The organism is Williamsia sp. Leaf354, assembly GCF_001424365.1.
Classification (GTDB): Bacteria; Actinomycetota; Actinomycetes; order Mycobacteriales; family Mycobacteriaceae; genus Williamsia_A.
The window spans coordinates 739,665-964,882 of sequence record NZ_LMPL01000001.1 but is presented as its reverse complement, the minus strand read 5'-3'; the positions used below and the strand labels follow the sequence as shown (position 1 = coordinate 964,882).

Genomic DNA, 225,218 nt, shown 5'->3' with positions numbered 1-225,218 from the left:
AGTGCCTCGGCGAGCCCGTGCTTGGTGACCAGGAAGTCGACGAAGAGATCGATCCACGACGCCAGCGCGTCGTGCGCGGACTCGTTGCGCGCCAACAGTTCCGGTCCGGCCGCCGCGCAGGCGTCGACCTGGTGGCGGTAGACGGCGACGATCAGGTCCGCGCGGGTCGGGAAATGGCGGTAGATGGTGCCCACGCCCACGCCGGCGACGGCGGCGATCTCGCGCACCGGGACGGCGACACCGCCGGTCACGAATGCGGCCGCAGCGGCATCGAGCAGCGTCTCGGCGTTGCGGCGGGCATCGGCCCGTTTCCGCGTCGGTGACGGGGTGGCCTCGACCACGGCAGCACCCCCTCTCGACAGGCGGAACAGTGTTCCGTATCTTTGAATCGGAACCGCGTTCCGCTTCCGTCACGATAGCTCAGATCAGGGGTCCTCATGAAGTACCGCACTCTCGGCCGCACCGGCGTCCAGGTCAGCACCCTCTCGCTCGGCGCCATGAACTTCGGCGCCATCGGCCACACCACGCAGGACGACGCGACCGCGGTCGTCGGCGCCGCCCTCGACGGCGGCATCAATCTCATCGACACCGCCGACATGTACAGCCAGGGCGAGTCCGAGGAGATGGTCGGCAAGGCCATCGCCGGCCGCCGCGACGACATCGTGTTGGCCACCAAGGTGTTCAACCCGATGGGTGACGAGCGCAACCACCGCGGTAGCTCACGCCGCTGGATCGTCACCGAGTTGGAGAACAGCCTGCGGCGCCTCGACGTCGACCACGTGGATCTGTATCAGATCCATCGCTGGGACCCGCAGACCAGCGACGAGGAGACCCTCTCGGCGCTCACCGATCTGCAGCGCGCGGGCAAGATCCGCTACTTCGGTTCGTCGACCTACCCCGCGTACCGGATCGTGCAGGCGCAGTGGGCCGCTCGCGAGAACCACCTGAGCCGCTTCACCACCGAGCAGCCGCCCTACTCGATCCTGCAGCGCGGCATCGAATCCCACGTTCTCCCCGTCACCGAGCAGTACGGGATGGGCGTACTGGTCTGGAGCCCGCTCGCCGGCGGCTTCCTCTCCGGGGCCATCCGCGCGGGTCAGGAGATCACGTCCAACCGTGCCACGCTCATGCCCGACCGTTTCGGACCCGATGCTCCCGCGAACAAGTCGAAGCTCGACGCGGTCGAGAAGCTCGTCGCGCTCGCCGACGAGGCCGGACTGACACTGATCCAGCTCGCACTCGGGTTCGTGACCGCACACCCCGGCGTGACCAGCGCGATCATCGGACCGCGCACACTCGAGCATCTCCACTCACAACTCGCCGCGGGCGACACCGAGCTCTCGAGCGATGTGCTCGACGCCATCGACGAGATCGTCGCTCCCGGTGTCGATCTGGCGCCCGACGAGAAGTTCGACACCCCGCCCGCAATCCTCGACGCCTCGCTGCGGCGGCGCTGAGACCGCCGAGTCGGGCGTGAACGCGCGCTCACCGTTCGGGCGCGCGCGGAGGTGGGCGCGCGTCCGAACGGGGGACGCGCGTTCACGGGGCTACATGCCGACGCGCGCCTGGGCCACCAGTTCGACCGCCTTGGCCAGGGGCAGCCCCTTGTCGGCTCGGCGCAGGGTGCGGATCTGGGCCATCTCGCCATGCACCGGCTCGATCAGCGTCCGCACCTCGTCGACGGTCCAGTCGCGGGGCTTCGGGGTGGGCCTGAGCTGGACGAACAGCACACCGAGGTTCGCGGCGATCACGATGACGCCGATCGCGACCCAGCCCCACCGCTCGTCGGACAACCACCCGACCATGAGGTAGCCGACGCAGCCGATCAGCAGGATCGACCCGAGCACGGTCAGGCTCTTGGAGAACGTACGCATGCCCTGTTCCATGCGCGACAGCCTAACGAACCGACATGTCCGACTCGGTCAGCGGAAGGCGTCGTACCCGGTCAGCGCCTTGCCGACGGTGAGCTGATGCATCTCGCTGGTGCCCTCGTAGGTGAGCACCGACTCGAGGTTGTTGATGTGGCGGATCACCGGGTACTCGAGGGTGATGCCGTTGGCGCCGAGGATGGTTCGGCATTCCCTAGCGATCTTGATCGACTCGCGCACGTTGTTGAGCTTGCCGACGCTGATCTGCTCGGGCCGGATCTCGCCGCGGTCCTTGCGACGCCCGAGGTGCACTGCGAGGAGCTGGCCCTTGCCGAGTTCGAGCGCCATGTCGGCGAGCTTGGCCTGGGTGAGCTGGTAGCTCGACAGCGGCTTGTCGAACACGTCGCGATCGGCGGCGTACGACAGCGCCGTCTCGAGGCAGTCGCGGGCGGCGCCGAGCGCGCCGAACACGATCCCGAAGCGCGCCTCGTTGAGACAGCTGAGCGGGCCCTTGAGTCCCTGCACGCCCGGCAGCATCGCCGACGCCGGGAGGCGCACGTCCTCGAGAACGAGCTCGGACGTGACCGACGCGCGCAGCGACATCTTCTTCGTGATCTCGGGGGCACTGAACCCCGGGGTGTCGGTGGGGATGACGAATCCGCGGATGCCGCGGGCACCCTCGTCGAGGTCGGTGCGCGCCCACACGACGGCGACGTCGGCGACCGACCCGTTGGTGATCCACATCTTCGACCCGTTGAGCACCCAGTCGTCGCCGTCGCGCTTGGCGTTGGTGCGCATGCCGCCGGGATTCGACCCGTAGTCGGCCTCGGTGAGCCCGAAGCAGCCGATGGCCTCGCCCGCGGCCATCTTCGGCAGCCACTCGTCCTTGTGCTCGTCGCTGCCGAAGGCGTGCAGCGCGAACATGGCCAGCGAGCCCTGGACGGAGACGAAGCTGCGCAGACCCGAGTCGACGGCCTCGAGTTCCTGGCAGGCCAGGCCGTAGGTGGTCGCCGACAGGCCGGCGCAGCCGTAGCCGGTGAGGTGCATGCCGAACAGTCCGAGCTCGCCGAGCTGTCCCGCGAGCTCGCGCACCGGCAGCTTCGCGTCCTCGAACCAACCGGCCACGTGCGGACGCAGCTTCTCCTCGCCGAAGCGGCGGACGGTGTCGCGGATCTCGCGTTCGTCGGCGTCGAGGAGGTCGTCGAGCGCGATGAGTTCGGTGATGGATTGAGCGGTCATGCTTCCCAGGCTAGCCCCGCGCCCGACGCCCGAGGGGTCGATAGGGTTCGTTCCGAACACGCATTCACCGAAGGGGAGAACGGTGGCCGATCTCGAGCCCAACTTCTGGATCGATGTCGAGGGTGACGTGGTCGCCCAACTCGTCGATCACATCGTCCTGCTGGCCTTCGAGTCGCAGGTGCTGTTCGCCGAACGGTTCGGCGGCGTGGCCTGGGAGGGCGACCTCACCGAACCTCCGACCTTCACCTTCCACACCGATCCCCCGGCACGGTTCGCACCGAGCTTCGTCGGGTCGACCTCGGCGGACGGATCGTGGATGTGGGGGTGGCACAACATCAACCAGTTCGCCGAGCCGGTGGTCGCGATCGCCAACACGGTCCACGGCAACGGCGAGCAACTCGGGATCGCGGAACTGACCACAGCGCTGCAGCCACTCGACGCCGAGGCCCGCGCGGCGGAGGGGCTCCCCGCCCGCACCGATGTCGCCACGCAGTACGTGCTGCTCACCCAGGCGCTGTCGCTCGACCCGGCGCCGGTCTGGTTCCGGTCGTTCGGCGAGTCCCCCGACGACCAGGCGACGTTCATCCTGCGCAACGACGCCGACTTCGCGTTGCCGCCGGCGGGGAGCCTGTCGGTGAACCGCACGCTGACCGAGGGGCTGAGCTCGGGGATGATGACCGACCACGTTCTCGCGGTCCATTCCTACGCGGCCCGTCGTGAGGGCATCGTGCTCGACCGCGCCGACGCCGACTGCTACGAGCTCCGCTGCGCCGACGGGACCGTCACCGTGCGGTTCGACGACCTCCGCCGCGTCTCGGCCATCGAGTCGACCGTCGGCCCAGAAAGTGTCGGCACAGAAGGTGTCGGCACAGAAGGTGTCGGCGCAGAATGGAGCGATGGGTAGGCAGCGCGGCGACTCCGCGGACTGGCGGGAGAGCAAGGCCTGCGAGGTCTGCGGTCGACCGTTCGACAACCGCAAGCGCTGGGCCGCACGCGGCCAGTGGGACGACGTCCGATACTGCTCGGCGAAGTGCCGAGCGCAGGCCCGCCGCGAACGGCGTGCCCCACACCAGACCTGACCGAGAAGAACTAACCGGCCTGGCCGTGCATCTTCTCGGCCGAGGCGTCGCCCTGCTTCGCGCTCTGCAGCGCCTCGCGCACGAAGTCGCCGGCCAACGCGATCGCCTCGAGCGCCTCACGATGCTTGCCCGAGATGGCCGGGAACGCGTGCACCTGCCACGAGAAGCTGTGGGCGACCGCCGTCGCACCTGCGGCGTCGAGGGATTCGACGAGTTCGATGATGTCGGGTTCGAGCATCTCGTCCTGCGCGCAGGTGATGAGCAGCGGCGGGATCGACCGGGGCGAGAGCGCCGCGATGCGACGGACACCGTCGAGACCGATCGGCCCCTGATCGAACATCGGGGTCAGCTCGGCCATCTTCGACATCGGGAGGTAGGCGTCGCTGCGGCTGCTGCGATCGGGATTGTTCGCGAGGTCGAGATCGAGCAGCGGCGAGAACCCGACGTACGCCGTGGGCATCGACAGACCGTCGCGGTGGGCGTACTCACCGATCTTCGCGGCCAGGAATCCCCCGGCGGAATCGCCCGCGACCACCACGTGGCGATATCCGCGCTCGAGGAGCAGCTCGCGGTAGGCGTAATAGGCGTCGTGCACCGACGTCCCCACACCGGCCTCGGGCAATTGGCGGTAGGCGAGGGAGAACACCGGGAGACCCGTGACGCGGGCCATGCGCCCGGCGACCACACGATGGGTCGCGAGGCCGCAGGTGATGAACGCGCCGCCGTGCAGATAGAGCAGGGCGGTGTCGCTGTCGCGGCGACTCGGTCCCGCCGGCACCGACATCTCGACCGGGCGACCGGCGAGTTCCATCTGCTCGCTCACGACGCCGCGCGGCTTGGGACCGCGGGCCGCGGCACGGTCGATGAGATACAGCAGCCGCAACCCCGAGGGGGTCACCGGCCACAGTCGTAGGAGCGGCTTGAGGATGAGACGGGAGCCCACCCAGATCGGCTTGGATCCGCGGCTGGGCCGGGTGTGGGTGATCACCGGCACGGGGGCCTCCTCCGGTGGGTCTCGACACGCACGCGACCGCCCCTTCTTGTCGGAACGCGTGCAGTCGAACGGGACGCAGACGCTCGATGAACGAACGGTGACGTCGGATTGCGTGACGCTTGTCTCTGTGACCGAACGTAACACCCACCGTCCGAGGTCGTCGTCTGATCGCGCTCGAAGTTCCTCGCCGACACGGCCGTCGGCGTGGCCGACCTCACCGCATCTCTCCGGTCGGGGGCTGCCAGACTGTCATCGCCCGACAGGGCCGTGACCACAGCCGGAAAGGACGTCGGTGACCCACCCGATCCCGCCGCAGTACCTGTTGTCGTCGCAGGCCGGCGACGCCCGCACGCTGATCGACATCCTCACCGAGACCGCTCGTCGCCACCCGGACGCACCCGCCATCGACGACGGCGAGGTGTCGCTGGGCTACGCCGAACTGATCGAGGCGGTCGACGACGGTGCCCGGTGGATGGCGCAGCAGAACATCGGGCGCGGCGATCGGGTCGGCATCCGGATGCCGTCGGGTTCCCGCGAGCTCTACCTCGCGATCCTGTCGACGCTCGCCGCCGGCGCCGCCTACGTCCCGGTCGATGTCGACGACCCCGACGAGCGCGCGCAGCTCGTGTTCGGCGAGGCCCAGGTCGCCGCGGTCATCGACAAGTCGGGACTGCACCGCACCGCGTCGGTGCGCAACCGCGACACCGTCGAGGTGCCCACGTCGGCGGCGTCGATGGCCCCGACACCCGACGACGACGCCTGGATCATCTTCACCTCGGGCTCGACCGGCACCCCGAAGGGTGTCGCGGTCACCCACCGCAACGCCGCGGCGTTCGTCGACGCCGAGGCCGACATGTTCCTCGTCGACGACCCGATCGGTCCGGGCGATCGCGTGCTCGCGGGGCTGTCGGTCGCGTTCGACGCCTCGTGTGAGGAGATGTGGCTCGCGTGGCGCCACGGCGGCTGCCTCGTGCCCGCGCCCCGAGCCCTGGTGCGCAGCGGCATGGACCTCGGTCCGTGGTTGGTCGCCCGCGACATCACCGTGGTCTCCACGGTCCCCACGCTGGCCGCACTGTGGCCCGCCGAGGCGCTCGAGGCGGTCCGACTGCTGATCTTCGGTGGCGAGGCCTGCCCACCGGAACTCGGTGAGCGCCTGGCCGTCCCGGGCCGCGAGGTGTGGAACACCTACGGCCCCACCGAGGCCACCGTCGTCGCGTGTGCCGCACCGCTGACCGGCCAGGGGCCGGTGCGCATCGGACTGCCCCTGCGCGGATGGGATCTCGCGGTCGTCGACGCCACCGGCAACCCGGTCGCCGAGGGCGAGACCGGCGAACTCGTCATCGGCGGAGTCGGACTGGCCCGCTACCTCGATCCGGCCAAGGACGCCGAGAAGTACTCGGCCATGCCCACTCTCGGCTGGGACCGCGCCTACCGCAGCGGCGACCTGGTGCGCCTGGAGGCCGAGGGGCTGATCTTCGCCGGACGCGCCGACGACCAGGTGAAGGTCGGCGGACGCCGTATCGAGCTCGGCGAGATCGACAACGCCCTGCAGAACCTTCCGGGTGTCGGCGGCGCGGCGGCAGCGGTACGCAAGACCGCCGCGGGCAACTCGGTGCTCGTCGGCTACCTCGCCTCGACCGATCCCGCGTTCGACCTGACGCGGGCGCACGACATCCTCGCCGAACAACTCCCCGCGGCGATGGTGCCGCGGCTCGCGCTCGTCGACGAGCTGCCCACCCGCACCTCGGGCAAGGTCGACCGCAACGCCCTGCCGTGGCCCCTTCCCGGCACGACCGGCGACGCCGACCGCGCCGACCTCGGCCCGACCGCACAGTGGGTCGCCGACCTGTGGACCGCGGTGCTCGGTGTGGCCATCGTCGACGAGAAGGCCGACTTCTTCAGCGAGGGCGGCAGTTCCCTCGCCGCGGCGCAGCTGGTGACCGCGCTGCGCGAGCGCTATCCCGAGGTCACCGTCGCCGATCTCTACGACCACCCACGCCTGGGATCGCTCGCCGGCATGCTCGACGACCTCAACCCCGGCATCGTCGCCGAGCCCCGCGAGGTGCGCCCGACACCGCGCATCACCGGCATCGCGCAGATCCTGCTGTCGATCCCGCTGACCACCCTCACCGGTCTGCAGTGGGCCACATGGCTCGGTGTCGCGAACAACGTGGCCGCGGTGTTCACCGACGTGCCGTGGCTCATCTCGGTGAACTGGTGGGTGCTGCTCGCCGCGTTCATCGTGTTCATCACCCCGTTGGGCCGCATGGTGATCGCCACCGTCGGCTGCCGTCTGCTGCTCGCCGGGGTGACGCCGGGAACCTACCCGCGCGGCGGATCGGTGCACCTGCGGCTCTGGGTCGCCGAACGCCTCACCGAGGCCAGCGGCGCATCGAACCTGGCCGGCGCACCGTGGATGATCTACTTCGCGCGGGCGCTGGGCGCCGACATCGCCTCCGGTGTCGATCTGCACTCCCTTCCCCCGGTGACCGGGATGATCTCGCTCGGCGAGGGCTGCTCGGTGGAACCCGAGGTCGATCTGGCCGGCTGGTGGATCGACGGCGACGTGGTCCACATCGGCGACATCGAGATCGCCGAGCGCGCCACCGTCGGCAGCCGCTCGACGCTCCTGCCCGGCACCCGCATCGGCCGCGACGCCGTCGTCGCCCCGGGCTCGGCGGTGCTCGGCAAGGTGAAGGCGCGTCAGCACTGGGCCGGGTCGCCCGCGGTGAAGACCGGCAAGGCCACCACGCCGTGGCCGGCGGAACGACCGCCGCGCGCCAGCTGGTGGGTGCCGGTGTACGGCATCAGCTCCATCCTGTTGGCGGGCATCCCGCTGATCGCCCTCGCCGCGGGCCTGGCGGTGATCGGCACGTGGGCGGCGCGCGCTGACCGTCTGCGCGACGTCGCCCTGCGATCGCTGGCGCTGTTGCCCGCGGCGACGGTCGTGAGCCTGCTCGTGTTCGCGGCGATCACCGCGATCGGTGTGCGCCTGCTGTCCATCGGCATGTCCGTCGGCTACCACCCGGTGCGCTCGCGGGTCGGCTGGCAGGTGTGGGCCACCGAACGGTTGATGGACTCCGCCCGCACCTACCTGTTCCCGCTGTACGCGAGCCTCCTGACGCCCGCGTGGTTCCGGTTGCTCGGCGCCGACATCGGGACGGGCACCGAGATCAGCACCGCCCTGGTGATCCCGAAGTTCACCTCGGTCGGCGACGGGGCGTTCCTCGCCGACGACACCATGGTGGCGAGCTACGAACTCGGTGGCGGCTGGATGCACATCGACGAGGCGAAGATCGGCAAGCGCGCCTTCCTCGGCAACTCGGGCATGACCGGTCCGGGACGCAAGGTCCCGAAGAACAGCCTCGTCGCGGTGCTGTCGGCGACACCGGACAAGGCGAAGTCGGGATCGAGCTGGCTGGGTAGCCCGCCGGTGCGTCTGCGACGTGCCGTCGCCCAGACCGACACCAGCCGCACCTTCGACCCGCCGCGGAAACTCAAGGTCGCGCGCGCGATCGTCGAGACGATGCGGTTGATCCCGGTGATGATCTCCTTCGGCCTCGGACTGTTCGTCCTCATCGGCCTGCAGTACATCGCCTCACAGTCGAACTTCTGGCTCGCCGGCCTGGTCAGCGGCCTGATGCTGTTGGTCGCCGGGGCCGCCGCGTGTTGCATCGCGGCCGCGGCGAAATGGCTGGTGGTGGGCCGGATCGCGGTGGGCGAACACCCGCTGTGGAGTTCCTTCGTGTGGCGCAACGAGCTGTCGGACGCGTTCGTCGAGACCGTCGCGGCCCCGTGGTTCGCCAACGCGGCCACGGGCACCCCGATCCTCAACGTGTGGCTACGGCTGCTCGGCGCGAAGATCGGTCGCGGCGTGTGGTGCGAGACCTACTGGCTCCCCGAGGCCGACCTGGTCACGCTCGGTGACGGCGCCACCATCGCGCGCGGCTGCGTGGTGCAGACGCACCTGTTCCACGATCGCGTGATGGCCATGGACCGCGTGACCCTCGGCAACGGCGCCACGCTGGGGCCGCACTGCGTCGCGCTACCGGCGGCCGGTCTCGGCGACGCGGCGACCGTCGGCCCGGCGTCGCTGGTGATGCGCGGCGACGTGGTGCCCGACTTCACCCGCTGGCAGGGCAACCCCATCGCTCCCTGGTATTAGGTGCTGCTGCGCCCTCGCCGGCTCATGAGGTATCCGTCGACCCCGGTCTTGCCGGTGTTGACCAGACCGACGGCGATGAGCGCCGCGATCAGGGCCAGCGGGAACTCGTATCCGCCGTCGAAGTTCCAGAACCCCTTGTCGATGTGGGCGACGAAGATCGCGCCGATCATGTCGATGATGAGCAGGATCGACACCAGCGGCACGAGGACGCCGAGGATCAGCAGGATGCCGCCGACGAACTCGACCCAGGTCGCGTAGTGGGCACTGAACTCGGGGAACGGTGCGTCCATGGCCGCGAATCCCTTTTGCGTGGCGTCGATTCCGTTGGTGTGCAGCTTCTGCCAGCCGTGCATGATGAAGATGATGCCCAGGATCACCCGTGCGATCAGCGATGTGAGACTTCTCGATGCGCCCATGACCGTTCCTCCTGATGTCCGATTCGCCAGCTCCGGGGCGAACGCTACCGGAGCGGACCCCACAGGTGGCCGGGTAACCTCATTTCACGATCGTGGGCGCCGGGGGCGCACGACACACATGTGCGAGTGGAGGTTTGGTGCCGGACAGCAGTTCTTCGGGTGGGGGTCCGTTACTCGGTGACCCCACCGACGGGATCGATCCCTACCTGCCCAAGAACGGCAACCTCGGATACCGGGTCAGTCGGTACGACCTCGAGCTCGAGTACAAGGTGGCCAGCAACCGCCTGACCGGCACCGCCACCATCACCGCGACCGCCATCAACCACCTCGGACGCTTCTCGCTCGACCTCGCGACGTCGCTGTCGGTGTCGCGGGTCTCGGTGAACGGCAAGCGGGCCTCGCGCTACAGCCAGCGGTCCAACAAGCTGTCGATCACGCCGGCGACACCGCCGCCGCCGGGTGCGTCGATGACCGTGGTGATCAAGTACTCGGGCTCACCCAAGCCGATCCGCGGGCCGTGGGGCGAGGTCGGTTTCGAGGAACTCACCGAGGGTGCGCTGTGCGCCAACCAGCCCAACGGCGCGGCGTCGTGGTTCCCGTGCGACGACCATCCGTCGTCGAAGGCGTCGTATCGGATCGCCATCACCACCGAGTCGCCGTATCACGCGATCGCGAACGGGACCCTGCAGCGCAAGCGGAACAAGGCCGCGATGACGACGTGGGTGTACGAGCAGGTGGAGCCGATGGCGACCTACCTCGCGACCATCTCCATCGGTCCGTACGTGCGGAAGACCCTGGCGACCAAACCGGTGAAGATCCACGCGGTGTTGCCCGAGCGGCTGCGCAGCGGCTTCGAATCCGACTTCGCGCGCCAGGAACAGATGATGACGGCGTTCTGCGACATGTTCGGGCCGTACCCGTTCCCCGAGTACAGCGTCGTCGTCACCGACGACAACCTCGAGATCCCGATCGAGGCCCAGGGGATGTCGACGTTCGGCGCGAACCACTGCGACGGCAACGGCGGGTCGGAGCGCCTCGTCGCCCACGAACTCGCCCATCAGTGGTTCGGCAACTCGCTGACCCTGGCCCGCTGGCAGGACATCTGGCTGCACGAGGGGTTCGCCTGCTACAGCGAGTGGCTGTGGGCCGAGTACGCCGGGGACGACACCGCCGACAACCTGGCCCGCAGACATCATCGGCAGTTGGCGACGTCGCGCAAGGACATCGTGATCGGCGATCCCGGCCCGGAGAAGATGTTCGACGACCGCGTGTACAAACGCGGCGCACTCACCCTGCACGCTCTGCGGGGCACGGTGGGCGACGACGCGTTCTTCACCCTGCTCAAGGAGTGGACGCGTGAATACCGCTACAGCTCGGTGAGCACCGACGACTTCACGGCTCTCGCCGCCCGACACAGCGAGACGTCGCTCACGCCGCTGTGGCAGAAGTGGCTGCGGCAGAAGGCGTTGCCCGCCTTCCCCGAACAGCGCTGACTCAGGGGATCTGACCCTCGGGGACGGTGTGCACGGCGGCCTCCTCGGCCGATGCCCCGGCGCCGTCGATGCCGGCGTCGGAGGCGACCTCCTGGTGGGTGGTGTGCGGGTTGACGCCCTCGTCGGGCGAGACCAGACGACCTGCGCGGTCGTCGCCCACCTCGTTGTCGAATTCGTCGATCTCGTCGACGGCGTCGCTGAGGTCCTCGTCGGCGGGAACCGCGGGCTTCGGGGCGCTGTCCTCGTGAAAGGTCACCTCGGCGGCGGGATCGGGGACCTCTTCGGCGAGATGCTCCTCGAGGGACTCGCCCTCACGCTGATCCTCGGCGGTGACCCCGTAACGCATTGCCTTGCTCGGCTTCTCCGGCGGGGAGATGCCCTCGTCGAGGATGTCGTCGACACCGCGGTCCACGAGGGTGTCCTCGGGCTGCAGCTGGTCGTCGGAATCGTAGCTGTACTCGTTGTCCGAACCCTCGGAGATGCTCTCGACGTCGTCACTCATCACTCCACCCTAGCGACGTCACCCTCGAGGGGGTTGTCGCCGGGACCCGCGGCCGTCATAGTCCACCCATGGCATCGCGATCCGCACTCATCGATCTGATCCGCGCACACGACCAGGGCGTGCTGGCCACGATCCGCCGCGACGGCCGTCCGCAGCTGTCGACGGTCAACTACGCCTTCGACGCTCGCACCGAGATCCTGCGGGTCTCGATCACCGACGGCCGCGCCAAGACCGCGAATCTGCGCCGCGACCCGCGGGCGGCGCTGCACGTGAGCAGCCCCGACGGGTGGTCGTACGCCGTGGCCGACGGGCCCGCCGAGCTCAGTGCCGTGGCGCAGGCACCCGACGACGACGCGGTCACCGAACTCGTCGAGTTGTACCGCTCGATCGGCGGCGAGCACCCCGACTGGGACGACTACCGGAGCGCCATGGTCGCCGACCGTCGACTCGTCCTGCGCCTGCACGCCGACCACCTCTACGGTCAGGCCGGCTGACCACGCGCGGCGCGGGTCAGGCGTCGCGGGCGGCGAGACCGCGCAGGTACCTCTCGACGTCGCCGAGGCGGGGCAGCGCACCATCGGCGCGGGCCTGGGCCAACGTCGGCGCGGCGGTGTCCTTGTCCGACAGCGAGTACTCCAGCGGCGCACCGTCGCGGCCCACCGCGGGCCAGTCGATCCCGACATCGGGGTCGAGTGGGTGGATGCCGTGTTCGCCGCCGGGGTTGTAGCCGGTCGAGCAGAAGTACGAGACCGTCGAGTCGTCCTCGAGGGAACAGAACGCGTGCCCGAGCCCCTCCGAGAGATAGATCGCGCGTCGGTCGACGTCGTCGAGGACGACGCTGTCCCACTGCCCGAACGTGGGCGACCCCTCACGGATGTCGACCACGACGTCGAGGATCGCGCCCCGGGGGCACGTCACGTACTTGGCCTGCCCAGGCGGGGTGTCGGCGTAGTGGATGCCGCGCAGCACCCCGGCCGCCGACACCGAGATGTTGACCTGCGCGAGGGTGAAATCGTGGCCGATCAGCTCGGCGAGGACGGGCGCCTTGAACGCCTCGAGGAACACCCCGCGCGGGTCACCGTGCTGCACCGGCGTCAGTTCCCACGACCCGGCGATCGTCAGTGGTCGCACACGCATGTCAGCTCCCCTGTTCCAGGATGGTCAGCAGGTAGGCGCCGTACCCCGACTTCATCAGCGTCTCGGCCCTGCGCCGCAGCCCGTCCTCGTCGATGAAGCCGCGACGCCATGCGATCTCCTCGGGCACCGCGATCTTCAGGCCCTGGCGTTGTTCGACCGTTCGTACGAAATTCCCGGCGTCCTGCAGCGAGTCGAAGGTACCGGTGTCGAGCCACGCCGTCCCGCGGGGCAGAACGTGCACCGACAGCTTCTCGCGTTCGAGATAGGTCGCGTTGACATCGGTGATCTCCAACTCGCCGCGGGGGCTGGGCTGCAGCGACCGCGCGATCTCGATCACGTCGTTGTCGTAGAAGTACAGACCCGGGATCGCGTAGTTCGATCGGGGGTTCTCCGGTTTCTCCTGCAGCGCAATCGCTTTGCCGTCGGCATCGAAATCGACGACGCCGTAGGCGCTCGGCTCGGCCACCCAGTAGGCGAAGATCGACCCGCCGTCGACGTCGGTGTAGCGCATCAGCTGATCGCCGAGGCCGGGTCCGTAGAAGATGTTGTCGCCCAGAACCAGTGCGACGGAATCGTTTCCGATGTGCTCGGCCCCGAGCACGAAGGCCTGCGCCAGGCCGTCGGGTGACGGTTGCACGGCGTAGGTGATCGAGATGCCGAACTGCGATCCGTCACCGAGCAGATGCGAAAACGCCGCCGCGTCACCGGGAGTGGTGATCACCAGGATGTCGCGGATACCGGCCAGCATCAACGTCGACAACGGGTAGTAGATCATCGGTTTGTCGTAGACCGGCACCAGCTGCTTGCTGACGCCGAGAGTGATCGGATGGAGTCGTGAACCGGTGCCACCGGCCAGGATGATTCCCCGCATGGCGCCACACTATTGCACCGCGCACACACGCGTGAGTCACGCGACCGCGCTACGGGGCCGGTAGTCTTCGCCCTCGAGGGAAGGAGCCACCTGATGCGTGTTCTGGTCACCGGCGGGGCAGGTTTCATCGGTGCCAACTTCGTGTTGCGCACCGTTGAACAACGTCCCGACGTCGAGATCACCGTGCTCGACAAGCTCACCTACGCGGCCAACCCGGCGACGCTGGCACCGGTCGCCGACCGCATCACCCTGGTCGAGGGCGACGTCGCCGACGCCGCGGTGGTCGATCCACTCGTCGCCGCGACCGATCTGGTGGTGCACTTCGCCGCCGAGTCGCACAACGACAACTCGCTGGCCGACCCCTCGGCGTTCGTGCACACCAACCTCGTCGGGACCTACACGCTGCTGGAGTCGGTCCGCCGCCACGGCACCCGCTACCACCACATCAGCACCGACGAGGTCTACGGCGACCTCGAGCTCGACGACCCCGCGCGGTTCACCGAGTCGACGCCCTACAACCCGTCGAGCCCGTACAGCTCCACGAAAGCGGGCAGCGACCTGCTGGTCCGCGCCTGGGTGCGGTCGTTCGGGATCCACGCCACGCTGTCGAACTGCTCGAACAACTACGGGCCGTACCAACACGTCGAGAAGTTCATCCCGCGGCAGATCACGAACGTGCTGAGCGGCCTTCGGCCGAAGCTCTACGGCGCGGGGACGAACGTGCGCGACTGGATCCACGTCGACGATCACAACGACGCCGTCTGGACCATCATCGAGCGCGGGACAGTCGGCGAGACGTACCTGATCGGTGCCGACGGCGAGACCGACAACAAGACCGTCGTCGAGTCGATCCTGACCGTCCTGGGTGAGCCCGCCGACGCCTACGACCACGTCACCGACCGCCCCGGTCACGACATGCGCTACGCCATCGACTCGACACGGCTGCGCACCGAACTCGGCTGGACGCCACGGTATGTCGACTTCACCGCCGGCCTCACCGCGACCATCGACTGGTACCGCGAGAACGCCGACTGGTGGCGCCCGTACAAGGACGGCGTCGAGAGCGGGTACGCGAAGACCGAGAAGGTCCTCGGCTAGACCGAGCGACTCTCGCGCGCGGCTGCCCCCAGCATCCGGAGCACGACGTCGATGACGTCGGACATCGGCGGGATGCCGTGGGAATGGCCGAACAGCTTGGGTTGGGCCGAGCGCAGGAACGTCGCACTGACCATCAGGTAGGCCGCGGCGCCGGTGTCGACGTCGGAGGCGATGATCCCCGCCTCCTGCAGCGCCGCGAAGTACTCGCCCACCGCGGCGACGCCGCGATGCGGACCGAAGTCGTTGGCCGTCACCACCGCGCCCACCTCGTCGCGCAGACCGGCGTCGCCGTGTGCGGCGACCAGCAGTTCGAGCCCGTCGTCGAGGAAGGTGTGCACGGCCGCGACGTACTGCTCGAGCACCGCCCGCACGTCCTCGAGCTCCCCGACCACGGTGGGGTCCATGTCGTTCTTGAAGGCGAACAGCGGCCGCAGCGCCTCGTCGAACACCGCGGTGAGCAGACCCTGCCGATCACGGAAGTGATAGAAGATCGAGCCCTCGGAAACCCGTGCGCGCGAGGCGACCTCGCGTGTGGTCAACCGTGCGACACCGCGTTCGCGCAGCACCTCGAGCGCGGACGACAACACTTCGTCTCGTCCGATCGCCGGTGGCCTTCCGCGTCGCGCCATGGGGCCACACTACCCACCGAATGTCAATTGTTGAGTGCGTACTCAGAATGTGCGACCATCTCCTGAGCTCGCACTCGATCTGGAGGCACCATGGCCCGTAAGTGGCTGACCCTGACCGCCGTCTGCACCGGCGTCTTCATGCTCCTGCTCGACGTCACGATCGTGAACGTCGCGCTGCCCGACATCCAGAAGGACCTGAACTCGAACCTGTCCGACCTGCAGTGGGTCGTCGATGCCTACGCGTTGTCGCTGGCCGCGCTGCTGCTGACCTCGGGCACCATCGCCGACATCGTCGGCCGCCGACTGGTGTTCGCCACCGGCATCGTCGTCTTCACCGTCGGCTCGCTGGCGTGCGGACTCGCGCCCAACATCCTCACGCTGATCATCGCCCGACTCGCCCAGGGCGTCGGCGGCGCGATCATGTTCGCCACCGCCTTGGCCCTGCTCGCCCAGGCGTTCGCGCCGCGGGAACGTGGCATCGCGTTCGGCGTCTTCGGTGCGGTCACCGGCGTCTCGGTCGCGGTCGGCCCGGTCCTCGGCGGCGTTCTCACCACCGGCCTGTCGTGGCACTGGATCTTCTTCGTCAACATCCCGGTCGGCATCATCGCGCTCGTCATCACCATCGTCGGCGTCGACGAGTCGAAGGCCCCCGGCACCCACAAGATCGACTGGCTGGGCTGCGTGACCTTCAGCGCCGCACTGGCGTTCCTCGTCTTCGGGCTCATCCGCAGCCACGCCGACGGATGGGGTTCGCTGCAGGTCTCCGGTTCGCTGATCGCCGCCGCCGTGCTGTTGATCGCGTTCGCCGTCGTCGAGCGCACCGTCGCCGAGCCGATGGTCGACGCGTCGCTGTTCCGCGTACCCACCTTCACCGGCGGACTCATCGCCGCCTGGGCCATCTCGGCCTCGATGTTCTCGCTGCTGACCTACATCGTGATCTACCTGCAGGGCACCATGGGCTACTCGGCGCTGCAGGCGGGTCTGTACTTCCTGCCGTTCTCCGGACTCGTCTTCGTCTCGGCCGCCATCGCCGGCCGACTCTCCGACAAGGTCCCCGCGCGGTGGCTCATCACGCCCGGCTTCATCCTCGTGGGCATCGGCCTGCTGCTGATGCGCGGCACCGACCCCACCGGCGGCTGGACTCAGTTCATCCCGGGCTTCATCGTCGCCGGCATCGGTACCGGTCTGATCAACGTGCCGCTGGCCTCGACCGCCGTCGGCGTGGTCGAGCAGGCACGCGCCGGCATGGCCTCGGGCATGAACTCGACCTTTCGCCAGATCGGCATCGCCACCGGTGTCGCCCTGCTGGGCAGCCTGCTCGCCTCGCGCCTGAGCAACAACGTGCAGTCGGCACTGGCCGGCACCCCGCTGGCCGACAAGGGCCGCGAGATCGGTGACGCCGTCGCCAACGGCGCCGCGGCCCAGGTCATCGACTCCGTCCCCGCGCCACTGCGGGCGATGGTCGCCGAACGCGCAGGCCGCGGATACGCCGACGCGCTCGACCTCATCCTGCTCATCGCGGCGTGCATCGCAGGGATCGCAGCGGTGAGCGCAGCGTTCCTCATCCGCTCGAAGGACTTCCACGCGGCGCGTGTCGAGGCAGGTCAGCAGGCCCAGGAGGACCTCGCACCCGTCGACGGGTGAGGGTGGTTCACCCGAAACACACCGTTTCGTGGACATGACAACGGTGGTTGTTCAATACTGAGACCATGACAACACCGGTTGATGCGGTTCTCGCGGTCGAGGGCTCCGAGGGTGGCGGCGCGGCCCTCGACCAGGTTTTCGGTATGAGTGTCGCGGCAGCCGTGGTCTCGGTGGCGCTGCTGTGGATCGGATGGCGCCACCGGACCCGTCAGATCACCTGGCTGACGTCGCTGGGCGAGTGGGCGGGGCGTCGGCTCAACCGACCACCGTGGGCGGCGCTGCCCGTGTTCCTGTTCGTCTCCACGATCATCTGCGCGCTGTTCGGGTTCCTGTGGGACGTGAGCCTGCACGTGGGCAAGGGCCGCGACGCCGGGCCGCTCGCCAACCCCGCGCACTACTTCATCCTCGTCGGCCTGTTCCTGCTGTTCATCGCGGGAATGCTCTCGATCTTCCTGCCGTACGACAAGCCCGGCCGCGCCGCGATCCGCATCACCCGCACCTGGCACGCGCCGGTCGGCGGCATCCTGCTCGCGGGCTCCGGCCTGTACGCGCTGATCGGGTTCCCCCTCGACGACATCTGGCACCGCATCTTCGGTCAGGACGTCACCCTGTGGGGCCCCACCCACCTCATGCTCATCGGCGGCGCCGGCATGTCGCTGATCGGCGTCCTGCTCCTCGAGCGCGAGGGCCGCGCGGCCATGGGCGACGACGCCCCCGCCGACGGACGCGGCATGTGGATGACCCGATGCCTGGCCTTCGGCGGACTGCTCATCGGACTGTCGGTGTTCCAGATCGAGTACGACTTCGGCATCGAGCAGTTCCGACTCGTGTTGCAACCCATGATGATCGCCGGCGCGGCCGCGTTCGCGCTGATCGCCGCGCGGATCACCCTGGGGCGTGGCGCCGCGCTGATCGCCGCGGTGTTCGCCGCCGTCATCCGCGGCGTCGTCGCACTCGTCGTCGGCCCCGGACTCGGCGCACCGATCAACGTCTTCGCGCTCTACCTCGGCCCGGCCGTGGTGATCGAGCTCCTCGCTCTCACACCCCTCATCCGCAAGCCGGTGTGGTTCGGCGTCGTCGGCGGGCTCGGCATCGCCACCGCGGGCCTCTACCTCGAATCGCTCTGGATCGACGCGGTATACCACTACCCATGGCCGGTCGGCATGTGGGCCGAGGCGCTCGCCATGGCGATCCCGGTCGCCATCGGGATGGGTGTCTGCGGTGCGCTTCTCGGCATCATCCTCACCGGCGAACGCCTGCCACGGCCGAAGTGGGCGACCGTCGCCGTCGCGGTCACCGTGCTCGTGATCGGCGGCGCCGTGGCCAACGGCCTGCGGACCACGGTGCCCGAGAACGCCAGTGCCACCATCACCTTGAGCCCGGCGCCGAGTGTGGACGGCGAGACCCGCGCCACCGCCGTCGTCGCGATCACGCCGAAGGATCTGGTGAGCGACGACCCCGAGTGGGTGACCATGCTGGCCTGGCAGGGCGGTCTCGACAAGTCCCGCGGGCTCATCATCGACCCGCTGGAGAAGATCGGGCCCGGGCTGTACCGCTCGACGCGGTCGGTGCCGACGTCGGGGTCGTGGAAGACGCTGCTGCGCGTGCAGGACGGGACCACCATGACCGCGGTCCCGGTGTACCTGCCCGCCGACCCGGGCATCGGCGCCGAGGAGGTGCCGGCCGAGCCGAGGATGACCCGCGACTTCGTCCGCGAGATCACGATCCTGCAGCGCGAGCGCACCTTCGACTACCCCAGCTGGCTCTACGGTGCGGCATCGCTGGTCGTCGGGGTCTGCTCGTTGCTGCTCATCACGGCGATGGCGTGGGGTGCCGCGCGCATCAACCGCAACGACGCCACCCCGGTGCGCTCGACGAGCGAGCGGCCGAAGGTGGGGCCGCGACCGTGACGACCACGACGACGCTGGCGTCGCACTCGCTGCTGTTGGCGCTGCCCGCGTTCGTCCCCGCCGTCCTACTGGTCGGCGTGATCGTGTTCATCGCGGTGCGGGACCGACGGCGCGGTGACGACGAGGACACCGAGCCCGACTCCGCCACCGACGTCGATCCCGCCGGCAGCGATCCGGCCGAACGGCGGTGAGCCAGAGCACGATCCTGGCGCACGGGCTGGGCGCGGAATACCTTCCGCTGCCCTACACCTACGCCCTGATCGGTGGTGCCTGGGCGCTGACGGCGTCGTTTGCGATCGTCGCCTTCGCCTGGAAGACACCGCGCTTGGATCCGCGGACCTCGGGCATCGGGCTGCCTGCGGCGGTGACGCGACTGGTCGACTCGCGCGGCGTGCGTGCGGTCGTCGCCGGAGCCGCGTTGCTGTTCACGGTGTGGGTCGCGCTCGCGGCCGTCGCGGGCAGCGACGATCCCGAGATCAACCCGCTCCCCGGCGTCTTCTACGTGCTGCTGTGGGTCGGGCTGGTGGTCCTGTCGGTGCTGATCGGACCGGTGTGGCGGGTCATCTCGCCGGTCCGGACCGTGGCACGGCTGCTCTCGACCCTCCCGATCGGTGCGACGGCGCGGCGCGCGTACCCGGAGTCGTGGGGGCACCGGCCCGCCGCGGTCGGGCTGGCCGCGTTCGTGTGGCTGGAACTCGCCTCGCCCGATCCCGATTCGCTGATCGGCATACGGATCTGGTTGGTGGTCTACGTCGTGGCCATGGCCGTCGGTGGTCTGCTCACCGGCACGCGGTGGTTCGCCCGCGCCGACCCGTTCGAGACCTACGGCGTCGTCGCGTCACGCATCGCACCGTTCTGGCGTGACGAATCGGGCCGCGTCGTGGTGGGCAATCCGCTGGCGCATCTGTCGACGTTGCCCGAACGACCCGGCATGCTCGCGGTGATGTCGGTGCTGCTGGGATCGACGGCGTTCGACAGCTTCTCGTCGTTCCCGCTGTGGCAGCGCACCATCGACGATCTCGGCGAGGGCACCGCCATCGCATCGGTGGTGTCGACGGTGACGCTCGCCGGTTTCATCGCGGTGGTGGCGGTGACGTTCTGGGCGGCGACCCGTGCCACCGGCGGCGTGACGCCGCACCAGCGGCGACGCCTGCCGGTGCAGATGACGCACACGCTCATCCCGATCGTGGTCGGGTACATCCTCGCCCACTACCTGAACTACATCGTCGAGCGCAGCCAGCTGGTGTTCGCCTCGCTCGCCGATCCCCTCGACCGCGGCTGGAACGTGTTGTGGTTGGGCGACATCCACCCCGAGTACGTGCTGTCGTCGCACCCGACGGTGTCCTCGACCCTCAAGCTCGTGTTCGTCGTCGGCGGCCACATCGCCGCCGTGGTCGCGGCACACGACGCGTCACTGCGACTTCTACCCCGCCGCCACCGGCTCACCGGCCAGCTCGCGTTGATGCTGACGATGGTCGGCTACACGTTCCTCGGGCTGTACCTGCTGTTCGGCGGCTGACCTGATCGCCATCTCGGTGGCATCCTCGTGTCATGGCATCCAGCTCTGTCGTGACCCTCGCCGCCGCCTTCGGCCAGTTCTCCGAGACGTGGTCGCCGAAGATCGTCGCCCAGCTCAACGACTACGACGTGAAGGTCGTCAAGATCGAGGGCGACTTCGTGTGGCACAGCCACGACGACACCGACGAGCTGTTCATCGTCGTCGAGGGCACGCTCACGATCCAGATGCGTGACCGCGACGTCGTGGTGGAGACCGGTGAACTGTTCGTCGTCCCGCGCGGTGTCGAACACTGCCCGCGCGCCGACAACGAGGTGCGGGCGCTCCTCATCGAACCTCGGGGTGTCGTCAACACCGGTGACGCCGGCGGCGACCTCACCACCGAGGCCGTGCCCCTCTGACCGATCCGGTCAGCCGGCGAGGCGTTCGCGGTGCTCCTGCGGCGTGCGGGTCACCTCGGCGAAGCCCGGGCGGGCGGTGCCGAGGAACGACCGGATCCAGGCGACGACCGCCTTCGCCCGGTTGCCCATGCCCGCGAGGTAGTAGAGGTGCACCGCGAGCCAGGCGCCGAAGGCGAGCAGGCCGCGGAAGGTGATCCGCTCGGTCAGCTTCGCAACCGCGCGGCCGCGGCTGATGATCGACATCGACCCCTTGTCGAGGTAGTGGAACGCGCTGCCGGGGTAGAGCTTGCGCGTGATGATGTCGACCGCGTGGCGGCCCTGCTGCATGGCGACCGGGCTCTGGCCGGGGTAGTCGTGCAGCGAGGTCATGTCGCCGATGGCGTAGATGTTGGCCACGCCGCCGACGGTGAGGTCGTCGTTGACGAGCAGGCGTCCGGCGCGGTCGGTGTCGCACCCGGTCGCCTCGGCCAGGACGCCGGCGAAGCCGCTCGCGGCGACCCCGGCCGACCACACGACGGTGTCGGTGGTGATCTTGCGGGTCGCGGCGCCGCCGTGGACGTCGATGGTGACGACGCCGTCGGCAATGTCGGTGACCATCGATCCGGTGAGCACCTCGACGCCGGCCTTCTCCAACGATGCGCGGGTGTAGTCGCTCAGCCCGCCACCGAACGCGGGCAGCACCTCGTCGAGTCCCTCGACCACGGTGATGGCGACCTCGCGGTGTTCGTGCCGGCGCGCCAACTCGGCGATCTGGCCGGCGACCTCGACGCCGGTCGCACCCGCACCGACCACGACGAACGTGGTGGCCGCGGTGTCCTCGGCCGGCGCGTCGAAGCATGCGCGCAGGTGCGCGCGCAGGCGGGTGGCGTCGTCGATGGTCTTGAGGGCGAAGGTGCGATCGGCGTACTCGTCGCGCCCGAAGTAGCTCTGCGCGGCACCGGTCGCCGCGATCAGCGAGCCGTAGCGGACGCGGTGGTCACGTCCGTCGGCGCGGTAGGTGAGGAGGGCGGGCATCGCGTCGACCGCGGTGACCTCGCCCTCGACGACCACGACGTCGCGGTGCCGGCGCAGCAGCGTGTCGGTGCGGGGCGCGATGTCGTCGCGGTCCAGGACACCGGTCGCCACCTGGTAGAGCAGGGGCTGGAAGAGGTATTCGGGGGTGCTCGAGATCAGCAGAGCACTCTTGCCGCGACCGCGCAGTCGGCGCGCTGCGGCCAGTCCGCCGAAGCCCGAACCGACGATCACCACGTCGTAGTAGGTCGCATCGTCTGTACGCATCTCGTTCTCCCTCGCTTTCCGATCACTTCTACTCATGACCAACGTCCATGGTGCTGCGGTTTGATCCCGTCGTCACGCGCGTTTCTCAGATGGAACTCATCGCGATCACTCATGAATAGCGGTAACGTTCCCGGGGGACGACACCCGGAGGCCCGAATGGAACTGCGCCAGCTCACCTATTTCGTCGCCGTGTGCGACGAGCTGAGCTTCAGTCGCGCCGCGCGGCGGACGTTCATCTCGCAGTCGGCGATCAGTCATCAGATCGCCCGCCTCGAACGCGACCTCGGAGCCACCCTGCTCGAACGGTCGACCCGTACGGTCAGCGTGACCGAGGCCGGTGAACGCCTCCTGCCCATCGCGCGCCAGATCATCGACCTCGAGAACCGTGCGTACGCGGCCGTACGTGATCCCGGCTCGCGGGTACGGCTGGCGGCCAACATGACCTTCGCGCGGCGGTCGCTGGCCGCCATCGCCGCGGTCCGCGAACGTCACCCGGGCGTCGAGATCGAATTCGTCATCAAGAGTTTTCAGCAGCGGGTCGATGCCGTGGTGTCCGGTGACGTCGACATCGCACTCATCCGTGGCACCATCGTCGACAGCCGCCTGCACGTGTCACAACTGTGGGTGGAGGAGCTGACGGTGGCCATGTCGGAGAAGCATCCGCTCGCCGGCACCGCCGATGTCGCGTTGGCCGACCTCGCGCGCCACCCGCTGATCATGCCACCGCAGAGGCAGCAGGTGTTGCTGCACACCGTGATCCGCGACGCGTTCGCCGACGTCGGTCTCACGCCGCGCTACGGCCCACCCGTGCCCGCCGACCACACCGCGACCCTGGAACTGATCAACCAGCCCGACGCGTGGACGGTGCTCTACGACGAACCGCCCGGATCGGCGATCGCCCGACTACGAGAACGTGAAGGGAGACTGCGTATCCCGGTGAGCGCGTTGATGCGCGTCGATGCGCGGCACGAGAACGCCACCGGTGCGCGGGGGGCGATCATGACCGACCTGATGCGATCGCTCGGGCACGGCGACGGGGCGGTGGGCTGATGGACTGGCCGCGCACCATCCCGATCCTCACCGACGGCCTGATCACCCTGCGGCCCCTCGAGGTCGACGACGTCGATGCGGTGCTGGCCACGTCTCTCGACCCCGATTCGGCGGCGTTCACCTCGATCCCGAGCCCGTACACCCGCGCCGACGCGGTCGAGTTCGTCGACGCGTCGGCATCGAAGGTGTGGCCGGGGTTCGAGGTGGCCATCGCCGACGCCGACGATGCGCTGATCGGTACCTGCGGCCTGCGCATCCGCGACGAGGAGTCGGCCGTCACCGAGATCGGGTACATGGTGTCGCCGTGGGCGCGCGGACGCGGGATCGCGACCCGCGCGACGGCGTTGCTCATCGACTACTCGTGGGCGATCGGCGCGCGGCGCATCGCGTTGGACGCCCACGCCGACAACCCGGCGTCGCGTCGTGTGGCCGCGCGGTGCGGATTCGTCGAGGAGGGCGTGCTCCGATCGGCCCGCCTCGGCAAGGGCGGCCGCCGCCACGACGTCGTCCTCCACGGCCTCCTCCCCACCGACCCCCGCCCGTGACCCCCACCCGCCAGTTGGGCACGTGACGACCGCAGTTGGGCACATAACGACCACAGTTGGGCACGTAACGACGTCAGGTGGGCAGCACCGGCGGCGGGAGGCGGTAGGTCGCCGGCGTCAGCGACATCCCGATCGGGTTGCCGACGGCGGGGATGTCGGTTCCCTCGACGTCGACGGCCGGTTCGATGCCGATCGAGCGGGCGAAGGTGAACGCCTCGGCGATGTCGTTGATGGGACCGGCGGGCACACCGGCACGGGTGAGCACCTGGTACCAGTGGTCGGCGCCTTCGTGTCGCAGCTTCTCGGTCAGTTCGGCGACGAGGTCGTCGCGGTGGGCGACACGCGCGGTGTTCGTGGCGTACCGCTCGTCATCGACCAGATCGGGGACGCCCAATGCCGTTGCCAGACGTGCGAACTGCGTGTCGTTGCCCACCGCGAGCGCCAGGGGACGATCCGCGGTCGAGAACACCTCGTAGGGGACGATGCTGGGGTGGCGGTTGCCCATCGAGCGCGGCACGACATCGGCGCCGAGGTAGGCCGTGGTCATGTTCGCCATGGACGACAACGCCACCATGAACAGGTTGAGATCGACGCGCTGTCCCTCGCCGGTCCGGTCGCGGTGCCGCAGGGCCGCGAGGATCCCCGCGACGGCGTGCACGCCGGTGAGGACGTCGACCACGGCCACACCCACCTTGCTGGGCGAGTCATCCGGGCCGGTGATGCTCATCAGTCCACTCATGGCCTGGATCAGCAGGTCGTACCCCGGGATGTCGGCGCCACCGTCGCGCCCGAAACCGGTGATGGCGCAATAGATCAGGTCGGACTTGTCGGCGACGAGTCTGTCGTAGCCGAGGCCGAGACGCTCCATGGTGCCGGCCCGGAAGTTCTCGATCACCACATCCGATCGGCGCACCAGGTCGCGCGCCTGCTCGCGCCCGTCCTCGGTCTGCAGATCCACGACGAGTGAGGTCTTGTTGCGGTTCACCGACGCGAAGTACGTCGCCATCGGGTCGGTGTTCTCGTCGGCCGGGAGATACGGCGGCCCCCACGACCGCGTGTCATCGCCGGTGCCCGGGCGCTCCACCTTAACCACCTCGGCCCCGAGGTCGCCCATCATCATCGTCGCGTACGGCCCGGCCAGTACCCGACTGAAGTCGGCCACGACGATGCCGTCGAGTGCGCCGGTCATGATCGCGCGGTCACGTCAGGAGAACTGTCCACCCGACAGACGCTATCGGCACACTCGGCGATCGGTTTCGGCACGGTCGGCGGTCGGTTCGGCACACTCGGCGGTCGGTTTCGGCACGGTCGGCCGCGCGGGGTGACCCATCCCACTCGCGAATCGCTTGATCGACTAACAGTTGTACTTTCACAATGGTTTGGTGGACGAGACCGAGTACAGCGCGCGGCGCAAGATGATCATCCTGGCGACGTGTTGTCTGAGCCTGCTCATCGTGTCGATGGACGCGACGATCGTGAACGTCGCCATCCCCGCGATCCGTCGCGATCTGAACGCCTCGGTGTCGGGTCTGCAGTGGGTGATCGACATCTACACGCTCGTGCTCGCCAGCCTGCTGCTGCTCTCCGGTGCCATGGCCGATCGCATCGGCCGCCGACGCATCTTCCAGATCGGCCTCACCGTCTTCGCGCTCGGATCGCTGCTCTGCAGTCTCTCGACCAGCGTCGAGATGCTCATCGCCGCGCGGTTCGTGCAGGCGATCGGCGGTTCGATGCTGAATCCCGTGGCGATGTCGATCATCACCCAGGTGTTCACCGGTCGCGCCGAACGTGCACGCGCCGTGGGTATCTGGGGTGCGGTGGTCGGGATCTCGATGGCCCTGGGGCCGATGGTGGGCGGCGTCCTCATCGACCTCCTCGACTGGAAGGCGGTGTTCTGGATCAACCTGCCGATCTGTGCCGCCGCCGTCGTGTTGGCCGCCATCTTCGTGCCCGAGTCGAAGTCGTCGACCGTGCGTCGACTCGACCCGATCGGTCAGGCGCTGGGCATCGTCTTCATGGCGGCGCTGGTGTCGGGACTCATCGAGGGCCCGAACATGGGCTGGGGTGACCCACGATCGCTCGCCATCTTCGCCGTGGCGATCATCGGTCTGGTCGGCTTCATCCGCCACGAACGCCGCCACGCGTCGCCGTTCATCGACCTGCGGTTCTTCCGCAGCGTCCCGTTCGCGACGGCCACGGTCATCGGCATCCTGGCCTTCGCCGCGTACGGCGGATTCCTGTTCCTGATGTCGAACTACCTGCAGAACGTCCGCGGGTACTCCGCCATCCACACCGGCGTCATCTACCTCCCCATCGCGGTGGGCACGCTGATCTTCTCGCCGATCTCCGGTCGACTCGTCGGCAAGTACGGCACCCGCCCGTCCCTCATCGTGTCGGGCCTCCTGCTGGCGGTGGCATCGGTGCTGCTCACCACGTTCACACCCACCACCCCCGTGTGGCAGCTCATCATCACCTTCGGTCTGTTCGGGGTCGGTTTCGGTCTGGTCAACGCCCCCATCACAACGTCAGCGGTCAGCGGCATGCCGCGTGACCGGGCCGGTGCGGCCTCGGCGGTGGCGTCGACGAGTCGCCAGCTCGGCGTCAGTCTCGGTGTCGCGATCAGCGGCTCGATCGCCGGCGCGGCGGTCACCGCGTCGGACGGTTCGTTCACCGACGCGGTGCAGCCGCTGTGGTGGGTCACCACCGGCCTCGCGCTCGCGATCACCGCGCTGGGCATCATGAGCACCACCGCGTGGGCGAAGAACACCGTCGAGAAGACGGCGTTCCTGTTCACACCGACCGAACCGAAGGCCCCGGCACATGTCTGATGCGCGCACCCGCGCCTGGCAGGTGATGGCGCATTTCGTGATCGACAACCGCGGACCGTGGCGCAAGGCCATGATGGCCCGGACCGGGCTGCCGTTCAATCATTTCCGACTGCTGCGGCGCATCGCCGCGGGCCCGGTCACCATCGGCGACCTGGCCGCCGCGGCCTCCATCGACGCTCCAGCGACCACGGTCGGGGTGAACGAACTCGAGAAGCGAGGGCTGGCGGAGCGATCGGTCGACCCGACGAACCGGCGCCGAAAGCTGGTGTCGCTGACCGATGCGGGGCGCGCGATGCTCGACGACGCCATGGCCACCGACGACCCCGCACCCCACGCATTCTCCGCCCTCGACCCCGACGAGGTGGCCACCCTCGTGAGGCTCCTGTCCAAGCTCGAGAGCGCGGGCGGGCGCTAGCGGGCGTCGAGGACGCGTTGCGCCTCGCGGATCGCGGCTGCGTTCGACCGACCCTGCCGTGAGCCCGCCAGCTTCGCGGCGATGTGGTCGCGGATCCGGATCGGTGCATACGCCAGACCGTCTGCGGCGGAATCGAATCCGGGAAGCGTCGCGATCACCGCATCGGGATTGCCGTCGTGGAAGAACGCCGCCGAACGCCGCCGCCGGATCGCACCGTCGACGACGGGTGGTCGCACGCGGTGCAGGGTCGAACGCCACCGATCGTTGGTGAGCCGCGCGGTCAGGTCACCGAGGTTCACCAACAGCGCTCCGTCGACCGGCTCCACGTTCTGCCATCGGCCCTCGGGCCCGACGATCTGCAGTCCCGGGATCGGATCGGCCCACAGCACGGTGACGATGCCGAAGTCGGTGTGTTCGCCCATCCCGGTGAGCTCGCCGTCCGGTGCGAGGGTGCCCGGCGGCAGCGCGTAGTTGTTCATGCGCAGCACGTCGATCGAGTGGTCGGTGATCGCCGTGAAGAAGTCCGGCGGCAGGTGCAGTGCCTCGGCGAAGATCGAGGTCAGTGCGCGTGCCACCCGTCCGGCCTCGGCGAACCAGGCCTCCACGTTCTCGCGGACGCCGACGACGTCGGGCCAGAGGTTGATGCCGTAATCGTTCTCGTCGAGGTCGAGGCCGGGGAACGATCGGCCCTCGACGCCGACGTTGAAGGCCTCGAAGAAGTCGTTCATCCGGGCCGCCGACTCGACGCCGAGACTCAGGCTGAGTGACTCGCTCTTCGGCGGGCTGTAGCCGCGGTTGGCTCCGGGGACCCGATAGCCGGCGCGCACCTCGGCCGGCAGTGCGAAGAAGGCATCCATCGCGTCGGCCAGTCCGTCGGCCACCGCGGCGTCGATCCCGTGACCCACGATCTGCAGGAAGCCGACGCGCCTACAGGCGTCGTCGACCTCGGCGACCACGTCGTGACGCGGTCCCGACAGATCGATCACAGGAACCTCGATGACGTCGCCCATAGCCGTCGATTGTCGTCCCAGGGCACGCACCACGCACGGCAGAACCCGGCACACAGTTGTCGATGAAACCACTCACCGACGAGGCGACGTCTCCGACATGTGACTGCGCATCTCGCTGTAGGTCGAGGTCAGCCGTTCGACGTCGCGAGGCGAGAGCACGTCGAAGACGTTCGTGCGGACCTCGGCGACATGTCCGGGACTGGCGTCGGCCAACTTCGCGGCGCCGGCGTCGGTGAGCACCGCGAGCGCGCCGCGGCGATCGTCCGGACACGGCACGCGCTCGACCCATCCGGACTCGACCAATCGGTTGATCGCCCTGGTGACGCCGCTGCGGGTCGCGGTGACGGCGGTCGCCAGCATCGACATGCGCATCCGCCGTTCCGGCGCCTCGGACAGCGTGACCAGCAGTTCGTAGTCGGTGAGCGAGATCCCGGCGTCGCGGGCGAGCTGCTGGTCGAGACGCGTGACCAGCATCCGCATGGAGTCGAGGTAGGCACGCCACATCCGCTGCTCGTCCGCGGTGAGCCATTGCGTCTCGGTCATGGCTCCCACAATACGACATTTGGTTGACAACGCAATCATCTTCTGTACCGTCGAAGACGACAGACCGCGCGAACTCACCGACGAAAGGCGTCACCGACATGACCAAGCTCGCGATCCTCTACTACTCCGCCACCGGCCACGGGACCACGATGGCCAACACCATCGCCGCCGCAGCGGAGAAGGCCGGCGCCGAGGTGCGTGTGCGCCACATCGCCGAGACCACCGACCCGTCGGTGTTCGCCGAGAACCCGGCCTGGACCGCTAATTACGAGGCCACCAAGGATCAGCCGGCCGCCACCGGCGACGACATCGTGTGGGCCGACGGCGTGATCTTCGGCTCGCCGACCCGCTTCGGCAACACCGCGGCCCCGTTCCAGGCCTTCATGGACGGCCTCGGCGGTCTGTGGGCCCAGGGCAAGCTCGCCGACAAGGCCTACGCCGGGTTCACCTCCAGCCAGACCCTGCACGGCGGCCAGGAGACCACGCTGCAGGCGCTGTACACCTCGTTCATGCACTGGGGCGGCATCATCGTGGCGCCCGGCTACACCGACGGCCTGAAGTTCGCCGACGGCAACCCCTACGGCGTCGGCCACGTCACCGGCCCGAACAACACCGACGAGATCAACGACGCCACCACCGCCGCGCTCGAGCACCTCGGCACCCGTGTGGTCACCATCGCGGGCAAACTGGCCTCATGAGCACCGCGGTCACCCCGAACATCGATCTCCGTCGGTCCGACGACCGGTACAAGACCCGGATCGGGTGGCTCGACTCGAAGCACAGCTTCTCGTTCAGCAGTCACTACGATCCGGACAACACCCACCACGGGGTGTTGCTGGTCAACAACGACGACATCGTCACGCCCGGACAGGGTTTCGACACCCATCCGCACCGTGACATGGAGATCGTGACGTGGGTGCTCCAGGGGTCACTGGTCCACCAGGACTCGATGGGGCACTCCGGGGTGATCTATCCCGGTCTCGCACAACGCATGAGCGCCGGCACGGGCATCATGCACTCGGAGAAGAACGACTCGTGGCGACTCGGCGACGTCGCGGGCGCATACCGCTCCGAACACGCCGAACCCGTGCACTTCGTACAGATGTGGGTCGTCCCCGACGAGGCCGGCATCACCCCGACCTACGAGCAACTCGAGATCGATCACGAGCTGCTCTCCGGTGGGTTGGTCCCGGTCGCCTCGGGGATGCCGCAATACGCCGACCATTCGGCCATCCGCATCAAGAACAAGTACGCGGCCATGCATGTCGCACGACTGCAGCCCGACGCGAGCCCGGTCACGCTGCCCGACGCGCCGTTCCTGCACGTGTTCGTCGCGCGGGGCACCGCCTCGCTGGAAGGGGTCGGTCCGCTGACCGAGGGAGACGCCGTGCGGATCGCCGGTGGCGGTGGTCAGACGCTCTCGACCGACGTCGGCGCCGAGGTCATCGTGTGGGAGATGCACGCCACCATCGGCTGAACCGGCTACAGCGGCAGACGGTTGCGCATCGGCTCGAGCACGAGATCGGCACGCCGGAACGACTCGAGCCCGAACGCCGCGGTCAAGATCTCGACCGGCATCTCCAGGAACGGCCCGAAGTCGCCGATCTGGGTGGCGTGGGCGACCATCGCGGCGCGCTTGATCTCGATGAGGTCGCTCACGTCGACCTCGACGGTGATCTCGGCGGCCGGGACGCCGAACGTCTCGATGTCGACCGGGGACTCCTCCTCCGACCACCGCGGATTGATCTTCATCATCTCGCGCATACGGTCGCGGTTCGCCACGTTCTCGAAACTGTGTGGTGTACCGGCGATCTCGGCGGCGCGCCGACCCACGTGGTGGACCGCGATGTGATCGGGGTGCCCGTACCCGCCGTTGCTGTCGTAAAAGGTGACCACGTCGGCCTTCTCCTCCACGAGGATGTCGGCGAGGCGCTGTGCCGCGGTCTCGACGTCGACGTTCGTGAACGCGTCGGGGTTGGCGTTGTCATCGGTACCGGCCATCCCCGAGTCGGGGTAGTCGAACATCACGAGTCGGTGCACGCCCAGGATCTCGGCCGAGCGCTGCAATTCGACACGACGTCGCTCGAGCAACGACTCGCCCTCGGCCAACAGGTCCGGCGGGAACTCGCCCCGCGCCCCGTCGGTGGCCGTCACCAGCACCACACGGTGACCGTCGTCGGAGGCTCGGCGCATCGTGCCGCCGGTGCTGAACACCTCGTCGTCGGGATGGGCGTGGAAACACACGAGAACGCTCACAGCTTGTCGGCCACCTGCACTGTCGGGCCCGCGAGGGCGTTGGTCGAGAGCTTAGTGGCCCGCACGTGGAGGCACAGCACCACCAGACCCCCCACGGCCGAGATGACCGCCGTCACCACCGATGCGGTGTTCCAGCCGTGGACGAGATCGGCGGTGACCGATCCGGGTCCCGGGTGGGTGGCGATCACCGACACGATCGTCACGCCGATCGCCGACCCCACGTAGCGGGCGGTGTTGTTGGCCCCACTGCCCATCCCGCCGCGTCCGGCCGGGACACTCGCCACGGCCTCCTTACCCAGGTTGGCGTTCACCACGCCGGTCGCGATCCCCGCGAACAGCAACCCCGGGAGGAATCGCGGCCATCCCGAGCCCTCGCCGATCCCGGTCAGACCGGCGAGACCGATGGCGACACCGAGCAACCCGACGCCGAGCTGGACCCGTCCCGATATCCGGGCGGGGATGCGGCGGGCCAACAGCGCGGCGACGACGGATGTGCCCGACCACGCGAACAGCAGCAGCGCGGCGCCGAGAGCCGAGACCCCGAGCGCCGCACCGAGGAACCCCGACATGTAGGACATGAGCGCGATCGCACCGGCACCGATCGCCACGGCAGCAAGGGTCGCGGCCCCGAAGGCCGGGGATCGCAGCAGCGACAGGTCGAGCATCGATGTCGCGCTGCGGTGTTCGACGATCACGAACAGCGTGAGCAGCACCGCCGACGCGACGAACAGCACGATCACCACCGGCTGTCCCCACCCCTGCCGTCCCTCGACGAGGCCGGCCAGCAGCGTCGCGATCCCGCCGGCGAACAGCAGGGCGCCCGGCAGGTCGAGACCTCGCGGTGTGTCCGAACGCGATTCGGGCACCACCCGTTCGGCGACCCCGGCCAGGATCAGCGCGGCTGCGGCGAGGACCCAGTAGGCGTCGTGCCAACTGTGCGCCTTCTCCAGCAGCGCCGAGAGCAGCGGCCCGATCGCGATACCCGCGCCCACGCTCGCTCCCCAGACACCGCTCGCCGCCGCCCGCGCCGGACCGGGCGCGAAGGTGTGGGCGATGATGCCCAGGCTCGACGCGATCACCGCGGCTCCACCGACCCCGACGACCACGCGGGCCAGCACGAACACGAGGACATCCGGGACCAGCACGCCCACAACGGATCCGACGGCCATGAGGACGAGACCGAGGGTGAGGGTACGGCGACGACCGAAGTCGTCGGCGATGGTCCCCGCCGACAGCAGGGCCGCGGCCAGGCCGATGCTCATCGAGCTCAGGATCCAGGTCTTGCCGCTCACGTCGGCGCCCAGCGATGCGGCGGTCACGTTCAGCGTCGACAGCGGTGCGGTGAACGCGACCAACACCAGCAGGGTGCCCAGGGCCGACACGACGAGGGACCGACGCGAGGACCCCGCGTCGGTGGGGATGGGTGCGGTCATGGGAGGTCCTCGGTCGGCGAGCGCGGCAAACTATATGCAAGTAAACCTAGCAGTGGCCGCGGCGCCGACGGCCCCGCCTCAGCGCGCGGACGGTTCGAGGTCGATGCGCACCGACACCGCGCCGGAGTCGCTCCGTGAGGTGACCGCGTGGCCGGCGCGTTCGACGCCGGCGATGTCGACGGTGACGCGATCACCGGTCCCGGTGAAGTTGCGCCACCAGTTCTTCTTGTCCGGCATCATCACCCGCACCGTCAGCGTCTCGCCCGATCGCGAGAAGCTCACCGGCAGGCTGATCGTCTTGCCCGACTTCCGGCCCGTATAGGTGATGATCGCCGTCGACTTGCCGATCACCTTGTCCAGCAAGGGAACCCGCATGAGACGCGTGAAGAACGAGTTCCACACCGCAGCCGATTTCTGGAAGGTGTTCATGAGCGTCTCCTCTCCTCGCGGATCTCAAGCTCTCGACCGGATCGAGCCTACAAAGCGGGACGGCGATCGCGCCATGGCAACGCCTGCTCGAGCTGTCCGGCCAGCGAGAACAGCAGTCCCTCGCCGCCGGGTGGGGCGACGAACTGGATGCCGATGGGCAGACCGTTCGCCGCCTGGTGCAGCGGGATGCTCGCCGCCGGTCGACCAGTGAGGTTGGCGAGCTGCGTGTAGGGCACCCACGACAGATTGCGGAGGATCGCCGCGGTGACCGTCCCGGTCGCGTCGAGGAACCGACCGAGTCGAGCCGTGAGCACCGTCCGCGCCGCGAGTCGCTCGATCGACGACGTCGCGTAGTCACCGAGACGGGGCGCGGTCCGCGCGACGGTGGGTGTCATCAGCAGGTCATACCGCTGGTGGAACGCACTCACCGCGCGGACGTGGGTGTGCCCTCGTCCGTGTGCCGCCTCGAGTTCGACACCGCTGGTGGTACGGCCGATCGCGGCCATCACGAGGGTGTCGAGCTCGAAGTCGGAGGTGCCGGCACCGTCGGCGCGCAGGTCGTCGACCGCGGACGCGACGTGCACGAACCACGGCAGCAGGAAGTCGTCGGCGAGCTGCTGCTCGTCGATGGCCGGGCGTGCCTCCTCCACGACGTGGCCGAGGTCGGTGAGCAGATCGCAGGTCGCCGACAGCGCATCGAGCACCGCCGGATCGGGTGTGTCGTTGAGCGCGGAGAGTCGCTGTACGCCGATGCGCAGCGGTCGCGGTGCGCGCGACACCGCGTCGAGGTAGGTGGCGTCCGGTTCGGCGAAGACATACGGCGGGGCCGCGGGGTCGGTCCCGCGCATCACGTCGAGCATCGCGGCGCTGTCGCGGACCGTCCGGGTGACCACGCCGTCCACCGCCGAGCCGTACAGGGACTCGCTGCGGCCGGGACCCGAGGGCACGACCCCGCGTCCGGGCTTGAGTCCGAACAGCCCGCAGCAGGCGGCCGGGATGCGGATCGAGCCGCCGCCGTCACTGGCACCCGCGGCCGGGACGATCCCCGCGGCCACCGCCGCCGCCGAACCACCCGACGAGCCGCCCGGTGTGTGGGCCAGATCCCACGGATTATGGGTGGCGCCGAACGCCTCGGGCTCGGTGGTCCCCTTGGCGCCGAACTCCGGGGTGTTGGTGCGGCCGAAGATGACCAACCCGGCGTCGAGCCAGCGTGTGACCACGGTGTCGTCCTCGGCGGCGACGGCGTTCGCGCACGAACGAGATCCGTTGTTGCTCACCACACCACGCTGCGACTGGTACAGGTCCTTGACCAGGAACGGCACCCCGGCCAGCGGTCCGGCCAGGGCACCCGACGCGCGATCACGCGCGGCATCGTCCTGGCGGACGGTGATGGAATTCAGCGAGGGCTCCACGGCGTCGGCTCGCGCGACGGCCGCCTCGAGCAGCTCTGCCGCAGTCACCTCACCACGGGCCACGAGGTCGGCCAGGCCCACCGCGTCGTGTTCGACGTACTCGTCGTGCCGCATCGCTCCCCCGATGATCGAATGCCGATACACCGACGACGATAGCGATTCGGGGGGCGCCGACCGTCGATGTCGGAGGGTCACCCGTGCGGGTGACGGCGTCGCTGTGACGCCGAACAGATGGAGCCGCCTGCGAGAATCGAACTCGCGACCTTTTCATTACGAGTGAAGCGCTCTACCGACTGAGCTAAGGCGGCGTGCCGCCCGAGGGCAACGTTCCCGAGTGTATCGAGCGTGCGTGGCAGGGGACAAACCGCGCCGGGTCGACCGCCCCGGGTCTAGCGACGCAGAGCGGTGGCGACGTCGGCGACCATGGCGTCGACGGCGAACTTCGGTTTCACGTTCACGTCGAGGGCCTCGCGGCACGCCAGCACCGCCTCGACACACCGGAGCAACTTCTCGGGCGAGGCGAAACCGGCCATCCGCAGGGTCTGCTCGGAGTGGTCGGGATGCATCGCGGCGACCGGAGCCGCGTAGGAGGCGACGACGGCGTCGCGGAACAGCGCGGCCAGGTCGACGAGCGCTCGGTCGAGCACGTCACGCTGCAGACGGGTGCGACGCGACTTCTGTTGCCGCTCCATGTCTTTGAGGAAGCCCGCGGTGCCGCGCATCGCGCCGCCGGCCCCCTTGCCGGTGCCGCCCGCACCCAGCGCGGTGCGCATCTCCTCGGTCTCGGCCTCGTCGAGGACGGCGCTGATGGCCTTCGCCGAGTTCTCGGCGGTCTTCACCAGCGCCTCGGCCGCGCCGTAGGCGGTCGACTCGTTGGTCGCCGCCCGCGCGAGACCCAGCGCCTGGTTGCGTTCGGAGCGGGCCGATTCGTCGGTGGCCAGGCGCCGTGCCCGACCCACGTGGCCGCCGCTCACCGATGCAGCCCACCGCGCGCGCTCGGCGTCGATGCCGTCGCCGATGAGCACCTCGGCGATCGAGTCGACGCCGGGCATGGTCAGCGGGACGTGGCGGCACCGCGAGCGCAGCGTCACCGAGATGTCCTCGGGATCGACCGACGGCGCACACAGCAGGATCACTGTGCGCGACGGCGGCTCCTCGACGACCTTGAGCAGTGCGTTCGCGGCCTGCTCGGTGAGTCGATCGGCGTCCTCGATGAGGACGATCTGCCAACGCCCCACCCCGGGACGACGCGACGCGATCTGCACCGTCTCGCGGATCAGCTTCACCGAGATCGTGAGGCCCTCCGGGACGATGCGGCGCACGTCACCGTGGGTGCCGGCCATCACGGTCGCGCAGGCGTGGCAGCGGCCGCACCCGACCTCGCTCCCGGGCGCGCCGGTGGCGATCTCACACTGCAGGGCGGCGGCGAAGCATTGCGCGGCCACCGACCGGCCACTGCCGGGCGGGCCCGTGAACAGCCAGGCGTGGGTCATGGAGTTGCGGGGTGCGGCCACCGCGTCGCCGAACATCGACTCGGCACCGCCATCGGTGTCGTCGAGAGCGGCCGAGGCGCCCACCGCCGACCGAGCGGCGGCCGACAACTCGTCCACCACGGCCTGCTGGCCCACCAGGCGATCGAACACCGACGTCACGAGGGCGATCGTAATCGCGCGCTCCGACACCGCCTGTCGGCACTGTCACCAACGGCAGATACGGGCCCTGTGCGCCCGCTACCGTGAACACGTGGTCCAGAGACAGTCGCGTCTGCAGCGGGGTGTGCACCTGTTGCGGTGGCTGGCGCACACACCGTGGCCGATCCTGGCCCTCGACCTCGTCCGCGCGAACATCATCGGCGCCCTGTTCACCTTCGCCTTCCTGCGGTTCGGCATGCCGTACCAGTACACGGTGCGGATCCAGGAGATCAGCACCTCGAACCAGGCGGTGTTCGTCGCGTACCTGGTGGCCGCCACCTTCGTCGGGGGGTACCTCAGCATCCTGCTGACGCTGCCGGTGCTCATCTGGCACCGCAGGCGCACCCGTCTCGACAACGAGATGGCCCGCAATCGCGCGCTGCGACTGCCGGTGCTGCTCACCGCGGTGAACCTCGGGCTGTGGACCGTCGGTGGCATCCTGTTCGCGCTGCTGAACCTGCCCGCCTCGGGTGCGACGGCGCTGGTGGTGTGGATCGCGTCGGCGATCGGCGGGTTCGTCTCCTGCGTACTGGGCTACATGCAGTCGGAGAAGGTGTTGCGTCCCATCACCGTCTCGGCGATGGCCAACGACCCGACGAGCGCCGTCGCGCCCAGCGTGACCGTCCGCATCACCCTGTTCTGGAGTGTCAGCGTGGTGGTGCCCCTGTTGGCGATCGTCGGTCTCATCGTGGGCCAGCAGTTCGGGCTGGTGCGCACCGACGCCGAGGGACTGCAACGACCGCTGCTGTGGCTGGCCGCCGCGTCGGTCATCTTCGGGTTGATCGGTCTGGTGCGGCTCGTGGGCGCCATCGCCGATCCCATCAAGCAACTCCGCAACGCTCAACGCCTGGTCAGCGAGGGCAACTACGACACCTCGGTCCGCATCTACGACGGCAGCGACCTGGGTCTGCTGCAGGCCGGGTTCAACGAGATGGTCGGCGACCTCCGCGAACGACAGCAACTGCGGAACCTGTTCGGTCGCTACGTCGGCGAGGACGTCGCACGACGGGCCATCGAATCGGGAACCGAACTCGGCGGCGAGGAACGCTACGTCGGGGTGTTGTTCGTCGACATCGTCGGATCGACCCGGCTCGCGGTGACCCGCCCACCCCGTGAGGTCGTGGATCTGCTCAACGACTTCTTCCAGGTGGTCGTCGAGACCGTCGGTCGCCATGGCGGGTTCATCAACAAGTTCCAGGGTGATGCCGCCCTGGCGATCTTCGGTGCGCCGCTGGACCTCCAGGATTTCGCGGGTCAGGCACTCGCCGCGGCCCGCGAACTGCGAATCGAGCTCGAGCGGACCCTCGGCGAGACCGACGTCGGCATCGGCGTCTCGGCGGGCAAGGCGATCGCCGGCCACATCGGATCCGAACGACGACTCGAGTACACCGTGATCGGCGACCCGGTCAACGAGGCCGCACGGCTCACCGAGATGGCCAAGGACGAACCGACACGGGTCCTGGGGTCGGCGCGTGCGGTGTACCTGGCGTCGGACGCCGAGGCCGAGTGCTGGGACATCGGCGAAGGTGTGGAGCTGCGGGGTCGCGGCATCGAGACCAAGCTCGCGCGGCCGAAGTTCGCGCTGGTGATCGACGACGACGAGGTCGACAACGACACCGACGGTGTCGTCGACGCCGCGGTCGGGGCATCCCACACGACTCCCTCGAGCGCGTCCACCACGGCCGACGCGCGGCCGGAAACCACCACGGACGTCGACGAGGACGACGACGAGGAATCCCGCAGCAGCGTCTGAACGACGCGGCGGTCAGTCGCCGAACACTCGTCCGCGACCCTGCCGTTTCGCCTCGTAGAGACGTGCGTCGGCCCGCGTGAAACACTCGGCCACCGACTCGCGGGCGTGCACCGTGGCGTATCCGGCGCAGAACGTCTGGCCGTCGGGGACCCTGCGGGCCAGACCGCGCAGCACACCGTCGATGTGGACGGCCGCCGAACCGGGCAGCGCGAGCGCGAACTCCTCACCGCCCCACCGCGCGAGCACCGCCGCCTCACACGCCGACGCCACCATGGCCCGCGCGAACTCGGCCAGCAACCGATCGCCGGCGTCGTGGCCCCGGGAGTCGTTGTAGGCCTTGAACCGGTCGAGGTCGATGATCGCGAGAACGAGATCGCCGCCGATGTGGGCCGCGCTGTGTTCGAACTCCGCCAGGCGCGCCATCCACCCGCGACGGTTGAGCAGCCCGGTCAGCTGGTCGGTGCTCGCCGCGGTCAGCAGATCGTCCTCGGTGCGCCGACGATCGGTCGTGTCGTGGATGACCGCCATGGTCCATCTCCGGCCGCCGGGACCGTCGACGGGACTGGCCGAGACCCACCCCCACCGCACGGTGCCTTCGGGGTGGATGTAGCGCTTCTCCAACCGCAGGATCTCGCCGCGCTCGGCGGCGTCGGCCATCAGTCGGTCCATCGCCCGGTGCTGCCCGAGATCGTCGTCGTGGGTGAACTCGCGGGACGAGCGACCCGCGATCTCGGCCCACGATCGACCCACCATCGCGCAGTAGGCGGAATTGGCGACGACCAACAGACCGTCCTCGTCAGCGAGCGCCATGGGCACGGTACTGGCCTCGAACATCGCGCGGTACCACCGGGAGTCGAGGTCGACAGGGTCACTCGTCGGAGTCGGACCCGGTTCCATCGGTTGCCACCGTCTTCGTCGCTGCGGTCTTCTTCGCGGGCGCTTTCTTGGCGGCCGTCTTCTTGGCCGGCGCCTTCTTCGCGACCGCCTTCTTGGCCGGGGCCTTCTTCGCCGCCGTCTTCTTGACCGTCGCCTTCTTCGCCGGGGCCTTCTTCGCCTTCTTCTTCACCGGCCCCCGCGCGCGGCGGTCGGCGAGCAGTTCCATCGCGCGTTCGTCGGTGATGGAGGCGACGTCGTCGTCCTTGCGGAGGCTGGCGTTGGTCTCACCGTCGGTGACGTACGGACCGAAGCGACCGTCCTTGATCACCATCGGCTGTTCGCTGACCGAGTCCTTGCCCAGTTCGCGCAGCGGCGGGGCCGCGGCGGCACGACCACGTCGCTTGGGCTCGGAGTAGATCTTGAGAGCCTCCTCGAGGGTGATGCCGAAGATCTGGTCCTCGGCGCTCAGCGAGCGAGAATCGGTGCCCTTCTTCAGGTATGGGCCGTACCGACCGTTCTGGGCGGTGATCTCCTCGCCGCTCTCGGGATCGGCACCCACCACGCGCGGCAGCGACAGCAACTTGAGCGCGTCGTCGAGGGTGACCGTCGCGATCTCCATCGACTTGAACAGCGATCCGGTGCGCGGCTTCGGGCCGGCCTTCTTCGCGGCGACCTTCTTGGTCGCCTTCTTGGCCGCGGTCTTCGTGGTCGCGCCGGCCTTGGTGGCCACCGCGGTACCGCCACCGGATCCGGCGGACGCAGCGGCGCCGTCGCCGTCGAGCGGGGTGGGGCCGGGCGGAACCGTCAGCGCCGGAACCGAACTGCCACCGTCGCCGCTGTCGCCATCGGACCCCTCATCGGGATCGGGCAGGACCTCGGTGACGTAGGGGCCGAAACGGCCTTCCTTGGCGACGATCTCGTGCCCGGTGACCGGGTCGACACCGAGCGTGCGCCCCTCCTGCGGGGTGCTGAACAACTTCTCGGCGACCTCGATGGTCAGCTCGTCGGGGGTCATGTCGTCGGGCAGGTTCGCCCGCTGCAGATCCGGTTCGGCGTCGGGGCCGGCGACGTTGCGCTCGAGATACGGCCCGAACCGACCCACGCGCACGACGACCGGACGGCCCTGCTCGTCGTCGAAGAGCTTGATGGAGTTGATCTCCCGGGCGTCGATCTCCTCGAGGTTCACGCCGACGAGCTTCTTGAGCCCGCCGTGGGCGGCGACATCGGAGCTCGCCGCGGAGTCGGCGGAGTCCTCGGACGCGTCGGCGCCGAAGTAGAACCGCGACAACCAGTGCGTGCGGTTCTCCCGACCCGAGGCGATCTGGTCGAGGTCGTCCTCGAGCGAGGCGGTGAAGTCGTAGTCGACGAGGCTGCCGAAGTACGCCTCGAGCAGACCCACGACGGCGAACGCCACCCACGACGGGACGAGGGCGCTGCCCTTCTTGTGGACGTAGCCGCGATCCTGGATGGTGCCGATGATCGACGCGTACGTCGAGGGGCGGCCGATGCCGAGTTCCTCGAGCGTCTTCACCAGCGACGCCTCGGTGTACCGCGCAGGCGGGTTCGTCGAGTGGCCGGCCGCCTCGAGCTCGGCGGCGGTGAGGTGCTGCCCCTCGGTCAGCAGCGGCAGCCGCACCTCCTCGTTGTCGGCCTGTCCGCCGGCCTGCTCGTCGACGGTCTCGACGTAGGCCGACAGGAAGCCGGGGAAGGTGATGGTGCGACCCGACGCGGCGAACGTCGCGCGCTCGCCGGATGTGGCGGTACCGCTGATCCGCAGGCTCATCGTGGTGCCGCGCGCGTCGGCCATCTGCGAGGCGACGGTGCGCTGCCAGATCAGCTCGTAGAGCCGGAACTCGTCGGACTGCAGGGCCGAGGCGACCTGGCCAGGGGTGCGGAACGTCTCGCCGGCCGGACGGATGGCCTCGTGGGCCTCCTGGGCGTTCTTGACCTTGCGGGTGTACTGCCGCGGGGTCGGGTGCACGTAGTCGGCGCCGTAGAGCTCACGGGCCTGCCCACGGGCGGCGTTGATGGCCGACTCCGACAGCGTCGTGGAGTCGGTACGCATGTAGGTGATGTAGCCGTTCTCGTACAGACGCTGCGCGATGCGCATGGTCCGGTCGGAGGTGAACCGCAGCTTGCGGCCGGCTTCCTGCTGCAGCGTCGAGGTCATGAACGGCGCGTACGGGCGGCGCGTGTACGGCTTCTCCTCGACCGAGGTCACCGAGAGGTCGGCACCCTGCAGACCGGTGGCCAGCGCGTTGGCGCGGGCCTCGTCGAGCACCACCACGCCCTCGGACTTCTTCATCCGGCCGGCCGCGTCGAAATCGCGGCCCGAGGCGACGCGGTCGTCGCCGACGGAGACGAGCTTGGCCTTGAACGTGCGCGGCGAGACGTCGGCGCCGGCGTCGAGCGTGGCGTCGATGTCCCAGTAGGAGGCGGAGATGAACGCCATCCGCTCGCGTTCGCGCTCGACGATGATGCGGGTGGCCACCGACTGCACGCGGCCCGCCGACAGCTTCGGCATGACCTTCTTCCACAGCACCGGCGACACCTCGTACCCGTAGAGGCGGTCGAGGATGCGGCGGGTCTCCTGGGCGTCGACGAGGTCGACGTCGAGATCGCGCGGGGTGTCGGCGGCGGCCTGGATGGCCGACTGGGTGATCTCGTGGAACACCATGCGCTTCACCGGGACGCTGGGGCGCAGCGTCTCGAGCAGGTGCCACGCGATGGCCTCGCCCTCGCGGTCACCATCGGTGGCGAGGTAGAGCTCGTCGACACCCTTGAGCAGTTGCTTGAGTTCGGTGACCGTGGACTTCTTGTCCGGCGACACCACGTAGAGCGGTTCGAAGTCCTGCTCGACGTTAACCCCCAGACGGGCCCAGGGCTGTCCCTTGTATTTGGCGGGCACGTCGGCCGCGCCGCGCGGGAGGTCCCGGATGTGTCCACGGGACGACTCGACGACGTAGTTCGATCCCAGGTATCCGGCGATCTTGCGGGCTTTGGTGGGCGACTCGACGATCACGAGGCGGCGCACATTGCCACCGGAGCGGGTGGACGCGGTGTCGCTATCAGCCACTGTCTGTGCCTGCACCTTTCTACCGGCCTGTTGGGTAAGGCCTTCTATATGTGTTCTGACGGCATCGGAGACGGTCCGCGCAGCCGACACATCTGGCTTGTTCTACCCCATATAACAGCCTATTGACACAACGCCGCTGAGAGCACAAAGGTTTCCGCGGCGCCGGACACCCCGCGCCAGGGCGCTGCGAGGTGGGAGAACAGGCAGGTCAGCGGGGTGATCGATCTGACAAATGAATGTGTCACACCGTGGGCCAGAATCCGACGGCATCGAGGTGCCCGGGCGGTGCGCCGATGTTCTCCAGCAGACGCGACAACCGCCGCCGTCCGGCGATCCGCAGGGCCGGCGAATGACCGCGGGTGCCGACGAGGGTGGGTGCGATCCCAGCGCGCATCAGTGCGGTCGCCAGGGGCGAGTGCGTCTCGGGTGCGTGCGGGTCGAGGCCGAGCAGGTAGCGATCCTCCTCACGACGCCCCGCGGCGATCGCCCACAGCCGCAGCGCGCGCGGACTGGGCACCCAATCGGCCGGCATCGTCTTCACCGCGCCCTTCACCCACGAGCGGGTGAGGGCGTCGAGCGACTTGGAGGTCTCGGTGCGCGCCATCGGCGAGCCCTCGTCGGAGACCGCCGGGTGCGCCCGCACTCCGCACAGTTCGATGTCCTCGACCAGCGCGTCGGCGCGCCACTGCGCGTCGACGACGATGGAGACCCGACTGCCGGCCGGGGAGAACGACGACTGCCCATGCGCGGCAAACAATCCCGACAGATCCTCCAGTGAGGGCTCGTCGGTTTCGGCCGAGAAGAAGGACAGTTGGCCCACGGTCGGGAACTCTACTCGAACGAATGGTCGACTGGGACACACAACACCAGCCCGTGCGCGGCGATCGGACGGCTCGGGGCCCCCGGACGCACAACGCCCCCGACGCGCCGCTGTGTGCGGACGCCGGGGGCGGAGTCGAGAGTGTGCGAGCTCAGACCGCGCGGACGCCGGTGGCCTGCGGGCCCTTGGTTCCCTGACCGACCTCGAACTCGACGCGCTGGTTCTCCTCGAGGGTGCGGAAACCGGATCCCTGGATCTCGGAGTAGTGGACAAACACGTCGTCCGGTCCATCATCAGGCGCGATGAAGCCGAAGCCCTTTTCCGCGTTGAACCACTTCACAGTTCCCTGTGCCATTTCTTGCATTCCTTTACTGACTCACCGGATACGTCACGATGTGTCACCGCGACGGGCCCGTTCCGACCGCCATACCGACTGGCGACGTTTGCGGACCAGCCGCGCACTAACCTTGGGTATTACGCCCGCAACACGTTCTCGGGGGGCAGACCATCCGTGCCGTGTCGACCCTTGCAGAAGCCCCCGAAAGCTGCGACCGACGACAGTCAATCATGAACATGTCGCCCCCGACAGTCAGGAAACCAAACTGAACAAAACATCGTCAGATTTCAGGTCGGCGACATCTGTCGGTAACGCCGCGACGACCCTGCGGGCGCGCGAATGACCGGCTCACACGGCGCCGAATCGTTCGGTGAGCACTTGCTGCACCGCTCCCTGGCCGGCGTCGACCCGGATTTGTCACCTGTCACATACAAGACCGTGATGCGTTCGCAGACAGCACAGTTCGCCCAGTGGCCGGACTGGGTCTCCGAGCCGGTGCGCGCGGCCTACGCCGACATCGGCGTCCGCCGCCCGTGGACCCATCAGGTGACCGCCGCGCAGCACGCCCACGACGGCACCCACGTCGTCGTGTCGACCGGAACGGCGTCGGGCAAGTCGATGGCCTACCAGCTGCCGATCCTGTCCGACATGACCTCGGGCGTCGCACCGCATGCCACGGCCCTGTACATCGCTCCCACAAAGGCATTGGGCGCCGATCAGATCCGCGCGCTCACCGCGTTGACCGCCGGGCGTCGCGAGTTCGCACACATCGCACCGTGCGCATACGACGGCGACACCGAGCCCGACGTGCGCCAGTGGGCGCGGGAACACTCGCGGTGGATCTTCACCAACCCCGACATGCTGCACATCGGTTTCCTCGGGTCACCGGGCCGGTGGCGGCACTTCTTCCGCAACCTGCGGTACCTCGTGATCGACGAATGTCACCACTACCGCGGCGTTTTCGGGTCACACACCGCGCTCGTGATCCAGCGGACCCTACGACTCGCCCGCGCCGCGGGCGCGAACCCGACGGTGATCGCGGCCAGTGCGACCGCAGGCGAACCCGGTCACGCACTGCGCCGACTCATCGGCGAGGACTGTGCGGAGGTGACCGACGACGGGTCGCCGCACGGCGAGCGCACGGTCGCGCTGTGGGAGCCCACGTTCACCCCCGGCGCCACCGGCGAGCACGGCGCCCCCGTGCGCCGCGCCGCCGGCGCCGAGGCCGCGCGGATCATGGCCGATCTCGTGATCGAGGGGGCGCGCACGCTGTGCTTCGTCCGCAGCCGCCGCGGTGCCGAGATCACCGCGCTCTCGACACGACAGATCCTCGCCGCCGCCGACCCCGAACTCGCCGATCGGGTGGCCGCCTACCGCGCCGGGTATCTCGCCGACGACCGCCGCGAACTCGAGGCCGCCCTGTCCGACGGGACGCTGCTCGGCGTCGCGACCACCAACGCCCTCGAACTCGGGGTCGACATCGCCGGACTCGACGCGGTGATCGTGGCCGGCTACCCCGGCACGGTCGCGTCGTTCTGGCAGCAGGCCGGACGCGCCGGGCGACGCGGCGAGGGATCGCTGGTGGTGATGGTGGCGCGCGACGACCCGCTCGACACCTACCTCGTGCACCACCCCGAGGCGCTCCTCGAGCGTCCGGTGGAGGTGAGCGTCACCGACCCCACCAACCCGTACGTCCTCGGCCCGCACCTGCTGTGTGCGGCCACCGAACTGCCGCTGAGCGAGGCCGACGTGGCGGCCTTCGACGCCGCCGACGTCGTCGCCGACCTCACCGCCCGCGGCCTGCTGCGCAGGCGACCGGCGGGCTGGTACCCCGCGGCCGGGCTGTTCCCGCACGGCGACATCGACATCCGCGGCGGCATCGGCGGACAGGTGATGATCGTCGACGCCACCACCTCGCAGCTGCTCGGCACCGTCGACACCGGCCGCGCGATGTCGACAGTGCACCCCGGCGCGGTGCACCTGCACCAGGGGCGGTCGTTCGTGGTCGACGAACTCGATCTGGAGGACGGTCTCGCGCTGACCCACCCCGAGGACCCCGAGTGGTCCACCTCGGCGCGGCAGACCACCGCGATGGACATCACCGGCACCACCCGGTCGTGGCGGTCGGGACCGCTCACGGTGGCACTCGTCGACGTCGACGTGACCCATCAGGTCGTCGGGTACATGCGCACGCTGCACACCGGTGAGGTGCTCGACGTCATCGAACTCGACATGCCGCCGCAGACCCTGAGCACCCGATCGGTGATGTACACCCTCGAGCCCGAGGCGCTCGAGGCCGTCGGCGTCCCCGTCGACCGCTTCCCCGGCGCCCTGCACGCCGCCGAGCACGCCGCGATCGGACTGTTGCCGCTGATCGCCACGTGTGACCGGTGGGACATCGGTGGCCTGTCGACCAACATCCACCCCGACACCGGCCTGCCGACGGTCTTCGTCTACGACGGCTACCCCGGAGGCGCGGGCTTCGCCGAACGCGGGTTCACCGCCTTCGCCACCTGGATCCGCGCCACCCGCGACGCGGTCACCGACTGCCGCTGTGAAAGCGGATGCCCGTCGTGTGTGCAATCACCCAAGTGCGGCAACGGAAACGAGCCGCTCGACAAACCCGGTGCGATCGCGGTGCTCGACCTGATCCTGCGTGAGGTCCGCGGGTAGACGTTCACCGAATCGTCGACAGCGGACACCCGGCCGACGCCATGTTCGATACAACCAACGCTTGTCGCGCCACAACGACTCCTCTGTTTCCGGTGTCCGGCCGTGAGCGCATCCTTTGTTCACGGAGCATTCTCCGAACGATGGAGTCGAGAACATGAGCGCACAATCGGTCCGCCCCGGCCTTGTCGAATGGCTCGGCTATGTCGTCGGCCGCACACTGCCGGTCGATTACGACGATCGGGCGAGAAGCGATCTCACCGGGCGACAAGCTTCGAGTACGAGTACCGAAGCGGGGGCGTCGATCTGCCTGGTTCACGACTGCAGCCGAGCACGTGAACGACGAGATCGCCGAGCTGGTCACAGCACAGGCGTGGACACGCCTCGCCGGTCTGGACGACGCGTTGCGGTCGCTGGACGGCACGACGGAAAAATCCCGGCTCGGGGCGAACGCGATCGTCGGAGTGTCGAGGGCCGCGGCCCGCGCATTCGCCCACGACAGGAGCGAGCCGCTCTACCGCTATCTCTCGTCATCGACGAGAACCGCACTGCGACCAGCAGTTCCGCATTTCAATCTTCTCGATGGCGGCGCGCACGCGGCCAACGCACTCGATCTTCAGGAGTTCATGATCGCTCCCATCGGCGCACCGTGTCACGCCGAGGCGTTGCGGTGGGGAGCCGAGGTGTATGCGTCACTGCGGTCCGAACTGCGCCGGGTTGGTTTGACGAGCGGACTGCGAACGGGTTCTTCGACGGATCCTCGTATTCGCTGGACGGGAAGGAGATGAGTCCGTCGACACTGGTTGAGTTCTATCGCGGTCTCATCGACGAGTTCCCGGTGTGGTTCTTGGAAGACGGGTGCGCCGAAGGTGACGACGAGGGGTGGCAGCTGCTGATCCGAGAGCTGGGTGACGTGGTCCAGTTGGTGGGCGACGACATCTTCGTGGCCGACCCAGAGACGATCCGAGCCGCTGGTCTCGCCGCACTGCGGGTTGATCGGTGACCGAAGGCCGCTTGGTGATCGTGCGCCACGGTGAGAGCGTCACCAACGCGGCGAGGGTGTTCACCGGGTGGCTCGATGTCGAGCTGACGTTGCGGGGTCGTTCTGAGGCCGGCCGTGTCGGGCGGACCTTGGCCGAGACCGACTGCATCCCAGACATCATCCACACATCGACCCTCTCGCGATCGCAAGAGTCTGCGCGCCTGATCTGCGAGGCGCTGCCTCGATCACTCGATGCGCGCATCACCGCGCATCGGTCGCTGGATGAGCGGCACTACGGGGCGTTCACCGGGCGCGACAAAAGCGAGGTTCTAGGTGCTGTCGGCCCCGAGTTCTTCGACGAAGCGCGAAATTCACTCATCGTGCCCCCACCACCGCTGTCCGGCAACGATCTGGCACGACTGAGGGATTCGAGGTGGCCATCGAGCCGCCTGTCGCTGACCGGGATCCTGACGGAGTCCCTCGGTGACGTTGTTCTCCGGGTATCCAGATTCTGGCAGGAGACGTTGTCGAGTGAACTGGGGGCGGGCGCAACGGTGCTCGTCGTGGCGCACGGAAATTCACTGCGGGCGCTCCTGGTGGTCATCGAGCATCTGTCGCAGTCGGAATTGGCGGCGCGCCGTCTGGGAACGGGTGAGCCGCTGCTCTATCGCTTCGGCCACAACTCCTCGCCCACCGTGCACGGCGGCGAAACCATGAAGCCCCCACCATCAGAGCAGGTCTAGGAACCGACCTTCCAATTCATCGCTTGCACCGACCACCGATTGCCATCCTCGGAGATGAGGTGGCATGACCCGGGGGCGATGGTCTCGTCGATCGTGCCTCCCATGATCGACTCCAGGATGGGTCGCAACACGGCGTCATGACTGACGAGGACCACCGGTCCGCTGGTCGCGGTCTGCGCTGCGTCGACGACGGCGGGCCAGACGCGCTCGAACACATCGGATTGCGGCTCGACTCCGGGGGCGGCGTCAACGCGTCCGAACAGTCTGATCACCTCACTGCGCAGCTCACCGGTCCATTCGCCGTAATCACGATCGTTGAGCCGAGCGTCGACGTGATGGGTGATGGCGGCGGCGTCGGCGATGATCGTGGCTGTGCGCACCGCTCGCTTCAACGGACTCGACCACACCACGTGAGGGTCCAGGTGAGCGATGTCGGCTGCCACCGCCTTGGCCTGATCGATACCGATGCTGTCGAGTTCGGGATCGGCGAGACCTCGAAGCCGGTCCTCGGCATTGAGCACGGTGCGACCGTGCCGGACGAGAATGATCCGGCTCATCGGTGGGCCTCGTCGGTGTCGCGCGGTACGACGAGTATCGGCAGGTCGTGTCGTCCGATCAATCCGTGTGCCACCGACGGTTCACCGAGAGATTCGAGGAAGGACCGTAGACCGCTGTGCGGTGATCCGACGACAACCATCAGGGAGTCGTAGTCGTGGGCGACGGAGAGGAGAAGACGCGCGGGGTCTCCGTGCGCGCAGTGATACGTCCAGCCGGCGTCGACGTCGCGGAGTGCCGCCACCGCGTCGTGGGCTTGAGAATCGAGGGTGCGTCGGATCTCGTCCTCCCAGTCCGCCGAATCCGGGTCGACCGGCAGGTCGTCGATGTCGACGATGTGGACGACGTGTAGGTGGGCGGCGAGGCGCCGCGCGAGATCGACCGCGAAGGTGAGCGCTGACCCGCTCGCCGATTCGTGATCCCACCCGACGACGAGTGAGGTGGTTGCGGCGCGAGCGTCCGTTGTGCTCGACATGGTGCGATGACGTTCGATGTCGAGTTCGGGATCGTTGTCCATGAGATGGTCCTGCCGTTGTGGTGGGATGTGGCGTATTCGACAGTTCAGAGTGCGGAGGTCAGGAGGAGTCCCAGAGCGCATGCGGCGACCGACGCTCCGAGTGTGCCGAGGATGTTGACGGCCGCAGCAAGATGCGCCCGCTGCTGGATGAGTCGGACGCTTTCGAAACTCGCTGTGCTGAAAGTGGTGTAACCGCCGCAGAATCCCGTCCCGAGCACCGTTTGCCACCCGGGTGCTGCACCGTGGAAGATCGCTGCGCCGGCCAGACCCCCGAGGAAAAAAGACCCCGAGACGTTGATCGCGATGGTCGCCCACGGGACAGTGCTCTCCCATCGGGATTTGACCTCTGCATCGACCACGAACCGGCACACCGCGCCGATGGCCCCTGCGATGATCGTCAGCATCAGTGTCATCGGTCGCCATCCGCTGTACGTCGCACAGACGCGGCTGCGGTGATGCCGGCCCAGGCGGCGATGATCCCGCCGACCACGCTCGCCGCGGCATAGCCGGCTGCCAATCCCGCTGCACCATCGCGGACGAGGAGTGACGCCTCGAGAGCCAGGGTGCTGTAAGTGGTGAATGCGCCGCACACGCCGGTGCCCACGAGCACCCTGGTTCGGCGGCGCCATCCAGAGTCGGGCCCCAGACGGGCGAGCGCCTCGAGGAGCCCGCCCAGAACGGCCGCTCCGGCGAGGTTGATCACAAATGTGCCGGTCGGCCACCCGGTGCCTTCGTGGGGCAGCACGAGTTCGATGCCGTACCGTGCCGCTGTTCCCGCTGCTCCCCCGAGCAGAACCAGGCCGAGCGCTTCCGGACGGAGGTGGAACGGGACTCCCGCGCGACCGCCGGAGTCGGGGTCGATCGGCAGCTTCTCGAGGTCTCGTCGCCTGTCACCAGGACTCATGCGCCCACCCATCATCGACATGGGTAGGAACCATCAGCCGTGTGGCGGTTCGAGCAGATGCTCCGGCGGGATCCATCACCGTGTTCGTCAGCCTAGCGTGTGCGGGTCGATCGGCGAATCGGGCCGTAAGCACCGAGGTACTTCGCTCGACGCGCGCGAACGACATCACGACGCAGCGCCGGATCGCGGGACACGCTCAGATCCATCCTCAGGAGCGCGTACGCCGAGCCGAACAGCACAAGGGTGATCACCGCCATCACGATCCAGAAGATGACTTCGCCGCCGGCAAGCGCCACGAGGGTGACGCCGCCGGTTGCTGTGCCTGCCATCACCATCGTCGCCGCAGCCCACATGGCCGGTGTGGTTCGCCGTTCGCGGCGCAGTCGTCGTTGTACGTCGTTCATCGTCATCTCCATCGAAGGGAAGTTCGGTGTTCCCGTTACTGCTCGCCCATCAGGCGGGGAGGAAGACCTTGCCGCTGATCGTGCCGCGCAGGGTGTGGGTGGCGACCGTGGCCCAGGCGGTCAGCAGCACGACGTAGAGGCCGACGGCCATCGCGTGGATGACCGAGATGCCGGCTGCGGTGCCCAGTGCGGTGGCACCGGTGACACAGGTTCCCACCGGGAAGGTGAAGCTCCACCAGGTGAGTGAGAAGCTCAGCCCGCGCCGTGCGGCGTGGATGGTCAGCATGGTGGCGAGGGCGAACATCAGGATGCCGAATCCGCCCATCGCGAAGCCGTATGCGATGCCGAAGATGTGGAGTCCGGTCGCGATGACGGCCTGCTTGCCGACGAACACCGTCGCGGCGTGGGTGCCGAGCAGGTTCGTGGCGGTGATGGACTGGCCGATCATGCCCAGGGTGATCCACACGGTGGGTGCGGCCTGCACGGCGGGCATGCCGCCGTGGACCAGGCGCGAGTAGATCATCGTCATGGTGATCATCCCGAGGAACAGGCTCAGTCCGAACATGGCATAGCAGGCGGCGATGAGCGCGAGCCGCGACTGCCCGGCCGCGACGTGATCGAGCAACAGTGCGCCGGTCGACGCAGACACCATCGGAGGCACGATGGGCATCAACCACGCGGGTAACGCCATGGCGGTGTCGTGATCGTGAGCGGTGATCATCCGGTACGGAATCCACAGACTGGTGGCCAGACCGGTCAGTGTTCCCGCGGTCCACAGGACTGCGTCGATCCACACCGCGGCGCTCGAGCCGATGAGCGCAGGTCCCAACGTGATCGTGCCGGCGCCCACGGTGAGCATCGCCATCGGCGGTGCACCGTAGAACTGCGACATCACCGGGTGTGCGGCGTGGGCACGGGCGTGACCGCGGTGCAGCGTCCAGTGCGCAGCGAAGGCGACGGTCAGCGCGACCAACGCGGTCGACGCGATGAGCCACACCACGGTCGCGAAGGTGTGCAGGCCGGTGAACTGCAGGGGCAGGGTGGCGGCCGCGTTCGCGACGATGCCTGTCCCCATCACCGAGGCGTACCAGTTGGGGGTGATGTGCTCGAGCATCTGACCAGGGCGACCCAGGTGCCCGAACACGACCGGAGCGCGACGATGCGACTTCGACCGGTCCGCCGAGCGCGCGACGGTTGACGAGGTGAGGTTCACGGTGGTGGTCATACATCGAGTGTCGGCGGATGGCACGTGCGGCACCAGATGGTGCTGACTTGTGGGGCCACAAACTTCATTTGTGTCCATACGCACGTAAATCGACCAGTGCAGAAGTGTCCGGGCGCTTCTGCACTGGTCGATGGGAACTCGTGACGGGAAGGCGGTGCAGTCAGTTTCCCGTTCCGGCTGCCGCACTCGTGAAGGTCGACGTGGCGGTGTCGACCATGGCGAGCACGGGGCTCGTCGACGGTATGGAGTGACGAGCGGCCAGGCCGCGGTAGTCCGGGTGCGCGACATGGACCACGCCGTCGACGTCCTGCCAGGCCGAGTAGCGGACGGGGAGATCGATCCCCATGGTCTGCTGCTGCGACAGCAGCGCGGTCGACACAGTGGGATTTCCGACGAGGATCGTCATCGTGGGCCGCAACGCGACCCCCACGCTCTGCCCCGCCGCTGCGAGATCCACGGTGGCAACCGTGGGCAGTTGCTTGGCTGTGAACGCGGCGGCGTATCGCGCGATCGACTCCGTGACCGACGCGTTGCTCACCTTCTCGACCAGATACGGAACCGACGTCGATGTGACGCTGCCGCCCGCCGCGGCCGATGTCGAGCCCGTTGCCGCGGAGGTGATGGCCGCCGATCCGGTCCGCAGTGCGTCGAGTTGTCCCGAGCTGACCGCCAGCCCGGCGCGTTGCGCGATGTAATCGGCCGAATTGTAGGCGACGAAGACCGTGCCACCCGCTGCCTGCCAGACGAGGTACTTCTGCGGCAGATCGATCGCCGTCCGTTGATCGGCCGCCACCACCGGGGCGACCGCGCGTGGATTTCCTCCGACCACGACTGTCGTCGGCCGCAGTTGCTTGCCGATCTTGCTCGCCAACGCTGCGAAGTCGACCGTGGCGGTGACGGTTCCCTTGTCTGAGATGCGCTGCCGCAGCGCGCTGACCGTGTCACCGAAGGAATGTCTGCTGACATAGACGATGAGTCCCGATTCCTGGGGGGCCGCGTCGCGCGCGGTGGTGTCGGCCGATGTCGACGCGGATGTCGCCGCCGTCGACGACGTGGCCGTGTTCGTCGATGAGGTCGAGCAGGCGGCGAGAAGAACAATCGACGCGGTGGCGACCGTTGCGGTCACAGCGCGCAGAGGACCGGATTTCATGAAGGGTGTTCCTGACGTCAGGTGGGAGCCATCGAGTCGATGGCCTGACGATCAGTGTCAGGTGACGACAGACCCCTCAGCTACGGGCAGCTGCTTGTGACCTCACAAATCGGCGTTGTCGCACGCGAGAGACGGCCAACCCGATCAGTCTGTGTCAGAGAGAGGGTTCCGTGGGGTCGTAGCCTGGAGAACTGCTTCCACCAACGCCGTGGTGCGTAGCGAGGTAACCGGTAGTCGTCGCGGCCACCCTCGGCGAAGCGCAAGAGGTCGAGCATCACGACGGGACCGCCGGGATCCTCGGCGAGAAAGCGTTTCAGGTCGACACCGCGGGGATCAATGGCCATGCTGGGAGCCTTCCATACTCGGAGCGCCGCCCATCATCGACAACATCCCACGCCCGCCACTGCGGAAGAATCTCACGACGAGGCCGACGGCGACGATGACGGCGACGATGTTCAGCCATGTGGTGTAGTTCCAGCTGATCCCGGCGTCGGGGAGATGGGCGTCGGCACGATTCGGCGCCAGTCCCGTCGGCGTGAAGAGGAGTTCGACCACGTATCCCGCGACGACCATGGCGACGTAGAAGGTCCCCGCGATCATCATGGTCATGCGCCAGCCGTAGTACTTCCGATAGATGTTGAGGATGGGCAGGATCAGCAAATCGGCGAAGACGAACGCGATCACCCCACCGAAGCTGATCCCACCCGTCCACAGAACCACGGCGAGTGGCACATTGCCGACCGAGCAGACAAAGCTGATCACCGCGACGATGGGACCGATCAAGGGTCCCCAGATCGCTGCGAGCACGGGGTGTCCTTCCAGGAACAATCCCTGCCAGAAGCTGTCGGGGACCCAGGCTCCGACTGCGCCGGCGATGAGGAGTCCGATCACCAGGTCTTTCCAGATGGCCGCCCATTCCATCACGAACACGTGACTGACCGAGGTCGCGGCCTCGCGCGACGCCAACCGGCGGAGGAACCCGCCCTTGCGCCGTACCGACATGTCCATGGCCGCATGGCCTTCCATCGAGCCGGACAGGCCCTTGTCGGCCTGCTCCGCCGCATCTCGGATCAGCTTCGTCGTCAGGAGCCTGCGGAACAGCAATGCGACGATGACGATGATCACCGGCCCGCCGATGAATTCGGCCGCCGTGAATTGCCACCCCATCAACAGGAGCAGGATCACCCCGAGCTCGATCACCATGTTGGTCGACGCGATCTGAAAGGTCATGGCGGCGGTGAAATTCGCCCCCTTGCGGAAGAGTGAGCGCGCAAGTGCCACCGCTGCGTACGAACAGGACGACGATGCGATGCCGAAACCGGTCGCGGTGGCGAGGGATCGAGGGCTGTCGTCGCCGAGGAGCCGCACCACGGTTCCGCGGCGGACGACCGCCTGCACGACGGCCGAGAGGAGGAATCCCAGAACCAGCGCCCAGAGGATCTCCCAGGTCATCGAGCCGGTCAGGCGTAGAGCATGTTCTATGGCGTTCATATCAGATCCTGTTCGTGGTCAGATTCGGTAGTCCAGGCGGGTCATCATTCCGGCGTCCTGGTGATAAGCATTGTGGCAGTGCAGCATCCACTGTCCGGGGTTGTCGGCGACGAGATCGACGACGACGCGTTCGCCCGGACGTACGGCTACGGTGTCCTTGCGCGGGCCAGGGGTGCCGTCGGGTCGTCGAACCTGAAATGTGTGGCCGTGCAGATGCATCGGGTGCCACATCGTCGTGGTGTTGGTGAAAGTGAGGCTGGCCCGTTGGCCCTGGGTGATCATGATGGGTTCCATCTGCTCGTAGACCCGCCCGTTGATGGTCCACTGGTACTTGCTCATGGTGCCCGCGAGTATCGCTTGCAGTGCGGCGTCCTCGCGGCCGGTGGGCAATGTGACGTCGTCGGTGGCGACGAAGGTGTCGACGGTACCGACGAATCCGTCCAACTCGGCAGGACGAACGTTCACCGCGGGTGTGGCCCCCGCGCCGGTGCGCAGCAGCGCGCGAGCGGTGCCGGTCTTCCCCTCTGGAGACGCCACCAGAGGGAATACCCCGTCTTTCACCGTGACGACCACGTCGTAGCGTTCGGACATCCCGATCAGGAGCGCGTCGACGTCAGTCGGTGTCACCGGGAAACCGTCGGTGTGGGTCACGGTCATCCGGTGCCCACCCAGTGCGACACGGAAGGCGGTGTCCGCACCGGCGTTGATGATGCGGATACGAATTCGTTGTCCCGGCGCAGCAGTGAATGTCGTCGGCGCGTTGGCGATTCGCCCGTTGACCAGGTAGAGCGGGTAGGCGACGTCTCCGGCGTCGCCACCGAGGAGAGCGCTCGTGCCGACCCCACTCGTCGAGCCTCCCGACATGCCGCCCATGGACATGCCGCCCTTCTGAAGCGACGTGAGGATGTCTCGGGGACTGTTCCCGACACCGTCGGTCCAGTCGTCGAGAACCACGATCCATTCCGTGTCGTAATCGTGCGGCTCACGAGGGTCGTCGATGATGATCGGAGCGTAGAGGCCGAAGTCACTCTGCAATCCGACGTGCGGATGCGCCCAATATGTTCCGGAGTCCGGTACCGAGAAGCGGTAGGTGAAGGCGTCGCCTGCGGCGATGTCCGGAGTCGCCGGTGCCGCTCCGTCCATGTCATTGCGCAATGCGATTCCGTGCCAGTGCACCGATGTCGCGTCGGTCAGTGCGTTGCGCGTGGTGATCGACAATTCGTCGCCGACATTGGCGCGGATGACCGAGCCCGGAATGGTGTCGCCGTATGCGTAGGTGTTCACAACCGGGCCGCCGAGATCGATGTCGGTTCGCCGCGGATCGAGGGTGTACGAGACCGTCCGTCCGGTGTGCGGTCGTCGGGCCTCGGCGGCATCGATCGCACTCTTGTCGACCCGGTGCGCGTCGACCGGACTGACCGCACGCGTGCCGCACGCGGCGGCGGCGGCGGTGAGGCCCATGGCCGCAGCTCCCAGAAAGGTTCGCCGACTGACCGGACGCGTGGTGATGTTCGAGGTGTTCATGAAGTCTCTCCAGATGATGAGTGCGCGCAGCGGCTGATGTCGCAGCGCAGGCCGGCCTGGTGGGCGGTGTCGTCGAACAGACGACGTGCCGCAGGCGTCACTCAGATCTGTAGAACACTCTTGTCGTGGAGAATTGTCACGCCGGTCGTCGGAGGGCTACGCGAGCTGTGCGTTCGTCGCGAGGACGGAGGCGTCACCTCATCGGCCGGAAGTGCGCGTGTGGCGAGGACGGCCGGGTCGTGGTGGTCGACGGCCGCGCCCGTGGGGATCGCCAGGTCGACCGTCGAATGGTTCGAGCAGTGGGCGGTGGGTGCCGAAGCTGTCTCGTGATGCGCGCGGCGCACACTCGGTACGGCAGTGGCCGCCGACTCCGCCTGATGGGACGCGGCGAGGGCGACCGCGCTCTCCGGTTGCTGCGCTGACGTGCCGTCGACGCAGCAACACAGTCGGATCGTCGCGAGTACGGCGAGCACGACCATGACATAGAAGGTCGCGACGACCGGTCGCCGCGTGCCACGAGGCGATACCCCTGTGCCCGTTGCGGCGGTCCCGATCTGCATGCCATCGAATCTATACCCCCATGGGGTACCCGTCGAGTCCTCGGCGGTGCGGCGCCTCGCGTCCGACCACGGGTGGCGCCGTCCAGGCGAAGCATCTGCGCGGCCGCGTCAGCTTCGTGACGCCGCCACGTGCCCGACGAGATCCCGGATCGCCCCGGCAGGGGGAGTCCGGCCGCCCATCCACACGGCTCTCAGGTCACGGCGGAGACCGATGCCGTCGGTGGCGACGGCCACGAGCCGACCGAGTGTGAGGTCGTCGGCCACCGACAGGCGACTCAGAACTGCCGGGCCGGCGTTTGCCAAGACTGCGGATCGGACGCCCGAGGCAGTGGTCATCTCCATCGCGGGCGCAGCCTGCGGATGGGTGGGACCGAGCGCCAGACGCATGGCGTAGGACAGAAAGTCGCGTGTCCCCGAGCCTGTTTCGCGGGTGACCAGGGACGTCGTGCTCAACTCCTCGGCCGTCACCGGACGCGTTCGCCTCGCCCACGGGTGCGCCCGCGCGACGACGACGACGAGTTCGTCGTGGTCGACGATGCGGCTGCGCACTCCCTTCGGTGTTCCCGGACTCTCGACGAAGCCGAGATCTACGTCTCCGTCGCGTACGGCGGCGATCGCCTGCTCGCTGTTGGATGCCACCAGCGTCACCTCCGGGGGCGCAACGCCGAGCCGGATCGACTCGGCTCGCTGCGACATCAACCACCGAGGTAGGAGCTGTTCGGCGATCGTCAGGCTCGCCGCGACCCGAAGGTGCGCGCGTGCGTCCGTGCGGAGCGAGGCCAACCCGGAATCGAGGCGGTGAGCGGTGTCGAGAAGCCCGTCGGCCCACTCCGCCACGACGCGACCGGCGGGGGTGAGGGTGGAACCACGGCTGGTTCGAATGACCATCTGGACTCCGGTCTGCGCCTCCATCGAGCGGATGCGAGCAGAGACGGCCTGCTGTGTCAGATTCAGCTGATGTGCAGCAGCGGTGAGACTGCCGCCGGCAGCGACAGCAGTGAGAACCTCGAAGGCGGTCAGATCCGGCATGCGTGAACTCAGGGCCACGATCGCACCATAGCTCATCGTCCACAACCACGGATTGTGGCGGTCCGGCAGTACGGAGCGCCGCGATCAACCCGAGTCGAACGGCGTGGCCTCCTGAGATGTTCGGGCGAGTCAGAGTGTCAGGACAGCTGTGGGCGGGGTGCGGCGGTGGCGAGGTGGGAGTTCACACGGACCAGCGGAGCGTGCGGGTCGTTGGTCTGCGGGACGGATCGTAGGGCGAACTCGCTGATGGCGCCCGGCCGGAAAACGAGGCAGTGTGTCGAGCCGCCGAACTGGAAGTAGCCCAGTTCGTCGCCCTTGCCGATGTGTGCCCCGGGACGGACGTCGTCGGAGATCAGACACGACGACACCTCCGACATCCCGATGGCGACGAACGCCATGCGCCCGATCACCGGGTTGTCGGCGTCGATGACGATGATCGCCCGCGCCGAGACGTGCGCGAGGTACGACTGGGAGTAGGTCGGCTGCAGCGCGTCGCCTTGGCCGTCGGCTTCGGAGAAGTAGGTGCCGTCGACGAGTCGTGTGCTCACGATGGTGCCCGCGACCGGGCTGTGCCAGCGGTGGTAGTTGAAAGCACTGAGGAACGCCTGGTACACGGTCCCGCCGTCGAACGCGTCCACCGACGGGTCGTTGTCGAGCAGATCGGCGAGCGAGTACGGCTGACCCTTGACCCAGAACGATTCACGCAGTGAGACATCGCTACTGATGCGGTAGGGCGTGGACTCACACGCACTGACGATGACGGAGTCGTCGTCGGGGGCGGCGACGGGACGTGCTCCGGGCGTGAAGGTCCGGGTGAAGAAATCGTTCCATGACGAGAAACCCGCATGCTCGTCATCGGGGTTGTGTTCGAACTCATCGAACCCGATCTTGTCGCGCGCCTCCTGACAGAGCCATCCCGAGGGAGAGTCGTCAAGGACGTACCGCGAACCGGGGCTGCTCAGGAACTCGCACCAGGCCGTCAAGATCTTCTTCAGCATGGCGTTCACGCGGGGGTCGCGGAACGCGGAATGTCCCGCGGCGGTTCCCATCGACCAATCGAGAATAGCGCCGAGAGGTGTGACGACGGAGTTGGGACCGTATTCAGGTGCGACGGTGAGGACCTCGTCGATCAGACGCAACAACTGGGGGAGATCCTGTACGTGTCGGTCGCGGTAGGTCCTGCCCCGTCGGGACCTGCTCGATCATCTTCTCCAGGTACATACGGACCACCGGATCCGCGTCGATCAGCTCCTGAAACTCGACGATGACCGGGTGTACCACGCGGCCATCGGCCGACTCGGCCTTCTCGCTGTGCCCCCGCAACCACTGCTCGAGGTCGTCCTGCTCAGCGGGGAGCCAGCCACCCTGGCGGCGGGAATCGGGATGCGACTTGTCTACGGTCATGATGCGACGCTACACCAGAACTTCGACATGTGTTGCAGCACAACAATACTGAGAACATTCTGAGGATGTGCGGCATGGAACCGTCCTGCTGCCCCAGTTCGGGGTGATGTGCCCGAACACGCGCGGGCGGCACTGCGAGGCCGAATCGACGCGGTGCGTCGAATGCCGGGTCCGCAGGGTGTGGAAGCGAGTGGCGGTGCTCGTTCATCCAGTCTCGGCGCGAACCATCAGCAGGGGTAGAGGGAGCAACGTTGTGAGGCTACAAGCTCACGTTGTGGTCTGGTCTCGGTCTCGGTCTCGGTCACGGTCTCGGTCTCGGTCTCGGTCTCGGTCTCGGTCTCGGTCTCGGTCTCGGTGCAGTGTGAGTCGCCCCCAGGAGTTGTTCACGTAGCCCTTCGGGTTCCACAGCTCGGCGGCCGAGGCGGGCTGCGTCGCGGCCGCGTCGTCCCAGGCGCGGACACACAACTCCACGGCGGGAGCGTCGAGGGCGACGACTGCCGACCAGCGGCGCCATGCCCAGGGTCCCTGCGGCTGTGCCAGGTCCGCTTCCATCCACGTCGCCCCCTGGTCGGTCGACACCTGTACCCGCGAGATGCCCCGTTCGTCTCCGGCGAAGGCGTACCCGCCTACCAGGACCTCGGCGGCGTCGATCGGTGTGGCCGGGTCCGGGTAGAGGAAGTCGCAGTTGAGGGCAACTGACGACAGTGAGATGCCGTCGCCGGGTCCGGCTGTGTCGGGGTCGGCGTCGACGGGCAGCACCCGGTAGGCGACTCGTTGAAACCAGTTGTCCGACGGGCTTTCTCGTACTGTGATGCTGTCGACCCACTTGACCGAGCGGGCGCCGATGTAGCCGGGTACGACCACGCGGATCGGACCGCCATGCAGCCGTGGGAGGGGTTGCCCGTTCATTGCCCAGGTGAGCATTGTCCCCGGCGACATCGCCTTGCTCAGCTCGATCGAGCTGCCGTACCGCTGCGGTGGTGTTGCCAGATCGGAGACATCGGGACCGATGAATTCAACGTGATCTGTGCTGTTGTCGGCGACATCGCAGGCGCGGAGTAGGTCGGCGAGGGCAACGCCGCTCCACCGCGCGGTCGATGTCGCGCACTGCGTCCACGGATCCTCGCCGGGGATGTCGCGCACCGCGATGAGCCCGGCTCGGCGGTTACCCGCGCACTGCAACGTCGCGACGGTCGAGATCTCGTCGAAGTCGCGTCGGATCTCGTCCAACGAGAAGGTGCGGGTCGCTCCGCGACCGTTCGACACGGTCAGTCGCCACTGCGCTGGATCGATGTCCGGGATGGGGCCGTGATTGCGGCTGTAAAACGTGTCGTCGGCCGTCAGCGACTCCGCGGCCAGCGCGGCCGGTGACGGTTCGGCGTTGTAGGGATCGACCTCGTGTACACGGGTGTCGGCTCGCTTGTTCCACATGGTTCTCCTCGGCGATCACGAGGAACCCGCGTGGTCTGCACGAGTTCGGGATGTGGTCCAGGGTTGCACATCGCACGCGGCGCGGTGGTCTGTCTCAGGCCGAGGACAGCCGGGCGGTGTAGATCGAGTAGCCGTCGATCCACCGGGTGATGGCGGTGGCGATGACGGTGGCGACCATCATCGGCACCATCAACCCGAAACCGCTGTGGGTGAGTTCGAGAACCAACACGAGTGCCGCGAGCGGGGCCTGCATCCCGGCGCCGATCATGGCGGCCGCACCGATGAGCGCATAGGCCCCGATGGGACTCCCCGGCCATACCTGGCTCCATGCGATGCCGAGCGCGGCGCCGAGGACCGCGCCGGTGCTCATCACCGGGGTGAAGAGACCGCCGGACGCCCCTGCACCCAGGCAGAGTGCGGTGACGAGGGGTTTGAGCACCGCCAGCGCCACCAACAACCCGATGCTGCCCACGCCCACAAACGCGTCGTGGGCCATTCCTTTGCCGTTGCCGTACAGCTGTGGAAAGGCCACAGCGACACCGGCGAGCACAGCGAAAGCGATCAGGGGCGCGATGAGAACCCAGCGGCCCCGCGCCTGATGGTGCGAGATCCATCCGATGACGCGGATGTATCCGGCAGCGACGATCCCGACGATCGGCCCGAGGACTGCGGCCCACACCAGCAGTCGGAGGTCGAACCGATACTCGGGGATGTCGAGGTACGTGGCGTGTTCGGGGAGGTACACCCAGGCGACGGCCGTTGCGGTCGCGGCGCACGCCAGGGCAGGCAACACCAGTGGCAGCGCCACCGCGCCCATCAGCACCTCAGCGGCGAACAGGGCACCGCCGAGCGGCACGTTGTACACCGCCGCCAGCCCGGCACCGCCGCCACACGCGACGAGCAGCCGCTGCTGCGCCGCCGACATCCCGGCCCACTCCGCCGCGACGCTGCCCGACACCGCGCCCATCAACTTCGGCGCGGCCTCGCGCCCGAGCGACGCACCGAGACCGATCACGATCTCCGACAACACAGACGTACCGAGACTCCGTCGGAACGACAGGCGGCCCTCGCCGGTCCACAGGACCTCGTCGGCCTCGGATTTCCGGCCGGGGGTGAAGCGCCGCAACAGGAACCACCCGACGCCGGCGATCACGCCACCGATCAGCAACGGGGTCACGCGGCGCCACCCGTCGGCGGCGGCGACCGCGGCCGAGAACCCCTGACCGTCACTGCTCACCCCGAACGCGGCATGCTCGACGGTGAACAGGATGAGCATGAGCAGAACACCGAAGAAGCCGGTGACGATTCCGGTCACGATGACCAGTGCCCAGAACCTCGCGGTGAGTTGCGCCTCGCCGTCACCTGTCGCGTTGGGTTGCAACATTGCGCCGCGGCCAGACGGAAGGCGCTTCTTCAGCAGTGGGGTGGGGATGCGCTCGCGGTCGGTCAACGACGGTGCCGATGGCTCATGGCTTCATCCTCGGATACGACCGACCGCGATGTCGACCATCGCAGAATCGACGAGGGAGTACGTCATGATCATCGCGGCCAAATCGGAGCGCATTCGCGCTGCTCATGTCGAACCGCTCAATGCGCTTGTCGACACATGGCGCGGCCAAGCGCCGGAACAGCTCGTCCCGTGGTTCGACCCCGACGACGGTGGCGTCGATGCGCGGGTGCTCATCCTCATGGAGTCGCCGGCACCGAGCACGGTGCGAGCAGGGGGTACCGGGTTCTGTTCGGAGGACAACCCGGATCGCAGCAACGAGTTGCTGTCGCGTCTGCGCGCGGCGGCGGGCGTGCCACGGTCGGCCTGCCTGAAGTGGAATGTCGTGCCGTGGGCGGTGCTCGACGCCGCCGGCCATCCGACGTCGCCGTCGGCCGGCGACCTTCGCGCGGCCGCGGTGTGTCTCGACGAACTCCTCGTGGTGGCATCCCGTATCGAGGTCGTGATCACCCTTGGCCGGCCGGCGATGCTCGGCTTCATGAACCAGACGTCGCGGAGTCGACAACCTCTACGCCGTGTTGTCGCCGCGCCGCATCCGTCGCAGCGCAACGCCGGGGCGCGAGCGGAGTCGATTGCCCGCATCGAGAACGCCTTCGCGTCGGTGGCGGCGTTCCTGAGGAAATCAGCACATGACGACCGATAGTTCGATCGAACACCTGTTCAGGTCGAGCTCCTGAACATTCGTCGGCGATCACTCCGTCGGGCCGGCCCTGGCCGCTGCGCGGGCTCCCGAAGGGTCCGAGATCGACCCGCACGCCCGCGACGACCGCGACGACCGCGACGGCCGCACCGTCGGTACGACACCGACTGATGGCGACATCCGACAGCGCGGTGATCACCGTCGCAGCACCACACGCCACACCGATGTCATCGGTGCTGAGACCACGCAGACGGACTCCGGTCACCGGTCATCCGCCGACACCGGTTCCATTGCCGCCACCGCCCCCAGGTCGACGCCCGCAACGCGGTCACCGACTGCCGCTGTGAGAGCGGATGCCCTTCGTGTGTCCAATCACCCAAGTGCGGCAACGGAAACGAGCCGTACGACAAGGCCGGCGCCATCGCGGTGCTCAACCCGTTGCTGCGCGAGACGCCGTAGGCGCGTGTTCACCGCGTCGTCACCTGCTCGTCAGGTGCCGTATGCTGGGGAAACACGCATCGGCTCCTGCCCGGGTACTGCGCCACCTGGGAAGGATCACCATCATCTCGTCACGACCGACCTCCGAACTCCGACTCGTCCCCCGTGACCCGGGTTCGTCACTACCGTTGTCCGACAGCACCTCCGGCGCCGTCGCCCGACTCCGTGACCGTGACGACATCGTCGAGTTCCGCGGTCGCCTGGCGCTGCGCAACGTCACCACCACCCCCCATGAGGCGACGATCGCCGACCTGCTGTTCGTCCGCGGAGTCCTCGACGCCGCCGACATCGGCTACCTGCTGGTCCGCGGCAACGACGACCGACCGGTGCTGGCCGTCGACGTGACCCGCGGTCCCGAACTGCGCGCCGCGCTGACCGCCGGATGTGCGCGAGAACCGTTCTACGCCAAGGCAATGGACATCCGCGGGTCCCGTCTGCGACTGGTCGCCGACGGTGGACTCTCGACGGTCGCCGACGCACGAATCCTGCGCGTGCACCGACCCCGCGTCGAGCCGACGAGCGGTATGCACTACGGCACGTCGGGTGCGGTCCAGATTGAGCTCTGGTCGTTCACCGACGCCGACATCGTCGCACCCGTGGTCAATTCGCTGACCCGTCGCTCGATACCGGCCTCGGAGGCCGTCCACGGGACCGTCGAGCGGTACGGGCTCACCTGGCCGACCATCGAGGACATGTTCGACGCCCATGCCTCCGACATCGGGTTCGACATCGACATCGTCTTCTCCTGGGTCGACGGGTCGTCCGCGGAGTTCCAGGCCCAGCGGGCCAAGCGGATGAAGAACTACGTGGTGGGCTCCGGCGACGACTCCGCGGCCCGGTTCCGACAGATCGACGAGCTGAAATACGCACTGCGGTCGGTGCACATGTACGCACCGTGGATCCGCCGCATCTTTGTCGCGACCGACTCCCCCCGGCCGGCCTGGCTCGCCGACGACCCGCGCGTGACCTTCGTCCGCAGCGAGGAGTTCTTCGCCGACACCTCGGTGCTGCCGACCCACAACTCGCAGGCGGTCGAGTCGCAGCTGCACCGCATCCCCGGCCTGTCCGAGCACTTCCTGTACTCCAACGACGACATGTTCTTCGCGCGACCGGTGTCACCGGACATGTTCTTCTCCCCAGGCGGCATCAGCATGTTCGTCGAGGGTGCCGTACGAATCGGGTTGGGTCACAACGACAACGAGCGCAGTGGTTTCGAGAACGCCGCCCGCGTCAACCGGCGGATCCTGCGGGAACGCTTCGGGTCGGTGACCACACGACACCTCGAACACGTCGCGACACCCTTGCGGAAGAGCGTGATGGCACAGATGGAGCAGGAGTTCCCCGAGGAGTTCGCCGCCACCGCGGCCAGCGCCTTCCGGTCGAGCGAGAACATCTCGGTCACCAACTCGCTCTATCACTACTACGCGCTGCAGACCGGTCAGGCCGTGGTGCAGCGGGGCGCGAAGGTCCGCTACATCGACACCACGACCGCGTCGGGGTTGCGGGCGATGGGCAAGCTGCTGCCCAAGCGGGCGGTCGACTTCTTCTGCCTCAACGACGGCAGCTTCCCCGAGGTCGATCTCGACGTGCGCACCGCGACGGTCACCGACTTCCTCGAGCGCTACTTCCCGATCGCCGGTGAGTGGGAGTCCTGAGCCGGCTCTGAACGACTGCGTGCGCTGTCGACGATCGTGACCTCGTGGTCGCGCAGCCGTTGCGCCACATCGGTCGCCGAGACCGCCTCGCCCACCGACGACTGACCGCGCATCGGGACCACCGAGTGCACGACGGTGTCGGGGTAGATGCTGACGAGGTTGTGCGATTGCGCGCCGTCACGACCACGGATCGCGCCCACCGGTATCGCCAGGTCCTGCGTGTAGCTCGTCGCCGACACCACCGACACCCCGATCCCGGCGAAGGTGGCGCTGGTCGAGTGGTGCAGGTGCCCCGAGAGGATGGTGCGGATGTCGCTGCCGCGCACCACCTCGGCCAGTCGGCGTTGATCGAACAACTCGACGAGCACCGACAGGTCGAGTACCGCAGGGATCGGCGGGTGGTGCATCACCAGGACGGTGCCGTACCGGGCCGGGGTCGCGAGAACATCGGCGAGCCAGGCCAGCTGGGCGTCGGTGATCTCGCCGTGGTGGTACCCGGGCACCGTGGTGTCGAGCACGACGACCCGGAGCCCGTCGATGTCGTGGACCAGGTCGACCGGTGCGCTCGAGGGTTCGGTGTCGAGGAGGTGGCTGCGGAACTGGGCACGGTCGTCGTGGTTGCCCATCGCCCACACCACCGTGGCGCCGATCTCGGCGGCGATCGGTTCGACCATGGCGCGCAGCGCGTCGTATGCCGTGGCCTCCCCGCGATCGACGAGGTCGCCACTGAACACCAGGGCGTCGGGTCGGATACCCGAGCTGCCGATGTCGGCGAGGATCTCGCGCAGCCGCCGACCGCTGTCGACGTCGCCGTAGAGCACACCCTCCGCCACGAGGTGGGTGTCGCTGAGGTGCAGCAGGGTGAAGTCCGGCCGCGGGTGTTCGGCGGTCCGGGCCTTCATCGGGTCACGGCGTCGTCGACACCCAGGAGGTTCATCCCGGCCAACTCTAGTCAGGCGAGGGCGGGCACCCGATGGTCGACCGCATCGGCGAGCTCACGCAGACGCGGCAGGGCCCGATGGGTGAGCAGGTCGGCGCGGGTGGCTGCCGAGACGGCCATCGAGTCCTTCCACAACGATCGTCCGGCCATGGCGCCACCGGCGCCGTTGTCGACCGCGATGCGGACCTGCTCGACGAACGTCTCGTGATCGACGCCGGCCGACAGCACGGCCCACGGCACGCCGTCGGCGGCCTCGGTCACCGCGGCACACGCCTGCGCCGAACCCGGGTACTGGAGTTTGAGCACCTTGGCGCCGCAGGCGACCGACAGCCGCGCCGACTCGGCGATGAGGCCGCCGAACGCGGCGCGGTAGTCCTCGTCGCTCTCGTTCTCGAGCTGGTAGGTCAGGATCTCCACGATGAGCAGCACACCTTCCGCGGTCGCCGCGGCGGTGAGGTCGCGGATGGACTGGGCAGCAACCGAATCGAGTCCCTGGCGGTCGGGGCGCAGGTACCAGAGCATCTTCGCGGCGTCGCCGCCGAGGTCGCGGACCGTGCGCGGGGTGACGCCGTCGACGAAACGGGTGTGGCGCAGGCCGTCGATGGTCTCGAAGCCCGAGGCGTCCATGCCGACGACGAGTGCGGTGTCTCGCGAGAGCGTCCCGTCGTCGACGATCCGGGGCAGCGCGACCTCGGGGTCGAGGAGGATCGCCGGGGCGTGGTTGCCCAGGTGACGCACGAGATCGGCCTTGGCGTCGGCCAACTGGGGTGCGGTCACCGAGCCGGGACCGTCGGGCGCATCGGTCATGACGGCCTTCATGCCGTTGCGTTGATCGCCGGCGACGATGAGCATGTTGCCCTCGGCGGTGGAGATCGCGGCCATGCCGCGCTTCTCGATGGTGGTGAGTTCGTTCACGGTGATCTCTCCTTGATGTGGGGTTCTGGTGTGTCGGGTTCGGGCGTCAGACGACGGCGTCGGTGGCCATGAGGTGTGGGGCGAGGAGGTGTGGAGCGAGCAGCCGTGCGGCGAATCTGGTTGCGCCGTAGGCGGTGTCCTGGCTGCGCGTCGACACGGTGACCGCGGGAAGGATGCGCGCGCGGGCGTCGCGCACACAGCGCATCCCGCTCCATCCACCGGTCAGCACGGTCGAGCGGGCCGGCGCGATCTCGCGGTCGAGGGCGGCGATCAGTCGGACGATCTCGTCGTTGCCGTGCTCGACCACCGCGGCGAAGATCTCCGCCGAGCTGACGCCGTCGGTGCGCACGGTCAGCGACAACACGCCGTCGTCGTTGCGGGCACCGGTCACCTCGATCCCGCCGTGCGCGAGTGCGTCCTGGGGCAGCGCGCACACCCGGTCGTCGAGACGATCGCGTCCGTCGCGGTCGGAGATGTCGAACATCTGCAGGGTGCGGCGCATGATCAGGCCGGTCTTCACCCCCGCGACGAGCACGTGTTTGCCGGGGACCACATGGCGCACCGCGTTGATCAGATGTTCGGCGAGGCGGGCCCGGGCCTGGGCCGACGGGGGTTCGTCGAGCACCCGCAGCAGCACCTCCGCGGTGCCCATGGACACGTGATATCCGTCGGCCGGGATCGCACCGCCGGCCTCGGCGGACACGAGATGGTCGTGTCCGGCGACGGTGAGTCGCGCACCGGTGAACGCGGCCGGCAGCCAGGCGGTGTCGGCGGACCCGAGGTCGGTGCCCGCGTCGACCAGGGCGGGAAGGATGTCGTCGCCGATCCCCAGGTGATCGAGCAGCGCCGTCCACGGGCCACCGGTGTCCTGGTCGAGCAGGCCGGTCCGCGACGCGAGCGAGTACTCGCCGACCTCGGCGCCACCGAGCATGCGGACCACGAACTCGGGCAGGTTGAACCAGCGCAGACCGGTGAGGTCGAGCCCCTCGGTGCGCAGGTGGGCGATCTTGGCCACCGAGACCTGGGCCCCGACCGGGAGACCGGTGTGCGCGGGGAAGTCGCCACGCAGGTGTTCGGGGAGTGCGGCCATCTCGGCGCCACCGCGCGGGTCGAACCACGCGAAGGCCGGGGCTGCCACCGCGCCCGCGGGGTCGACGAGGAAGCCGGTCTCCCCCATCCCCGACACGGCGACCGCCTCGATGCGGGTGTCGTCGGGCAGGCGGCGGGCGACCGCGGACATCAGGTCGACCACGACGGCCTCGAGGGCGGCCGCGTCCATGTCGGTGGTGCCCCCGGGACCGTTGCGCCACGGCGTGGGTCGTGACTCGATGAGGATCTCGCTGCCGTCGACGTCGGCGACGAGCATCTTCACACCGGTGCTGCCGAGGTCGAGGCCGGCGACGAGACGCGCGGTCATGCCCGACCTCCGGCGACGGGGAGGGTGTCGGACGCACGGGCGATGAGACGTGTGTCGGCGCGCAGGTCGACCGCCTGACCGTCGGGGTCGTCGAAACGCGCGACGAGACGGTCGAAGGCCAGCGCCCCGATGTGGCGCGGGTCCTGGTCGATGCAGGTGATCGACGGCGCCACGGCCTCGGCGAGCCCGAAACTGCCGAACGAGATCATGGCGACGTCGGTACGGGCGAGCTCGTGCAGCACCGACACCACCGAGGTGGCGTGACGCGCGTTGGACACGAACAGCGCCGTCGGCGGATCGGGTTGGGTCAGCAGGGCATCGACGACCGGGCGGACGGCGTCGGCGTGGTGGGCCACCTCCGGCATGAAGCGCGCCTGCGGGGTGATGCCGTGGCGGGCGAGGGTGTCGACGAAGGCGTCGCGGCGACGGCGCGCGGTCTGCAGACGTTCGTCGAGCCCCACGAGCGCGATGCTGCGGTGCCCGGCGGCGACGAGACGCTCGACGGCGTCGGTGGCTGCGGCGTAGTCGTTGACGGTGACCGAGTCGAACCCGGGGACCGAGCGGTCGACGGTGACGACCGGCAGGGTGGACCGCCGCGGGAGGAGGAAGTCGCCGTGGTCGCCGACCGGCGCGAGGATGATGCCGCGCACGTGCTGCCCGGCCAACCGCATGAGCTGGTCGCGTTCCCGGCCGGCGTCGAAGCCGGTGCTGCCGACGATCACGGCGAGCCCGAGTTCGAGTGCCCTGTCCTCGATCTCGCGGACCAGGGAGGCGAAGAACACGTCGTCGATGGAGTCGATCACGATGCCGATGGCGTTGCCCGCCCCCGACTTCAGTGATCGCGCGGCGGAATTGGGCACGTAGTCGAGTTCGACGACCGCGGCCTCCACGCGCGCACGCAGCTCGGGTAGCACGGTGTCGACGCCGTTGACCACCCGCGAGACGGTCTTGAAGCTGACCCCGGCGCGAGCCGCGACGTCTTTGATGCTGGCGCGATCTGCCACCGGCGACTCCTCCTGACAACGTTGTCTCGTGGTTCGCAGAACGAGGGGTTCCGGTGAGACAACGTTGTCTCGTATGATCCACAGCGTGGACCGCACCTGTCAAGCCCCTGCCCCGACCGATCCGGTGTCACCGTCGGTGGTGGCGGTCGCCGGCCCCGCGGGGAGCGGGAAGACGACGCTCGGGCGGGCACTGGCGGTGGCGCTGGGGCGCCCGATCCTCGACCTCGACACGCTCACCAACCCGCTGCTCGACCGGTTACCGCTGCTCGGGGTCGACGGACACTGGAACGCCGACGGACCCCACCGAGTCGCGGTCCGCGATGCCCGCTACGCGGTGTTGCGTTGCGCCGCGGCCGATCTGGTGGCCGTGGGCCAGAGCCCGATACTCGTCGCCCCGTTCACCGCCGAGCTCGCCGGCGGCGACGCGTGGCGGGCGCTGGGCGCTGCGGTCGCACCCGCGCCGATCACCGTGGTCCACCTGACCGGAGCGCCCGAGCTGCTCGAGGCGCGTCGGGCGCTCAGAGGTGCCGACCGTGATCGGCAGCGTCCCCGCGTCGATCGCGCCACCGAGATCGCCGTGGACGTCGTCGGCATCGACGCCGCACTGACCACCGAACAGCAGGTGTTCCGGGTGCTGCGCGCCCTCGGTGTCCGCACGCCGGTCGACGCCGCGTCGGCGCTCTTCGGCGAGACCTTCGACGCGGTTCTGTTCGATCTCGACGGCACCCTGCTCGACTCAACCGCGGCGGTGCATCGCAGTTGGTCGAGGGTCGCCGACGAGTTCGGGTTCGACCTCCACGACTCCGCCATCGGACACGGCATGCCCGCCGCCGCAGGCCTCTCGGCCATCCTCGGCCCCGAGTCGGGACCCGCCGCCGGCGCACGACTGATCGCCCTAGAGACCGACGACGTGGCCGATGTGACGGCCATCCCCGGCGCTCTGGACACGCTCGCGGGTCTCGACGACATCCCCTGGGCCGTGGTCACCTCGGGCACACCACCGGTCGCCGGGGCGCGGATGGCCGCCGCCGGGATCTCCGCGCCGCACATCGTGATCACCGCCGACGACGTCGACCGCGGTAAGCCCGACCCCGAGCCCTACCTGCTCGGTGCGGCCCGACTGGGCGTCGATCCACGACGGTGCCTGGTGGTGGAGGACGCCCCGGCCGGCATCACCGCGGGACGCGCCGCGGGGTGCCGGGTTCTCGGGATCCGTGGCACCGTCGATCTCACCGACTCCGGGGCAGATCTCCTGGTCGACGCACTCGATCAGATCGAGATCGTCGCGCGAGGAGAAGGGTTCGCACTCACGCCGCGGTGACGGCGACGATGGTCAGTGGCGATGGGTGCGGGCACCCGATGCCGTACGGGGTGAACAGGATTCCCGCACCACGAGTTCCACGTCGAGGATGTTGCGACGCCGGAAACGTCGCTGCGGGTGCTCTATGCGACCGAGGATGCGTTCGATGGCCTGGCGCCCGAGTTCGGCGGGGTTCTGATCGATCACGGTGACCGGAGGGCAGACCGCGTCGGCCAGGGGGAAGTCGCCGAACCCGACGAAGGCCACGTCATCGAGACCCAACAGCTGGATGGCCGGCACGCAGTCCATCGCGACCCGGGCGTTCGACAGGAACAGCGCGGTGGGCGGGTCGTCGAGCGCCATCAGGTCGCGCAGAGCGGTGACCGCCTCGGCGCGGTCCATCACGCCGGTGACCACCAGCGAGTCGTCGACCGTGAGGTCGCGCCCGGCGAGTGCGTCGCCGTACCCGGCGAGTCGGTTGCGGGTGGTGGGGATGTCGGAGTTGTCGCCGATGAAGGCGATCCGGTGGTGTCCCTTGGCCAAGAGGTGTTCGGTGGCGATCACCGCACCGCCGTGATCGTCGTCGACGAAGCTGTCTGCGGTGATGCCGTTCGCGGCACGGTCGACGAAGACGGTGGGTGTGCGCCCGATCCACCGCTTGAGGTACTCGTGATCGACCCCGGTCGGCGCGATGATCAGACCGCTGAGCTGGCGGCGCAGCAACGACTCGACCAGTCCCTGTTCGGCGGCGCCGTCGGTGCCCAGGCTCGTGATGAACACGGCCATGTCGTTGCGGCGCGCACGGTCCTCGATCGCCCGGGCGATGGCGGCGAAGAACGGATCGGCGATGTCGGGAACGGCCACACCGACCGCGGCGGTGTGGCCGGCGCGGAACGACGTCGCGATCGTGTTCGGCACGTAGTTCAACGATTCCAGCGCCGCGGTCACCCGTGCGCGGGTGTCGGGATCGACGTGCGGGTCGTCGTTGTAGACACGCGACACCGTCTTGGCGCTCACGCGCGCGAGCGCGGCGACATCCTGCATCGTCGTCACGGCCCCACCTCCTCGTCGAGTGCCATCCTGCCGGTCATCGCGCTCAGCGACAGGTGTAGCCGCCGTCGATGGGCAGGCTGACGCCCGAGATCATCGATGCGTCGTCGCTGAGCAGGAAGGCGATGGGGCCGGCGATCTCGTCCTCGGTGGCCCACCGTCCGAGCGGCATGGCCTCGAGGAACGGGCCCTCGATCTCCGGCCGGCCCCAGTAGAACGCCGACATCTCCGTCATCACCACGGTCGGGTTCACGCTGTTGACGCGGATGCCGTGCGGCCCGAGTTCGAGAGCCGAGACGCGAGTGATGTTGTCCACGGCCGCTTTCGACGACCCGTAGGAGATGTGGCCGGGCAGGGCCACCAGGCCGGCCTGGCTCGACACGTTGACGATCGAGCCCCGGCCGGCGGCGATCATCGCCGGCGCGACGTACTTGGTGACCAGCAGGGTGCCACGGGCGTTGATGGAGATGACCTTGTCGAAGATGTCGATGTCGGTGTCCTGCGGGGTGGCGATCTCGCCGCCGAACCCGCCGCAGTTCACCACGCCGTCGAGCGCGAGACCCGAGAGAGCGTCGCGTATCTCGTCCTCGGAGGTCAGGTCGAACGCGAGCGGGGTCGCTCCGGTCTCGTCGGCGAGTTTGTCGAGCACGTCGGTCTGCCGACCCGAGGCGATCACGCCGGCGCCGTCGGCGACCAGTCGACGCACGGTGGCGGCACCGATGCCGCCGCTGGCTCCGGTGACCAGGATCGTCTGTCCGGTGAAGTCGGCCATCGCGACCCTCCCTCTTCGTCTGTCTCGTGACATGTCATGTCATCGATGTCATCACCCACGGATCGGGGTTCGCATGTCATCGATGTCATGGACGGTAGACGACACCGCCACCGGGCGTCCCGCGTTTGCGCAATTGGTTGCTACGCCGCAGTTCAGAGCCGTGACACGGTGTCACGAACCCTGGCCCGGACGCCGTTGTCGCGCGCAGGTGTCGACACGGCCATGTCATCGGTGTCATGAATTTCCGCCGAACGCGTGACAAACCGGTGAGGTGTGGGTCACACTGATCCGCATCGAACCCGACGGACGTGTTCGAGCCGAGAGGACGGGATGCGACGATGCAGCCGGTGGCGGAGGTGAGTCAGGTGGAGCGAGCAACCGCCACATCGGATCTCGCCGCGCTCGTCGACGAGCTCGCGGCCCGTGCCCGTTCCCTCGTGGCCTCGGGCGAGCGTCGGATCCTGGGCATCACCGGACCCCCCGGAGTGGGCAAGTCGACGCTGTGCGCCATGCTCGCCGCCCGCCTCGGCAGCGATGCCGTGCTCGTCGGGATGGACGCGTTCCACCTCGCCAACGAGGAGCTCGAGCGGCTGCACCGACGCGACCGCAAGGGCGCACCCGACACCTTCGACGTCGACGGCTACGTCGCGCTCCTCCGCCGGTTGCGTTCGCAGAGCGCCGATCTCGTCTACGCACCGCGGTTCGAGCGGGCGATCGAGGAGTCGATCGGCTCGGCCGTCCCCATCGCGCGCACGACACCGCTGGTGGTCACCGAGGGCAACTACCTCCTGCTCGACCGCGGCGGCTGGGAGGAGGTGCGCGGCGTGCTCGACGAGGTCTGGTTCCTCGACGCCGCCGCCGACGTCCGCGCCGCACGGCTCGTCCGTCGCCACGAACACCACGGCCGCTCGCACGACGACGCCTTGCGGTGGACCGAGGACGTCGACATGCGCAACGCCGCGGTGATCACCGCGACCCGCCACCGCGCCGACCTCGCCGTCACCGTGCCCGACGCGCAGGGTTCGGTGCCGGGCGCCGTCCTCGACGTGCCGCCCGGCTGATGCCGAGCCGTCCCCCACCCGACCCCCACACCGACCCGTCCGATCGCAAGGAGCCACCCATGGCAGAACCGTCCCCCGGCCGCACGCCGATCCTGCAGGCACGCGGGCTGTCACGCAGCTTCGGCAACGTGCGTGCGCTCGACGACGCCGACTTCGAGGTCCGCGCCGGCGAGGTGGTCGCGTTGATCGGCGACAACGGAGCCGGCAAGTCGACGCTGGTGAAGGCGCTCTCGGGCAGCCTCGCCCTCGACTCCGGAGAGATCCTCTTCGACGGCACCCCGGTCGATCTGAACAGCCCCACCGCCGCAGCCGATCTCGGTATCGAGACGGTGTTCCAGGATCTCGCGTTGGCCCCGCACCTCAACGCTGCGCAGAACATGTTCCTGGGTCGGGAACTGCCGGCACCGGGCCTGCTCGGGAAGTTCGGTTTCCTCAACACCGCCGAGATGCGCAGGCAGTCGCAGGAGGCGTTGGACGACCTCGGCGCGACCGTGCGCAGCCTGACCGACCCGGTGGGCTCGATGTCGGGTGGTCAGCAGCAGGCCATCGCGATCGCGCGCGCCGTCGCCTGGGCCAAGGGCGTCGTCTTCCTCGACGAGCCCACCGCCGCACTGGGTGTGGTGCAGACCCGCAACGTCCTCGACACCATCCGCCGCGTGGCCGACAAGGGTGTCGGCGTGGTCTTCATCAGCCACTCGATGCCCCACGTCATCGAGGTCGCCGACCGCGTGCAGGTGCTGCGGATGGGACATCGCGTCGCCACGTTCGACGCCAAGAACACGACCATGGAACAACTCGTCGGTGCGATGACCGGCGCGACCGTCGGAGCAGCCTCATGAGCAACCAGACCATGACCCCGCCCGCCGGCGTCACCCCGCCGAGGAAGAACGAGCCCGAGCACCGCGGGTTCGACCTCGTCGGCGCGATGTCGAAACTCGCACGCCTGCAGATGATCCAGATCGTCCTGGTGCTCGTCGCGATCTGCCTGGTGTTCTCGATCATGTCGCCCGAGAGCTTCCCCGAGTGGGGCAACTTCCGCCAGATCATCCAGAACGTCTCGATCCTCGCCGTCCTCGGCATCGGCATGACGTTCGTGATCGTCACCAGCGGTATCGACCTCTCGGTCGGTTCGGTGCTGGTGTTCTCCGGTGTCGTCGCCGCGAAGACGATGCGCGCCATCGGCGGTGACGGCTGGGGTGTCGCCACGATCGGCATCGTCGTCGCCGTCGCGTGCGGTCTCGCGTGGGGACTGCTCAACGGCATCCTCATCGGCAAGGCCAAGGTCCCGCCGCTGATCGTCACCCTCGGCACCCTCGGCGCGGCGCTCGGTCTGTCGCAGGTGATCACCGGCGGCGTCGACATCCGCGACGTACCCCCGGTCCTGGTCGACACCATCGGCTACGGCAACCTGCCCGCCACCACCCTGCCGCTGATCTCGGTGATCGCCATCGTGGCGGTCGTGATCTTCGGTGTCGTGTTGCACCGCAGCAAGTTCGGGCTCTACACCTTCGCGGTCGGCTCGAAGGAGGAGTCGGCCCGTCGGGTCGGCATCAAGGTCGACCTCCACCTCATCAAGATCTACGCACTGTCGGGAGCGATGGCCGGTCTGGCCGGCATCCTGTCGCTGTCGCAGTACGGCACGACCGCGATCGCGGGGCAGTCGCAGACCAACCTCAACGTGATCGCCGCCGTCGTCATCGGTGGCACCAGCCTCTTCGGCGGTGTCGGGACCATGTTCGGCACGGTGGTGGGCCTGTTCATCCCGGCCGTACTGCTCAACGGTTTCGTGATCGTCGGAGTCGAGCCGTTCTGGCAGCAGGTCGCCGTCGGTGCCGTCCTCATCGCCGCGGTCTATTTCGATCAGCGTCGCCGAGCCGCCGCCAGTCGCGGTCAGTCGACGTCGTCGCTGAAGAAGCTCTGGTCGAAGAGTCCCTGACTCACAGCGTCTCCGGTTCCCCTCACTCTCCCCGACGCCACACCCCGTGCGTCATCTGACAAGAAAGCCATCATGACAATCTCACGCATCAGCGTTGCTGCCCTGGCCGTTCTCTCCACCTCGGCCCTTGTGCTGTCCGGGTGTTCCTCGGACTCCGGTGGCGGCAGCAACAAGCTCGCCTTCATCCAGGGCGTCAGCGGCGACGAGTTCTACATCAGCATGCAGTGCGGCATCGAGGACGCGGCCAAGAAGGCGGGCGCCTCGGTCGAGGTGCAGGGTCCCGCGAAGTTCGACCCCACCCTGCAGAAGCCGATCGTCGACTCCGTCGTCGCCTCGCGACCCGCCGCGATCCTCATCGCCCCGACCGACGTCGCCGCCATGCAGGCCCCGCTCGCCGCCGCCGAACGCGCCGGCATCAAGATCGTGCTCGTCGACACCACCATCAACGATCCTTCGATCGCGGTCTCGGCGATCTCGTCGGACAACGCCGGTGGCGGCGCCGAGGCGTTCTCGGCCATCCAGCAGCTCAACCCCTCGGGCGGCAAGGTGCTCGTCATCTCCACCGACCCGGGTGTCTCCACCACCGACGCCCGCGTGGCGGGGTTCTCGGGCGCGGTCGCCAAGGACTCGAAGTTCTCCTACCTCGGGGTGCAGTACAGCCACAACGATCCCGCCGAGGCGGCCAAGCTCGTCACCGCCGCGCTCGCCAAGGACCCCGACATCGTGGGCGTGTTCGCCACCAACACCTTCGCCGCGGAGGGCACCGCCACCGGTGTACGCCAGGCCGGCAAGCAGGACCAGGTGAAGATCGTCGGCTTCGACGCCGGCCCGGCACAGGTGAAGCAGTTGCGCGAGGGCGTGGTGCAGGCCTTGATCGCCCAGCAGCCCGCCACCATCGGCACCGACGGCGTGGAGCAGGCCATGAACGCGATCGACGACAAGCCGGTCACCAAGACCATCTCGACCGGATTCCACGTGATCACCAAGGACACGATCGACGGAGACGGCGCGCAATACGTCTACAAGTCGTCGTGCTGATGACGATCTGACGTCCATCAGACTGCGGTGGCGCCCCGCGACCACGAAACCGGGGCGCCACCGCATCCCATTTGCGATACTTCGATTCTGTCCAGCGACACCCCCGGAGGTGATCTGATGCCGGCTCTGCACCGAGCAACCGTGACCGATCTCCCGGGACATGTCGGCGTCGCCTCCCACGTCACCGACCCGTCGGCGTTGACGATCGGGATCGCCCATTTCGGTGTCGGCGGTTTCCACCGCGCACACGAGGCGATGTTCGTCGACCGGTTGCTCGCCGCGGGCCACACCGACTGGGCGATCTGCGGGATCGGCGTCCTCCCCGGCGACCGTCGGATCACCGACATCCTCGCCGCGCAAGATCACCTCTTCACGCTGGTGACCACCGATGCCGACGGCCGTCGTGACACGCGTGTCATCGGCGCCGTGGCCGACATGATCTTCGCGCCCGACCGTCCACGGGACGTGCTCGACGTGCTCACCGCGCCGGGCACGCGGATCGTGTCGTTGACGATCACCGAGGGCGGCTACGGCGTCGACGACACCACCGGCAAGTTCGCCCCGCGCGACGCCCTGACCGTCCGCGACCTCGACCATCCCGACGACCCACGCAGCGTGTTCGGGTTCATCGTGGCCGCTCTACGGATGCGCAGGGATGCGGGCCTCGCGCCGTTCACCGTCATGTCGTGCGACAACATCGAACACAACGGTCGGGTCGCCCGCGCCGCGGTCACCGGTTTCGCGGCGCGCCACGACGCCGATCTGGCCCGCTGGATCGACGAGAACGTCGCCTTTCCCAGCTCCATGGTCGACCGCATCACCCCCGCCACCACCGACGCCGTCGTCGAGCAGGTCGGCCGCGAACTCGGTGTCGACGACGCGTGGCCGGTGGCCTCGGAGGCGTTCGCCCAATGGGTGCTCGAGGATTCCTTCTCGGCCGGCCGGCCCCCGTTCGACGACGTCGGCGTGGTCCTCGTCGACGATGTCGAGCCCTACGAACACATGAAGTTGCGGCTGCTCAACGCGTCGCACCAGGTGCTCAGCCATCTCGGGGTGCTCGCCGGGTACACCTACGTGCACGAGGCCCTCGCCGACGACGACATCCGCGGCTTCGTCGGCTCGTACATGCGCCGCGAGGCGCTGCCGACGCTGCGACCGGTGCCCGGTGTCGATCTCGACGACTACATCACGCAGTTGCTCGAACGGTTCTCCAATCTCGCGATCCGCGACACCCTCGCCCGTCAGATGGTGAACACCTCCGATCGTGTGCCGAAGTTCGTGCTGCCGGTGATCGCCGACCGCCTGCGGGCCGCGGCGTCGATCGACCACGCCGCGCTCATGCTCGCGGCCTGGTGCGCGGTGCTCGACGCCGACACGATCCCCATGATCGACGCCGACACCGACCACCTCCGGCGCCTCGCCTGGGCCGATCACGACCGGCCCGGCGCGTTCCTCGAGTACACCGAGGTGTTCGGCCGGCTCGCGTCGAGCGTGTGCCTGCGGGTGGCCTACCAACTCGCGAAATGCCATCTGCAGGACCATGGTCCGATCGGGGCGATGCGCATGGTCGCCGCCCACTCCAGCGGCGTCCGCTGATCATCCCGACGGTCCTGCGCGGGCGTCGGCGACCGCAGTACGTGCGCCGAACGGACCGAGATCGACGTCGACGGACCCGCTGACCACCACGTCGTCACCGTCGGTGCGACATCGCGTGATCCGTACCTTCGTCTCACCGGCGACGGCGCGAGCTGCGCCGCAGGGGTCGTCGAGTGCGAGGATCCACCGCTGCGCCGCGGCCAGCGCCGCGAGATCGACGGCCGACTGCGCGCGGTGACGGGCGACGACGGCCGCACCGAACCAACTCACCCCCACGATCAGCGCCACCATCGCCGCGATCACACACGCACCGAGCACGGTGGCCATCCCCTGTTCGTCGCGCAGCCGCACGCGCCACGTCATCACGAGGCGTCCTGTGCGACCGGCTCACGGACCGCGACCGCCTCGGCACCGAGGTCGACGCCGGGCAGCACCGGCGACGTCGCGTGCACGGTGACCACCACACGATCGCCGCGTCCGCCGATGGAGATCTCGGCGCCGGCCGGGGCGACCGACCGGCCCGCCGAGAGGGCGCCGGAGGCGTCCCCCTGTGCTGCGATGCGCGCGGTCTCCCGAGCCGCGTCGACGCAGCGCAGATGCGTGCCGATCGCCAGGACAGCGCCGATCCCCAGGACGAGGACGGCCACGATCGAGGCGATCGCGAACGCGGCCTCCACCGAGACCATGCCGCGCTCGTCCGCCAGCCGTCGCACCGCGTGGCGACCCACAGCACAGCGGCGGGCACGGGGGCGGGGCGAAGTGAGAACCATGTCACTCCGACGCGGGGACACGCGTGGTGGTTCCCCGTCATCGCAGGTGAGCGATTCGTCATGCTTCGGGCTGCATCACAGTTGTCGAAGAGTTCGGGTTCTGGCCCCACCACGAACAGCGCGCGGGCCGAACTCCCGGTGTTTACTCATGATCATGACGCAAGGCACATGCTCGGTCGCCGTGATCATCCCTGTGTACAACGAGCAGGATTACATCCTCGACACACTGCGCGCGATCGATGCCCAGGAGTTCGATTCCACCGTTCACCGCGACCTTCTCGGCGGTTTCCGGGTCATCGTGGTCGACAACAACAGCACCGACACGACCGCGGAGCTGGTCAACGCCTACATCGAGGCAGGCACCCGCTTCCCGGTCGAGATCATCACCGAGACCGAGAAGGGCAGCGGCTGCGCTGCCGATTCGGGCGCCAAGCGGGCGATCGAGCTGGGCGCGAAGTTCATCGCCCGCACCGACGCCGATTCGCTGCCGGCCACCGACTGGCTCGCCCACCTGCTGATCCCCTTGTTCGAGGGCAAGCACCTCGTGGGTGGACGCGTGAAGGCCCGCAGCGACGAGGGCACCTCCTCGTTCGCGTTCAACGCGATCGGCCATCTGTGGCGTGTGGGCCACGCCGCCGAGTGGCTGCGGACCCGACGCGGTCCCGAGGATCAGCGGCGCAGCTTCGCCGTCGTCGGCAACAACATGGCGATCGACGCCGAGATCTACACCGAGTGCGGCGGCTTCCCGCGGACCAACATGAGCGACCTCGACGACGACTACGTGCTGCAGCAGCGCGTTCGGCACGTCGCCGGCGGTGACGCCATCGCACTGCAGAAGGACGCCCTCGTCTACACCTCCCTGCGTCGCCTGGAGGCCTTCGGGGTGAAGGACTTCGTCGCCTGGTACCACGATCGCGACGGCGCCGGGAAGACCATGGAAGCCGACGTCCGCTGAGCGTCGATCAGATGATGGTCACGGCCGTCCCGATCGTGTTCACTGGTCCCCGTGTCGGGTAACGGGTCGCCCCGCGTCGCTGTCGTCGTCGCGGCGTTCAACGAGGAGAAGTTCATCCTCGACACGCTGCGCGGCCTCGACGCCCAACGGTTCGACAGTCTCTTCCAGCGCGAGGTGCTCGGGGGTTTCCGTGTCATCGTCGTCGACAACAACAGCACCGATCGCACCGCCGACCTCGTTCGCGAGTTCATCGCCGCGGGCACGCGTTTCCCGTTCGACCTGATCACCGAGACCGAGAAGGGCACCGGTTGCGCGGTCGACACCGGGACGCGTCACGCGATCGCCGGTGGCGCGGTGTTCATCGCCCGCACCGACGCCGACACCATTACCGCACCCGACTGGCTCGGCAACCTGCTGCGCCCGCTGCTGCAGGGCAAGCGCCTGGTGGGCGGACGGTTGCGCGCCCGCACCGACGAGGGATCGACGGCGAAGGTGTTCAACGCGGTCGGATCGCTGTGGCGGATCGGCCACGCCGTCGACTGGGTGAAGACCCGCAACATGCCCGACGAGGAGCGCCGCAGTTTCGCGGTGTGCGGACCGTCGATGGCGTTCGACGCCGACATCTACGAGCGCAGCGGCGGTTTCCCGCGCACGAAGATCGACGACGAGGACGAGGACCACGTGCTGCAGGTCCGTGTGCGCAAGGTCGCCGGCGGCGACGCCATCGCGCTGGCCAAGGATGCGGTCGTCTTCATGTCGCTGCGCCGTCTGCAGGGGCTCGGCGCCAAGGACTACATCGCCTGGTACGGCACCGACGACCGCGACACCACCGGAAAGCAGATCGACATCCGCTGATCGGATGGCTCGGCTCGACGGGACCCGCGATCACCGGGTACAGGCGTCAGGTTCGTCGCGTTTCACAATTTCTGATGTGTTCACCTGAAAATTGCGGCGAATTACGCAACCTCGTGTTTACATTTCGACATGCACACTGGCGTGCGCCCGGCAGCAGGCTCTGCGTGACGGGCGAACAGAAATCTGTTGTGGCGGTCATCGTTCCGGCCCACAACGAGGAGAAGTACATAGCGCACACGCTGCGGGCCCTGGATCGTCAGGAGTTCCGTGTGACCGTCGACGGCCGTATGCTCGACACGTTCCGGGTCATCGTGGTCGACAACGCGAGCACCGACGGCACGCGAGACGTCGTCACGGCGCACATCGCGTCGAACCCCCGCGTCCCTGTCGAGCTCATCACCGAGAGCGAGAAGGGCACGGGCTGCGCGGTGGACACCGCCGCACGGCACGCGATCGCGACGGGCGCGCACTATGTCGCCCGCACCGACGCCGACTGCCTCCCGCGCACGGACTGGCTGAACCGCATCGTCGCACCGCTGCTCGACGGAAAGCGATTGGTCGCCGGACGCCTGCGCGCCCGCACCGACGAAGGATCGACCGGGTACGTCTTCAACGCGGTCGGCACCTTCTGGCGGCTGGGTCATCTGCTGCAGTGGTGGGCGACCCGTCACGAGGCCGATGCGGACCGACGCAGCTTCGCGGTGTGCGGCGGGAACATGGCGTTCGACGCCGACATCTACCTCACCAGTGGTGGCTTCCCGCGGGTGCGGATCGACGAGGCCAACGAGGACGACATGCTGCAGCGGCGCGTCCGCGCCATCACCGGCAAACGTGGCCTCGCACTCGCCCCCAAAGCGGTCGTCTACATCTCCCTGCGCCGACTGCAGGCGGTGGGCGTCAAGGAGTTCGCGGCCTGGTACGGAACCGACGAGCGCGACAGCACCGGCAAACAGGTCGACATCCGCTGAGACCCGCTCACGCCCGCGAGTGCGGGCGTGAGCGAGACGCGGCGTGGCGCTACCCCACCGCGGTGTTCAACGCCTTGGTGATGATCCCGGTCAGGCTCGACACGATGTTGTCGCCGGTGACGACCGTGTACAGGATCGCCCCGAAGGCTGCGGCGGCGATCGTGCCGATCGCGTACTCGGCGGTCGACATCCCGTCCTCGTCGGTGGCCGCGATCATGATCTGCGTCTGCAGGTCTCGAATCCATCTGGTGCTCATCGTTTCTCCCCTGGTGATGCGCGACAGAGGTCTCCGCCGCGTCGTGGATCGGTCGGAGCCGGCGCGTTCACAGCACCCCTCCGCCGAGAACTCGGCCCGCGAGTCCGATCACCACCGGCACGATGCCGAGGCAGACGAACGCGGGCAGGAAACACAGGCCCAGCGGCCCGGAGATGGCGACGCCGGCGCGCTCGGCGGCCGCGGCGGCGTTGTCCTGGGCTGCGGCTCGTTCGGCCTCGGCCAGCTCGCCCAGCCCGCGGACCGGTGACGAGCCGGCACGCGCGGAGCGACGGGCCATGGCGCACAACGACGTCGCCGCGGGGCCGGCGTTCTCCGGCGTCTCCCACGCCTGGGCCGGGTCGGCCCCCAGTGCGAGCAACTCCGAGGCACGGGTGAGCGTCTCCTCGAGATCGGGCGGCGCCGATCGTGCGACCACCGCCGCGGCCGAGGCGACCGGCATCCCGGCCCGCAGGCACACGGCGAACAGGTCGTATCCGGCCGCGGTGGCGAACGGGTCGTCGCGGGGCCGCGTCACGCCGAGCCACCGTGGGGTGCGGTCGGGCGGGGGTGGGGGCGCGATCCGGAACACCGTCCAACCCGGCGGCGGCATCACGAGAAGTCCGACCGCAGCAGCCATTCCGGCCACGACCCAGTGGACGGTCACGGTGTCATCACCTTCGCGGTGATCTTCTCGGTCCACCACAGACCGACGGCGACCAGACCCACACCGATCACCAGCAGGATGCCGCCGAGGCCGCCGCCGGTGAGCACGGCGAGCGGTGACGCGCCCATCGCCTGGCCGAGACCGATCCCGAGGACCGGGAGAAAGGCCAGCACCGTCGCCGTCGCGCGGGCACCGGCGAGCGCTGCGCGGGTGCGTTCGGTGAACCGACGTCGGGCGACGAGATCGTCTCGTACCGCCGAGAGCAGGTCGGCCATCGGCAGGCCCTGCTGTTCGGCGGTGCGCCAGGCGACGGCGACCCGATCCCACGACGACTGGTGCACCGCGCCGGCGTTCTCGACACCGGCCGCGACATCGCCGCCGAGTTCGGCTCGACCGGCCATCCTCGTGACCACCGACACGACCGATCCCGGTGAATCACGCTGCGCCACATCGCACGCCGCGGCGACATCGTCGGCGGCCTGACGACACGCGCGCGCCGGGTGGGCACCGACCGACAGTTCCGCGATCATCACTGCGACGGCGTCGAGCAGCAGGTCGAGGGCATCGGAATCGGTCCGTTCGCGCCGACGCAGGCCCGCGCGGTGCAGCAGCGAGACTCCGACGATCGTCGCGGCCACACCCGCCGACAGACCGAACGCCACGACCGCGGCGAGGGCCGCACCACCGGCGACGAGCACGCCGAGCGGGACGCTCGTCCGCCGTCGCGTCTGCTCGGGCGCGAGGCCCCGGATACGGCTGGCGGGTCGCGCGTGCGGCCACAGCAGCAGCAGTGCGGCCACCGCCGCCGCGACGGCACTCACCGCGCGATCCCGCCGCAACGCTGCGCCATCACCGTGCGCAGGCGATCCACAGCGGATCCGAACCCGGTGTCGCGACGCCAGACCGGCTCGATGTGGACCCATCCGTCGGCGCCGCGGTCGACCATCCCGATCTCGGCGACACCGCGGTGACCGTCGGCGTCACGCGCCACCACGACCACCACATGGACCGCGGCGGCGAGCTGGCTGTGCAGCGCGGTGCGGTCCATTCCGCCGAGGGCGGCGAGCGCCTCCATCCGCGCGGGGACCTCCGCCCCGGAGTTCGCGTGGAGCGTTCCCGCGCAGCCCTCGTGGCCGGTGTTCAGTGCGGTCAGCAGGTCGACGACCTCGGGCCCGCGGACCTCGCCGACCACGATGCGGTCCGGCCGCATCCGCAGGGCCTGGCGCACCAGATCACGGACGGCGACCGCGCCGGCACCCTCGACATTCGCGGTCCTGGCCACGAGGCGCACCACGTGCGGGTGGGCGGGCGCGAGTTCGACGGCGTCCTCGACGACGAGGATCCGCTCGGCCGGATCGACGCGGCCGAGCATGGCGCTCAACAACGTCGTCTTGCCTGCCCCGGTCCCGCCCACCACGAGGAACGCCAGGCGTGCGGCGACGATCGCCTCGACGAGCTCGGCGATCTCCGGCGGTACGGCCCCACGTTCGACGAGCGCCCCGAGGTGTTGGGTGGCCGGGCGCAACACCCGCAGCGACAGGCAGGTGCCGTCGACGCTGATCGGTGGGATGACGGCGTGCAGGCGCACGCTGTAGCCGCGACGGCCCACATTGCTGAGCTGGCCGTCCACCCATGGCGCCGCGTCGTCGAGTCGTTTGCCCGCCCCGAGCGCCAGGCGGACGGCGAGGCGTCGGACCGCGGCGTCGTCGTCGAACCGCACGGCGCTCGGCACGAGACCTCTCCCTCGGTCGACCCACACCTGGTCGGGGCCGACGACGAGGATGTCCGCGACGTCGGGATCGGACAGCAGGTGCTCGAGCCGTCCGGCGCCGACGAGCTCGGTCTGCAGGAAGCGCAGGGCCTCGAGGAGGTCGGTGTCGCCGAGGACGCCCCCCGATTCGGCCCGCACGGCATCAGCCATCACCTGCGGGGTGGGATCCGCCGACTCGGCGGCAAGACGCTCACGCACACGGATCAGCAGGTCCGATCTCGACTCGGGACTGCTCATGCCGCGAGTCCGGCCACGTCGAGGACACGATCGAGCACGGCGTCGGCAGCCGCACCGAGCGGTGAACGGCGGCCGAGTGGGAGTCGGCCCGACTCGATGGCGACGGCGAGGTGTCGTTGTGGACGGAGTGCGGCGAGAAGGTCGATGTCGACGATGGTCGCGATCTGTGAGGCGGTGAGTCCGCCGGGCGCGGGTCCGCGCACCACCAGTCCGAGACGGTCGGTCACCGGACGCCATCGGGTGACGGTGTCCCTGGCGGCCGCACAGCCGCGCACGGTCGCGGTGGTCACGACGACCACCAGGTCGACGCACTCGACGACGGCCCGGCAGACGGAATCGGTGGCGCGGGGCAGGTCGACGACCACGACGTCGCCGCTGTCGCGACCGGCCTCGATGACCGCGACGGCCGCATCCACACCGATGCGATGGTCGACCCCTCGGCGCGGGCACAACAGCGCGAGTCCGGGGGCGGCGTGCGGCACGGCCGCGTGGAGGCTGTCGGCGAACACCGCGCCGCCGTCGAGGGTGAGATCGGGCCATCTGAGCCCGGCGGAATCCTCGACCCCGAAGATCAGGTCGCTGCCGCCGCCGAGCTCGTCGAGGTCGAGCAGCAGCGCCGATCCGGACAGGTCATCGGCCGCCCGCGTGGCGACCGCGGCCGCCAGCACCGATGCGCCGGCCCCGCCGTGGCCACCCAGGACCGCGACGGCCGCGCCCGCGCGACGTCGTGGCGCTCGATATCGACTGAGCGCACCGACGACGGCGTGCTCGTCGGCCGGCAGGACCAGTCCGTCCTCGGCGCCGAGGGTGAGCGCGGCGCGCCAGAGCCCGGGATCGACCTCGGCGGGTCCCACGACCAGTACCGATCGCCGTCGTGGCCACCCCAGCGCGATCAGCTCGCGGGCCGCCGCCGCGTCGACGACCACGGCCGCCGACTCCGACCACGCGCGACGCGCGGTCGCGGCAGTGGCGTCGACCACCTGGTAGCCGGCCGCCGCGGCGCAGCGCGCGACGTCGTCGCGCAACTCCACGCCGACGAGCGCGAGGAGTTGATCGGTCCCGAGTCGTCGATCGGGGATGGGCGAGTGATCGGTCATGGCGACGATGATCGCCGTGCACACCCATGCACCGAGCCCGTCGACCCCGAGAACAGGGCGACCGTGTGGATGAGTCGATATCTGTGCACAACCGTGTCGAACAATCGGTACACCTGTGCACTGGACATCACGAGAAAACACAGCATGACAGATGTTGAGAAAAAGAGATCTGCACCAGCGGCAATGCTCGAGAAAGGGCCGCAAATAGAGGACGACCCCGGCCAGGGGGGGAGGAGGCCAGGGTCGTCGCGTTTCAGCCCCGGGGGGTCGGGCTGAAAGCCCCGGATGAACCGGGTAAGAACGACTATACACACCGCCGCGGGGTGTAATGCAAGTTACCGGCGGTTGTTACCCCCGGGTAGTTTTCGGCGCCTGACCAGACGAAACCTCGAGGTGTGCCCCACCGGCACCGCGCCGTGAGGCCACCGGGGACGTACGCTCGGCTGGTGACCGTGACCCCGCCCGGCCGAGACGGTGTCCCGAGGTCGGCAGGCGCCGCCGACACCCCGGTCGCCGCATTTTTCGACCTCGACAAAACAATCATCGCGAAGTCGAGCACGCTCGCATTTTCTCGCCCATTCTTCGACGAGGGATTGATCAATCGTCGGGCCGTTCTGAAATCCAGTTATGCGCAGTTCTTGTTCCTGCTGACCGCCGCCGACCGTGACCAGGTGGAGCGGCTGCGCAGGCACGTCACCCAGATGTGCGCCGGGTGGGATGTCGATCAGGTGCGGGGCATCGTCGCCGAGACGCTGCACGACATCGTCGACCCGCTGGTGTTCGCCGAGGCCACCGACCTCATCGCCGGCCACCGCGCCCGCGGACACGACGTGGTGATCGTGTCGGCGTCGGGCAGCGAGATCGTGGAGCCCATCGGCGAGATGCTCGGCGTCGACACCACCGTGGCCAGTCGCATGGAGGTCGTCGACGGGCACTACTCCGGCGAGGTGGAGTTCTACTGCTACGGCGACGGCAAGGTGACGGCGATGGAGGAACTCGCCGCGCGGCGCGGATACGACCTCGAAGCCTGTTTCGCGTACTCCGACTCCATCACCGACCTCCCGATGCTCGCCGCGGTCGGTCACCCCACGGCCGTCAATCCCGATCGCCAGTTGCGCAGGGCCGCAGCGACTCACGGCTGGCCCGTGCTCACGTTCTCCCGCCCGGTATCGCTGCGCGAGCGCATCCCCGGCGCGCCGTCGCGCGGCATGCTCACCGGAGCCGCGGCCGTCGGTGTCGGTGCCGTCGTAGCCGGCGGACTCACCTACGCCGCGCTGCACAAGGGCCGAAACCGGTAGTCCCGCTGACGATTCGGGCTCTCTGACCCCGGCTGGGGTGACGACGGCGAAATCGCAACCATCGAACCCTTGATGTGACGGCCATCACGGTGTAGAACTGAGGCACGGGATCGACGAGCGGCAACGTCCACTTCGGAAGAGAAGGAGCGGACCCCCGAACGTCGTGACCCAGCACGGATATCGAGCACCCACGCGGAGCACGCCGCGACAGGCAGAAGTGTTGCGGGCCTGCGACATCGCGATCAGTGAGAACCACGACGACCCTTGGGTGGGCGTCGCGTATCCTCGCATCGCGGTCCATCGCCGAGGCCACCCACGCAACCCACCGCGCACGCTTGGTAACCCGGATCCGTGCTGACGGGCGGCCAGGATGATCCACCTCGGATCACCCCGGCCGCCCGTAATACTTTGTGGGACAAGTTCTCTGCATCGACGGCTTTCGCCGGGGATCGATCAGCGACGCGCCTCGGCGATCGACCTGGCCTCCACCGCACCGGCCGACAACGCCTCGCAGTGCAACAGCACCCATTCACGCACACCGTCTGCGGTACCGCCGCCGAATGCCATTGCCGCCGAGCGGTACTGGTCGACGCGACGCAGCCACGTCACCTCGGGGACGCCGAGACTGTGCGGATCGAGACCGGTCGATGCCGCGACCAGACGGGCCGCTGCGCGTGCCACCACACCGTTCGCGACCGGGAACGGCGCGAGCGTCATCAGGTCGCCGTGCACCACCGCGGCGAGGACGGGGGCGGCGACCGTGGTGGCTCCGGTGACGAGTTGGGCGAGCATCTCGAGGCGCTCGGACACCTCGGCGTCGACACGGGGACGCCCCAGGGTGTCGGGGTCGGTCACGATGTCGGTCGCGGCCAGCAGGTGCAATCGGGCGAGCGCCTGCAACGGTGCCCGCGTCCACACCGACACCAGCGCGTCGAGGGAGTCACCGGTGAGCGCGAGTGCCACCCGCAGCGCGCCGGCCAACACCGGATCGTCGACGTCGTCGGACCGATCGAACGATGCACTCACGCCGTCGATGGCGGCCGAGGAGTGCGCAGCCCGCCAGGACGCCTCGGTGGAGGTGTCGAGCCATCCCCGCAGGTTCACCGGGTGGCGGTGGACGGCACTGAGCGCCTCGCGCGCGGCATCGGCGGCCTCCGCGACGCCCGGGAGGTCGAGGAGGGGCGCAAGCGGGTCGGTCATCACCCGAACTCTAGTGCGCGGGTTCGCGTCCCCCTTGCGGCCGGTCGGCAGACTCCGTCGAGAGGCGGCGTGACGAGCGCCACCGCGAGCGGTCCGACCAATGCGACAAATCGTCGATTTCGGGGGTCGAATGTTTCGTTCGTGTTGAAAGTGAATTCCCGGGTAATGCCGCCGGGGGTGTGTGTGGTTCGCTAACGTTCGGCCACGATTCGTCCACATTCAACGAACTCGTCGCAAGGCCGTCACCCGATCACAAGCAAGAGGGAAACGATGAAGTCCAGAAGACTCATATCCGCGGTCGTCGGCATCGCCGTCGCCAGCATGGTCGCCACAGCGTGCACCAGTTCCGATGACGACACGGGTGACTCCGGTGGCGCATCCTCGAGCGCAGCGGGCAACCAGAACCAGATCAGCTACGCCTACGAGCAGGAGTTCTCGGCGTACAACAACGACAACGCCGCGGCCAACGCCGTCGCGAACGCAGTCGTCACCAACCAGACCTTCGGCTTCTTCTCACACGTCGACCCCAAGGGCAACGTCGCGCGCGACACCGACTACGGCACCTTCGAGAAGGTCTCCGACAATCCGCTGACGGTCAAGTACACGATCAACGACAAGGCCGTCTGGTCCGACGGCGTGCCGGTCACCGCATCCGACTGGTACCTCTTCTGGTTGTCCCACAAGGGGCAGTACAGCGAGTTTCAGCCGGTCTCGACCACGGGTATCTCCGACATCAACAAGCCGACCGACGATCCGAACGGCAAGACCTTCACCGTCACCTACTCCAAGCCGTTCGGTGACTGGCAGACCGCTCTGGGCACCCAGAACCAGCCGCTGCTGCCCGCGCATGTGATCGAGAAGGCCACCGGTACCAACGTCGCCGAGGCCGTCAAGAACGACGACAAGGCTGCGATCGCGAAGATCGCCGATTACTGGAACAACAAGTGGGTCGGCTTCGCGCCCGGACAGCTCCCCGCGGCCGATCAGATCCCGTCGTCGGGCCCGTACAAGCTCGGCGAGTGGAAGGCCGGGCAGTCGATCACCGTCGTCCCCAACGACAAGTGGTGGGGCGCCAAGCCGAAGAACGGCGGGATCACCGTCAAGTTCATCCCTCAGGAGCAGCAGGTCCAGGCATTGCAGAACGGTGACGCCGACGTCATCGAGCCGCAGCCGAACGTCGACCTGGTCTCCTCGCTCAAGGCCCTCGGTGACGCGGCCAAGATCAATACCGGCCCCGGCTTCTCCTACGACCATCTCGACTTCAACTTCCGAGGCAAGTTCGCCAACCCGCTGCTGCGCTCGGCGATCGCCAAGTGCCTGCCGCGCCAGGAGATCGTCAACAAGCTGATCAAGCCGGTGGAGCCGAACGCAGATCTGATGCAGACCCGCATCATCTACCCGGTCCAGGACGGCTACTCCACCGTGGCCGACGCCGACGGCGGCAAGGCCTACGACTCGGTCGACATCGCCGGCGCAAAGGCCGACATCGCCAAGTCCGGGGTCACCGACCTCACGGTCAACGCGATCTACCTGGGCAACCCGAACCAGCGTCGTCAGCAGACCCAGCAGCTGATCGCCGACTCGTGCGGCCAGGCCGGGTTCAAGTACAACGTGAAGGCGCTCACCCCCAAGGAGTGGGGCGTGGCCACCACCAGCGGCGCCTACGACGTGGCCCAGTTCGCCTGGAGCGGCAGCGGTCTCGTGTCGGAGAACCCGCCTCTGTTCACCTCCACGAGTGATCAGAACTACGGCAAGTACAACAACCCGGAGGTCGACAAGTTGCTGGCCACGCTTGCCCAGACGAGCGACAAGTCGCAGCAGCTGGACCTGACCAAGCAGATCGAGACGATCCTGTGGAAGGACCTGGCGACCATCCCGGTCTTCGCCTGGCCGCTGTTGAACGCCTACAGCCCGAGGGTGTCCGGCGTGGTGCTCAACACCACCCAGACGCAGGCCACCTTCGACGCTGCGAGCTGGGTCAAGTCCTGACCTGATCTCTCACCCCGGGCGGTGCGGGCCGACACGGTCCGCACCACCCGGTTCGGTGGCGTTCGCCCTCCGCCGGTCGATGATCGGCCCCATTCCTCGAGAGTTCACACACCATGTCGACAGCAACGTCGGATCCCGCAGACACCACCGCCGGGATCTCGCCCACATCGGCGCGTTGGTCGCCGAGGCGACTCCTTCGCAGTCCAGCGTTCTACTTCGTACTCCGCCGACTCGTCACGAGCTTCTTCGTGCTGCTCGGCGCGACGTTCCTGATGTACATGCTCACCGTGTGGTCGGGCGACCCGCGTCAGAACTTCGAGAGCTTCCCCGCCGCCATCCGCGACAACAAGATCGCGGCGGTCACCCGGGCGTTGGATCTGGATCAGAACGTGATCCTGCGGTATCTCAACTGGTTACGCGGCGCGGGTGGCTGTTTCGTCCCCGGTGTGTCGTGTGACCTGGGCAAGACCATCGACGGCACGCAGGTGACCGCGGTGCTCGGCAACGCGATCAGCACCACGCTCCGCCTGGTGATCCTGGCGCTGTTCCTGGCCGTGGTGCTCGGTGTGATCGTCGGCATCCTCTCGGCGCTGCGTCAGTACAGCGGCTTCGACTACACGATCACCTTCGCCTCGTTCCTCTTCTACTCGCTGCCCATCTTCTGGGTCGCGGTGCTGCTCAAGGAGTTCGGCGCGATCAAGTTCAACAACTGGCTCGCCAGCCCCACCATCCCGATCTGGGTGAGCGTGGTGGCGGGCGTGCTGGTCGGGTTGGTGCTGTCCGGGGTGATCGGCGGCAACGGACGCAAACGCGCCATCGCCTTCGGCGGGTCGCTCGTGGTCGTCGTCGCAGTCCTGCAGTACTTCTCGGCTGTCGACTGGTTCGCGCGCCCCGCCCTCGGTGTCGGACTGATCCTGGTGCTGTCGCTGCTCATCGCGCTGGCGGCGACATCGCTGACGGCCGGCCTGGCCGCCCGTCCGGTCCTCTCGTCGGCGGTGATCACCGCCGTTCTCGGGACGATCATCGGGCTGGTCCTGCAACCGGTGCTGCGCAATCCCGCGATCAGTTTCCTGGTGGTCCTGCTGATCATCACCGTGATCGTCTCGGCGGCCGTCGGATGGTTCGTCGGTGGCGAGGAGTACCGCAGCCCCGCGGTGCGCGCGGCGGTGTTCACCGGGATCGGTACGGGCCTCATGGTGCTTCTCGACCGGGTGCTCAGCAACTTCGCCCGGTTCTCCGACAAGAAGTTCGGTCGCCCCATCCCGACCGTGGGTGACTCCACCCCCAACTTCAGCGGCAACACCTGGCAGCACTTCCTCGACCTCACCACGTCGCTGCTGCTGCCGACCACGGCACTGATCCTCATCAGTTTCGCGAGCTACACGCGCTACACGCGCGCGTCGATGCTGGAGGTGATGAACCAGGACTACATCCGCACCGCACGCGCCAAGGGCCTCACCGAGCGAACCGTGGTGATGCGCCACGCCTTCCGCAACGCGCTCATCCCGCTGACGACCGTCGTCGCCTACGACTTCGCCGCCGTCCTCGGCGGCGCGGTCATCACCGAGAACGTCTTCGGGTGGAAAGGGATGGGCACGCTGTTCATCTCCGGGCTCAAGGACGTGAACCCGAACGTGGTCATGGCGTTCTTCCTCGTCACCGGTACCGCGGCCGTGGTCTTCAACCTGCTCGCCGACTTGCTGTACACCGCACTCGATCCGAGGATCCGGCTCCAATGACGACTCCGATCACCCCGTTCGACCCATCGGTGCCCGCCCACACCGGGCCGCCGACACCCGAGGCCGACGAACCGACCACTGCCGCACAATCGCAGAGCTCATTGGTCTACCGACGTTTCGTCCGCCACCGCGGTGCGATGGTGGGCGTCGCCATCCTCGTCCTGACGATCGTCCTGGTCTACAGCTCGATCGGGTGGGCAGGCATCCCCGGATGGTGGAAGTGGGACTACACGAGTCCGTCGCCGACGGTGAACGGCGGACACCCCACCTATCGCTTCCCGTTCCACTTCGGTTCGCATCCGTTCGGGCAGAACTCGATCGGCATCGACTACTTCGCGCTCACGATGCGCGGTGCCCAGCAGTCGATAGTGGTCGCCTTCGTCGCCGGGCTCACCTCGACCGTCGTCGGCACCGTCGTCGGTGCCGTCGCCGGCTACTTCCGCGGCTGGACCGAGGCGATCCTCATGCGCTCGACCGACGTCGTCATCACGATCCCCGTGATCGCGATCGCCGCGACCCTCGGCGCGAAGTTCGGTCAGTCCGGCGTCGTCATCATCGGACTCGTCATCGGACTGGTCGGGTGGACGTCACTGGCACGTGTCGTGCGCGGCGAGTTCCTGCTGCTGCGCGAACGCGAGTTCGTCGACGCCGCCCGCGTCGGTGGCGCATCGTCGATGCGCATCATCTTCCGGCACATCCTTCCCAACACCGTGGGCGTCATCGTCGTCTCGGCGACGTTGATGACCGCCACGGCGATCCTGTTGGAGACGTCGCTGTCGTATCTCGGAGTGGGCGTGCGGAGCCCGGACACCTCCCTGGGGCTTCTCATCACCGAGAACCAGGCCGCGTTCACCACGCGCCCGTGGTTGTTCTGGTGGCCCGGTCTGTTCATCGTGATCATCGCGTTGACCGTCAACTTCATCGGCGACGGTCTCCGCGACGCCTACGACCCACGGCAACGAGACATCCCGAAGGTGCGCTGGTACGAACGCCTCCTGGGACGAACCGCCAAGCCACGACTCGACGACACGTCCGATGTCACGCCACCAGAACAGAACCCACCGTCGTGACTATCCCCGCCACCACGAGGAGAATCGACGCGACGTTCCACTGCGCTCGAACCCCGGTGATCGGGAGGTCGTCGAGAACGCCTGCCGCCCGGGCTGATTCCCATCTCCTCCGGAGCACCGCGGCGGCGTCGCCGGATCCCGAACCCGGCAGGTCGCCCGGCGCCACGGTGCCGTCGGCACGGATGGCCGAGCGCGGGACCGCGCCCGCCTCGGGACGTCGGCGCCCCTCCCTCGCCCCGAGAACGTGGTCGCGCCCACCCGGCGCGGGGGCCGACCACGCCACGACGGTCTCGTGCGCCGTCTCGACGGTCAGCGCGAACTTGGTCGCGACATCGACGATCGACTGCAGGTCGACGACGAAGGTCCGTAGCGGGTTCACGACCGTGATCGCCGAATCATCGACGCGCACGTGCGGATTGGCCAGCAACAGCCACGCGGCCGACGCCACGAGGACCATGGGTCCCGCCACCGACAGCCCGGGAAGCACACCGAGGGTGAACCCGTACACCGTCGAGGCCGCCGCGATGACCCACAACACGCACGCCGTCACCAGCGCACCGCGCGGCCGGATGGTCACCGTCTCCATCCGACCATGCTCTCACCGGGCGCGCCACCAGCACACCAGCGAGGATCACCCATGTTCGATCTGACCACCCTGCTCCGCGGCAGACCCGCAGATTCCTCCGACATCCTCGCCGGCGGCGCAGGCGCCGACGGTCCGATCCTCGAGGTCAGTGGACTCACCGTCGACTTCTGGACGCAGAAGGACTGGTTCCGCGCCGTCGACACCATCGACTTCACCCTCGCCCGGCGCGAGGTACTGGCGATCGTGGGCGAATCCGGCTCGGGGAAGTCGACCACCGCGATGGCGATGCTCGGCCTGCTCCCGGCGAACGCGCGCGTGGGCGGGAGCATCTCGCTGCGCGGACACGAGCTGGTGGGCGCCAAACAGTCCACGGTCCGATCCGTGCGCGGTAACGACATCGCCGTCATCTTCCAGGAGCCGATGACCGCGCTGAACCCGGTGTACACCATCGGTTTCCAGATCGCCGAGGTCATCCGCAGCCACCGGCAGATGACACCGAAGGCCGCGCGGGTCCGCGCGATCGAGCTGCTCGACATGGTCGACATCCCCGAACCCGGTCGACGGGTCGACTCCTTCCCGCATCAGCTCTCCGGTGGACAGCGGCAGCGCGCGATGATCGCGATGGCCCTGGCGAACGAGCCGGGCCTGCTGATCGCCGACGAACCGACGACCGCGCTCGACGTGACCGTGCAGGCCGAGATCCTGGAATTGATGCGCGACCTCCGCGACCGCATCGACGCGGGCATCCTGCTGATCACCCACGACATGGGCGTCGTCGCCGACATCGCCGACCGGATGCTGGTGATGAAGGACGGTGTGGTCGTCGAGTCGGGGACCGCGCTCGACATCTATCAGTCCGCGTCCGACCCGTACACGGTCTCGCTGCTCGAGGCCGTCCCCCACCTCGGCACGCACACCGACACCGACGGTGTCGCGACGGAGCCTGATCCATCGGTGACGGGGACGCCGGGCGCTGTGGGCGCCACCACGGAGACCGCCGCCACGGGCGCCGACCGTGTACTCGACATGCGGGCCACCGTCATCGAGTACCCCGGCCGCGGCAGCGCTCCCGCGTTCCGCGCGGTCGACGAGGTAACGCTCCACATCGACCGATCCGAGGTGGTGGGTCTGGTCGGGGAATCCGGTTCGGGCAAGTCCACGATCGGCCGCGCCGTCGTCGGGTTGCTCGCACCGACCGGCGGGGAGATGGACGTCGTCGGGACGTCGATGATCGATCCCGACCGCCGTCGCCTGCAGGCCATCCGCGACGACGTCGCCATCGTCTTCCAGGACCCGGGTTCGTCGTTGAACCCACGATTCCCCGTGGGTGACTCCATCGGCGAACCACTCCGACTCAAGCGCAAGATGCGCGGCGGGGCGCTCGATCGGAAGGTCGAGGAACTCCTCGACCAGGTTCGGTTGTCGTCGACGATGCGCAACCGCTATCCCCACGAGCTGTCCGGCGGCCAGCGCCAGCGTGTCGGTATCGCACGGGCGCTGGCGCTCGAGCCCACCCTGCTGGTGGCCGACGAACCGACCTCGGCGCTCGACGTCTCGGTGCAGGCGACGGTCCTCGAACTCTTCGCCCAACTGCAGCGTGAACACGGTTTCGCGTGCTTGTTCATCAGCCACGACCTCGCCGTCGTCGAGCAGGTGTCCGACCGCATCGCGGTCATGCGCAACGGGCGGCTCGTGGAGGTCGGCACCACCGAGCAGGTGTTGACCTCGCCGCAGGCCGACTACACGAAGAAGTTGCTGGCCGCGGTACCCGTACCGGATCCGGTCGCGCAGGCGCAACGCCGCGAGCGCTGGCTCGCCGACGGCGCCGGTGGGCGCTGACGCAGGTCATCACCACCGCCTGCAACGCGATCCCAACGTGACTACCCTCACCATGGAAGACGCGAGGAGCACCGACGACGGGGTCACCTCCCCTGCGCGGTGGAAGAGAAAGGTGATCGACACACCATGTCCAGCGCTACCGATCAGTCCACTGCAGCAGGCGAGCCCGAACATCAGGCCGCCTACCCGCCGCCCGCGGAGTTCGCCGCGAACGCGATCGCGCAGGCCGGTCTCTACGACGAGGCCGACGCCGATCGGCTGGCGTTCTGGGCCAAGCAGGCGCGTGAGCTGCAGTGGGAGACCGACTTCGCCGACACGCTCGACTGGTCGAACGCGCCGTTCGCGAAGTGGTTCGTCGGCGGCGAGCTGAACGTCGCCGCCAACTGCATCGACCGTCACGTCGACGCAGGCAACGGCGACCGGGTGGCGATCCACTGGATCGGTGAGCCCGGCGACAGCCGCGACATCACGTACTCCGACCTGCTCGCCGAGGTGAGCAAGGCCGCCAACTACTTCACCGACATCGGTCTCGAGCCGGGCGACCGCGTGGCGGTGTACATGCCGATGGTCCCCGAGGCCATCGTCACGATCCTCGCCTGCGCGCGCCTGGGCCTGCCGCACTCGGTGGTGTTCGCCGGGTTCTCCGCCGGCGCCCTGCGCTCCCGGGTCGACGACGCGTCGGCCAAGCTCGTCGTCACCACCGACGGGCAGTACCGCCGCGGCGAGCCCGCACCGCTGAAGTCCGCGGTCGACGAGGCGCTCGGCACCGGCGACGACGCCGCGAAGTCGGTCGAGAAGGTGTTGGTGGTCAAGCGGACCGGCCACGATCCCGACCTCAACTGGGTCGACGGCCGCGACGTGTGGTGGCACGAGACGGTCGCCGAGGCCGCAGACACCCACGCCTACAAGGCTTTCGACGCCGAGCACCCGCTGTTCCTGCTCTACACCTCGGGCACCACCGGCAAGCCCAAGGGCATCCTGCACACCTCCGGCGGCTACCTCACCCAGATCAACTACACGTTCCGCAACGTGTTCGACCATCGCCCCGAGAGCGACGTCTTCTGGTGTGGCGCCGACATCGGCTGGGTGACCGGGCACAGCTATCTCGTCTACGGTCCGCTGTCGAACGGTGCGACCGAGATCGTCTACGAGGGCACCCCGAACTCACCGAACGAGCACCGGCACTTCGAGATCATCGAGAAGTACAAGGTCTCAACGTATTACATCGCGCCGACGCTGATCCGTACGTTCATGAAGTGGGGTCGCGAGATCCCCGACGCGCACGATCTGACCTCGATCCGCCTGCTGGGCAGCGTCGGTGAGCCGATCAACCCCGAGGCGTGGCGCTGGTACCGCGACGTGATCGGCGCGAACCGCAGCCCCATCGTCGACACCTGGTGGCAGACCGAGACCGGCGCGATGATGATCTCGCCGCTGCCGGGTGTCACCGAGACCAAGCCGGGTTCGGCGATGCGTCCGCTGCCGGGCATCAGCGCCAAGATCGTCGACGACGACGGCAACGCGGTGGCCGACGGCGAGCAGGGGTACCTCGTGCTCGACGAGCCGTGGCCGGCGATGCTGCGCGGCATCTGGGGTGATGACGAGCGGTTCAAGGAGACCTACTGGTCCCGCTTCGCCAAGCAGGGGTGGTACTTCGCCGGTGACGGCGCGCGCTACGACTCCGACGGCGCCCTGTGGGTGCTCGGCCGTATCGACGACGTGATGAACGTGTCGGGGCACCGCATCTCGACCTCCGAGGTCGAGTCGGCACTGGTGAACCACCACGGTGTCGCCGAGGCCGCGGTGATCGGTGCCTCCGACGAGACCACCGGTCAGGGCATCGTCGCGTTCGTGATCCTGCGCGGCAGCACCACCGACACCGGTGACGAGCTGATCAAGGAGCTCAAGGCGCAGGTGTCGAAGGACATCTCCCCGATCGCGAAGCCCCGCGAGATCTACGTGGTGCCCGAGCTGCCGAAGACCCGCAGCGGAAAGATCATGCGGCGACTGCTCAAGGACGTGGCCGAGGGCCGCGAACTCGGTGACACCTCGACGCTGGTCGATCCGACGGTGTTCGAGAACATCCGCAAGAAGAAGTAGGGGACTGACTCGAGGGGTCGGTGTCGTCGGCACGGGCCCGATCCTCGGCGTCAGCAGTCGAGTTCGACGGTCACGGTGACCGCACCGGTGGCCGTGGCCACGACGCCATCGGTGTCGGTGAACCGCCCCAGGGCGGCGATACCGGGGAAGTATCCGACGTCGCCGTAGTAGAAGACGAGCACCCGGTCGGGGGCGTAGTAGCCCAGCGTTCCCGGCTCGGGATCGGCGCCTGCGGGCATGTCCACCATCGGCAGCGCCGGGATCTCGGCGGTCTTCTCGACACCGCCGTAGTCGGTGGCCGCGACCGTGATCGGCAGCCGGTCACGCAACGCACGCGCCGCCGGGCTCGTGTCGAGCGACCCGGTGAGCATGGTTCCACCGAAGCGGATGCGGATCGGGGTCGATGTCTCTGACCCGGCGCACGCCCGAGGCCCGCCGGCGGTGGGCGTCGAGGTGGTCGGGCTCGTCGGTTCGGGTTGTGTCACCTCGGATCCCGTTCCGGAGGCGCATGCGCCGACCGCGAGCACGGCGAGGAGAAGTGTGGCAGAGCCGTTGATGCGCACGGTCAGAGGCCCACGGTCTGGCCGCCGTCGACGACCATCGCGTGCCCGACGGTGAAGGCGGCGAGCGGTGAACACAGCCAGAGCACCGCCGACGCGATCTCCTCGGGCCGGCCCATGCGACCGATCGGTTCCTGGGCGATCACGCGCGCCCGTCCCTCGGGGGTGCCGCCGGAGAACCGGTCCATCATCGGGGTGTCGATGATGCCCGGGCAGATCGCATTGATCCGCACACCCTGATCGGCGTAGTCGAGGGCTGCGGACTTCGTCATCCCCAGCATCCCGTGTTTCGCTGCGGCGTAGGCGCTCTGGCCGCGGATACCGATCACCCCTGCTCCCGAGGCGGTGTTGACGATCGCCCCTCCGCCGTTCGCCAACATCAGCGGGATCTCGTGCTTCATCGAGAGGAACGTCCCACGCAGGTCGACGTCGATGACGCGGTCGAAGTCGCTGTCGGTGATGTCGGCCAGCGCGGTCACCGGTTGCTCGACCCCGGCGTTGTTGAACGCGATGTCGAGCCGTCCGAACTCCGCGACGGTCGACTCCAGCGCACTCACCACCGAACCGGCATCTGTCACGTCGCAGTGCACCGAGAGGGCGCGACCACCCGCGGCGCGCACGAGGTCGGCGGTCTCGTCGGTGGAACTGTCGTCGATGCCGGTGCACACCACCGACGCCCCCTGCTCGGCGAACGCGACGGCCGTGGCCCGACCGATTCCCGTGCCCGCTCCGGTGACGATGACGACCTTGTCCGCGAAAAGATGTTCTGTCATGGATCCACCACAGCACCGGTCGCGGGGCGTGAGGGAGTCCGTGATGATCGGGGTACGCGCAGGGACTCCCTTCGCGCCGCACGGCGGTACTAGCGTCGTCGCCATGGGTGTCGACAACAAAGCCGAGGTCCGGGCCTTCCTGACCTCACGTCGGGCCAAGATCTCGCCGGCCGCGGTCGGACTCCCGGCCGGGACGAATCGTCGGGTCGCAGGCCTGCGGCGCAGCGAGGTCGCGGTGCTCGCCGGGGTCAGCGTGGAGTACTACACACGGCTCGAACGCGGCTCGATCAGCGGTGCCTCCCCCGAGATCCTCGACGCGATCGCCCGCGCGCTGGTGCTCGACGACGCCGAGCGCGCCCACCTGTTCGACCTCGCGCACGCCGCCAGTCCGGTCGCGCGACCGCCGCGCCGCCGCACCACCCGCACCTGGCAGGCGCACAGCAGCCTGCAGTGGACCCTGGACGCGATCACGGCCGGACCGGCGTTCGTCCGCAACGGCCGCATGGACATCCTCGCCGTCAACCCGCTCGCGCGCGCCTTCTACAGCGACGTCTTCGACATGCCGGGCGCACCACCGAACATTGCCCGCTTCACCTTCCTCGACGACCGGGCGGCGACCTTCTACCCGGACTGGGATCTGTTCGCCGAGGTCACCGTGGCCATCCTCCGCACCGAGGCCGCCCGCGACCCGCACAACAAGGAGCTCCACGACCTCATCGGCGAACTCTCCACGCGCAGCGAGGAGTTCCGTCGGCAGTGGGGCCGGCACGACGTCCGCCACCACGGCACCGGGTCGAAGACCTTCCGCCATCACGTGGTCGGTGAGATGACACTGGCCTACGAGGGCCTCGAGATGGCCGCCGAGCCCGGGCTCACACTCACCATCTACGCCGCCGAGCCCGGGTCGTCCTCCGAGCAGGCGCTACGACTGCTGTCCTCCTGGGCGGCAACAGAATTCCCGACCGACGGCATTGCGCATCCGGCCACGAGCCGAGGCCGCGCTCAGTCGCCGCCCGGGCCGGGGGCGAACTCCGACAACTGAGCGGTGAGCTCACGCGCATAGTCGAGCTGGATCGACAACTTCTCGCACGCCTGGGTGGCCCGGGTGTGACAGTCGGCGAGATACGTTCGCGCGGTGTCTCTCTCGGCCTCGGTGCATCCCGGGTCGTCGAGGACGGCCAGCGATCGGAGCAGCTCCCCCATCTCGTCGAGGGTGAAGCCGAGGGGTTTCATGCGGCGGATCGCGAACAGCCGGTCGACGTCGGCGTCGGTGTAGAGCCGGAAACCACCGGCCGACCGCGCCGACGGTGCGACGAGACCCACCTCGTCGTAGTGGCGAATGGTCTTGATCGACAGTCCCGTCCGCTCGGCGACCTCGCCGATCTGCAGGTGCGTCCCCGACATCAGTGGGCGCCGCTCAACGTGCCGGTGAGCCGCGAATGCCGCTGTGCGCTGGCAGCGTCGAGACCGACGATGGTCACATCGGTGCCCTTCGCCGCGTATCTGGTGGTGATGGCGTCGAGGGTCGCGACCGTCGACGCGTCCCAGATGTGGGCGTCGGCCAGGTCGATCACGACGTTCGCGGGATCCCCGACGTAGTCGAACTGATAGATCAGGTCGTTGCTGGAGGCGAAGAACAGTTGGCCCCGCACCGCATAGACGCGCGTGTCGGGTGCATCGTCGGGACCGGTCACGTCGACGACCTCGGTGAGATGGGCGACGCGACGGGCGAACAGCACCATGGCGGTGAGGGTTCCGGCGCCGACACCGTAGGCAAGGTTGCCGGTCGGCACCGTGACGACGACGGTCACCAGCATCACCAGGGTCTCGCTCTTCGGCATCCTTCGCAGCGTCGACGGCGTGATGCTGTGCCAGTCGAAGGTGCCGACCGAGACCATCACCATCACCGCGACGAGCGCCGCCATCGGGATCAACGCGACGATGTCGCCGAGCCCGACCACGAGGATCAGCAGGAAGACGCCGGCGAGGAACGTCGAGATGCGGGTGCGCGCACCGGAGACCTTCACGTTGATCATCGTCTGGCCGATCATGGCGCAGCCACCGAGACCGCCGAAGAACCCGGTGACGATGTTCGCCACGCCCTGCCCGGTGCTCTCCCGCGTCTTGTCGGAGTGCGTGTCGGTGATGTCGTCGACGAATTTGGCCGTCATCAGCGATTCGAGCAGACCGACGATCGCCATGGTCACCGCGTACGGCGCGATGATCGACAGCGTGTGCCAGGTGTAGGGCACGTCGGGGATGAGGAAGGCCGGCAGGCTCGAGGGCAGGTCACCCTCGTCGCCGACGTTCGGCACCTGGTTCCACCCGAACGCCACAGTCGCCGCCGTCAGCAGCACGATCGCCACCAGCGGAGCGGGGACGATCGAGTTCAGGCGCGGCAGGAACACCATGATCGCGAGCCCGACCGCGACCATCGGGTAGACCAGCCACGGCACCCCGAACAGGTGCGTGAGCTGCGCGATGAAGATGAGGATCGCCAGGGCGTTGACGAACCCGACCATCACGCTGCGCGGGATGAACCGCATCAGCTTCGCCACACCGAGCAGCGCGAGGACGATCTGGACCACACCCGCGAGGATCACCGCGGCGATCAGGTAATCCAGACCGTGGTCGGCGACCAGTGGTGCTACGACCAGGGCCACCGCGCCGGTCGCGGCGGAGATCATCGCGGGGCGGCCGCCCACGATCGAGATGGTCACCGCCATGGTGAACGACGCGAACAGCCCGACACGCGGATCGACGCCGGCGATGATCGAGAACGAGATGGCCTCGGGGATCAACGCGAGCGCGACGACGAGTCCGGCGAGGACCTCGGTGCGCAGTCGCGACGGCGAGCGCAGCGCGGCGAGCACCGACTGGTCGCGGGCAGGATCGGAGACGATCGACGTGGGCATCTGGCGAACCCTACCCTCCCTGGAGGGGAGAGTGTAAATGCGTGGTCGCTGTCATGATCGCGTTAAGATCGGTCCCGGTGCGCCGGGAAGTCTGGTCGGCAACAGCTCAGTCGACCCCGCGATCAGTCAGGATCCCCGCCATCACCTCGTCCCGCCTCTCCCCGCCCTCTCCGAGCGATTTCGCCCGCTACCTGCGCACCGAGACGTTCGGCGGCATGATCCTGCTCGCCGCGGCGGCCGTCGCACTGGTGTGGGCGAACTCGCCATGGTCCGACGCGTACCTCACGCTGCGCGACACCCACGTCGGTACCGATGTCCTCGGACTCGATCTCACCGTCGGACACTGGGCGCAGGAGGGACTGCTCGCGGTGTTCTTCTTCGTGGCGGGTCTCGAACTGAAACGCGAGATCGTCCTCGGGGAGCTGTCGAGCCTCAAACAGGCGATCCTGCCGGTGGTCGCGGCGGTCGGTGGCGTGGTGGTTCCCATCGTGATCTGCATCGCGATCGGTTGGGACACACCGGGAATCGACAAGGCCTGGGCGATCCCCGCGGCCACCGACATCGCGTTCGCGCTCGGCGTGCTGGCGCTGGTCGGGTCACGGATCCCGTCGAGCGCGCGGGTGTTCCTTCTCGCGCTCGCCGTGGTCGACGACCTGATCGCGATCGCGATCATCGCCGCGGTGTTCACCGAGTCCCTCGACCTCGTGGCGCTGGCGGTGGCCGCAGTGGCGATGGCGCTCTACTGGTGGTGCCAACGCCTGCGCATCACCACCCGGTTCGTCTACATCCCGTTGGCGGTCGTCACGTGGGTCGCGGTCTACAACGCCGGCATCCACGCCACCATCGCCGGCGTCGCGCTCGGGCTGCTGACCCGGGTGCGACCCGACCCGGGCGAGGACTGCGCGCCGGGGTCGCGGCTCGAGCACCGCATCCAACCGATCTCGGCCGCGATCTGCGTCCCGCTGTTCGCGCTGTTCGCGGCGGGGGTGCCGATCAGCCCTCCGGTCGTCGGCGAGCTGTTCACCGACCGCATCGCCATCGGCATCATGGTGGGTCTCGTGGTCGGCAAGACGATCGGCATCTTCGGGACCAGTTGGCTGTGCATCCGGTTGCGACTCGCCGCGAAACCCGAGGGGTTCTTCGTGCGCGACCTGCTCGCGGTCGCCATCCTCGGTGGTATCGGGTTCACGGTGAGCCTGCTGATCGCCGACCTGGCGCTACCGCCCGACGAAGCCGAACTCGCCAAGGCGGCAGTCCTTCTCAGCTCGATGGTCGCGTCGCTGCTCGGCGCCGCGGCCCTCATCCGCCGCGGACGGGTGCACAGTCGCCTGCTCGACGACGCTTGAGCCGCCACAGGACCCGAACGTGCTCAGGCGAGCTTCGCGAAGTGCTTCACCGTGTCGGTGCGGAAGGTGCCCAGCGCGGGCTTGCTCACGACCGACAGCCCCGGCAGCTTGGCCAGCGGGCCCGCCGGTTCGATGGCGAAGGCCCACGTGAGCCGCGATCCGAGTCCGGAGGGGACCACCTCGGTCAGCTCGCCGAAGCGTCGCAGTCCGGGGACGTTCGCGGAGACGACGGTGAACGCGTTGCGGTAGGTGCCCGCCTCGGCGTCGGCCTCCCAGACGAAGAACCGCTCGTTGATCTTCACCAGGCCGGGTGCCAGTTCGGCGGTCCGGGTGGTCCCGACACCGTGCGGTTCCGGCGAGGTGAACGTGACCTTCTTGATCATCCGGCACCAGTCCAGGGTGTTCTGGCGCGTGAGTTCGGCCCACGCGACGTCGGGCGTCACCGGCAGGTCGACGGTGAACCGGTAGGCCACCGGCGCCCGGTGGAAGAAGGAGACGTCGTCGATGGGTTGCAACTGATGCTCGGCCATCGGGCGAGCCTAACCTCAGCGGTGTGCCGAACAACCACTACCACCACCTCGTCTTCGGGCCTCGCACCCTCGCCCGGCAGCGCGCGACGGGCAGCTACACCGCCTACGGCTCGGAGATGGAGCGCGGTGACGACGGGCCCCCGGAGCTCTCCGGTCGCGAGATCTCGATGCTCACCCGCGCGTTCCAGATCCACCTCGCGACGGTGGCCGAGACCGGGTGGCCGTATGTGCAGTACCGCAGCGGGCCTCGCGGTTTCATCCACCACCTGGGTGGGTCGCGCTTCGGTTTCGCCGATCATCATGGCAACTCGCAGTTCGCGTCGCTGGCCAACATCGACACCGACGGCCGCGTGGCGATCTTCGTCGCCGACTTCCCGATGCGCACCCGACTGAAGCTGTACGGGCGCGCTCAGGTCATCGACGCCGCGACCGATCCGGATCTGCACGCCGCGCTGATGACCGTGGCCGACGGACGCATGACCGCGCGCAGCGAGCGGTCGATCGTCATCGACATCGAGGCGTTCGACTGGAACTGCTCACGCAGCATCGTGCCGCAGTACGACCGGGAGTACGTGAAGGAGCTCAACGTCGCCCACGCCGAGCAACTGCGAGCGATGCAGGAGGAGATCGACTCCCTCAGGGCGCGTCTGGAGCAGTGATCCCGCGGGGGCGTCGGGGCCGGAGCAGCAGGTGAATCCCTATACCGATCACCAGCGCCCAGAATGCTGAACCGATGCCGGCGAACGTCGTTCCCGATGCGGCCACCACGAAGGTCGCGATCGCGGCGGTGCGCGCACCGGTGGCCGCTTTCGCGTCGGTTCCTGTCGCACCCGCCCTGCCGGTGTCGAACCCGGCCGCCGCCGACAGCGCACCGGCCAGAGGTGCGAGCAGCGCGACACCGGCGACCGCCTGGATGGTGCCCTCGGGGGCCAGCACCACCAGCGTCGCGACGGCCGCCGAGCCCGCGCCGATCACCAGGTAGGCCACCCCGGCCGACACCGCGGCCACCCATCGACGGTTGCGGTCGGGATCGGCGTCGGGAGATGCGGCGAGCGCGGCGCTGATGGCCGCGAGGTTCAGCGCATGGACGCCGAAACCCGCACCGACCACGGTCGTGAGGCCGGTGATCCCCATCGACGGCCGCCACGGCACCTCGTAGTCGAAGGTCCGCATCACCGCGACGCCGGGGATGTTCTGCGCGGCCATGGTCACGATGTAGAGCGGCAGCGCGATACCGGTCACCGCCGCGACCGTGAGGTGCGGTGTCGTCCACACCACCTGCGGCAGCAGTTGGTCGCCGTTGATCGACGCGTCGGAGCGGACGAGATCGACGACGATCACCACCACGGCGACCGCGAACGCGCCGGGCACCGCCCACCGGGGTGAGAACCGCACCAGCACCACCCACGCCAACAGGATGGGCGCGATCGCCCACGGGTGGTGCGACAGGGCCGTCACCGGCGCGAGGCACAGCGGGAGCAGCACCCCTGCCAGCATCGCCTGGGCCACCGGGGCCGGGATGAGCGCGATGAGTCGCGACAGTCCCGACCACAGACCGGTCGCGACGATCAGCACACCGGTGACCACGAATGCTCCGACCGCGGCGGGCCACCCTCCTTCGACGATGCCGGTCGAGGCGATCAGCGCAGCGCCAGGGGTCGACCACGCCAGCGTGATGGGCATCCGGAACCGGATCACCAGCGCCAGCATCCCGAGGCCCTGCAGGACACACGCCGCGAGGAGCCCCGACGCCGCCTGGGCCGGACTCGCACCCACCGCGCGCAGCCCCGTGAGCACCACCGCGAAGGAACTGGTGAACCCGACGACCGCACACACGACGCCCGCGCCGATGGGCACGGACAGACTCACCCGCTGCATCGATGCTCCCGTCGGGGCCTTCGTTCTGCAAAAAGAACGTTCTGTTGACGGAACGATAGCGCCACGGGCACCTAGAGTCGAGGCCCATGGACCCGACATCGATCTCGGTCACGGTGGGCGAGCGCGTGCGCGAGCTCCGTGGACGCGCGGGGCTGAGTCTGTCGGAGCTGGCCCGGCGGTCCGGAGTGGGGAAGAGCTCGCTGTCCGACCTCGAGGCGGGGCGGCGCAATCCGACCATCGAGACGCTGTACGCACTGTGCACACCGCTCGGCGTACCGATGACGGCGTTGACGGCGGCGTCGATCCGCACCGAGAGCGGCGGCATGACGTCGGTGACCCTCGACGTCCGCGAACTCGTCGACGCGACCGTCGAGGTGTTCCGGCTCGAGTTCGCCGCCGACGCCGACCACACCTCACCCGGCCACGTCACCGGGGTGACCGAACACCTGACCGTGGTCGCGGGAGATCTCCTGGTCGGCCCTCTCGGGAACACCACGCGCCTCGGCCCCGGCGAATCACACTCTTGGCGCAGCGACACCCCGCACCGGTACACCACCCGCGGCCCCGCCGAAGCCGTGGTCGTGATCCGCACGCCGCGACTGCCGGGGCGCAGCTGAATCGCACCTCGACGGCGAGAGCCCGGGTCCGAACATGTCCGTACCGGATCTCATCACAGAATGAATGATCATTCGTTCCTGCTCCCGAATTCGATAGCGATGATTCGAATCCGACAAACATAGCGGTGTTCGCCAAAGAAATCGGTCGCTATTCCCCAAGTTTATGTATCGCATATTTACTCTGGCGAATATCGGTCCTTCATGCCCACCTTTGGACCCTGTGAACTGGCATTTCCGCACATAAGCGATGGTTGATTCTGTACAAAATTCTTGTCATTTCATGCCGAATAACTCGCACGACACGCATGTAATTCAGCGAGACCACTTTCTTTTCGCCGCCGCGATTTGTTTGACTTGAATTCTTCCGGGGGGTTCACCGGAATGGAGTCCAGAAATGCGCATCACGCGACAAGTCTCTCTTCGCGACATTGTCCGATCATTGTCGATCGCACTGATCGCGGTACTCGGTCTCGGGGTGATGGCCTTCGGATCGGCGACCGTTCGTCCCCCGGCAGCCATCGCGAACACCGCGACCGTCACCGCCGCGTCGACGACCCTCGGCATCGCCGACAGCGATATGTACTTCTCGTACAACGACCCGACCGCGATCGCCAAGCACCTCGACGAGACCGCCGCGCTGGGGGTCCGCAACGTCCGCCTGGTGGTCCCGTGGGCGGCGGTCGAGACCACGAAGGGCCAGTACACGTGGGGAGGCGTCGACACCATGATCAACGCCGCCGCGGCACGCGGGATGGGGGTGCTCGCCGTCGTCACCACGACGCCCACCTGGGCTCGCCCCGCGAACACCAGCGTCTATCAGCCGCCCACCGCCCCCGCCGATCTCGGCGCCTTCATGGGCACGCTCGCATCGCGCTACTCCTCGGCGATCTCCGCCTACGAGGTCTGGAACGAGCCGAACGGCGCCATCAGCTACGCCCCTGCGCCCGACCCCGTCGGCTACACCAAGCTCCTCGCCGCGGCCTACCCGAAGATCAAGGCGGCCAACCCCTCGGCCGTCGTCATCGGCGGAGTGCTGGGCTCGGTGGTCACCTGGGGCGGCTACACCCTGAACCCGGTCGACTTCGTCTCGCAGATGTACGCCGCGGGCGCTGCGGGCACGTTCGACGCCCTGTCGTTCCACCCGTATCAGAACTCCACGAAGTTCTCCCAGGGCGCGACGCTCGCGAACTCACCGTTGAACCAGGTCAACGACATCCGCAATCTGATGGTCTCCCACGGCGACTCGGCGAAGAAGATCTGGGCCACCGAATACGGACTGTCGACGATGCAGGTCAGCGCCGCTACGCAGGCCGACTTCATCAATGATTTCGTGATGACCTGGCGCACCCTGTCCTATGCGGGGCCGGCGTTCATCTACACCCTCGTCGACCGCAACTCCGCCGACACCACCGACGCGGAGAGCACGTTCGGCGTCTACACCGACGCGTGGGCCGCCAAGCCCGCCGCCTCCGTCGTCCGCTCCCTCACCGGAGCGAACGCGTGAGGGCCGGCGGCGGCGGGACGCCGTGAACGGTCCGCCGCCGCCGAACACCACAGCTACATGACACGATGAAGGACATGGCACGATGAGGCCGTAGCCCGACCCGCATATGGAGGAACAGCTGTGAGCCTGGACGACCGTGCATCCGATCACGTCGGCAGAAACGTCTCCTCGATACCGCTGAGCGATCCGCACAACCCGGCCGAGCAGTCCATCGGCGGCCTGGTGAAGGACGCGACCTCGCACATGTCGACGCTGGTGCGCGCCGAGGTCGAGCTGGCCAAGACCGAGATCGTCGGCGAGGTCAAGAAGGGCGCGATCGGCGCGGGGCTGTTCATCGTCGCCGCCGTCGTCGCGCTCTACTCCAGCTTTTTCTTCTTCTTCTTCCTCGCCGAACTCCTCGACGAGTGGCTCCCCCGCTGGGCCGCCTTCGGGATCGTGTTCCTGATCCTCCTGGTGGTCGCGATCGTCGTGGGCGTGGTCGGCTTCATCGTGTTCAAGCGGGTGCGGGCCCCGAAGAAGACCATCGACTCGGCCAAGGCGCTCCCCAGCGTGTTGCCCGGTGGCGACAAAGGTGCGCCGGTGGATCTCCCCGGCGGCATCGGCGCCGCTCCGCGCCGCTGATCTGACGATCCCGAGCCGACCGACCCCCAGCCGACCGATTCCGAGCCACCGGTGACCGCTCCCGACCCGTCGACCGCGCGGATCGACGGCCCGTGGGTCGATCTCGACGTGCGGGCCAACGGCATCCGCTTCCACGCCGTCGAGTGTGGCTCCGGGCAGACCGATCGGCCGCTGGTGCTCCTGCTGCACGGGTTCGGGGAATTCTGGTGGAGCTGGCGACACCAGCTGACCGCGCTCGACGCCGCCGGGTTCCGGGCGGTCGCACTCGATCTGCGCGGCTACGGCGACACCGACAAACCTCCGCGCGGCTATGACGGGTGGACGCTGGCCGGCGACACCAACGCCCTCGTGCGGGCGCTCGGACACACCGAGGCCGCGCTGGTCGGTCACGCCGACGGCGGACTCGTCGCCTGGGCCACCGCGACCCTGCATCCCCGCGCCGTCACCTCGATCGCCGTGATCGGCTCGCCCCACCCGCGGGCCCTACGGCATGCGGTGCTGCGCAACGGCCCTCAGCGGTCGGCGTTCATGGGCGAGTTCCTCGGCAACCAGCTGCCCCGCACCGCCGAGAAGACACTGACCCGCGACGACGGGGCCTTCATCGAGACGATGTTCACCGAGCGCACCACACCCGCGTTCGCACGCACCGACGAGTTCGCCGAGATGATGCGGCGCAACCGATCCGCGGTGCAGATACCGGGTGTCGCGTTCTGCAGTCTGGAGTACCGCCGCTGGGCGTTCCGGTCTCAGTTCCGGCGCGACGGCGCCAAGTTCATGACGCTGATGAACCGGCGCCTCAACATCCCGGTGCTCGCCGCCCGCGGTCGCGACGACCGGTACATCCACGCCGAGACCCTCTCGGCCAGCAGGTATTTCGCGTCGCGGATGACCTATGCCGAGATCGACGCCAGCGGGCACTACGCGCACGAGGAGAACCCCGACCGGGTGATCGAGCTACTCGACCACCACCTGCGACTCACGCTGTAGCCACGCACGCATCAGGCGTGCACGCACGACTGCGTGTCGACCGCCGCGGTGAGGTTCTCCGACGCCCGCAGATTGGCCTGCACCTGATCGGCGGTGAGCACGAAGCCGGTCTCGCTCGCGGTGTCCTCGGCCGCACCGAACACCACACCGAGCACCCGGCCGTCGGTGTCGATCAGCGGGCCACCGGAATTGCCCTGTCGGATCGATCCGCGCACGGTGTACACCTCGCGCTTGACCTCCCCGTCGCGGTAGATGTCGGGACCCGACAGGTTCACCACCTCACGGATGCGCTCGGCGCTCGCGGTGAACGGGCCGGCCTCGGGGTAGCCGAGCGCGATGGCATCGGTGCCGGTGGAGGCGTTGCGATCGGCGAAGCTCAGCGCCGGCGCGGTGAGGCCCGGGACGTCGAGGATGGCGATGTCGTTGTCGGGGTCGAACAGCACGACCTTCGCATCGAGCGCACCGTCGTTCGACTGCACCCGCAGCGATCGCGTGCCCGCGACCACGTGGGCGTTGGTCATCACGCGCTCGGGCGACACGACGAACCCGCTGCCCTCCAGCGCCTGGTTGCAGCTGGGGGCCACACCCTCGATCTTCACCACGCTCGGACGGACCTGCGAGATGACCGGCAGTGTGAGCAGACCCGTGTCGGGCGGGTCCACGCTGGTGACCGGCGTGCGACCGAACGGTCCGATGACCTCGGGCAGCCCGGAGTCGTCGAGCAGGGAGCTGAAGTCGCTCGGGAGCTGCCGGAGCCACGCGGGTGCGACGTCGTCAACCCCGCCGAGCACCTTCGACCCGCGCACGGCGTTGGCGATGGTGGGTTCGGCCGAACTGCTCACCGGGATCGCGAGCAACCACGCCGCGATGAGGACGGCGACGGCCTGCAGCAGCGAACCGATCACGCTGTCGGCGCGACGCACCATCAGCGATCGGATGCCGCCGCGGGCGGCGCGGCCGAGGATCATCCCCGAGGCCTCGCCGATGACGACGAGCACCACCAGCAGCCCGACGCCCACGACCAGGCGCCACCGGCGATCGTCGATGTGGTCGATGAGGTGTGGCGCCAACAGGATTCCCGCGATCGCGCCGAGCACGACGCCGACGAACGCGAGCGCCGACGCAACCGCACCCTGCCGGAACCCCGAGGCGGCCGCGAGCAACGCGATCGCGATCACCACGAGATCGACCCAACCCGAACCGCTCATCGCTGTCCTGTCTTCTCGAGCATGTCCGCGAGGTCACGCACGTCGTCGGTGTCCCACGGGACGGTCCATCCCGCGGTGTCGAAGATGGCGTCGAGCAGACCGCCGGTGAAACCCCACACGAGCATGTCCGCGACCCAGAACGCCGGCCCCCGGTAGACGCGGCCACCCATCACCGAGCGCTGCACCTGGAAACGATTTGCCGGATCGATCATCTCCGCGATCGGCACGCGCACCACGCGCGCGGTCTCGCCGGGATCGACCGCGCGCACCGCGCCGGGATCGGGCGACCAGGCGATCACGGGAATCACGTCGAAGCCCGAGGGCGGGACCGGGAACGACTGCAGGCGGGCGACGACACGGACCTCGTCCGGGTCGAGGGCCGTCTCCTCCTGCGCCTCACGCAGCGCGGTACCCACCGGGTAGTCGTCGCCGGGATCGCGTGCACCACCGGGGAAGGCGACCTGGCCGGCATGATTGCGCAGGGTCGTCGCACGCTGGGTGAGCAGCACGTCGGCGTCAGCGGGCGGGCCCTGGCCGTCCTCGCTGTCGAAGACGCCTCCGAACAACACGAGCACCGCCGCCGGTCGCGACCCGCGCCGGAATGCGGCCTGCACCAGTCGGGTCCGGTCGCCGCCGCGGTTGTTCACGCTGTCGGTGACGCCGTCGACGTTGTCGGTGAGGGGGCGCAGCCACGCCGGGATGGCGTCGGTGTCGACCAACGGTCCGGCCTCCACACCTGCGTCGTGGTCACGTCCCCCGGATCGGGGACTCACAGGGCGACGCCCAGGTAACGGTCGACCGCGTCGGCAATGGACTTCTCGTCGGTGAACACCGTCGGGAGCACCTTCGCGACGCTGCCGTCGGCCCGCACGAGCACCGACACCGGGTAGGCACGCGGGATACCCAGGGCCGCGGCGATCTTCGCCTGTGTGTCGACCACCGACGGCAGCCGTACGTCGATCTCGCTCAGCAGACCCAGCGCGAGCACGGGGTTCTCCGACCCCTCCTTGGCCTGCACGGCGAGGACGTCGACCTTGCCCGCCGCCGAGGCGGCGAACGCGGCGACGGTCGGCAGTTCGCGACGACACGGCAGGCACCACGGCGCCCAGAAATTGACGAGCAGCGGTCGTCCGGCGGTCGCCGCACCCATGTCGACGTCGCCGGGGGCGCCCAGGCAGGGCACGGTGACGCCGGCGAGCGCCGAGGTCGAGGGCGCCGGACCGGTGCCGGCGGGACACGGTGCGAGTGCGGCACGGGCACGGGCGGCGTCGAGGTCACCCGGGCTCACCGATGCACTGGCGCCGGGGATGGGGCCCGCGGTGGTCTGCTGACCCGCGCTCAACGCGCCGTCGGGTGACGAGGTGTCGCGAGGCCAGATGGCGACGATCAGTGCGATGACCACCACGAGGGCGGCGATCGACCATCGAGCGGACGCAGGGATGCGTTGCAGACCGGATCTCATGGGTCGTCTCAGATCCCGGCCAGGGCGAGCAGATGCGCCGTCTCGGGTCCCTTGACCAGGGCCGCGGCCTTCTCGGTCTCGGTCGGGCCCTCACCGAACGACGGGCAGTCCTTCGCCAGCACGCACACGCCGCAGGCCGGCTTCTTGGCATGGCACACGCGTCGGCCGTGGAAGATCACGCGGTGGGACAGATCGGTCCAGTTCTTGCGCTCGATCAGCTCCCCGACGGCGTGCTCGACCTTCACCGGATCGGTCTCGGTGGTCCAGTTCCAGCGCCGCACCAGGCGCCCGAAGTGGGTGTCGACCGTGATGCCGGGGATCCCGAAAGCGTTGCCGAGCACCACGTTCGCGGTCTTGCGTCCGAAGCCCGGCAGGGTCACGAGGTCCTCGAGACGGCCGGGCACCTCGCCGTCGAACCGTTCGAGCAGGGCCTGGCCCAGTCCGATGATCGACGTCGCCTTGTTCCGGTAGAAGCCGGTCGAGCGGATCATCTCCTCGAGTTCGGTGCGGTCGGCGCCTGCGTAGGCGGCGGCATCGGGGTAGCGGGCGAACAGCGCCGGGGTGGTGAGGTTGACGCGGACGTCGGTGCACTGCGCCGAGAGGATCGTCGCGACCGACAGCTCCAGCGGGGTGGTGAAGTCGAGTTCGCAGTACACGTGCGGGAACGCCGTCTGCAGGGTGCGATCCATCCGACGTGCACGACGGACCAGTCCGGTACGGGTCTCGGTGCCCCGTGCCGCGGCGGTCGGACGGCGGCGACCGGTCGTGCCGGCCGGTGTCGTCGGGGTTTGATCGCTGCTCACCTGCAACAGACTACTGAGCGCCGATCGGCCCCCGACGGCATCCGCCGTGGTCGCCGATCAGATCTTCAGCCTCCGATCAGCTCCGGACCGAGCCGGTCGGGTCGGGTCCGACGCGCGGGAGGTAACGCTTGTGTTCCACCCGCAGGTTTCGTTGCCCCACCGAGACCTCCGTCGTGTTCACTACTGCACATGCACGGACTCGCGGTACTGCTCTTCCCCGCAGTGCTCATGCTCTTCGCGCTGGCCATGGAGAAGATGGAACACCAGATAGACGACGACAGCGTGACCCGCGACGACGTCGAGGAATTCCTCGCCGGCGCCGCCCCGGAACAGGTGGGGACACTGGCCACCGATGGCTTCCCCGCGGCACTCGACGAGTTCCGCGCCCGCCGCGATCCCGTGGAGGACGAGGCGCCCATCTCCGCGGCCCCGACGGTCCGCGCGAGCTGAACCATCCGACCGCGCGGGACACCCCTGTCGCCCCGGTGAACGACGCAGGTGGCGACGTTGTCGACGTTCTCCGGTCCCGTTCACACTCTTGGCCGTAGACTCAGCCGTGGCGTGGTGACAAATCCAACACTGCCGAGCAATTTGTCGCGGGCACGACCCGCCGCAGCACCCTAGGAAGGGGCGTACGTGGAGGAAGTACTGGCGAGGGCCGGCATCTTTCAAGGAGTCGAGCCGAGCGCGGTCGCCGCACTCACCAAGCAACTCCAGCCCGTCGATTTCCCGCGCGGACATGTCATCTTCAACGAGGGCGAACCGGGCGACCGGCTCTACATCATCCTCAGCGGCAAGGTGAAGGTCGGTCGCCGGTCGGGCGACGGACGCGAGAACCTGCTCACCATCATGGGTCCGTCGGACATGTTCGGTGAGCTGTCGATCTTCGATCCCGGCCCCCGCACCTCCTCGGCGACCACGGTCACCGAGGTCCGCGCGGTGTCGATGGACCGTGACGCGCTCAAGGCGTGGATCGCCGACCGCCCCGAGATCGCCGAGCAGCTGCTGCGCGTGCTGGCCCGCCGCCTGCGCCGCACCAACAACAACCTCGCCGACCTCATCTTCACCGACGTCCCCGGTCGTGTCGCCAAGCAGCTTCTTCAGCTCGCCCAGCGGTTCGGCACCCAGGAGGCCGGCGCCCTGCGCGTCACCCACGACCTCACGCAGGAGGAGATCGCCCAACTCGTCGGCGCCTCCCGCGAGACGGTGAACAAGGCGCTCGCCGACTTCGCGCAGCGCGGCTGGCTGCGGCTCGAGGGCAAGAGCGTCCTCATCGCCGACTCCGAGCGTCTCGCCCGACGCGCCCGCTGAGCCTCGGCGGCGTCGACCGGGATCGTCCGAGCACGGCGTCACCTCCGGCATGGTGCCGGAGGTGGTCGTCGAGACGGACGATCTCAGCGTCACTTCTCCACTAGGGTCGAGATGTGACACACCCTCGTGCCCGACGCCCTGACGCCCCCACCACAGTGGACGACGACTGGATCGGCACCGCGTCGGCGTTCGAGCTGGCCGAGGCGATCGCCGATGGTCGCACCACCTCACGGCGGGTCGTGCAGTTCCACATCGACACGCTGCGGTCCCGTGCCGAGTTCGGCGCGATCGCGCGCGACCGCTTCGACGCCGCGCTCGCCGAGGCCGACGCCGTCGACTCCGCCGGCACGAAAGCCGATCCCGACCGCCCGCTGCTCGGCGTGCCCTGCACGATCAAGGAGTCCATCCCGGTCACCGGGATGCCGCACACCGCGGGTCTGTCGAGTCGCGCGGGTATCATCGCCGACGTCGATGCGATTGCGGTGCAACGTCTTCGACGTGCCGGTGCCATCGTCGTCGGTGTCACCAACACCGCCGAACTGTGTCTGGGCATCGAGAGCACCAACAGCGTCTACGGCCGCACCTCCAACCCGTACGACGTCCGACGGGTGTCGGGCGGATCGTCCGGCGGCGAGGGATCGGCCATCGGCGGCGGTGGCATCCCGTTCGGCGTCGGCGGCGACACCGGCGGATCCATCCGCATCCCGTCGTTCTACTGCGGCGTCTTCGGCCACAAGCCCTCGCCCGGCCTGGTGCCCGCGAACGAATCGATCCCCTCGCTGTCGGGCGAGGAGGAGGTCGATCTCCTCGAGACACTCGGACCCATGTCCCGTCGTGCGTCCGACCTGATGCCACTCCTGCGGATCCTCGCCGACGACGCCGACGGACGGCGGTGCGGCTCGATCGATGCGGTCGATCTCGAGGGTCTGCGCGTGGTGATCCCCACCAAGTCGAGCTACCTGCGTCCGATGGACCGCTCGGTGCGCGACGCCCGCGACGCTGCGGGTGAAGCGCTCGCCGAACGCGGCGCCGATGTCGTGTGGCAGCCGATGCCGGCGATGCGTCGCGTCATCGCGAGTTACCTCATGGAACTGCGGCGCCACGCGGGTACGTCGGTGATGAACCTCTTCGACTCCTTCGGCGAGACACCCCAACGCCACCTCACCCCGGCTGTGTTGCGCGCCAACAGCCTTCAGCTGCAGCTCGCGATGATCGGCGACCGCCTGCCCGAACTGTTGCCGCCCCCGGCACGCAAACTGCTCGACAAGTTCGCGCGCGATCTGGCCGACGAGGTCGCCGCCGCCATCGGCGACGGCGTGATGCTGCACCCGCCGTTGCCGCAACCCGCCCCGTTCCACCACGGCACCCTCGCCCGGCCGTGGTTGTTCGGCGGGGCCGCGATCTTCAACATGCTGGGCATGGCGGTCACCGAGGTGCCGCTGGGGTTCAGTCCCCGCAATCTGCCCGTCGGCGTGCAGGTCGCCTCGCAACCCGGCAACGACAACGTCACCATCGCCGTCGCGCTCGAACTCGAGAAGGCGTTCGGCGGATGGGTTCCGCCGCATGCGGTCTCGGCACGATCGGCCGCACACTAGGAGACGCTCATGGGCAGGTTCCACCGACACGATGACGGTGTCGGGCACACGCACGACCACGACCACGACCACGACCACGACGACATGTCCGGGTACGACACCGGTCGCGAGCGGGTCGACGTCCTCGACGCGATCTTCGGCGAGAACGACCACCGCGCCGAGATCAACCGCGCCGCGTTCGCCGCAGCGGGGGTGACCGCGGTGAATCTCATGAGCTCACCGGGATCGGGCAAGACGACCCTGCTCGAGGCGACGCTCGACGCCATCGCCGACGAGATACGCGTCGGGATCATCGAGGGCGACATCGCGACCGACCTCGATGCGGCGCGCCTGGCGGGCCGCGGGGCGCAGGTGTCGCTGCTGAACACCTCCGAGGGTTTCGGCGGCGAATGCCACCTCGACGCCCCGATGGTGAACCGGGCGCTGCAGGGCCTCGACCTCGACGAGCTCGACCTCGTGGTGATCGAGAACGTCGGGAACCTGGTGTGCCCGGCCGAGTTCGACGTCGGCGAGCACCGCCGCGCGATGGTGTGGTCGGTGACCGAGGGCGACGACAAGCCCCAGAAGTACCCGGTGATGTTCCGCAGCGTCGATGTGGTGGTGATCAACAAGATCGACCTGGTCCCCCACCTCGACATCGACCTCGACGACTACATCGGCGCGGTCCGCGAGGCCAACCCCACCGCGGCGATCCTGCCGCTGAGCGCGAAGACCGGCGACGGCATGAGCGCATGGCTCGACTGGCTGCGACAGCGGAATGCGGGCGCGGCGTAGGTTCTCGGCATGCGCATCGCTGTCGTCGGAGGCGGGCCCTGGGCTCGCGACACCCACATCCCCGCTCTCGCCGCACATCCGGGCGTGACACTGACCGGCGTGTGGACCCGACGCCCCGAGGCGGCGGCCGACGTGCCCGTGCCGCGGTTCGACACCTTCGCCGAGTTGCTCGCGGCGAACGACGCGGTGTCGTTCGCCGTACCCCCACAGGCCCAGGCGCCGTTGGCGATCGAGGCCGCACGCGCCGGGAAACACGTCATCCTCGACAAGCCCATCGCCGGCACGCTTGCCGACGCGAGCGCGGTCGTCGACGCCGTCGCCGAGGCCGGGGTGCGATCGATCGTGACGTTCACGCGACGGTTCGCCCCGGAGACCCGCGCGTTCCTCGACGCCGTCGACGCCGGGACCTTCACCGGCGGCCTCGGTGTGTGGCTGTCGGGCGCACTGCTCGGGGGTCGCTACTCCTCGTCGCAGTGGCGGGTCGAGGGCGGCGCACTGCTCGACGTCGGGCCCCACGTGGTCGACCTCATGGATCGCGCCCTGGGTCCGGTCGTCGACGTCGAGGCCGCCTCGGTCGACCGCGGCTCTGACGTCTGGTCGGTGTCGCTGGTGCACGAGTCCGGCGCGCGCACCGCGATGCAGCTGTCGCTGCGAGTTCCGGCGCGGCCCACCATCAGTCAGTTCCGCGTCCACGGCCCCGACGGTGTCGTGGAGCTCACCGACCGGAGCACGCCATCACCCGAGTGCTTCGCCGTCCTGGTCGACGAGTTCCTCGACGCCGTGGCGACCGGCGCCGACCACCCGTGCGACGCGCGTCGCGGTCTGCACATCCAGACAGTCCTCGACCGGATCGCCCACGCCGTCGGCTGACGTCGCGCCACCCCGGGACCGGGCGTCAGGGGATGAGCAGGAACTTCCCGCGCGGGTGCGAGCTCTGCAGCTCACGGTGTGCATCGGCGGCGTCGGCGAGGGGGAACGTCTTCGCGGTGGTGACGGTGATGTCACCGGCGGCGAGCTGATCCAGCAGCGTCGTCCGCGTCTCCGACCGGATCCGTCGGCTGCTCTCCGAACTGCCGTCGATGACCACGATCCCGTCGCCCGCCCGACCGAACGCGACGATGCTGACGATCCGGGACCGCTCGGCGACGAGTTCGAGGGATGCGTCGATCGCCTCGTCGGTGCCGGCGGCGTCGAGGGCCACGGTGTATCCGTCGGGAGACGCGGCGCGCAGACGATCGAGCAGACCGTCGCCGTAGGCCACCGCAGTTGCGCCGAGGGCCTCGATCGCCGCGTGGTTGTCGAGACGCCCGGTCGCGATCACGCGGGCGCCGGCCGCGACGGCGATCTGCACCGCGAGCGACCCGACGGCACCCGTCCCGCCGTGCACCACGACGGTGTCGTCGCCGGTGACACCGGCCGTGCGGATGAGGTAGTAGGCGGTGACGCCCACCGCGAGGAGCCCAGCCGCCTGCTCGACCGAGACGCCGGCCGGGATGTGCAGGATCGACCCGGCCGGCGCGACGATCCGGTCGGTGTAGGCGCCGTCGACCGGGTAGACCACCACCATGTCGCCCACCGCGATCGGGCCGGTCGGTCCCGACACCCCGTCGGCCACCTCGACGACGGTTCCGGCGGCCTCGTTCCCGAGGCGGACCGGCAGGCCGTCGGGATCGCTACCGAACGCGCCGCTGTAGAGCTTGTGGTCGATGGGGTTCACGCCGATCGCGGCGACCCGGACCACCACCTCGTCGGCGCCGGGTTCGCAGTCGGGTTCGTCGATCAGGGCGAGGTTCTCCGGGCCGCCGTACCCGCGGGCCACCACCGTGCGTGTCATGGCCCCTTCAACCCCCGAACGGCACGGCTATTCCACGGCAACCGAACCGGCCCGCGGACCAGAACAACCCGGCAGACGGACGGGGTCTGCCGGGTTGTCCGGTGATCGGCGGTGTCGGGTACGTCTGCGGGGGTGCGCACCCGACGCCGCCGAGTTCTGGTGTCGCCCGTCTGTGCGGGCGCGCGGTCAGCGGCGCGCGAGCACCACGTGCACGAAGGTGCGGTCGAACTGGAATCCCCACTGGCCGCGGGCGACGTCGTAGCGCGGGGTCACGTGCGCGCCGCGGTAGGTGAACGGACGGTAGTTCGGGCGGGTGATGGTCACCTCGCGCTGGGGCTGCTGCCGCTGTGGCTGCACCTGCTGCTGGGTGTGGGTGTTCGGGGCGACCGGCGCGGCACTCGCGGTTCCGGCGGTCACGCCGAGGCCGAGCATGGCGGCACCGACGAATCCCGCTGCGATGGTGGATGTGGCTGCCTTCTTGATGTTCACGATCACTCCTGTTGTCCTGCGCCGAGACCGGCACCTGCTGCGGACCATCTCCGCACAACTGCGAAAGTAGGGATGCCGACTGGCAGGAACATTGCGCGCCACTGTCAGTGGGCTGTGAACGCGCAGGTGCTCCCATCACCGGACCCGGTAGCGTTCGTCGCATGACCGCGCCCAAGCATCCCGCGTACGAAATCCGCCGTCCCGTGACCGCGTTCGCCTCAGTGGTGCTGTGTGAGAACCCGGGGATGATGGAGCTCGAGGGGACCAACACGTGGGTCCTGCAGGCACCCGGGCACACCGACTGCGTCGTGATCGACCCCGGTCCCCGCGCCCACCGCAAGCACCTGAAGCGGGTCGCCGAGACCGGCGATGTCGCACTGGTGCTCATCACCCATCGCCACGCCGATCACACCGACGCGATCAAGCGCTTCCACAAGATGACCGGCGCACCGGTGCGCGCCCGCACCGAGGCGCACTGCCGCGACGGCGCGATCCTCGCCGACCGTGAGGTGATCGAGGCCGCAGGACTGCGCATCACCGTGTTGCTGACCCCCGGCCACACCGCGGATTCCACGAGCTTCCTCGTCGAGCACCTCGCCAAGGGCGACCCCGCGAACACCGCCGCCACCGAACCGACACGGGTCATCGGCCGCGCCATGGTCACCGGCGACACGATCCTCGGTTCGGGCACCACCGTCCTCGACCCCAGCGACGGCACCCTGCGCGACTACCTCAACTCACTGAACCGACTCATCGTCGAGGGCGAGGGATGCGCCCTGCTGCCCGGACACGGCCCCGACCACCCCGACCTCATCCCCGTCGCACGGTTCTACAAGACCCACCGCGAGGAACGCCTCGACCAGATCCGGGCCGCACTCGCCGACCTCGAACTGACCCCGGCACAGGCGAAACCGATGAAGGTGGTCCGCAAGGTCTACCGCGACGTCGACAAGAAGTTGTGGCCCGCTGCCCGCATGTCGGTCAAGGCCCAGCTCACCTATCTCCGCGAGGCCTGACCGGTCAGGAGAACTAGAGGTCTCCGACTCGCGTGGATCAGAGGTCTCCGACTCGCGTGGATCAGAGTTCTCCGACTCGCGTGGATCAGAGTTCTCCGACCTCGACGATGATCTCGACCTCGACCGGCGCACCGAGCGGGAGTTCGGCGACACCCACCGCCGAGCGGGCGTGGTGGCCGGCGGTGCCGAACACCTCACCCAGGAGGTCCGACGCACCGTTGAGCACACCGGGCTGACCGGTGAACCCGGGTGCCGAGGCGACGAAGCCGGTCACCTTCACCACGCGCACCACCGCATCGAGTCCGACGAGGCCGTTGACCGCGGCGAGGGCGTTCAGCGCGCACAGACGCGCGGCGTCGCGGGCCTGCTCGGGCCGCACCACACCCTCGGCACCCTCGGACACCTTGCCGTGCACCGCCAGCTCACCGTCGACCATCGGCAACTGTCCCGAGGTGTAGACCATGTTCCCCGAGCGCACCGCCGGGTAGTAGACACCGAGCGGCGCGACCACCTTCGGCAGCTCGATACCGAGCTCGGCCAGGCGCTCGCTCCACGAGTGCTGCGTGTACGACATCGCGCTCAGCCCTTCGGGCGCTTCAGGTAGGCGACGTGCTGCTCGCCGGTCGGCCCGGGCAGCACGCTGACCAGCTCCCAGCCGTCGACACCCCAGGTGTCGAGGATCTGCTTGGTGGCGTGGGTCAGTAGCGGCACGGTGGCGTATTCCCAGGCGGTCAGTTCACTCATGGCACTCACCCTATCGGCCCTCGCCGGGTGGATATGGTTGCTACGTGTCAGTTGAATCCGCCCAGGGTGCGCACCACGACGGCCCCGACGCCTCCCCCGACCCCGCGGGCGGCTCCACGTGGCCCGCGTCGGCGCGCTCGGCCCGGTTGCACTTCGTCTCCGGCAAGGGCGGCACCGGCAAGACCACGGTCGCCGCATCCCTCGCCCTCGCGTTGGCCGCCGGCGGCAAGAAGGTGTTGCTCGTCGAGTGCGAGGGCCGTCAGGGCATCGCGCAGCTGTTCGACATCCCGCCGCTGCCGCCGACCGAGACCCGCGTCGCCACCGCCGAGGGCGGCGGCACGGTCACCGCGCTCGCCATCGACATCGAGCACGCCCTGCTCGAGTACCTCGACATGTTCTACAACCTCGGCTTCGCCGGCCGCGCGATGCGGCGCATCGGCGCCATCGACTTCGTGACCACCGTCGCGCCGGGTCTGCGTGACGTGTTGCTGACCGGCAAGATCAAGGAGTGCGTGGTGCGCACCGACAAGTCCGGGGCGCAGGTCTTCGACGCCGTCGTGGTCGACGCGCCGCCCACGGGCCGCATCGGCAACTTCCTCGACGTCACCACCGCGATGGCCGATCTCACCAAGACCGGTCCCATCCGCAACCAGAGCGACGGTGTCGCGAACCTGCTGCACTCCGAGCTGACCGCGGTCCATCTGGTGACCCTGCTCGAGGCGATGCCGATCCAGGAGACGATCGAGGCGGTCAAGGAGTTGCGCGGCAAGAACCTGCCCGTCGGCGCGCTCATCGTCAATCGTGTCGCACCGCCGCATCTGGCCGACGATCAGATCGACGCCGTGGCCGAGGGGGTCGTCGATGCCGAGACGATCGCCGCCGAACTCGCCGCCGCGGGCCTCACCGTCACCGAGGCCGATCTGCAGGGGCTGCTCACCGAATCGATCGAACACGCCAGCCGGGTGCAGGCCCAGCAGGTGGCCAAGGCCGAACTCGACGAGGTGGACATCGCGACGGTCGAGATCCCCTCCTATGACGACGGTGTCGACCTCGGCGGGATCTACGAGATCTCCGCCCTGCTGGAACGGACGGGTGCCTGATGGTCGCCGAACTCGACATGGGAACGGTGCTCGGCTCCGCCGACACCAAGGTCGTCATCTGCTGTGGCGCGGGTGGGGTCGGCAAGACCACCACGGCCGCGGCGATGGCCGTGCATGCCGCCGAACAGGGGCGCCGGGTGGTCGTGTTGACCATCGACCCGGCGCGACGCCTCGCGCAGTCGCTGGGGATGTCGGAGCTGACCAACGAGCCGCAGCCGGTCGACATCGACGGACCGGGTTCGCTCGACGCGATGATGCTCGACATGCGTCGGACGTTCGACGAGATGGTGACGCAGTATTCGACGCCCGACCGCGCCGAGGCGATCATGAACAACTCCTTCTACCAAACCGTCGCGACCTCGTTCTCCGGCACGCAGGAGTACATGGCGATGGAGAAGCTCGGTCAGCTGCTCGCGCTCGACAAGTGGGATCTCGTCGTCGTCGACACCCCGCCGTCGCGCAACGCACTCGATTTCCTCGATGCGCCGGCCCGACTGGGCACGTTCATGAGCGGCCGCCTGATGAAGATCCTCATGGGCGGTGGACGCGGCGTGGGCCGTGTCGTCACCGGTGTCGTGGGTCTCGCGATGCGCGGCGTGTCGACCATCGTCGGCGGCGACACCCTGCGTGACGTGTCGGCGTTCGTCCAGTCACTCGACGCGATGTTCGGCGGCTTCCAGGAACGCGCCACCACCACCTACAACCTGCTCAAGCGACCGGGCACCCAGTTCGTGGTCGTCGCCTCCGCCGAGCCCGACGCTCTGCGCGAGGCGGCGTTCTTCGTGGACCGCTTGTCGGAGGAGAAGATGCCGCTCGCCGGTCTCATCCTCAACCGCACGCATCCGAACCTGACGTCGATCTCGGCCGACGCCGCGCGCACCGCGCTCGATCACGTGGATGACGGACTGACGCGGGCGGTGCTGGCGATCCACGCCGAACGCACCACCACCGGGCGGCGGGAGCTGAACCTGCTGCGGCGTTTCACCACGTCACACCCGGGGGTGCCGATCGTCGGCGTGCCGTCGCTGCCGTTCGAGGTCGCCGACCGGCAGGCGTTGCGCGCGGTCGCCGAGCAGATTCTCGGCGGACCGGGCCGCGCGGCGTCGTCGTGACGCCGTAGAGAAGAAAAAGAGAGTCAGACCGCGTCGGCGTGACGGCGGCGCTGGCTCTCGAAGAACTCGCCCCACGAGGTGACCTCGGGGTGCTGGCGCAGCAGTGCGCGCCGCTGACGCTCGGTCATGCCACCCCACACGCCGAACTCGACACGGTTGTCGAGGGCGTCGGCTCCGCATTCGAGCTGCACGGGGCAGTGGCGGCAGATGGTGGCGGCCTTGCGCTGCGCCGCCCCGCGGACGAAGAGCTCGTCGGGGTTGCCACCCCGACACCTGGCCTGCGATACCCACGCGAGTCGAGCTTCGGTCTCACCGGTGGTCACTGCCGCGTTCGCCATGGGGAACCCCTGTCCGCTTCTAGAAATCGTTCGCGAGGCAAGCCCCGCCACTTTAGGACTCGAATGTTACGTGAGTCACATTCGGTACATCAATCTAGGTATTACCGAGACAGACAGTCAAGTCGGGGGGAACCGGCACAGTGGGACGGCCGTCCAAGCAGGGGCGTTGTGACGCCGACTCACGGGAGCAGGCCCCGACACCCCGTATCCTGTGGTCGTGTCCGAAACAACCCGTCGCCCCGAGCGGTCGAAGGCCCTCTGGGTGCTCCTGGGCTGCTGCCTGCTCGCCGGAGTGCTCGTCGCCGCCCTGCTGTTCCCGTTCGCCGGCGGCTTCGGCCTGCTGACCAACAAGGCCGCGACCACCGTCGAGAACTCGTCCTCGGAACTGCTGGACGGGACGGTCCCCGAGGTGACCACGATGACCGATTCGACCGGTCGTCCGATTGCATATCTCTACGATCAGCGCCGCGTGCAGGTCGGCTACGACGACATCTCGCCGGACATGATCCGCGCGATCATCTCGATCGAGGACCGCCGCTTCCTCGAACACGACGGTGTCGACTGGAAGGGCACCATCCGCGCGTTCCTCAAGAACTCGTCGTCGGGTGAGGTGCAGCAGGGCGCGTCGACGCTCGATCAGCAGTACATCAAGAACTACCAACTGTTGGTGCTCGCGCGCACCGAGGCCGACCGCCAGGCCGCCATCGCGACGACCCCGGCGCGCAAGCTCCGCGAGGTCCGCATGGCGTTGACCCTCGAGCAGACGCTGACCGATCAGGCCATGCGCGACAAGAACATCGACCAGGCCGCAGCCAAGCAGGAGGCGAAGAAGGAGATCGTCACCCGCTATCTGAACATCGTCCCGTTCGGCAACGGCGCGTACGGGATCGAGGCGGCGGCGCAGACGTACTTCGGCAAGTCGGCCAAGCAACTCGACGTCACCGAGTCGGCGATGCTCGCGGGCATGGTGCAGTCGAGTTCGGCGCTCAACCCGTACACCAACGAGTCGGGTGTCACTGATCGTCGCAACACCGTGCTCGACACGATGAAGGAGAACTTCCCCGACCGCGCAGCGGAGTTCGAGGCCGACAAGGCCAAGCCGCTCGGTGTGCTGCCGCAGCCGCGGTCGCTGCCGCAGGGCTGCATCTCCTCCGGCGACAACGGGTTCTTCTGCGATTACGCGCTGCAGTTCCTCGCCGAGAACGGCATCACCCGCGACGCCGCCCTGCGTGGTGGCTACACGATCACCACCACCCTCGATCCGCAGGTGCAGGCTGCGACGAAGGCGTCGGTGCAGGCGGTCGCCGCCCCCGATCTCACCGGTATCGCCAACGTGATGAACGTGATCCGCCCGGGCACCACCTCCCACGATCTGCTGGCCATGACCTCGAGCCGCAACTACGGGCTCGACCAGCGGCGTGACCAGACCGTGCAGCCGCAACCGTTCTCGATGGTCGGTGACGGCGCCGGTTCGGTGTTCAAGATCTTCACCGTTGCCGCGGCGATGGAGAAGGGGCTCGGGTCGTCGGCGTCGCTCGACGTGCCAAGCACCTATCAGGCCAAGGGCATGGGTTCCTCGGGCGGCGTCAACGGCTGTCCGGTGAACACGTACTGCGTGAAGAACGACGGTCGGTACCCGCGCACGATGTCGATCACCAACGCTCTTGCACAGTCACCGAACACCGCGTTCGTGAAGCTGCTCAACGAGGTCGGCGTGCCCTCGGCGGTCGACATGGCCGTGAAGCTCGGGATGCGTTCCTACGCGCAGCCGGGCACCTCCGGTCAGGGCGATCTGAGCCTCGCCGACTACACCAAGCAGGGTAACTTCGGGTCGTTCACCCTGGGCCCCAACGCCGTCAACCCGCTCGAGCTGTCGAATGTCGCCGCGACGCTGGCGTCGCACGGCATGTGGTGCCCGCCGAACCCGATCAAGTCGATCACGCAGAAGAAGCGAGACCGCAACGGCAACACGGTGATCGGCGCGAACGGGCAGCCGGAGATGACCGCGGTCGCGTTCACCCCACCCGCGTGTGAGCAGGTCGTCGACCGCGGTCTGGCCGACACGCTGGCCAACGCGCTGTCCGCCGACGATCGTGGCGGCGGCACCTCGGCGGGCGCCGCCCGCTCGGCCGGGTGGACGTTGCCGGTGTCGGGCAAGACCGGCACCACCGAGGCGCACCGCAGCTCGGCGTTCCTCGGGTTCACCAACAACTTCGCCGGCGCCAGCTACATCTACGGCGACACCACCAGCCCCGAGGACATCTGCTCCTCGCCGCTGCGCCAGTGCTACGGCGGCGACCTCTACGGCGGTTTCGAGCCGGCACGCACCTGGTACAACGCGATCCTGCCGGTGGCGGGCAAGTTCGGGCCCACCGAACTGCCGCCCACCGACCCGCAGTTCGTGAACGGCAGCGAGCGCGGTCGGGTCCCCAGCGTCGTCGGTCTCACCGCGAGCGCGGCGACGGAGCGTCTGCAGGAGAACGGCTTCAAGGTCGATCAGCAGACCACCACCAGCCCGGAATCGGCCGGCACGGTGACCGGTACCGCGCCCACGGGTACCGCCATCCCCGGCAGCACGGTGACGATCTACGTCAGCGACGGTCAGGGACGCGTCTCGACGCCGGCGCCCGATCGGGGGCCGCGACTGCCCCCGACCACGATCGAGATCCCGGGTATCGGGCCGATCGTGATCCCGGGCGGCTGACCGGGCTCTCCGGCGGTCAGCCCAGCGCGGCGCGGACGGCGGTCGACAGGCGTTTGCCGTCGGCCCCGCCCGCGGCGGCGGTCTGCACCTTCTTCATGACCTGACCCATCTGTCGCATCGTGGGCGCCTCACCGGTCTCGGCGGCCACCGCGGCGACGGCGTCGGCGACGAGGGTGTCGATGCCGGCGTCGTCGAGCTGGGTGGGCAGGTAGCGCGAGATGATCTCCGCCTCGGAGCGTTCCTTCGCGGCCAGTTCGCCGCGGCCGTTCTCGTCGTAGATCGACGCCGATTCCGCGCGCTTCTTGTTCTCCCGCAGCAGCACGCCGATGACCTGCTCGTCGGTCAGCGAGTGGGCCTCGGTACCCGAGACCTCTTCGGCGCCGATCGCAGAGATGATCATGCGCAGCGTCGCGGTGGTGTCGGTGTCGCGGGCCTTCATCGATGCGGTGAGGTCGGTGCGGAGCTTCTGCTTGAGCGGGGAATCGGTCATGGCGCCCACGGTAATCGCCATCGCGCGCGACCCCGTGGCTTTCTTGTGGCCATCGGCTCGACACGATCGGTATCCTGGCCGGATGGTAGAGGTCGACTTCTCGCGGATCGGTGCCGGTACGGCACGGCTCACGTCACTCCAGCAGGGCGCAGCACTGGCAGCCGGTGCCGCGACGGCGGGGCTGGCGTACGCGACGCTCATCGAGCGCAACGCCTTCGCGCTGCGACATCGGACCCTCAACGTGCTGGAGCCCGGCTCGGGCACCCTGCGCGTGCTGCACATCAGCGACCTGCACATGCTGCCCGGTCAGCGCCTCAAGCAGGCGTGGGTCTCGGAGCTGGAGTCGCTCGAACCCGATCTCGTGATCAACACCGGCGACAACCTCGCCCATCCGCAGGCGGTGCCGTCGGTGATCCAGTCCCTCGGTGGGCTGTTGTCGCGGCCGGGTCTGTTCGTCTTCGGCTCCAACGACTACTTCGGGCCCACCCCGAAGAACCCGCTGAAGTACTTCAACAAGAACCACACGAAGTCGTTCGGCGAGCCGTTGCCGTGGCAGGATCTTCGCGCCGCGTTCACCGAGCGTGGATGGCTCGACGCGACCCACACCGTCCGCGAGCTCGAGGTGGCCGGGGTCCGCGTGGCCGCCGCCGGTGTCGACGATCCCCATCTGCATCGCGATCGCTACGAGACCGTCGCGGGCCGCCCCAATCCGCTGGCGCATCTGCGGCTCGGTCTCACCCACTCCCCCGAGCCGCGCGTGCTCGACAAGTTCGCCGACGACGGTTACGACCTGGTGATGGCCGGGCACACCCACGGCGGGCAGCTGTGTGTCCCGTTCTTCGGCGCGCTGGTCACCAACTGCGAACTCGACCGGTCACGCGTGAAGGGCCCGTCGAGTTGGGGTGCGTCGATGAAGTTGCACGTCAGCGCCGGTCTCGGCACCTCGCCGTATGCGCCGTACCGCTTCTGCTGCCGGCCCGAGGCCACGCTGCTCACCCTCACCCCGGTCTCGCATGGCGACGCCGAGTACGACGAGGAGCAGTCGCTGCCGCCGCTGACCGCGGGGATGCGCGCACGCTGAGTCCTCAGCGCACGCCCGCTCGATCCGACTCCGGTTCGATGTCCCACTCCTCGTCGAGGATTTCCTCGACCCTGTCGTTGTCGCCGCGGCCGCGCACGGTGGCGATCGCGTAGAACGCCAGCCCGATCAGCAGCCACGCGCTGAGGACCACGATCGGGTGGGTGGTCGCGTGACCGTCGAAGAACACGGTGTTGCGAAGCAGGGTCCCGGTGGCGCCCGGAGGCAGGTACTGACCGATGGCGCCCCACGGGGCGGGTAGCAGTTCCGGCGAGCTGGTGAGTCCCGACAGCGGGTTGCCGAGCACGATCAGCGCGACGCCGGCGATGCCGAGACCCGCTGCGCCGAGCAGAGTTCGGAGTCCGATCACACCGAAGGCGGTGGCCGCGATCCCCAGCATCGCGGCGGCCGCAGTGGGCCAGAAGCGCCCGTCGAAGGTGCCGAGGACGAACCGCAGGATCGCGGTGAGCGCCAGGCCTCCGACACCGGCGAACACGACGGTGGTGATCACCAGCGCGCGGGGACGGCGGACGGTCATCATGATGACCAGTGCGCCGATCCATCCGCCCAGCGCCAACGGCAGTGCGCCGGCGGCCAATCCGACGCCCTTCGGGTCGCCGCCACCGAATCCGCGGACGTCGACGACGGTGCTCGTCGACCCACTGCGCTGGGCGACCTGATTCCCCAGCGTCTCGACCAGTGTGGCGACCGATGGGCTGCCCGCTGTGGTGACCAGGGTGCGAATCCCGTTGCCGCCCACTATCAGAGCCCCGTCGAGGTCACGGCGCTCGATCGCCGTCCGCGCGTCGGCCTCGGAGGCGGGGCGCGAGAAGTCGAACGCTCCGGATTGCGCGGTGTCGACGGGACGCTCGATCGCGGCGGTCGCGGTCGGTGATCCGACCACCCCGACGCGGATGTCGCTGGGCGTCGAGTGGACGCCGGGGAGAGCGAACGCGAGCAGCAGGATCGACAGCGCTGCGGTGAGAGCCGCGGCGATCACGACGGTCCGGGTGATGTGGGCGCGGGTGGTTGACGCTTCGGCGGCCATGAGATCCCCTTAAGATACGAGTCGTTTCCTACGGGCCGAATGCTAACCTCGATTGTCGAGATACGCAACGTTTCTTATCGGGAGGTGGGATGGCGGCCACACGGCGACGCGGCACCGAGCTCGACGACGCCATCTACCGCGCCGTCTTCGGCGAGCTGACCGAGCACGGGTACTCCGGGCTCACCTTCGAGGGGGTGGCCCGGCGCGCCCAGACCAGCAAGCCGGTGCTCTACCGGCGGTGGCCCCATCGGCTCGACATGGTGGTCGCCGCACTGACCAGCGCCAGCGACGACGTCATCCAGGCGGCGGACACCGGGTCGCTGGCCGGCGATGTCGAGGCGACGCTGCATCTCGTCCTCGACCGCCTCGAATCGATGGGCCGGTCCATCGCCCTGGGCGTGCTCTCCGACGCGGCGGCCGCGCCGGGCACCGGGACATTGCGCATCCTGCAGACGAAGGGCGTCGCGCTGAGCGACGCGATCCTGCACCGGGCCCGAGAGCGCGGCGAGATCGGTCCGGCTTTACTCCCCGAGCGCGTCCGCTCGCTGCCGTTCGACATGGCGCGCTACGAGTTCCTGGTCAACGGCGACCTCACCGCCGACGCCATCCACGACATCGTGGCCACGGTGTTCTGCCCCCTGGTCACGCTGATGGCGGGTGCGGCTGACCAGCCGATTTAATCTGTCTTCCCCGAGGCGGTAGGCTGTACAAGGTTGTCCGCAAGGACGCCACGGGGTGTGGCGCAGCTTGGTAGCGTGCTTCGTTCGGGACGAAGAGGTCGTGGGTTCGAATCCCGCCACCCCGACGTGTTGGTTGAGACACAGATGAGGCCCTGACCAGGGGAAACCCGGTCGGGGCTTCCTCGTTTCTCGGGGTCACGTCACTTCGCTGCCAGTCCACACAGTCCGCAGGAGAAAAACTCCGGGGTGATCGTCGGCTGCGTGCAGACATAGGTCAACACCGCCCGAGGGCTACTCGCCAGCGGCGATCGCAGCGAGGCAATTCCGAATCCTCGAAGCGGTATCAGCGGAGCGCAATTCCGACGCTCGGGTCGGCCACTGCGGCAGCGAGTGAGGCCGCGCCGGGCCCGGCGAGCCACTGTGCGAATTCGAGCAGGAACGGAAACCGTCCGCGCAGTTCAGTCACATCAGCATCGCCGGCCAACCGTCCGGAGTCGGCCGCCGCGACGAGTTTGCCCAGAAGATCGTTGGCGGTCAGCACCTCATCGCTGATCCGGCGATAGGCGATCGGTTGTCGCAGGGCGCCGCTGAAGCTCTCAGCCAGCTGATCTCCGGTCAGGGTGTCGCCGGCGAGGTCGAGCGTCTGATCACTGAATTCCACGGGTGCGTCGAATATCTCGGCAGCGACCCTCCCGATGTCGCGCACCGCGATGAACTGCACCGGTTGATCGTTGCGCATCAGGAACGAAAACTGGCCCTGCGCAAGCCCCATTCCCGGCAACATCAAGATCTCCATGAAGCTGGCGGGACGAATGATGGTGGCGGCGATGTCGAGGCTGCGTATGTGTGCTTCGATCCGACTCTTGGTGTCGAAGTGGGCGATACCGGTGTCGGTGGGGCCGGCAGCGATGGCCGAACTGTAGACGAGATGCTCGACACCCGCCTCCTCGGCGATGGTCGCCACCGAGATACCGAACCTCACCTCGTCGTCGTCAGTCACCGTGGACCCGGCCTGGCCGGAGCTGGGCTGCACGCTGAAGACGCCATATGCGTCCCGAAACGCCGCGCGCAGCGACTCGGGATCGCCGAGGTCGCCGGCCACGATGTCGACTCCGGCGCCGGCCAGGCTGAGGGAGCGTTCAGCCGACGGGTCGCGGACGACTGCGCGCACGGGCCAACCGGCGTCGAGCAGGGCTGACACCACCGCTCCGCCCTGTTGGCCGGTGGCGCCGAGTACAACGACTCTACGATCGAACTTGTCCATTTCCACTCCTCCGGTGTGCTGTTCGGGTTCCCGTGTGGTTACGCTAGTTGCGCGACACCTACCATTCGGTAGACCTTCGAGGAGTGCCAGATTGAGTGATTCGGTGCCACCGGCTGCGGACTGTTTCGTCAGGCTGGGTGTAGAACTCATCGCGCATCGGTGGGATGCGGTGGTGCTGACGGCTCTGCGCGACGGGGCGCTGCGGCGCGTCGACCTGCGGGCCGGGATCGGCGGCATCAGCGACAAAGCGCTGCACGAGTCGCTGCTCCGACTACGTGACTTCCGGCTCGTGGCGAAAGAGGATGAGGGGCATCGTTATCGGCTGACGGACGTGGGGACGTCCTTCGCGACGGGCCCCGTGCTCGCGCTCGCGCAGTGGGCCGAGGCCAACCACTCGTCGTTGGCGTCCTGAGTCGGTGCTACACGTGGTGTCGTGGCTCTGAGGGAAGTGGTACCCGTGAACGAATTACGTTGGTGCTCCACTGGGAAGTCACGCGCCCTGTACCCGCACTGGATCACGGTCGCTGCCTACCTTATTGGTCCGGATTGGTTCGGCACACGACGGGAGGCCTGCGATGACCGTGGCAGTCCCTTGCCGCCGCGCGGCCATGCGCGAACATCTACGCCGCGTGCGCACGACTCTCCTCCAGCTCGTCGGCCGACGGTGTCACGTCGGCCGCGATGTCCTTCACCACGGCCACGACCGTCGGATTGGCGTCGAAGACTTCCCTCGCGAAACGGGGCATCATGCGCCGGTAGTCGTTCTCCGGTAGATCATCGAACGATGTCAGCCTGCCGCTGCCCAGCGGGCTGTAGGGCACGATGCCGAGTTCCCGGGTGACAGGAACCACCTCGGCCTCGATGTCTCGAGACCAAAGCGACCATTCGGTCTGAGGCGGAGATGGGGTGGACGGCGTGCGCCCGCCGGATTGTGTCCGGTGCCGCCTCGCTCAGGCCGAGGTGACGCACCTTGCCCTCAGTGATGAGGTCGGCCATCGCGCCGATGGTGTCCTCGGATCCCATCGCCCCATATCCGACGGCTCCCACCGTCAGGCCGCCGATCGTGCGCTGCGGAATGGTCATTGGCTCTCCATCTCATCGGGTGAGGCATGTCCTCGCGGGTCGGCAACGGTAGTTCCCGCCGGCATGCGAGTGGGATCCGCTTCGAGACAACACTTCACCGGCGACGGGGCGATCCTACGCAGGTCCTGGCGCGCGCCGCGTGCAGCACAGTCTTTGCGGGAACGGTGATCTCAGCCTTGTGCAACAACCCGGGTCGGGGTGAGGCGTAGGGCGACGCGGCTCTCACGCGGGGCGGGGAACGTGTCGGGATCGTGGCCGTAATGACGGATGAGCTGGTCGAGTAGGGCCAGGTCGGGATCGGGTTCGATGGTAGTGGTCGCGCGGATCTCCAGGGTACGGAAAGGATTGTCCGGATCGATGATGAACAGGGTCGCTTTCGGGTGCGCGACGACGTTCTTGTACTTCTGGCGACTGGTCATCAGCGAGGTGGTGACGGTGCCGCCGTCGGCGAGGTACCACAGTGCGGTGACCTGCGGGGTGCCGTCGGCGCCGACAGTGCTCAGGGTCGCCGTGTTCGCGCCGTCGAGTAGGTCACGGTGGGTGGCGGGGACGGTGTTCATGAATTCCTTTCCGAGGATTCGTGTTTCGGATTCTCTCGAGGTGAAAGCTCTACTGGTCTGACCGGATGAACTCTCCACCTGCGGTGACGACGAGTTCTGGGCCGAACGCGGCACCTGGCGTGTACGCCCCGGGTTTCGCCTCCCCGCGAGCGAGTCGGCGGGCGCTCTCGGTCATCACCGCGGTGGTGAACGTCTGCGCATCAACCGACGTTGCACCGCTGGCGATGTGGGCCGCGTACAGCTCCCCGCTGGGGATGGTCAGGCTGGACTCGGTGGTGCTGTCGGGAGGCGTGAGGTGCGCGACGTCGGCGCCGAGACGCGTGCGCACGACCTCTCCGTGTTCGTATCGACGACCCCCCAGGGCTGCGTTGTCCGTGATGCTGGCGGCCATCGCATGACCGATCGAGTCGGCTTCGGTGGCAACTGCGGGCAACGGGTCAACGCGCACACGCGCGGGGGTCGGTCGGTCCCGGCACTGCATCACCATTCCGACGTGAGTTCAGACGGGCTGCACCGATGGCCCGTCAAGACGCCGAGGCTCGCTCGAGGGCGTCGAGCGTTGTGTCCAGTGCAGTCGCCAGGGCCTGAGTACCGACCTGTCACAGCCGGAGGAGCCCACCGTCGGCCATGATCGTCTGGCCCGTCACAAAATAGGAGTCATTGCTGGTGAGGAAGAGGATGGCGCCGACGACGTCCTCGGGCTCGCCGACCTTTTTGATGGCCTGCATCGCGGCGGCCTGCTCCAGGGGCAACGAGGCGGACTCCGCCCCCGGGGTACGTGAGAGCGTCGCGCCCACCGAGTTCGCGGTGATGCCGTAGGGAGCCAGATCATTCGCCAGGCCACGGGTGAACCCGATGACGCCCATCTTGCTGGCGAAGTAGGCGGTCATGCCGGGGGGCGTCATGCCGATCGAGTTGGACGTGAGGTTGACGATGCGCCCCCAACCACCTTCCTTCATCAACGGCAGGACTGCCTGGGTCATCAAGAACTGGGAGTCGAGATTGATCGTGATCACCTCACGCCAGGCCTCGTAGGTCATGTCGTCGGTGTGGATGGCGGGAAAGATGCCGACGTTGTTGCTCAGGATGTCGCAGCGTCCATACCGGCTGCGCACCTCGTGCTCGACGTGCCGGGTCTGCTCTGGGTCGGCGACATCGACGACCAGGCTGGTGGCCGTCTGGCCTGCTTGCTCGATGAGGGCGAGAGTTTCTGTCGGTTCCGTGATGTCGATGGCCACGACGTGCGCGCCACGCTCGGCCAGGCCTCGGCAGATGGCTTGGCCGAACCCTTGAGCTGCGCCGGTGACTACTGCGACACGGGCTTCGTGCGATGAGGTCATGGGTGTCTTTCGCTGATTGAGGGATCAGATCCTGTGGGCGTATCGCACGCCGGGCGACACGAACCGTCAGGTCAGTGCGGCGGGGTAGCGGGGGTCGGCATCGGAGCGTGCCTCGTACAGATCGAAGTACGTGGGAGCGATGTCGGCTGCCGATGTGCCGGGTTGCCCGGATCCGATCCACACGCTGATCGCGAGATGAGCTGCGTACACGCCGTGTTCAGAGAGCACGTTGTGCAGGTTGAGAACCCAGTTGCGCAAACCGGCTGAGGCGATGTTGATGTTCGCCATAGCCGGTGACGGGTCCACCGATCCGCCTCCGGCTGTGATGATGATGGTGCCGGTTCTGGCGGCGATCATGTCGTCGACGACCTGCTTCACCACATGAATCGCACTGAAGTAGAAGTCGAGCTGTGGCTGAAGATTGGCCGGCGTGACCTCCAGGACACCGGCAACAGGCAGGCTGGTGTCGGCCGCCGAGAACTCGAGAACATCGACGGTACCCAAGGTTTCACGGATCTGGGCGAACGCCGCGGTGATCGACTCCGCGTCGAGCAGATCGGCCGTGAACGCGGTCGCCGCGATCCCCTCGCCTTTGAGCACGTCGGTGAGGGAATCCAGCTTTGCACGATCACGAGCGACGAGCGCGACGGTGAAACCGTTCCGGCCGAACACCCGGGCGATCTCCAGACCCATCCCTGGCCCGGCACCCACTATGACAATCGACGACACGTTCTCACCCCTGAATGGTTACTGTTTGTGTGCAACCACATCGTCTGTGTGTTTCACCGACGGCACAAGAAGGCACATTCGTGTTCGTGAGGAGCCTCCATGTCCACCAGCGAGAACGCCACGCTCGCACACAACGCCACCCTGCCCGGTCCGTGCGAGGGGTGGGGCGACGATGCCCCGTTGATCCGCAGCATCCTCGACCGTGTCGGAGACAAGTGGGGCATTCTCGTGATCGCCGTTCTCCGCGACACACCGATGCGATACCGGCAGTTGCACCGCAGCGTCCCTGGCATATCCCAGCGGATGCTCACGCTCACCCTGCGCCACCTCGAGCGCGACGGTCTCGTGACACGCACCGTGTACCCCGAGGTACCGCCGCGCGTCGACTACGCCCTGACCCACCTCGGCGTCTCACTCCTCGAACATGTCCTCGGCCTGGCCGCATGGGCGTCGTCACACTCCGACGAAATCCGATGCCACCGAGACGAATTCGACCAGAGGCAATCAGGGGTTGTTTGAGATGGACCGCCTGCGCCAATCAGCTTCCATCGCAAAGGACGTCATGCCCCGCACCCTTGCCTGGTCCGAGGGGACCTGGACAAACGAACCCGTCCACGTCGCGGTCGACGATGACGGGATGCGTGTCACCGCCCGTGAGGGCAGCGACGCGTGGCGCCTCACTTCCTACGACTTCATCCACGCCTCAGAGCACGCACTACTGGCCCCATTGCCGCTCGAGACCGCCGTCGAGGTGCAGTTCCGCCTCGACTTCGTCCACCAATTCGACCAGGCCGGCATCTTCGTCAAGATCGACGACACATCGTGGATCAAAGCCGGCATCGAGGTCAGCGACGGCGAGACCAGCCTGGGCGCCGTTGTCACCCAGGGCACCTCGGACTGGTCGCTGCGTCCGTTGACCGAATGGTCCGGGCATCTGGTGACCATCCGCGGCAGCCGGTCCGGCAATGCGCTCACCGTCCGCGCCCGCGTCGACGACGATCCCTGGCAACTCGTTCGAGTAGCACCTTTGGACCCAAACGCCGACGTGACAGCGGGGCCGTACTGCTGTGCGCCGCTGAACGCCGACCTGACCGTTCACTTCACGTCATGGCGAACCACCCCGGCCGACGCCAGCCTCCATCCCGAGCCTTGAGATTGAACCGCGCGGAACACAGTTCAGCGGAGGCCTCAACCTGCTTCTCCAGCGGTACCTGCGCGAGTGAACGGGCTACACGTACGGCGAGTTCTCCTGCTCGAAGTGCCTGTTGCAGTTCGGGTGCGAGTTTGAGTAGGGCGCGCCGTTGAGATACCCAGCCCGAACTTCGACCGAGACGCTCCGCAGCGCTACCAGTCTCGCTCACGAGGAGGTCGACGGCGTGGGCTTCTTCGAGGACGTCGAAGTCTTGACGGTCGATGTTCTCCACAATCGCCGCCCACAGTACCGATTCGCGATTGCGGGCGATTGAGTCGCGGATGACCACGTCCATGCCAGTCCGTTGGTAGTGGTGGCAGGCGGCGAGACGTCGGCAGCCGTTGACCACCACCCACCGCGCGGCCCCCAACTGGGCCGCGTCATCAGGCCACAACACCAGCCATGCCGCACGACTGACCACATTTCCTGGCTGTAGCTGCCGATCGGCGATGGTGGCGAGGTCGTCGAGGTTGCCGACCTCGGCACGCGGGTTACGCGGGTTCGCCACCAACTGTCCGAGGGGCACGTTCGCCCGAAACACCCCGTCCGAGCTGCTGGGAGCGTCGACGGTGGAGCTGTCGCCGACCGAGCCGGCCAGGTCTGCGAGGTCGACGCGGCCTCCCTTGCCGGCCACTACTTGACCCCCACTTCGAGTTCGAGGCACAACCGCTGCACATCCTCACGCGCCTGCAACGCCACTCGAGAGGAGCCGTACTCGGTGACGACGCGTCCTTCGGCGGCGGCGCGGGCATGAACTTGTAGTGCCGGACCACCGTGCGGGCGAGCGGCCACCCGCGCGATCGGACGAACGCTTGTGTCTGTTCGAGATCTGAGCGTCCGTCTCGTGGATCCCAGTCGTTGACCACTACTACATACGGGATGCCCAATGGTTCGATCACCTTGGTGATCGTGCGTGCAGTCGGATCAAACGCCAGAGGTTCGGGGACGATCGGCACGATCACCAGATCCGCCGATGCAGGGACGGCGTCTAACGCGTAGCCGATGCCACCGTTGTCCGTCGGTCCTGGGGTGTCACCGATCCACCCCGGTGTGTCGACGATGACGTGATCGACACCCGGCAGGTGTCGTAGCCGGCCCAGCATCCCCACGTCGTCGTGGGCCTGCGCGATCCGGAACGGCAGATCCGCGACCCGATCGGCCCACCACACCGCCGACCCCTGCGGATCGATCGACACCGCCAGCACCGGCGAGACCTGTCGCTCCCCCGTCTGGTCGACGAGGACGTCGGCCTTCACCGCGGCGAGGTTCATCGCCAACGTCGATTTACCGACCCCACCCTTCTGGTTCATCACCACATGCACACCCATGCTCTCCACCTCTCTGCTCTGCTCGTGAACCACATGTCATCCGACGCCTCGCGGCGTGGATGTTTACCGCGGTAAACCGGGCCGCTCGGCGGACCTCGGGCAGACACCGCGCACGACCAGACATCGATCGAATACGGTTGATGGGAGCAACGTTTGAGCGACCTGTCAGCGCGACCTGGGAAAAACCGGCCAGTCCGCAGACAGTCCGCAGCAGCACCGAAAGAGGCCCTCACTGACAAACACCCACAACGCCGCTCACCAGCAGAAACAGTGAATCCTCAACTGCGTCAACAACACCAAACTCCCAGGTGCGCTCGTTCACCGACGATGAGGTCGTGGGTTCGAATCCCGCCACCCCGACGTGTTGGTTGAGACACAGAAGAGGCCCTGACCAGGGGAAACCCGGTTGGGGCTTCCTCGTTTTCGGGGTCATGTCGATTCGTCGCCGGTCCGCACCCAGTCCGCAGGAGAAAAATCGGGCCCATTCCGGGGCGATATATGACGTCCCCGAGCGGCTGATTCCGTTGGGCCAGCGTTGAGCGGCGTTGATCTCGCGGGCGTCCGCGGCCCGCTACAGTCACCGGCCACCGGGATGCGTGAGAAGCTCACGGTTCTCCTACCCGCGCAGTCGACGCAGCGCCATTCGACGGTGTATCTGCTCGACGGCGCCGGAAAGTCCGGCCCCGTCACGTCGTCGGAATGGATCGCCAAGGGGCGGGCGAGGGAGTTCTTCGCCGACAAGAACGTCATCGCGGTGTTGCCCGTCGGTGGCGCCGGGACGTTCTTCAGCGACTGGAGCACACGCGATCCTCGTCTGGGCCGACCTCGATGGGAGACGTTCCTGACCCGTGAACTCCCGCCGCTGATCGACCGGACGTTCGGCGGTACCGGACGAGCAGCCGTCGCCGGCCTGTCGATGGGCGGCCAGTCGGCGTTGTCGTTGCTCGCCCGCAATCCTCGGGTCTACTCCGGCGCCGCGTCGTACTCAGGCTGTCCCGCAGTTGATTTCGGAGCGAACCCGGCCGACGTGTACGCGACCGTCGGCTACGCCGGCGGCAGCGCCACCAACATGTGGGGACCTGTGGGCAGCAAGGAGTGGGTCGAGCACGACCCGTCGAACCATCTCGACGGACTCCGCGGGAAGAACATTTTCCTGTCGGTCGGCGACGGCGCACTCGGTCCCCTCGACCGCAACCGCGTACCCAGTCCGGGGCAGAGCGTGGCCCAGTCGATCGCACAGAGCATCGTGCTCGAGAAGGCGGCCAACGGGTGTACCCGCCAGTTCGACAGCCTGTTGACACGCAAAGGAATACGGCACACCGCCCGCATCACCGAGGTGGGCACACACAGTTGGAACTACTGGGCACAGGCGCTTCGCGACTCGTGGCCGACGCTGCGCCGAGGCCTCTGAACGAACGGTTCTGACCGCGCCCGGGACGCACTCCGGCCACGGCCTCGTCGGTCAGGCGGTCCCAACGCACATCCGACACCGATTCGTCGGTGCTCATCCGGTGCAGCGCGGACACCATGTGTCGATCGCCGCGGTGGGCGTAAGCGACGACCGCGCGGATCTCTACTCTCGACGGGGATTCGGCGATGTGCGTGGTGGTCACCGAGCGCAATTGGGCATCGGTGGAGCTCAATTCGTCCACCAGTGCGGCCCGAAGACCGACCGCGTTCGCGCGCTCGGTGGCGACGGTCATCGCGTACGACGTCGGTTGCTCGTCACCGGAGTCCGGATGCCGGTCGACGGTCCGGCCGATCCACCGCAGGACGACGTTCACGGTGACGACGGCCACCGTGCCCGCGAGCGCGACCGAGTAAAGACCCGCTCCGGAGAGTGCGCCAACGGCTGCCGAACACCACAGCGTGGCAGCGGTGTTCAGACCCCGGACATTGAGTCCGTCCCGGAGGATCACACCGGCACCCAGAAAGCCGATACCCGAAACGATCTGCGCGGCAACGCGCGTGGGATCTGCTTTTCCGCCGCTGAGGCCGTGGGCCGAGAGCAGGACGAACAGTGTGGAGCCCGCTGCGACCAGTGCATTGGTGCGCAGACCGGCCATCCGAGCGCGATACTGGCGCTCGAAGCCGATGATGGTGCCGAGTCCGACACCGCAGGCCAATCGTAGGATCATCTCGATCACGGACATGACAAACCACCCTCTGACGTGCGGGAAGTGCCGAGCCGGCGGTGTACGCCTTCCTCGTAAGACCTTTGGCACTACACGGCGTCGACCTCGGCGTGAGCCGAGGAGCCAATCGGGGCCAACCCTTAAGCCGGGAAGGCCTGTCCTGACCCGTGGCGTCTCTGGACGTTTGGGGTCGCTGGCGTGTTTCCGTGAAGGAGCCTCAGCGAACGATGGCACCTTGCGGTCGCAAGTAAACACCCCAACCGTTGCCTCGGCAACCCGGCGTATGGATCACGTAAAGAGCTCCCAGAGGCCACGATTGGGCCTGCTCGGGCAATTCCGGCGACACTTACAGCAGCCGGTGAGCGGGCGCCCGGCGATCCCGCCCTTCCTTTCGGTTTACCAGCGGCTGACCAATCGAACACATGGACAGTGGCGACCAGACCGCGCGGGAGTGGCCGCTCGATCTGCGCGAGATCGCGCTCGCGGTGCAGCAGGAGCAGCAGGAGCAGCAGGAGCAGAACCAGGTGGGCGCCGTTCTGCAGGCCATCCACCAACTCGTCGACGCCTCGTTGTCGGCACGCCCAGCGGCAACACCTGGCGATGTCTGGCGCAAACCGTCTCGAACTGATAGAACAGTACTGGACTTGCTGTTCACTTTTCTCGACGAACCGCCCGTTCATCGTCACAGCCATGAGGCCGAACCAGTTGCCTTCGTCGGCTCAACGGCACGCCGCACCCCTCTGGGTGTGATGCGCCCGTTGTCATCCAGCCGCACGCAGGGCATGCCGCCCCGGTGCATCAGACGGGAAGGTTCGACCGCATGGCCATTCCTGACACCCAACTCGCACAGACCGTCAATCATCCGGATGTCCGCGTGCCCATCGATCGACCGTTCATGGCGCTCCTACGGCAGATGGTGCACGCGCCCACTCGGGATGAGGCGATCATGACCCACCTCACCCGGTACGCGGCCACCATCGCAGGGGTCGATCACGTCGCCGTGGTCACCGTCTCGCGAGCGCGGAGACGTGTGCCATCGCTCTCCCTCGAGGGGGCCAGCGGCCCACTGGCCGAGAAGCTTTCGCTGATGGAGATCGAATCCGACGACGGGCCGATTCATCGCGCCACCACAGATCGATGCACAGTCGCCTGCAGCGAGACCACAGGCGACATCGCCTCGCGGTACCTGTTTGGTATGCCGGCACCCCACACCGTTCGCTCGGTGCTCGCGATCCCACTCCTCGAGCCGACCCACTCGTCGGTCTTCGCCGTCGCCACCTTTTGGTCCGAACTCGACGAACCGCTGCCCGGTGACGTCTGCGGACGGGCGACCGCGGTCAGCGACCTGTTGGCGCTCGCCCTGGGTGCAGCCGCAACGCGGACCCAGTTCGACGCGGCTCTCCAGTCACGCGATGTCATCGGTCAGGCCAAGGGGATGATCATGGAGCGCTACGACATATCCGCTGATGAGGCGTTCGCCCTCCTCGCCCGACTCTCGCAGGACACCAACACCCCTCTGGTTGCCGTCGCGACGAAGCTGACCGACGCGTCGCCCCCGCCGACACCGGGGCAGACTAGAGGATGTCAGTCATCGACGCGGTGATGATCTCGACGGGCTCTGCCCGGGATGGGGACGATCATGACCAGCCACAACCCGCCCGATGACGTCATCCCCATATTCGGCGGTCCGGCCGCCGACGCCATCGAGGAACTCGCCGACGAGGAGCGCGCGGCCCTGCGCCATCCGGTGGACGACCGCCTCGATGCGGCGCTCCACGATCTGAAGTCGACGCTCGGTCTCACCGACAGGGAGAGCGGAGGCCCGGGCTCGCCACCCGCGCAATGACCGCCGGCTCGGGTCACGCCGAACGGCGTGGAACCTCGGGCGACTACCGCGAACTCGACGTCACCGGCGACCCACGCCGCGCCGCTTCCCGCACAGCGAACTCCCGATACCCGGTGGCCGGGCGTCCGAGAAGTTCAGGCAGCACGGTCATGTCACCGGCAGGCAATCCGTTCTTGTCGTAGTAGCTCATCATCGCGACGTAGCAGTCCTTGGACTCCTCCGGCCAGTTCCGCACGCCCCGGGTGTTGGGCATGCCGGCCAGCCCACGGAACATGGGGCGCAGCGCACTGCCCTTGGTCGACGCCAGCGATCTCACGGCGATCGTCGCCGCGGGGCCCAGACCGTGAAGCGGCTTCTTCATCGCGTCCGGGGGCAGCCTGACCGCCGACATCCGATGGCCCAGAACGTCACTCCAGATCGCCGCCATCTCATGGCGGGTGAGTTCCTCGGTCGACAGGTCGTAGACCTTGCCCGCATGACCATCCGGCGACGCCGTGATCATCGCGCCGACCTCGCCGATGTCCTCGGCGTCGACAACGCCCATGACCGAGGTCGGTGACGACGGGTAGGGCAGGGTCCCCGCGAGCATCAGGTCCCAGAAGTCCACATAGTTCTGCATGAAGTGCGACGGCCGCAGCACCGTCGCCGGGATCCCGGATTCGAGCAGGAGACGCTCGACACGCAACTTCTCCTGATGGTGCGGGAGATCGCGGATTTCCGGGTGGATCACCGAGTTGAACACGATGTGCTCGACACCGTTGGCGCGAGCGGCGTCGATCAACCCCTCGGCGATCCCCACCTCCCGCACCACGGCTGTCGGACACACATGGAACACCCGAGAGGCGCCACGCATCGCCGCCGCGAGGTCGTCGGTGGATCTGATGTCTCCGACAACCACCTCGGTCGCGCCCTCGACTCGCGCGGAGCGGGCCTGCTCGTCGTTCTTGACGAACGCGCGCACCGTCTCGCCACGTTCGGACAACTCGCGTGCGACATGGCGACCGACTCCCCCGCCGGCGCCTGTCACCACGATCATCGTCGGCCCTTCTCCCCGATCGGCCACGCATTCTCCATGTTCGCTCCTTCGTCAGCGGTGCGGCGTCATTCACTAATCCGCCGATAGTCACCGGGCGAGCGTCGATTTCGCGATCGACCCTCTGTTCTCGACCGAACAGTACACATTGGTTGACTGACGGTCAACGAAATGTAGACTCGTCGCGATGACACCGATGCCCCATCCGTTTCGCTCGACGAGGCGGAGTAGCCAGCCGCCGCCCCGTGCGTTGATCACCGGCGCGAGCGCCGGTATCGGCGAGGGATTCGCACGCGCCCTCGCGGCCCGCGGATCGGACCTCGTGCTCGTCGCACGTCGCGCCGAGCGTCTGCGCGACCTCGCCGACGAGCTGGTCACCACACACGGGATCGCCTGCGATGTCGTTCCTTTCGATCTGACGGCCGAGAACGTCGGTGAAGCGCTGCGCACGACGGTGGAGGGCCGGGTCGATCTGCTGATCAACAACGCAGGGTTCGCCACGCAGGGTCCGTTCGTGGACACCGACCCGCGGGAGTACCGGCGCGAGATCGCGGTCGACGTCCTTGCGGTCGTCGAACTCTCCCGCGCCTTCCTGCCGGCGATGATCGCGCGCGGCCAGGGCGGCATCATCAACGTCTCGAGCACCACGGCGTTCCAACCGGTGCCGTCGATGGCGGTGTACTCGGCATCGAAGGCGTTCGTGCTCAGCTTCGGCCAATCACTCTGGTATGAGGCGCGACAACACGGGGTCACCGCATTCACACTCGCCCCCGGACCCACGAGAACCGAGTTCTTCGACGTGATCGGCGACAGCGCGACCGTCGTCGGCTCGTTCCAGACACCCGATCAGGTGGTCGCCACCGGGCTGCGTGCGCTCGATCGTCGATGGACGCCACCACATGTCGTCTCCGGGCGCAGGAATGCCGTCGCAGCCCATCTGGCCGGCCTGGCACCTCGCCGCATCCTTCTTCCCGTCCTCGATCGGGTGATGCATCCGACCACGTCGACCGACCACGGGGGCGACCGTGTCCACCCCTGATTGGCGAGACGTCGCCTGGGACGAGGTGGCACGTGATGTCGACGTCGACGGCCGACGCGTCCATCTCGTCGATGTCGACGTCGCGGGCGCCGACAGCGACGTGATGGTGTTCCTGCACGGCATCTCGGCGAGCTGGCGCTGGTTCATCGAGATACTCCCCGCGATGGCCAGAACCCACAGAGTCGTCGCCATCGATCTGCCCGGGTTCGGCGACTCCGAATTCGCCTTAAAGAAAAGTTCGTTCACGGCATTGGCGGAATCGGTTGCCGGGGTGTGTGCGGAGCTGTCGGTGCGGCGGGCGACGGTCGTGGGGCACTCGATGGGGTCTCTCGTCGCCACCCGACTCGCCATCGATCGGCCGGACCTGGTCGGGAAGCTCGTGATCACCGGTGGACCCATCCTGTCGCTCACCGGCCTGGCACGGAGCCCGCTGCAGACCGTGCGGGCCCAGCCACGCGCGGTCATCACCCTGCTGGCCGAGTTGATGACCATCGGCGTTCCGCTACCCGCGAGGGTGACCTCCGTCCTCGCGTCGTCGCCGACGCTGTTGACCCTGGCACTCGGGCCGTTTCTGGCTCACCCCGAGCGGCTCGACGCCGACCTCATGACGCAGGTCATGTCCGCACTCGGCGCTCCGGGGTCCTTCCCGGCCCTGCTCTCGACGATCCGCAGCGACCCGGCGACCGATCTGCACCGGATCTCCTGCCCGACCCTCATCATCCGCGGGCCCGGGGACCCGCTGTCACCGCCGGCCGACGTCGACAGGTTTCTCGCGGCGGTCGCGACCGCGTCGGCCGTCGAGATCCCGGGAACAGGACACTGGCCGCACATCGAGAAGCCCGCGGAATTCCTTGCGGAATTGAAGGCGTTCCTGCGGGTGGCCCCGTGACGACACGATGGCCGCGCGACCCGGGGTGGCCACGGTCAGTTGCCCGGCGCGGTCTCGACCGCAGGGCGCAGCACGTCGGCGCACCATTGCCGAAAGGGCGTCGGACTGCTGGTATCCGGGGTACGGGCAACGCCGTCGTCGAGACCGTCGTCCTTCGCCTGCATCATGTCGACCATGCCGTCGACGAAGGCATTCCCCAGACCGCGTCCGATCATCTGGATCCGCAGGTCGTCGTACGACCGGCGTTCGTAGCGGATCGGCGTACCGAGGACCTCGGACATGATGTGCGCCATGTCGTTCGCCGAGAGGTTCTCCGGGCCCAGCACCGGCACACTGTCGACACCGGTCCACGACCGATCCAGCAGGAGCCGGGCGGCCACGGCGGCGATGTCGCGGGTCGCGGCGGCAGGGGCGGCGCGATCGGGTGCGACGGTGTCGGCGAACACGCCCGCGGTGCGGATCGAGTCGGCCTGTCGCAGAACGTTGTCCATGAACGACGGGTTGGCGAGTGCGCGGTAGGCGACGCCGGAAGCAGCTATCAGGTCGTCCATCTCCAGGGAGGCCGTGACGAGTCCCGCCCGATTTGCCATCGGCGTACCGCGGCCGAGCGCAGAGACGCCGACAACACGTTCGACACCATGCTCTGCGAACGCTCGTGCCGCTGGACGCGTGAAGTCGGAGAACGCCGCCTCGAGGGTAGGGGTCATCGGGTTCGGCGGGACGACCCAGAAGACGGCGTCCGCACCGTCGAAGGCCGCGGCGAGCACGTCGGCGTCACCGTGCGAGCCGGTGACGACGTCCACACGGGCCTGCACGGCCTCCGGTAGTCGCGAACGGTCCCGCGCGATGACGCGGATCTCCTCACCGTGCGATGGGGCGGTCTCGAGAAGGGAGTCGAGGACCTGGCTGCCGATATCGCCCGTGGGCGTCGTGATCACGATCATGTGGTCCAGCCTGAGCGGATCCCCTCGAACGGTCCAATACCTTCCTCGACGCATTGATACCCTCACGGCATGGATCTGGATCTTCGCAAGCTGCGGTACTTCGTCGCGGTCGCCGAGCACGGGCACTTCGGCCGCGCGGCCGCGGCCCTTTACATCGCACAGCCGGTGCTCAGTCGACAGGTCCTCGCCCTCGAGAAGGAGTTGGGTGCCACTCTGCTCACACGCACGACACGCAGCGTCGAGCTCACACCGGCGGGCGAACAGCTGCTCCAGGATGCGCGCGGCCTGTTCGTCATCGTCGACAACACCGTCCGACGCGTCTTGGAGACCGACCGCGGGGTGGAGCGCCTCGTGGTCGGTTTCGCGCCGGGACTCCATGTCGGGGAGGCGGTCCGGGCGTTCACGGCGGAACATCCCGCGGTCGAGGTCGATCTGGTTCCCGTGAAGTGGTGGGAGAAGGCGGCACCGCTGTACGACGGCCGAGTCGATGTGGCCTACCTACGTCGGCCGTTCGACGAGAGCGCACTCCGGGTGGTCGCGGTCGGGACCGAGGAGAAGGTCGCCTGCCTTCCGGCGACGCACCCGCTGGCTCGGCGACACCAGATCACGATGTCAGACCTCGACGGCCAGACGATCCTCGACGCACACTCCAGGCGGACGTCGTCGGTGGAGGAGAAGTTCGAGCTCATCGCAGCCGGTCACGGCATCGCGTTGGTGCCCGCCGGCGTCGCGGCGTCGTACACCCGCCCCGATCTCGTGAGTCTGGTCGTCACGGATCTGGCTCCGGTCGACACCTGCATCGCGGTGGCGCGCGGTCGTCGGGAACACCGCATCCGCGCTTTCGTCACGACGGCGATCGACGTTCTGCACACACACGAGGAGCGACTGTCGGTGGTCGAATGACCTCGAGCCCGGGGGACTACAGGTAGGAGCGCTCCTCGGCGATCGCTCGCGAGTACCCGAATATGGCGAACACGACGTAGATCGCGACGAACACCACCGAGAACTGCACGCTCTTGCTGCGCGACAACGAATCCAAGACCGACATGGTCACCCCAATCAACGACGCCGTAATTTCGCCGTCGATTATCTCGTGACTCAAGCACCGGTGCAACGCTGGGTGGAGAAGAAGCTGTCGTGGACCGCAGACCCGCCTACAGATCGCTGCGTCAGCCGGTGCGCGTGAATGCCTCGTCGGCCGCGCGTTGATGCAACGCCTGCACCTCATCGGCCTGTCGGGCGGCCTGCCGGTCGAGTTCGGCGCACCGGGCGGTCCCCGGCCCGAAATCGACACGGCGCTCCATCCCGAGCTCCCACATCGCCTTCTTCGCGAGTAGCAGCGACCGCATGGCCTCCAATGCTGCTACGCGACGAAAGCGTCCGTGCGTGAGCCCGACGACACCGGCCACGCCGCGCACCCCGGTCCCGATTCCGGCCACCGCGGTCAGCCAGGACTCGCGGTGGCCGCTCAGTTCCTCGACGCGGGCGCGCACGAACGCCATCTCATCCTCCAGCTCGCCCGGTAGATGGTCGATCGCGTTCACCGTCCAGGGATCACCGGCGACCAGACGCGCGAGTTGCAGTCCACCGCCGGCGCCGATGAGATGCGTTCGCATGTAGAGCGCAGAGGTCTGGTGTGCGATGTCCATGGAGGAACCCTTCGTCGCGTTGGTCGGATCCGGCGAGGGCTCTACCCGTTCAGACAAGACCAGTGTAGAGCGGGAACCGTCGCGGTGGCGCGCCGATCCGTGAGACAGTGGAGGGGTACAGACGGCCACGTTGAGTTTCCCAGCTACGGTCAATCCGCGATCGAATGTCGTGGTTCTGCTGGTGATGTCGATGTCTGGCGAGGTGAGCATCGACTCCCGATCCTTGGCGTCAACTTCGAACGATGTTGCTTCCGTTGATGATCCGCTCGAGCCGGCACACCTGACAACAGATCGCGCATCACGAGAGGCATCATCATGCGCGCAGTCACGTGGCAGGGCAAGCGGAAGGTCAGTGTCGACGAGGTACCCGACCCGACGATCGAACAGCCGACCGACGCGATCATCAAGGTCACCTCGACGAACATCTGTGGCTCCGACCTGCACCTCTACGAGGTACTGGGCGCCTTCATGACCCCCGGCGACATCCTGGGCCACGAACCCATGGGCGTGGTCGAGGAAGTCGGTTCGCAGACAGGCGATCTCGCCGTCGGCGATCGCGTGGTGATCCCCTTCCAGATCTCCTGCGGATCCTGCTACATGTGCGACTCGTCGTTGTACACCCAGTGCGAGACCACACAGGTCCGCGATCAGGGCATGGGCGCGGCACTCTTCGGCTTCTCGTCGCTCTACGGCGCGGTCCCCGGTGGCCAGGCCGAATACCTCCGCGTCCCGCAAGCGCAGTTCACCCACATCAAAGTGCCCGAGGGTCCTGCTGATTCGCGCTTCGTCTACCTGTCCGACGTCTTGCCGACCGCGTGGCAGTCGGTCGAGTACGCAGCGATACCCGAGGGTGGATCGGTCACCGTGCTGGGCCTGGGGCCGATCGGTGACATGGCCGCACGCATCGCCGCGCACCGGGGTCATCGGGTGATCGCCGTCGACCGCGTCCCCGAACGCCTCGAACGTGCGCGGGTTCGCGGCATCGAGGTGATCGACCTCGACGCCGTCGACGACATCGGTGAGGAGATCCGCGCGGCCACCAACGGGCGGGGAACCGATTCGGTGATCGACGCGGTGGGGATGGAAGCTCACGGATCACCGGCGACGAAGCTGGTCCAACAGGTGACCGGCCTGCTCCCCGACGCACTGGCGGCGCCGATGATGCAGAAGGCCGGGGTCGACCGGCTCGCGGCGATCTATGCGGCCATCGACATCGTTCGACGCGGCGGGACGATCTCACTCATCGGCGTCTACGGCGGCATGGCCGACCCGCTTCCCCTGCTCACGATGTTCGACAAACAGATTCAGCTGCGTATGGGCCAGGCGAACGTCAAGAAGTGGGTTCCCGACATCCTGCCGCTGCTCGGGGACCACGACCCCCTGGGCGTGGACTCGTTCGCCACGCATGAACTCCCGCTCGAGCAGGCGCCTCATGCGTACGACATCTTCCAGAAGAAGACCGACGGCGCGGTGAAGATCATCCTCAAACCCTGAGCACACCCGTGCGGGCGGGTCGTCACTGCGGGCCGGACGCCTGAGCCGCGCCGGCGGCCGACGACCCGCCGCCGACCGACACCTGATCCCTCAGCGTCGCGAGCTTCGTCGCCGAGTCCGAACCGGCCTCCGCGTGATAGATCGCGAGGATCTGTCCGTCGGTCCCCGCCAGGGGGAGCTTCTCCCGACGAAGCTCCATCGCACCCACCACCGGATGGTTCAGGCGCATGGAGCCACCGGCGAGCACGGCTATGTCGTGCCGGGCCCACAACGAGCGGAATTCCTCACTACGGAGGGACAATTCGCCGACGAGCTGGGTCGTCGCCGGGTCCTCGACCTCGGTGCCGACCGATGCGCGAAAGCCCGCCACCATCCCGCGGGCGCGCTGGGCCCAGTCGTCCCACAGTTCCCTCTCGGCGGGATCGAGCAGGAACGCCCGGAGACGGTTGGTGCCGACACTGATCACGGGCGAGATCGCGGTCGCCAGCGGATTCGCGGCCAGTACGTCGAAGGAGCGGCTCTCCACGAACGCCGGAAGGTCGATCACCTCGAGGAGCGACAGGATTCCCGCCGGTACTCCGACCCGTTTCCGGCCTCGAGGCGGGCGGGGGCTCACGCCTGCCAAAGCGTGCAGATGCGCCGTGGCCGCGGGATCCAGTTCGAGGACTCCCGCCAGCGCGTCGACCACCTGGGTGGAGGGATTCCGGTCGCGGCCCTGTTCGAGTCGGAGGTAGTAGTCGGCACTGATACCTGCGAGCAGCGCGATCTCCTCGCGACGCAGCCCGGGCGTCCGGCGGACACCACCCGCGGCGAAACCCGCACGCTCGGGACTCATCAGCTCGCGGCGAGCGCGCAGGTACTCACCCAGGGAGTTGGGACGATCGCTCATGGATTCGATGGTAGGAGGACCGGCCGCACCGTGGGTGGTCCTGACGATCCCAGGATGAGCGGGGACTCCTCACCGCGCCCGATGCGCTCCTAACGTCGGTGGGGACGGCGAGATCCGCCGATACGAACCCACAGAGGAGCGATCATGTCCGACACCACCCTGCCCGGCGGCACATTCCGCATGGGCGACCTGACGGTCTCACGATTCGGTTACGGCGCAATGCAACTCGCCGGTCCCGGCGTCTTCGGGCCGCCCGCCGATCGGGAGGCTGCCGTCGCAGTGTTGCGCGAGGCCGTCGAACTGGGCATCACCCACATCGACACCGCGGACTTCTACGGGCCCTTCGTGACCAACGAGATCATCAAGGAAGCCCTGCACCCATACCGCGACGATCTCCACATCGTCACCAAGGTGGGAGCCCGTCGCGACGACGACGGCAACTGGCCGTTCCATCGGAGCCCTGAGGAGCTGACGACCCAGGTGCACGAGAACCTTCGCCATCTCGGTCTCGACGCACTCGATGTCGTGAACATGCGGATGGGCGCCACCGACGGGCCCACGCCCGGACCGATCGCCGAACAGATCGGTGCACTGGCGGAGCTGCAGTGTGCGGGCGACATCAAGCACATCGGCGTCAGCAACGTCACTGCTGCCCAACTCGCGGAGGCACAGGAGATCGCGCCGGTGGTCTGTGTGCAGAATCGGTACAACCTCGCCGATCGCGCCGACGATGCACTCGTCGAGGACACGACGGCGCAGGGAATCGCCTTCGTCCCGTTCTTCCCCCTGGGCGGATTCTCACCTCTGCAGTCGAAGACGTTGTCGCGCATCGCCGCCAGCCTGGACAGCACCCCACTCTCGGTGGCATTGGCGTGGCTGCTGCACCGATCCCCGAACATCCTTCTCATCCCCGGCACGTCGTCGGCAGAACATCTGCGCGAGAACGCAATCGGAGCAGGACTCGACCTCAGTGCAGACGTGCTGACTGAACTGGATCAGATCGGGACAGGCGACTGACCACACGGTGATCGCCGCAGGCCCTCTCTCACACTGACGACGACACCGATCCGACCGATCTCGGCCTCAGCCGAGACCGATCGGATCGGCGCCGGCTCTAGCTCGAACCGAACAGTCCCGCACCGAGTCCCAGCAGCAGGTTGCCGACACCGAGACTTCCCAACAGACCTCCGACGAGCGCCCCGACAGCTCCGAGCAACATGTGATTCTCCTTCGATGTGGTCACCGCGTGGCCATTCCGGTCTCGCAGCAAATGTCAGATACTGCATTCGGACATCGAAATAGTAACCATCGGGAATCGCGCCCGTCTTCGGTTTCGGAACCCCCGCGACCATCCACGAGATCACTAAGCGACGCTTTACGGTCTCGAATCCATTGGCGGCGAGCGGTATACGTGCGTTCCCGCTGGTCAGGTCAGCAATGCCGCATCGATGGCGTGGGCCACCACGGCGACGTGAGGAGCGTGGAGGACATCGACGTGACCTCCGGGTACGGCGACGAGATCGACTCGTCCCGATGTCACCGACTCCCACCAGGATCGCCGATGCGTACTGCCCTGCGCGCACAGTACCGTGACCGGGGCGTCGATGCGGCGCACCCGATGCCGACGGACCATCCGAACACCGCGGTGGTAGAACACGATCCACTGGGTAACAGGATCGAACACCTTGCGTCCGGCCACCGGCAACCTGAGGAACAGACCCAGGAGTTGTCGATGGGTCATCGTCATCTCGGCCTGCACCGGACCGCCTGCGTCGAACTGCACGAGGTCATCCGAGAGCCCCTCCGCGACATCGAGTTCGGCGACGGACGCCTCGGTGAGCGACGAGTCGATGAGGACGACGTGGCGTACCGATTCGCCATCATCCGCCAACTGGGCCGCCATCTCGAGCGCGACCATCCCACCCATCGAATGGCCGGCCAGGTGGTACGGCCCGCAGGGGTGCGCGCTGCGGAGCTGTTCGATGTTCCTGCGCGCCATGGCCACGATGCTGCGGTCGGGGCGCCCCGGCACGTCGAGTCCGCGCGCCTGGAGTCCGTGGACCTTACGTCCGGGCGTCAACGACCGCACCAGGGGGACGAAGGCGGAGGCCGGCGATCCCGCACCGGCCACGAGGACCAGCGGGGTGCCGTCACCCTCGGCGCGCAGCGGCACCAGCACACCCCCGCGGTCACGTGTCCCGGCGGAGCGATTGGCTTCTCGCACACCACGGGTCAGGGTGTCGATGGTCGGTGCGGCGGTGAACGCCGCCAGATCCACCTCCACATGCAGCATCTGTCGCACGGTCGTCGCGATCCGGGCCAGGGCCAGTGAATCCACCCCCGCCGCCACGAGGTCCTGATCGGCGTCGAGTTCGGCGCCGACCGATGCCCGTGTGAGGGCCAGGCGGACCGCGTTTTCGACCACATCGGGCGCTCGGCGTCGACGACGCGAAGCCACGGTCGTCGCCGGCGACGGCAGCTTGGCGCGATCCACCTTGCCGCGATCGGTGCGTGGCAGAGCGGTCATGCCGACCACGAATCGCGGGACCATCCACGGTGCGAGCGAGGCGGATACATGCGCACGCACCCGTCGCTCGAGTTCGGCGGCCGACTCCGATGCGCCTGCCACGTAGGCGACCAGTTCGGTGCCGCCGTCATGGTCGATCCCGCGCACGAAGACCTCGTCGACGCTCGGCATCGCGACGATCGCGACCTCGATCTCGGCCGGCTCCACCAGGTATCCGCGGATCTTCACCGCGTCGTCTGCCCGACCCAGAACATGAAGCGTCCCATCGGGATCGAGGAATCCCCGGTCGCCCGTGCGATACCCGCGACCCGAACCCGAGTCGGGGAGGAACCGGTCCGATGAGCGGCCCGCATAGCCCACCGCGATGGTCCCGCCGATGACGATCACCTCGCCGGTTCGCCCGGCGGGCAGGAGGTTTCCCTCGTCGTCGACGATCGTCACCTGCCGCAGACCTGGCAGCCCCTTCCCTGCCGCGACGCGGCCGGGTGGGACCTCGTCGTGAGCGTCGAAGACGATGTGACCGACGAGCCCCACCTCGGTCGCCCCGTACCAGTTCACCACCCGCGGTGCGGGTTCGGAGAGATGACGCGCGAGCAGGACATCCTCACGAGTCGAGGGTTCGCCGTAGAACGTGATCTGACGGACGGTCGACAAGGGCCGAAGCACACCGTCGCGGGCGTCCGCCGCCAGACGACGCACGAGACTGACCGAGGAGTTCACCACCGTCGGGCGCTGGTCGTGCAGCCACTCCATCAACGATTCGACACCCATCCGACGCGAATCGGCGAGAAGCACGGTGGCACCGGCGAGAAGGCCGGAGAACAGGGTGGTCAGTCCGGCGCTGAAGCCGAGCGGCATCACGTCGGCGATCCGGTCACCGTGCGTCAGACGCTGGCCCACGGCCGCCTCGTAGGCCTTGCCGACGGCGTTCTCGTGATCGAAGACAACCCCTTTCGGTTCGCCTGTCGAGCCCGAGGTGAACACGATCGTCGCGGCATCATCGGGCCGCGCCTGTCGCTCGCCGCTCGTGGACGAATCGGCCGCGTCTCGTAACCGGCCCGCATCCCAGAGCTCGGCCCCGGCCAGTGCGAGGATCCGGGAGACGCGATCTGCCGTCAGCTGCGGGTCCAGCGGAACGAGCGCCCGTCCCGCCATCAGCGCGCCGAACGCGGTCACCAGCGGCTCGACGCGATCGTCGAGGTGGATCGCAACGGGCCCGCGCCCCGCGCCCGCCAGGACCGCTGCCGCCACCGACGCCCGTTCGAGCAGATCCGCATAGGCGATCCGTCCGTCGCGGCCGACGATGGCGTCGGCGTGGGGCACATCATTCGCGGAGGCGGTGAGGATCGCAGCCACCGTCGTCGGAATCGGACGGTCTCGCGTCGCGGCTGACGGCGTCGCGAGATCGGGCCGTGCCCGGATTCCGGTCAAGTCGGTCATGGTCGTCCCTCTCCCCGAGGGAAGAGTTTACGTCCACATGGACACAAACGTGCGGGACGTGGGTATCAGCGCAGATGACGCGTGAGACGATCCCAGTTACCGGAGGCCGCCTGCACTCGTTCGTCGGGCGTCAGATCCGCGTCGTCGAGGAATCGGCGCGCGGCGCCCGCAGACGCGTCGATGTAGGGATAGTCCGTGGCGTAGACGATGCGGTCGATCCCGACGACCTCGCGGGTCCACCGAAACGCCCTCTGGGAGAACACACCCGATCCCATCACGAGGACGTTGTGCGTGAGGTAGTGCTCGAACGGATTCTGGGTCGCCCCGGTCAGTGCCCCCACACTCCCGATCCGGTCGGCGTAGAACAGCACCGCCTCACCCCAGTGCCCCACGACGACCTGGAGTGCCGGGTGGCGGTCGAAGACGCCGCCGAAGATCATGTGCAGCAGTTCGATCCCGGTCTCGTAGTGCCACCCGATCAGCGGTCCGGCGAACAGTGGATCGACGTCCGGTCCGATCCCGGTGTAGTAGGCGTCGCGGACCGCCGCGGTGGGTGTCTGCGGATGCAACACGACGGGCGCGCGCAGCTGCGCGGCGGCCGCCCAGATGGGTTCCATCGCCGGATCGCCGAGGTGCATCGCCCCCGTCCGCCCGTAGATCATCGCCCCGAGATGCCCCTTCTCCGACACCGCCCGGCGCAGTTCGTCGGCTGCCGCCCGCGGGTCCGGGGTGGGCAGGGTGGCCAACCCGTCGAATCGATCCGGGTGTTCGGCGACCACCTCGGCGACGGTGTCGTTGGCGGCCGCGGCGAGCGGCACGGCCCTGGTCGCGTCGAGGTTCTGCACCCCGGGCGTGGTGACCGACAGGACCTGTACGTCGACGCCCTGATCGTCCATGTCGGCGATCCGTGCGCGGCCGAGGTCGAACAACTTCTCCGGTTGCGCACCGGGGATCGACATGCCGCGCGCGGTGTCCGGGCCGGCATCTGCTGCCCAGGCCTGAGCGATCTCAGCGGTCAGGAGGTGTTCCTCGAGCGCGACGATCCGGTAGTCACCCGCACGATCGGTTGCCATGAAGCCGTTGTACACCGGCGGCCGACATAGGATCCCCGGGTGACCGGAGGAGGTGTGTGATGGCCGATGAGGCGACACGGCGCTCGGGGATGTCGCGCGCCGAACAGAAGGCAGCGACGCGCGCGCGCCTGGTCGCCGCCGCCGGCGAACTGTTCGCCGAACGCGACTACGGCGACGTCACCATCGCCGATCTCGCCGCCCACGCCGGCGTGGCCCACGGACTGCTGTTCCACCACTTCTCGAACAAAGAGGGCCTCTACCGCGCGGTCCTCGATGCGGTTGTCACAGAGATGGACTCGGCGTTCACCGCTCCGGCCGACGGCGACGCACCGGCCATCATCCGCGCTGCGCTCACCACCCACCTGAGCTATCTGGCGACACATCGCGGCGTCGCGTTGAAGCTCATCGTCGGGCGACGCCACGCCGATCCCACGGCGGCGGAGGTGTCCGATCGCAGTCGTGGTCGAGCCCTGTCCGCCTTGGCCGCGCTCGTGGATGTCGACGCGGACAACCCGGTGATCCAGTTCGTCGGCGCCACTCTCGTCGCCGCGTTCGACGAGGCCACTCATTTCTGGCTCCACACCTCGGACCCCTTCCCCGTCGACGCACTCGTGACGTCACTCCTCGAACTCGCGGTCGGTGCACTGCAGGGCGCCCGATCCCTCGACGGCTGCCCCGACGTCGACGACGCCATCGCGACACTGCGCGTCGCCGCTCACGGGTCGAGGTCTGACGCCTGACCGGTTGATCACCATTCGTTGACTGCTGTTCAACCAACGGGTTACCCTCGGTTCCGCGACCTCGACGGAACGGAGCCTCACACGATGGCGGTCCCCCTGATCCGCTTCACCACGGCGGACGACGAGCGGTGGGGCGTGGTGTCGTCCAACGGCGTCACCGCCCTCGACGGGCAGTACACGACCACCGCGGACCTGCTGGAAAACGGTCGCGACGACTGGATCGCCGCGAGCCGGCGGCCGCCCACCCAGCAGCTCGACGCGGTGGATGTGTTGTCGCCGATCACGACACCGTGTCGCGTGCTGTGCCAGGGTGCGAACTTCCGACAGCACGCCATCGACTCGGGCATGGACCCCGACAATCGGGCCTTCAACCTCTTCTTCGACAAGACCGACGCCTCGGTCACCGGGCCGCACTCACCGGTGGTGCGCCCGGCCCATGTGCGATTGCTCGACCACGAGATCGAACTCGCTCTCGTGATCGGCAGGCGGATCGACGGGCCGGTGACGATCAGCGACGACACGCTCCGCGATTACGTCGTCGCCGTCACCATCGCCGACGACCTCTCCGCGCGCGACGTCCAGCTCCCCCAGGGTCAGTACCTGAAAGGCAAGAGCTATCGAGGTTTCTGCCCGCTCGGTCCGGTGCTGGCCGTCCTCGACGACTCCGACTACGCCCGCCTCGACGATCTCGAGTTGCAGCTGTACGTCAACGGGGACCTGCGCCAGATCGACACCACCGCCAACTTCGTCTACCGCCCCGCCGAGACACTGACCGAGCTCAGCGAATTCGCGAACCTGTCCGTCGGCGACGTCGTGTTGACCGGCACCCCGCACGGGACCGCAGCCGCGTCCCCGCCGGCGATCGTGCGACGGCTGGCCACCGCACTGCTGCCCGAGCACGTCCTGTGGAAGCTGTTCATCCGCCGCAACCTCGGCGGTCCGTTCCTGCGACCGGGCGACACCGTCACGGCGACCATCCGATCCTCCGACGGCCTCCTCGATCTCGGCGAGCAGCGCACGCCGATCGTCGCCGCACACTGAAACACGAGGGAACACGAGGGAACACGACCATGACCACGCCGAGCCCGATGCCAGCACCGGTGGACACACCCCTCGCCCCGAACCTGTTGGCGCACTTCGTCGTCAAAACAGCACGACCGGCGGAGATGATCGCCTGGTATTCGACGGTGCTCGGCGCACACGTCGTCCACGAGGACCGCCAGATCGCGTTCCTCACCTGGGACGACGAAAGTCACCGGTTGGCGCTGGTGAAGATCCCCTCGCTGGTGCGGTATCTGTTCCCGTTGGCCAGGCTGAAGCGCAAGGTCTACGGCGTCGACCACCTGGCGTTCACCTATCACTCCCTCGAGCCATTGCTGCTGAACTACGAGCGGCTCGCCGCGCAGGGCGTCGTCCCGGTGTGGTCGATCAACCACGGACCGACCACATCCCTCTACTACGAGGACCCCGACGGCATCCGCCTGGAGTTCCAGACCGAGAACTTCGCGACGCCGGAGGAGACCGCGGCGTTCTTCTCGAGCCCTGAGTTCGAGGCCAATCCCATCGGCGTCACCATCGACCCGTCGTATCTGCTCGAGCGACTGCGCGACGGCGCGCCGATCGACTCGCTGCTGCGACGCGACGCCGGGGTGCGGCCCGGCACCACACCACGGGTGAACCGGCGCGCCATCACCTTCCGGACGCTGTGACCTCGGGTGAATCGGTGCCGGTGGTGATCGCCGGCGCCGGATCCACCGGCGCCACAGCAGCTCTCCTGCTCGCACGCCGCGGGACCCCGTCCATCGTCGTCGACCGCCGCCGTTCCGAGCTCACCCACCCCGCCGCACACGTGATCCACGGTCGATCGCTGGAGATCTGGCGCGAGGCGAGCCCCGCTCTGGCCGAACAGATCGCGGACATGGCGCCGCCCATCGAGTCCGTGAACCTCATCCGCTGGTGTTCTCGGCTCGACGCGATGCCACTCGGGGAGATCGATCTGGCGTCGCGGCCGGAACAGTTGGCACGCGTGCGATCACACAGCGATTTCCTCATCTCCCACATCGGGCAACACCAGCTGATGCCGATCCTGTGGGCTGCGCTCGACCGCGAACCCCTGATCGATTTTCGCAGGGGTACGAGTGTCGGATCGATTCGCCAGCAGCCCGGTTCGGCGACCGTGGTCACGAGTCGCGGTGAGAGCATCACCGCGGAGGTCGTGATCGGTGCCGACGGCGCGAACAGCGGGATCAGGGAGTCCGCGGGCATCCACATGCGCGGCCCCGTGTTGGCCAAGATGGGGAGTGCCTTCTTCCGGTCACCGAATCTCTACCCCGCCGAGGCACGGCCGCTGCTGAGTTGGATCTACCAACCACGCTTCGCCGGAGTGTTGATCGCTCACGCCGATGACCACTACGTCCTGATGAACACCTACCTCCACGCCGACCAGGCGGTGTCATCGGATCAGCAGAAGTACTGGGCGACAACGCTCCCCGAGGTACTCGGATCCGATGTCGACGTCGACATCGTCTCCACCGGGACGTGGACGATGACCTCGCAGACCGCCGACGTCTTCCGGAGCGACCGGCTCATCCTCGCCGGTGATGCCGCCCACCGCTTCCCCCACACCGGTGGCTACGGCCTGAACAGTGGAGTCCAGGACGCCCACAACATCGCCTGGAAGATCGACGCCGTCCTCCGCGGCCTGGCCGGTGACGATCTGCTGAACACCTATGAGCAGGAACGCCGCCCGGTCATCGACCTGTTCGCACGCCACAGCGTCGCCAACCACTTCCACCTCGATTCCGCCACCCGCCACTTCGGGGTCACCAACCGCGCACTGGCGCGAGCCACCGCAGTGATGTCCCGCAGGCCGCTGAACCTGATCCCGGGCCGTGTCGCGGCACCGCTGGCCGATGGGATCACCCGCGCAGGACTGGCGCGCACCGCGATTCTCGACGGCACCGGGTGGCGGGCCGGCCGCGCTCGCGACCTCACGGCGAGCAACATCCCGGGCCAGCTCGCCCATTTCGTGTCGACGGGTCTGGAGTACGGGTACCGGTACGACGGCCCGCTCATCGCCTCCGAGACTCCTGGCGGCGACACGTCGCCCCGAGACGTCGTCGAGTACGTCCCGACGACCACGCCCGGTGGCCGGCTGCCGCACGCCGTCGTCTCCACCCCCGACGGCCCGCGGTCGACGCTGCAGATGGTCGACACGACGCCGACCTGTCTCACCGTGTTCACCTTCGCCCCCGTGGAGTGGTGCCGAGCCCTCGACACTGCCTCCGAAGCGTTGGCGCCCTTGACCACTCGTGTCGTCGACCTGGGCGAGGTCACCTCCCCGTCACCGGCGGTCGAGCTCTTCGAGGTGGGCACCGCGGGCGCCGTGGTGGTCAGGGCCGACGGCCACATCGTGTGGAGGGGCGCAGGGAACGCCGAGGGCGCAGCGCCGCGCCTCATCGAAGTCGTGGGCCGAACGTGGCACGCGTACTTCGTGCCTCAGGACGAAGACTCGAGCGATTCCCACCCACGATCGACGCCAGGGTGACCGCCGTGATCGATTGTGCGCAGATCAATCCGGTGAGAACGGCGAGTTGGAAGCGGGCGGCCTGTTCGGCACCGGCTCCGGCCAGAATCGCCCCGACGAATGCTCCAGGAAGGGTGACGAGTCCGACCGTCCGGGTCTGATCCAACCCGGGAACGAGTGCCTCGAACACCGCGGTTCGGCACAGGTCGATGAGGGCCTGCCGACGGGTGGCACCGATCGACAACCACGCCTCGACCTCGTTGTCACGGGCCGCGATCGCGGTGAGCAGGTTCCGGCCGGTGAGGGTGGCAGCGGTCATGCATCCGCCGATGATGATGCCGGACACCGCGATCAGATCCTTCGGATCCCCGTCGAGGATCGGGACGCCGACGATCACTCCGACGGCGACCGTCGCGCCGCACCCGCACGCCACGAGCGTTGCCGGCACCGCATGTCGGAAGGTCCGCAGCCTCCGGGCTGCGGTGACGACGGCGACGGTGAACATGATCGCGACGACCACGGTGGCCAGGCTCCAGTTGGTGATCGCCCCGCGCAGGACGAGAGCGACCACGGCGAGCTGCAGCACCGCGCGCAGAGCGGCTCGGACCGCGGGCCCGCGCTGGCGAACCCCGTACCAGCTCAGGACGGCCACCGCGATGGCGACGAGCACGGTCCCACCGACGGCCAACCGAATCCAGTGCTCCACCGATCAACCCCCGCGGTGGGACGGTCGGGGACTCGATGGCAACGGGAAGCGCCGTCGGATGGCCTCGATCTGTCGCCGTACGTCGTAGAGCTCTCGGCGACGACGCTGCGCCTCGCGCTGCGCACCTTTCAGCAGATCCAGCTTCGCGATCTGGCAGACGAGGGTGTCGGCGGCCAGCTCGAGTTCCCGCACGAAGTACGCCGCCTGGAGGGCATCGCGGTTCGTGGTCTCCGTCATCGCCACCTCCCGAACGTCGACTCGCACGCGAAACCACCACTGTGGACGAGATCGGCTGAGAGGTCGCTGAGATCTCATGTCGACGCGGTGTCGACGGGTCGGTGACGCATGCTCACCCAGGTGCGGTGCCGCCGATCCCCGGGTACGCCGCTCGCACGGTTCACCGTGCTCTCAGGTGCGTACAGCGTCGTCACAGGATCGCACCGTCACAGTGGGGTCCACGCCGGAGGCGCTCTTCCCGGCGACACGCCACCACCTGGACGAAAGGCCCAGCCATGCATCAGCGACCGGTCGCACCGCCACCATCCCGCATTGCGAATCAGGCGCTGAGCAAGGTCCCCGAGGTCACGATCTTCTTCTGGGTGATCAAGATCCTGGCGACCACGGTCGGCGAGACGGCCGCCGACTACCTCAACATGACGTTGGGGTTCGGACTGACGAACACCACCATCGTCACCGTCGCAGTCCTCGGCGTCAGCCTCGCAGGTCAATTCGCGGTCCGCCGTTACATCCCGGTCCTCTACTGGTGGATCGTCGTCGTCATCAGCGTCACCGGCACGCTCATCACCGACAATCTGACCGACAACCTCGGCGTCCCGTTGATCGCGACCACGATCGCCTTCGCCGCCGTCCTCATCGCGGTCTTCACCGCCTGGTACGTGGTCGAGGGGACGCTGTCGATCCACTCCATCCGGACGCCACGACGTGAAGCGTTCTACTGGCTCGCCATCCTGTTCACCTTCGCGCTGGGCACCGCCGCCGGCGACCTCATCGCCGAGAAGTTCGCGCTCGGCTACACGTGGTCGCTCGTGTTGTTCGCGGCGGTGATCGGAGCGATCACGTTGAGCCACTGCGGTGTACGGCTCAACGCCGTCATCGCGTTCTGGGCCGCCTACATCATCACCCGGCCTCTGGGGGCGTCGTTGGGTGACCTGCTGACCCAACCCGCCGATGCCGGCGGCCTCGGACTGGGCACCACGGGGGTCAACATCGCCTTCTTCGTCGTCATCATCGCTCTCGTCGCCTACCTCACGGCCACGAAGGTCGACCGACGCGAACAGCGGGATTCGTCGACCGGCACGATCCGCGAGGCGGCGACATCGTGACCCGCCGCGCGATGACGAGATCGACGCCCGAGACGGACGGCCGTGGCGTCGAACCCGGCCGTCTTCGCGTTCCCGAGATCACCGCACTGTTCTGGGCCATCAAGATCCTGACGACCGGCATGGGCGAGACCCTGTCGGACTTCCTCGGGACCCATGGCAGCGACATCCTCAACGCCGCAGCCATCCTCCTGGTGTTCGGCGCCGTGTTCGCGGTCCAGTTCCGCGTACGTCGCTACATCCCGGCCGTCTACTGGGCCTGCGTCGCCATGGTGAGCGTCCTGGGCACCGTGGTCGCCGACGTCGCTCACGCCGTCGTCGGGATCCCCTACATCGCCACCAGCGTCGTCTTCGCCGTGGCCGTCGCGGTGATCCTGGCGCTCTGGCATCGCAGCACCGGTTCGCTGGACGTGCACACCATCACCGCACGCGCTCCCGAGTTGTATTACTGGGCAACGGTCATGGCCACCTTCGCGCTCGGAACCGCGCTCGGTGACCTCGCCGCCAGTTCGCTGCATCTCGGCTACCTCGCCAGCACCATTCTCTTCGCGGTGGTCATCGTGATCCCACTGATCGCCTGGCGACGCGGCGCCGGCCCCGTCCTGACGTTCTGGGCCGCGTACGTGGTGACCCGGCCACTCGGCGCTTCGGCGGCCGACTGGCTGGCCGATCCGACGTCGAAGAGCGGTCTGGGTTGGGGCACAGGACCCGTCACGGCAGCGTGGCTCGCTGCGATCGTCGTTCTCGTGGCGATCGTTGCCGTCGGTCAGCGGCAGGGGGTACGGGCGAGCTGACGTGAGGGATGCACGCGACGTGGCTGGATCCGCCTATCCTGCAGCGATGAGCTCGCGCATGCGGTCCGCTCTGCGCGGAGTGGGCCACCAGCTGGCGGGAGTGCGCGTCCGCCTGACGGTACTGGCCACCGTTCTCCTGGCGGTCGCCCTCGCCTGCGCGGCCGCGATCATGCTGTCGGTACTGCACAATTCGCTGCTCAACTCCGCCGACGCGGCGACATCGGCGAGAGCCACCCAGATCGCGACGACGGTGCGCGCGGACTCGTCGAGGGGTATCGACGCCGATACCGTGGCGCCGTCGAGGGATCTCGACATCATCCAGGTGATCGACGCGTCCGGGCGCGTACGCGCCTCCAGCCCCTCGGGCCGCGGTGGTCGGGTGGCCGACCCGGTCTCGGTCGGCGCGCACGAGACCATCGACGGCGCGCAGATCGATGGCCGAGGCGATGAATTCCGGACCACGGTCGTCGGGGTCGACTCGCCGGCGGGACCGTTGACCATCGCCGTCGGTGCCGCCGAAGGACCCATCAACGACGTCGTGATCACCGTGGCGATCCTGTTCTGCGCGGTGTTCCCGATCATCCTGTTGGTGTTGGCCTTCGCCTCATACCTTTTCGTCGGCCGCGTGCTCCGCCCCGTCGAGGGCATCCGCGCCCAGGTCGCGGAGATGTCGAGCAAGGATCTGAGCGCCCGGGTACCCGAGTCGGGGGCCGGCGACGAGATCTCGACACTCGCGAGAACCATGAACGCGATGCTCGACCGCCTCCAGCTCGCGCGCGAACAGCAACTGCGGTTCGTCGGCGATGCGTCCCACGAACTGCGCAGCCCACTGATGAGCATTTACGGTCTGCTCGATCTCGCCCGCACCACCGGCCGACCACTCGATCTCGCGACGATCGACTCGATCATGCTGCCCGAGGTGTCACGGCTGCAGGCGATGGTCGACGATCTGCTGCTCCTCGCCAAGGCCGACGAACGGGGGATCCCCCTCGTCATGGGAGATGTGGATCTCGACGACATAGTGGCCGAGGCGGCACATCGCACCGACACCCTCAGCCCCATCACCATTCGTGCCCGGGTGACACCGATCCGGGTCAGCGGTGACCGCGAGAAGCTCTCGCGTGCAGTACGTAACGTTGTCGACAACGCTGTGCGCCATGCGCATTCGGCGGTGACCATGACGATGTCGACGAGCGGGGACGGCATGGGACAGATCGTCGTGAGCGACGACGGTCCCGGGATCCCGGCCGCAGAGCGGGAGCGGATCTTCGACCGGTTCGTGCGTCTCGACCCAGACCGCGAGCGTTCGGCCGGAGGGTCCGGCCTTGGCCTCGCCATCGTGAGCGAGATCGTGCGCGCGCATGCGGGGACGGTGCGCGCAGGCGAGGCGCCCGGCGGGGGTGCCGCGATCACCATCAGCGTCCCGACGAGCGCATCGGCGGAGTGAGAGTCGCCGTCGACCCCCGACTCACTCGTCGAGCCGGTACCCGACACCGCGGATCGTCTGCAGGCTGGTGACACCGAACGGTCGGTCGACACGTCTACGCAGATAGCCGATGTAGACCTCGACGATGTTCTCGTCGCCTTCGTAGTTCACGTCCCACACGCCCTGCAGGATCTCGTTCTTGGTCAGAACCTGCCCCTTGTGTCGCATCAAGAACTCGAGGAGGCCGAATTCGCGTGGCGTCAGGGTGATCTCGACGTCCCCACGCTGGACGCGGTGCGCGGAGGGGTCCAGCGACAGCGATCCGGCGGTCAACGTGACAGGGCGCTCGGGAGCGCCGCGGCGGACGAGCGCGCGCGCACGCGCGATGAGGACAGCGACCGAGAAGGGTTTGATCAGATAGTCATCGGCCCCGAACTCGAAGGCGTCCACCTGATCGTGGTCGCCGTCTTTCGCGGTCAACATCAACACCGGTGTCCAGACGGAGCGTTGCCGCAACGTCCGGACCACCTCGTACCCGTTGAGCCTCGGCATCATGATGTCGAGAACGATGACCTCGTAGGTGGTGGTCGAGGCGAGGTGGAGTCCGTCCTCGCCGTTGTGCGCCAGCTCGACGACCCAGCCCTCGGCCACCAGGGTGCGCCGCAACGTCTCAGCGCCGTTCCGATCGTCCTCGACCACCAGGACCCGCATCATCGACCTCCGCTCGCGATGGCCTGAACCGCGCTCCGGCGCCGGACACCCGTCATGTCGCAGTCAACACCCCGGACCCGAGAAGTGCGATCAGGACCAGGCCCAGCGCCACGCGGTAGCCGACGAAATAGGTGATCGGGTGTCGCCCCACAAAACGCAGGAGCCAGGCGATGCTGGCGTAGGCGACGACGAGGCTCACGAGCGTGGCCACCGCGGTCGCCACCCAGCCCACCCCGTGGGAGATGTCCTTGGCCGACGTCGCGGCCTCGTAGCCGCCCGCGGCCAGCAGCGCGGGAATGGACAGATAGAACGACAGGCGGGTCGCGGCCACACGATCGAGCCCCCGGAACAGTCCCGCCGAGATCGTGGCGCCCGACCGCGACACACCCGGGATGAGTGCCACGCACTGCAGCACTCCGACGACCACACCGTCGATGACCGTCACATCGCGACCCGTCCGTCGCTGCGTCGCGACACGCTCGGCCAGATACATCACGACGCTCCAGACGATCAACGCCGCGGCGACCACCCACAGACTGCGCAGCGGACCCGAGACGACGTCTTTGGCGAGGAACCCCACGATCCCGATCGGGATCGATCCGATGATCACCGTCCACGCCATCCTGTAGTCGGGGTTGTTGCGCTCGGATGCCGACCGCAGACCCCGCACCCAGGCGACGATCAGGCCGATGATGTCGGAGAAGAAGTAGATGATCACCGCCGCGATCGCCCCGACCTGGATGATCGCGGTGAACGCCGTCACCGACGCGTCGTCGATCCGCAACCCCATCAGCTTCTCGGCGATGGTCAGGTGACCCGTCGACGAGACCGGCAGGAACTCCGTGAGTCCCTCCACGATCCCTAGCACGATGGCCTGGATGATGTTCACTCCGACGTCTCCTCCGACTCGACCGCGAAGGACGAACCTGCCCACGCGTCAGAAGGAGACCACAGCGCCGCTGAAGAATCGCTGAGAGACGACATGGCTACTTCTTGTCGTTCTTCTCTTTCCCGTTGCCGTTCCCGTTCCCATTGCTGTTCCCGTTCCCGTTACCGGTCCCGTTTCCGTTACCGGTCCCGTTTCCGTTGCCGTTGCCGTTGCCGTTGCCACCGGGCGGCGCCGCGGGCACGACCGCGGTGGTCGGGGTCGTCGGATCGGCGTTGGTCGGCGGCGGCGTGACGACCGTGGACGTCGCGACCGCGGTCGATGACGGCGCGGCCCCGCGCGACACCGGCGCGGCGGAGGAGAGGGCCGGTGAGGGTTGCACGCCGGTCGGCGCAGAGTCCGGGCCCGACGCGATCCACAGGACCGCCCCGATCCCCACGGCCACCACCGCGACTCCCATGGCCCATGACCACCACGGGAGTCGAGCGGCCGTGCGGGCCGGCACCTGCGCCCCGGCGAACACCGGCTCGGGCTGCGCGGCGGTGAACACCGCCGTGGGTGCGGGCGCCCCGTGCTCGATGTCGCGCAGGCGGGCGGCCACCGACACCGCGGTGGGTCGATCGGAAGGTGCACGCGCGGTCATGTCCGTCAGGAGCGACGCCCACGCCGGCCCGAACTCGCCCGGCACGGCAGGATCGCGGTGTAACCGCGCCATCGCCGACGCGACCGCGGTCCCCTCGAACACCATTCGCCCGGTGAGACATTCGATGAGCAGCAGCCCGAGTGCGTAGACATCACCGGGCGGTCCCGTCGCGCTGCTGCCGGTCGCCTGCTCGGGACTCATGTAGTGCACGGTCCCGACCGTGGTCCCGTGCTCGGTGAGGTGCTCGGCGTCGATCACGCGGGAGATACCGAAATCGGCGAGTTTCGACGACTGCTCGCGGCCGCCGACGGGTGGCCTCGGCATCAAGATGTTGGCAGGCTTGATGTCCCGGTGCACCACCCCCGCGGCGTGGATGTACGCCAGGGCGTCGGCCAGCTCCCGACCGATCTGCGCGACGGCCGCCGACGGCAGCGCGCGATCCCCCCGATGGGTACCGAGCGTCGGACCGTCGACGAGTTCCATGATCAGGTACGGGACGTCGACGCCGTCGAGGTCCTGCGTGGTCCCGGCATCGAAGAGGCTGATCAGGCCCGGATGCGACAGCGACGCCAGCGTGCGCATCTCGGCCTCGACACGGCGTCGATCGTCCACCGAACGGGGGTGGACGCGGAAGAGCTTGACGGCGACCGGACGGCCGAGGAGTTCGTCGGTGGCGCCGTACACGTCGGCCATGGCACCTCGCCCGAGCGCGCGGCCGAGACGATAGCGTCCGGCGATCACCCGCGCGTCGGTCGGCACACCGCCCGCCCCTGTCGTCATCGATGCTCCTACCGCGAGACGCTGCCTGTCGGTGGAGCCTATCGCCGCCGACTCGCGACCCTGGCCGCGCATGTTGGCACAATGCTCTGGGGTGGAGGACCGGGGACCGAGGAAGGATCCACGCGTGCGCCCATCGACCGATGCGGCCGAGCCGTCACCGATGACGGTCGACATCGAGACCGTCTATCAGCCCGTTGTCGACGTCGAGACCCGTGCGGTGGTCGGATTCGAGGCCCTCACCCGCGCGCCGTCCGGTGTCTGGTCGTCTGCGGGTGCGCTGTTCCACGCCGCGGAACGGCAGAACCTGACCGTGGAGTTCGACTGGCGGTGTCGTGTCACCTCGCTGCGCGGCGCGCTCGCCGGCGGCTTCCCGACCGGCCTGACCCTGTTCCTCAACGCCGAACCGTCGGCGCTCGACGCCACGCCTCCGGCAGACGCCCATCCGGTGCTCACGGCCGCGCGCGGGCTGTCGGTGACGGTGGAGATCACCGAGCGACACCTCATGCGCGATCCGGCCGGACTGCTGCGGGCCGTCGAACATGCGCGGCGTCTGGGATGGCGGATCGCGCTCGACGACGTGGGAGCCGACTCCTCGAGTCTCGCGATGCTCGAGCTGCTGCGACCCGACGTCATCAAACTCGACATGAGCCTGGTCCAGGATCGCCTCGCGCCCGATGCCGCCGCGACCATCGTCACCGCGGTCCGGACCGAGGCCGATCGGACCGGGGCGGCCATCGTCGCCGAGGGGATCGAGAACGAGCGCCACGAGCAGCGCGCGATCGATCTCGGCGCCCACCACGGGCAGGGCTATCTCTACGGTCGCCCGAGTCCACTGCCCACCTTCGGTCCGTCGGATCACCTCGTCGGAGGGATTGATCAGGCGACAGCGCCCGCGGTGACCGTGCGCGACCCGGCCGCGGTCACACCCTGGGGGGTGTGTCGATCTGTCGCGGGGCGCCACCGCATCGACGAGAACGACCTCGCAGCATCGGAGGATCGGCTGCTCACGCGTGCGGCGCAGCTCGGTCCGACCGCGATGGTCTTCGTCACGATCCCGTCGTCGGGCGATGTCTCGCCCGATCGCCACGCCCTGCTGCGCGACGTCGCGTCGCGTACGGCGTTGACCGCCGTCTTCCACACCACACGCGTCGGCGACGACACCGGCTGCCGCGCCGTGGTCGTCGAACCGGAGGAGCCGTTGGCGCGTGAACGATCCATCGTCGTGGTGTCTCCGACGTTCACCGCGTCGTCGGTCGCGCTCGAGGCCGGTCAGGAGGCCGACGGCTCACGACGGTACGAACGAGTGCTCACCGAGGCTCGCGAGATCGCACTCGGCGCGGCGACGCTGTTGGCTCGTCGGATACCCGCGCACGATCCCGTCGGATGAGCGTCGTTCGTCGTCGAACGTGTCGGGCTCAGTCGGCCCCGGGCGCGAGAAACGCCGCGGGCGGACGGTACGGCTCGACGTAGTTCGTCGCCGGTGACGCTCCCGTGCCGGGATAGGCGCGGCGGTACCGAGAACGCTTGACGCGTGCGATGTGCTCCTGCAGGGTGCGATCACCACGGGCCATGGCGCGGGAGCGGATCGAATAGATCGTCAGACCGTAGAGGACGACCCAGACGACGAGTGCGGCGATGCCGGCGACGGTGAGGCCGGTGGCGACACCCGCCAGACCCAGTGCGAACGCCGCGGATCCGAACATGAACGCCGCCCATCCGACCTGGCCCCAGATCGCTGCGCGTCGTAGGCGTGCGCGGCGTTGGCGTGCCGCACTCATCGGCGGCGCGTGACGCAGGTGGGGCGACGAGAAACTCATGGTGACGGCCATGGCGCGAACCTCCTACGGTGTGATCTGGGCCACATCGTCACGTCAGAATACCGCCGTGCGCTGCTGAACTACCTGTTCAGAACCTGAGAATCTGAACGGATTCTCTCAGCCGACAAACGAGGGGCGATGATGGGCGCATGCCCGACTGGACATACGTACCGCTGGAACCGATCGCGTCGACGGTGATCGGTGAGCGCCGGACCCGGCGGTACGCCCTGGCGCTTCTCGCGGTGCTCGTCCGCCTGGGCGGTCGCCACTGGATCCCGATCGTGTTCGCGCATCCCGAGGTGCCGGACGCGTGGCGTGGCCGGTTCGGCGCCACGGTCCCGGTCTCGGTCGCACGAGACGCGATCACCTGCCTACCGGTCCAGGGCGCGACGGTGATCCACGTCCACGCTGTGACAGCGGGCGATGTCGACTCCCTTCAGGCCGCGACCGCGGGTCGGCGGTGCCGAGTGGTCGCCATCTGCGATACGGCGTCGACCGCTGCCGCCGTCGCACAATTCGTCGACAACACCCGAGTCGGCGCCGACCGCGACACTCTCGTCCTGCGCGCCCCCGACGTCGACGACGCGACAGCTGCACTCACGCAGGCGAACTCGGTCGTGTTGGCCGATCCGGAGCTGTTGGTCGCCTCGGGACCCGGATGGTTCCATCGCGTGATCGAGGCGCACGAGGCCATCGCGCGGGCCGACGAGCCCGCACCCCTCCGATGGCCGACGCGTCGCGAGGCGACCGACGTCCGCGGGTGGCCGGCGTGGATCTGGGCCATGCTCGCCGGCGTGGGTCTCGTCGTCGGCGGTCTCGGTGCGGCGGCGATCACGCTCGGACCGGTCCTTCTCGGGTACGACCGCGACTACCTCGGCCTGTCGGTCTCGGGGCTGAACGAGGTGGACACCCATCTCGTCGGATTCCTCCAGCACGACCGGATCACCATGGCCGGCAACATGGTCGGCCTCGGCACGCTGTACTGCGGCCTCGCGTGGGGTGGGCTCCGGCATGGCCGCCGGTGGGCACGCAACGCACTGGCGGTGTCGGGGGTCGTCGCGTTCGGGACGTGGCTCTATTTTCTCGCGACCGGGTTCGTGGAGCCGCTGCACACCCTGGTGGTCGTCGCGCTCGCGCCGCTGCTCGTCGTGGCGGTGTGGCGCGCGCCGGCACTGCCCGTTCGACCTCGCGTGTCCGATGGTCCCGCTCGCGAACGCGCTGCCGCACTGTGGGGCCAGCTGATGATGATCGGCGTCGGTGGCGGGCTCGTTGTGGCCGGCACGGTCATCTCGACCGTCGGCCTCACCGCGGTGTTCGTGCCGACCGACCTCGGCTACCTCGAGACCAGCGCCGAGGCGCTCCGTGACGCGAACCAGAACCTGCTGCCGTTCATCGCCCACGACCGCGCGGGTTTCGGTGGGGCGCTGGTCGGATCGGGTCTGGCCGTACTGCTGATCTCGTTGTGGGGGTGGCGACGTGGCGAACGATGGGTGTGGTGGTCGCTGCTCCTCGGATGCCTCTTCGGCACCGCGCCCGCACTGGCCGTCCACCTCGACATCGGATACACGACGCTGAGTCATCTGCTCCCGCTGTACGTCCTCGTCGTCGTGGTTGCTGTGGCGCTGTGGATCTCACGCCCATTCCTCACGGCGCGGTCGGGGACATCTCATCGGTCGCCACGCAGCAGCGCGGTGACCTCCCCCGACGCCGTGCGATAGCCGAGGCCGTGGTCCACCGCCACGCGACGGCAACCGTCGGTCTCGACCGACAGCGTCGCGCCGCCGGATCCGTCCGGGCGATACAGGGGCATCACGGCGACCTCGGTGGCGTCGGTGTCGCACGCGGGTGCACTCGGGGCCGAGATGGACTCGCGCACGACACGACTGGCGGCGGCCGCCGTCAGGCGTCGCGACACCGCCCCGGACATCTGCAGATCGCCCGTCGACGACCGCGACGTCCGGTAGGTACAGACCGTCGCCCCCGCGACCGCCCGCGTCGGGAACCGCAGCGCGCCTTCGGGAACCATGTCCGAGTCGCGGTCACGATTCGTCCGCGCGAACCCCGCCGAGCCGCCGCGGCAGATCGCCGCGGGGAGAACTCCGAGATCGCGGACCGGGGTACGTCCGATCTCCTTCAGCGCTTCCCACGCGGCGAGTGGCTCGTCCCGGTAGCCGCACACGACGCGGGGCCACGCCACGCGGATCGCACCGGCGTCCGACACCAGCCAGGTGGCGACGGGCGCCGCGATGCCGAACGCACAACTGACCGAGGTGTTGCGGTCGGTACGTTCCGACGGGCGGTCGATGGCACTCACGAATGCATCGACGTCGCCGCCGAGTTCCACTGCGTCGATCACCGTGGTGCCACCGGGACCATCCGAGGTCTGGCAGCTGACCACGGTCGTCGCCCGGAAGCCGTGGGGCACCGACCCCTCGCCCACGCTCTCACCGGTCGTACCGCCCTCCACTCCGAACCCGCCGACGATGTCGGGGGCAGTGCAGGACGCCTCGGACGAGATCGGCGCAACGGGGAGCCGATACGACTCGGTCCCGTCCGAGAACAGCTCGCATCCGGCAACGGATGTCACCACCGCGGCCGTCGCCACCGTCATCACCACCGCACGAACCGTCAGCACGGCGGCGACGTCATCCGCGCGCCCCGGCATCAGCGGGCTCGTCCGCCGTTTCGGCGTCGTCGGCACTGCGCGACGACAGAGGCACGATCATCTGTTCGGCATAGCTCTTGCCCCACTCGTTGAGAGCTTCGACGAAGGGCGCCAACGCCTTTCCCTGCTCGGTGAGCGAATAGACCACCTTGGGCGGTACCTCGGGGAACACGGCGCGTTCGACGATCCCGTCGGATTCCAGTTCCCGCAGCTGCCGGGTGAGGACCCTCGGGGTGACGGGACCCACCGCGCGCCCGAGCGCCCCGTATCGCATCGGGGCGTCGAGCAGATGCTTGACGATGGTCATCTTCCGGGCCCCGCCGAGCACCGCCACGCTGACCTCCACCGGGCAGACCTCGTATGCGCGCCGCACCGGCTCGCGCAGCGTCGGATGGTCCTCGTGTGTCATGTCGCGGCTCCCACGGCAACGTCCTTGCGGGGACAGTGCCGTCCATATGGACGAAATTGTGCGTACTACCGCATCAGATCCTACTGCTCTAGACAGAACCCATGACCGCAACGGACAGACACGACCGCGTCGAGCAGTGCGCTCGAGGAGGCGACGGACCCGACGACGGCGGCTTCGGACGCATCACGTCGCGCCTTTACGACGCCGCGCTGAACACCGTCACGGTGGTGGCGACCATCGTCACCGCGGCCGGTGCCCGCGGGGCCGGCCCGGGCGCGATGGTGGCGCTCCTCTGCTCGGCAGGGATCCTCACGATCGCCCACCTCGGCCTGCAGTTCCAGGCCGCGGTCGCCGTCCTCCGCGACGGAGCCGTCGCCGTCGCCGTCCTGGCCGCGTGCGTCGTCACCACATCGCTCGTGGCCCTCTACCTCCTCGCCACCGGGACCTCGGGCGGGCTCGAGGTACTGGCCGTCACCGCCGGGTGCTCGATCGTGCACGGATGGTGCCTCGCCCCCTCCGATCGCCACCGGCGCCATTGACAACTGTGACAATCTCTGGTGACACTATTGAGGCACACTCGCTCAGCGGCCACCCCGACGGTTCGACGGCCGCGCTGCTTCGCGCTCCGCGCGTTTCGAACAGGAGACATCAGATGACTGCACCGACCACGTTCGACTTCGACGCGATGCTGGCCAAGATCAAGGACAAGCAGTGGTCGCTGGCCGACATCGACTGGGATGCAACCGGCGCCGAGTTGATCGACCCCGAACTGCACGCTCGACTCAAGCCGTTCATGTCCGACCTCATGTGGATCGAGAACGTCGGCGCTCGCGGTTTCGCCGCGATGGCGAAGAAGGCCCCGACCGACACCCTGCGCGAGATCTACACGTACTTCCACGCCGAAGAACAGAAGCACGCGAACGCCGAACTCGCGCTCATGCGTCGGTGGGGGATGCTCGACGGCGACGAGATGCCGGAGCCGAACGTCAACGTCAAGCTGATCATCGACTGGCTCGACAAGCATGCCGACGGGCTGAGCCTGAGCGTGTTGGGCACCGTGATCCCGATGCTCGAGGTCGCCCTCGACGGCGCGCTGGTCAAATTCATCATGGACGAGATCCATGACCCCATCTGCCAGGAGGCGTTCAAGCACATCAACGCCGACGAATCACGCCATCTTGCCGTCGATTTCGCGGTGATCGAACTGCTCGGCAACTCGACCATGCGCAAACTCCTCGTCGACACCGTCGGCGCGTGGATGAACCCGTCCCTCATCATCGGGACCCTGCGCTACATCCCGCTGCTGAACAAGATGCGCGACAACATCGTCACCATGGGTGTCGACGAGGAACGGCTCTACAGCGCGATGAAGCGTTTCAAGAAAGTCGGGCAGCGTAACCCCGCGGCACTGCGAGTTCCCATGTACCGCTTCATCCAGTGGCACGGCGACATGGTGATCGACCGCAGCCACCCCTACCACCTTCTCGCCGACCGCCTGGTGAAGATCACCAAGCACTATCCGACGCGCACGCTCAACTCGAGCCCCACCTGGTCGAAGGAACTCACCTACGAGCCGACCGCCTGACGATGGGCTCCCCCGAGGACGCGCCCTCGTACACGTCCGGGCGGTTGCAGCTCCGGGTCCGCGAGGTGATCCGTGAGACCGCCGACGCCGCATCGGTGGTGTTCGAGTCGCCACACGACGGATTCACCTACCGCCCAGGTCAGTTCATCACCGTCGGTGCGCGACTCCCGGAGGGGCTGGCACCGCGGTGCTACTCCCTGTCAACCGCACCCGATCACGATCCCCACCCGGCCATCACCGTGAAACGGGTCGCCGGCGGGCAGGTGTCGAACTGGTTGATCGACAACGTGACCCCGGGCATGAGTGTCGACATCATTCCTCCGACCGGAGGATTCACCCCGCGCGAATGGACCCACGATTTTGTGGTCGTTGCCGCGGGCAGTGGCATCACGCCGGCGATGTCGATCATCAAGACGGCCTTGATGACACACGACAACGCCGTCACGTTGATCTACGCCAACCGCGATCCGGAGTCGGTGATCTTCGCCGACACCATCGCGACCCTGCAGCAGACCTACCCCGACAGACTCGTGGTGCAGCACTGGCTGGAGTCCGAACGCGGGCTGCCGACCGCAGCGGGGATCGGGGCGCTGATCGCCGGGATCGACGACGACGCGGCGGCGTTTCTGTGCGGCCCGACGCCGTTCATGGATGTCGCGCACGAGGCGCTCGAGGCCGCCGGCGCGCCCGCCGCGCGCATCCATCGCGAACTGTTCTATTCGTTGACCACGAACCCGTTCTCGGCTGCTGCGACGACCACGCCCGCGGCGCCGGCGTCGCCGGGACAGCCGGTGGAGACCGGAGCGCGGGCCACCGTCGAGATCGAGGGCGACACCCACGAGGTGGCGTGGCCACGCGATGCGCTCCTGCTCGACGTCCTGCTGGACAACGGGATCGAGGCGCCGTACGTGTGTCGCGAGGGGAACTGCGGTGGATGCGAGTTCATCCTCACCGAGGGCGAGGTGGAGATGAGGGTCAACGACACCCTCGACGACGTCGACCTACGCCGTGGTGCCCGTCTGGCGTGCCAGGCGACACCGGTCACCGACGTCGTCGGCATCTCCTACGACCGCTGAGCCGAGGCCGGGTCAGCGACCGGAGTCCTGCACCGCGGTCACCGCATCGCCACCACTGCGCTTGGTCGAGTACAGAACGGCGTCGGCGCGGGCCAACATCTCGTAGATCTCGTGATCGGGTGGCGGCCAGGTCGAAGGCTCTGTCGTGTGGACGCCGATGCTCATCGTGACCGGCTCCGAACGCGTTGCGTCGGCCATCGATGCGCGGACTCGATGCGCCAGAGCTCGCGCCGACTCGGAGTCGACATGCAGGATCGCGACGAACTCGTCGCCGCCGATACGGGCGATGGCATCGGCGTGACCATCGCAGACCGAGGTGAGTGCCTGGGCCACAGCGATCAGCAGTGCGTCGCCGTGGCCATGACCGTTCACGTCGTTGATCGTCTTGAACTTGTCGATGTCGGCCATGAGGACGCTGACAGGGCCGCCGGCCGGGAATCGAGTGATCGAGTGGGACACCGCCTCGTCGAACCCGCGCCGGTTCAGCAGACCGGTCAGCGGATCGGTGAACGAGTTGCGGGCGTCGTTGCGCAGGAAGGTCAGCGCGATCTGACCCGCGATCAGTCCGGCATTGCACACCGCGAGTTGCGCGACGACGATGACCACGCCGGTCACTGTGTCGAGGTCGGTGACGGCAAGTGCGTAGATGCCGGTCCCGATGATCGCCGCGGTCACCCACGTGCAGTGTGCGACGAGGACGGCAGGGCTGTGGATGAAGATCAGATAGATGCCCGGCAGCACGAAGAGGGACATCAGCGCGAGGGACGCCGTCGACGACGGGGCCGCTCCCGCCAAGGCGAGAACCGCCACCTCGGTGACGGCCAGGAACGCCAGCGACACCCTCTCCGAGGGCCAGGGACGGTCCGACCACCACCACAAGGCGCAGAAGGCGAATGTCACCGCCGCCATCCCGGCGCACACGGTGACGGCTGCTCCCGGACGACCGGAGGCGATGAGAGCGATGCCCATGGCGGCGAGCATCGCGTACCCGGAGGCCACCAGGATCCGGTCCACACGTAACCACGCACGCGACTCCGCGAACGCGTACACCCACTCGTATTCGAACGGCTGCTCCCACCACCACCGCAGGAGCTCGATCGTGGACCTGTCGCGGATGAGCGCCGCTCCGGGACCCCGGGGATGCGGAGGCGGCACCAGGAGCCACCGCCTCTCGTCGTCGTGGTCGTCGACCGACCTGTCGTGATCGAGGTTAGGACATGTCCTGCCCGACCTCGCGAATCGCGCCGCAGCGGTACCCAGGATGGTGCGGGAAGTCGTCGGCGATACGGAGACGTCGGCGTAACGTGCACCGCACACCGACGACCTCCGGCACGGGAGCGCCCGATGAGAAGTGTGGATCTATCCGCCGGTCCGATCGACTATCTCGACACCGGTGGCACCGGTCCTGTCGTGGTGTTCGCGCACGGCCTGCTCATGAACGAGTCGCAGTGGCGTCACGTCATCCCGCTGCTCGCCGATCACCGCTGCGTGGCACCCACTCTTCCGCTGGGCGGCCATCGACGTCCCATGAACTCGAATGCCGATCTCTCGCAGTTGGGTGTCGCGCGCATCCTGGCCGACTTCCTCGACGCGCTCGACCTCACCGACGTCACCCTCGTGCTCAATGACTGGGGCGGGGGCCAGTTCATGCTGTCGGACGGTCGCGCCGAACGAGTCGGCCGCCTCGTTCTCGCGTCGTGCGAGGCGTTCGACAACTTTCCGCCGAAACCCGCGCGGCCCGCGGTGGCGCTGTGTCGGTTCCCCGGTGGCACCCGACTGTTCCTGCGTCTGCTCGGCACGTCGTTCGTCCGCCACGATCAACGCGCGTGGGGCGGCCTGAGCAAGCGCGGGATCCCCGACGACGTCCTCGACGACTGGTTTGCGCCGGCCACGCGCAGTGCTGCGATCCGCCGCGACCTCACGAAGTTCGCGACCGGGACACCACGGCGAAAGACGCTGTTGGAGTGGACGTCGCGACTGGCAGCATTCGACCGTCCGGTGCTCGTCGTCTGGGCCACCGAGGACCGGATGATGCCGATCGAACACGCGTCCCGACTGGTGGAGCTGTTCTCCGATGCACGCCTCGTGCAGGTGGACGATTCATGGACCCTCATCCCTGAGGATCAACCCGATCAGTTCGCCGCAGTCCTCCGGGAATTCGTCTCCGTCAGTTGAGGCGCCGCTCACGCCGCCCGGACTCCGACGCAGACGTGACAGCTACCCTCGCCGCATGGGAAAAGTGTTCGATTCCATCGACGACACCCTGCGCGCGTGGATCGAGAAGCAACCGATGTGGTTCATCGCGACCGCGCCGCTCGAGGCCGACGGTCACGTCAACGTCTCCCCCCGTGGCCATGATTCGTTCTCCGTCCTCGGTCCGCACCGTGTCGGGTGGGTCGACTACACCGGCAGTGGCGTCGAGACCATCGCGCACCTCAGGGAGAACGGGCGCGCCTGCATCATGTTCACGTCCTTCGACGGTCGACCCCGCATCGTTCGGCTCCACGGTCGCGGGTCGGTGTCGTCACCCGGTGAACCGATGTTCGACGAGGTGGTCGCCCGACACCCGGAGAACCCGAGTACCCGAGCGGTCATCACCGTCGATGTGACGCGGATCAGCGATTCGTGCGGCTGGGGCGTGCCCGTCATGACGATGGATGACGAGCGGGACCTTATCCGTCGACACGCGGAGAAGAAGGGCCCCGACGGGATGGTCCGCTATCGGGCAGAGAAGAACGCGCGCAGTATCGACGGTCTCCCCGGACTCGCGCCCGGCGTCTGATCACGCGTCGTGCGGCGGTGTCACACTGCGGATTCGGCGCGTGCCTTCAGCTGTTCGAGGCCGCGGGCGAAGTCGCCGCCGATGAGCTTGTCCATGGGCACGACCTTCGTCATCAGCTTCGCGATGCCGGAGCGGTCGCCGGTCATCGTCCACTCGACACCGGTGGTGCCGTTGATCTGCTCGGCGATCGTGAACACGACCGTGCTGGTCGACTTGAACGGCTTGAGGAATTCGAGCGCGATGGTGATGCGACGGCGGGGTTCGACGTCGGTGATGGCCATGCTCCCGGCACCGGCTTTGCGGTTGCCCTTCCACGCGTAGCTCGCCCCGACGCCGGAATCGGGTCCCGAGTAGGACCGTTCGACGTTCGGATCGGTCTGCTCCCACGGTGACCACGTGGTCCAGTGGTGGAAATCGGCGATGAGCGCGTAGACCACATCGGCGGGAGCGGCGACGTCGATCGACCGGGTGACGGTGTATGCGCTGGGTGCCATGGGCAGTACCGTAGCGGCCCCGCCACCATCTCCGTCAGAGATCCTCAGCGCAGGCACGGTTCGTCGACGGCGGTTTCGGGTGGCGCGGTGACGGCATCGTCCTCAGACGGCGGTGTCGTGTCGGCGGGCGTGCTGCGCGCCTGCAGCACGCAGGCCGCCGCGCCGAGCACGAGACCGCCCATCGTGAGCGGGGAGAGGCTCTCCCCCAACGCGATCCAGGCCATGACCGAGGCGGCGGCGGGGATCACCGCGAACACGATCGACGCCGACCGCGCACCCGAGGCCTTGATGCACGCGGAGTAGAGCGTGGTGGCACCCACCGAACTGAACACGATCATGACGGCCAACAGGATCAGCGCCCTCGGCAGGTCGGTCGTGTGTTCGGGGGAGGTGACGGCGAATACCGCGGCGGCGGGCGTCGACGCCGTGAGGCCCAGGGCGCTCACCATCCACACGTCCATGTCGGCACAGAACCGTCCCTGGTAGATCCCGCCGGCCGACAGACCGACCATGGCCACGATCACCGCGACGATCCCGAGCCCGATCCCGTGGTCGGCGACGATCTTCGGGGCGCAGGCCAGCACGACCGCCGCCGCCGCGAGACCGAGTGCGAGCGCGCCGCGCCGCGACTCGCGTTGTCCGAGAAAGACGATCATCAGCCCGGCCGTCACCACCGGGTTCAGGGCGATCACGAGGGCCGCGAGCCCCGCCGGGACACCGTGATCGAGTGCCCAGTACAGCCCGATGAACTGGACGCCCTGGGTCATGAGGCCCGCCACCATGGCGTGTCCCATCTGGCGTCGCGTCGGTCGCGCCGGTCGCCGGATCGCGACGATGACCCACAGCAGCGCCGCCGACAGGGTGAACCGGAGCGCGATCACGAGGAACGGGGACATCACGGCGACGGTGGCGGCGCCGATCGGGTAACCGGCCGCGTAGAGCAGCACGGTGGGGGCGGCCAGACGAGGTGAGAGCGGGCGGTTGGGCATGCGTCCACGGTGCGCCGGTCAGCCGGGTGGCTTCAAGACCGTTCGCAGATCGTGAACGATCGGCGCATACTGTCGGTCATGGCCACCCTCGACATCACGCCGCTGCGGAGTTTCGCCGCGGTGGTCGCGTTCTCCGGCGTGCGTCGCGCCGCCGACGCGTTGCACCTGTCGCCGGCTGCGGTGACCGGACATATCCGGAAGCTCGAGCGCGAACTCGGATGTCGCCTGGTCATCCCCGACGGGCGCGGGATCGCACTCACCAGCGACGGCGACGAACTCGCGGTCCGAGCCCGCGACATCATCGCCCACCACGACGACGCCGTGCGGACGCTGACCCCGCACGACGACAACGGGATCCTGGTCGCCGCCACCGAACACGCCGCCGAGTTCCTCGTCCCCACCGTGATGGCGCTCGTCCACGCCCGGCATCCGGAGCGGCCGGTGCGGCTGCGCCTCACGCGCAGCGCCCACGTCCGCGACCTCGTCGACGACGATCGCGCCGACGTCGCCCTGATGTTGACCCGCCCCGCGAGAGGAAGCGTTCGCGTGGCGCCGGTCCCGCTGCAGTGGTTCGCCCACGACGCCCGCCCCAGCGAGGACCTCGTGCTGTTCGCCAACCCCTGCGCGGTGCGCCACGAGGCGCTGGCCTCCCTGGGACGGCGTCCGCACCAGGTGGCGGCCGAATGTGTCGACCTCACATCGGTTGTCGGCGCGGCGCGCGCCGCTGTCGGGATGACCCCCCTGCCGCGCATCGGGCCGGCACACGACGGGCTGCGGGTCGTCCGCGGACTACCGCCGATCCCCGACATCAGCCTCTTCGTCGCCACCAGTGCCCGCGTCGACACGTCCATCCGTAAGGAGATCGTGGGCCTCCTGCGTCATGCCCTGTCCGGACGAGTCGACGCGGCCTGATCACCTCCTCGCGGGTGCCGGATGGTGTCGCGAACGGTCAGGACGCGACGCTCAGCAGAACCGGCGCGGGTACAGCCACGAAAAGGTCGGCGGTCGCAATCCGCCGGACGGCGCGATGAAGGGTGACCGACTCCAGGATCCCGTCATCGGTTGACGAGGTGTCGATGCCGATGACGCCCGCGGCAGTCCCGATCCTGAGCGACCCTGGACTGCCCACCGCGGACCGCCGGGCCACCACCCCGCCCACGATGGAGGCGGCCGCTGCCACGGCGACCGCCGATGTCAGGCCGATCGCCGGGTGCGGCGCCATCATCGACACCATGCGCACTGCGATGTCGTACTCGTCGGCGGTGACCGCGCGACCACTGGTGGTGCGATAGTCGACCGGCGACCCCACGATCCCGACCTTGGGGATCGCGTGGGTGATCGGATCGCCCGGGTGGCACAGTCCCATCCGCAGAGCGGCCTCCCGCCGCAACGCGACGAGGGTGTCCAGGCGGTCGGCGTCGATCGCGGTGTCGCCGCGCGCGTTCGAGGTGAAGTCGGCGACGTCGAACAGCGCTGCAGGCGCCCCGGCGGTCACCATCGTCGCGTGGAACGCACGTGAGCCGAGCGAGACCACGTCGGTCGCGTTCCCGGTGGGCAGCACAGAGGTGCGGTCGGCTGCGAGACCACCGAAGGTGAGGGCGACCGGCACCCCCAGCGCGGTCGTCCCCGGCACCGCGGCATCCCCCTCGGCGGGTACACGCCCACCGGGGGTGAGGATTTCGGCGGTGAGAACCGCTCCGGTGTTCTCGTTGCGCATGCGAACGGTGGTGACGGCAGGGTCGATGGGCACCAGACCGGTCTGCAGGGCGAAGAGTCCGATCGCCGTCGCACAGTTCCCGCAGTTGCTACCCCACTCGACCGACCGGTTGTCGATCGCCACCTGCGCGAACAGGTACTCCACGTCGATGTCGGGTCGAGCAGAGCGGCGCACGATGGCTGCCTTCGACGTCGTCGAGGTGCCCCCGCCCACGCCATCGAGCTGACGCGGATCACCAGAACCGAAGGCCGCCGTGAGGATGGCGTCGAGGCCGCCGGCGTGGTCGATGTACGGGTCGATGTCGACGGCGTTGAAGAGCCAGCACTTACTGGTACCGCCTCGCATCCATGTCCCACGAAGTGTGAACACTGTGGTGGCCTTTCGGTTGAAGTCCGTTGAGTCCAGCGTGCGATCCAAGGGGGTCAAGCACAATGTTGGAGTTCGACGATGTGCTGTAGCAGTTCTTAAGTCACAGCGATGTGGGCAGCATGACCAGCACCAACCAGCAGATGGCCGGCGCGATGGCGACCACGATGCCCGCGTTGACCATCATCTGCCGATAGAAGCGAGGGCGGTCGATGCCTTGGGCGCTGGCCAGGACCAGTGCCCCGTTCGTCGAGAACGGCGACACGTCGACCACGGTTGCCGAGATGGCCAGCGCGGCGACCACTCCGACGACCGGCAGGGTGCCCATCTCCAGCAGGGGCATCGCCAGCGGGATGATCGCGGCGAGCAGAGCGGTGGAGGACGCGAACGCCGACGTCACGCCGATGACGTAGCAGAGCACGATGGCCACGATCAGAGGTGCGCCGATGGTGACGGCCATACCGGCGAGGTCATCGATGGTGCCGGCCTCTTGCAGGATCGATATGTAGGTCACCATTCCCGCCACGAGTAGAACTGTCGACCAGCTGATGTCGGCGATGGCCTGGTTCTGTCCCTTGAGATCTGTGAACGCGAGGATCGCGCCGGCGGCGATGGCGACGAAGCTGATCGGCAGGTGCAGGACGAGGACGAGGACCAGCAGTGTCCCGATGAGCAGCAACGTGAGCTTCTGAACCAGTGTCACCGGGACCGCGACATCGACGAGAGGTGTCGGTGCGGGGCGGGTGAGGAGCCCGGTGGACGTACCGCCACCACCGACACCGCCGGTCGGTCCGGAGTCGGTCGGTGTTCCGACCGGACCGTCGATCACGGACTTCTGACCGCCACCGGTCGCCGAGAACTCGAACCCGCGGGTCTTTGCGAGGGCCGCCCACGCCACCACCGTGAGCACGGACAGCAGCAGGTTGATGCCGTAGCTGGCGAAGAACAGTGTCCAGGGCGCAATCGAGAGCCCGTTCTTCTCGACGATCTCGCGGACCAACACACCCGAGACCGAGATGGGAGAGAACGCGCCGGCGTGAGCGCCGTTGATGGTCATGATGCCCATCACCAGCGGGCTCATCTTGGTGCGCGCGGCGAACGCCATGGCGGCGGGCGCGATCAGCGCGACCGCTGCCGGACTGAAGGTGCCCAGCGCGGTGAGGACCGACGCGGAGAAGAAGAACACCCACGGAACCACGGTCACTCTCCCGTGCACGGCCCGGATGCAGGAGTTGACCATCAGGTCGATGGTGCCGTTGCGCTTGGCCATTCCGAAGAAGTAGGTGACACCCACGATGGTCAGGACAATCGAGGTGGGGAACTCGCCGAGGATCTCTTTGTCGTCGAAGCCGAGGGCGAAGTAACCGACGGCGAACGCGCCGATGAAACCCAGGATCCCGATGTTGATCGGAAAGCGGGTGGCGATGACGAACATCACCACAAGGGCGAGCAGCGGGAGTATTTCCGTGGCGGTCATGATCTGTCTTTCGTGTCGCAGGACGGCGGTTGGGGCGCGGATCACAATCACCGCTACAACGTTGTGCGCATCACATTATTGACCAGCCTTATTCAGGACAATATCGTTCTACTACGATTTCCTTTAGCTCAACTGAACGGAGAGGTGCGTGCAGCAATCGTTCGACGTCGTGACCCTGTTCCTGCTGCTCGACATCGCCGAAGCGGGATCGCTCACCGCCGGCGCCGAGCGTGCGAGCATGACGCCGTCGGCTGCATCGCAACGGATTTCCAAGCTCGAGCATGCGATCAAGCAGCCGGTGTTGACCCGGCTCCCTCGCGGCGTCCAGCTCACCGAGGCCGGCGAGATCCTCACCAGCCGTGCCCGACTGTTTCGACGGGAGATGCGCGCCGCCAGCGGCGATCTCGAGGCCATCCGCGGGCTGGAAAGAGGGACGGTGCGGCTGGGTTCGTTTCCGACGGTCAGTGCGTCGCTGTTGTCAGACGCCTTGAAGGAGTACCACGCCCGATGGCCGGGGGTCGACGTGCGCGTGCAATCGGCGGTACGTCCGCGGTTGCTCGAGATGCTGAACTCGAGTGAAGTCGATCTGGCGCTGCTGTGGAGCTACTCCTGGACCGACGAGGCTGAGCGCTCGCTGTCTCTCGAGCCCCTGATGGAGGACGAGACACTTCTGCTCATACCGATCGACGATGAGCGCGCCGGCGGAGAGGTCCGGGTATCGGACCTCTCCAGCGGGCGGTGGATCATCCGCAACGACGACCATCCTGCGGCCGAGGTTCTCTATCGAAGTTGTCGTGCAGCAGGTTTCGAACCCGAGGTGGTGTACGAGGCTCACGACTACCAGGAGATCGAGGCCATGGTGGCCGCGGGCGTCGGCATCGCCATGGTCCCGCGCCTGGCCGTCGTGCACCATCGGTCCGACGTGCGGACGGCCCGGTTCGCCCCGGCCGACAATGTGCCCACCCGTGTCATCTACGTTGCTTCGCTGGCCCGTCGGCAGTACACACCGGCGATGTATGCGGTCTCCCGAGCCCTGCGTGGGGCCGCTGACCGGATCGCGACGGCGGCGATCGCGTAGGCGGCGGTGACGCTACTGGTCCTCGACCGCGCGCGAGTCGGTGAGCGTGAGCGCTCCGATCGCCGCGACGAGCCCGACGACGACGGCGAGGATGCCGTAGGTGATGCGCTCGCCGTGGAAGAACGAGGCGACCAGGTCGCTGCTCCACGTGCCCGCGGGGAGTCGCGTCGTCACCAGGACGGCGATGAGGGTGCCCACCACGGCGGTACCGACGCTGGTGCCCACCTCCTGCGCGGTGTCGTTGAGGGCGGTGCCGATGGATGTGCGGTTGGCCGGCATGGCGTCGACCAGGGCGACCGCGCAGATCGTCATGACCGTCCGCAGGCCGATGGTCATGAGGACCATGCAGGCCGCGATCGCGACGTAACCGTGGTCGACGCCCCACGCCAGCCCGGCGAGTGACCCACCGAGACACGCAGCGCCGATGAGGCACGCCATCCGGTGCCCGAAACGCGTTGCGAGCCACTCCGACAGCGGCGTCGCCGCGACCATGGTGATGATGATCGGCAGGTTCGCCAGGCCGGCGCGCACCGGGCTCCACCCATAGGCGTACTGGAAGTGCAGGATCAGGCCGAACATGACCGCGGCCATCGCGATCGCGGTACCGAGCTGTGCGATCGCCGCGCCTCGGACGGTGCCGTTCGCGAACAGACCGAGGTCGAGCATCGGTGCGGCGGTGCGACGTTCGTGGACGATGAACGCCGCGCCCGCGGCGACGGCACCGGTGATGGCGGCGAGGGTGGGCAGCGACGACCAGCCGTGCTGGACCCCGCTGGTCAGCGACCAGCACGCCAGCCCGATGGTGGCGATGCTCAGGACCGCGCCCGGGAGGTCGAGGCGGTCGTGGGTGAGGCCGTCACGACGATCGGGGGCCACCCCGCGCCACACGCCGATACCCGCGATCAGCGCGATGGGGGCGTTGACGAGCAGCAGCCATTCCCACCGGACGTGCGCGAGCGCGGTGCCACCCAGCACCGGTCCGAGAACGAAGCCGGCCAAGCCGACGACGATCATCACGGTCATGGCGCGCATGCGCAGCGCCTTGTCGTCGAACAACCGGAACACCAGCGAGTTGGTGATGGGTGCCATCGCGGCGGCCGCGACGCCGAGCGCGGCACGCAACGCCACGAGTTCGCCGGTGCTGGTGACCGCGACCACCAGCAGGCTCAGGGTGCCGAAGGCCGCGAGGCCGATCATCAGAACTCGGCGCCGGCCGAACCGGTCGGCGATCGATCCGGCGGTCAGCAGCAGCCCGCCGAAGGTCAGCGAGTAGGCGCCGGTGATCCACTGCAGGGCGGTGGTGCTGCTGCCCAGGTCGCGTCCGATCGTCGGCAGCGCGATCGACAACAGCGTGTTGTCGACCATCTCGACGAAGAACGCGAGGCACAGCGCGGCGAGGGGGATCCAGGCCGCGGCGAGCGAGGTGTAGGTGCGCGCCGACGAGATGGGCGGTGCGGCGGTCGGGGCAGGGGAAGTGGTCATGCGGGGCTCCTGACGTGTGAGGTCGGTGTCGAGACCAGACGTTAGGAACCGCCGCTGTCGTGGGACTGTCGCGTGCTGTCGCGTCCCTGTCGCACTCCTCCCGGGGCCGCCACTACGTCGTGTCGCCGGCCAACTCCTCCAGCAGCGGCGAGACGCGGAAGTCGACCATCTCCCGCATCACCAGTCCTGTCGTGGTGCGCTCCACCCCGTCGATCGCGAGGATCTCCCCCGCGATCCGGTACAGGTCCTCGACGTGACGTGCGACGACCTGGATGAGCAGGTCCGCCACCCCGCTGAGCCCGTGTACCTCGACGACCTCGGGGATCTGCGCGAGCGCGGCACCGACGGCGTCGAGCTCGCGCTGGCGGAGGTTGGTCATGATGAACGCCCGCACCGGGTACCCGAGTGCGGCCGGGTCGACGCGCCGCTCGAACGGCCGCAGCACATGCCCCTTCTCCAACCTCGACAGTCGTGACTGCACGGTGTTGCGGGACAGGCGCGCGCGTTCGGCGAGCGCGAGCGTGGTCGCCCGCGGCTCGGCGTTGAGCGCCATCAACAATCGCGCGTCGGTGGAGTCGACACTGCGCGGATGGGTCATTGTGCTCACCTCTGTCGGGGCGATGGGGCGTCGATACGTGCATTATGCGCAGTCCACGCCGGGGTGGTTGCGCAATCGGCCAAGCGAGAGCACCGTTTGGAGTACAGATCGCCAGTGCCGAGGAGAACGCCATGTCATCGCCCAGCCACACCGACCCGATCCACGAGGCCTCGCCCGAGCTCCTCGACGAGATCGGTGAGCGGGTGTTGTGGCTCTCGACGGCGATCATCCATCACGCCAACCGGGTGCGGCCCAACCCGTCGGGCCTGAAGGTCGGCGGCCATCAGGCGTCGTGCGCGTCGATGGTCTCGATCATGACGGCGCTGTGGTTTGACCAGCTCCAGCCCGGTGACCGGGTCTCGGTGAAGCCGCACGCGTCGCCTGTCCTGCACAGCCTCAACTACCTCCTCGGAGACCTCGAGGAGAAGTACCTGACCACCCTGCGCGAGTTCGGTGGCCTGCAGTCGTACCCGAGCCGGTCGAAGGATCCCGACACCGTCGACTACTCGACGGGGTCGGTGGGAATCGGTGCCACCGCACCGATCTGGGGTGCGATGGCGCGGCGCTACGTCCAGACCTCCACCGGCCAGACGAGCAGCGGCCGTCAGTACTCCCTCGTCGGTGACGCCGAGCTCGACGAGGGGGCCGTGTGGGAGGCGATCCTCGATCCCGGTGTCGCCGAACTCGGTGAGGTGGTGTGGATCATCGACCTCAACCGCCAGTCGCTCGACCGCGTGGTGCCCATGATCGCCGCCGGTCGGCTGGAGGCGATGTTCGCCGCCGCCGGCTGGCAGGTCATCACGGTCACCTTCGGCGCGCTCCTGGAGTCGCTGTTCACGCGTGATGGCGGTATCCAGTTGCGCGAGCGGATCCTCGGTATGCCGAACGCCGAATATCAACGGCTGCTGCGCTGTTCACCCGACGAGGTGCGCAACCGACTCCCCGGCGACGGAGACGGCGCATTCGCGATCGCCGCGCTCATCGCCGATCTGGACGACTCCACCCTGGCCGCGGCGATCCGCAACCTGGGCGGTCACGACATGTCGGCGTTGATCCGGGCGTATCGAGAGATCGACGACACCCGCCCCACGGCGATCATCGCCTACACGATCAAGGGCTGTGGGTTGCCCACCGAGGGCCACCCACAGAATCATTCATCGCTGCTCACCGTCGACGAGTTCGCCTCGTTCGCCGCCGAACTCGGGCGTGACCCCGGCCAGCCGTGGGAACGGTTCCCCGACGAGAGCGCCCCGGCACAGCTGTGCGCGACGACCGCCGAGCGTCTTCGACGCGATCCGGTCCCTGCGGCACCCCGCCTCGAGGTGCCCATCGACAGCGGGCGGACACCGAAGGGCACCTCGAGCACCCAGGCGGGCCTGGGTCGGGTGCTGCTCGACCTCAATCGCAGCGCTCCCGACATCGCCCGGCGGGTCGTCACCGTGAGCCCCGACGTCAGCTCCACCACCAACCTCGCCGGCTGGGTGAACAAGGTCGGTGTGTGGTCGGCGGCCGAGCGCCACAACTGGTTCGACGACGATCCCGAGACGCTCATGCACTGGCGGGAGAAGCCGACGGGACAGCACATGGAGCTGGGCATCGCCGAGACGAACCTGGTCGGCCTCATCGGCGAGCTGGGCGCGACGTGGAGTCGGTGGGGTGAGCCGCTGTTCCCGATCGGCGTCATGTACGACCCGTTCGTCGAACGCGCCCTCGAGCCCTGGTCGTACGGCATCTACGCCGGCGGGCAGTCGATCCTCGTCGGGACGCCCTCGGGGGTCAGCCTCGCCGCCGAGGGTGGCGCACACCAGTCGATCACGACACCGTCGATCGGGCTCGAACAGCCGGGGTGCATCGCGTACGAGCCGGCGTTCGGCATCGACGTCGAGTGGACGTTGCTGGCCAGCATGGGGCGCCTCGGTCGGCCGGACGGCACGTCGGCGTACCTACGGTTGTCGACCCGTCCGGTCGACCAATCGCTGGCGAATGTCCCCGATGATCCCGCGGCGCGGGAACGACGACGCCGTCAGGTCGTCGCCGGGGGTTACCCTCTGGTGCGCCAGGCGAATCCGGTGGTCACCCTGGTGGCGATGGGCGCGGTGGTCCCCGAGGCGCTCGCCGCCGCCGACCGACTCGAGCAGGCGGGCGTGGCGGCCGACGTCCTCGTGGTGACGAGCGCGGGACTGCTGTTCGAGGCACTGCAGGCGCGTCGCGGTCAGGGATCAGCGCCGACGTGGATCCTCGATCAGGTGCTCCCCGCCGACCGCGCCACCCCGATGGTGACCGTCCTCGACGGGCATCCCCACACCCTGGCGTTCCTCGCCGGCGTGAACCGGGTCGCGTCGGTGTCGTTGGGTGTCAGCAGTTTCGGGCAGGTCGGGTCACTCGACGACGTCTATCGACTGCACGGGATCGACACCGACAGCATCGTGCGCGCCGCCCTCGACGTCACCGCCTGACCGCAGTTGGGCACGTAACGACCGCAGTTGGGCACGTAACGACCGCAGTTGGGCACGTGATGCCCGAACAGGTCACGGCCAGACGAGGCGTCCGCCCTCGAAGTTCTGCGCGTAATTACGGCCGATCCGGTACTCGTCACTGGTCGGCATCCCGAATTTGCCGGGGCCGCCGGCCGCGGCGTACTTGCCGAGGATGCCGCCCCACACGGGGTGCTGGCCCGACTTCTCGCTGGTGTAGAGGTTGCCGCCCTGGAACAACTGCTTGCGCCCCTTGCCCGCGGCGTCGATCTCGTTGGAGGTCGGGAACTTCAGTGCGCCGCGCTCGAAGCCGAGGCTGCCCCACTTCGCGCGGATGGGGTCGCTGATCGGGTGCGCGATCCCGTTGCTGACGTTGGCTTTCCAGTAGAACGACGTGTCCTTGCCGAAACGTTGGAATCGTCCACCCTTGTCGGCGAAGGCCTCGTCCATCGTGGGTTCGCCCCACTTCTCGACGCCACCGGTGGCCTTGAACGCCTCGAGGATGCGTCCGCCGACGTTGTATTCGCCGATCTGTTCGTCGGCGCCGGCGATCGCGGCGGTCTGCGCCGAGCCCACCAGCACGGCCGCCATCGCCGCCACGGTCAGGGCTGTTACGCGCTTCGTGATCTGCATTGTCGGATCCTTACATACGGACGCTAAATGATCGGGGTGTTGGCCGAACATGTGGTCCGATCGGAGTAATGCCAAATATGACGAGTGTCATGGGCTATCGATGACAGATCGCAATTCTCGTCCCTCGAGCGCCTACCTAGCCTGAAACCGATTCACATCACAGATGAGAGGCCAACATGGGACGCAGTTCGAAAGGCAACGAGCCGAAGGGTTCAGCAGTGGATTCCGCCGTGGGAGGCCTGCTGTCGTGGGTTGCGGGGAAGGACTCGACCGCGCGCAGGAAATCATCCACCGATGGTGCGTTGGGCGAGATCTTGTCGTGGGTGACCGGCAAGGGCGGGAAGAACAGCAAGCGGGGCTGATCACCAGCGCAGAGGCGAACTGCCCAGCGGACTGGGTGCCCCTGGCACCGGGGTCGGGACGCCGTCGAACGACAACGGCAGACCGGGCTCGGTGATGATGCCGAACGGACTGCCGACGGTCTGCAATCCGATGGTGGGGGCTGAGGGCCGCGGGATGTCGTCGACGACATCGCGTGCGAAGAGGCCGAGATCCTGTACCCACATGCACACGCGGGCGAGGTTGATGCGTACGCGCCAGGATCCGCCCACCGCGGCACGACGGCGCAGCGCGGCCACCATCCCGGCGGCACCGAGGTACGCCGCCAGGTAGTCGTTGAGGAGATAGGTGGGCGGCAACGATGGTCGGCCGTTCACGGCCTCCGACCCCGCGAATCCGGTTGCCGAGCAGGCCAGTTGATCGAAGCCGCCGCGCTCGGCCCACGGACCGTCGGCGCCCCAGCAGTGGTATTCGCACACCACGACACCGGGGCGCAGGGCTGCGAGGTCGTGCGCCCCGAATCCTCGCTCGGTGATACCGCGGTAGGAGTTCACGATGACGTCGGAGCCGGCGCACACCTCGCTGAACGCGGCCCGCTGGTGATCGTCGCGCAGATCGGCGAAGGCGTTGCGCTTGCCGCCACCCGTCATGACCACCATCGCGTTCGGGTCGGAGTTGTCGGGCCGCGACACGTGCAGGACGTCGGCGCCGAAGGTGGCCAGCAGCCGCGTCGACACCGGTCCGGCGATCACGTGGGTGAGGTCGGTGACCCGTACACCGCCCAGGGGTGGCCAGGAGGCGGCCGCCGGCAGATCGGTCTGCGGACCGTCGCCGATGCGGTCGATCTCGACGATGTCGCGCGCGAGCAGGTCGATACCCACCTCGTGGGCACGCCACTGCTCCGCGGTGCGCACGATCGCCGCCACGCCGCCCGCCGCACACACTGCGGTCTCCAGTGCCACGGCGTCCCAGTGGGCAGCGGCCTCGGCGATCCGATCCGGGAAGGGCGGGCAGTTGAGCACTTTGCACACGGCATCGCGCAGGCCGGCGTAGGTGGTGATGAGGAAGATCCACCGGTCGTCGCGGCAGCGATAGAAGTCGTTGTTGCCCAATGCGCGAGGGTCTTCGATCAGGTGCGGGGCGGGCACCCCGGACACGGTGGTCAGGTAGGAGGCGCGCAGTTGGTCGATCGCATCGGCGGCGCGCACGGTGATCGTCTGCGGATCTGCGCCGGCGGATTCGGCGACCGCGGCGACCTGGATCCCGAACGCGGCGATCGCAGCGGAGGTCGCATCGGCGAGGCGGTGTGGCGACGGTGTCAACGGATCGCCGCCGATCACCGTTGCGTGCGAACGGATCTGCTCGCCGTCGGGCCCGAGCAATGCGGTGAGGCTGTCGATGATCGCTGCTGTCGACGGCGCGCCTAGCGGTCGGCGGGAGGCGGTGTCTGCGGTGGAGGACTCCGTGCTCGCGGTGTCGGTGTTCATGACGTCCACGGTCGTCGGCCGACACGCGCGGCTCCCGGACTTACGGATATCCGTAGGCTGTGGACCGTGACCTCGACCGGACACCGCTCGCTGGCCCGCGCTGATCGCCTTCTCGACCACGTGGCCCGGTCCGAGACGGCACCGACGTTGACCGACCTCGCCCGCGCCATCGGCGCACCGGTGAGCTCCACCCAGGATCTGGTCCGGGAGCTGTGTGTGCTCGGTTATCTGCGGGTCGTCGACTCGCGCTACCGCACGGGCCTGCGGATGCACGTCCTCACCGTCGTCGCAGGCGCGCCGTCGACGGCGGGTGTCGACCACGACGACCTCGTCCGGCTGAGTCGACTCGCACAGGCACCGGTCACGCTCGCCGCCCTGGTGGGGCGCGAGGTGTTCTATCTCGATCACGCCGGCCCGCGGGCGCCGACGCGACTGCAGGTGGTGGCCGACGATCACCGCCCGCGCCCGACGCTGCGCACCGCGGCGGGTCGGTTGCTGCTCGCACTGTGCGACGAGCCGGTACGACGTCGCATCCTCGGCGAACTCGAGGTGGCCGATCCCGTCGCCGCACGGGCGTTCACCACGGAGCTGCCGCTGATCCGGCGCCATCGGATCGCCCGCAGCGACGGACTGGCCGACCCCGACATCGCGGCGGTCGCACTACCCACCACGCAACCCGACATCGCGCTCATGGTCAGCGCACGGCGTGAGCCGCGGGGCGGACGGGTTCCGGTTCTCGAACGTGCCGCGCAGACACTCCGGGCAGAGATCGATCAGCGCGGCTCGGACACCTCCGAGGCGCCGGGGACGCGGTAGCCGCGGAACGAGACGGCTGATCGGGTTCGGAAGCCGAGACGTTCGTAGACCGAGATGGCGGCCGAGTTGGTCTGCGCCACATGGAGGAACGGACGGTCGCCGGTGTCGGTGATGAGTCGGATCTGCGCGGCGAGCAGGTGTGCGGCCAGTCCGCGGCCTCGGGCTTCGGGTGCGGTACACACCGCGCTGATCTCGGTCCATCCGGGCGGGCGCAGACGGTGACCCACCATCGCCACGAGCCTTCCCTGATCACGGATCCCCAGGTAGACGCCGAGTTCGGGGGTCCGGGGTCCGAAGGGTCCAGGCCTGGTGCGTTCCACGAGATCGAGGATGTCGGGCAGGTCGTCGGGGCCGAGGGTCACGACCGACTCGGTCGGGGAATCCGGTGGCGACGACCCGTCGTGCACCATCTGCAGACCGTCGAGCCCGAACACCTGCTCCCAGTCCGCAGGTGGGCGGTCGGGAGCACTGAACATGTCGGCGAAACCGCCCGGCCCGAGCAGTGCGGCCAGGTCGTCCCACCGCCGGGGATCAGAGGCATCGACGGCGACGAAGCTGCACACCCCGGGCGCGAAACCCACTGCACTGCCCACTGATCGGGCGAGGTGGGCGTGGTGACCGCGCAGCGACCCCATGACCGGGCGATCCAGAGCCTCGAGGTCGGGCGTGTGCACGAAGACCAGTCTTGCTGATGACGCGCGCCCCGGACAAGCACAGCGGCGGTCGCCGGCATGAAGCCGACGACCGCCGCTGCGGGAACTCGATCGCTCAGAGAAGCGAGATCACTTGGTGTTGACGGTGATCTTCGCGATTCCGACCAGCAGACCGGCCTTGACGGCGTCGGTGTTGAAGGTCTTGTTGAGCAGGCCGGCCGCGGTGTCCGAGATCAGGACGCGGGTGCCCTCGAGAACGGCGGTGCCGTCGGGGTTGCTCTGCAGCGGCTTCAGCGTGCTGCCGTCGAGATCGAAGACGATTGCCTGGGTGGCGGCGACCTGACCGTTCACGGCGACGTCGGCCATGAGCTTCGAGGTGCCCGGGTCGATGGTCAGGTTCGTGATGTCGACAACGGTCTGCCCTGCGGTGAGGGAGAAGCCGGCGCCGGCGTGCTCGATCTTGCCCTGGACGTAGGGCTGGATCGATCCGGGGGTGTAGTACGTGACGTTTCCACCGGTGATCGGGAACACCAGCGAGCCGTTCTCCAGCTTCGCGCCACCGACGACACCCGGGGTCAGCTTGAGTGCGGTGAGCGCATCGGTGAACCCGGTGTCCAGAGCGACGGCCGTGTCGCGGCCGGTGAGGGTCGGGATGGTCGCGACGGGGGCCGGAGCGCTCGACTCGGCCGCCGAGGGGGCCGCCGAGGAGGTGGCCGCGGTCGACGACGACGCCGAATCCGACGAGTCGTCACTGGAGCAGGCAGCGGCGGGGAGAATGGCGATGGCGGCGATCGCAGCAGCGACCACGATCTTGCGGGACTTGAGCATCATGGGTGGGATTTCCGTTCATAGAAGCGTTCGATCGCAACGTATTTCGTGACGACTCTGGCAACACACTGCGTGGGCGATGGCCGCTGGGCCATCAGAGTGTGTACACAGGGCATTCGGCACCCTCGGTGGATCGGCTTGGTCCCGATGGCAAGAAGTTTGATTTTTTCCGCAGGCACGGCAATGTGCACGACTTATTTCCGCACATGCGGACCACGACCCATCCATCCCGGTTCCGGCAACGAACGACCTCATGACAATCGGTGACGTGCCGATCGGACGGCGATCAGAAATTTGTTGCGTTCCAACACAATATGAGTGGCAGTCGCCGGATCGGTCGGACTGATCACATGGGTGCCCGGGCAGACGCGGTGTTGTCGTGGTCCGCCCGGACACCCTTGCGGTCAGTCCGGCGCGGTGCGGTCAGGCGCCGTGGACAGCAGCGACGTCGTCGTGTGGGTGTGACCGGTCATACCGGTTGCGCACCACCATCACGACGACGAGGGCCCAGATGACCAGCACGGCAAGGGTCAGGCCGAGACCGTAGGGCCGATCCAGGATGGTGAGGCTCTCGTTTCCTCCCGGTGCAGCCTTTCCCGCGGGGCGCGGCAGGATGACCGGCAGTGCCAGCAGGACGAGCAGGACGGTCGCGGACCCTCCGGCCAGCACAGGTGCCCACCATCGTTGCGGCAAAATCTTTTTCGCTGCGTGACCGGTGGCGATACAGAGGGGCGCGAACACCGCGTCGTGCACGATGAGGCCACCGATCAGCCACACGACGATCGACATGATGTCGGCAGGGGACATCTCCCAGATCAACGACAACCCGTACCAGGCGACCGGTACCGCCCCGACGATCAGCAGGGCCCTGATCAACCGTGTGGTCACAGCACCTCCATTCGTGCCAGCCACTTCGTCTGCAGAACCCCGGGCCGGTTGGGTGTGATGAGTCGACACGGATACCCGTGATCGACGGTCAAGGTCTCACCGTGCAATTCGAGCGCGACCAGCGACGACGGGTTCCGTGCGAAGTTCGCCGGCAGAACACTCACGGCGTAGAGGCCTCGCTCGAGGGACACGAACCGCACATCACGATCGGGATCACCTCCCACGAGTTCCACGAGATCACGCACGCGAACCCCTCGCCACGTCGCCTGAGCGCTCCAGCCCTCGACGCACGCGATCGGGAGATCACTGTCGTGCTGGGGCATCTCGCGCAACTGGTCGAGGGTCAGAACCTTTGTCCGTCCTCCCGAGGTCACGGTGAAGGTGTATTCGCGCGATTGTGCGGCCATGGTGACTCCCGCTGCCGCCGCGGTGCGGTTGATCGGAACGCCCTGGGGTCCGTCACCGGACCGGGGCGCGAGGAACGAGATCCATTTGAGGAACGGCACCGTCTGGCCGGCGAACGCGAGAACAGCGAGTCCGGCTGCGGCGACGGCGCCACGCAGGATCGCCCGTCGGGTCACGGCTCCGGGGGCTCCGCGTGTCGACGGATCGACGAATCGCGCATAGCCCGACGGCGGCGGGTCCCTGGGGACCGCGGGCGGATCGTCGGTTCCGTGGTCGTCGACGACGGCATCGCGTTCGGGATCGATCGGCGGCGGTGTCGTCATCGCGCAGTCCGATCGAGCGGCTCGTTGTCGATGGCGTCGGTCGCTTCCAGGGGCGAGCGAAATGCCGCCTGGATGATCGGGAGCTTGACGGCGATGTGGACCATGAGTGCAGCGACGACGACGAACGACATCGCGTAATGGGTTGTGGTGAAAAAGAATTTCCACGGATAGAACTGCGCGGTGTTCATCAGTCCGGTGAACAACTGGAAGATCATCGAGCTCACCAGCACCGCGATCGACAGCCGCTCCACCGCGCGCAGCGGCGACCCGATGACCGGCCGCGCGAACAGGCGTGGGTACACCAACTGGAGCTTGACGAGCAGCAGCGGGATGGCCGCGGTCCCGGTGATGACGTGGAGTCCCTGGCTGAACCGGTACAACCACGGTGGATCGGAAGGAAACCAGAACCAGCTCGGCGGATGCTGGATCCAATGGCTGATCATCCCCGTGGCCAGACATATGGCCACGCACAGGCCGAGCAACGCGCCCACACGGGCCGTGATCCGCGGACTCCGCAACGAGGTGTCGTCGTCGGCTGGATCGCCGGAGGTGAAGCCGATCGCGTACAACACCGCGAACATCTCTCGAATGCGCTCGCGCACAGCGCCTCTGCGCGGGACCGGCACCTGCGACGTCGTCACGCCGGTGATGCGACGCACCAGCGCGGTGGCGGCGGCCAATTGGCGGCCCGCATGGCGGGTGGGCCTCGGCGTGGCGGCACGGTCGTCGAGAGCGCGCTCATCGACAGCAGTGCTGTCGGTGTCGTCGGTGTCGCTCACCCAGGGGGTTCGTATCTGCGACCCGATCGGCTTGGTGCACCGACGTGATTGGCGCTCGGTCACGGCCCGCCTCTCTGTCCACCGATCGCTCGACACGCTCCGCGTACCGTTGTCGACATGACGACTGACGGTGCAGAAGAACGCCAACAGATCGACATGGTCATCGACCGCATCGCCGCGAGCCGAGAACTACCTCGCGAGCGTGTGGCCGATGTTGTCGACAAGGCATATCGAGAACTCGAACAGAACCGGATCCGGGACTTCGTTCCCCTGCTCGTGGAGCGCCGTGCACTGCGGGACCTCGACCGTGAATCCGTCGACTGAACTGACGAACACTCTGTCCTCGAGCGGCCGGCGTCAGTCGATGATCACCGCGCGGTTCTCGCGCTGCAGGGTGGCGAGGCCGTCGCGCATGGCCTGGATACGTTCGGGTGGGTGGCCGACCCAGTCGGTGAGCTCGCCGACGACGGTGACGGGTTCGAGGGTGCGGAACGACTGGGTCGGGTTGCCCGGGAACTTCTTGTCGGTCACGTTCGGGTCGTCCTCGACCGCGCCGGTCGGCTCCACGAGATAGATGCGGCCCGGTCCGTCGCCGACAGCCATCTCCGCTCCCCACACCGCGGCGTCGAGCGTTCTCGTCATGTAGACGTGCCGGAGCGGCCGCTCGCGGAAGTTCGAGCGGTGGCCCGGCACCAGCCGGTCCCCCACCGCCAGATCGGCCTTGGTCCCGTGCAGCCATCCACCGGATTCGTGCACCTCGAACGGTGTCGGTACCTGCGCCATGCGCGCACTCCCCTCGTCCCGCCGCGCCGGGTCCGGACGCGAGCACGACGATGGTGCACCGCCACCGGGGTCTTGCCGCAAGACCCCCTCCCGCACCTATCCTGAAAGCAACGGTCGTGTGCGTCGCGGTGATGCGGCGCCCGATAGGTTGTCATCATCAGTTGCCGGCGTTCGCGCCGGGCGTTGCACGATTCGATGAGGACGAAGGACAGCCATGACATTGCTGGGAGTGGTCGGCGGCGGAACGATGGGCGCCGGTATCGCCGAGGTCGCCGTACGCGCAGGTGACGAGGTCATCGTCCTGGAGCGCGATCAGGCCGCCGCCGACGCCGCGACGGCTCGTATCGAGAAGTCGCTGGCCCGCGCGGTCAAGTCGGGCAAGCTGAGCGACGACGACTCCGGCGCCGCTCTCGGCCGGTTGCGCACGACCACCTCGATCACCGATCTCGGCGATCGCGAACTGGTCATCGAGGCGCTTCCCGAGATCGAATCGCTGAAGATCGGATTCTTCGCCGATCTGGACAAGGCGACGTCACCCGAGGCGATCCTGGCCACCAACACCTCGTCCATCCCGATCATCCGGGTCGCCAAGGACGTCGCCGACCCGAGCCGCGTGGTCGGAGTGCACTTCTTCAACCCCGTCCCCGTGATGCCCCTGGTGGAGATCATCTCCAGCCTCGTGAGCTCCGAGCACGCCGTCGAGACCGTCACCACCTATGCGCGAGACCATCTCGGCAAGCGCACCATCGCTGCCGGCGACCGCGGTGGATTCGTGGTCAACGCACTGCTGGTGCCCTACCTCCTGTCGGCAATCCGCATGTGCGAGAGCGGATACGCCACGAAGGAGGACATCGACACCGGCATGGTGAACGGGTGCGCGCATCCGATGGGTCCGTTGACCCTCTGCGACACCGTGGGTCTCGACGTGATCCTCGACGTCTCCGAGTCGCTGTACGCGGAGTTCGCCGAACCCCACCTGGCCGCGCCGCCGTTGTTGCGCCGCATGGTCGACGCCGGGTTCCTCGGCAAGAAGTCGGGCCGGGGTTTCTACGACTACTCTCGCTGAACGCGAGCAGATCGGAAGATCTGCAACAGGATTCGGTCGACGACTGGTGCCGGCAGGTGGTGCAGGACGCTGCGTCGGAGATCGGCGCGGACGGAATAGTGCGCGCGTGGGCGCTTCGCGGTGGCCGCGCGCCACACCACCTCGGCCAGCAAGCGGGGGTCGTGCGCGCGTTCCTGCTCGCGTGCCGCGAGGTGGCCGACCCGGTCGATGAGCTCACCGAAGTGCGTCGAGGTGTCGCGGGCATGGTCGAAGGCTCGGCCGATGCCGTCGACCATGTCGGTGCGGAACGGTCCGGGGCGGATCGTGCTCACCGGGATGCCGAGGAACATGAGCTCGCGCCTGAGTGCGTCGGAGTACGCCTCCACGGCGTGCTTGGTGATCGCATACGGCCCGTTGAGCATCAATGCGCTCTGCCAGCCGGTTTCGGAACTGATGGTGATGACACGTCCACCCGCGTCGATCACCTGCGGCAGAGCCGCTTTCACCACACGGTAGGTGCCGAGCAGGTTCACCTCGAGCAGCCCGGTCAGTTCACCCTCGTCGATCTCGGCGACGGATCCGACGCGCATCACACCCGCAAAGGTGACCACGGCATCGAGGCCGTCGGCCGCTTCGTGCCGGGCGATCTGTAGTGCGGTCTCGACGGAATCGGTTCGGGTGACGTCGATCTCGATCGGTACGATGCGCTCCGCCGGGGGCGGTGGTCGCAGATCGGCGGCGAGCACGCGCCACCCCCGATGCGCGAACAATGTGGCCGCGGCGCCTCCCAGTCCGCCGCCGGCTCCGGTGATGAGAACCGTCGGGGTCACCGAGCACTCATCCGGCGACCCGGTCGCGGGTCAACACGCAGTGGGTCCGACTGTAGATGGTCGGCATGCACTCGTTGCAGTGCGTGCAGAGTGACCGCGGCCGGTCGTTCGCCTGGATCCGGTTGATGAGATCCGGTTGGCGGAGCAGAGCCCGTGCCATCGCGACGAACTCGAAACCCTCGCTGCGTGCGAGATCCATCGTCTCCCGCGACGTGATGCCGCCGAGCAAAATCAGGGGCATGGTGAGTTCGTGCCGGAACTGCCGCGCCATGTCGAGCAGGAACGCCTCCTGATAGGGGTAGGCCCGGAGGAACGGGCCGGCCAACCGCATCCCCCACCCCAGCGGTGGCGGGAACGCCCGGGCGAAGCTGCGCCGCGGGGCGTCGCCGCGGAACAGGTACATCGGGTTGAGAAGCGAACTACCCGCGGTCAATTCGAGTGCGTCGAGGGCGCCGTCGTCCTGCAGCCAGCGACCGATCTGCAGGCTTTCCTCGATGTGCAGGCCCGGCGCGACACCGTCGTCCATGTTGAGTTTGGCGGTGACCGCGAGGCGGTCGCCGACCCGGTCACGCACCGCCGACGCGATGTCGCGGGCGAGGCGGGCCCGGTTGCGCAGCGAGCCGCCGTACTCGTCGCGACGTCGATTGAGGAGCGGACTGAAGAACGCGCTCACGAGATAGTTGTGGCCGAAATGGATCTCGACGGCGTCGAAGCCCGCCTGCTCGGCGTGGCCGGCGGCGTCGGCGTGCGCCTGCACCACCTCGCGGAGTGCCGCGGCGTCGGGGCGGTGCATCATCTTCATGCTCAGGGGGCTGAACAGCCGTGTGGGGGCCAGCGCCGGAGACCGGTTCGACGCCGCGTTCGCGACGGGGCCTGCGTGGCCGATCTGGGCGCTGACCGCGGCACCTTCGGCGTGGACTGCGTCGGCGAGTCGTCGCAACCCGGGTACGGCGTCGGGGCGCATCCAGATCTGGTGTCGATCGGTGCGACCGCCCGGCGCGACGGCGCAGTAGGCGACCGTGGTCATCCCCACCCCACCGGCGGCGGGGGCACGGTGGTACTCGATGAGGTCGTCGGTGACCAGTGCATCCGGTGTGCGTCCCTCGAAGGTCGCCGACTTGATGACCCTGTTGCGCAGCGTGATCGGCCCCAGCCTCGCCGGTTCGAAGATGTCACTCATCGTCACTCGCCCTCCTCGGACAGACCTGCGGCCACGAAACGGCACAGGGACTCGACCTGTCGCGCCGACAGCACACGGTCGCCGGCGAGCGGATCGCCGAACTGCCCCAGGATCAGCTCGAACGCCAGGGCCCACCGTTGCCTCGCCTCGGACACCGACAGCCCGGAGACGTTGTGACGCAGCATCTCCACGAAGGGTTCGAGGGTGAACCACCGTCCGGTCCAGGCCATCTCGCGGCGGCCGAGCACGACGCGGGCCAGGAGATGGAGGTACAACCGACCCGCGGGGTCGTCGGCCATGGTGACCAACGGCGCGACGACGCCGTCCACGATCTCGCGCACCCCGAGCGATTCGGCGTCCATCCGCGACACCGGCTCCAACCACGCCGGTCCGAGCCGCGCCTCGAGCAGCGCGGCGACGAGTCGTTCCTTCGATCCGAAGTGATAGTGCACCGCGGCGGCGTTCATCCCGGCCTCGGTGCACACCGCGCGCACCGACACCGCGTCGTACCCCGACCGCAGCAGGAGCGACTCGGCGGCCACCAACAGTCGTTCCCGGGTGTCGACCTCGATCTGTTCCACACCCTGAGTAGAACACGTTCCAATCAGTAGTTCAATCACTGATTGACGCCCCATCGATCGGGCACTTGTCTCCGTCGAACGGGCACTTATCTCCGTCCATCGGGCACTTATCTCCGTCCATCGGGCACTTATCCCCGTCCATCGGGCACTTGTCTCCGTCGAACGGGCACTTATCCGCGTCGAACGTGCAGTTATCGCCATCGATCGGGCAGATCACCGACGCCGCGGTGCCCTCTCATCGCGTAGTCGCTCGATCCGGGTGACGAACCCGATGGGATCGTCGCCGAGTTGCACGCTGTTGCGGCGCTCCGTGTGCCATCCCAGGTCCGCGGTTGCGCGGTCGCGTGCCGCATCGGATTCCCGTTGTTCGTCGGAGTAGTGATAGTCGAACCCGTCGAACTCGAAGGCGATCTTCTCGGCGCGATACGCGTGATCGAACCGCGCAATCTTCCGCCCGGACGCGTCGCGGATCACGACCTGGGTCTCCGGTCGAGGCAGGTCCGCGGCCAGCACGAGAAGGCGCATCCAGCTCTCGCCGAAGGACTCCGCCTTGGGGTCGATCCAGGGGACGAGGCCTCGGATCTGGCGGATCCCCCGCGTCCGAGGATGGTCGACGATGAACCGCCACAGCCGACCCAGGTCGATGTCGGTGGCATGAGTGAGTGCGTCGAGGTAGCCCAACGCCGACCAGGCGGGCGTGCGGCGGCCCAGGTCGTAGGCCGTGCGGATCGGCGAGGTGACCGGCATCCCGTCGAGCGTGAGGACGTCACACGGGTCGAGATCGGTACGGACCACGCGGATGTTGTCGAGTTCTCGTCCCTGTCCGGTGGGGCAGCGGAGGAGTTCGAGACGGTTCGCATCCCTGTAGAAGGACACGCCGTACATCCTCGCGGCGCTCACACCGCCCACGACAGCACCCGGCCCTGCCCGCAGCCACGCGGCGCGGATGGCATCGATCGGGGCGAGGTCGGCCCCGGGGTCGGTGTAGACACCGCGATGGATCCGCTGGAAGTCGCGCGCAACGACCGTCGGCGACAGGTCGGAGGATGTGATGAGGAACGGTTTGTCGATGGTCATGTGGGCTTGGACGTTCCGAACACACCAAACGGTTCACTCGGATCGCGAACTGCCCGATCGATGAGAATTGCTGCACGGTGGACGCATCTACCTGCACGATCGACGGCGTTACCTGCCCGATCGACGGAGATAAATGCCCGATCGACGGCGTTAACTGCACGATCGACGCGGATAAGTGCCCGATCGACGGCGTTAACTGCACGGTCGGCGGGTGGGTCAGCTGACGATGTCCTTGCGGTGGAACCACCACCAGGCCGCGCCGAACAACACCGACGAGTAGATCAGCGAGATACCGACCCCGCGGGCCATGTCCTCCCAGATCACGTTCGGACCCAACGCATCCAGCCAGGCGAACTGATAGTGCGTGGGCAAAAACTGTCGGTACGGGTCGAGCGCGGAGATCGAGTCGAGGATGTTCGACAGGATCACCAACATCGTCGCGCCACCGACCGCACCCAGCGGCGCGTCGGTGAGAACGCTCAGCAGGAACGCGAACCCCGCGACCACCATCGACTGGATCAGCGTGTACCCGACCACGATGGCGAGTCGTTGCAGCGTCTGCGAACTCGTGAAGTCACCACCGAGCGGCGACTGTGCCGGCCCCCATCCGAAGAACAGTCCGCCGATCACATAGGCCCAGACCGGCAGCAGGATGAGCACGATCGCGCTCGACGCGAGGCCGATGAACAGCTTCTGGCGCAACAGATGTGAGCGGCGCACCGGGATCACCAGCAGGTAGCGCAACGACGCCCAGCCCGCCTCGCCGGCGACGGTGTCACCGCAGAACAGCGCGACCAGCACCGTCAGCAGGAACGAACCCGCCGCGAACTCGGTGAACAGGGCGAAGTTCGCGCCGCCCGCGGTGGCCAGTCCGTAGAGCGCCGAGGTCTGACGCCCACCCTGGTCGCCGCCCGCGGTCGACGGATCGTCGGAGCTGAGGGAGAACGCGATCGCGATGATGGGCGGCAGGATCAGCACGAGCAGTGCGGCCACCTGGGTGCGGCGACGACGCAACTGCCGCACCGCTTCCACACGCAGTCCCAGGGTTCGGCGGGAGCGGAACTCGACCGGTGCGACGGGTCCGATGGAGTCGAGACGATCGTGCACCCCCTTGCGGGTGGCGGCGACACGCGTGGCGGCGGTCGGGTCGTCAGATGAGGGTGCGGTCACGAGGACTCCTCTCCGATCAGGTCGAGGAACGCCTCTTCGAGGTGCCTGCGTGATTCGACGACGTCGGCGTCGATACCGGCATCGGCCAGGACCCATTGCGCTGCCGCCACGTCGGCGACAGCGAGGGTCGAGGTGGCCGCGCCGGCGAGTTCCTCCACCGACCCGGCGGTGATGAGTCGACCCTTGTGCATGACCACGACGTGGCTGCAGGTCTGCTCGACCTCCGACAGCAGGTGGCTCGACACCACGACCGTGCGTCCGGTGGCGGCGTACCGCCGCATCACCTCGCGCATCTCGGCGATCTGCGGCGGGTCGAGACCGTTGGTGGGTTCGTCGAGGATCAGCAGCTCCGGCAGTCCGAGCATGGCCTGCGCGATGGCGAGACGCTGGCGCATGCCCTGGCTGTACTTGCGGACCTTGCGGTCGACCGACGCTCCGAGACCGGCGATCTCGAGTGCGGTCTCGACATCGGCGTCGGCGCGGGGGCGTCCGGTCGCTGCCCAATAGAGATCGAGGTTCTCGCGACCCGATAGGTGCGGGAGAAGTCCCGGACCCTCGATGAACGCGCCCACGCGGGCCAGCACGGCCGATCCGGGGCCGACGTGCCGACCGAACAGGCGGATCGATCCGGCCGTGGGTGAGATGAGTCCGACCATCATGCGCAGGACCGTCGTCTTGCCGGCGCCGTTGGGGCCGAGCAGTCCGACCACCTGACCCTTCTCGACGCTGAACGACACCCCGTCAACGGCGCGATAGGAGTCGCCGTACTCCTTCACGAGGCCTTCGACGACGATCGGCGACACGTCATCGGCCGGCAAGTCGGCACTCTCGGTACGACCACGACGCCAACCCGCGAACGAGATCCCCGCGATGAGAGCCAGCAGCACGACGATTCCGGCGATCGGCCAGGCCCACGGGAACGGCGCCGAGCGTGCCTCACCGGTGAGGGTGGTGAGCGACAGCGTCGGCGAATCGAGTGCGATGGAGTACGTCCGGGCGTCGGTCGGCAGGGCGAACCCGAGGTCGGTCGTCGACACCTGCACCGCGACACGATGTCCTGCGGCGACCGTTCGGACGACCGTCGGCAGGTTCACCGTGACCGACGTGGGTTGTCCGGGGGTGAGTCCCGTCAGCCGTACAGGCGTCACGAGACCTGACGGCTGGGTCCGCTTGCCGTCGGTGTCGACATCGACCAGGGAGACGAACAGCGTTGCGTCGCTGGTGGTCAGCGGCGTGACGCGCAACCGCACGGTCGACGATCCGCCCACGAGCGTGTCCGACGCCAGCGGCGCCGAGACGAAGCCGCCGGCCTGACCGGGAAGCGCCGACAACGACACCCCGCCCGTGACCGAGGTGGCCGTAGCCAGCAGGCTGCCGATGCCGGGCACGGCGGTGATGGCGGTCGGGGTGCCGCCGGCGGGGGCGTTGACGAGCTGCGTGCCGCCGAGCAGCGGCATCTGCCGCGTCTTCTGTGCTGCGTCCAACGACGCCGCGCTCAGCGGCCGCGCCGTGGACCGTCCGGTGTCCGCCGACAGGGCGCCGTCGGCAACGTCGGCGGAGAAGCCACTCTGCGGGGTCTGCTTGTCCTGCAACACCGTTGCGAACCACGACTGCACCGCCGACGAGATGTCGCCACCGGGTTGGTCGTGTCCCCCGGTCCGCCACTGCATCCGTACCGGCGTGCCGTTCGCCGCGATCCCGGTGGCGTTGCGCACGGCCTGGTCGATGGGGAACAGCGAGTCCTGCTGCCCCTGGGTGAGCAGGGTCGGCGCCGTGATGCGCCCCAGCACCGACGCCGGACTCGATGCCCGCATCAGGGTCTGCAGTGCGGCGGTGGGAGCCCCGGCCGTCGCCGACGCCTGGTATGCCGCACACACGTCGGGCGCGAACTTCCCGCAACCGTTCTCGGTGGCGGTGTTCGCCGCCTGGCTGAACAGTTGACCGGCCCAGGCGCGTTTGAACACGCCGTTCGGAAAGAGGGCCTGCGACAGGTCGTTCCAGGTGATGTCGGCCGCGATGGCGTCGACCCGACGGTCGTAGGCCGCAGCCAACAGAGCGACGCCACCGCCGTAGGAACCGCCCGCGATGCCGACCCGGGGATCGTTCGGTCCGTCGCGCTCGACCTCGGGCATGGTCGCCAGGCGGTCGATGATGCGCCGGGCGTCGGCGATCTCGTAGTCGGGGCTGTCGAGATGGACGAGCCCGCCCGATGCGCCGAAACCGCGCGCCGAATACGCGACCACCACGTAGCCGCGACCGGCGAGGGTGCGTGCCTCCGACGTCAGGTCGTCTTTCGAACCCCCGAAGCCGTGCGCGAGGATCACCGCCGGGGCGGGCAGGGTGGCGGGCAGGAACAGCGACGCGTCGAGCGACACCGGTGTGGTGCCCTCGGGTACCCCCGCGATGGACATCGACCGTTCGGAGACCGCGCGGTCGTCGCCGCCGGACGTCGCGATCACGGCGATCACCACCGCCAGCACGACGACCACGACCGCGGCCACGATCAGCCAGAGTCGACGACCCCCGCGCACCGTCCGACTGATACCGATGCTGTTCTCCCTCGATGCCCGCGACCCGCGTCGGTCGTCCGCATCGATCATGCCCGCAATCGAGCGGCCCTGCCGTCGGGCAGGACCGCGGGCGCCGCGCGACACTCCACTACGCTCCGGGACGTGGACCCCGACACCATCGGCGACGACGAGTCACCGGGCGACGTGATCGCCCGTGTCGTGCGTGACGACATCCTCGCCGGTCGTCTCGCGGCCGGGGAACGCCTGGTGGAGGAGGCGCTCGCCAAGCAGTTCGGTGTGTCGCGTGTGCCCGTCCGCGAGGCGCTCGGCCAGCTCGAGGGCGAGGGTTTCGTCACGATCGTCCGATACCGCGGCGCGACCGTGTCCACGTCGTTGCGCAAGGACAACCGGGAACTGCTGGAGGTACGGAGGGGTCTCGAGGTACTCGCTGCACGGTTGGCCGCGGTCAGGCGCGGAGGCGAGGTCGCCGACGAACTCGCCGCCTATGCGCGCCCGACGCGGTCCCCCGGCCCGGACGCCGGTTCGGCCGGACGCCCGTTCCACGAACTGGTGGCGATCGCCGCCGGCAACGACCAGCTGCGGGAGATGCTCGCGACGGTGAGCAGGCGTGTCGCCTGGGGACTCGGCGACGACCCGGAGGCCTCGGAGTACGACCACGCCGCGCTGACCCGGGCGATCCTCGGTGGATCCGAGATGCAGGCGGGCTATCTGATGGACGAGCACCTGCGCCGAGACGAGCGCTTGGCGGACAGCGACGGTCTCGAAAGCTAGAAGTCGTATACGACTGGAGCGATATATCGTTGGTTTAACACGTTCGTAGCGTAGGGTAACGCTGGTGACACGCTGTTTGTATACAAATTGGTGCAGTCGCCCCCGAGCAGCGAGGCGATTCGCCGCCGATCACGAGATCTCCGGTGCCAGATACTCCCATCCCCGGAGAAGTCGCCATGTCCATCCCCGCACCGCTCACCGAGCCCGCCACGCTCGTGCCCCCCGCCTCGACCGACACCACCCCACCCGCCGACCACACCCCGCCGGCCCAGGGGCTGACGGCAACCCTCGACAAGATCGGGTTCACCCGAGTCCAGGCCGCGGTCATCTTCCTGCTGATGGCCGGACTGTTCTTCGACAGCCTCGAGCAGAACTCGACCGGCGCCATGGGCCCGCTCATCAAGGACTCGCTCGGGATCGGCAACGCGCAGCTCACGCTGATCAACACCGCCACGGTCATCGGCGGCCTGGTGGGCCGGCTGATCGGCGGCTACATCGCCGACCGTTGGGGCCGGCGGGTCGCACTCAGCCTCAACCTCCTCGTCTACACCCTCGGTGGCCTGATCAGTGCCGCAGCCGTCAATTACGAGATGCTGCTGGCCAGCCGCTTCATCGTCGGCATCGGCCTGGGCGGCGAGTTCACCGTCGGCCTGGCGATCCTCGCCGAGGTGGTGGCCACTCGTCACCGTGGTTCGCTGCTCGCGACGCTCAACATCTCCTCGGGAGGCATCGGCAACATCGCCTCGTTCGGATTCTTCCTGCTCGTTCTCGGCCCGCTCGGCAGCGTCCTCGGTGGAGCCGACCACTCGTGGCGCTGGACCTACGTGATCCTCGCTCTCCCTGCGCTTCTCGTGGTCGCCTTCCGTCGCTATCTGCCCGAGTCGCCGCGGTTCCTGCTGTCGAAGGGCCGCGTCGACGAGGCCAACCGCTCGCTGACCCGCCTTGCCTCCGGCTCGATCTCCGGTCTGCGCAACCCCGGTCCGACCAAGCAGTTCGTGACCGCCGAGGACGCACTGCCGCACGTGAAGACCTCCTACGCCGAGGTGTTCAAGGGCCGCAACCTGCGTCGTACCGCAGCCATCGGTTCGGCATCATGGATGTCCTTCGGTGCACAGGTGACACTGCTGTTCCTCATGCCGATCCTGCTGGTCTCGAGGGGCTACTCGCTCTCGGACTCGCTGCTGTTCACCATGATCATGAACGTCGGCAGCCTGTTCGGAGCCTGCACCGCCTGCTACCTCGCGAGTCGGGTCCCCCGCCGCATCACCGTGATGTCGGCTGCCGTCCTCGGATGCATCGCCGCGATCGCCTTCGCGGTCTTCGCCCAGAACGTGCTGCTGATCCTGGTGCTGGGAGCCATCTTCCAGTTCTTCACCATGCTGCTCAACACGATGCTGTCGGTGTGGACGCCGGAGCTGTTCCCCACCTCCATCCGGGCCATGGGTGCCTCGGTGGTCAACGGGATCGGCAACGTCGCCGGCGCGGTCATGCCCTTCGCCGCACTGTTCTTCTTCAACATCGCCGGTGTCGCCGGGGTGTTCTTCATGATCGCCGCGATGTACGGCCTGCTGGTGGTCGCGGCCAAGTTCGGACCGGAGACGTTCGGCAAGTCGCTGGAGGCCGCCACTGAGGCCCCCGCCGACATGCCGATCGCCGCCTGAACCCGGCCTGGCCTGAAACCCGCACTCCCTGAACTCGATCCCCTCATCACCACAGAAAGCAGACACGCAATGTCGCACCTAGCGATCTCCGCCACCGCACACGGACTCAACTACCTCCCCGAGTACTACGCCGATCACGCCGGCCTCTTCGCCGACCGCGACCTCACGGTCCACGCGAAAGCCTGCGACCCCTGGACCGGAGTCCTCGACGACCTCGCCAGCGGCGCAGCCGATGTCGCCCTCGGCGGAATCTGGGTCCCCGGCATGTACCACGGCACATCCCGGGAGCTGACCGTCTTCGCCCAGCTCAATCACCAGTTCCCCAAGGCGCTCGTGACCCGCGAGGAACAGACCACGGTATTCGAGTGGTCGCAGCTGACCGGGAAGACCGTGCTCGCCCCCGGCATCGGCGGCAGCGCGCCGTACGCCATCACCGCCGGGATGATGCGCGAGGCGGGCGTCGACTCCTCGGAGACGGTGTTCCTGCGGGATCTCTCGACCCCGATGTTCGTCGAGTTGTTCGAGGACGGTCTCGGCGACGCGATCATCCTCGACATCACCACCGCGCAGTCCATGCACGATCGGGGCACCGGGCACATCGCCGTCGAGTACGCCGAGGTCGGCGGTCTCGGCCCGAACAGCGTCTACTACTGCCGCACCGATCGTTTCGAGGAGCTCAGCGATCGCCTCGTCGCGTTCACCGCTGCTCTGAGTGACGGCATGGCGGCAGTGCGACAGGCACCGGTCACCGAGCTCGAGCCGCTGTTGGCCGAGCACTGGCCGTCCATGCCGCTCGCCACCCTGGCGGCGTCGTGCGCGCGGATCCAGAAATCGCGCACGTGGGACACCGTCGTCATCGACGGCCCCGCCACCGATCGGTGGATGCGCATCCTGGCCGAGGAGGGCATGGTGCGCACCGCACCGGCCTTCGCGGACCTGGTGAACACCCGGATCGTCGACGCGGCCGAGCTGGTAGCGGTCGGCTGAAGATGACCCTGGTGTTGCGGCACTCCCATGTGACCGCCCTGCTCGACCGCGTCGCAGTACTGGACGCGGTCGAGCAGGCCCATTCCGACCTCAGCACATGGGCCGCGCAGAACCCCCGCCCGATCTCGATGGGCGCACCCGAGGACGGCGCGGTGATCGGGATGGCCGCCGAGCTCCGATCCGCCGATCTCGTTGCGGTGAAGGTTCTCTCGGACCTCCCCGGCAATACCGCGCACGGCCGGCCTCGGCAACGATCGACGATCGTCGTCACGTCCACGGTCACCGGCGAATGCGTCGCGCTGATCGACGGACGTGCGATCACCGCGATGCGGACCGCCGCCACCAGTGCGATCGCAACCAAGTACCTCGCCCGCGCAGACGCCTCCATCCTCGGCCTCGTGGGAGCGGGCAACCTCGCCGTCGAGCACACCCGAGCCATTGCCCTGGTCCGGCCCATCGACCGCATCGTGGTCTGGTCCCGATCGAGCTCGACCGTCGAGGCGTTCGGCGAGAAGATTGCCGACCTGAAAATCCCCGTCATGCACGCCGAATCCGTTGATCATGTTGTCGCACAATCCGACATCGTGTGCACGCTGACCCCGTCGGTCAGCCCGATCCTTCTCGGGGAATCGCTTCGACCGGGCATGCACGTCAACGCCGTCGGCGCGGCGCCTCGGCCCGACGAACGCGAGGTGGACGGCACCGCTATGGCCCGCTCCCGCGTCGTCGTCGACAGCCGCGCCACCGCGCTGGCCAAGTCGGGCGACGCGCTACTCGCCATCGCCGAGGGCGCGATCACCGAGGCCGACATTGCCATCGAACTCGGTGACGTGATCAGCGGCCGCACGCCCGGCCGTCGAGACGCCGACGAGATCACGCTGTTCGACTCGACAGGAATCGGCCTGCAGGACCTCGCCACCGCGGCCCTGGTGATCGGGCGGGCGCGTGCCGCCGGCATCGGAACCGACATCGACATGTCCGCCTGACGCCGGCGCACCGCTACACCGGCGCGAGCACGTCCTCGCGGTCGTGGGTCGCGAGCTTCGGCGACGACACGACGAGTCCTGCGAGCGCGGCGAGAGTGGCCGCGACCGCGCAGATGGTGAACAGGATCTGGTAGCCGCCCAGCGACGGCAGCGCTGCACCGCCGACGGTGACGGTGATCGCGGCGAGGAGGCTGCCACCGACCGCGCTGGCCAGGGTGCTGCCCAACGACCGTGCGAGGGTGTTGATCCCGTTGGCGGCCGCGAGATCCGCATCGGGGGTGTGCACGTTGATCAGCGACGGCAGCGACGCGTAGGCGATACCCGTGCCGGCGCCGACGATGGTGCTGCCCAGGATGATCTGCCACAACGAATCGGTGAGCACGATGCGCACCACGAGCCCCGCCGCGATGATCAGACCACCGGCGAACAGGACCTTGCCCGGTCCCCACGCCGCCATCAGCCGGGCCGCGACCGGTGCGAGCAGGAGCATCAGGATGCCGCTGGGCATGAGGCACAGTCCGGCGACGAGCACCGACGACCCGAACCCGTAGCCGGTCGCCTCGGGCGCCTGCACGTAGTTCGCGGTACCCACGAAGCTCGCGAACAACGCGAAGCCCACGAAGATCGAGGCGACGTTCGTGATGGCGACGGGCGGGTTCGACAGGGCGCGCATGTCGACGAGCGGATCGGGCGATCGCTTCTCGACGACGACGAGCAGCGCGAGCAGCACCACCGAGGCGACGAGCAGGCCGATGGTGGCGAACGAACCCCAGCCCCACGACGATCCCTGCGACAGCGGCAACACCAGGCAGACGAGACCGCCGACGAGGAGCACGATGCCGGGCACGTCGATCGCCCCGGGCCGTTCACCGCGCGGGTTGCCGACCACGGCGAGCACCAGCGCGATGCTGGCGAGTGCGCCGACCGCACCGATCCAGTACAGCGCGTGGTAGTCGAAGTGCTCGGCGACGATGCCGGCGAGCGGGAGACCCAGTGCGCCACCGACACCCAGCATCGCGCTGACGAGCGCGACCGCGGAACCCTTGCGGGCCTCGGGCAGCACCGCCGAGAGCAGGCTGATGCCCAGCGGGATGGCCGCGCTGGACAGCCCGGTGATCGCGCGACCGAGGATCATCACGCGGATGTCGTCGGTGAGCGCGTCGATCACCGAGCCGACGAGCAACGCCCCGAGCGCGACGATCAGCATCAGACGGCGTCCGTACATGTCGGCGAGTCGGCCGATCACCGGCACCGCCGCCGCACCGACGAGCAGTGTCGAGGTCAGCAACCACTGCGCCTCGGTGGTCGAGGCACCGATGTCCCGCGAGATCGTCGGCAGCACCGGGAGCACGAGGGTCTGCGCGAGCGCCGCCATCAGCGCACCGAGCCCGATCGCGATGATCTCGAGGTTGGCTCGCCATCCCGATCCGGCGTGCACCTCGTCCTGCGTTGTCGTCGTCGTCATGTCGTCCACTCCCTCGCTGTGCAAACGCTTGTTTACACAGTGACGGTAGACCGCTGTGGCATTCTGGTCAACATGCGTTTACATGAGTCGTCACAGCAACCGGATCCCCCCGGAGAGGCCGTGGGGCGCGAACGCAACGCCGACGCCACACGCGCCGACCTGCTCAAAGCCGCCAAGCGCCGGTTCACGGTCTACGGCTTCGAGCGGACCACCGTGCGCGAGATCGCTGCCGACGCCGGCGCCAACGTGTCGCTGATCAACCGCTACTTCGGGTCGAAGGACGGCCTGCTCGCCGCGGTGCTGGCCGAGACCGCGCTCGTGTTCGACGGCCGACCGACCGTCGGTGCGGCGCGACCCGAGACAGTCGTCGACGAGCTGCTCGCCGGCATGGCGCCCGACGCGTGGCCGGAGTTCGGACACGAGAACCCTCTGGTGCTGCTTCTCCGCGACGCCGCGGGCGACGAGGCGACGGCGAATCTGCGCCAGCGGACGCTCGACGCGGTGATCGAGCGTTTCGCCGGGGACATCGCGAGCGGCGACACGGGCGGTGTCAGCGTGCCCGAAGAGGAGGCCCGCCTGCGCGGCGCACTGCTCTTCGCCATGATGATCGGGGTCGTGTCGCTGCATTCGGCGTTGCCCGACAACGCCTTCGACGTCGCCGACTCACCCCGCTTGCGCTCGATGCTCACCGAGATCGCGGCGTCGATCACCCGGACCGACGTCACGGGATGATGCGGGCCTCCCGATAGCGCTCGACGGCGTCGGCGAAACTGTCCGGCGTGGAACGGAATCCGAGGAACCCGGCCTGACGGCTCTTGGTCATGTCGGTGAGGCACTCGATGTCGCGGCCGAGGTCGCTGTCGGTGTGCCACCACGAGGCAAGACGGTCGACGTCGGGCTCGACGAGGTCGTGGGCCTTCGCGATCTCGGCCCACTCGGCGGCGGCGGAGCCCATGCGGTCATCGAGCGGCTGCGGTTCGGAGTCGAAACCGACGGGCTCCACATCGAAAAGTTCCGCGATCTGCGGCCAGAGCCAGCGCCAGCGGAACACGTCACCGTTGGCGACGTTGAAGGGTTCGTTCGCCCCCGCGTCATGTGTTGCGGCCCAGATCATCTGCTCGGCCAGCAGGCCGACGTCGGTGACGTCGGTGAGGCCGTCCCACTGGGTCCTCGATCCGGGGAACACGAACGGTCGATTGTTCTGCTTGCAGAGGGTGGCGTACACCGACAACGTCAGCGCCATGTTCATCGCGTTGCCGACCGCGAACCCGAAGATGGTGTGCGCCCGGTGCACGCTCCAGGTGAACCCCATGCGGTCGGCAGCGGCGAAGAGCTCGTCTTCCTGTGCGTAGTAGAAGTTCTCGTTGTCGAGACGGGGCTCGGATTCGTGGAACGGCGTCTCGGCCATCACCGCGGTGCCGTAGTCCTCGAAGGGGCCGAGGTAGTGCTTGAGTCCGGTCATCAGCGACACGTGCCGCACCGACGAGCCCTCCAACGCCGCGAACACGTTGCGCAGCAACAGCGAGTTGACCTCGATGTTCTCGGCCTCGGTGTCCTTCTTCATCCACGCGACCAGGAACACGACGTCGGGTTCGATGTCGCGCAGCTTTGCGGTGAGGTCGTCGACGTCGAGGAGGTCAGCCGCGATGGGGGTCACTCCCTCGACCGGCAACGTCTCGTGGCGGGACAAGCCGTAGGTCGTCCAGCCCTCGTCGACGAGTTGGCGACTGATGGCCTGACCGGAGATGCCGGTCGCGCCCACCACGAGCGCGACTCCTGGGGTGTGTTCACTCATGGACAGTGCAGCACGCCCAGCCGGTCACTTTGTTCCATCACGGCCGTGACCAGCACGGAGCCGCTCGGTCAGGCGACGGTGGGCTTGTCGGTCCGGAGCCACTCCACGCCCGATGCAACCGCGTCCTTCAGCGCCGACCGTTCCCCGACGTAATCGGCGGCGGCCCCCACCACGGGCACCGCGCTCAACGTCCGCCACAGACGCGACGGGCGTGGACGCCGCTTCGCCTCGCCCGCGACCTTGCGGAGGAGCTGCGCGGTCGACCAGATCCGCTTCACGACCGCGCGTGCCGACCGTGCGACCGAATGGCCGTCCTCGTCAGCCGGGAGCGGCTCGATGTCGTCGGCGGTGGAGGGTTCGAGCAGTGTTGCCGATGTGATCGTCCGGCCGCAGAGCACGGCGGCGAGCAGGTCGGTCTGCCGCGTGCGGTCGGTGACACCGTGCACGCGGGCGACGGCGCACAGGACGAACGCCTGCTGGGTGAACCCGAGCACGTCCTGGATCGGCAGACGGTCGGCCGCCGCGCCGAACACGCCCGGGTAGGCGACCAGTACCGCGGTCAGCGACCCGACCCGGTCGACCCACCAGTCGGTGCGTTCGTCGGTGTCGAGCGCCTCCCACTTCGGCGACCCCGGCGCAGAGGCCGCGTTGGTCACCCATGCCAGGGAGTCGGCGACTTTCGCCACCGCCCTGTCGGAGAACGAGTCCTCGTCGTCGGCGGGCACGTCGTCGCCGTCGGTCGCGTCGTCGGTGTCATGTGCCGCAGCGGTTTCGGCCTCGGCACGGTCCTCACCGAACGGGTGGCTGTTCTCGAGGACGTCGAGGACGGGCGCGATCATGCCGGTGGCCCGGTGCAGGATCGCGGCGACCTCGGCGTCGGTCAGGTCTTTCACGAGATCACTTGACCGCGCGACGAACCCGCACCGCTGCACTGACGATGAGGGCGATGACCGCACCGACGACGGCGGCGCCGAGCATGGCGACACCCACGCCGAGATCGAAGTCGAAGCTGATGAACTTGATGGTCGTGTGCACCGTGTTCTGCAGGACGAACACCACGAGGGCGATGACGAGGACCAACGCGACTACGAGCGAGATCTTCGTGACAACGCTGGTGCCAGAACGCTTCGCGGGAGTGGAAGAAGTCATGGACGGTTCCTTCGGGAGGGTGGAGCAGGAGAGGCGGAGTGGTCAGGCCGCGCGGGCCGGCGTGACGAGCAGCCGGTGCACCGACGCCGCGATCACGGCGCCGACGAGCGGGAAGACGATGAACACCCAGAGCTGCGACAGCGCGAGGTGTCCGGTGAGGACAGCGGGACCGATGGACCGCGCCGGGTTGACCGACGTGGAGTCGATGCCGATGGCCACGAGATGCAGCACGGTGAGCGTGAGGCCGATGGGCACTCCCGCGGCGTGCGGCGCGGACGCGGTGCGCGACGTCGCCGACAGCACCACGAACACCAGGATCGCGGTCGCGACGACCTCGATGATCGCGACGGGCACGAGCCCGTATCCACCGGTCGATGCCGATCCGAAACCGTTGGTGCCCAGGCCATCCGCAGCGCGGCTGTAGCCGGGTCGACCCGATGCCACGGCCAGTACGACCGCGGCGCCGGCGATGGCACCGATGACCTGCGCGACGACGTAAACGGCCGCGCGCGCCGGTTCGATGCCCCGGCTCAGCAGCACGCCCAGTGTCACCGCGGGGTTCACGTGGCAGCCCGAGATGGGACCGATCGCGAACACCAGGGCGAGCAGCGTGAGGCCGAAGGCGAGCGCGATGCCTATCGTCCCGACGCTGTCGCCGGCGAGTACCGCGGTACCCACACCGCCGATGACGAGCAGACCGGTTCCGATCCCCTCGGCGGTCGCCGCGCGCGCGGTCGAGACCTCGCTCATCGCTGCTTCGAGCGGTTCTCGCGGCGCTCGTGCCACTTCTTCTTGGCGAATCCCCATGTGACGCGGCCGAGTCCGGCGTAGAGACGGCTCGCAACGCTCCTGTGTTCACTCATCGGTGTCTCCGAACGTGTTCTGCGCACACGTCATCCGGCCGGAAGCCCTGAGGACAGCGGCCGGTGATGTGCAGCGAGGTGGAATGCGACGGGACCGAGTGGCCCGTCGGTGAGGGCGGCGTTGAGCGCACGCCCGCAGAGCGCGGCCTGTGCGGCCGCGGTGGTCACCCGGTTCGCGTCGATGGCGAACCGGGTGACGCGGAAGCGGTTACTTGAAGGTGTCCTTGATGTTCTCGCCGACCTTCTTCACGCCGGCCGAACCCTGGTCCTTCTTGCCCTCGGCCTCGAGGTCCTTGTTGTCGGTGACGTCCCCGATGACCTCTTTGGCCTTGCCGACGGCGTCTTCTGCGGCGTTCTTCGCCTTGTCAACGATTCCCATGGCATCCCTCTTTCATCTGGGCCCCTGATTGGGGTCACAGGCATGTAGTCGGGGAGCGCCCGGTGTTGTGCACGCGCGAGTTCTGTGAAGTAGGTCACATAGCGGGATCAGCAGGGGCACCGGCGTCGGATGCCCCGGTGTGGGTGGCGATCATCTCGGCGGCGATGTCGCGCACCCTGCGGTTGGTGTTCTGCGACTGGGTGCGCAACATCGCGAACGCCTGCTCGGCGCTCACCCCGTGGCGGCCCATGATCATGCCCTTGGCCTGCTCGATGGGTGCCCGGGAGTTGAGGGCGGCTCGCAACGCGTCGGCGACCTCGACCGCGGACTTGAACCGCGCGAAGTCGCCGATGGCGCGGGACACCGTGGTCGTCAGCAACTCGATGATGTCGGCGTCGACGGTGTCGAAGGCCGCGGCCGCCGCACCGTAGAGGTTGAGGGCGCCGAGGGGCTGGTCCTGCGCCGCGAGGGCCGCGGCGAGGAAGGAGTGGATGTTCTCCTGCGCCGCCGACGCGGCGAACTGAGGCCACCGCTGGGTGCCGGCGTCGACATCGACGAGGACGGTCTCCCCGGTGCGCGCCGCGTGCAGACACGGCCCGTCACCGGCGTCGTACTGCTCCTGGTCGACCCGCAGGGTCCGCGAATCGGTGTGCACTGCGGTGTAGGTGCGGCCGCCGAGGGCGATGGTGATGCTGGTGCACGTGGCACCGTCGATGGCCTCGTGCGCCACGTCGACGACGCGCTGCAGCAACACCACCAGGTCGTCCTCGTCGGTGATGCTGCCGCCGAGGGCGACGAGCATGGTGGCGAGCGTCGCCGGAGTGGCGTCCGATGTCGCGACCGCGGTCGCGACCTCCACGGCCGCGTCGGTGGCGCCGTCGGGGGTCGCGGCGAGCAACGACGTGCTGGTCCGTGGGTCCGACGCCGGATCGTCGCCGGAAATCGGGGTGATCATCGCGAGTCCTCCTCGTCGGGTGGGGTGTCGGTGCGACGCACCGAGACGTCGACCGACTGGGTCAGCACCGCGTGGCGGGCCTCGCCGAGCACATCCCGGACGACGTCGAGAACGAGTCGGCGCACCCGCGCCACGAGGGCGTCGAGGTCGGTGGGTTCCGAGCCGTGCAGGCCCACCCGGACACCGGTGAGCCGACCGCCGTCGATGTCGAGTTCGACCGCCGACGGCCGGTGCGCGTCACCACGCAGAGCACGTGCGAGCACGGCGCGCAACGCGTGCTCGCGCACGGTGAGGTCCCCGAGCCGGTGCTCGGCGGGCGTGCCGAGCGACAGCAGACGCCCGCTGCGCGCGGTCGTCCGCACACGGTCGAGGACGCTGTCGGCGATGGCATCCCACCCCGCCTGAGCGCGATCGCGGAGATCGGCGACGAGCTGTCGGGAGATCAGGTCGTCGTCGGGGGGTGGGGTGGGTGCGGCGCTCACTGCCAACTCCTCATCGATCCGCGCAGCGTGGTGCGGGCGCGGGCGTAATGGCCACGGGCGGCCGCCGACGCCACGCCCAGCACCTCGCCGATGTCGCCGAACGGCATCTGTTCGACCTCGCGGAGGATCCAGGCGGCACGTTGGCGAGGGGGCAAGACCGACAACTCCTTCTCGAGTGCATCGACGAACGCGTCGGAGGTGGTCGCCGAGAGCGGTAACCCCAGCGTCGAGGGACCGCCGAGGTCGAGGATGTCATCGCCGATGGGGATCGGCGACCGTTTGCGGTAGGCGTCGATGATCTTGCGGGAGCAGATGGCGAACAGCCACGTCTGGACAGAGCCCTCGTGCCGGAAGGTGTCGAGTCCGCGCCACGCGGCGACGAAGGAGTCCTGCACCACCTCCTGCACGGTGCACTCGTCGGACACCATGCGGCGCGCATACCCGTGCAGTCGAGGTCCGAATCGATCGACGAGACTGTCGAAGGCGCCGCGGTCACCGAGGCGCGCGTGCTCGACGAGCTCTCGATCGGTCAGGACGACACCGTCCTGATCATCTCCCCACACAGAAAAACCCCTTCACAGCCATGGCTCCGCTCGGCAAGCCATCACATGGAAGAGGCAGAACAACAATAAGTTGTTCGACGCGGCGGTGTACGCGGGGGTGGAGAACGAACGTGGCGCTTGTCACACCACCTGGGCATTCGACGGCGAGGACAGTGGACGACTACGCCCATGTCGGGCGATCCCGACATTCCCGTGAGGAGGCTCGACCATGAACTCCGAAGGTGCTCACACCGATGCCGCGATGGTCGACGCGGTCCTCGCCGTCGACGACGTCGTCGCGATCGTCGACGATCCCGACGGCCCCGATGCCTCCGACCCGACCCCCGTGAGGTCCGACCCCGAGGGGTCCGATGTGACACACGTGCACGTCACGGTCACCGACGCCCACGACCCGACGATCACCGCGCACAACGTGCAGGACGCGGTCCATCGGGTGACCGGCGGACGGGTGGACGTGACGATCGAGGAGATCCTCGAAGGCTGATCGCCGACGGTCAGCGCTCCCGGGCGGCGGCGTTGAGGCGCGCGGCCTGACGTATCAGGTGGTCGCGTTCGAGCAGGTTCGACGCCGCCGATGCGGCGCGGGCGTACAGCTCCGCGGCGATCGCCGCGTCGCCGGCGCGCTCGTGCAGATACGCGGCAACGGCGGTGTGCCGCGGGAGTGCCGGATCGAGATCGGCCAGTGCCGCGAGACCAGCAGCGGCGCCGTCGGCCTCGCCGACCGCGACCGCTCGATTGAGACGCGCCACAGGGTTGTCGGTGAGAGAGATCAGTTCGTCGTACCACTCGACGATCTGCACCCAGTCGGTCTCGTCGGCCGAGGGCGCGTCGGCGTGCAGGGCCGCGATCGCGGCCTGGGCCTGGTACTCGCCCAGTCGATCCCGAGCCAGGGCGTCCTGCAGCAGCGACACGCCTTCGGCGATGAGCGTTGTGTCCCACCGGCTCCGGTCCTGTGTGGCGAGCGGCACCAGCGATCCGTCGGTCCCATACCGCGCCGCACGCCGGGCGTGGTGGAGCAGCATCAGCGCCAGCACACCGGCGACCTCCTCGTGGTCGATCACCGCGAGCAGGGCGCGTGTCAACCGGATCGCCTCCGCCGCGAGATCGATGTCGCCCGAATATCCCTCGTTGAATACGAGATAGAGCACCCGCAGCACGGTCGCCACATCACCCGGCGCATCGAACCGGACTCCGGCGATCGTCCGCTTGGCGCGGCTGATGCGTTGCGCCATCGTCGCTTCGGGGACGAGATAGGCCTCTGCGATCTGCCGCGTGGTCAGTCCTCCGACGGCACGCAATGTCAGCGCGACCGCCGACGACGGGGTGAGCGACGGGTGCGCGCACAGCAGATACAGCGCGAGGGTGTCGTCGGTGGACGGAACGGGCCCCGGCGCCGGCTCGTCCTCCATCCGCTCCTCACGCAGTCGCCGTGAGGAGTCCGCGCGTGTGGCGTCGACGAACTTGCGCCACGCCACCGTGATCAGCCAGCCCCGCGGTTCGCGCGGCGGATCGTCCGGCCAGATCCGCAACGCCTCGATGAGCGCGTCCTGCACCGCGTCCTCCGCGCGGGCGAAGTCGGCGCCGCGGCCGACGACGACCTCGATCACCCCCGGAACGAGGGATCGGATGAGGTCGGCGTCGACCGCGTCAGCCGGCACGTGCCACTCCGAGACCGTCATTCACTTGTCACTCCGTGACCGTCATTCACTTGTCACTCCGTGACCGTCATCCACTTGTCACTCCGTGACGGCAGGCGGCTCGGTGAGGAACGGCCGCACCTCGAGCCACTCGTGGATCGGCTCCCCGCCACGGCCCGGCGCCGCCGAGAGCTCACCGGCGAGTTCGACCGCGCGATCCCAGTTCTCGACGTCGATGATCATCCACCCCGCGATGAGGTCCTTGGTCTCCGCGAACGGCCCGTCGGTGACCGGCGGCCGCCCCTCGCCGTCGTACCGGACCCACGCACCCTCGGGGGCCAGGGCCTGCCCGTCGACGAACTCGCCGCTGCCCTCGAGTCGGCCCGCGAAATCGTGCATGTACTGCATGTGGGCCGAGATCTCGTCCTCGGTCCACTGGTCCATCGGCACGTCGTTGCGCGGGGCGGGGGCTCCGCGGTAGTGCTTCAGCAGCAGGTACTTCGCCATGGTGTTCTCCTCGGTGCGGTGCGGCCCATTCTGGCCGCGCTCGACCCTGGGACGGAACCGATCGACGGTTATCGACATCCCCGCGCAGAAAAGTTCTCGCCGGATGTCGCGCTGGGCCCTCAGTAGTCGTTCGTGGTGTCGACCGCGGTGCCCGTGGGACTCAGTCGTTGCAGGTGAACGCGACGCGCGAGCCGGATGACGGGACGGATCAGCAACTCGACACTGCCCGCGAGGAACAGCCAGGTCCCGGCGTACGTGGTCGACTCGCCGAAGAACAGGATGCTGCCGACGATGAACCAGATCGCCACGAGGATGTCGTTGACGATGCTGACCACCTCCCACCGCTGACGGATCACGAGTTCCTCGCGGCCGATGGTGAACGTCAGTTCGTTACTCATGAGCCCATCCTCCATCGGTCCGTCGGCGCGGGGCCCGCGATCGACATCTGCTCACCCACCCGACTCAACGTCTGTTGAGATTCGGGTGGTACACATGTCGGGACCGACCAGGCAGGAGGCACCCATGACCACCACGTCGCATTCCGCGGCCCGCCCGGGCGGGGCCCGAGACGAGCGCGCTTCGATCGGCGCCCTGTTGCTGATCGTGCTCGCGTTGCTCTCCGCGATCGCCCCTATCGCCACCGATCTCTACCTGCCCGCGTTCCCGACGATGACCGGCGATCTGTCGACCGGCGCCACCGCTGTGCAACTCACCCTCACCGCGTTCCTCGTGGGTGTCGCGGTGGGGCAACTCGTCTTCGGGCCGCTGTCGGATCGGGTCGGACGCCTGCGCCCCCTGGTCGGCGGCGCCGTGATCTGCGTGATCGCGAGCGCGTTGGCCGCACTCGCACCGTCGATCGAACTGCTGGTCGCCGCGCGCTTCGTCCAGGGCCTGGCCGGTGCGGCCGGGATGGTGATCGGGCGCGCGGTCATCAGCGACCTCGCCGCCGGGCCCGCCGCGGCCCGGGCTTTCAGCATCATGACGCTCGTGACCGGCGTGGCGCCGATTCTCGCGCCGTTCGTCGGCAGCCTCCTCGTGGGCGGCATCGGGTGGCGCGGCGTCCTCTGGGTGGTCTTCGCGCTCGCCGCGGCGATGCTCGTCGCGGTCGTCGCCGTGGTGCGTGAGACGCACACACGCGAGCGCAGAGACCGGGCACGGGCGGAACGCATCGAGAACGGTTCGGCTGCAGGGGATCTGATGTCGCGCGCGTTCGTGGGCAACACCCTCGCCTACGGATTCGGCTTCGCGGTGATGATGGCCTACATCGCGGCGTCTCCCTTCCTCTACCAGGTGCTGCTCGGCATGAGCGAGATCGCGTACGGGCTGTCGTTCGGCGCCAACGCCGCCGGACTGGTCATCGTCGGCAGCGTGGCGGCGCGACTCGCCGAGAGCCGCTCGATCAGGGGGATGCTCGGCCTCGGACTCTCGGTCGTCGGCGCGGCGACCGTCGCCCTGCTCATCGTCGTGGTGGTGGGCGCGCCGCACTGGCTCATCCCGATACCCATCTTCGTCGCCGTGTCCGGTCTCGGACTGGTACTCGGCAACGCCACGGCCGCGGCTCTGCAGGTGGTCCCACGTGCATCGGGCTCGGGGTCAGCATTGTTGGGCGCCTTGCAGTTCGGGCTCGGCGCCGCGGTCTCGCCCCTGGTCAGTCTCGGTGGCGAGAACGATCCCCTCCCGTTGGCGATCGTAATGGTCACCTGCGCTCTCATCGCGTTGGCGGCATTCGCGGCCGCCGGCCGGCCGTCCGACTGACCTGCCGCACGAAAGTCATCGCTTCTCCGGCAGACGGGTCCCGGGAGTGAGTGCACCTCCGGGAGCGGTGCATCACCAGGGTTTTGTCGTACCCCTGTTCTAGGGTTGGTTCATGCGCGATGGGGGTTGGGCTGGGGTGGATGCGGGGTCGGTGGGGTTGCTCACCGATCACGTCGCTGCGCCGGTGAACGCGTTGCTGGGCAACATGGTTCACGCCGCCGCCGGTCAAGCTTTTCTGGAGTGGATGCGTTACCGCGATGCCGGTGAACTGCACCGCCAGTTGGTGGTGCCCCACGAGACGTCGGATCGTCGAACGTTCGACGCAACCATGCAATGCGCGGCCCGGATCGCGGTCACCCACTCCATCTCGCAGGGCGCGGCCGAGCGGATCGTCGACACCGCCATCGCGCTGCGTGACCGGCTCCCGAAGGTGGCCGAGTGTCTCCGGGACGGGAAACTCGCACCGCGGTATGTGCGGTTGATCGTCGAACGCACCGACCTCGTTCTCGACCGCGAGAATTCGTGACCGGCTCCCGAAGGTGGCCGAGTGTCTCCGGGACGGGAAACTCGCACCGCGGTATGTGCGGTTGATCGTCGAACGCACCGACCTCGTTCTCGACCGCGAGAATCAGCAGGTCGTCGACACCGAGATCGCGGCGGCGTTGCGTCGTCGGGGGTCGTGGTCGGCGTCGCGGATCCGGGACATGGTCGACCGCAGCGTCTACCGCGTCGACCCTGATGCCGTGCGGGCTCGCCGCAAGGCGGCGGTCGATGCACGGGGGGGGCGGTCGATGCACGGGACGAGATCGCGGCGGCGTTGCGTCGTCGGGGGTCGTGGTCGGCGTCGCGGATCCGGGACATGGTCGACCGCAGCGTCTACCGCGTCGACCCTGATGCCGTGCGGGCTCGCCGCAAGGCGGCGGTCGATGCACGGGGATTCTGGACCGAACGCCTCGACGACGGCATGGCACGCGTGGAGGCCACGTCCACCGCCGAGAAAGCCATCCAGATATCCCGACGCGTCGACACCCTCGCGCGGGCCGTCTGCGACAACGACGGTCGGACGCTCGCCGCGCGGAAGTCGGATGCTCATTTCTGTCTGGTCATGGGTGCCGCGTGGGAATGCCAGTGCGGCAACGACGACTGCGACGCCGCCACCATCCCAGCCGAGGACGGCCCCACCGCACGACCGGTACCGGGAACCGGCTCCAGCATGACGTTGCATGTCGTCTGTGATTTGGAGACAGTCGCCGGGGACGGGGAGTCACCGTGTTTCCTGGACGGGTACGGCGTGATCTCCCCGGCCCACCTCGAGGAACTGATCAGCGAGCCGGATGTGACCGTGGCGCCGATCGGGCATCTCGATGATCCGCTCGCCCCACACACCCCGGGGAATCCGTATCGGCCGTCGACGGCGTTGGACACCGTCGTGCGGGCGAGGTCGTTGTACTGCGACGTCGCCGGATGTGAACGACCCGCCTGGGTGTGCGACATCGACCACATCCACGAGTACGACCACGACCATCCCGCCCACGGTGGGCAGACGTGTCCGGGGAACACCGGATCGAAGTGTCGGCTGCACCACAACCTCAAAACCCACACCGCGTTCCTCGACGACCAGACCGTCGGCCGCGACGGCCGAATCCAATCGGTGATCATCACCCCCGAAGGCCTCACCGTGGACGGGCCGGCATTCGACGGCACCGACCTGTTCCCCGCCCTCAAAGACATCCGATTCACCGCACCACAGAACGCCCCACCCGCCGACACAACACCACCTGGCAACCCAGAGCCACCACCCACCAGACGCCGACCACGCCTGGCAGACATACACGCCCGCCGACAGACCGAACGCGAACACAACCGCCGCACCCGCGAAACCGAACAACAACAGGCCCAGGCCGCCGACCCCGACAACGACGAACTGCCGCCCTTCTGAGACGACCCGCCATGGTCGACGACGCAGGATACGGTCGGGCGATGACACCGGTCCACCATCGCCCGGAGCGCAGATGGTGAACGTCGTCGCCCTCGCACGTGCCGGGCACCTGCCGCCCGGGCTGGCGGTCACCGCGTTGTCGACGGTTCTCGCGGCCACCGGCGACGTCGCTCCGGCGATCGTGGTCGCCCTCGCGATCGCGGTGTTCAGCGGCCAACTCGTGGTGGGGTGGACCAACGATCTCATCGACCGCGACACCGACATCGCCGTGCACCGCACCGACAAACCACTCGTCGTCGGCACCGTCACCCGCGAGGCAGTCGTGACCGCGACCGTCCTCACCGCCGGTGTGTGCGTCGTCGCCTCCCTGCTCTGCGGTGTCGCGGCGGGAACGGTGCACCTCGTCGCCGGCGTCGGGGCAGCCCTGGCCTACAACCTCGGCGTGAAGCGGACGATCTTCTCGTGGGTGCCCTACCTCCTCGCCTTCGGATCGGTGCCGATCGCCGTCGGCCTCGCGTCCCGATCCGGCGACCTGCCACCGGCATGGGTGGTGGCGATGGCCGCATTGCTCGGTGTCGGCGCACACCTGCTCAACGTGTTCCCCGATCTCGAGGACGACGCCGTCACCGGGATGAGCGGGCTACCGCATCGCCTGGGCCGCACCAGGATTCCAGCGGTCGCGGCCGCGCTCCTCGTGGGCGCCACCGTGATCGGGGTCTTCGCCACCCACCGCGGGGCGTGGCAGTGGGTGGTGCTCGGCGTCGTCGTGCTGGTGGCCGCGGTGTGCACGCGCGCACCGGGCCGGGCGCCGTTCTACGCCACGATGCTGATCGCCGGGATCGATCTCGCGATCATCGTCATCCGCTGACCAGTCGCGACACCAACAGGTCGACGATCGCGCGCCGCCCGGCCTCGTCACCGGGGTGCGTGAGCAGTCCCTCCACCACGAACGCGATGATCGCGCTCGCCGCCTCGGCGTTCTCCGCCGGGAGATCGGCCCGCGTCAACGCATCGGCGAGTTCGTGGAAACCGGTGTGCCACTCGTCGATCACCGGCGACGACGCACGCCGCGAATGCACCGTGTCGACCAGCGCGTGCATCGACGACAATTCCTCGACGGCGAAAAGGATCTTCTCCGTCAGCGGCCGGCTGACCACCGACTCGTAGCGGGTGAGCGCCTCGGCCAGGAGCTCCTCGAGCACAGCGACCAATACGTGGTCCTTGTCCGCGAAGTACCAGTAGACGGTGTTCGTGGTGACACCCGCCTCGGCCGCGATCCGACTCACCGCGGTGACCTCGTACCCGTCGGCGACGAACAGCGAGCGCGCCGCAGCGACGATCTCGTCGCGCTTCTCCGCACGGGCGCGGGGACGACGGTTGGCGGGCACCGATCGACTTTACTTGATCGCCACTCAAGAACCCGGTAGCTTTCCTTGAACTGCATTCAAGAACAGACCGAGAGGCGACGACGTGCCCACCGATATCGAGTACACCCGTGTCGAGGAGACCTTCACCTCCGAGGGCGTGACCTGCGCGGCCACCGTCTACCGACCCGGCACCGCCTCGCCGGGGAACCGGACGCCGGTCATCGTAATGGCCCATGGGTTCGGCGGGGTCCGCGCGCTGCGTCTGCCCGCCTACGCCGAGCTGTTCGCCGCCGCCGGCTACGTCGTGATGCTGTTCGACTACCGCTACTTCGGTGACAGCGAAGGGGAACCACGCCAGCTCCTCGACGTCGCCTCGCAGCTCGCCGACTGGCGCGCGGCCATCGCGTTCGCACGCACCATCGACGTCGCCGACCCCGACACCGTCGTCGCGTGGGGCACCTCGTTCGCCGGCGGCCACGTGATCACCACCGCCGGTTCCGGCGAACGACTCGCGGCGATCATCGCCCAGGTGCCGCACGTGAGCGGACCCGCCGCGGTGCGCGCCACCGGGATCCGACGCGCCCTGCGGATCGCGCCCGTCGCGCTCGCCGACACCGTGGCCGCGCTGCTACACCGCGCGCCGCGCTACGTCGCGTCGATCGGTCCCGAGGGATCGGCCGCGGTGATGTCCGCCCCGGGGGCGGAGGAGGCCTTCGAGCGTCTCGTCACCGAGTCGGGGATCCGCCGCGGGGAGTACGCGGAGACCGTCGCCGCCCGGATAGCCCTGCGCATCGGCCTCTATTCGCCGGCCCGGTCGGCCGCGCGTGTCCGATGCCCGGCACTGATCCAGGTGGCCACGGGCGACACCATCGCCCCCGCGGCGGCCGCGACGAGGGCCGCCCGCTCGATGCCCGACGCCACCGTGCTCACCTACGAGGGCGGTCATTTCGATCCCTACGTCGCACCGCTGTTCCCCGCCGTCGTCGCCGATCAGCTCGCATTCCTGCGGACCGTCGCGCCCGTCGATTGACCATCCCCCGCGCGGGAGCGCTGCTATATTCACTGGTGCTGTAGCCCTCGGCACCCGCGCACAACGGGTTTCGACTCTGCGTGATCGAAATTCTTGACCTGCGGTGACGCACCGCTGATCACCGCTGGTGACGACACCGGTTCCCGCACAACACACCGCCCGCGCCGCGCACGGATGCCGCGTAAGCGGCCGCGCGGACCCGGTGGTGTCGGCTACCGTTTGCGCAACTCGCCCACGGCTCCCCACCGCCGTCCGTCGACCCCTGTCGGATGCGGAGCGCGCTGCGGTCGCACGAACGATGGGATGCCAGTGGACCTTTGGGGTTACCTACGAGGCCGGGGTGAACTGCTCACCTTCCTCACCTATCAACACGCGTCGCTCGCGTTGCAGACGCTGGTCGTCGGTTCCGTCGTCGCGGTCGTCATCGCGGTGCTCGTCTACCGCCTGCCGTTCGTCTCCGCGCTCACCCTCACCACCAGTCGTGTCGCCCTGACCATCCCGTCGCTGGCCCTGCTCGCGCTGCTGATCGTCCCGCTGGGACTCGGTGTGCTGCCGTCGTTCTTCATGCTGGCGTTCTTCGCCGCGTTGCCCGTGATCGGCAACGCCATCGTCGGTCTGCGGTCGGTGCCGGTGACGGTGATCGAGTCGGCGCAGGGCATCGGGTTGTCGCGGTGGCGGATCCTGTTCACCGTCGAACTCCCCATCGCGTGGCCGATCATCCTCATCGGCATCCGCGTGTCCACCCAGATGATCGTCGGTGTCGCCGCGATCGTCGCCTACGTCCTCGGCCCCGGGCTCGGTTCGTTGATCTTCAACGGTCTGGCCCGACTCGGCGGTGCCAACGCCCTCGAGATGGCCTTCACCGGAACGGTTCTCATCGTCGTCATCGCCCTGGTGTTCGACGCCCTGCTGGTGCTGCTCGGGCGCCTCACGATCGCAAAGGGACTCTCATGACAGCAACCTCTGCCGGCAGCGACCCGTCGCGCACGGTCACCGGGGTGTCGATCCGCCTCGACGGAGTGGTCAAGCAGTACCGCGGTACGTCGACGCCGGCGGTGAAGAAACTCGACCTCGAGATCGCCGCCGGTGACATCGTCGCGTTCGTCGGCCCCTCGGGTTGCGGCAAGACCACGACGCTGAAGATGATCAACCGACTCATCGAGCCGACCGCCGGCCGCATCCTCCTCGACGAGCGCGACGTCACCGGCGAGAACCCCGACAAGCTGCGCCAGTCCATCGGATACGTCATCCAGTCCGGCGGACTCTTCCCGCACTGGTCGGTGAAGAAGAACATCGGCGCGCTGCCGCGCGTGCTCGGGTGGGACAAGAAGCGGATCGCCGAGCGCACCGACTACCTGCTCGACCTCGTCGGCCTCGACGCCGACGTCTTCGCCGACCGTCTGCCCAAGGACATGTCCGGTGGCCAGCAGCAGCGTGTCGGCGTGGCCCGTGCGTTGGCCGCCGACCCGCCGGTCCTGCTGATGGACGAGCCGTTCGGCGCCGTCGACCCGATCACCCGGGTCCGCCTGCAGGACAGCCTCATCGCTATCCAGCACGAACTGGGCAAGACCATCGCCATCGTCACCCACGACTTCGAGGAGGCGACCAAACTCGGCGACAAGGTGTGCATCTTCTCCGAGGGCGGCCACATCGAGCAGTACGCAACGCCCGAGGAGATCCTCGCCAGCCCGGCGACGCCGTTCGTCGAGGAGTTCGTCGGGTCCGGCGCCACGCTGGCCCACCTCACGCTCTCGCGCGTGCGCGACGTGCCGCACAACCCGGTGCTGCGGGCGCGGGTCGGGCAGTCGACACAGGAGGTCGTGAACCAGGCCCGCGCCGAGGGTCACACCTGGGTGGTCGTGGTCAACGACGACGGCACCCCGCGCTCGTGGCCCTCGATCGACGAACTGCTCACCAAGGACGTCGTCTCCGACTACATCGACAACCGGCTGCCGGTGGTCGCGCGATCGGCGACCCTCAACGACGCGCTCGACTCGATGCTCGCCGCCAGCCAGGGCGGCGTCCTCGTCACCGACGGCCGCGGAGCGGTGCAGGGGACGCTCACCATCGCGGTGGTGATGGACGTGATCCGCAACCAGCTCGCCGACGCCCGCGCGGACACCGACAACGACACCTACGTCGATCACGAGGACGGCGCGGCGTCGTGAAGCGCCTGCGCCGCATCCCGACCGACGTCTGGTTCGAGCCGCTGATCATCATCGTGGTGCTGGTCGGCTACATCATCTGGTACCGGTCGACGACCTTCAGCACCACCGAGCAGGCGTCGCTCGCATGGTCGACGCTGAAGTCGACGATCCTCGACCACATCGAGCTCACCCTCATCTCCACGGCCTGGGTGGTGGTGATCGCGATCCCGCTTGGCATCCTGCTGACCCGCGAGAAGGCCAGGCGCGTCAGCCCGTTCGTGGTCAACATCGCCAACATCGGTCAGGCTGCACCCGCCGTCGGTCTCATCGTGCTGTTCACCTTCTGGCTCGGGACGGGGTTCCGGACCGCGGTTCTCGGCCTCGTGGTCTACGCGATCCTGCCGATCCTGCAGAACACGATCATCGGTCTGCGACAGGTCGATCAGCGCACCATCGAGGCATCACGCGGCATCGGCTACTCGGGCCTGCGCACCCTCGTGCAGGTCGAACTGCCGCTGGCCGTGCCGGTCATCCTCAACGGCGTCCGCACCGCGTTGGTCATCCTGGTCGGTACGGCCACATTGAGCACGTTCATCGGCGCGCCCAGTCTCGGCACCCTGATCACCACCGGCGTCACCCTGTTCCTGCCGAAACTGCTCGTCTCCGGGGCCATCCTGGTGGGCCTGCTCGCCATGACGATCGATTGGCTCGGCCGCCTCGTCGAGCTGGTCGCGACACCACGAGGACTCGCATGACTAAGCGCACATCCCGGGCCGCCGGCCCGCGTCGACGGTTTCGCGCCGCACTCGTCGTTCTCGCGGCGACGGCCCTGACCGTCGCCGGCTGCGGCCTGGTCAGTTCGTCGGGCACGTTCACCACCGGCAGCCTCGCCGACGGAGCGAAGCCGCTCGAGGGTGCCAAGCTCACCGTGACGTCGAAGAGCTTCACCGAGGGCGTCCTCCTCGGCAAGATCACCGCGTCGTACCTGTCGTCGGCCGGCGCGAAGGTCACCGACCTCACCGGCGCCCCCGGTTCGGCGTCCTCGCGGCAGGCGCAGCTCAACGGCGACGCCGACATCCTGTGGGAGTACACCGGAACCGGGTGGGTCACCTACCACAACCAGACCGAGACCATCGCCGACCCGACCCTGCTGTGGGAGAAGGTCCGCGACATCGAGAAGTCCACCAACAACCTGGTGTGGTTGCCGCCGTCGAACTTCAACGACACCTACGCGTTCGCCGCCTCGGGCCCCACCGCGCAGCGCCTGAAGGTGACGTCGCTGTCGGAGGTCGCGAAACTCCCCGTGGCCGACCGCACCTTCTGCGTCGACGACGAGTTCTTCTCGCGCTCCGACGGATTCCTGCCGATGCTGAAGAAGTACGGGATCCCCTACGGCACACCGGACGGTGTCCCGGCGGCCAACGTCACGCGCATGGACGCCGGTGTCATCTACACCTCCACCGCGAAGAGCGCGCCGTGCAACTTCGGTGAGGTCTACACGACCGACGGCCGCGTGAAGAACCTGGATCTCACCGTGCTCACCGACGACCGGAAGTTCTTCCTGCCCTACAGCGGGACCGCCGTGGTGCGTTCGTCGATCATCAAGGAGTACCCGCAGCTGGCCCCGCTGATCGCGAACATCTCGAAGCGGCTCACCGACGATCTCATGCAGGATCTCAACGGCCGCGTCGACATCGACGGCCAGGATCCCGCCGACGTCGCTTGGGACTGGCTCAAGAGCACCGGACTCGTGAAGTGACCTCACCGGTCACATGACGAACCGGGCGCCGGACGCAGTACGCGTCCGACGCCCGGCAGCTGTCGAGAAGTGCTGTGTCAGTTGACCAGCGGACCACTCTTGGCGCACACCACCG

General features: G+C 68.2%; 230 protein-coding genes, 2 tRNA genes, 4 pseudogenes and 2 riboswitches (2 of these 238 cut by a window edge). Of the genes and pseudogenes, 107 read left to right on the top strand and 129 right to left on the bottom strand.

Annotated features, from left to right (window positions below; genetic code table 11):
- Window positions 1-341: the 5' portion of a TetR/AcrR family transcriptional regulator gene (locus ASG12_RS04660; protein ID WP_055785755.1), read on the bottom strand. It extends 244 nt beyond the left edge of the window; only the first 341 of its 585 coding nucleotides appear in the window; it begins with the start codon at window positions 339-341; its stop codon lies off the left edge, out of view.
- Between the two features lie 96 nt (window positions 342-437).
- Between ASG12_RS04660 and ASG12_RS04655 the strand changes: the two genes are divergently transcribed.
- Entirely contained in the window at window positions 438-1,457 is a 1,020-nt protein-coding gene (locus ASG12_RS04655; protein WP_055785751.1) for an aldo/keto reductase, read from the top strand.
- Between the two features lie 90 nt (window positions 1,458-1,547).
- On the opposite strand, the gene ASG12_RS04650 is transcribed toward ASG12_RS04655, so the two are convergent.
- Complete coding sequence (locus ASG12_RS04650) at window positions 1,548-1,886, bottom strand: hypothetical protein (RefSeq protein ID WP_055785748.1); 339 nt, start codon at window positions 1,884-1,886, stop codon at window positions 1,548-1,550.
- 36 nt (window positions 1,887-1,922) lie between these two features.
- The gene (locus ASG12_RS04645; protein WP_055785745.1) at window positions 1,923-3,107 is read right to left on the bottom strand and encodes an acyl-CoA dehydrogenase family protein; all 1,185 of its coding nucleotides are present in this window, start codon (window positions 3,105-3,107) and stop codon (window positions 1,923-1,925) included.
- Between the two features lie 82 nt (window positions 3,108-3,189).
- Between ASG12_RS04645 and ASG12_RS04640 the strand changes: the two genes are divergently transcribed.
- Window positions 3,190-4,011: a DUF6882 domain-containing protein gene (locus ASG12_RS04640; RefSeq protein WP_055785742.1), complete on the top strand. Its 822-nt coding sequence runs from the start codon at window positions 3,190-3,192 to the stop codon at window positions 4,009-4,011.
- Window positions 4,004-4,186 (top strand): DUF2256 domain-containing protein, encoded by a 183-nt coding sequence (locus tag ASG12_RS21110; RefSeq protein ID WP_082079830.1) that lies wholly within the window; start codon window positions 4,004-4,006, stop codon window positions 4,184-4,186. The genes ASG12_RS04640 and ASG12_RS21110 overlap by 8 nt, the downstream gene beginning before the upstream one ends.
- A 10-nt stretch (window positions 4,187-4,196) precedes the next feature.
- Here the strand turns inward: ASG12_RS21110 and ASG12_RS04635 are convergent, their stop codons facing one another.
- A complete protein-coding gene (locus tag ASG12_RS04635; RefSeq protein ID WP_055785739.1) occupies window positions 4,197-5,180 on the bottom strand; it encodes an alpha/beta hydrolase in 984 nt (327 codons plus the stop codon).
- A 292-nt stretch (window positions 5,181-5,472) separates the two neighbouring features.
- Between ASG12_RS04635 and ASG12_RS04630 the strand changes: the two genes are divergently transcribed.
- Window positions 5,473-9,345 (top strand): Pls/PosA family non-ribosomal peptide synthetase, encoded by a 3,873-nt coding sequence (locus ASG12_RS04630; protein ID WP_055785737.1) that lies wholly within the window; start codon window positions 5,473-5,475, stop codon window positions 9,343-9,345.
- On the opposite strand, the gene ASG12_RS04625 is transcribed toward ASG12_RS04630, so the two are convergent.
- The gene (locus ASG12_RS04625; RefSeq protein ID WP_055785734.1) at window positions 9,342-9,761 is read right to left on the bottom strand and encodes a DoxX family protein; all 420 of its coding nucleotides are present in this window, start codon (window positions 9,759-9,761) and stop codon (window positions 9,342-9,344) included. The genes ASG12_RS04630 and ASG12_RS04625 overlap by 4 nt on opposite strands.
- Window positions 9,762-9,898: 137 nt before the next feature.
- Here ASG12_RS04625 and ASG12_RS04620 point away from each other — a divergent pair, with 137 nt between their 5' ends.
- The gene (locus ASG12_RS04620) at window positions 9,899-11,254 is read left to right on the top strand and encodes a M1 family metallopeptidase (RefSeq protein WP_235456051.1); all 1,356 of its coding nucleotides are present in this window, start codon (window positions 9,899-9,901) and stop codon (window positions 11,252-11,254) included.
- Window position 11,255: 1 nt separating this feature from the next.
- On the opposite strand, the gene ASG12_RS04615 is transcribed toward ASG12_RS04620, so the two are convergent.
- Window positions 11,256-11,756 (bottom strand): DUF5709 domain-containing protein, encoded by a 501-nt coding sequence (locus ASG12_RS04615; RefSeq protein WP_055785728.1) that lies wholly within the window; start codon window positions 11,754-11,756, stop codon window positions 11,256-11,258.
- Window positions 11,757-11,824: 68 nt separating this feature from the next.
- On the opposite strand from ASG12_RS04615, the gene ASG12_RS04610 reads away from it, so the two are divergent.
- Window positions 11,825-12,250 (top strand): PPOX class F420-dependent oxidoreductase, encoded by a 426-nt coding sequence (locus ASG12_RS04610; RefSeq protein WP_055785726.1) that lies wholly within the window; start codon window positions 11,825-11,827, stop codon window positions 12,248-12,250.
- A 16-nt stretch (window positions 12,251-12,266) separates the two neighbouring features.
- Here ASG12_RS04610 and ASG12_RS04605 read toward each other — a convergent pair whose 3' ends face one another.
- Both ASG12_RS04605 and rfbA read right to left on the bottom strand, forming a co-directional pair.
- Window positions 12,267-12,893, bottom strand: a complete 627-nt coding sequence (locus tag ASG12_RS04605) for a dTDP-4-dehydrorhamnose 3,5-epimerase family protein (protein WP_055785723.1) — start codon at window positions 12,891-12,893, stop codon at window positions 12,267-12,269.
- Window position 12,894: 1 nt separating this feature from the next.
- Entirely contained in the window at window positions 12,895-13,764 is an 870-nt protein-coding gene (rfbA, locus tag ASG12_RS04600) for a glucose-1-phosphate thymidylyltransferase RfbA (protein ID WP_055785719.1), read from the bottom strand.
- 93 nt (window positions 13,765-13,857) lie between these two features.
- Here rfbA and rfbB point away from each other — a divergent pair, with 93 nt between their 5' ends.
- A complete protein-coding gene (gene rfbB, locus ASG12_RS04595) occupies window positions 13,858-14,862 on the top strand; it encodes a dTDP-glucose 4,6-dehydratase (protein WP_055785716.1) in 1,005 nt (334 codons plus the stop codon).
- Here the strand turns inward: rfbB and ASG12_RS04590 are convergent.
- Complete coding sequence (locus ASG12_RS04590) at window positions 14,859-15,449, bottom strand: TetR/AcrR family transcriptional regulator (protein WP_055785713.1); 591 nt, start codon at window positions 15,447-15,449, stop codon at window positions 14,859-14,861. The two genes, rfbB and ASG12_RS04590, sit on opposite strands and share 4 nt — an antisense overlap.
- A 132-nt stretch (window positions 15,450-15,581) precedes the next feature.
- Between ASG12_RS04590 and ASG12_RS04585 the strand changes: the two genes are divergently transcribed.
- The 5 genes from ASG12_RS04585 to ASG12_RS04565 all read left to right on the top strand — a co-directional run bounded on the left by ASG12_RS04585 (window position 15,582) and on the right by ASG12_RS04565 (window position 20,962).
- Entirely contained in the window at window positions 15,582-17,135 is a 1,554-nt protein-coding gene (locus tag ASG12_RS04585) for an MFS transporter (protein WP_055785710.1), read from the top strand.
- A gap of 65 nt (window positions 17,136-17,200) precedes the next feature.
- Complete coding sequence (locus ASG12_RS04580; RefSeq protein ID WP_055785706.1) at window positions 17,201-19,045, top strand: hypothetical protein; 1,845 nt, start codon at window positions 17,201-17,203, stop codon at window positions 19,043-19,045.
- Window positions 19,042-19,236, top strand: a complete 195-nt coding sequence (locus ASG12_RS21865) for a hypothetical protein (protein WP_055785703.1) — start codon at window positions 19,042-19,044, stop codon at window positions 19,234-19,236. The genes ASG12_RS04580 and ASG12_RS21865 overlap by 4 nt, the downstream gene beginning before the upstream one ends.
- Window positions 19,233-20,564, top strand: coding sequence for a hypothetical protein (locus ASG12_RS04570; protein WP_055785701.1), 1,332 nt, complete (start codon window positions 19,233-19,235; stop codon window positions 20,562-20,564). Before ASG12_RS21865 ends, ASG12_RS04570 begins: the two co-directional genes overlap by 4 nt.
- 32 nt (window positions 20,565-20,596) lie before the next feature.
- Entirely contained in the window at window positions 20,597-20,962 is a 366-nt protein-coding gene (locus ASG12_RS04565; protein ID WP_055785698.1) for a cupin domain-containing protein, read from the top strand.
- A gap of 9 nt (window positions 20,963-20,971) precedes the next feature.
- On the opposite strand, the gene ASG12_RS04560 is transcribed toward ASG12_RS04565, so the two are convergent.
- Window positions 20,972-22,240, bottom strand: a complete 1,269-nt coding sequence (locus ASG12_RS04560; protein ID WP_055785695.1) for an NAD(P)/FAD-dependent oxidoreductase — start codon at window positions 22,238-22,240, stop codon at window positions 20,972-20,974.
- A gap of 156 nt (window positions 22,241-22,396) precedes the next feature.
- Here ASG12_RS04560 and ASG12_RS04555 point away from each other — a divergent pair, with 156 nt between their 5' ends.
- Window positions 22,397-23,290 (top strand): LysR family transcriptional regulator, encoded by an 894-nt coding sequence (locus ASG12_RS04555; RefSeq protein ID WP_055785692.1) that lies wholly within the window; start codon window positions 22,397-22,399, stop codon window positions 23,288-23,290.
- A complete protein-coding gene (locus ASG12_RS04550; RefSeq protein ID WP_055785689.1) occupies window positions 23,290-23,835 on the top strand; it encodes a GNAT family N-acetyltransferase in 546 nt (181 codons plus the stop codon). Before ASG12_RS04555 ends, ASG12_RS04550 begins: the two co-directional genes overlap by 1 nt.
- Window positions 23,836-23,908: 73 nt before the next feature.
- On the opposite strand, the gene ASG12_RS04545 is transcribed toward ASG12_RS04550, so the two are convergent.
- Window positions 23,909-25,027, bottom strand: coding sequence for a CoA transferase (locus ASG12_RS04545; RefSeq protein ID WP_156377915.1), 1,119 nt, complete (start codon window positions 25,025-25,027; stop codon window positions 23,909-23,911).
- Between the two features lie 190 nt (window positions 25,028-25,217).
- Here ASG12_RS04545 and ASG12_RS04540 point away from each other — a divergent pair, with 190 nt between their 5' ends.
- Together ASG12_RS04540 and ASG12_RS04535 are read left to right on the top strand one after the other, a co-directional pair.
- Window positions 25,218-26,663 (top strand): MFS transporter, encoded by a 1,446-nt coding sequence (locus tag ASG12_RS04540; RefSeq protein WP_082501633.1) that lies wholly within the window; start codon window positions 25,218-25,220, stop codon window positions 26,661-26,663.
- Entirely contained in the window at window positions 26,656-27,078 is a 423-nt protein-coding gene (locus ASG12_RS04535) for a MarR family winged helix-turn-helix transcriptional regulator (protein WP_055785684.1), read from the top strand. Before ASG12_RS04540 ends, ASG12_RS04535 begins: the two co-directional genes overlap by 8 nt.
- On the opposite strand, the gene ASG12_RS04530 is transcribed toward ASG12_RS04535, so the two are convergent.
- Together ASG12_RS04530 and ASG12_RS04525 are read right to left on the bottom strand one after the other, a co-directional pair.
- Window positions 27,075-28,088: an isopenicillin N synthase family dioxygenase gene (locus tag ASG12_RS04530; protein WP_055785681.1), complete on the bottom strand. Its 1,014-nt coding sequence runs from the start codon at window positions 28,086-28,088 to the stop codon at window positions 27,075-27,077. The two genes, ASG12_RS04535 and ASG12_RS04530, sit on opposite strands and share 4 nt — an antisense overlap.
- 72 nt (window positions 28,089-28,160) lie before the next feature.
- Window positions 28,161-28,631, bottom strand: a complete 471-nt coding sequence (locus ASG12_RS04525; RefSeq protein ID WP_055785678.1) for a MarR family winged helix-turn-helix transcriptional regulator — start codon at window positions 28,629-28,631, stop codon at window positions 28,161-28,163.
- A gap of 98 nt (window positions 28,632-28,729) precedes the next feature.
- Between ASG12_RS04525 and wrbA the strand changes: the two genes are divergently transcribed.
- Window positions 28,730-29,329 (top strand): NAD(P)H:quinone oxidoreductase, encoded by a 600-nt coding sequence (gene wrbA, locus ASG12_RS04520; protein WP_055785675.1) that lies wholly within the window; start codon window positions 28,730-28,732, stop codon window positions 29,327-29,329.
- Window positions 29,326-30,108 carry a pirin family protein gene (locus ASG12_RS04515; protein ID WP_055785672.1) on the top strand — a complete coding sequence of 261 codons (783 nt, stop codon included), beginning with the start codon at window positions 29,326-29,328 and terminating at the stop codon, window positions 30,106-30,108. The genes wrbA and ASG12_RS04515 overlap by 4 nt, the downstream gene beginning before the upstream one ends.
- A 5-nt stretch (window positions 30,109-30,113) precedes the next feature.
- On the opposite strand, the gene ASG12_RS04510 is transcribed toward ASG12_RS04515, so the two are convergent.
- The 6 genes from ASG12_RS04510 to ASG12_RS04485 form a co-directional block, all read right to left on the bottom strand.
- Window positions 30,114-30,887, bottom strand: coding sequence for a PIG-L family deacetylase (locus ASG12_RS04510; RefSeq protein ID WP_055785669.1), 774 nt, complete (start codon window positions 30,885-30,887; stop codon window positions 30,114-30,116).
- Window positions 30,884-32,320 carry an MFS transporter gene (locus ASG12_RS04505; protein WP_055785666.1) on the bottom strand — a complete coding sequence of 479 codons (1,437 nt, stop codon included), beginning with the start codon at window positions 32,318-32,320 and terminating at the stop codon, window positions 30,884-30,886. The genes ASG12_RS04510 and ASG12_RS04505 overlap by 4 nt, the downstream gene beginning before the upstream one ends.
- A 78-nt stretch (window positions 32,321-32,398) precedes the next feature.
- Window positions 32,399-32,749, bottom strand: coding sequence for a hypothetical protein (locus ASG12_RS04500; RefSeq protein ID WP_055785664.1), 351 nt, complete (start codon window positions 32,747-32,749; stop codon window positions 32,399-32,401).
- 47 nt (window positions 32,750-32,796) lie between these two features.
- Window positions 32,797-34,275 carry an amidase gene (locus tag ASG12_RS04495; protein ID WP_055787650.1) on the bottom strand — a complete coding sequence of 493 codons (1,479 nt, stop codon included), beginning with the start codon at window positions 34,273-34,275 and terminating at the stop codon, window positions 32,797-32,799.
- Window positions 34,276-34,393: 118 nt separating this feature from the next.
- A tRNA-Thr gene (locus ASG12_RS04490) sits at window positions 34,394-34,469 on the bottom strand.
- A gap of 81 nt (window positions 34,470-34,550) precedes the next feature.
- Entirely contained in the window at window positions 34,551-35,813 is a 1,263-nt protein-coding gene (locus ASG12_RS04485; RefSeq protein WP_055785662.1) for a DNA polymerase III subunit delta', read from the bottom strand.
- A 91-nt stretch (window positions 35,814-35,904) separates the two neighbouring features.
- Between ASG12_RS04485 and ASG12_RS04480 the strand changes: the two genes are divergently transcribed.
- Window positions 35,905-37,605 carry an adenylate/guanylate cyclase domain-containing protein gene (locus ASG12_RS04480; protein WP_235456039.1) on the top strand — a complete coding sequence of 567 codons (1,701 nt, stop codon included), beginning with the start codon at window positions 35,905-35,907 and terminating at the stop codon, window positions 37,603-37,605.
- Window positions 37,606-37,617: 12 nt separating this feature from the next.
- On the opposite strand, the gene ASG12_RS04475 is transcribed toward ASG12_RS04480, so the two are convergent.
- The 4 genes from ASG12_RS04475 to ASG12_RS04460 form a co-directional block, all read right to left on the bottom strand.
- Entirely contained in the window at window positions 37,618-38,502 is an 885-nt protein-coding gene (locus tag ASG12_RS04475; protein WP_055785659.1) for a GGDEF domain-containing protein, read from the bottom strand.
- Window positions 38,474-41,557, bottom strand: coding sequence for a type I DNA topoisomerase (gene topA / locus ASG12_RS04470; protein ID WP_055785656.1), 3,084 nt, complete (start codon window positions 41,555-41,557; stop codon window positions 38,474-38,476). Before topA ends, ASG12_RS04475 begins: the two co-directional genes overlap by 29 nt.
- A gap of 241 nt (window positions 41,558-41,798) precedes the next feature.
- Entirely contained in the window at window positions 41,799-42,377 is a 579-nt protein-coding gene (locus tag ASG12_RS04465; protein ID WP_045821524.1) for a hypothetical protein, read from the bottom strand.
- Between the two features lie 151 nt (window positions 42,378-42,528).
- On the bottom strand, window positions 42,529-42,732 hold the full coding sequence (locus ASG12_RS04460; RefSeq protein ID WP_045821523.1) for a cold-shock protein: 204 nt from the start codon (window positions 42,730-42,732) through the stop codon (window positions 42,529-42,531).
- 321 nt (window positions 42,733-43,053) lie between these two features.
- Here ASG12_RS04460 and ASG12_RS04455 point away from each other — a divergent pair, with 321 nt between their 5' ends.
- From ASG12_RS04455 to ASG12_RS04440, 4 genes are all read left to right on the top strand, one after another.
- On the top strand, window positions 43,054-45,387 hold the full coding sequence (locus ASG12_RS04455; RefSeq protein ID WP_055785655.1) for a DEAD/DEAH box helicase: 2,334 nt from the start codon (window positions 43,054-43,056) through the stop codon (window positions 45,385-45,387).
- A gap of 200 nt (window positions 45,388-45,587) precedes the next feature.
- Window positions 45,588-46,172: a hypothetical protein gene (locus ASG12_RS04450; RefSeq protein WP_082501632.1), complete on the top strand. Its 585-nt coding sequence runs from the start codon at window positions 45,588-45,590 to the stop codon at window positions 46,170-46,172.
- Complete coding sequence (locus ASG12_RS04445) at window positions 46,169-46,387, top strand: hypothetical protein (RefSeq protein ID WP_055785649.1); 219 nt, start codon at window positions 46,169-46,171, stop codon at window positions 46,385-46,387. The genes ASG12_RS04450 and ASG12_RS04445 overlap by 4 nt, the downstream gene beginning before the upstream one ends.
- On the top strand, window positions 46,384-47,109 hold the full coding sequence (locus ASG12_RS04440) for a 2,3-bisphosphoglycerate-dependent phosphoglycerate mutase (RefSeq protein ID WP_055785646.1): 726 nt from the start codon (window positions 46,384-46,386) through the stop codon (window positions 47,107-47,109). Before ASG12_RS04445 ends, ASG12_RS04440 begins: the two co-directional genes overlap by 4 nt.
- Here ASG12_RS04440 and ASG12_RS04435 read toward each other — a convergent pair.
- From ASG12_RS04435 to ASG12_RS04365, 15 genes and pseudogenes are all read right to left on the bottom strand, one after another.
- Window positions 47,106-47,666: a histidine phosphatase family protein gene (locus ASG12_RS04435; protein WP_055785642.1), complete on the bottom strand. Its 561-nt coding sequence runs from the start codon at window positions 47,664-47,666 to the stop codon at window positions 47,106-47,108. The two genes, ASG12_RS04440 and ASG12_RS04435, sit on opposite strands and share 4 nt — an antisense overlap.
- Entirely contained in the window at window positions 47,663-48,181 is a 519-nt protein-coding gene (locus tag ASG12_RS04430; RefSeq protein ID WP_055785640.1) for a universal stress protein, read from the bottom strand. Before ASG12_RS04430 ends, ASG12_RS04435 begins: the two co-directional genes overlap by 4 nt.
- A gap of 44 nt (window positions 48,182-48,225) precedes the next feature.
- Window positions 48,226-48,594 (bottom strand): fluoride efflux transporter CrcB, encoded by a 369-nt coding sequence (gene crcB, locus ASG12_RS04425; RefSeq protein ID WP_055785637.1) that lies wholly within the window; start codon window positions 48,592-48,594, stop codon window positions 48,226-48,228.
- On the bottom strand, window positions 48,591-49,085 hold the full coding sequence (locus ASG12_RS04420) for a FluC/FEX family fluoride channel (protein WP_235456036.1): 495 nt from the start codon (window positions 49,083-49,085) through the stop codon (window positions 48,591-48,593). Before ASG12_RS04420 ends, crcB begins: the two co-directional genes overlap by 4 nt.
- 17 nt (window positions 49,086-49,102) lie before the next feature.
- Window positions 49,103-49,174, bottom strand: a riboswitch (Fluoride riboswitch).
- Between the two features lie 3 nt (window positions 49,175-49,177).
- The gene (locus tag ASG12_RS04415; protein WP_162243396.1) at window positions 49,178-49,489 is read right to left on the bottom strand and encodes a hypothetical protein; all 312 of its coding nucleotides are present in this window, start codon (window positions 49,487-49,489) and stop codon (window positions 49,178-49,180) included.
- 49 nt (window positions 49,490-49,538) lie between these two features.
- Window positions 49,539-50,714: a TDT family transporter gene (locus tag ASG12_RS04410; RefSeq protein WP_055785631.1), complete on the bottom strand. Its 1,176-nt coding sequence runs from the start codon at window positions 50,712-50,714 to the stop codon at window positions 49,539-49,541.
- 160 nt (window positions 50,715-50,874) lie between these two features.
- Window positions 50,875-51,840 (bottom strand): DUF302 domain-containing protein, encoded by a 966-nt coding sequence (locus tag ASG12_RS04405; RefSeq protein WP_162243395.1) that lies wholly within the window; start codon window positions 51,838-51,840, stop codon window positions 50,875-50,877.
- 236 nt (window positions 51,841-52,076) lie between these two features.
- Window positions 52,077-52,208, bottom strand: a pseudogene (locus ASG12_RS22315) (DUF1330 domain-containing protein); the annotation flags it as partial.
- The gene (locus ASG12_RS04400) at window positions 52,198-53,355 is read right to left on the bottom strand and encodes a permease (RefSeq protein WP_055785625.1); all 1,158 of its coding nucleotides are present in this window, start codon (window positions 53,353-53,355) and stop codon (window positions 52,198-52,200) included. The gene ASG12_RS04400 and the pseudogene ASG12_RS22315, both read right to left, overlap by 11 nt.
- A gap of 18 nt (window positions 53,356-53,373) precedes the next feature.
- The gene (locus tag ASG12_RS04395; RefSeq protein ID WP_055785621.1) at window positions 53,374-54,879 is read right to left on the bottom strand and encodes a multicopper oxidase family protein; all 1,506 of its coding nucleotides are present in this window, start codon (window positions 54,877-54,879) and stop codon (window positions 53,374-53,376) included.
- 668 nt (window positions 54,880-55,547) lie between these two features.
- Window positions 55,548-56,486 carry a LysR family transcriptional regulator gene (locus ASG12_RS04385; RefSeq protein WP_055785617.1) on the bottom strand — a complete coding sequence of 313 codons (939 nt, stop codon included), beginning with the start codon at window positions 56,484-56,486 and terminating at the stop codon, window positions 55,548-55,550.
- Window positions 56,487-56,605: 119 nt separating this feature from the next.
- A complete protein-coding gene (locus ASG12_RS04380) occupies window positions 56,606-57,607 on the bottom strand; it encodes a phosphatidylserine decarboxylase family protein (protein ID WP_268810433.1) in 1,002 nt (333 codons plus the stop codon).
- A complete protein-coding gene (locus ASG12_RS22210) occupies window positions 57,570-57,872 on the bottom strand; it encodes a phophatidylserine decarboxylase associated domain-containing protein (RefSeq protein WP_156377913.1) in 303 nt (100 codons plus the stop codon). Before ASG12_RS22210 ends, ASG12_RS04380 begins: the two co-directional genes overlap by 38 nt.
- 267 nt (window positions 57,873-58,139) lie before the next feature.
- Window positions 58,140-59,303: a sulfite oxidase gene (locus tag ASG12_RS04370; RefSeq protein WP_082501629.1), complete on the bottom strand. Its 1,164-nt coding sequence runs from the start codon at window positions 59,301-59,303 to the stop codon at window positions 58,140-58,142.
- Between the two features lie 94 nt (window positions 59,304-59,397).
- Window positions 59,398-60,687 carry a chloride channel protein gene (locus ASG12_RS04365; protein ID WP_082501628.1) on the bottom strand — a complete coding sequence of 430 codons (1,290 nt, stop codon included), beginning with the start codon at window positions 60,685-60,687 and terminating at the stop codon, window positions 59,398-59,400.
- 151 nt (window positions 60,688-60,838) lie between these two features.
- Here ASG12_RS04365 and ASG12_RS04360 point away from each other — a divergent pair, with 151 nt between their 5' ends.
- Window positions 60,839-61,453, top strand: a complete 615-nt coding sequence (locus ASG12_RS04360) for a uracil-DNA glycosylase (RefSeq protein ID WP_162243394.1) — start codon at window positions 60,839-60,841, stop codon at window positions 61,451-61,453.
- 497 nt (window positions 61,454-61,950) lie between these two features.
- Window positions 61,951-63,603: a stealth family protein gene (locus ASG12_RS04355; RefSeq protein ID WP_082501626.1), complete on the top strand. Its 1,653-nt coding sequence runs from the start codon at window positions 61,951-61,953 to the stop codon at window positions 63,601-63,603.
- Here the strand turns inward: ASG12_RS04355 and ASG12_RS04350 are convergent.
- Genes ASG12_RS04350 through ASG12_RS04335 form a run of 4 tightly spaced genes read right to left on the bottom strand, consistent with a single transcriptional unit; the run spans window position 63,570 to window position 67,879 of the window.
- Window positions 63,570-64,505, bottom strand: coding sequence for a metallophosphoesterase (locus tag ASG12_RS04350; RefSeq protein ID WP_055785601.1), 936 nt, complete (start codon window positions 64,503-64,505; stop codon window positions 63,570-63,572). The genes ASG12_RS04355 and ASG12_RS04350 overlap by 34 nt on opposite strands.
- Window positions 64,506-64,555: 50 nt before the next feature.
- Window positions 64,556-65,458, bottom strand: a complete 903-nt coding sequence (locus ASG12_RS04345) for a tagatose-bisphosphate aldolase (RefSeq protein WP_156377912.1) — start codon at window positions 65,456-65,458, stop codon at window positions 64,556-64,558.
- A gap of 46 nt (window positions 65,459-65,504) precedes the next feature.
- Window positions 65,505-66,875, bottom strand: coding sequence for an FGGY family carbohydrate kinase (locus ASG12_RS04340; protein ID WP_082501625.1), 1,371 nt, complete (start codon window positions 66,873-66,875; stop codon window positions 65,505-65,507).
- Entirely contained in the window at window positions 66,872-67,879 is a 1,008-nt protein-coding gene (locus ASG12_RS04335) for a LacI family DNA-binding transcriptional regulator (protein ID WP_162243393.1), read from the bottom strand. Before ASG12_RS04335 ends, ASG12_RS04340 begins: the two co-directional genes overlap by 4 nt.
- A gap of 85 nt (window positions 67,880-67,964) precedes the next feature.
- Here ASG12_RS04335 and ASG12_RS21100 point away from each other — a divergent pair, with 85 nt between their 5' ends.
- Entirely contained in the window at window positions 67,965-69,200 is a 1,236-nt protein-coding gene (locus ASG12_RS21100) for an HAD-IA family hydrolase (RefSeq protein WP_162243392.1), read from the top strand.
- A 12-nt stretch (window positions 69,201-69,212) separates the two neighbouring features.
- Here the strand turns inward: ASG12_RS21100 and ASG12_RS04325 are convergent, their stop codons facing one another.
- Complete coding sequence (locus tag ASG12_RS04325; protein WP_235456274.1) at window positions 69,213-70,223, bottom strand: LacI family DNA-binding transcriptional regulator; 1,011 nt, start codon at window positions 70,221-70,223, stop codon at window positions 69,213-69,215.
- Between the two features lie 52 nt (window positions 70,224-70,275).
- Entirely contained in the window at window positions 70,276-71,001 is a 726-nt protein-coding gene (locus ASG12_RS04320; RefSeq protein WP_055785593.1) for an SDR family oxidoreductase, read from the bottom strand.
- A gap of 365 nt (window positions 71,002-71,366) precedes the next feature.
- Between ASG12_RS04320 and ASG12_RS04315 the strand changes: the two genes are divergently transcribed.
- The 5 genes from ASG12_RS04315 (at window position 71,367) to ASG12_RS04295 (ending at window position 76,632) form a co-directional block, all read left to right on the top strand.
- Window positions 71,367-72,062 (top strand): nucleoside/nucleotide kinase family protein, encoded by a 696-nt coding sequence (locus ASG12_RS04315; RefSeq protein ID WP_235456034.1) that lies wholly within the window; start codon window positions 71,367-71,369, stop codon window positions 72,060-72,062.
- Between the two features lie 59 nt (window positions 72,063-72,121).
- Complete coding sequence (locus ASG12_RS04310) at window positions 72,122-72,901, top strand: ATP-binding cassette domain-containing protein (protein ID WP_055787631.1); 780 nt, start codon at window positions 72,122-72,124, stop codon at window positions 72,899-72,901.
- Window positions 72,898-73,998 carry an ABC transporter permease gene (locus ASG12_RS04305; protein ID WP_055785586.1) on the top strand — a complete coding sequence of 367 codons (1,101 nt, stop codon included), beginning with the start codon at window positions 72,898-72,900 and terminating at the stop codon, window positions 73,996-73,998. The genes ASG12_RS04310 and ASG12_RS04305 overlap by 4 nt, the downstream gene beginning before the upstream one ends.
- A 72-nt stretch (window positions 73,999-74,070) precedes the next feature.
- Window positions 74,071-75,036, top strand: coding sequence for an ABC transporter substrate-binding protein (locus ASG12_RS04300; protein WP_055785583.1), 966 nt, complete (start codon window positions 74,071-74,073; stop codon window positions 75,034-75,036).
- A gap of 141 nt (window positions 75,037-75,177) precedes the next feature.
- Window positions 75,178-76,632, top strand: a complete 1,455-nt coding sequence (locus ASG12_RS04295) for a mannitol dehydrogenase family protein (protein WP_200932726.1) — start codon at window positions 75,178-75,180, stop codon at window positions 76,630-76,632.
- On the opposite strand, the gene ASG12_RS04290 is transcribed toward ASG12_RS04295, so the two are convergent.
- Window positions 76,633-76,995, bottom strand: coding sequence for an Rv3654c family TadE-like protein (locus ASG12_RS04290; protein ID WP_055785577.1), 363 nt, complete (start codon window positions 76,993-76,995; stop codon window positions 76,633-76,635). It abuts the gene before it with no gap.
- Entirely contained in the window at window positions 76,995-77,318 is a 324-nt protein-coding gene (locus ASG12_RS04285; protein WP_055787628.1) for a TadE family type IV pilus minor pilin, read from the bottom strand. Before ASG12_RS04285 ends, ASG12_RS04290 begins: the two co-directional genes overlap by 1 nt.
- 238 nt (window positions 77,319-77,556) lie before the next feature.
- Between ASG12_RS04285 and ASG12_RS04280 the strand changes: the two genes are divergently transcribed.
- The 3 genes from ASG12_RS04280 to ASG12_RS04270 all read left to right on the top strand — a co-directional run bounded on the left by ASG12_RS04280 (window position 77,557) and on the right by ASG12_RS04270 (window position 80,180).
- The gene (locus ASG12_RS04280) at window positions 77,557-78,357 is read left to right on the top strand and encodes a glycosyltransferase (protein ID WP_235456025.1); all 801 of its coding nucleotides are present in this window, start codon (window positions 77,557-77,559) and stop codon (window positions 78,355-78,357) included.
- Between the two features lie 51 nt (window positions 78,358-78,408).
- Window positions 78,409-79,212 (top strand): glycosyltransferase, encoded by an 804-nt coding sequence (locus tag ASG12_RS04275; protein WP_200932725.1) that lies wholly within the window; start codon window positions 78,409-78,411, stop codon window positions 79,210-79,212.
- A gap of 188 nt (window positions 79,213-79,400) precedes the next feature.
- On the top strand, window positions 79,401-80,180 hold the full coding sequence (locus ASG12_RS04270) for a glycosyltransferase (RefSeq protein ID WP_055787625.1): 780 nt from the start codon (window positions 79,401-79,403) through the stop codon (window positions 80,178-80,180).
- A 49-nt stretch (window positions 80,181-80,229) separates the two neighbouring features.
- On the opposite strand, the gene ASG12_RS04265 is transcribed toward ASG12_RS04270, so the two are convergent.
- From ASG12_RS04265 to ssd, 5 genes are all read right to left on the bottom strand, one after another.
- A complete protein-coding gene (locus tag ASG12_RS04265) occupies window positions 80,230-80,436 on the bottom strand; it encodes a DUF4244 domain-containing protein (protein ID WP_055785569.1) in 207 nt (68 codons plus the stop codon).
- A gap of 67 nt (window positions 80,437-80,503) precedes the next feature.
- Entirely contained in the window at window positions 80,504-81,073 is a 570-nt protein-coding gene (locus ASG12_RS04260; RefSeq protein ID WP_055787622.1) for a type II secretion system F family protein, read from the bottom strand.
- 23 nt (window positions 81,074-81,096) lie between these two features.
- Entirely contained in the window at window positions 81,097-81,921 is an 825-nt protein-coding gene (locus ASG12_RS04255) for a type II secretion system F family protein (RefSeq protein WP_055785566.1), read from the bottom strand.
- A complete protein-coding gene (locus ASG12_RS04250; RefSeq protein WP_055785563.1) occupies window positions 81,918-83,108 on the bottom strand; it encodes a TadA family conjugal transfer-associated ATPase in 1,191 nt (396 codons plus the stop codon). The genes ASG12_RS04255 and ASG12_RS04250 overlap by 4 nt, the downstream gene beginning before the upstream one ends.
- Window positions 83,105-84,205: a septum site-determining protein Ssd gene (gene ssd, locus ASG12_RS04245; protein ID WP_055787619.1), complete on the bottom strand. Its 1,101-nt coding sequence runs from the start codon at window positions 84,203-84,205 to the stop codon at window positions 83,105-83,107. Before ssd ends, ASG12_RS04250 begins: the two co-directional genes overlap by 4 nt.
- A gap of 452 nt (window positions 84,206-84,657) precedes the next feature.
- On the opposite strand from ssd, the gene ASG12_RS04240 reads away from it, so the two are divergent.
- Entirely contained in the window at window positions 84,658-85,503 is an 846-nt protein-coding gene (locus ASG12_RS04240) for an HAD family hydrolase (protein WP_055787616.1), read from the top strand.
- Window positions 85,504-85,956: 453 nt separating this feature from the next.
- Here the strand turns inward: ASG12_RS04240 and ASG12_RS04235 are convergent, their stop codons facing one another.
- Complete coding sequence (locus tag ASG12_RS04235) at window positions 85,957-86,706, bottom strand: hypothetical protein (RefSeq protein WP_055785560.1); 750 nt, start codon at window positions 86,704-86,706, stop codon at window positions 85,957-85,959.
- Between the two features lie 267 nt (window positions 86,707-86,973).
- Here ASG12_RS04235 and ASG12_RS04230 point away from each other — a divergent pair, with 267 nt between their 5' ends.
- The 3 genes from ASG12_RS04230 (at window position 86,974) to ASG12_RS04220 (ending at window position 91,501) form a co-directional block, all read left to right on the top strand.
- Entirely contained in the window at window positions 86,974-88,692 is a 1,719-nt protein-coding gene (locus ASG12_RS04230) for an ABC transporter family substrate-binding protein (RefSeq protein ID WP_082501621.1), read from the top strand.
- Window positions 88,693-88,805: 113 nt separating this feature from the next.
- The gene (locus tag ASG12_RS04225) at window positions 88,806-90,431 is read left to right on the top strand and encodes an ABC transporter permease (protein ID WP_082501620.1); all 1,626 of its coding nucleotides are present in this window, start codon (window positions 88,806-88,808) and stop codon (window positions 90,429-90,431) included.
- Window positions 90,428-91,501: an ABC transporter permease gene (locus tag ASG12_RS04220; protein ID WP_082501619.1), complete on the top strand. Its 1,074-nt coding sequence runs from the start codon at window positions 90,428-90,430 to the stop codon at window positions 91,499-91,501. The genes ASG12_RS04225 and ASG12_RS04220 overlap by 4 nt, the downstream gene beginning before the upstream one ends.
- On the opposite strand, the gene ASG12_RS04215 is transcribed toward ASG12_RS04220, so the two are convergent.
- Entirely contained in the window at window positions 91,470-92,087 is a 618-nt protein-coding gene (locus ASG12_RS04215) for a hypothetical protein (protein WP_055785556.1), read from the bottom strand. The two genes, ASG12_RS04220 and ASG12_RS04215, sit on opposite strands and share 32 nt — an antisense overlap.
- 135 nt (window positions 92,088-92,222) lie before the next feature.
- On the opposite strand from ASG12_RS04215, the gene ASG12_RS04210 reads away from it, so the two are divergent.
- Both ASG12_RS04210 and acs read left to right on the top strand, forming a co-directional pair.
- Window positions 92,223-93,926: a dipeptide ABC transporter ATP-binding protein gene (locus ASG12_RS04210; protein WP_055787609.1), complete on the top strand. Its 1,704-nt coding sequence runs from the start codon at window positions 92,223-92,225 to the stop codon at window positions 93,924-93,926.
- 126 nt (window positions 93,927-94,052) lie between these two features.
- Window positions 94,053-96,026 (top strand): acetate--CoA ligase, encoded by a 1,974-nt coding sequence (gene acs / locus ASG12_RS04205; protein WP_055785553.1) that lies wholly within the window; start codon window positions 94,053-94,055, stop codon window positions 96,024-96,026.
- 50 nt (window positions 96,027-96,076) lie between these two features.
- Here the strand turns inward: acs and ASG12_RS04200 are convergent, their stop codons facing one another.
- Window positions 96,077-96,511 (bottom strand): cyclophilin-like fold protein, encoded by a 435-nt coding sequence (locus ASG12_RS04200; RefSeq protein ID WP_156377910.1) that lies wholly within the window; start codon window positions 96,509-96,511, stop codon window positions 96,077-96,079.
- Between the two features lie 80 nt (window positions 96,512-96,591).
- Window positions 96,592-97,359, bottom strand: coding sequence for a glucose 1-dehydrogenase (locus tag ASG12_RS04195; RefSeq protein WP_055785547.1), 768 nt, complete (start codon window positions 97,357-97,359; stop codon window positions 96,592-96,594).
- Between the two features lie 103 nt (window positions 97,360-97,462).
- Between ASG12_RS04195 and ASG12_RS04190 the strand changes: the two genes are divergently transcribed.
- On the top strand, window positions 97,463-98,401 hold the full coding sequence (locus ASG12_RS04190) for a helix-turn-helix transcriptional regulator (RefSeq protein WP_055785546.1): 939 nt from the start codon (window positions 97,463-97,465) through the stop codon (window positions 98,399-98,401).
- Here ASG12_RS04190 and ASG12_RS04185 read toward each other — a convergent pair.
- Both ASG12_RS04185 and ASG12_RS04180 read right to left on the bottom strand, forming a co-directional pair.
- Window positions 98,362-98,763: a MerR family transcriptional regulator gene (locus tag ASG12_RS04185; RefSeq protein ID WP_055785543.1), complete on the bottom strand. Its 402-nt coding sequence runs from the start codon at window positions 98,761-98,763 to the stop codon at window positions 98,362-98,364. The genes ASG12_RS04190 and ASG12_RS04185 overlap by 40 nt on opposite strands.
- Window positions 98,763-100,274 (bottom strand): SulP family inorganic anion transporter, encoded by a 1,512-nt coding sequence (locus ASG12_RS04180; RefSeq protein ID WP_055785540.1) that lies wholly within the window; start codon window positions 100,272-100,274, stop codon window positions 98,763-98,765. Before ASG12_RS04180 ends, ASG12_RS04185 begins: the two co-directional genes overlap by 1 nt.
- A 215-nt stretch (window positions 100,275-100,489) precedes the next feature.
- Here ASG12_RS04180 and nhaA point away from each other — a divergent pair, with 215 nt between their 5' ends.
- Complete coding sequence (gene nhaA / locus ASG12_RS04175) at window positions 100,490-101,620, top strand: Na+/H+ antiporter NhaA (protein ID WP_055785537.1); 1,131 nt, start codon at window positions 100,490-100,492, stop codon at window positions 101,618-101,620.
- Window positions 101,621-101,643: 23 nt separating this feature from the next.
- On the opposite strand, the gene ASG12_RS04170 is transcribed toward nhaA, so the two are convergent.
- Window positions 101,644-102,150, bottom strand: coding sequence for an SRPBCC family protein (locus ASG12_RS04170; RefSeq protein ID WP_055785534.1), 507 nt, complete (start codon window positions 102,148-102,150; stop codon window positions 101,644-101,646).
- Between the two features lie 23 nt (window positions 102,151-102,173).
- On the opposite strand from ASG12_RS04170, the gene ASG12_RS04165 reads away from it, so the two are divergent.
- Complete coding sequence (locus ASG12_RS04165) at window positions 102,174-102,809, top strand: pyridoxamine 5'-phosphate oxidase family protein (RefSeq protein ID WP_055785531.1); 636 nt, start codon at window positions 102,174-102,176, stop codon at window positions 102,807-102,809.
- Here the strand turns inward: ASG12_RS04165 and ASG12_RS04160 are convergent.
- A complete protein-coding gene (locus ASG12_RS04160; RefSeq protein ID WP_055785528.1) occupies window positions 102,787-104,028 on the bottom strand; it encodes a benzoate/H(+) symporter BenE family transporter in 1,242 nt (413 codons plus the stop codon). The two genes, ASG12_RS04165 and ASG12_RS04160, sit on opposite strands and share 23 nt — an antisense overlap.
- An 86-nt stretch (window positions 104,029-104,114) precedes the next feature.
- Here ASG12_RS04160 and ASG12_RS04155 point away from each other — a divergent pair, with 86 nt between their 5' ends.
- The 4 genes from ASG12_RS04155 to ASG12_RS04140 all read left to right on the top strand — a co-directional run bounded on the left by ASG12_RS04155 (window position 104,115) and on the right by ASG12_RS04140 (window position 107,757).
- Window positions 104,115-104,645 (top strand): helix-turn-helix domain-containing protein, encoded by a 531-nt coding sequence (locus ASG12_RS04155; protein WP_055785525.1) that lies wholly within the window; start codon window positions 104,115-104,117, stop codon window positions 104,643-104,645.
- A gap of 439 nt (window positions 104,646-105,084) precedes the next feature.
- Complete coding sequence (locus ASG12_RS04150) at window positions 105,085-106,149, top strand: cellulase family glycosylhydrolase (protein WP_055785523.1); 1,065 nt, start codon at window positions 105,085-105,087, stop codon at window positions 106,147-106,149.
- A 120-nt stretch (window positions 106,150-106,269) separates the two neighbouring features.
- Window positions 106,270-106,770, top strand: a complete 501-nt coding sequence (locus ASG12_RS04145) for a phage holin family protein (RefSeq protein WP_055785519.1) — start codon at window positions 106,270-106,272, stop codon at window positions 106,768-106,770.
- 51 nt (window positions 106,771-106,821) lie between these two features.
- Window positions 106,822-107,757, top strand: a complete 936-nt coding sequence (locus tag ASG12_RS04140; RefSeq protein WP_055785516.1) for an alpha/beta fold hydrolase — start codon at window positions 106,822-106,824, stop codon at window positions 107,755-107,757.
- 11 nt (window positions 107,758-107,768) lie between these two features.
- Here ASG12_RS04140 and ASG12_RS04135 read toward each other — a convergent pair whose 3' ends face one another.
- From ASG12_RS04135 to nth, 4 genes are read right to left on the bottom strand one after another with little or no spacing between them, the layout of a single operon-like run.
- The gene (locus tag ASG12_RS04135; RefSeq protein ID WP_055785513.1) at window positions 107,769-108,965 is read right to left on the bottom strand and encodes a MarP family serine protease; all 1,197 of its coding nucleotides are present in this window, start codon (window positions 108,963-108,965) and stop codon (window positions 107,769-107,771) included.
- The gene (locus ASG12_RS04130; RefSeq protein ID WP_235456023.1) at window positions 108,962-109,738 is read right to left on the bottom strand and encodes an NUDIX hydrolase; all 777 of its coding nucleotides are present in this window, start codon (window positions 109,736-109,738) and stop codon (window positions 108,962-108,964) included. Before ASG12_RS04130 ends, ASG12_RS04135 begins: the two co-directional genes overlap by 4 nt.
- Entirely contained in the window at window positions 109,735-110,427 is a 693-nt protein-coding gene (locus ASG12_RS04125; RefSeq protein WP_055785508.1) for a TlpA family protein disulfide reductase, read from the bottom strand. Before ASG12_RS04125 ends, ASG12_RS04130 begins: the two co-directional genes overlap by 4 nt.
- 8 nt (window positions 110,428-110,435) lie before the next feature.
- A complete protein-coding gene (gene nth / locus ASG12_RS04120) occupies window positions 110,436-111,116 on the bottom strand; it encodes an endonuclease III (protein WP_055787605.1) in 681 nt (226 codons plus the stop codon).
- A gap of 303 nt (window positions 111,117-111,419) precedes the next feature.
- Here nth and ASG12_RS04115 point away from each other — a divergent pair, with 303 nt between their 5' ends.
- The 5 genes from ASG12_RS04115 (at window position 111,420) to ASG12_RS04095 (ending at window position 115,780) form a co-directional block, all read left to right on the top strand.
- Window positions 111,420-111,680: a hypothetical protein gene (locus ASG12_RS04115; RefSeq protein ID WP_055785506.1), complete on the top strand. Its 261-nt coding sequence runs from the start codon at window positions 111,420-111,422 to the stop codon at window positions 111,678-111,680.
- Between the two features lie 186 nt (window positions 111,681-111,866).
- On the top strand, window positions 111,867-112,541 hold the full coding sequence (locus tag ASG12_RS04110; protein ID WP_045821488.1) for a Crp/Fnr family transcriptional regulator: 675 nt from the start codon (window positions 111,867-111,869) through the stop codon (window positions 112,539-112,541).
- 113 nt (window positions 112,542-112,654) lie between these two features.
- Window positions 112,655-114,136: an amidase gene (locus tag ASG12_RS04105; protein ID WP_082501617.1), complete on the top strand. Its 1,482-nt coding sequence runs from the start codon at window positions 112,655-112,657 to the stop codon at window positions 114,134-114,136.
- 9 nt (window positions 114,137-114,145) lie between these two features.
- Complete coding sequence (gene hypB / locus ASG12_RS04100; protein WP_055785502.1) at window positions 114,146-114,910, top strand: hydrogenase nickel incorporation protein HypB; 765 nt, start codon at window positions 114,146-114,148, stop codon at window positions 114,908-114,910.
- A gap of 9 nt (window positions 114,911-114,919) precedes the next feature.
- Window positions 114,920-115,780, top strand: a complete 861-nt coding sequence (locus tag ASG12_RS04095; protein ID WP_055785500.1) for a Gfo/Idh/MocA family protein — start codon at window positions 114,920-114,922, stop codon at window positions 115,778-115,780.
- 25 nt (window positions 115,781-115,805) lie between these two features.
- Here ASG12_RS04095 and ASG12_RS04090 read toward each other — a convergent pair whose 3' ends face one another.
- Both ASG12_RS04090 and ASG12_RS04085 read right to left on the bottom strand, forming a co-directional pair.
- Window positions 115,806-116,744, bottom strand: coding sequence for a quinone oxidoreductase family protein (locus ASG12_RS04090; RefSeq protein WP_055785494.1), 939 nt, complete (start codon window positions 116,742-116,744; stop codon window positions 115,806-115,808).
- A gap of 186 nt (window positions 116,745-116,930) precedes the next feature.
- Window positions 116,931-117,233 (bottom strand): hypothetical protein, encoded by a 303-nt coding sequence (locus ASG12_RS04085; RefSeq protein ID WP_156377909.1) that lies wholly within the window; start codon window positions 117,231-117,233, stop codon window positions 116,931-116,933.
- Between the two features lie 161 nt (window positions 117,234-117,394).
- On the opposite strand from ASG12_RS04085, the gene ASG12_RS04080 reads away from it, so the two are divergent.
- Window positions 117,395-118,249, top strand: a complete 855-nt coding sequence (locus ASG12_RS04080; protein WP_055785489.1) for an MBL fold metallo-hydrolase — start codon at window positions 117,395-117,397, stop codon at window positions 118,247-118,249.
- 85 nt (window positions 118,250-118,334) lie between these two features.
- Here the strand turns inward: ASG12_RS04080 and ASG12_RS04075 are convergent, their stop codons facing one another.
- Both ASG12_RS04075 and ASG12_RS21945 read right to left on the bottom strand, forming a co-directional pair.
- Window positions 118,335-118,823: a RidA family protein gene (locus tag ASG12_RS04075; RefSeq protein ID WP_055785487.1), complete on the bottom strand. Its 489-nt coding sequence runs from the start codon at window positions 118,821-118,823 to the stop codon at window positions 118,335-118,337.
- 5 nt (window positions 118,824-118,828) lie between these two features.
- Complete coding sequence (locus ASG12_RS21945; RefSeq protein WP_188486393.1) at window positions 118,829-118,993, bottom strand: hypothetical protein; 165 nt, start codon at window positions 118,991-118,993, stop codon at window positions 118,829-118,831.
- Between the two features lie 44 nt (window positions 118,994-119,037).
- Here ASG12_RS21945 and ASG12_RS04070 point away from each other — a divergent pair, with 44 nt between their 5' ends.
- Window positions 119,038-120,093: an ArsA family ATPase gene (locus ASG12_RS04070; protein WP_055785483.1), complete on the top strand. Its 1,056-nt coding sequence runs from the start codon at window positions 119,038-119,040 to the stop codon at window positions 120,091-120,093.
- Window positions 120,093-121,205, top strand: coding sequence for an ArsA family ATPase (locus ASG12_RS04065; protein WP_045821469.1), 1,113 nt, complete (start codon window positions 120,093-120,095; stop codon window positions 121,203-121,205). The genes ASG12_RS04070 and ASG12_RS04065 overlap by 1 nt, the downstream gene beginning before the upstream one ends.
- Window positions 121,206-121,228: 23 nt before the next feature.
- Here the strand turns inward: ASG12_RS04065 and ASG12_RS04060 are convergent, their stop codons facing one another.
- The gene (locus ASG12_RS04060; protein ID WP_045821468.1) at window positions 121,229-121,543 is read right to left on the bottom strand and encodes a WhiB family transcriptional regulator; all 315 of its coding nucleotides are present in this window, start codon (window positions 121,541-121,543) and stop codon (window positions 121,229-121,231) included.
- Window positions 121,544-121,760: 217 nt separating this feature from the next.
- Between ASG12_RS04060 and ASG12_RS04055 the strand changes: the two genes are divergently transcribed.
- Window positions 121,761-124,247 (top strand): transglycosylase domain-containing protein, encoded by a 2,487-nt coding sequence (locus tag ASG12_RS04055; protein WP_055787603.1) that lies wholly within the window; start codon window positions 121,761-121,763, stop codon window positions 124,245-124,247.
- A 16-nt stretch (window positions 124,248-124,263) separates the two neighbouring features.
- On the opposite strand, the gene ASG12_RS04050 is transcribed toward ASG12_RS04055, so the two are convergent.
- A complete protein-coding gene (locus ASG12_RS04050) occupies window positions 124,264-124,737 on the bottom strand; it encodes a GatB/YqeY domain-containing protein (RefSeq protein ID WP_055785479.1) in 474 nt (157 codons plus the stop codon).
- Between the two features lie 82 nt (window positions 124,738-124,819).
- Between ASG12_RS04050 and ASG12_RS04045 the strand changes: the two genes are divergently transcribed.
- The gene (locus ASG12_RS04045) at window positions 124,820-125,818 is read left to right on the top strand and encodes a metallophosphoesterase (RefSeq protein ID WP_055785476.1); all 999 of its coding nucleotides are present in this window, start codon (window positions 124,820-124,822) and stop codon (window positions 125,816-125,818) included.
- 4 nt (window positions 125,819-125,822) lie between these two features.
- Here the strand turns inward: ASG12_RS04045 and ASG12_RS04040 are convergent, their stop codons facing one another.
- Entirely contained in the window at window positions 125,823-126,863 is a 1,041-nt protein-coding gene (locus ASG12_RS04040; protein ID WP_055785473.1) for a hypothetical protein, read from the bottom strand.
- Between the two features lie 89 nt (window positions 126,864-126,952).
- Here ASG12_RS04040 and ASG12_RS04035 point away from each other — a divergent pair, with 89 nt between their 5' ends.
- Window positions 126,953-127,543 (top strand): TetR/AcrR family transcriptional regulator, encoded by a 591-nt coding sequence (locus tag ASG12_RS04035; RefSeq protein WP_055785471.1) that lies wholly within the window; start codon window positions 126,953-126,955, stop codon window positions 127,541-127,543.
- A gap of 51 nt (window positions 127,544-127,594) precedes the next feature.
- Window positions 127,595-127,668: transfer RNA gene (locus tag ASG12_RS04030), tRNA-Pro, on the top strand.
- A gap of 218 nt (window positions 127,669-127,886) precedes the next feature.
- Here ASG12_RS04030 and ASG12_RS04025 read toward each other — a convergent pair.
- The gene (locus ASG12_RS04025; RefSeq protein ID WP_055785468.1) at window positions 127,887-128,807 is read right to left on the bottom strand and encodes an NmrA/HSCARG family protein; all 921 of its coding nucleotides are present in this window, start codon (window positions 128,805-128,807) and stop codon (window positions 127,887-127,889) included.
- Window positions 128,808-128,898: 91 nt separating this feature from the next.
- Here ASG12_RS04025 and ASG12_RS04020 point away from each other — a divergent pair, with 91 nt between their 5' ends.
- The gene (locus ASG12_RS04020; RefSeq protein ID WP_055785465.1) at window positions 128,899-129,219 is read left to right on the top strand and encodes a winged helix-turn-helix transcriptional regulator; all 321 of its coding nucleotides are present in this window, start codon (window positions 128,899-128,901) and stop codon (window positions 129,217-129,219) included.
- Window positions 129,220-129,475: 256 nt separating this feature from the next.
- On the opposite strand, the pseudogene ASG12_RS22040 reads toward ASG12_RS04020, so the two are convergent.
- The 5 genes and pseudogenes from ASG12_RS22040 to ASG12_RS03995 form a co-directional block, all read right to left on the bottom strand.
- Window positions 129,476-129,821 (bottom strand): annotated as a pseudogene (locus ASG12_RS22040) (aldo/keto reductase); the annotation flags it as partial.
- A 239-nt stretch (window positions 129,822-130,060) separates the two neighbouring features.
- Entirely contained in the window at window positions 130,061-130,450 is a 390-nt protein-coding gene (locus tag ASG12_RS04010) for a PPOX class F420-dependent oxidoreductase (RefSeq protein ID WP_055785461.1), read from the bottom strand.
- Window positions 130,451-130,499: 49 nt separating this feature from the next.
- A complete protein-coding gene (locus tag ASG12_RS21520) occupies window positions 130,500-130,778 on the bottom strand; it encodes a hypothetical protein (RefSeq protein WP_156377908.1) in 279 nt (92 codons plus the stop codon).
- A 271-nt stretch (window positions 130,779-131,049) separates the two neighbouring features.
- Entirely contained in the window at window positions 131,050-131,790 is a 741-nt protein-coding gene (locus ASG12_RS04000; RefSeq protein ID WP_055785454.1) for an SDR family NAD(P)-dependent oxidoreductase, read from the bottom strand.
- Between the two features lie 66 nt (window positions 131,791-131,856).
- Entirely contained in the window at window positions 131,857-132,501 is a 645-nt protein-coding gene (locus ASG12_RS03995; RefSeq protein ID WP_268810431.1) for an SDR family NAD(P)-dependent oxidoreductase, read from the bottom strand.
- 117 nt (window positions 132,502-132,618) lie between these two features.
- Between ASG12_RS03995 and ASG12_RS03990 the strand changes: the two genes are divergently transcribed.
- Both ASG12_RS03990 and ASG12_RS03985 read left to right on the top strand, forming a co-directional pair.
- Window positions 132,619-133,038, top strand: a complete 420-nt coding sequence (locus tag ASG12_RS03990) for a winged helix-turn-helix transcriptional regulator (RefSeq protein WP_082501615.1) — start codon at window positions 132,619-132,621, stop codon at window positions 133,036-133,038.
- 1 nt (window position 133,039) lies between these two features.
- A complete protein-coding gene (locus ASG12_RS03985) occupies window positions 133,040-133,672 on the top strand; it encodes a DUF1349 domain-containing protein (RefSeq protein WP_235456013.1) in 633 nt (210 codons plus the stop codon).
- Here ASG12_RS03985 and ASG12_RS03980 read toward each other — a convergent pair.
- Complete coding sequence (locus tag ASG12_RS03980) at window positions 133,620-134,345, bottom strand: ParB/RepB/Spo0J family partition protein (protein ID WP_055785449.1); 726 nt, start codon at window positions 134,343-134,345, stop codon at window positions 133,620-133,622. The two genes, ASG12_RS03985 and ASG12_RS03980, sit on opposite strands and share 53 nt — an antisense overlap.
- Window positions 134,345-135,039, bottom strand: a pseudogene (locus ASG12_RS03975) (nucleotide-binding protein). Before ASG12_RS03975 ends, ASG12_RS03980 begins: the two are co-directional and overlap by 1 nt.
- A gap of 592 nt (window positions 135,040-135,631) precedes the next feature.
- Here ASG12_RS03975 and ASG12_RS03970 point away from each other — a divergent pair.
- Window positions 135,632-136,450, top strand: coding sequence for an alpha/beta hydrolase (locus ASG12_RS03970; RefSeq protein WP_055785446.1), 819 nt, complete (start codon window positions 135,632-135,634; stop codon window positions 136,448-136,450).
- On the opposite strand, the gene ASG12_RS03965 is transcribed toward ASG12_RS03970, so the two are convergent.
- Window positions 136,368-137,192, bottom strand: coding sequence for an MgtC/SapB family protein (locus ASG12_RS03965; RefSeq protein ID WP_055785441.1), 825 nt, complete (start codon window positions 137,190-137,192; stop codon window positions 136,368-136,370). The genes ASG12_RS03970 and ASG12_RS03965 overlap by 83 nt on opposite strands.
- A 43-nt stretch (window positions 137,193-137,235) precedes the next feature.
- Window positions 137,236-137,410, bottom strand: a riboswitch (M-box (ykoK) riboswitch).
- Window positions 137,411-137,994: 584 nt separating this feature from the next.
- On the opposite strand from ASG12_RS03965, the gene ASG12_RS03960 reads away from it, so the two are divergent.
- Together ASG12_RS03960 and ASG12_RS03955 are read left to right on the top strand one after the other, a co-directional pair.
- Window positions 137,995-138,777: an ANTAR domain-containing protein gene (locus tag ASG12_RS03960; protein ID WP_055785438.1), complete on the top strand. Its 783-nt coding sequence runs from the start codon at window positions 137,995-137,997 to the stop codon at window positions 138,775-138,777.
- 36 nt (window positions 138,778-138,813) lie between these two features.
- Window positions 138,814-139,020: a hypothetical protein gene (locus ASG12_RS03955; RefSeq protein ID WP_156377907.1), complete on the top strand. Its 207-nt coding sequence runs from the start codon at window positions 138,814-138,816 to the stop codon at window positions 139,018-139,020.
- A gap of 43 nt (window positions 139,021-139,063) precedes the next feature.
- On the opposite strand, the gene ASG12_RS03950 is transcribed toward ASG12_RS03955, so the two are convergent.
- Entirely contained in the window at window positions 139,064-140,083 is a 1,020-nt protein-coding gene (locus ASG12_RS03950) for an NmrA family NAD(P)-binding protein (RefSeq protein ID WP_235456011.1), read from the bottom strand.
- 157 nt (window positions 140,084-140,240) lie between these two features.
- On the opposite strand from ASG12_RS03950, the gene ASG12_RS03945 reads away from it, so the two are divergent.
- Window positions 140,241-141,092, top strand: coding sequence for an SDR family NAD(P)-dependent oxidoreductase (locus tag ASG12_RS03945; protein ID WP_235455994.1), 852 nt, complete (start codon window positions 140,241-140,243; stop codon window positions 141,090-141,092).
- Entirely contained in the window at window positions 141,079-141,981 is a 903-nt protein-coding gene (locus tag ASG12_RS03940) for an alpha/beta fold hydrolase (RefSeq protein WP_055785430.1), read from the top strand. The genes ASG12_RS03945 and ASG12_RS03940 overlap by 14 nt, the downstream gene beginning before the upstream one ends.
- 35 nt (window positions 141,982-142,016) lie before the next feature.
- On the opposite strand, the gene ASG12_RS03935 is transcribed toward ASG12_RS03940, so the two are convergent.
- A complete protein-coding gene (locus tag ASG12_RS03935) occupies window positions 142,017-142,925 on the bottom strand; it encodes an NAD(P)H-binding protein (protein WP_055785427.1) in 909 nt (302 codons plus the stop codon).
- A 69-nt stretch (window positions 142,926-142,994) separates the two neighbouring features.
- Between ASG12_RS03935 and ASG12_RS03930 the strand changes: the two genes are divergently transcribed.
- Window positions 142,995-143,828 (top strand): LysR family transcriptional regulator, encoded by an 834-nt coding sequence (locus tag ASG12_RS03930; protein WP_055785425.1) that lies wholly within the window; start codon window positions 142,995-142,997, stop codon window positions 143,826-143,828.
- A gap of 16 nt (window positions 143,829-143,844) precedes the next feature.
- Here the strand turns inward: ASG12_RS03930 and ASG12_RS22205 are convergent, their stop codons facing one another.
- Window positions 143,845-143,973 (bottom strand): hypothetical protein, encoded by a 129-nt coding sequence (locus ASG12_RS22205; RefSeq protein WP_268810422.1) that lies wholly within the window; start codon window positions 143,971-143,973, stop codon window positions 143,845-143,847.
- 121 nt (window positions 143,974-144,094) lie between these two features.
- Window positions 144,095-144,574, bottom strand: a complete 480-nt coding sequence (locus tag ASG12_RS03925; RefSeq protein WP_055785418.1) for a hypothetical protein — start codon at window positions 144,572-144,574, stop codon at window positions 144,095-144,097.
- 315 nt (window positions 144,575-144,889) lie between these two features.
- Here ASG12_RS03925 and ASG12_RS03920 point away from each other — a divergent pair, with 315 nt between their 5' ends.
- Window positions 144,890-146,068 carry a zinc-dependent alcohol dehydrogenase gene (locus ASG12_RS03920; protein ID WP_055785415.1) on the top strand — a complete coding sequence of 393 codons (1,179 nt, stop codon included), beginning with the start codon at window positions 144,890-144,892 and terminating at the stop codon, window positions 146,066-146,068.
- 22 nt (window positions 146,069-146,090) lie between these two features.
- Here ASG12_RS03920 and ASG12_RS03915 read toward each other — a convergent pair whose 3' ends face one another.
- Window positions 146,091-146,957 carry a helix-turn-helix domain-containing protein gene (locus ASG12_RS03915; protein ID WP_055785412.1) on the bottom strand — a complete coding sequence of 289 codons (867 nt, stop codon included), beginning with the start codon at window positions 146,955-146,957 and terminating at the stop codon, window positions 146,091-146,093.
- 144 nt (window positions 146,958-147,101) lie between these two features.
- Between ASG12_RS03915 and ASG12_RS03910 the strand changes: the two genes are divergently transcribed.
- Window positions 147,102-147,974: an aldo/keto reductase family oxidoreductase gene (locus tag ASG12_RS03910; protein ID WP_055785410.1), complete on the top strand. Its 873-nt coding sequence runs from the start codon at window positions 147,102-147,104 to the stop codon at window positions 147,972-147,974.
- A 409-nt stretch (window positions 147,975-148,383) separates the two neighbouring features.
- Here ASG12_RS03910 and ASG12_RS03905 read toward each other — a convergent pair whose 3' ends face one another.
- Both ASG12_RS03905 and ASG12_RS03900 read right to left on the bottom strand, forming a co-directional pair.
- Window positions 148,384-150,924 (bottom strand): alpha/beta fold hydrolase, encoded by a 2,541-nt coding sequence (locus tag ASG12_RS03905; protein ID WP_055785408.1) that lies wholly within the window; start codon window positions 150,922-150,924, stop codon window positions 148,384-148,386.
- A 65-nt stretch (window positions 150,925-150,989) separates the two neighbouring features.
- Entirely contained in the window at window positions 150,990-151,997 is a 1,008-nt protein-coding gene (locus ASG12_RS03900) for an amidohydrolase family protein (RefSeq protein ID WP_055787592.1), read from the bottom strand.
- Between the two features lie 59 nt (window positions 151,998-152,056).
- Here ASG12_RS03900 and ASG12_RS03895 point away from each other — a divergent pair, with 59 nt between their 5' ends.
- The 4 genes from ASG12_RS03895 (at window position 152,057) to ASG12_RS03880 (ending at window position 156,284) form a co-directional block, all read left to right on the top strand.
- Entirely contained in the window at window positions 152,057-152,737 is a 681-nt protein-coding gene (locus ASG12_RS03895) for a TetR/AcrR family transcriptional regulator (protein WP_055785405.1), read from the top strand.
- Between the two features lie 84 nt (window positions 152,738-152,821).
- Window positions 152,822-153,778, top strand: coding sequence for a fumarylacetoacetate hydrolase family protein (locus ASG12_RS03890; protein WP_055785403.1), 957 nt, complete (start codon window positions 152,822-152,824; stop codon window positions 153,776-153,778).
- A 29-nt stretch (window positions 153,779-153,807) separates the two neighbouring features.
- On the top strand, window positions 153,808-154,446 hold the full coding sequence (locus tag ASG12_RS03885; protein ID WP_055785401.1) for a VOC family protein: 639 nt from the start codon (window positions 153,808-153,810) through the stop codon (window positions 154,444-154,446).
- Window positions 154,443-156,284: an FAD-dependent monooxygenase gene (locus tag ASG12_RS03880; protein ID WP_055785398.1), complete on the top strand. Its 1,842-nt coding sequence runs from the start codon at window positions 154,443-154,445 to the stop codon at window positions 156,282-156,284. Before ASG12_RS03885 ends, ASG12_RS03880 begins: the two co-directional genes overlap by 4 nt.
- Here the strand turns inward: ASG12_RS03880 and ASG12_RS21095 are convergent.
- Window positions 156,193-156,969, bottom strand: a complete 777-nt coding sequence (locus ASG12_RS21095) for an ABC transporter permease (RefSeq protein ID WP_200932724.1) — start codon at window positions 156,967-156,969, stop codon at window positions 156,193-156,195. The two genes, ASG12_RS03880 and ASG12_RS21095, sit on opposite strands and share 92 nt — an antisense overlap.
- A 3-nt stretch (window positions 156,970-156,972) precedes the next feature.
- A complete protein-coding gene (locus tag ASG12_RS21090; protein ID WP_082501614.1) occupies window positions 156,973-157,206 on the bottom strand; it encodes a hypothetical protein in 234 nt (77 codons plus the stop codon).
- Between the two features lie 275 nt (window positions 157,207-157,481).
- Here ASG12_RS21090 and ASG12_RS03870 point away from each other — a divergent pair, with 275 nt between their 5' ends.
- Genes ASG12_RS03870 through ASG12_RS03860 form a run of 3 tightly spaced genes read left to right on the top strand, consistent with a single transcriptional unit; the run spans window position 157,482 to window position 160,550 of the window.
- Window positions 157,482-158,312: a COG4705 family protein gene (locus ASG12_RS03870; protein WP_055785391.1), complete on the top strand. Its 831-nt coding sequence runs from the start codon at window positions 157,482-157,484 to the stop codon at window positions 158,310-158,312.
- Between the two features lie 11 nt (window positions 158,313-158,323).
- The gene (locus tag ASG12_RS03865; RefSeq protein ID WP_055787589.1) at window positions 158,324-159,103 is read left to right on the top strand and encodes a COG4705 family protein; all 780 of its coding nucleotides are present in this window, start codon (window positions 158,324-158,326) and stop codon (window positions 159,101-159,103) included.
- 46 nt (window positions 159,104-159,149) lie between these two features.
- The gene (locus ASG12_RS03860; RefSeq protein WP_235455992.1) at window positions 159,150-160,550 is read left to right on the top strand and encodes a sensor histidine kinase; all 1,401 of its coding nucleotides are present in this window, start codon (window positions 159,150-159,152) and stop codon (window positions 160,548-160,550) included.
- A gap of 21 nt (window positions 160,551-160,571) precedes the next feature.
- Here ASG12_RS03860 and ASG12_RS03855 read toward each other — a convergent pair whose 3' ends face one another.
- From ASG12_RS03855 to ASG12_RS03845, 3 genes are all read right to left on the bottom strand, one after another.
- Window positions 160,572-161,240, bottom strand: a complete 669-nt coding sequence (locus tag ASG12_RS03855) for a response regulator transcription factor (protein ID WP_055785389.1) — start codon at window positions 161,238-161,240, stop codon at window positions 160,572-160,574.
- Between the two features lie 52 nt (window positions 161,241-161,292).
- Window positions 161,293-162,129, bottom strand: coding sequence for an undecaprenyl-diphosphate phosphatase (locus ASG12_RS03850; RefSeq protein WP_055785386.1), 837 nt, complete (start codon window positions 162,127-162,129; stop codon window positions 161,293-161,295).
- Window positions 162,130-162,226: 97 nt separating this feature from the next.
- Window positions 162,227-163,549, bottom strand: coding sequence for a serine/threonine-protein kinase (locus ASG12_RS03845; RefSeq protein ID WP_055785382.1), 1,323 nt, complete (start codon window positions 163,547-163,549; stop codon window positions 162,227-162,229).
- 124 nt (window positions 163,550-163,673) lie between these two features.
- Between ASG12_RS03845 and ASG12_RS03840 the strand changes: the two genes are divergently transcribed.
- Window positions 163,674-164,936, top strand: a complete 1,263-nt coding sequence (locus tag ASG12_RS03840) for an EAL domain-containing protein (protein WP_055785379.1) — start codon at window positions 163,674-163,676, stop codon at window positions 164,934-164,936.
- A gap of 28 nt (window positions 164,937-164,964) precedes the next feature.
- Here ASG12_RS03840 and ASG12_RS03835 read toward each other — a convergent pair whose 3' ends face one another.
- On the bottom strand, window positions 164,965-165,378 hold the full coding sequence (locus ASG12_RS03835; RefSeq protein WP_055785376.1) for a hypothetical protein: 414 nt from the start codon (window positions 165,376-165,378) through the stop codon (window positions 164,965-164,967).
- A 137-nt stretch (window positions 165,379-165,515) separates the two neighbouring features.
- Between ASG12_RS03835 and ASG12_RS03830 the strand changes: the two genes are divergently transcribed.
- Complete coding sequence (locus ASG12_RS03830; protein WP_055785374.1) at window positions 165,516-167,084, top strand: hypothetical protein; 1,569 nt, start codon at window positions 165,516-165,518, stop codon at window positions 167,082-167,084.
- Here ASG12_RS03830 and ASG12_RS03825 read toward each other — a convergent pair.
- Window positions 167,033-168,031, bottom strand: a complete 999-nt coding sequence (locus ASG12_RS03825; protein WP_055785372.1) for a hypothetical protein — start codon at window positions 168,029-168,031, stop codon at window positions 167,033-167,035. The genes ASG12_RS03830 and ASG12_RS03825 overlap by 52 nt on opposite strands.
- The gene (locus ASG12_RS03820; protein WP_055785369.1) at window positions 168,012-168,440 is read right to left on the bottom strand and encodes a winged helix-turn-helix transcriptional regulator; all 429 of its coding nucleotides are present in this window, start codon (window positions 168,438-168,440) and stop codon (window positions 168,012-168,014) included. The genes ASG12_RS03825 and ASG12_RS03820 overlap by 20 nt, the downstream gene beginning before the upstream one ends.
- A gap of 101 nt (window positions 168,441-168,541) precedes the next feature.
- On the opposite strand from ASG12_RS03820, the gene ASG12_RS03815 reads away from it, so the two are divergent.
- The 3 genes from ASG12_RS03815 (at window position 168,542) to ASG12_RS03805 (ending at window position 171,101) form a co-directional block, all read left to right on the top strand.
- A complete protein-coding gene (locus ASG12_RS03815) occupies window positions 168,542-168,979 on the top strand; it encodes a hypothetical protein (protein WP_055785365.1) in 438 nt (145 codons plus the stop codon).
- Between the two features lie 113 nt (window positions 168,980-169,092).
- Window positions 169,093-170,025, top strand: coding sequence for a hypothetical protein (locus ASG12_RS03810; RefSeq protein ID WP_055785362.1), 933 nt, complete (start codon window positions 169,093-169,095; stop codon window positions 170,023-170,025).
- Window positions 170,026-170,027: 2 nt separating this feature from the next.
- Window positions 170,028-171,101, top strand: coding sequence for a ferredoxin--NADP reductase (locus ASG12_RS03805; protein WP_055785359.1), 1,074 nt, complete (start codon window positions 170,028-170,030; stop codon window positions 171,099-171,101).
- 12 nt (window positions 171,102-171,113) lie between these two features.
- Here the strand turns inward: ASG12_RS03805 and ASG12_RS03800 are convergent, their stop codons facing one another.
- Window positions 171,114-172,256, bottom strand: coding sequence for a GGDEF domain-containing protein (locus tag ASG12_RS03800; protein WP_055785357.1), 1,143 nt, complete (start codon window positions 172,254-172,256; stop codon window positions 171,114-171,116).
- Window positions 172,257-172,445: 189 nt separating this feature from the next.
- Here ASG12_RS03800 and ASG12_RS03795 point away from each other — a divergent pair, with 189 nt between their 5' ends.
- Window positions 172,446-173,276, top strand: coding sequence for an alpha/beta fold hydrolase (locus tag ASG12_RS03795; protein ID WP_055785354.1), 831 nt, complete (start codon window positions 172,446-172,448; stop codon window positions 173,274-173,276).
- Window positions 173,277-173,331: 55 nt separating this feature from the next.
- Window positions 173,332-173,883, top strand: a complete 552-nt coding sequence (locus ASG12_RS03790) for a pyridoxamine 5'-phosphate oxidase family protein (RefSeq protein WP_055785351.1) — start codon at window positions 173,332-173,334, stop codon at window positions 173,881-173,883.
- Window positions 173,884-173,903: 20 nt separating this feature from the next.
- On the opposite strand, the gene ASG12_RS03785 is transcribed toward ASG12_RS03790, so the two are convergent.
- Together ASG12_RS03785 and ASG12_RS03780 are read right to left on the bottom strand one after the other, a co-directional pair.
- Window positions 173,904-174,377 (bottom strand): SRPBCC family protein, encoded by a 474-nt coding sequence (locus tag ASG12_RS03785; RefSeq protein WP_055785348.1) that lies wholly within the window; start codon window positions 174,375-174,377, stop codon window positions 173,904-173,906.
- A 44-nt stretch (window positions 174,378-174,421) separates the two neighbouring features.
- Window positions 174,422-175,366 (bottom strand): DMT family transporter, encoded by a 945-nt coding sequence (locus ASG12_RS03780; protein WP_055785345.1) that lies wholly within the window; start codon window positions 175,364-175,366, stop codon window positions 174,422-174,424.
- Between the two features lie 78 nt (window positions 175,367-175,444).
- Between ASG12_RS03780 and ASG12_RS03775 the strand changes: the two genes are divergently transcribed.
- On the top strand, window positions 175,445-176,278 hold the full coding sequence (locus tag ASG12_RS03775) for a LysR family transcriptional regulator (RefSeq protein WP_055787583.1): 834 nt from the start codon (window positions 175,445-175,447) through the stop codon (window positions 176,276-176,278).
- A gap of 37 nt (window positions 176,279-176,315) precedes the next feature.
- Here the strand turns inward: ASG12_RS03775 and ASG12_RS03770 are convergent, their stop codons facing one another.
- On the bottom strand, window positions 176,316-177,428 hold the full coding sequence (locus ASG12_RS03770) for a PrpF domain-containing protein (RefSeq protein WP_200932723.1): 1,113 nt from the start codon (window positions 177,426-177,428) through the stop codon (window positions 176,316-176,318).
- Window positions 177,429-177,552: 124 nt separating this feature from the next.
- The gene (locus ASG12_RS03765) at window positions 177,553-178,926 is read right to left on the bottom strand and encodes an SLC13 family permease (protein ID WP_055785342.1); all 1,374 of its coding nucleotides are present in this window, start codon (window positions 178,924-178,926) and stop codon (window positions 177,553-177,555) included.
- A gap of 148 nt (window positions 178,927-179,074) precedes the next feature.
- On the opposite strand from ASG12_RS03765, the gene ASG12_RS03760 reads away from it, so the two are divergent.
- Window positions 179,075-180,004, top strand: a complete 930-nt coding sequence (locus ASG12_RS03760; RefSeq protein WP_055785340.1) for a LysR family transcriptional regulator — start codon at window positions 179,075-179,077, stop codon at window positions 180,002-180,004.
- Between the two features lie 12 nt (window positions 180,005-180,016).
- Here ASG12_RS03760 and ASG12_RS03755 read toward each other — a convergent pair whose 3' ends face one another.
- Both ASG12_RS03755 and ASG12_RS03750 read right to left on the bottom strand, forming a co-directional pair.
- Window positions 180,017-181,486 carry an MFS transporter gene (locus tag ASG12_RS03755; protein WP_055785337.1) on the bottom strand — a complete coding sequence of 490 codons (1,470 nt, stop codon included), beginning with the start codon at window positions 181,484-181,486 and terminating at the stop codon, window positions 180,017-180,019.
- Between the two features lie 112 nt (window positions 181,487-181,598).
- Window positions 181,599-182,084, bottom strand: a complete 486-nt coding sequence (locus ASG12_RS03750; protein WP_055785335.1) for an Lrp/AsnC family transcriptional regulator — start codon at window positions 182,082-182,084, stop codon at window positions 181,599-181,601.
- Window positions 182,085-182,215: 131 nt separating this feature from the next.
- Here ASG12_RS03750 and ASG12_RS03745 point away from each other — a divergent pair, with 131 nt between their 5' ends.
- The gene (locus tag ASG12_RS03745; protein ID WP_055785332.1) at window positions 182,216-184,540 is read left to right on the top strand and encodes a transketolase-like TK C-terminal-containing protein; all 2,325 of its coding nucleotides are present in this window, start codon (window positions 182,216-182,218) and stop codon (window positions 184,538-184,540) included.
- A gap of 72 nt (window positions 184,541-184,612) precedes the next feature.
- Here the strand turns inward: ASG12_RS03745 and ASG12_RS03740 are convergent, their stop codons facing one another.
- Entirely contained in the window at window positions 184,613-185,191 is a 579-nt protein-coding gene (locus tag ASG12_RS03740; RefSeq protein WP_055785328.1) for an LGFP repeat-containing protein, read from the bottom strand.
- Between the two features lie 218 nt (window positions 185,192-185,409).
- Between ASG12_RS03740 and ASG12_RS21515 the strand changes: the two genes are divergently transcribed.
- Window positions 185,410-185,553: a hypothetical protein gene (locus ASG12_RS21515; protein WP_156377906.1), complete on the top strand. Its 144-nt coding sequence runs from the start codon at window positions 185,410-185,412 to the stop codon at window positions 185,551-185,553.
- Here ASG12_RS21515 and ASG12_RS03735 read toward each other — a convergent pair whose 3' ends face one another.
- Window positions 185,554-187,017 carry a CoA transferase gene (locus ASG12_RS03735; protein ID WP_055787577.1) on the bottom strand — a complete coding sequence of 488 codons (1,464 nt, stop codon included), beginning with the start codon at window positions 187,015-187,017 and terminating at the stop codon, window positions 185,554-185,556.
- 66 nt (window positions 187,018-187,083) lie between these two features.
- Here ASG12_RS03735 and ASG12_RS03730 point away from each other — a divergent pair, with 66 nt between their 5' ends.
- Complete coding sequence (locus tag ASG12_RS03730) at window positions 187,084-187,833, top strand: helix-turn-helix domain-containing protein (protein WP_055785325.1); 750 nt, start codon at window positions 187,084-187,086, stop codon at window positions 187,831-187,833.
- Here ASG12_RS03730 and ASG12_RS03725 read toward each other — a convergent pair.
- The 5 genes from ASG12_RS03725 to ASG12_RS03705 form a co-directional block, all read right to left on the bottom strand.
- Complete coding sequence (locus tag ASG12_RS03725) at window positions 187,791-188,507, bottom strand: GNAT family N-acetyltransferase (RefSeq protein WP_235455981.1); 717 nt, start codon at window positions 188,505-188,507, stop codon at window positions 187,791-187,793. The genes ASG12_RS03730 and ASG12_RS03725 overlap by 43 nt on opposite strands.
- Window positions 188,508-188,615: 108 nt before the next feature.
- Window positions 188,616-189,317: a hypothetical protein gene (locus ASG12_RS03720; protein WP_235455971.1), complete on the bottom strand. Its 702-nt coding sequence runs from the start codon at window positions 189,315-189,317 to the stop codon at window positions 188,616-188,618.
- Window positions 189,318-189,737: 420 nt separating this feature from the next.
- Window positions 189,738-190,202 (bottom strand): hypothetical protein, encoded by a 465-nt coding sequence (locus ASG12_RS03715; RefSeq protein WP_055785322.1) that lies wholly within the window; start codon window positions 190,200-190,202, stop codon window positions 189,738-189,740.
- Window positions 190,199-190,930 (bottom strand): molybdopterin-dependent oxidoreductase, encoded by a 732-nt coding sequence (locus ASG12_RS03710; RefSeq protein WP_055785319.1) that lies wholly within the window; start codon window positions 190,928-190,930, stop codon window positions 190,199-190,201. The genes ASG12_RS03715 and ASG12_RS03710 overlap by 4 nt, the downstream gene beginning before the upstream one ends.
- Window positions 190,927-191,709: a cytochrome b/b6 domain-containing protein gene (locus tag ASG12_RS03705; RefSeq protein ID WP_200932722.1), complete on the bottom strand. Its 783-nt coding sequence runs from the start codon at window positions 191,707-191,709 to the stop codon at window positions 190,927-190,929. The genes ASG12_RS03710 and ASG12_RS03705 overlap by 4 nt, the downstream gene beginning before the upstream one ends.
- Window positions 191,710-191,826: 117 nt before the next feature.
- Between ASG12_RS03705 and ASG12_RS03700 the strand changes: the two genes are divergently transcribed.
- Window positions 191,827-192,033 carry a three-helix bundle dimerization domain-containing protein gene (locus tag ASG12_RS03700; RefSeq protein ID WP_045824633.1) on the top strand — a complete coding sequence of 69 codons (207 nt, stop codon included), beginning with the start codon at window positions 191,827-191,829 and terminating at the stop codon, window positions 192,031-192,033.
- Between the two features lie 33 nt (window positions 192,034-192,066).
- Here ASG12_RS03700 and arr read toward each other — a convergent pair whose 3' ends face one another.
- Window positions 192,067-192,492, bottom strand: coding sequence for an NAD(+)--rifampin ADP-ribosyltransferase (gene arr, locus ASG12_RS03695; RefSeq protein WP_055785315.1), 426 nt, complete (start codon window positions 192,490-192,492; stop codon window positions 192,067-192,069).
- A 214-nt stretch (window positions 192,493-192,706) separates the two neighbouring features.
- Between arr and ASG12_RS03690 the strand changes: the two genes are divergently transcribed.
- On the top strand, window positions 192,707-193,558 hold the full coding sequence (locus ASG12_RS03690) for a 3-hydroxybutyryl-CoA dehydrogenase (RefSeq protein WP_045824635.1): 852 nt from the start codon (window positions 192,707-192,709) through the stop codon (window positions 193,556-193,558).
- Here the strand turns inward: ASG12_RS03690 and ASG12_RS03685 are convergent.
- The 6 genes from ASG12_RS03685 to ASG12_RS03655 all read right to left on the bottom strand — a co-directional run bounded on the left by ASG12_RS03685 (window position 193,546) and on the right by ASG12_RS03655 (window position 200,975).
- A complete protein-coding gene (locus tag ASG12_RS03685; protein ID WP_055785312.1) occupies window positions 193,546-194,367 on the bottom strand; it encodes an SDR family NAD(P)-dependent oxidoreductase in 822 nt (273 codons plus the stop codon). The two genes, ASG12_RS03690 and ASG12_RS03685, sit on opposite strands and share 13 nt — an antisense overlap.
- Before the next feature lie 7 nt (window positions 194,368-194,374).
- On the bottom strand, window positions 194,375-195,547 hold the full coding sequence (locus tag ASG12_RS03680) for an NADH:flavin oxidoreductase (protein WP_055785310.1): 1,173 nt from the start codon (window positions 195,545-195,547) through the stop codon (window positions 194,375-194,377).
- A 2-nt stretch (window positions 195,548-195,549) separates the two neighbouring features.
- Window positions 195,550-196,128 carry a TetR/AcrR family transcriptional regulator gene (locus ASG12_RS03675; RefSeq protein WP_055785307.1) on the bottom strand — a complete coding sequence of 193 codons (579 nt, stop codon included), beginning with the start codon at window positions 196,126-196,128 and terminating at the stop codon, window positions 195,550-195,552.
- Between the two features lie 213 nt (window positions 196,129-196,341).
- Window positions 196,342-197,205 (bottom strand): hypothetical protein, encoded by an 864-nt coding sequence (locus ASG12_RS03665; RefSeq protein ID WP_055785301.1) that lies wholly within the window; start codon window positions 197,203-197,205, stop codon window positions 196,342-196,344.
- Between the two features lie 216 nt (window positions 197,206-197,421).
- Window positions 197,422-198,375 carry an ABC transporter permease gene (locus tag ASG12_RS03660; protein ID WP_200932721.1) on the bottom strand — a complete coding sequence of 318 codons (954 nt, stop codon included), beginning with the start codon at window positions 198,373-198,375 and terminating at the stop codon, window positions 197,422-197,424.
- Window positions 198,372-200,975, bottom strand: coding sequence for an alpha/beta fold hydrolase (locus tag ASG12_RS03655; protein ID WP_055785298.1), 2,604 nt, complete (start codon window positions 200,973-200,975; stop codon window positions 198,372-198,374). Before ASG12_RS03655 ends, ASG12_RS03660 begins: the two co-directional genes overlap by 4 nt.
- Before the next feature lie 72 nt (window positions 200,976-201,047).
- On the opposite strand from ASG12_RS03655, the gene ASG12_RS21860 reads away from it, so the two are divergent.
- From ASG12_RS21860 to ASG12_RS03635, 4 genes are all read left to right on the top strand, one after another.
- Window positions 201,048-201,677: a GntR family transcriptional regulator gene (locus ASG12_RS21860; protein WP_055785295.1), complete on the top strand. Its 630-nt coding sequence runs from the start codon at window positions 201,048-201,050 to the stop codon at window positions 201,675-201,677.
- A gap of 176 nt (window positions 201,678-201,853) precedes the next feature.
- Window positions 201,854-203,338 carry an MFS transporter gene (locus tag ASG12_RS03645; RefSeq protein ID WP_235455968.1) on the top strand — a complete coding sequence of 495 codons (1,485 nt, stop codon included), beginning with the start codon at window positions 201,854-201,856 and terminating at the stop codon, window positions 203,336-203,338.
- A 69-nt stretch (window positions 203,339-203,407) separates the two neighbouring features.
- A complete protein-coding gene (locus tag ASG12_RS03640) occupies window positions 203,408-204,325 on the top strand; it encodes an ABC transporter substrate-binding protein (RefSeq protein WP_055785292.1) in 918 nt (305 codons plus the stop codon).
- Between the two features lie 2 nt (window positions 204,326-204,327).
- Window positions 204,328-205,311, top strand: a complete 984-nt coding sequence (locus ASG12_RS03635; protein WP_055785289.1) for an ornithine cyclodeaminase family protein — start codon at window positions 204,328-204,330, stop codon at window positions 205,309-205,311.
- A gap of 13 nt (window positions 205,312-205,324) precedes the next feature.
- On the opposite strand, the gene ASG12_RS03630 is transcribed toward ASG12_RS03635, so the two are convergent.
- Entirely contained in the window at window positions 205,325-206,776 is a 1,452-nt protein-coding gene (locus tag ASG12_RS03630) for an MFS transporter (RefSeq protein ID WP_055787561.1), read from the bottom strand.
- A gap of 120 nt (window positions 206,777-206,896) precedes the next feature.
- Between ASG12_RS03630 and ASG12_RS03625 the strand changes: the two genes are divergently transcribed.
- Entirely contained in the window at window positions 206,897-207,508 is a 612-nt protein-coding gene (locus ASG12_RS03625; RefSeq protein WP_055785286.1) for a TetR/AcrR family transcriptional regulator, read from the top strand.
- On the opposite strand, the gene ASG12_RS03620 is transcribed toward ASG12_RS03625, so the two are convergent.
- The 8 genes from ASG12_RS03620 to ASG12_RS03585 all read right to left on the bottom strand — a co-directional run bounded on the left by ASG12_RS03620 (window position 207,498) and on the right by ASG12_RS03585 (window position 212,962).
- The gene (locus ASG12_RS03620) at window positions 207,498-208,571 is read right to left on the bottom strand and encodes an SDR family oxidoreductase (RefSeq protein ID WP_055785283.1); all 1,074 of its coding nucleotides are present in this window, start codon (window positions 208,569-208,571) and stop codon (window positions 207,498-207,500) included. The two genes, ASG12_RS03625 and ASG12_RS03620, sit on opposite strands and share 11 nt — an antisense overlap.
- Before the next feature lie 68 nt (window positions 208,572-208,639).
- Window positions 208,640-209,464, bottom strand: a complete 825-nt coding sequence (locus ASG12_RS03615) for a hypothetical protein (protein WP_055785280.1) — start codon at window positions 209,462-209,464, stop codon at window positions 208,640-208,642.
- Window positions 209,465-209,468: 4 nt separating this feature from the next.
- A complete protein-coding gene (locus tag ASG12_RS03610) occupies window positions 209,469-209,720 on the bottom strand; it encodes a lipopolysaccharide assembly protein LapA domain-containing protein (protein WP_055785277.1) in 252 nt (83 codons plus the stop codon).
- Window positions 209,721-209,762: 42 nt separating this feature from the next.
- Window positions 209,763-210,470: an aquaporin gene (locus tag ASG12_RS03605; protein WP_055785274.1), complete on the bottom strand. Its 708-nt coding sequence runs from the start codon at window positions 210,468-210,470 to the stop codon at window positions 209,763-209,765.
- A gap of 321 nt (window positions 210,471-210,791) precedes the next feature.
- Window positions 210,792-210,962 carry a CsbD family protein gene (locus tag ASG12_RS03600; RefSeq protein ID WP_045824645.1) on the bottom strand — a complete coding sequence of 57 codons (171 nt, stop codon included), beginning with the start codon at window positions 210,960-210,962 and terminating at the stop codon, window positions 210,792-210,794.
- Window positions 210,963-211,056: 94 nt separating this feature from the next.
- The gene (locus ASG12_RS03595) at window positions 211,057-211,917 is read right to left on the bottom strand and encodes a GAF and ANTAR domain-containing protein (protein WP_055785271.1); all 861 of its coding nucleotides are present in this window, start codon (window positions 211,915-211,917) and stop codon (window positions 211,057-211,059) included.
- A complete protein-coding gene (locus tag ASG12_RS03590; protein ID WP_055785268.1) occupies window positions 211,914-212,399 on the bottom strand; it encodes a hypothetical protein in 486 nt (161 codons plus the stop codon). The genes ASG12_RS03595 and ASG12_RS03590 overlap by 4 nt, the downstream gene beginning before the upstream one ends.
- A complete protein-coding gene (locus ASG12_RS03585) occupies window positions 212,396-212,962 on the bottom strand; it encodes an RNA polymerase sigma factor (protein ID WP_055785265.1) in 567 nt (188 codons plus the stop codon). Before ASG12_RS03585 ends, ASG12_RS03590 begins: the two co-directional genes overlap by 4 nt.
- Window positions 212,963-213,170: 208 nt before the next feature.
- On the opposite strand from ASG12_RS03585, the gene ASG12_RS03580 reads away from it, so the two are divergent.
- Window positions 213,171-213,446 carry a hypothetical protein gene (locus tag ASG12_RS03580; RefSeq protein WP_055785262.1) on the top strand — a complete coding sequence of 92 codons (276 nt, stop codon included), beginning with the start codon at window positions 213,171-213,173 and terminating at the stop codon, window positions 213,444-213,446.
- 10 nt (window positions 213,447-213,456) lie between these two features.
- On the opposite strand, the gene ASG12_RS03575 is transcribed toward ASG12_RS03580, so the two are convergent.
- From ASG12_RS03575 to ASG12_RS03565, 3 genes are all read right to left on the bottom strand, one after another.
- Window positions 213,457-214,620, bottom strand: coding sequence for an RNA polymerase sigma factor (locus ASG12_RS03575; RefSeq protein ID WP_235455959.1), 1,164 nt, complete (start codon window positions 214,618-214,620; stop codon window positions 213,457-213,459).
- 78 nt (window positions 214,621-214,698) lie between these two features.
- Window positions 214,699-215,106 carry a YciI family protein gene (locus ASG12_RS03570; protein ID WP_055787556.1) on the bottom strand — a complete coding sequence of 136 codons (408 nt, stop codon included), beginning with the start codon at window positions 215,104-215,106 and terminating at the stop codon, window positions 214,699-214,701.
- Window positions 215,107-215,225: 119 nt separating this feature from the next.
- Window positions 215,226-215,504, bottom strand: a complete 279-nt coding sequence (locus tag ASG12_RS03565; protein WP_235455957.1) for a YrhK family protein — start codon at window positions 215,502-215,504, stop codon at window positions 215,226-215,228.
- 124 nt (window positions 215,505-215,628) lie between these two features.
- On the opposite strand from ASG12_RS03565, the gene ASG12_RS03560 reads away from it, so the two are divergent.
- From ASG12_RS03560 to ASG12_RS03545, 5 genes and pseudogenes are all read left to right on the top strand, one after another.
- Entirely contained in the window at window positions 215,629-216,861 is a 1,233-nt protein-coding gene (locus ASG12_RS03560) for a multidrug effflux MFS transporter (RefSeq protein WP_055785256.1), read from the top strand.
- A gap of 112 nt (window positions 216,862-216,973) precedes the next feature.
- The gene (locus ASG12_RS03555) at window positions 216,974-217,387 is read left to right on the top strand and encodes a DUF222 domain-containing protein (protein WP_082501608.1); all 414 of its coding nucleotides are present in this window, start codon (window positions 216,974-216,976) and stop codon (window positions 217,385-217,387) included.
- A 13-nt stretch (window positions 217,388-217,400) separates the two neighbouring features.
- A pseudogene (locus ASG12_RS21085) lies at window positions 217,401-217,619 on the top strand (DUF222 domain-containing protein); the annotation flags it as partial.
- A 101-nt stretch (window positions 217,620-217,720) separates the two neighbouring features.
- Entirely contained in the window at window positions 217,721-218,800 is a 1,080-nt protein-coding gene (locus tag ASG12_RS03550) for a DUF222 domain-containing protein (protein ID WP_055785250.1), read from the top strand.
- Window positions 218,801-218,873: 73 nt separating this feature from the next.
- On the top strand, window positions 218,874-219,668 hold the full coding sequence (locus ASG12_RS03545; protein WP_055785247.1) for a UbiA family prenyltransferase: 795 nt from the start codon (window positions 218,874-218,876) through the stop codon (window positions 219,666-219,668).
- On the opposite strand, the gene ASG12_RS03540 is transcribed toward ASG12_RS03545, so the two are convergent.
- Entirely contained in the window at window positions 219,658-220,188 is a 531-nt protein-coding gene (locus ASG12_RS03540; RefSeq protein ID WP_055785244.1) for a TetR/AcrR family transcriptional regulator, read from the bottom strand. The genes ASG12_RS03545 and ASG12_RS03540 overlap by 11 nt on opposite strands.
- Before the next feature lie 82 nt (window positions 220,189-220,270).
- On the opposite strand from ASG12_RS03540, the gene ASG12_RS03535 reads away from it, so the two are divergent.
- The 5 genes from ASG12_RS03535 to ASG12_RS03515 all read left to right on the top strand — a co-directional run bounded on the left by ASG12_RS03535 (window position 220,271) and on the right by ASG12_RS03515 (window position 225,103).
- Window positions 220,271-221,197, top strand: coding sequence for an alpha/beta hydrolase (locus tag ASG12_RS03535; RefSeq protein ID WP_055785242.1), 927 nt, complete (start codon window positions 220,271-220,273; stop codon window positions 221,195-221,197).
- 303 nt (window positions 221,198-221,500) lie between these two features.
- Window positions 221,501-222,151 carry an ABC transporter permease gene (locus tag ASG12_RS03530; protein WP_156377903.1) on the top strand — a complete coding sequence of 217 codons (651 nt, stop codon included), beginning with the start codon at window positions 221,501-221,503 and terminating at the stop codon, window positions 222,149-222,151.
- Window positions 222,148-223,365 carry an ABC transporter ATP-binding protein gene (locus tag ASG12_RS03525; protein WP_055785235.1) on the top strand — a complete coding sequence of 406 codons (1,218 nt, stop codon included), beginning with the start codon at window positions 222,148-222,150 and terminating at the stop codon, window positions 223,363-223,365. The genes ASG12_RS03530 and ASG12_RS03525 overlap by 4 nt, the downstream gene beginning before the upstream one ends.
- Window positions 223,362-224,099, top strand: a complete 738-nt coding sequence (locus ASG12_RS03520) for an ABC transporter permease (RefSeq protein ID WP_045824657.1) — start codon at window positions 223,362-223,364, stop codon at window positions 224,097-224,099. Before ASG12_RS03525 ends, ASG12_RS03520 begins: the two co-directional genes overlap by 4 nt.
- Complete coding sequence (locus ASG12_RS03515; protein WP_055785233.1) at window positions 224,096-225,103, top strand: glycine betaine ABC transporter substrate-binding protein; 1,008 nt, start codon at window positions 224,096-224,098, stop codon at window positions 225,101-225,103. The genes ASG12_RS03520 and ASG12_RS03515 overlap by 4 nt, the downstream gene beginning before the upstream one ends.
- Window positions 225,104-225,180: 77 nt before the next feature.
- Here the strand turns inward: ASG12_RS03515 and ASG12_RS03510 are convergent, their stop codons facing one another.
- On the bottom strand, window positions 225,181-225,218 hold the 3' portion of the coding sequence (locus tag ASG12_RS03510; RefSeq protein ID WP_055785230.1) for an esterase/lipase family protein. It continues 1,120 nt past the right edge of the window; 38 of the gene's 1,158 nt are visible here — the last part of the coding sequence; its start codon lies beyond the right edge, outside the window; its stop codon occupies window positions 225,181-225,183.

Excerpts from the sequence above, each read along its gene's own strand:
- ASG12_RS04655 (WP_055785751.1), top strand. The coding sequence starts at position 438 with ATGAAGTACCGCACTCTCGGCCGCACCGGCGTCCAGGTCAGCACCCTC.
- ASG12_RS04650 (WP_055785748.1), bottom strand. The coding sequence starts at position 1,886 with ATGGAACAGGGCATGCGTACGTTCTCCAAGAGCCTGACCGTGCTCGGG.
- ASG12_RS04645 (WP_055785745.1), bottom strand. The coding sequence starts at position 3,107 with ATGACCGCTCAATCCATCACCGAACTCATCGCGCTCGACGACCTCCTC.
- ASG12_RS21110 (WP_082079830.1), top strand. The coding sequence starts at position 4,004 with ATGGGTAGGCAGCGCGGCGACTCCGCGGACTGGCGGGAGAGCAAGGCC.
- ASG12_RS04625 (WP_055785734.1), bottom strand. The coding sequence starts at position 9,761 with ATGGGCGCATCGAGAAGTCTCACATCGCTGATCGCACGGGTGATCCTG.
- ASG12_RS04615 (WP_055785728.1), bottom strand. The coding sequence starts at position 11,756 with ATGAGTGACGACGTCGAGAGCATCTCCGAGGGTTCGGACAACGAGTAC.
- ASG12_RS04610 (WP_055785726.1), top strand. The coding sequence starts at position 11,825 with ATGGCATCGCGATCCGCACTCATCGATCTGATCCGCGCACACGACCAG.
- ASG12_RS04605 (WP_055785723.1), bottom strand. The coding sequence starts at position 12,893 with ATGCGTGTGCGACCACTGACGATCGCCGGGTCGTGGGAACTGACGCCG.
- rfbA (WP_055785719.1), bottom strand. The coding sequence starts at position 13,764 with ATGCGGGGAATCATCCTGGCCGGTGGCACCGGTTCACGACTCCATCCG.
- rfbB (WP_055785716.1), top strand. The coding sequence starts at position 13,858 with ATGCGTGTTCTGGTCACCGGCGGGGCAGGTTTCATCGGTGCCAACTTC.
- ASG12_RS04585 (WP_055785710.1), top strand. The coding sequence starts at position 15,582 with ATGGCCCGTAAGTGGCTGACCCTGACCGCCGTCTGCACCGGCGTCTTC.
- ASG12_RS04580 (WP_055785706.1), top strand. The coding sequence starts at position 17,201 with ATGACAACACCGGTTGATGCGGTTCTCGCGGTCGAGGGCTCCGAGGGT.
- ASG12_RS04565 (WP_055785698.1), top strand. The coding sequence starts at position 20,597 with ATGGCATCCAGCTCTGTCGTGACCCTCGCCGCCGCCTTCGGCCAGTTC.
- ASG12_RS04560 (WP_055785695.1), bottom strand. The coding sequence starts at position 22,240 with ATGCGTACAGACGATGCGACCTACTACGACGTGGTGATCGTCGGTTCG.
- ASG12_RS04555 (WP_055785692.1), top strand. The coding sequence starts at position 22,397 with ATGGAACTGCGCCAGCTCACCTATTTCGTCGCCGTGTGCGACGAGCTG.
- ASG12_RS04550 (WP_055785689.1), top strand. The coding sequence starts at position 23,290 with ATGGACTGGCCGCGCACCATCCCGATCCTCACCGACGGCCTGATCACC.
- ASG12_RS04535 (WP_055785684.1), top strand. The coding sequence starts at position 26,656 with ATGTCTGATGCGCGCACCCGCGCCTGGCAGGTGATGGCGCATTTCGTG.
- ASG12_RS04530 (WP_055785681.1), bottom strand. The coding sequence starts at position 28,088 with ATGGGCGACGTCATCGAGGTTCCTGTGATCGATCTGTCGGGACCGCGT.
- ASG12_RS04525 (WP_055785678.1), bottom strand. The coding sequence starts at position 28,631 with ATGACCGAGACGCAATGGCTCACCGCGGACGAGCAGCGGATGTGGCGT.
- wrbA (WP_055785675.1), top strand. The coding sequence starts at position 28,730 with ATGACCAAGCTCGCGATCCTCTACTACTCCGCCACCGGCCACGGGACC.
- ASG12_RS04515 (WP_055785672.1), top strand. The coding sequence starts at position 29,326 with ATGAGCACCGCGGTCACCCCGAACATCGATCTCCGTCGGTCCGACGAC.
- ASG12_RS04505 (WP_055785666.1), bottom strand. The coding sequence starts at position 32,320 with ATGACCGCACCCATCCCCACCGACGCGGGGTCCTCGCGTCGGTCCCTC.
- ASG12_RS04500 (WP_055785664.1), bottom strand. The coding sequence starts at position 32,749 with ATGAACACCTTCCAGAAATCGGCTGCGGTGTGGAACTCGTTCTTCACG.
- ASG12_RS04495 (WP_055787650.1), bottom strand. The coding sequence starts at position 34,275 with ATGCGGCACGACGAGTACGTCGAACACGACGCGGTGGGCCTGGCCGAC.
- ASG12_RS04475 (WP_055785659.1), bottom strand. The coding sequence starts at position 38,502 with ATGGAACCGGGTCCGACTCCGACGAGTGACCCTGTCGACCTCGACTCC.
- ASG12_RS04460 (WP_045821523.1), bottom strand. The coding sequence starts at position 42,732 with ATGGCACAGGGAACTGTGAAGTGGTTCAACGCGGAAAAGGGCTTCGGC.
- ASG12_RS04455 (WP_055785655.1), top strand. The coding sequence starts at position 43,054 with ATGACCGGCTCACACGGCGCCGAATCGTTCGGTGAGCACTTGCTGCAC.
- ASG12_RS04450 (WP_082501632.1), top strand. The coding sequence starts at position 45,588 with ATGTCGTCGGCCGCACACTGCCGGTCGATTACGACGATCGGGCGAGAA.
- ASG12_RS04445 (WP_055785649.1), top strand. The coding sequence starts at position 46,169 with ATGAGTCCGTCGACACTGGTTGAGTTCTATCGCGGTCTCATCGACGAG.
- ASG12_RS04435 (WP_055785642.1), bottom strand. The coding sequence starts at position 47,666 with ATGAGCCGGATCATTCTCGTCCGGCACGGTCGCACCGTGCTCAATGCC.
- ASG12_RS04430 (WP_055785640.1), bottom strand. The coding sequence starts at position 48,181 with ATGGACAACGATCCCGAACTCGACATCGAACGTCATCGCACCATGTCG.
- crcB (WP_055785637.1), bottom strand. The coding sequence starts at position 48,594 with ATGACACTGATGCTGACGATCATCGCAGGGGCCATCGGCGCGGTGTGC.
- ASG12_RS04420 (WP_235456036.1), bottom strand. The coding sequence starts at position 49,085 with ATGAGTCCTGGTGACAGGCGACGAGACCTCGAGAAGCTGCCGATCGAC.
- ASG12_RS04415 (WP_162243396.1), bottom strand. The coding sequence starts at position 49,489 with ATGAACGACGTACAACGACGACTGCGCCGCGAACGGCGAACCACACCG.
- ASG12_RS04410 (WP_055785631.1), bottom strand. The coding sequence starts at position 50,714 with ATGACCACCACCGTGAACCTCACCTCGTCAACCGTCGCGCGCTCGGCG.
- ASG12_RS04400 (WP_055785625.1), bottom strand. The coding sequence starts at position 53,355 with ATGAACGCCATAGAACATGCTCTACGCCTGACCGGCTCGATGACCTGG.
- ASG12_RS04395 (WP_055785621.1), bottom strand. The coding sequence starts at position 54,879 with ATGAACACCTCGAACATCACCACGCGTCCGGTCAGTCGGCGAACCTTT.
- ASG12_RS22210 (WP_156377913.1), bottom strand. The coding sequence starts at position 57,872 with ATGACCGTAGACAAGTCGCATCCCGATTCCCGCCGCCAGGGTGGCTGG.
- ASG12_RS04370 (WP_082501629.1), bottom strand. The coding sequence starts at position 59,303 with ATGTGGAACAAGCGAGCCGACACCCGTGTACACGAGGTCGATCCCTAC.
- ASG12_RS04365 (WP_082501628.1), bottom strand. The coding sequence starts at position 60,687 with ATGTTGCAACCCAACGCGACAGGTGACGGCGAGGCGCAACTCACCGCG.
- ASG12_RS04360 (WP_162243394.1), top strand. The coding sequence starts at position 60,839 with ATGATCATCGCGGCCAAATCGGAGCGCATTCGCGCTGCTCATGTCGAA.
- ASG12_RS04355 (WP_082501626.1), top strand. The coding sequence starts at position 61,951 with ATGCTGGGGAAACACGCATCGGCTCCTGCCCGGGTACTGCGCCACCTG.
- ASG12_RS04350 (WP_055785601.1), bottom strand. The coding sequence starts at position 64,505 with ATGAAGGCCCGGACCGCCGAACACCCGCGGCCGGACTTCACCCTGCTG.
- ASG12_RS04340 (WP_082501625.1), bottom strand. The coding sequence starts at position 66,875 with ATGACCGCGCGTCTCGTCGCCGGCCTCGACCTCGGCAGCACCGGTGTG.
- ASG12_RS04325 (WP_235456274.1), bottom strand. The coding sequence starts at position 70,223 with ATGCAGGATGTCGCCGCGCTCGCGCGCGTGAGCGCCAAGACGGTGTCG.
- ASG12_RS04320 (WP_055785593.1), bottom strand. The coding sequence starts at position 71,001 with ATGGCCGACTTCACCGGACAGACGATCCTGGTCACCGGAGCCAGCGGC.
- ASG12_RS04310 (WP_055787631.1), top strand. The coding sequence starts at position 72,122 with ATGGCAGAACCGTCCCCCGGCCGCACGCCGATCCTGCAGGCACGCGGG.
- ASG12_RS04305 (WP_055785586.1), top strand. The coding sequence starts at position 72,898 with ATGAGCAACCAGACCATGACCCCGCCCGCCGGCGTCACCCCGCCGAGG.
- ASG12_RS04300 (WP_055785583.1), top strand. The coding sequence starts at position 74,071 with ATGACAATCTCACGCATCAGCGTTGCTGCCCTGGCCGTTCTCTCCACC.
- ASG12_RS04290 (WP_055785577.1), bottom strand. The coding sequence starts at position 76,995 with ATGACGTGGCGCGTGCGGCTGCGCGACGAACAGGGGATGGCCACCGTG.
- ASG12_RS04285 (WP_055787628.1), bottom strand. The coding sequence starts at position 77,318 with ATGGTCTCGGTGGAGGCCGCGTTCGCGATCGCCTCGATCGTGGCCGTC.
- ASG12_RS04280 (WP_235456025.1), top strand. The coding sequence starts at position 77,557 with ATGACGCAAGGCACATGCTCGGTCGCCGTGATCATCCCTGTGTACAAC.
- ASG12_RS04265 (WP_055785569.1), bottom strand. The coding sequence starts at position 80,436 with ATGAGCACCAGATGGATTCGAGACCTGCAGACGCAGATCATGATCGCG.
- ASG12_RS04260 (WP_055787622.1), bottom strand. The coding sequence starts at position 81,073 with ATGGCTGCTGCGGTCGGACTTCTCGTGATGCCGCCGCCGGGTTGGACG.
- ASG12_RS04250 (WP_055785563.1), bottom strand. The coding sequence starts at position 83,108 with ATGAGCAGTCCCGAGTCGAGATCGGACCTGCTGATCCGTGTGCGTGAG.
- ssd (WP_055787619.1), bottom strand. The coding sequence starts at position 84,205 with ATGACCGATCACTCGCCCATCCCCGATCGACGACTCGGGACCGATCAA.
- ASG12_RS04230 (WP_082501621.1), top strand. The coding sequence starts at position 86,974 with ATGAAGTCCAGAAGACTCATATCCGCGGTCGTCGGCATCGCCGTCGCC.
- ASG12_RS04225 (WP_082501620.1), top strand. The coding sequence starts at position 88,806 with ATGTCGACAGCAACGTCGGATCCCGCAGACACCACCGCCGGGATCTCG.
- ASG12_RS04220 (WP_082501619.1), top strand. The coding sequence starts at position 90,428 with ATGACGACTCCGATCACCCCGTTCGACCCATCGGTGCCCGCCCACACC.
- ASG12_RS04215 (WP_055785556.1), bottom strand. The coding sequence starts at position 92,087 with ATGGAGACGGTGACCATCCGGCCGCGCGGTGCGCTGGTGACGGCGTGC.
- acs (WP_055785553.1), top strand. The coding sequence starts at position 94,053 with ATGTCCAGCGCTACCGATCAGTCCACTGCAGCAGGCGAGCCCGAACAT.
- ASG12_RS04195 (WP_055785547.1), bottom strand. The coding sequence starts at position 97,359 with ATGACAGAACATCTTTTCGCGGACAAGGTCGTCATCGTCACCGGAGCG.
- ASG12_RS04190 (WP_055785546.1), top strand. The coding sequence starts at position 97,463 with ATGGGTGTCGACAACAAAGCCGAGGTCCGGGCCTTCCTGACCTCACGT.
- ASG12_RS04185 (WP_055785543.1), bottom strand. The coding sequence starts at position 98,763 with ATGTCGGGGACGCACCTGCAGATCGGCGAGGTCGCCGAGCGGACGGGA.
- ASG12_RS04180 (WP_055785540.1), bottom strand. The coding sequence starts at position 100,274 with ATGCCCACGTCGATCGTCTCCGATCCTGCCCGCGACCAGTCGGTGCTC.
- nhaA (WP_055785537.1), top strand. The coding sequence starts at position 100,490 with ATGATCCTGCTCGCCGCGGCGGCCGTCGCACTGGTGTGGGCGAACTCG.
- ASG12_RS04170 (WP_055785534.1), bottom strand. The coding sequence starts at position 102,150 with ATGGCCGAGCATCAGTTGCAACCCATCGACGACGTCTCCTTCTTCCAC.
- ASG12_RS04160 (WP_055785528.1), bottom strand. The coding sequence starts at position 104,028 with ATGCAGCGGGTGAGTCTGTCCGTGCCCATCGGCGCGGGCGTCGTGTGT.
- ASG12_RS04155 (WP_055785525.1), top strand. The coding sequence starts at position 104,115 with ATGGACCCGACATCGATCTCGGTCACGGTGGGCGAGCGCGTGCGCGAG.
- ASG12_RS04135 (WP_055785513.1), bottom strand. The coding sequence starts at position 108,965 with ATGAGCGGTTCGGGTTGGGTCGATCTCGTGGTGATCGCGATCGCGTTG.
- ASG12_RS04125 (WP_055785508.1), bottom strand. The coding sequence starts at position 110,427 with ATGAGATCCGGTCTGCAACGCATCCCTGCGTCCGCTCGATGGTCGATC.
- nth (WP_055787605.1), bottom strand. The coding sequence starts at position 111,116 with ATGGATCGCACCCTGCAGACGGCGTTCCCGCACGTGTACTGCGAACTC.
- ASG12_RS04115 (WP_055785506.1), top strand. The coding sequence starts at position 111,420 with ATGCACGGACTCGCGGTACTGCTCTTCCCCGCAGTGCTCATGCTCTTC.
- hypB (WP_055785502.1), top strand. The coding sequence starts at position 114,146 with ATGGGCAGGTTCCACCGACACGATGACGGTGTCGGGCACACGCACGAC.
- ASG12_RS04095 (WP_055785500.1), top strand. The coding sequence starts at position 114,920 with ATGCGCATCGCTGTCGTCGGAGGCGGGCCCTGGGCTCGCGACACCCAC.
- ASG12_RS04090 (WP_055785494.1), bottom strand. The coding sequence starts at position 116,744 with ATGACACGCACGGTGGTGGCCCGCGGGTACGGCGGCCCGGAGAACCTC.
- ASG12_RS04080 (WP_055785489.1), top strand. The coding sequence starts at position 117,395 with ATGACCGCGCCCAAGCATCCCGCGTACGAAATCCGCCGTCCCGTGACC.
- ASG12_RS04075 (WP_055785487.1), bottom strand. The coding sequence starts at position 118,823 with ATGTCGTACACGCAGCACTCGTGGAGCGAGCGCCTGGCCGAGCTCGGT.
- ASG12_RS21945 (WP_188486393.1), bottom strand. The coding sequence starts at position 118,993 with ATGAGTGAACTGACCGCCTGGGAATACGCCACCGTGCCGCTACTGACC.
- ASG12_RS04065 (WP_045821469.1), top strand. The coding sequence starts at position 120,093 with ATGGTCGCCGAACTCGACATGGGAACGGTGCTCGGCTCCGCCGACACC.
- ASG12_RS04060 (WP_045821468.1), bottom strand. The coding sequence starts at position 121,543 with ATGGCGAACGCGGCAGTGACCACCGGTGAGACCGAAGCTCGACTCGCG.
- ASG12_RS04050 (WP_055785479.1), bottom strand. The coding sequence starts at position 124,737 with ATGACCGATTCCCCGCTCAAGCAGAAGCTCCGCACCGACCTCACCGCA.
- ASG12_RS04045 (WP_055785476.1), top strand. The coding sequence starts at position 124,820 with ATGGTAGAGGTCGACTTCTCGCGGATCGGTGCCGGTACGGCACGGCTC.
- ASG12_RS04040 (WP_055785473.1), bottom strand. The coding sequence starts at position 126,863 with ATGGCCGCCGAAGCGTCAACCACCCGCGCCCACATCACCCGGACCGTC.
- ASG12_RS04035 (WP_055785471.1), top strand. The coding sequence starts at position 126,953 with ATGGCGGCCACACGGCGACGCGGCACCGAGCTCGACGACGCCATCTAC.
- ASG12_RS04025 (WP_055785468.1), bottom strand. The coding sequence starts at position 128,807 with ATGGACAAGTTCGATCGTAGAGTCGTTGTACTCGGCGCCACCGGCCAA.
- ASG12_RS04010 (WP_055785461.1), bottom strand. The coding sequence starts at position 130,450 with ATGAACACCGTCCCCGCCACCCACCGTGACCTACTCGACGGCGCGAAC.
- ASG12_RS04000 (WP_055785454.1), bottom strand. The coding sequence starts at position 131,790 with ATGACCTCATCGCACGAAGCCCGTGTCGCAGTAGTCACCGGCGCAGCT.
- ASG12_RS03990 (WP_082501615.1), top strand. The coding sequence starts at position 132,619 with ATGTCCACCAGCGAGAACGCCACGCTCGCACACAACGCCACCCTGCCC.
- ASG12_RS03985 (WP_235456013.1), top strand. The coding sequence starts at position 133,040 with ATGGACCGCCTGCGCCAATCAGCTTCCATCGCAAAGGACGTCATGCCC.
- ASG12_RS03970 (WP_055785446.1), top strand. The coding sequence starts at position 135,632 with ATGCGTGAGAAGCTCACGGTTCTCCTACCCGCGCAGTCGACGCAGCGC.
- ASG12_RS03965 (WP_055785441.1), bottom strand. The coding sequence starts at position 137,192 with ATGTCCGTGATCGAGATGATCCTACGATTGGCCTGCGGTGTCGGACTC.
- ASG12_RS03960 (WP_055785438.1), top strand. The coding sequence starts at position 137,995 with ATGGCCATTCCTGACACCCAACTCGCACAGACCGTCAATCATCCGGAT.
- ASG12_RS03955 (WP_156377907.1), top strand. The coding sequence starts at position 138,814 with ATGACCAGCCACAACCCGCCCGATGACGTCATCCCCATATTCGGCGGT.
- ASG12_RS03945 (WP_235455994.1), top strand. The coding sequence starts at position 140,241 with ATGACACCGATGCCCCATCCGTTTCGCTCGACGAGGCGGAGTAGCCAG.
- ASG12_RS03935 (WP_055785427.1), bottom strand. The coding sequence starts at position 142,925 with ATGATCGTGATCACGACGCCCACGGGCGATATCGGCAGCCAGGTCCTC.
- ASG12_RS03930 (WP_055785425.1), top strand. The coding sequence starts at position 142,995 with ATGGATCTGGATCTTCGCAAGCTGCGGTACTTCGTCGCGGTCGCCGAG.
- ASG12_RS22205 (WP_268810422.1), bottom strand. The coding sequence starts at position 143,973 with ATGTCGGTCTTGGATTCGTTGTCGCGCAGCAAGAGCGTGCAGTTCTCG.
- ASG12_RS03925 (WP_055785418.1), bottom strand. The coding sequence starts at position 144,574 with ATGGACATCGCACACCAGACCTCTGCGCTCTACATGCGAACGCATCTC.
- ASG12_RS03920 (WP_055785415.1), top strand. The coding sequence starts at position 144,890 with ATGCGCGCAGTCACGTGGCAGGGCAAGCGGAAGGTCAGTGTCGACGAG.
- ASG12_RS03915 (WP_055785412.1), bottom strand. The coding sequence starts at position 146,957 with ATGAGCGATCGTCCCAACTCCCTGGGTGAGTACCTGCGCGCTCGCCGC.
- ASG12_RS03910 (WP_055785410.1), top strand. The coding sequence starts at position 147,102 with ATGTCCGACACCACCCTGCCCGGCGGCACATTCCGCATGGGCGACCTG.
- ASG12_RS03905 (WP_055785408.1), bottom strand. The coding sequence starts at position 150,924 with ATGACCGACTTGACCGGAATCCGGGCACGGCCCGATCTCGCGACGCCG.
- ASG12_RS03900 (WP_055787592.1), bottom strand. The coding sequence starts at position 151,997 with ATGGCAACCGATCGTGCGGGTGACTACCGGATCGTCGCGCTCGAGGAA.
- ASG12_RS03895 (WP_055785405.1), top strand. The coding sequence starts at position 152,057 with ATGGCCGATGAGGCGACACGGCGCTCGGGGATGTCGCGCGCCGAACAG.
- ASG12_RS03890 (WP_055785403.1), top strand. The coding sequence starts at position 152,822 with ATGGCGGTCCCCCTGATCCGCTTCACCACGGCGGACGACGAGCGGTGG.
- ASG12_RS03885 (WP_055785401.1), top strand. The coding sequence starts at position 153,808 with ATGACCACGCCGAGCCCGATGCCAGCACCGGTGGACACACCCCTCGCC.
- ASG12_RS21090 (WP_082501614.1), bottom strand. The coding sequence starts at position 157,206 with ATGACGGAGACCACGAACCGCGATGCCCTCCAGGCGGCGTACTTCGTG.
- ASG12_RS03870 (WP_055785391.1), top strand. The coding sequence starts at position 157,482 with ATGCATCAGCGACCGGTCGCACCGCCACCATCCCGCATTGCGAATCAG.
- ASG12_RS03865 (WP_055787589.1), top strand. The coding sequence starts at position 158,324 with ATGACGAGATCGACGCCCGAGACGGACGGCCGTGGCGTCGAACCCGGC.
- ASG12_RS03860 (WP_235455992.1), top strand. The coding sequence starts at position 159,150 with ATGAGCTCGCGCATGCGGTCCGCTCTGCGCGGAGTGGGCCACCAGCTG.
- ASG12_RS03855 (WP_055785389.1), bottom strand. The coding sequence starts at position 161,240 with ATGCGGGTCCTGGTGGTCGAGGACGATCGGAACGGCGCTGAGACGTTG.
- ASG12_RS03845 (WP_055785382.1), bottom strand. The coding sequence starts at position 163,549 with ATGACGACAGGGGCGGGCGGTGTGCCGACCGACGCGCGGGTGATCGCC.
- ASG12_RS03835 (WP_055785376.1), bottom strand. The coding sequence starts at position 165,378 with ATGGCCGTCACCATGAGTTTCTCGTCGCCCCACCTGCGTCACGCGCCG.
- ASG12_RS03830 (WP_055785374.1), top strand. The coding sequence starts at position 165,516 with ATGCCCGACTGGACATACGTACCGCTGGAACCGATCGCGTCGACGGTG.
- ASG12_RS03825 (WP_055785372.1), bottom strand. The coding sequence starts at position 168,031 with ATGCCGGGGCGCGCGGATGACGTCGCCGCCGTGCTGACGGTTCGTGCG.
- ASG12_RS03820 (WP_055785369.1), bottom strand. The coding sequence starts at position 168,440 with ATGACACACGAGGACCATCCGACGCTGCGCGAGCCGGTGCGGCGCGCA.
- ASG12_RS03815 (WP_055785365.1), top strand. The coding sequence starts at position 168,542 with ATGACCGCAACGGACAGACACGACCGCGTCGAGCAGTGCGCTCGAGGA.
- ASG12_RS03810 (WP_055785362.1), top strand. The coding sequence starts at position 169,093 with ATGACTGCACCGACCACGTTCGACTTCGACGCGATGCTGGCCAAGATC.
- ASG12_RS03805 (WP_055785359.1), top strand. The coding sequence starts at position 170,028 with ATGGGCTCCCCCGAGGACGCGCCCTCGTACACGTCCGGGCGGTTGCAG.
- ASG12_RS03795 (WP_055785354.1), top strand. The coding sequence starts at position 172,446 with ATGAGAAGTGTGGATCTATCCGCCGGTCCGATCGACTATCTCGACACC.
- ASG12_RS03790 (WP_055785351.1), top strand. The coding sequence starts at position 173,332 with ATGGGAAAAGTGTTCGATTCCATCGACGACACCCTGCGCGCGTGGATC.
- ASG12_RS03785 (WP_055785348.1), bottom strand. The coding sequence starts at position 174,377 with ATGGCACCCAGCGCATACACCGTCACCCGGTCGATCGACGTCGCCGCT.
- ASG12_RS03780 (WP_055785345.1), bottom strand. The coding sequence starts at position 175,366 with ATGCCCAACCGCCCGCTCTCACCTCGTCTGGCCGCCCCCACCGTGCTG.
- ASG12_RS03775 (WP_055787583.1), top strand. The coding sequence starts at position 175,445 with ATGGCCACCCTCGACATCACGCCGCTGCGGAGTTTCGCCGCGGTGGTC.
- ASG12_RS03770 (WP_200932723.1), bottom strand. The coding sequence starts at position 177,428 with ATGCGAGGCGGTACCAGTAAGTGCTGGCTCTTCAACGCCGTCGACATC.
- ASG12_RS03765 (WP_055785342.1), bottom strand. The coding sequence starts at position 178,926 with ATGACCGCCACGGAAATACTCCCGCTGCTCGCCCTTGTGGTGATGTTC.
- ASG12_RS03755 (WP_055785337.1), bottom strand. The coding sequence starts at position 181,486 with ATGACCACTTCCCCTGCCCCGACCGCCGCACCGCCCATCTCGTCGGCG.
- ASG12_RS03750 (WP_055785335.1), bottom strand. The coding sequence starts at position 182,084 with ATGACCCATCCGCGCAGTGTCGACTCCACCGACGCGCGATTGTTGATG.
- ASG12_RS03745 (WP_055785332.1), top strand. The coding sequence starts at position 182,216 with ATGTCATCGCCCAGCCACACCGACCCGATCCACGAGGCCTCGCCCGAG.
- ASG12_RS03740 (WP_055785328.1), bottom strand. The coding sequence starts at position 185,191 with ATGCAGATCACGAAGCGCGTAACAGCCCTGACCGTGGCGGCGATGGCG.
- ASG12_RS03735 (WP_055787577.1), bottom strand. The coding sequence starts at position 187,017 with ATGAACACCGACACCGCGAGCACGGAGTCCTCCACCGCAGACACCGCC.
- ASG12_RS03720 (WP_235455971.1), bottom strand. The coding sequence starts at position 189,317 with ATGATGCTCAAGTCCCGCAAGATCGTGGTCGCTGCTGCGATCGCCGCC.
- ASG12_RS03710 (WP_055785319.1), bottom strand. The coding sequence starts at position 190,930 with ATGACGACACCGCCGCCGATCGATCCCGAACGCGATGCCGTCGTCGAC.
- ASG12_RS03700 (WP_045824633.1), top strand. The coding sequence starts at position 191,827 with ATGACGACTGACGGTGCAGAAGAACGCCAACAGATCGACATGGTCATC.
- arr (WP_055785315.1), bottom strand. The coding sequence starts at position 192,492 with ATGGCGCAGGTACCGACACCGTTCGAGGTGCACGAATCCGGTGGATGG.
- ASG12_RS03690 (WP_045824635.1), top strand. The coding sequence starts at position 192,707 with ATGACATTGCTGGGAGTGGTCGGCGGCGGAACGATGGGCGCCGGTATC.
- ASG12_RS03680 (WP_055785310.1), bottom strand. The coding sequence starts at position 195,547 with ATGAGTGACATCTTCGAACCGGCGAGGCTGGGGCCGATCACGCTGCGC.
- ASG12_RS03665 (WP_055785301.1), bottom strand. The coding sequence starts at position 197,205 with ATGACCATCGACAAACCGTTCCTCATCACATCCTCCGACCTGTCGCCG.
- ASG12_RS03655 (WP_055785298.1), bottom strand. The coding sequence starts at position 200,975 with ATGATCGATGCGGACGACCGACGCGGGTCGCGGGCATCGAGGGAGAAC.
- ASG12_RS03645 (WP_235455968.1), top strand. The coding sequence starts at position 201,854 with ATGTCCATCCCCGCACCGCTCACCGAGCCCGCCACGCTCGTGCCCCCC.
- ASG12_RS03640 (WP_055785292.1), top strand. The coding sequence starts at position 203,408 with ATGTCGCACCTAGCGATCTCCGCCACCGCACACGGACTCAACTACCTC.
- ASG12_RS03635 (WP_055785289.1), top strand. The coding sequence starts at position 204,328 with ATGACCCTGGTGTTGCGGCACTCCCATGTGACCGCCCTGCTCGACCGC.
- ASG12_RS03630 (WP_055787561.1), bottom strand. The coding sequence starts at position 206,776 with ATGACGACGACGACAACGCAGGACGAGGTGCACGCCGGATCGGGATGG.
- ASG12_RS03620 (WP_055785283.1), bottom strand. The coding sequence starts at position 208,571 with ATGAGTGAACACACCCCAGGAGTCGCGCTCGTGGTGGGCGCGACCGGC.
- ASG12_RS03610 (WP_055785277.1), bottom strand. The coding sequence starts at position 209,720 with ATGACTTCTTCCACTCCCGCGAAGCGTTCTGGCACCAGCGTTGTCACG.
- ASG12_RS03605 (WP_055785274.1), bottom strand. The coding sequence starts at position 210,470 with ATGAGCGAGGTCTCGACCGCGCGCGCGGCGACCGCCGAGGGGATCGGA.
- ASG12_RS03600 (WP_045824645.1), bottom strand. The coding sequence starts at position 210,962 with ATGGGAATCGTTGACAAGGCGAAGAACGCCGCAGAAGACGCCGTCGGC.
- ASG12_RS03595 (WP_055785271.1), bottom strand. The coding sequence starts at position 211,917 with ATGATCACCCCGATTTCCGGCGACGATCCGGCGTCGGACCCACGGACC.
- ASG12_RS03580 (WP_055785262.1), top strand. The coding sequence starts at position 213,171 with ATGAACTCCGAAGGTGCTCACACCGATGCCGCGATGGTCGACGCGGTC.
- ASG12_RS03570 (WP_055787556.1), bottom strand. The coding sequence starts at position 215,106 with ATGGCGAAGTACCTGCTGCTGAAGCACTACCGCGGAGCCCCCGCCCCG.
- ASG12_RS03565 (WP_235455957.1), bottom strand. The coding sequence starts at position 215,504 with ATGAGTAACGAACTGACGTTCACCATCGGCCGCGAGGAACTCGTGATC.
- ASG12_RS03560 (WP_055785256.1), top strand. The coding sequence starts at position 215,629 with ATGACCACCACGTCGCATTCCGCGGCCCGCCCGGGCGGGGCCCGAGAC.
- ASG12_RS03555 (WP_082501608.1), top strand. The coding sequence starts at position 216,974 with ATGCGCGATGGGGGTTGGGCTGGGGTGGATGCGGGGTCGGTGGGGTTG.
- ASG12_RS03550 (WP_055785250.1), top strand. The coding sequence starts at position 217,721 with ATGGTCGACCGCAGCGTCTACCGCGTCGACCCTGATGCCGTGCGGGCT.
- ASG12_RS03545 (WP_055785247.1), top strand. The coding sequence starts at position 218,874 with ATGGTGAACGTCGTCGCCCTCGCACGTGCCGGGCACCTGCCGCCCGGG.
- ASG12_RS03530 (WP_156377903.1), top strand. The coding sequence starts at position 221,501 with ATGCCAGTGGACCTTTGGGGTTACCTACGAGGCCGGGGTGAACTGCTC.
- ASG12_RS03525 (WP_055785235.1), top strand. The coding sequence starts at position 222,148 with ATGACAGCAACCTCTGCCGGCAGCGACCCGTCGCGCACGGTCACCGGG.
- ASG12_RS03515 (WP_055785233.1), top strand. The coding sequence starts at position 224,096 with ATGACTAAGCGCACATCCCGGGCCGCCGGCCCGCGTCGACGGTTTCGC.